231 protein-coding genes, 7 tRNA genes and 1 pseudogene (1 of these 239 running past the window's edge) are annotated in these 217,472 nt (G+C 69.9%); 116 read left to right on the forward strand and 123 right to left on the reverse strand.

Annotation, left to right across the window (positions count from 1 at the left end):
* Window positions 1-367 precede the first annotated feature (367 nt).
* Window positions 368-712 (reverse strand): ArsR family transcriptional regulator, encoded by a 345-nt coding sequence (locus Hbl1158_RS03780; protein ID WP_234299464.1) that lies wholly within the window; start codon window positions 710-712, stop codon window positions 368-370.
* 114 nt (window positions 713-826) lie between these two features.
* On the opposite strand from Hbl1158_RS03780, the gene Hbl1158_RS03785 reads away from it, so the two are divergent.
* The gene (locus tag Hbl1158_RS03785) at window positions 827-1,144 is read left to right on the forward strand and encodes a hypothetical protein (RefSeq protein WP_234298735.1); all 318 of its coding nucleotides are present in this window, start codon (window positions 827-829) and stop codon (window positions 1,142-1,144) included.
* A gap of 1 nt (window position 1,145) precedes the next feature.
* Window positions 1,146-2,975 (forward strand): ribosome biogenesis/translation initiation ATPase RLI, encoded by a 1,830-nt coding sequence (locus Hbl1158_RS03790; RefSeq protein WP_234298736.1) that lies wholly within the window; start codon window positions 1,146-1,148, stop codon window positions 2,973-2,975.
* An 89-nt stretch (window positions 2,976-3,064) separates the two neighbouring features.
* On the opposite strand, the gene Hbl1158_RS03795 is transcribed toward Hbl1158_RS03790, so the two are convergent.
* Window positions 3,065-3,517, reverse strand: a complete 453-nt coding sequence (locus tag Hbl1158_RS03795; protein ID WP_234298737.1) for a ferritin-like domain-containing protein — start codon at window positions 3,515-3,517, stop codon at window positions 3,065-3,067.
* A 291-nt stretch (window positions 3,518-3,808) separates the two neighbouring features.
* Between Hbl1158_RS03795 and tnpA the strand changes: the two genes are divergently transcribed.
* Window positions 3,809-4,198, forward strand: a complete 390-nt coding sequence (gene tnpA, locus Hbl1158_RS03800; protein ID WP_234299465.1) for an IS200/IS605 family transposase — start codon at window positions 3,809-3,811, stop codon at window positions 4,196-4,198.
* A 1-nt stretch (window position 4,199) separates the two neighbouring features.
* On the forward strand, window positions 4,200-5,354 hold the full coding sequence (locus tag Hbl1158_RS03805) for a transposase (RefSeq protein ID WP_234298738.1): 1,155 nt from the start codon (window positions 4,200-4,202) through the stop codon (window positions 5,352-5,354).
* Between the two features lie 27 nt (window positions 5,355-5,381).
* Here Hbl1158_RS03805 and Hbl1158_RS03810 read toward each other — a convergent pair whose 3' ends face one another.
* Window positions 5,382-5,903 (reverse strand): archaemetzincin family Zn-dependent metalloprotease, encoded by a 522-nt coding sequence (locus tag Hbl1158_RS03810; protein WP_234298739.1) that lies wholly within the window; start codon window positions 5,901-5,903, stop codon window positions 5,382-5,384.
* Window positions 5,904-5,943: 40 nt separating this feature from the next.
* On the opposite strand from Hbl1158_RS03810, the gene Hbl1158_RS03815 reads away from it, so the two are divergent.
* From Hbl1158_RS03815 to Hbl1158_RS03825, 3 genes are all read left to right on the forward strand, one after another.
* A complete protein-coding gene (locus Hbl1158_RS03815) occupies window positions 5,944-6,447 on the forward strand; it encodes a UPF0146 family protein (RefSeq protein ID WP_234298740.1) in 504 nt (167 codons plus the stop codon).
* A 110-nt stretch (window positions 6,448-6,557) separates the two neighbouring features.
* Window positions 6,558-7,424: a TIGR01548 family HAD-type hydrolase gene (locus tag Hbl1158_RS03820; RefSeq protein WP_234298741.1), complete on the forward strand. Its 867-nt coding sequence runs from the start codon at window positions 6,558-6,560 to the stop codon at window positions 7,422-7,424.
* Between the two features lie 7 nt (window positions 7,425-7,431).
* Entirely contained in the window at window positions 7,432-7,677 is a 246-nt protein-coding gene (locus Hbl1158_RS03825) for a hypothetical protein (protein WP_234298742.1), read from the forward strand.
* A gap of 36 nt (window positions 7,678-7,713) precedes the next feature.
* On the opposite strand, the gene Hbl1158_RS03830 is transcribed toward Hbl1158_RS03825, so the two are convergent.
* The gene (locus Hbl1158_RS03830) at window positions 7,714-8,193 is read right to left on the reverse strand and encodes a hypothetical protein (RefSeq protein WP_234298743.1); all 480 of its coding nucleotides are present in this window, start codon (window positions 8,191-8,193) and stop codon (window positions 7,714-7,716) included.
* Between the two features lie 118 nt (window positions 8,194-8,311).
* Between Hbl1158_RS03830 and npdG the strand changes: the two genes are divergently transcribed.
* Entirely contained in the window at window positions 8,312-8,980 is a 669-nt protein-coding gene (gene npdG, locus Hbl1158_RS03835; protein WP_234298744.1) for an NADPH-dependent F420 reductase, read from the forward strand.
* A gap of 47 nt (window positions 8,981-9,027) precedes the next feature.
* Here the strand turns inward: npdG and Hbl1158_RS03840 are convergent, their stop codons facing one another.
* Complete coding sequence (locus Hbl1158_RS03840) at window positions 9,028-10,041, reverse strand: NADP-dependent oxidoreductase (RefSeq protein WP_234298745.1); 1,014 nt, start codon at window positions 10,039-10,041, stop codon at window positions 9,028-9,030.
* Window positions 10,042-10,228: 187 nt separating this feature from the next.
* Here Hbl1158_RS03840 and moeB point away from each other — a divergent pair, with 187 nt between their 5' ends.
* From moeB to Hbl1158_RS03865, 5 genes and pseudogenes are all read left to right on the forward strand, one after another.
* A complete protein-coding gene (gene moeB, locus Hbl1158_RS03845; RefSeq protein WP_234298746.1) occupies window positions 10,229-11,044 on the forward strand; it encodes a molybdopterin-synthase adenylyltransferase MoeB in 816 nt (271 codons plus the stop codon).
* Between the two features lie 226 nt (window positions 11,045-11,270).
* Window positions 11,271-11,714, forward strand: a complete 444-nt coding sequence (locus Hbl1158_RS03850; RefSeq protein ID WP_234298747.1) for a PaaI family thioesterase — start codon at window positions 11,271-11,273, stop codon at window positions 11,712-11,714.
* Between the two features lie 347 nt (window positions 11,715-12,061).
* Window positions 12,062-13,063: pseudogene (locus tag Hbl1158_RS03855) on the forward strand (TFIIB-type zinc ribbon-containing protein); the annotation flags it as partial.
* Window positions 13,064-13,314: 251 nt separating this feature from the next.
* On the forward strand, window positions 13,315-14,451 hold the full coding sequence (gene citZ / locus Hbl1158_RS03860; RefSeq protein ID WP_234298748.1) for a citrate synthase: 1,137 nt from the start codon (window positions 13,315-13,317) through the stop codon (window positions 14,449-14,451).
* A gap of 374 nt (window positions 14,452-14,825) precedes the next feature.
* Window positions 14,826-15,086 (forward strand): hypothetical protein, encoded by a 261-nt coding sequence (locus Hbl1158_RS03865; RefSeq protein ID WP_234298749.1) that lies wholly within the window; start codon window positions 14,826-14,828, stop codon window positions 15,084-15,086.
* Between the two features lie 63 nt (window positions 15,087-15,149).
* Here the strand turns inward: Hbl1158_RS03865 and Hbl1158_RS03870 are convergent, their stop codons facing one another.
* Both Hbl1158_RS03870 and Hbl1158_RS03875 read right to left on the reverse strand, forming a co-directional pair.
* Window positions 15,150-16,592, reverse strand: coding sequence for an MATE family efflux transporter (locus Hbl1158_RS03870; protein WP_234298750.1), 1,443 nt, complete (start codon window positions 16,590-16,592; stop codon window positions 15,150-15,152).
* An 83-nt stretch (window positions 16,593-16,675) separates the two neighbouring features.
* Window positions 16,676-18,070, reverse strand: coding sequence for an MATE family efflux transporter (locus Hbl1158_RS03875; protein ID WP_234298751.1), 1,395 nt, complete (start codon window positions 18,068-18,070; stop codon window positions 16,676-16,678).
* Between the two features lie 125 nt (window positions 18,071-18,195).
* Between Hbl1158_RS03875 and Hbl1158_RS03880 the strand changes: the two genes are divergently transcribed.
* Both Hbl1158_RS03880 and ilvA read left to right on the forward strand, forming a co-directional pair.
* Window positions 18,196-18,633: a gamma-glutamylcyclotransferase family protein gene (locus tag Hbl1158_RS03880; protein WP_234298752.1), complete on the forward strand. Its 438-nt coding sequence runs from the start codon at window positions 18,196-18,198 to the stop codon at window positions 18,631-18,633.
* 332 nt (window positions 18,634-18,965) lie between these two features.
* Entirely contained in the window at window positions 18,966-20,177 is a 1,212-nt protein-coding gene (gene ilvA / locus Hbl1158_RS03885) for a threonine ammonia-lyase (protein ID WP_234298753.1), read from the forward strand.
* Window positions 20,178-20,190: 13 nt separating this feature from the next.
* Here the strand turns inward: ilvA and Hbl1158_RS03890 are convergent, their stop codons facing one another.
* Window positions 20,191-20,619 (reverse strand): hypothetical protein, encoded by a 429-nt coding sequence (locus Hbl1158_RS03890; RefSeq protein WP_234298754.1) that lies wholly within the window; start codon window positions 20,617-20,619, stop codon window positions 20,191-20,193.
* Between the two features lie 86 nt (window positions 20,620-20,705).
* Between Hbl1158_RS03890 and Hbl1158_RS03895 the strand changes: the two genes are divergently transcribed.
* The 3 genes from Hbl1158_RS03895 (at window position 20,706) to Hbl1158_RS03905 (ending at window position 21,404) form a co-directional block, all read left to right on the forward strand.
* Window positions 20,706-21,086: a Rid family detoxifying hydrolase gene (locus Hbl1158_RS03895; protein WP_234298755.1), complete on the forward strand. Its 381-nt coding sequence runs from the start codon at window positions 20,706-20,708 to the stop codon at window positions 21,084-21,086.
* Window positions 21,087-21,090: 4 nt separating this feature from the next.
* Window positions 21,091-21,294 (forward strand): hypothetical protein, encoded by a 204-nt coding sequence (locus Hbl1158_RS03900; protein ID WP_234298756.1) that lies wholly within the window; start codon window positions 21,091-21,093, stop codon window positions 21,292-21,294.
* A gap of 28 nt (window positions 21,295-21,322) precedes the next feature.
* Window positions 21,323-21,404, forward strand: a tRNA-Ser gene (locus Hbl1158_RS03905).
* Between the two features lie 371 nt (window positions 21,405-21,775).
* Here the strand turns inward: Hbl1158_RS03905 and Hbl1158_RS03910 are convergent.
* From Hbl1158_RS03910 to Hbl1158_RS03925, 4 genes are all read right to left on the reverse strand, one after another.
* Window positions 21,776-22,201, reverse strand: a complete 426-nt coding sequence (locus Hbl1158_RS03910) for a helix-turn-helix domain-containing protein (protein WP_234298757.1) — start codon at window positions 22,199-22,201, stop codon at window positions 21,776-21,778.
* A gap of 84 nt (window positions 22,202-22,285) precedes the next feature.
* Window positions 22,286-22,717 (reverse strand): DUF6691 family protein, encoded by a 432-nt coding sequence (locus tag Hbl1158_RS03915; RefSeq protein WP_321169949.1) that lies wholly within the window; start codon window positions 22,715-22,717, stop codon window positions 22,286-22,288.
* Window positions 22,718-22,782: 65 nt separating this feature from the next.
* Window positions 22,783-23,313: a YeeE/YedE family protein gene (locus Hbl1158_RS03920; RefSeq protein ID WP_234298758.1), complete on the reverse strand. Its 531-nt coding sequence runs from the start codon at window positions 23,311-23,313 to the stop codon at window positions 22,783-22,785.
* The gene (locus Hbl1158_RS03925; protein ID WP_234298759.1) at window positions 23,313-24,482 is read right to left on the reverse strand and encodes an MBL fold metallo-hydrolase; all 1,170 of its coding nucleotides are present in this window, start codon (window positions 24,480-24,482) and stop codon (window positions 23,313-23,315) included. The genes Hbl1158_RS03920 and Hbl1158_RS03925 overlap by 1 nt, the downstream gene beginning before the upstream one ends.
* A 223-nt stretch (window positions 24,483-24,705) precedes the next feature.
* Between Hbl1158_RS03925 and Hbl1158_RS03930 the strand changes: the two genes are divergently transcribed.
* From Hbl1158_RS03930 to Hbl1158_RS03940, 3 genes are all read left to right on the forward strand, one after another.
* Complete coding sequence (locus tag Hbl1158_RS03930; protein WP_234298760.1) at window positions 24,706-24,948, forward strand: sulfurtransferase TusA family protein; 243 nt, start codon at window positions 24,706-24,708, stop codon at window positions 24,946-24,948.
* A complete protein-coding gene (locus Hbl1158_RS03935; RefSeq protein ID WP_234298761.1) occupies window positions 24,945-25,559 on the forward strand; it encodes a DsrE/DsrF/DrsH-like family protein in 615 nt (204 codons plus the stop codon). Before Hbl1158_RS03930 ends, Hbl1158_RS03935 begins: the two co-directional genes overlap by 4 nt.
* A gap of 157 nt (window positions 25,560-25,716) precedes the next feature.
* A complete protein-coding gene (locus Hbl1158_RS03940) occupies window positions 25,717-26,328 on the forward strand; it encodes a DUF2270 domain-containing protein (protein ID WP_234298762.1) in 612 nt (203 codons plus the stop codon).
* A gap of 148 nt (window positions 26,329-26,476) precedes the next feature.
* Here the strand turns inward: Hbl1158_RS03940 and Hbl1158_RS03945 are convergent, their stop codons facing one another.
* Window positions 26,477-27,151: a riboflavin synthase gene (locus Hbl1158_RS03945; RefSeq protein ID WP_234298763.1), complete on the reverse strand. Its 675-nt coding sequence runs from the start codon at window positions 27,149-27,151 to the stop codon at window positions 26,477-26,479.
* A gap of 95 nt (window positions 27,152-27,246) precedes the next feature.
* Between Hbl1158_RS03945 and Hbl1158_RS03950 the strand changes: the two genes are divergently transcribed.
* Window positions 27,247-27,900 (forward strand): DUF502 domain-containing protein, encoded by a 654-nt coding sequence (locus Hbl1158_RS03950; RefSeq protein ID WP_234298764.1) that lies wholly within the window; start codon window positions 27,247-27,249, stop codon window positions 27,898-27,900.
* A gap of 91 nt (window positions 27,901-27,991) precedes the next feature.
* Window positions 27,992-28,264, forward strand: coding sequence for a hypothetical protein (locus Hbl1158_RS03955; RefSeq protein ID WP_234298765.1), 273 nt, complete (start codon window positions 27,992-27,994; stop codon window positions 28,262-28,264).
* Between the two features lie 54 nt (window positions 28,265-28,318).
* Here the strand turns inward: Hbl1158_RS03955 and Hbl1158_RS03960 are convergent, their stop codons facing one another.
* The 7 genes from Hbl1158_RS03960 to Hbl1158_RS03990 all read right to left on the reverse strand — a co-directional run bounded on the left by Hbl1158_RS03960 (window position 28,319) and on the right by Hbl1158_RS03990 (window position 36,231).
* Window positions 28,319-29,431, reverse strand: coding sequence for an alanine--glyoxylate aminotransferase family protein (locus Hbl1158_RS03960; RefSeq protein ID WP_234298766.1), 1,113 nt, complete (start codon window positions 29,429-29,431; stop codon window positions 28,319-28,321).
* Window positions 29,432-29,529: 98 nt separating this feature from the next.
* Window positions 29,530-30,876: a M24 family metallopeptidase gene (locus Hbl1158_RS03965; protein WP_234298767.1), complete on the reverse strand. Its 1,347-nt coding sequence runs from the start codon at window positions 30,874-30,876 to the stop codon at window positions 29,530-29,532.
* The gene (locus Hbl1158_RS03970) at window positions 30,877-32,742 is read right to left on the reverse strand and encodes an ATP-dependent helicase (RefSeq protein ID WP_234298768.1); all 1,866 of its coding nucleotides are present in this window, start codon (window positions 32,740-32,742) and stop codon (window positions 30,877-30,879) included.
* Window positions 32,743-32,924: 182 nt separating this feature from the next.
* The gene (locus tag Hbl1158_RS03975) at window positions 32,925-33,113 is read right to left on the reverse strand and encodes an HVO_0416 family zinc finger protein (RefSeq protein ID WP_234298769.1); all 189 of its coding nucleotides are present in this window, start codon (window positions 33,111-33,113) and stop codon (window positions 32,925-32,927) included.
* Between the two features lie 147 nt (window positions 33,114-33,260).
* Window positions 33,261-34,790, reverse strand: a complete 1,530-nt coding sequence (locus Hbl1158_RS03980) for a carboxypeptidase M32 (RefSeq protein ID WP_234298770.1) — start codon at window positions 34,788-34,790, stop codon at window positions 33,261-33,263.
* A gap of 123 nt (window positions 34,791-34,913) precedes the next feature.
* Window positions 34,914-35,333, reverse strand: a complete 420-nt coding sequence (locus Hbl1158_RS03985) for a hypothetical protein (RefSeq protein ID WP_234298771.1) — start codon at window positions 35,331-35,333, stop codon at window positions 34,914-34,916.
* Window positions 35,334-35,376: 43 nt separating this feature from the next.
* Entirely contained in the window at window positions 35,377-36,231 is an 855-nt protein-coding gene (locus Hbl1158_RS03990) for a deoxyribonuclease IV (protein ID WP_234298772.1), read from the reverse strand.
* 151 nt (window positions 36,232-36,382) lie between these two features.
* Between Hbl1158_RS03990 and Hbl1158_RS03995 the strand changes: the two genes are divergently transcribed.
* A complete protein-coding gene (locus tag Hbl1158_RS03995; RefSeq protein WP_234298773.1) occupies window positions 36,383-37,084 on the forward strand; it encodes a DUF4396 domain-containing protein in 702 nt (233 codons plus the stop codon).
* Window positions 37,085-37,185: 101 nt separating this feature from the next.
* On the forward strand, window positions 37,186-37,734 hold the full coding sequence (locus Hbl1158_RS04000) for a redoxin domain-containing protein (RefSeq protein WP_234298774.1): 549 nt from the start codon (window positions 37,186-37,188) through the stop codon (window positions 37,732-37,734).
* Between the two features lie 122 nt (window positions 37,735-37,856).
* Here Hbl1158_RS04000 and Hbl1158_RS04005 read toward each other — a convergent pair whose 3' ends face one another.
* Entirely contained in the window at window positions 37,857-38,717 is an 861-nt protein-coding gene (locus Hbl1158_RS04005; protein WP_234298775.1) for a biotin/lipoate A/B protein ligase family protein, read from the reverse strand.
* 179 nt (window positions 38,718-38,896) lie between these two features.
* Between Hbl1158_RS04005 and Hbl1158_RS04010 the strand changes: the two genes are divergently transcribed.
* The 4 genes from Hbl1158_RS04010 (at window position 38,897) to Hbl1158_RS04025 (ending at window position 42,197) form a co-directional block, all read left to right on the forward strand.
* Window positions 38,897-39,814 (forward strand): serine/threonine-protein kinase RIO2, encoded by a 918-nt coding sequence (locus Hbl1158_RS04010; RefSeq protein ID WP_234298776.1) that lies wholly within the window; start codon window positions 38,897-38,899, stop codon window positions 39,812-39,814.
* 110 nt (window positions 39,815-39,924) lie between these two features.
* Entirely contained in the window at window positions 39,925-40,383 is a 459-nt protein-coding gene (locus Hbl1158_RS04015) for a FlaD/FlaE family flagellar protein (protein WP_234298777.1), read from the forward strand.
* A gap of 2 nt (window positions 40,384-40,385) precedes the next feature.
* Window positions 40,386-41,453, forward strand: a complete 1,068-nt coding sequence (locus Hbl1158_RS04020) for a rod shape-determining protein (RefSeq protein ID WP_234298778.1) — start codon at window positions 40,386-40,388, stop codon at window positions 41,451-41,453.
* A gap of 6 nt (window positions 41,454-41,459) precedes the next feature.
* Window positions 41,460-42,197 (forward strand): hypothetical protein, encoded by a 738-nt coding sequence (locus Hbl1158_RS04025; protein ID WP_234298779.1) that lies wholly within the window; start codon window positions 41,460-41,462, stop codon window positions 42,195-42,197.
* A gap of 147 nt (window positions 42,198-42,344) precedes the next feature.
* On the opposite strand, the gene Hbl1158_RS04030 is transcribed toward Hbl1158_RS04025, so the two are convergent.
* Window positions 42,345-43,487: a CBS domain-containing protein gene (locus tag Hbl1158_RS04030; protein ID WP_234298780.1), complete on the reverse strand. Its 1,143-nt coding sequence runs from the start codon at window positions 43,485-43,487 to the stop codon at window positions 42,345-42,347.
* Between the two features lie 141 nt (window positions 43,488-43,628).
* The gene (locus Hbl1158_RS04035) at window positions 43,629-44,048 is read right to left on the reverse strand and encodes a CopG family ribbon-helix-helix protein (protein WP_234298781.1); all 420 of its coding nucleotides are present in this window, start codon (window positions 44,046-44,048) and stop codon (window positions 43,629-43,631) included.
* Between the two features lie 131 nt (window positions 44,049-44,179).
* Between Hbl1158_RS04035 and Hbl1158_RS04040 the strand changes: the two genes are divergently transcribed.
* Window positions 44,180-44,542 (forward strand): response regulator, encoded by a 363-nt coding sequence (locus Hbl1158_RS04040; RefSeq protein ID WP_234298782.1) that lies wholly within the window; start codon window positions 44,180-44,182, stop codon window positions 44,540-44,542.
* A 455-nt stretch (window positions 44,543-44,997) separates the two neighbouring features.
* Here the strand turns inward: Hbl1158_RS04040 and Hbl1158_RS04045 are convergent.
* Window positions 44,998-45,072, reverse strand: a tRNA-Val gene (locus Hbl1158_RS04045).
* Between the two features lie 114 nt (window positions 45,073-45,186).
* Between Hbl1158_RS04045 and Hbl1158_RS04050 the strand changes: the two genes are divergently transcribed.
* Window positions 45,187-45,435 (forward strand): CopG family transcriptional regulator, encoded by a 249-nt coding sequence (locus tag Hbl1158_RS04050; RefSeq protein ID WP_234298783.1) that lies wholly within the window; start codon window positions 45,187-45,189, stop codon window positions 45,433-45,435.
* Between the two features lie 18 nt (window positions 45,436-45,453).
* Here Hbl1158_RS04050 and Hbl1158_RS04055 read toward each other — a convergent pair whose 3' ends face one another.
* The 3 genes from Hbl1158_RS04055 to Hbl1158_RS04065 all read right to left on the reverse strand — a co-directional run bounded on the left by Hbl1158_RS04055 (window position 45,454) and on the right by Hbl1158_RS04065 (window position 46,659).
* Window positions 45,454-45,720, reverse strand: a complete 267-nt coding sequence (locus tag Hbl1158_RS04055) for a hypothetical protein (RefSeq protein WP_234298784.1) — start codon at window positions 45,718-45,720, stop codon at window positions 45,454-45,456.
* 158 nt (window positions 45,721-45,878) lie between these two features.
* On the reverse strand, window positions 45,879-46,415 hold the full coding sequence (locus Hbl1158_RS04060; RefSeq protein ID WP_234298785.1) for a cob(I)yrinic acid a,c-diamide adenosyltransferase: 537 nt from the start codon (window positions 46,413-46,415) through the stop codon (window positions 45,879-45,881).
* A 4-nt stretch (window positions 46,416-46,419) separates the two neighbouring features.
* Entirely contained in the window at window positions 46,420-46,659 is a 240-nt protein-coding gene (locus Hbl1158_RS04065; RefSeq protein WP_234298786.1) for a glutaredoxin, read from the reverse strand.
* Window positions 46,660-46,900: 241 nt separating this feature from the next.
* On the opposite strand from Hbl1158_RS04065, the gene Hbl1158_RS04070 reads away from it, so the two are divergent.
* Window positions 46,901-49,060 carry a S9 family peptidase gene (locus Hbl1158_RS04070; protein WP_234298787.1) on the forward strand — a complete coding sequence of 720 codons (2,160 nt, stop codon included), beginning with the start codon at window positions 46,901-46,903 and terminating at the stop codon, window positions 49,058-49,060.
* A 92-nt stretch (window positions 49,061-49,152) separates the two neighbouring features.
* Here the strand turns inward: Hbl1158_RS04070 and Hbl1158_RS04075 are convergent, their stop codons facing one another.
* From Hbl1158_RS04075 to Hbl1158_RS04085, 3 genes are all read right to left on the reverse strand, one after another.
* Window positions 49,153-50,013 carry an isocitrate lyase/phosphoenolpyruvate mutase family protein gene (locus Hbl1158_RS04075; RefSeq protein WP_234298788.1) on the reverse strand — a complete coding sequence of 287 codons (861 nt, stop codon included), beginning with the start codon at window positions 50,011-50,013 and terminating at the stop codon, window positions 49,153-49,155.
* A 266-nt stretch (window positions 50,014-50,279) separates the two neighbouring features.
* Window positions 50,280-50,474, reverse strand: coding sequence for a cold shock domain-containing protein (locus tag Hbl1158_RS04080; protein ID WP_234298789.1), 195 nt, complete (start codon window positions 50,472-50,474; stop codon window positions 50,280-50,282).
* A gap of 366 nt (window positions 50,475-50,840) precedes the next feature.
* Window positions 50,841-51,227, reverse strand: coding sequence for a thioesterase family protein (locus Hbl1158_RS04085; protein ID WP_234298790.1), 387 nt, complete (start codon window positions 51,225-51,227; stop codon window positions 50,841-50,843).
* A gap of 92 nt (window positions 51,228-51,319) precedes the next feature.
* Between Hbl1158_RS04085 and Hbl1158_RS04090 the strand changes: the two genes are divergently transcribed.
* Window positions 51,320-51,490 carry a hypothetical protein gene (locus tag Hbl1158_RS04090; RefSeq protein ID WP_234298791.1) on the forward strand — a complete coding sequence of 57 codons (171 nt, stop codon included), beginning with the start codon at window positions 51,320-51,322 and terminating at the stop codon, window positions 51,488-51,490.
* 25 nt (window positions 51,491-51,515) lie between these two features.
* Here Hbl1158_RS04090 and Hbl1158_RS04095 read toward each other — a convergent pair whose 3' ends face one another.
* The 3 genes from Hbl1158_RS04095 to Hbl1158_RS04105 all read right to left on the reverse strand — a co-directional run bounded on the left by Hbl1158_RS04095 (window position 51,516) and on the right by Hbl1158_RS04105 (window position 53,627).
* Window positions 51,516-52,148 carry a DUF2391 family protein gene (locus tag Hbl1158_RS04095; RefSeq protein WP_234298792.1) on the reverse strand — a complete coding sequence of 211 codons (633 nt, stop codon included), beginning with the start codon at window positions 52,146-52,148 and terminating at the stop codon, window positions 51,516-51,518.
* A gap of 193 nt (window positions 52,149-52,341) precedes the next feature.
* Complete coding sequence (gene aceA / locus Hbl1158_RS04100; protein WP_234298793.1) at window positions 52,342-53,412, reverse strand: isocitrate lyase; 1,071 nt, start codon at window positions 53,410-53,412, stop codon at window positions 52,342-52,344.
* Window positions 53,412-53,627, reverse strand: coding sequence for a hypothetical protein (locus Hbl1158_RS04105; RefSeq protein WP_234298794.1), 216 nt, complete (start codon window positions 53,625-53,627; stop codon window positions 53,412-53,414). The genes aceA and Hbl1158_RS04105 overlap by 1 nt, the downstream gene beginning before the upstream one ends.
* Window positions 53,628-54,048: 421 nt before the next feature.
* Between Hbl1158_RS04105 and Hbl1158_RS04110 the strand changes: the two genes are divergently transcribed.
* The 5 genes from Hbl1158_RS04110 (at window position 54,049) to Hbl1158_RS04130 (ending at window position 57,251) form a co-directional block, all read left to right on the forward strand.
* Window positions 54,049-54,444 (forward strand): CrcB family protein, encoded by a 396-nt coding sequence (locus tag Hbl1158_RS04110; RefSeq protein WP_234298795.1) that lies wholly within the window; start codon window positions 54,049-54,051, stop codon window positions 54,442-54,444.
* On the forward strand, window positions 54,441-54,797 hold the full coding sequence (gene crcB, locus Hbl1158_RS04115; RefSeq protein ID WP_234298796.1) for a fluoride efflux transporter CrcB: 357 nt from the start codon (window positions 54,441-54,443) through the stop codon (window positions 54,795-54,797). The genes Hbl1158_RS04110 and crcB overlap by 4 nt, the downstream gene beginning before the upstream one ends.
* A gap of 112 nt (window positions 54,798-54,909) precedes the next feature.
* Window positions 54,910-55,350, forward strand: a complete 441-nt coding sequence (locus Hbl1158_RS04120) for a universal stress protein (RefSeq protein WP_234298797.1) — start codon at window positions 54,910-54,912, stop codon at window positions 55,348-55,350.
* Window positions 55,351-55,430: 80 nt separating this feature from the next.
* Window positions 55,431-56,927 carry a carotenoid oxygenase family protein gene (locus tag Hbl1158_RS04125; protein WP_234298798.1) on the forward strand — a complete coding sequence of 499 codons (1,497 nt, stop codon included), beginning with the start codon at window positions 55,431-55,433 and terminating at the stop codon, window positions 56,925-56,927.
* 129 nt (window positions 56,928-57,056) lie between these two features.
* Complete coding sequence (locus tag Hbl1158_RS04130) at window positions 57,057-57,251, forward strand: cold-shock protein (protein WP_234298799.1); 195 nt, start codon at window positions 57,057-57,059, stop codon at window positions 57,249-57,251.
* A 327-nt stretch (window positions 57,252-57,578) separates the two neighbouring features.
* Here the strand turns inward: Hbl1158_RS04130 and gcvPB are convergent, their stop codons facing one another.
* The 5 genes from gcvPB to gcvT form a co-directional block, all read right to left on the reverse strand.
* On the reverse strand, window positions 57,579-59,114 hold the full coding sequence (gcvPB, locus tag Hbl1158_RS04135) for an aminomethyl-transferring glycine dehydrogenase subunit GcvPB (RefSeq protein ID WP_234298800.1): 1,536 nt from the start codon (window positions 59,112-59,114) through the stop codon (window positions 57,579-57,581).
* Window positions 59,111-60,451 carry an aminomethyl-transferring glycine dehydrogenase subunit GcvPA gene (gene gcvPA / locus Hbl1158_RS04140; RefSeq protein WP_234298801.1) on the reverse strand — a complete coding sequence of 447 codons (1,341 nt, stop codon included), beginning with the start codon at window positions 60,449-60,451 and terminating at the stop codon, window positions 59,111-59,113. Before gcvPA ends, gcvPB begins: the two co-directional genes overlap by 4 nt.
* A 131-nt stretch (window positions 60,452-60,582) precedes the next feature.
* Window positions 60,583-61,590 (reverse strand): hypothetical protein, encoded by a 1,008-nt coding sequence (locus tag Hbl1158_RS04145; RefSeq protein WP_234298802.1) that lies wholly within the window; start codon window positions 61,588-61,590, stop codon window positions 60,583-60,585.
* Window positions 61,591-61,676: 86 nt separating this feature from the next.
* Complete coding sequence (gene gcvH / locus Hbl1158_RS04150; protein WP_234298803.1) at window positions 61,677-62,051, reverse strand: glycine cleavage system protein GcvH; 375 nt, start codon at window positions 62,049-62,051, stop codon at window positions 61,677-61,679.
* Between the two features lie 93 nt (window positions 62,052-62,144).
* Window positions 62,145-63,263 (reverse strand): glycine cleavage system aminomethyltransferase GcvT, encoded by a 1,119-nt coding sequence (gcvT, locus tag Hbl1158_RS04155; protein ID WP_234298804.1) that lies wholly within the window; start codon window positions 63,261-63,263, stop codon window positions 62,145-62,147.
* Window positions 63,264-63,479: 216 nt separating this feature from the next.
* Between gcvT and Hbl1158_RS04160 the strand changes: the two genes are divergently transcribed.
* A complete protein-coding gene (locus Hbl1158_RS04160; protein WP_234298805.1) occupies window positions 63,480-65,177 on the forward strand; it encodes a histidine kinase N-terminal 7TM domain-containing protein in 1,698 nt (565 codons plus the stop codon).
* Window positions 65,178-65,189: 12 nt separating this feature from the next.
* Here Hbl1158_RS04160 and gap read toward each other — a convergent pair whose 3' ends face one another.
* Window positions 65,190-66,248, reverse strand: coding sequence for a type I glyceraldehyde-3-phosphate dehydrogenase (gene gap, locus Hbl1158_RS04165; protein ID WP_234298806.1), 1,059 nt, complete (start codon window positions 66,246-66,248; stop codon window positions 65,190-65,192).
* A gap of 243 nt (window positions 66,249-66,491) precedes the next feature.
* Here gap and Hbl1158_RS04170 point away from each other — a divergent pair, with 243 nt between their 5' ends.
* The 4 genes from Hbl1158_RS04170 (at window position 66,492) to Hbl1158_RS04185 (ending at window position 71,737) form a co-directional block, all read left to right on the forward strand.
* Window positions 66,492-66,977 (forward strand): Lrp/AsnC family transcriptional regulator, encoded by a 486-nt coding sequence (locus Hbl1158_RS04170; protein WP_234298807.1) that lies wholly within the window; start codon window positions 66,492-66,494, stop codon window positions 66,975-66,977.
* Window positions 66,978-67,347: 370 nt separating this feature from the next.
* Window positions 67,348-68,835, forward strand: coding sequence for a proton-conducting transporter membrane subunit (locus Hbl1158_RS04175; protein ID WP_234298808.1), 1,488 nt, complete (start codon window positions 67,348-67,350; stop codon window positions 68,833-68,835).
* A complete protein-coding gene (locus tag Hbl1158_RS04180) occupies window positions 68,825-71,296 on the forward strand; it encodes a DUF2309 domain-containing protein (RefSeq protein WP_234298809.1) in 2,472 nt (823 codons plus the stop codon). Before Hbl1158_RS04175 ends, Hbl1158_RS04180 begins: the two co-directional genes overlap by 11 nt.
* Before the next feature lie 63 nt (window positions 71,297-71,359).
* A complete protein-coding gene (locus Hbl1158_RS04185; RefSeq protein ID WP_234298810.1) occupies window positions 71,360-71,737 on the forward strand; it encodes an Hsp20/alpha crystallin family protein in 378 nt (125 codons plus the stop codon).
* A gap of 110 nt (window positions 71,738-71,847) precedes the next feature.
* Here the strand turns inward: Hbl1158_RS04185 and Hbl1158_RS04190 are convergent, their stop codons facing one another.
* Window positions 71,848-72,786, reverse strand: coding sequence for an ATP-grasp domain-containing protein (locus Hbl1158_RS04190; RefSeq protein ID WP_234298811.1), 939 nt, complete (start codon window positions 72,784-72,786; stop codon window positions 71,848-71,850).
* A gap of 129 nt (window positions 72,787-72,915) precedes the next feature.
* On the opposite strand from Hbl1158_RS04190, the gene Hbl1158_RS04195 reads away from it, so the two are divergent.
* The 5 genes from Hbl1158_RS04195 to Hbl1158_RS04215 all read left to right on the forward strand — a co-directional run bounded on the left by Hbl1158_RS04195 (window position 72,916) and on the right by Hbl1158_RS04215 (window position 78,168).
* Window positions 72,916-73,569 carry an HVO_0476 family zinc finger protein gene (locus Hbl1158_RS04195; RefSeq protein WP_234298812.1) on the forward strand — a complete coding sequence of 218 codons (654 nt, stop codon included), beginning with the start codon at window positions 72,916-72,918 and terminating at the stop codon, window positions 73,567-73,569.
* A 262-nt stretch (window positions 73,570-73,831) separates the two neighbouring features.
* The gene (locus Hbl1158_RS04200) at window positions 73,832-75,007 is read left to right on the forward strand and encodes a GAF domain-containing sensor histidine kinase (RefSeq protein ID WP_234298813.1); all 1,176 of its coding nucleotides are present in this window, start codon (window positions 73,832-73,834) and stop codon (window positions 75,005-75,007) included.
* A gap of 292 nt (window positions 75,008-75,299) precedes the next feature.
* Window positions 75,300-76,385 (forward strand): hypothetical protein, encoded by a 1,086-nt coding sequence (locus tag Hbl1158_RS04205; RefSeq protein WP_234298814.1) that lies wholly within the window; start codon window positions 75,300-75,302, stop codon window positions 76,383-76,385.
* A 125-nt stretch (window positions 76,386-76,510) separates the two neighbouring features.
* A complete protein-coding gene (locus tag Hbl1158_RS04210; protein ID WP_255764168.1) occupies window positions 76,511-77,173 on the forward strand; it encodes a protein-L-isoaspartate(D-aspartate) O-methyltransferase in 663 nt (220 codons plus the stop codon).
* 71 nt (window positions 77,174-77,244) lie between these two features.
* Entirely contained in the window at window positions 77,245-78,168 is a 924-nt protein-coding gene (locus Hbl1158_RS04215; RefSeq protein WP_234298815.1) for a class I SAM-dependent methyltransferase, read from the forward strand.
* Window positions 78,169-78,280: 112 nt separating this feature from the next.
* Here Hbl1158_RS04215 and Hbl1158_RS04220 read toward each other — a convergent pair whose 3' ends face one another.
* On the reverse strand, window positions 78,281-79,234 hold the full coding sequence (locus tag Hbl1158_RS04220; RefSeq protein ID WP_234298816.1) for an ABC transporter permease: 954 nt from the start codon (window positions 79,232-79,234) through the stop codon (window positions 78,281-78,283).
* Between the two features lie 328 nt (window positions 79,235-79,562).
* Between Hbl1158_RS04220 and Hbl1158_RS04225 the strand changes: the two genes are divergently transcribed.
* The 4 genes from Hbl1158_RS04225 to Hbl1158_RS04240 all read left to right on the forward strand — a co-directional run bounded on the left by Hbl1158_RS04225 (window position 79,563) and on the right by Hbl1158_RS04240 (window position 83,733).
* Window positions 79,563-80,762 carry an ABC transporter permease gene (locus tag Hbl1158_RS04225; protein WP_234298817.1) on the forward strand — a complete coding sequence of 400 codons (1,200 nt, stop codon included), beginning with the start codon at window positions 79,563-79,565 and terminating at the stop codon, window positions 80,760-80,762.
* Window positions 80,763-80,845: 83 nt separating this feature from the next.
* Window positions 80,846-81,871, forward strand: coding sequence for an ABC transporter ATP-binding protein (locus Hbl1158_RS04230; protein ID WP_234299468.1), 1,026 nt, complete (start codon window positions 80,846-80,848; stop codon window positions 81,869-81,871).
* Window positions 81,868-83,361: an ABC transporter ATP-binding protein gene (locus tag Hbl1158_RS04235; RefSeq protein WP_234298818.1), complete on the forward strand. Its 1,494-nt coding sequence runs from the start codon at window positions 81,868-81,870 to the stop codon at window positions 83,359-83,361. The genes Hbl1158_RS04230 and Hbl1158_RS04235 overlap by 4 nt, the downstream gene beginning before the upstream one ends.
* Window positions 83,362-83,409: 48 nt before the next feature.
* On the forward strand, window positions 83,410-83,733 hold the full coding sequence (locus Hbl1158_RS04240) for a hypothetical protein (protein ID WP_234298819.1): 324 nt from the start codon (window positions 83,410-83,412) through the stop codon (window positions 83,731-83,733).
* Window positions 83,734-83,831: 98 nt separating this feature from the next.
* On the opposite strand, the gene Hbl1158_RS04245 is transcribed toward Hbl1158_RS04240, so the two are convergent.
* Window positions 83,832-84,128, reverse strand: a complete 297-nt coding sequence (locus tag Hbl1158_RS04245) for a helix-turn-helix domain-containing protein (RefSeq protein WP_234298820.1) — start codon at window positions 84,126-84,128, stop codon at window positions 83,832-83,834.
* A 248-nt stretch (window positions 84,129-84,376) separates the two neighbouring features.
* Here Hbl1158_RS04245 and Hbl1158_RS04250 point away from each other — a divergent pair, with 248 nt between their 5' ends.
* Complete coding sequence (locus Hbl1158_RS04250; protein WP_234298821.1) at window positions 84,377-85,150, forward strand: protein-L-isoaspartate O-methyltransferase; 774 nt, start codon at window positions 84,377-84,379, stop codon at window positions 85,148-85,150.
* Window positions 85,151-85,198: 48 nt separating this feature from the next.
* On the opposite strand, the gene Hbl1158_RS04255 is transcribed toward Hbl1158_RS04250, so the two are convergent.
* A complete protein-coding gene (locus Hbl1158_RS04255) occupies window positions 85,199-87,181 on the reverse strand; it encodes a PAS domain-containing protein (protein WP_234298822.1) in 1,983 nt (660 codons plus the stop codon).
* Complete coding sequence (locus tag Hbl1158_RS04260) at window positions 87,174-88,610, reverse strand: ATPase domain-containing protein (protein WP_234298823.1); 1,437 nt, start codon at window positions 88,608-88,610, stop codon at window positions 87,174-87,176. The genes Hbl1158_RS04255 and Hbl1158_RS04260 overlap by 8 nt, the downstream gene beginning before the upstream one ends.
* An 89-nt stretch (window positions 88,611-88,699) precedes the next feature.
* On the opposite strand from Hbl1158_RS04260, the gene Hbl1158_RS04265 reads away from it, so the two are divergent.
* Complete coding sequence (locus tag Hbl1158_RS04265) at window positions 88,700-89,182, forward strand: MaoC/PaaZ C-terminal domain-containing protein (RefSeq protein WP_234298824.1); 483 nt, start codon at window positions 88,700-88,702, stop codon at window positions 89,180-89,182.
* Window positions 89,183-89,196: 14 nt separating this feature from the next.
* Here the strand turns inward: Hbl1158_RS04265 and Hbl1158_RS04270 are convergent, their stop codons facing one another.
* The 6 genes from Hbl1158_RS04270 to Hbl1158_RS04295 all read right to left on the reverse strand — a co-directional run bounded on the left by Hbl1158_RS04270 (window position 89,197) and on the right by Hbl1158_RS04295 (window position 92,380).
* Window positions 89,197-89,454 carry a hypothetical protein gene (locus Hbl1158_RS04270; protein WP_234298825.1) on the reverse strand — a complete coding sequence of 86 codons (258 nt, stop codon included), beginning with the start codon at window positions 89,452-89,454 and terminating at the stop codon, window positions 89,197-89,199.
* Window positions 89,455-89,539: 85 nt separating this feature from the next.
* Entirely contained in the window at window positions 89,540-89,728 is a 189-nt protein-coding gene (paaE, locus tag Hbl1158_RS04275; RefSeq protein WP_234298826.1) for a 1,2-phenylacetyl-CoA epoxidase subunit PaaE, read from the reverse strand.
* Complete coding sequence (gene paaD, locus Hbl1158_RS04280; RefSeq protein ID WP_234298827.1) at window positions 89,728-90,198, reverse strand: 1,2-phenylacetyl-CoA epoxidase subunit PaaD; 471 nt, start codon at window positions 90,196-90,198, stop codon at window positions 89,728-89,730. Before paaD ends, paaE begins: the two co-directional genes overlap by 1 nt.
* Complete coding sequence (gene paaC / locus Hbl1158_RS04285; RefSeq protein ID WP_234298828.1) at window positions 90,199-91,101, reverse strand: 1,2-phenylacetyl-CoA epoxidase subunit PaaC; 903 nt, start codon at window positions 91,099-91,101, stop codon at window positions 90,199-90,201.
* The gene (gene paaB / locus Hbl1158_RS04290) at window positions 91,098-91,439 is read right to left on the reverse strand and encodes a 1,2-phenylacetyl-CoA epoxidase subunit PaaB (RefSeq protein WP_234298829.1); all 342 of its coding nucleotides are present in this window, start codon (window positions 91,437-91,439) and stop codon (window positions 91,098-91,100) included. The genes paaC and paaB overlap by 4 nt, the downstream gene beginning before the upstream one ends.
* A gap of 2 nt (window positions 91,440-91,441) precedes the next feature.
* Window positions 91,442-92,380, reverse strand: a complete 939-nt coding sequence (locus tag Hbl1158_RS04295) for a Phenylacetic acid catabolic protein (protein WP_234298830.1) — start codon at window positions 92,378-92,380, stop codon at window positions 91,442-91,444.
* An 83-nt stretch (window positions 92,381-92,463) separates the two neighbouring features.
* On the opposite strand from Hbl1158_RS04295, the gene Hbl1158_RS04300 reads away from it, so the two are divergent.
* The gene (locus Hbl1158_RS04300) at window positions 92,464-93,102 is read left to right on the forward strand and encodes a helix-turn-helix domain-containing protein (protein ID WP_234298831.1); all 639 of its coding nucleotides are present in this window, start codon (window positions 92,464-92,466) and stop codon (window positions 93,100-93,102) included.
* A gap of 157 nt (window positions 93,103-93,259) precedes the next feature.
* Entirely contained in the window at window positions 93,260-93,436 is a 177-nt protein-coding gene (locus tag Hbl1158_RS04305) for a hypothetical protein (protein WP_234298832.1), read from the forward strand.
* Between the two features lie 29 nt (window positions 93,437-93,465).
* Here Hbl1158_RS04305 and Hbl1158_RS04310 read toward each other — a convergent pair whose 3' ends face one another.
* Together Hbl1158_RS04310 and Hbl1158_RS04315 are read right to left on the reverse strand one after the other, a co-directional pair.
* Complete coding sequence (locus tag Hbl1158_RS04310; protein ID WP_234298833.1) at window positions 93,466-94,197, reverse strand: phospholipase; 732 nt, start codon at window positions 94,195-94,197, stop codon at window positions 93,466-93,468.
* Window positions 94,197-95,174, reverse strand: a complete 978-nt coding sequence (locus tag Hbl1158_RS04315) for a VOC family protein (protein WP_234299469.1) — start codon at window positions 95,172-95,174, stop codon at window positions 94,197-94,199. The genes Hbl1158_RS04310 and Hbl1158_RS04315 overlap by 1 nt, the downstream gene beginning before the upstream one ends.
* 175 nt (window positions 95,175-95,349) lie before the next feature.
* On the opposite strand from Hbl1158_RS04315, the gene Hbl1158_RS04320 reads away from it, so the two are divergent.
* Entirely contained in the window at window positions 95,350-95,538 is a 189-nt protein-coding gene (locus tag Hbl1158_RS04320) for a hypothetical protein (RefSeq protein WP_234298834.1), read from the forward strand.
* On the forward strand, window positions 95,528-95,839 hold the full coding sequence (locus tag Hbl1158_RS04325) for a HalOD1 output domain-containing protein (protein WP_234298835.1): 312 nt from the start codon (window positions 95,528-95,530) through the stop codon (window positions 95,837-95,839). The genes Hbl1158_RS04320 and Hbl1158_RS04325 overlap by 11 nt, the downstream gene beginning before the upstream one ends.
* An 18-nt stretch (window positions 95,840-95,857) precedes the next feature.
* On the opposite strand, the gene Hbl1158_RS04330 is transcribed toward Hbl1158_RS04325, so the two are convergent.
* Window positions 95,858-96,412: an Ig-like domain-containing protein gene (locus Hbl1158_RS04330; RefSeq protein ID WP_234298836.1), complete on the reverse strand. Its 555-nt coding sequence runs from the start codon at window positions 96,410-96,412 to the stop codon at window positions 95,858-95,860.
* A gap of 74 nt (window positions 96,413-96,486) precedes the next feature.
* On the opposite strand from Hbl1158_RS04330, the gene Hbl1158_RS04335 reads away from it, so the two are divergent.
* Window positions 96,487-97,632, forward strand: a complete 1,146-nt coding sequence (locus tag Hbl1158_RS04335; protein ID WP_234298837.1) for a DUF853 family protein — start codon at window positions 96,487-96,489, stop codon at window positions 97,630-97,632.
* 60 nt (window positions 97,633-97,692) lie between these two features.
* Window positions 97,693-97,830 carry a hypothetical protein gene (locus Hbl1158_RS04340; protein ID WP_234298838.1) on the forward strand — a complete coding sequence of 46 codons (138 nt, stop codon included), beginning with the start codon at window positions 97,693-97,695 and terminating at the stop codon, window positions 97,828-97,830.
* A gap of 205 nt (window positions 97,831-98,035) precedes the next feature.
* Here the strand turns inward: Hbl1158_RS04340 and Hbl1158_RS04345 are convergent.
* Window positions 98,036-98,108 (reverse strand) — tRNA-Asp (locus tag Hbl1158_RS04345).
* 290 nt (window positions 98,109-98,398) lie between these two features.
* Here Hbl1158_RS04345 and Hbl1158_RS04350 point away from each other — a divergent pair.
* The 9 genes from Hbl1158_RS04350 to Hbl1158_RS04390 all read left to right on the forward strand — a co-directional run bounded on the left by Hbl1158_RS04350 (window position 98,399) and on the right by Hbl1158_RS04390 (window position 109,986).
* Entirely contained in the window at window positions 98,399-98,629 is a 231-nt protein-coding gene (locus Hbl1158_RS04350) for a DNA-directed RNA polymerase subunit H (RefSeq protein WP_234298839.1), read from the forward strand.
* On the forward strand, window positions 98,626-100,191 hold the full coding sequence (locus Hbl1158_RS04355; protein ID WP_234298840.1) for a DNA-directed RNA polymerase subunit B'': 1,566 nt from the start codon (window positions 98,626-98,628) through the stop codon (window positions 100,189-100,191). The genes Hbl1158_RS04350 and Hbl1158_RS04355 overlap by 4 nt, the downstream gene beginning before the upstream one ends.
* A gap of 3 nt (window positions 100,192-100,194) precedes the next feature.
* The gene (rpoB, locus tag Hbl1158_RS04360; RefSeq protein WP_234298841.1) at window positions 100,195-102,021 is read left to right on the forward strand and encodes a DNA-directed RNA polymerase subunit B; all 1,827 of its coding nucleotides are present in this window, start codon (window positions 100,195-100,197) and stop codon (window positions 102,019-102,021) included.
* A gap of 6 nt (window positions 102,022-102,027) precedes the next feature.
* Entirely contained in the window at window positions 102,028-104,958 is a 2,931-nt protein-coding gene (locus Hbl1158_RS04365; protein WP_234298842.1) for a DNA-directed RNA polymerase subunit A', read from the forward strand.
* A complete protein-coding gene (locus Hbl1158_RS04370) occupies window positions 104,951-107,683 on the forward strand; it encodes a DNA-directed RNA polymerase subunit A'' (protein WP_234298843.1) in 2,733 nt (910 codons plus the stop codon). Before Hbl1158_RS04365 ends, Hbl1158_RS04370 begins: the two co-directional genes overlap by 8 nt.
* Window positions 107,684-107,685: 2 nt before the next feature.
* Window positions 107,686-108,111 (forward strand): NusA-like transcription termination signal-binding factor, encoded by a 426-nt coding sequence (locus Hbl1158_RS04375; protein WP_234298844.1) that lies wholly within the window; start codon window positions 107,686-107,688, stop codon window positions 108,109-108,111.
* A gap of 162 nt (window positions 108,112-108,273) precedes the next feature.
* Window positions 108,274-108,732 carry a hypothetical protein gene (locus Hbl1158_RS04380; protein WP_234298845.1) on the forward strand — a complete coding sequence of 153 codons (459 nt, stop codon included), beginning with the start codon at window positions 108,274-108,276 and terminating at the stop codon, window positions 108,730-108,732.
* A 187-nt stretch (window positions 108,733-108,919) separates the two neighbouring features.
* Window positions 108,920-109,348 (forward strand): 30S ribosomal protein S12, encoded by a 429-nt coding sequence (locus Hbl1158_RS04385; RefSeq protein WP_073306653.1) that lies wholly within the window; start codon window positions 108,920-108,922, stop codon window positions 109,346-109,348.
* Entirely contained in the window at window positions 109,348-109,986 is a 639-nt protein-coding gene (locus Hbl1158_RS04390) for a 30S ribosomal protein S7 (protein WP_234298846.1), read from the forward strand. The genes Hbl1158_RS04385 and Hbl1158_RS04390 overlap by 1 nt, the downstream gene beginning before the upstream one ends.
* 114 nt (window positions 109,987-110,100) lie before the next feature.
* Here Hbl1158_RS04390 and Hbl1158_RS04395 read toward each other — a convergent pair whose 3' ends face one another.
* From Hbl1158_RS04395 to Hbl1158_RS04405, 3 genes are all read right to left on the reverse strand, one after another.
* Window positions 110,101-110,250, reverse strand: coding sequence for a zinc ribbon-containing protein (locus Hbl1158_RS04395; RefSeq protein WP_234298847.1), 150 nt, complete (start codon window positions 110,248-110,250; stop codon window positions 110,101-110,103).
* 84 nt (window positions 110,251-110,334) lie between these two features.
* Window positions 110,335-110,988, reverse strand: a complete 654-nt coding sequence (locus Hbl1158_RS04400) for a class II aldolase/adducin family protein (RefSeq protein ID WP_234298848.1) — start codon at window positions 110,986-110,988, stop codon at window positions 110,335-110,337.
* Window positions 110,985-111,704, reverse strand: a complete 720-nt coding sequence (locus Hbl1158_RS04405) for an HAD family hydrolase (RefSeq protein ID WP_234298849.1) — start codon at window positions 111,702-111,704, stop codon at window positions 110,985-110,987. The genes Hbl1158_RS04400 and Hbl1158_RS04405 overlap by 4 nt, the downstream gene beginning before the upstream one ends.
* Before the next feature lie 110 nt (window positions 111,705-111,814).
* Here Hbl1158_RS04405 and Hbl1158_RS04410 point away from each other — a divergent pair, with 110 nt between their 5' ends.
* Window positions 111,815-112,444, forward strand: coding sequence for a GNAT family protein (locus Hbl1158_RS04410; RefSeq protein WP_234298850.1), 630 nt, complete (start codon window positions 111,815-111,817; stop codon window positions 112,442-112,444).
* Window positions 112,445-112,720: 276 nt separating this feature from the next.
* On the opposite strand, the gene Hbl1158_RS04415 is transcribed toward Hbl1158_RS04410, so the two are convergent.
* Window positions 112,721-113,488 carry a DUF5781 family protein gene (locus tag Hbl1158_RS04415; protein ID WP_234298851.1) on the reverse strand — a complete coding sequence of 256 codons (768 nt, stop codon included), beginning with the start codon at window positions 113,486-113,488 and terminating at the stop codon, window positions 112,721-112,723.
* Window positions 113,489-113,653: 165 nt separating this feature from the next.
* Here Hbl1158_RS04415 and Hbl1158_RS04420 point away from each other — a divergent pair, with 165 nt between their 5' ends.
* The 9 genes from Hbl1158_RS04420 (at window position 113,654) to Hbl1158_RS04460 (ending at window position 121,067) form a co-directional block, all read left to right on the forward strand.
* Window positions 113,654-114,073, forward strand: a complete 420-nt coding sequence (locus tag Hbl1158_RS04420; protein ID WP_234298852.1) for a group 1 truncated hemoglobin — start codon at window positions 113,654-113,656, stop codon at window positions 114,071-114,073.
* A gap of 183 nt (window positions 114,074-114,256) precedes the next feature.
* Window positions 114,257-116,449, forward strand: coding sequence for an elongation factor EF-2 (locus tag Hbl1158_RS04425; RefSeq protein WP_234298853.1), 2,193 nt, complete (start codon window positions 114,257-114,259; stop codon window positions 116,447-116,449).
* Between the two features lie 209 nt (window positions 116,450-116,658).
* Complete coding sequence (locus Hbl1158_RS04430) at window positions 116,659-116,850, forward strand: hypothetical protein (RefSeq protein WP_234298854.1); 192 nt, start codon at window positions 116,659-116,661, stop codon at window positions 116,848-116,850.
* Between the two features lies 1 nt (window position 116,851).
* Window positions 116,852-117,505 carry an amino acid-binding protein gene (locus tag Hbl1158_RS04435; protein ID WP_234298855.1) on the forward strand — a complete coding sequence of 218 codons (654 nt, stop codon included), beginning with the start codon at window positions 116,852-116,854 and terminating at the stop codon, window positions 117,503-117,505.
* On the forward strand, window positions 117,502-118,476 hold the full coding sequence (locus Hbl1158_RS04440; RefSeq protein WP_234298856.1) for a homoserine dehydrogenase: 975 nt from the start codon (window positions 117,502-117,504) through the stop codon (window positions 118,474-118,476). The genes Hbl1158_RS04435 and Hbl1158_RS04440 overlap by 4 nt, the downstream gene beginning before the upstream one ends.
* Before the next feature lie 157 nt (window positions 118,477-118,633).
* Complete coding sequence (tuf, locus tag Hbl1158_RS04445) at window positions 118,634-119,899, forward strand: translation elongation factor EF-1 subunit alpha (protein ID WP_234298857.1); 1,266 nt, start codon at window positions 118,634-118,636, stop codon at window positions 119,897-119,899.
* On the forward strand, window positions 119,900-120,214 hold the full coding sequence (gene rpsJ / locus Hbl1158_RS04450; RefSeq protein WP_073306642.1) for a 30S ribosomal protein S10: 315 nt from the start codon (window positions 119,900-119,902) through the stop codon (window positions 120,212-120,214). It abuts the gene before it with no gap.
* Window positions 120,215-120,323: 109 nt separating this feature from the next.
* Window positions 120,324-120,932, forward strand: a complete 609-nt coding sequence (locus tag Hbl1158_RS04455; protein ID WP_234298858.1) for a rhomboid family intramembrane serine protease — start codon at window positions 120,324-120,326, stop codon at window positions 120,930-120,932.
* A 63-nt stretch (window positions 120,933-120,995) separates the two neighbouring features.
* A tRNA-Ala gene (locus Hbl1158_RS04460) sits at window positions 120,996-121,067 on the forward strand.
* Window positions 121,068-121,839: 772 nt separating this feature from the next.
* On the opposite strand, the gene Hbl1158_RS04465 is transcribed toward Hbl1158_RS04460, so the two are convergent.
* The 4 genes from Hbl1158_RS04465 to Hbl1158_RS04480 form a co-directional block, all read right to left on the reverse strand.
* Window positions 121,840-122,385, reverse strand: coding sequence for a hypothetical protein (locus Hbl1158_RS04465; protein ID WP_234298859.1), 546 nt, complete (start codon window positions 122,383-122,385; stop codon window positions 121,840-121,842).
* Between the two features lie 658 nt (window positions 122,386-123,043).
* Entirely contained in the window at window positions 123,044-123,193 is a 150-nt protein-coding gene (locus Hbl1158_RS04470; RefSeq protein ID WP_234298860.1) for a hypothetical protein, read from the reverse strand.
* The gene (locus Hbl1158_RS04475) at window positions 123,190-123,564 is read right to left on the reverse strand and encodes a hypothetical protein (RefSeq protein WP_234298861.1); all 375 of its coding nucleotides are present in this window, start codon (window positions 123,562-123,564) and stop codon (window positions 123,190-123,192) included. Before Hbl1158_RS04475 ends, Hbl1158_RS04470 begins: the two co-directional genes overlap by 4 nt.
* The gene (locus Hbl1158_RS04480) at window positions 123,557-123,709 is read right to left on the reverse strand and encodes a hypothetical protein (RefSeq protein ID WP_234298862.1); all 153 of its coding nucleotides are present in this window, start codon (window positions 123,707-123,709) and stop codon (window positions 123,557-123,559) included. Before Hbl1158_RS04480 ends, Hbl1158_RS04475 begins: the two co-directional genes overlap by 8 nt.
* Here Hbl1158_RS04480 and Hbl1158_RS04485 point away from each other — a divergent pair.
* Window positions 123,702-123,974, forward strand: coding sequence for a hypothetical protein (locus Hbl1158_RS04485; protein WP_234298863.1), 273 nt, complete (start codon window positions 123,702-123,704; stop codon window positions 123,972-123,974). The two genes, Hbl1158_RS04480 and Hbl1158_RS04485, sit on opposite strands and share 8 nt — an antisense overlap.
* Window positions 123,975-124,051: 77 nt before the next feature.
* Here Hbl1158_RS04485 and Hbl1158_RS04490 read toward each other — a convergent pair whose 3' ends face one another.
* Window positions 124,052-124,723 (reverse strand): HAD family hydrolase, encoded by a 672-nt coding sequence (locus Hbl1158_RS04490; protein ID WP_234298864.1) that lies wholly within the window; start codon window positions 124,721-124,723, stop codon window positions 124,052-124,054.
* 112 nt (window positions 124,724-124,835) lie between these two features.
* On the opposite strand from Hbl1158_RS04490, the gene Hbl1158_RS04495 reads away from it, so the two are divergent.
* Window positions 124,836-126,212 carry a hypothetical protein gene (locus tag Hbl1158_RS04495; protein ID WP_234298865.1) on the forward strand — a complete coding sequence of 459 codons (1,377 nt, stop codon included), beginning with the start codon at window positions 124,836-124,838 and terminating at the stop codon, window positions 126,210-126,212.
* A gap of 34 nt (window positions 126,213-126,246) precedes the next feature.
* Here the strand turns inward: Hbl1158_RS04495 and Hbl1158_RS04500 are convergent, their stop codons facing one another.
* The 3 genes from Hbl1158_RS04500 to dcm all read right to left on the reverse strand — a co-directional run bounded on the left by Hbl1158_RS04500 (window position 126,247) and on the right by dcm (window position 130,031).
* Window positions 126,247-126,675, reverse strand: coding sequence for a hypothetical protein (locus Hbl1158_RS04500; RefSeq protein ID WP_234298866.1), 429 nt, complete (start codon window positions 126,673-126,675; stop codon window positions 126,247-126,249).
* Between the two features lie 7 nt (window positions 126,676-126,682).
* On the reverse strand, window positions 126,683-127,903 hold the full coding sequence (locus tag Hbl1158_RS04505) for a hypothetical protein (RefSeq protein ID WP_234298867.1): 1,221 nt from the start codon (window positions 127,901-127,903) through the stop codon (window positions 126,683-126,685).
* A gap of 94 nt (window positions 127,904-127,997) precedes the next feature.
* Window positions 127,998-130,031: a DNA cytosine methyltransferase gene (gene dcm, locus Hbl1158_RS04510; RefSeq protein WP_234298868.1), complete on the reverse strand. Its 2,034-nt coding sequence runs from the start codon at window positions 130,029-130,031 to the stop codon at window positions 127,998-128,000.
* Window positions 130,032-130,368: 337 nt separating this feature from the next.
* Here dcm and Hbl1158_RS04515 point away from each other — a divergent pair, with 337 nt between their 5' ends.
* The gene (locus Hbl1158_RS04515; protein ID WP_234298869.1) at window positions 130,369-130,551 is read left to right on the forward strand and encodes a hypothetical protein; all 183 of its coding nucleotides are present in this window, start codon (window positions 130,369-130,371) and stop codon (window positions 130,549-130,551) included.
* Window positions 130,552-130,587: 36 nt separating this feature from the next.
* On the opposite strand, the gene Hbl1158_RS04520 is transcribed toward Hbl1158_RS04515, so the two are convergent.
* Together Hbl1158_RS04520 and Hbl1158_RS04525 are read right to left on the reverse strand one after the other, a co-directional pair.
* Window positions 130,588-131,919 carry a ribonuclease R family protein gene (locus Hbl1158_RS04520; protein ID WP_234298870.1) on the reverse strand — a complete coding sequence of 444 codons (1,332 nt, stop codon included), beginning with the start codon at window positions 131,917-131,919 and terminating at the stop codon, window positions 130,588-130,590.
* Between the two features lie 103 nt (window positions 131,920-132,022).
* The gene (locus Hbl1158_RS04525) at window positions 132,023-132,364 is read right to left on the reverse strand and encodes a hypothetical protein (protein WP_234298871.1); all 342 of its coding nucleotides are present in this window, start codon (window positions 132,362-132,364) and stop codon (window positions 132,023-132,025) included.
* Window positions 132,365-132,514: 150 nt separating this feature from the next.
* On the opposite strand from Hbl1158_RS04525, the gene Hbl1158_RS04530 reads away from it, so the two are divergent.
* A complete protein-coding gene (locus Hbl1158_RS04530) occupies window positions 132,515-133,006 on the forward strand; it encodes an RNA-binding protein (protein ID WP_234298872.1) in 492 nt (163 codons plus the stop codon).
* A 45-nt stretch (window positions 133,007-133,051) separates the two neighbouring features.
* Here the strand turns inward: Hbl1158_RS04530 and Hbl1158_RS04535 are convergent, their stop codons facing one another.
* Both Hbl1158_RS04535 and Hbl1158_RS04540 read right to left on the reverse strand, forming a co-directional pair.
* A complete protein-coding gene (locus Hbl1158_RS04535) occupies window positions 133,052-133,390 on the reverse strand; it encodes a hypothetical protein (RefSeq protein ID WP_234298873.1) in 339 nt (112 codons plus the stop codon).
* A 79-nt stretch (window positions 133,391-133,469) separates the two neighbouring features.
* Entirely contained in the window at window positions 133,470-134,258 is a 789-nt protein-coding gene (locus Hbl1158_RS04540; protein ID WP_234298874.1) for a DUF1028 domain-containing protein, read from the reverse strand.
* Window positions 134,259-134,420: 162 nt separating this feature from the next.
* Here Hbl1158_RS04540 and sepF point away from each other — a divergent pair, with 162 nt between their 5' ends.
* Window positions 134,421-134,777 carry a cell division protein SepF gene (gene sepF / locus Hbl1158_RS04545; protein WP_234299470.1) on the forward strand — a complete coding sequence of 119 codons (357 nt, stop codon included), beginning with the start codon at window positions 134,421-134,423 and terminating at the stop codon, window positions 134,775-134,777.
* A gap of 36 nt (window positions 134,778-134,813) precedes the next feature.
* On the opposite strand, the gene Hbl1158_RS04550 is transcribed toward sepF, so the two are convergent.
* A complete protein-coding gene (locus tag Hbl1158_RS04550) occupies window positions 134,814-135,851 on the reverse strand; it encodes a PrsW family intramembrane metalloprotease (protein WP_234298875.1) in 1,038 nt (345 codons plus the stop codon).
* A gap of 114 nt (window positions 135,852-135,965) precedes the next feature.
* Between Hbl1158_RS04550 and Hbl1158_RS04555 the strand changes: the two genes are divergently transcribed.
* Window positions 135,966-136,337 (forward strand): hypothetical protein, encoded by a 372-nt coding sequence (locus tag Hbl1158_RS04555; RefSeq protein WP_234298876.1) that lies wholly within the window; start codon window positions 135,966-135,968, stop codon window positions 136,335-136,337.
* Window positions 136,334-137,860 carry a DUF402 domain-containing protein gene (locus tag Hbl1158_RS04560; RefSeq protein WP_234298877.1) on the forward strand — a complete coding sequence of 509 codons (1,527 nt, stop codon included), beginning with the start codon at window positions 136,334-136,336 and terminating at the stop codon, window positions 137,858-137,860. The genes Hbl1158_RS04555 and Hbl1158_RS04560 overlap by 4 nt, the downstream gene beginning before the upstream one ends.
* 51 nt (window positions 137,861-137,911) lie before the next feature.
* Here Hbl1158_RS04560 and Hbl1158_RS04565 read toward each other — a convergent pair whose 3' ends face one another.
* From Hbl1158_RS04565 to Hbl1158_RS04590, 6 genes are all read right to left on the reverse strand, one after another.
* A complete protein-coding gene (locus Hbl1158_RS04565; RefSeq protein WP_234298878.1) occupies window positions 137,912-138,232 on the reverse strand; it encodes a NifU family protein in 321 nt (106 codons plus the stop codon).
* A 181-nt stretch (window positions 138,233-138,413) separates the two neighbouring features.
* Window positions 138,414-140,018 carry a hypothetical protein gene (locus Hbl1158_RS17245; RefSeq protein WP_303647438.1) on the reverse strand — a complete coding sequence of 535 codons (1,605 nt, stop codon included), beginning with the start codon at window positions 140,016-140,018 and terminating at the stop codon, window positions 138,414-138,416.
* Window positions 140,019-140,155: 137 nt separating this feature from the next.
* Window positions 140,156-141,118, reverse strand: coding sequence for an ROK family protein (locus tag Hbl1158_RS04575; protein WP_234298879.1), 963 nt, complete (start codon window positions 141,116-141,118; stop codon window positions 140,156-140,158).
* 97 nt (window positions 141,119-141,215) lie between these two features.
* Complete coding sequence (locus Hbl1158_RS04580; RefSeq protein ID WP_234298880.1) at window positions 141,216-141,659, reverse strand: universal stress protein; 444 nt, start codon at window positions 141,657-141,659, stop codon at window positions 141,216-141,218.
* A gap of 152 nt (window positions 141,660-141,811) precedes the next feature.
* On the reverse strand, window positions 141,812-142,195 hold the full coding sequence (locus tag Hbl1158_RS04585) for a DUF5611 family protein (RefSeq protein ID WP_234298881.1): 384 nt from the start codon (window positions 142,193-142,195) through the stop codon (window positions 141,812-141,814).
* 132 nt (window positions 142,196-142,327) lie between these two features.
* Complete coding sequence (locus tag Hbl1158_RS04590) at window positions 142,328-143,875, reverse strand: hypothetical protein (protein WP_234298882.1); 1,548 nt, start codon at window positions 143,873-143,875, stop codon at window positions 142,328-142,330.
* 116 nt (window positions 143,876-143,991) lie between these two features.
* Between Hbl1158_RS04590 and Hbl1158_RS04595 the strand changes: the two genes are divergently transcribed.
* Entirely contained in the window at window positions 143,992-144,291 is a 300-nt protein-coding gene (locus Hbl1158_RS04595) for a DUF6432 family protein (RefSeq protein WP_234298883.1), read from the forward strand.
* Window positions 144,292-144,406: 115 nt separating this feature from the next.
* A complete protein-coding gene (locus tag Hbl1158_RS04600) occupies window positions 144,407-145,510 on the forward strand; it encodes an aminomethyltransferase family protein (RefSeq protein ID WP_234298884.1) in 1,104 nt (367 codons plus the stop codon).
* A gap of 192 nt (window positions 145,511-145,702) precedes the next feature.
* Here Hbl1158_RS04600 and Hbl1158_RS04605 read toward each other — a convergent pair whose 3' ends face one another.
* The 5 genes from Hbl1158_RS04605 to Hbl1158_RS04625 form a co-directional block, all read right to left on the reverse strand.
* The gene (locus tag Hbl1158_RS04605) at window positions 145,703-146,782 is read right to left on the reverse strand and encodes a geranylgeranyl reductase family protein (RefSeq protein WP_234298885.1); all 1,080 of its coding nucleotides are present in this window, start codon (window positions 146,780-146,782) and stop codon (window positions 145,703-145,705) included.
* 283 nt (window positions 146,783-147,065) lie between these two features.
* On the reverse strand, window positions 147,066-148,067 hold the full coding sequence (locus tag Hbl1158_RS04610) for a hypothetical protein (protein ID WP_234298886.1): 1,002 nt from the start codon (window positions 148,065-148,067) through the stop codon (window positions 147,066-147,068).
* Window positions 148,068-148,123: 56 nt separating this feature from the next.
* Window positions 148,124-151,147, reverse strand: a complete 3,024-nt coding sequence (uvrA, locus tag Hbl1158_RS04615; RefSeq protein ID WP_234298887.1) for an excinuclease ABC subunit UvrA — start codon at window positions 151,145-151,147, stop codon at window positions 148,124-148,126.
* Between the two features lie 264 nt (window positions 151,148-151,411).
* Window positions 151,412-151,735 (reverse strand): hypothetical protein, encoded by a 324-nt coding sequence (locus Hbl1158_RS04620; RefSeq protein WP_234298888.1) that lies wholly within the window; start codon window positions 151,733-151,735, stop codon window positions 151,412-151,414.
* On the reverse strand, window positions 151,732-154,176 hold the full coding sequence (locus tag Hbl1158_RS04625; protein ID WP_234298889.1) for a penicillin acylase family protein: 2,445 nt from the start codon (window positions 154,174-154,176) through the stop codon (window positions 151,732-151,734). Before Hbl1158_RS04625 ends, Hbl1158_RS04620 begins: the two co-directional genes overlap by 4 nt.
* Before the next feature lie 83 nt (window positions 154,177-154,259).
* Between Hbl1158_RS04625 and Hbl1158_RS04630 the strand changes: the two genes are divergently transcribed.
* Both Hbl1158_RS04630 and thsB read left to right on the forward strand, forming a co-directional pair.
* Entirely contained in the window at window positions 154,260-154,433 is a 174-nt protein-coding gene (locus tag Hbl1158_RS04630; RefSeq protein ID WP_234298890.1) for a hypothetical protein, read from the forward strand.
* A 402-nt stretch (window positions 154,434-154,835) separates the two neighbouring features.
* Entirely contained in the window at window positions 154,836-156,479 is a 1,644-nt protein-coding gene (thsB, locus tag Hbl1158_RS04635) for a thermosome subunit beta (RefSeq protein WP_234299472.1), read from the forward strand.
* A 177-nt stretch (window positions 156,480-156,656) separates the two neighbouring features.
* Here the strand turns inward: thsB and Hbl1158_RS04640 are convergent, their stop codons facing one another.
* Window positions 156,657-156,959, reverse strand: coding sequence for a hypothetical protein (locus Hbl1158_RS04640; RefSeq protein ID WP_234298891.1), 303 nt, complete (start codon window positions 156,957-156,959; stop codon window positions 156,657-156,659).
* A 247-nt stretch (window positions 156,960-157,206) separates the two neighbouring features.
* Here Hbl1158_RS04640 and Hbl1158_RS04645 point away from each other — a divergent pair, with 247 nt between their 5' ends.
* On the forward strand, window positions 157,207-158,202 hold the full coding sequence (locus Hbl1158_RS04645; RefSeq protein WP_234299473.1) for an ornithine cyclodeaminase family protein: 996 nt from the start codon (window positions 157,207-157,209) through the stop codon (window positions 158,200-158,202).
* Window positions 158,203-158,343: 141 nt separating this feature from the next.
* On the opposite strand, the gene Hbl1158_RS04650 is transcribed toward Hbl1158_RS04645, so the two are convergent.
* Entirely contained in the window at window positions 158,344-158,580 is a 237-nt protein-coding gene (locus Hbl1158_RS04650) for a hypothetical protein (RefSeq protein ID WP_234298892.1), read from the reverse strand.
* 131 nt (window positions 158,581-158,711) lie between these two features.
* On the opposite strand from Hbl1158_RS04650, the gene leuS reads away from it, so the two are divergent.
* Window positions 158,712-161,375: a leucine--tRNA ligase gene (gene leuS / locus Hbl1158_RS04655; RefSeq protein WP_234298893.1), complete on the forward strand. Its 2,664-nt coding sequence runs from the start codon at window positions 158,712-158,714 to the stop codon at window positions 161,373-161,375.
* An 88-nt stretch (window positions 161,376-161,463) separates the two neighbouring features.
* Here the strand turns inward: leuS and Hbl1158_RS04660 are convergent, their stop codons facing one another.
* The gene (locus Hbl1158_RS04660; RefSeq protein WP_234298894.1) at window positions 161,464-161,952 is read right to left on the reverse strand and encodes a hypothetical protein; all 489 of its coding nucleotides are present in this window, start codon (window positions 161,950-161,952) and stop codon (window positions 161,464-161,466) included.
* A 207-nt stretch (window positions 161,953-162,159) separates the two neighbouring features.
* Here Hbl1158_RS04660 and Hbl1158_RS04665 point away from each other — a divergent pair, with 207 nt between their 5' ends.
* Window positions 162,160-162,636 (forward strand): hypothetical protein, encoded by a 477-nt coding sequence (locus Hbl1158_RS04665; protein WP_234298895.1) that lies wholly within the window; start codon window positions 162,160-162,162, stop codon window positions 162,634-162,636.
* A 35-nt stretch (window positions 162,637-162,671) separates the two neighbouring features.
* Here Hbl1158_RS04665 and Hbl1158_RS04670 read toward each other — a convergent pair whose 3' ends face one another.
* Window positions 162,672-164,843, reverse strand: a complete 2,172-nt coding sequence (locus Hbl1158_RS04670) for an amino acid permease (protein WP_234298896.1) — start codon at window positions 164,841-164,843, stop codon at window positions 162,672-162,674.
* A 391-nt stretch (window positions 164,844-165,234) separates the two neighbouring features.
* On the opposite strand from Hbl1158_RS04670, the gene Hbl1158_RS04675 reads away from it, so the two are divergent.
* Window positions 165,235-165,738, forward strand: a complete 504-nt coding sequence (locus Hbl1158_RS04675) for an Lrp/AsnC family transcriptional regulator (protein WP_234299474.1) — start codon at window positions 165,235-165,237, stop codon at window positions 165,736-165,738.
* Window positions 165,739-165,791: 53 nt separating this feature from the next.
* Here Hbl1158_RS04675 and Hbl1158_RS04680 read toward each other — a convergent pair whose 3' ends face one another.
* Complete coding sequence (locus Hbl1158_RS04680) at window positions 165,792-166,223, reverse strand: Hsp20/alpha crystallin family protein (RefSeq protein ID WP_234298897.1); 432 nt, start codon at window positions 166,221-166,223, stop codon at window positions 165,792-165,794.
* Between the two features lie 194 nt (window positions 166,224-166,417).
* Between Hbl1158_RS04680 and hisH the strand changes: the two genes are divergently transcribed.
* Window positions 166,418-167,062, forward strand: a complete 645-nt coding sequence (gene hisH, locus Hbl1158_RS04685; protein ID WP_234298898.1) for an imidazole glycerol phosphate synthase subunit HisH — start codon at window positions 166,418-166,420, stop codon at window positions 167,060-167,062.
* Window positions 167,063-167,140: 78 nt separating this feature from the next.
* Here the strand turns inward: hisH and Hbl1158_RS04690 are convergent, their stop codons facing one another.
* The 5 genes from Hbl1158_RS04690 to Hbl1158_RS04710 all read right to left on the reverse strand — a co-directional run bounded on the left by Hbl1158_RS04690 (window position 167,141) and on the right by Hbl1158_RS04710 (window position 169,997).
* Window positions 167,141-167,584, reverse strand: a complete 444-nt coding sequence (locus Hbl1158_RS04690; protein ID WP_234298899.1) for an Hsp20/alpha crystallin family protein — start codon at window positions 167,582-167,584, stop codon at window positions 167,141-167,143.
* A 223-nt stretch (window positions 167,585-167,807) separates the two neighbouring features.
* A complete protein-coding gene (gene pheA / locus Hbl1158_RS04695; protein ID WP_234298900.1) occupies window positions 167,808-168,632 on the reverse strand; it encodes a prephenate dehydratase in 825 nt (274 codons plus the stop codon).
* A gap of 108 nt (window positions 168,633-168,740) precedes the next feature.
* Window positions 168,741-169,082: a phosphoribosyl-ATP diphosphatase gene (hisE, locus tag Hbl1158_RS04700; protein WP_303647443.1), complete on the reverse strand. Its 342-nt coding sequence runs from the start codon at window positions 169,080-169,082 to the stop codon at window positions 168,741-168,743.
* Window positions 169,079-169,774 carry a pyridoxal 5'-phosphate synthase glutaminase subunit PdxT gene (gene pdxT, locus Hbl1158_RS04705; protein WP_234298901.1) on the reverse strand — a complete coding sequence of 232 codons (696 nt, stop codon included), beginning with the start codon at window positions 169,772-169,774 and terminating at the stop codon, window positions 169,079-169,081. Before pdxT ends, hisE begins: the two co-directional genes overlap by 4 nt.
* A 61-nt stretch (window positions 169,775-169,835) precedes the next feature.
* Window positions 169,836-169,997 carry a preprotein translocase subunit Sec61beta gene (locus tag Hbl1158_RS04710; protein WP_234298902.1) on the reverse strand — a complete coding sequence of 54 codons (162 nt, stop codon included), beginning with the start codon at window positions 169,995-169,997 and terminating at the stop codon, window positions 169,836-169,838.
* A gap of 99 nt (window positions 169,998-170,096) precedes the next feature.
* On the opposite strand from Hbl1158_RS04710, the gene Hbl1158_RS04715 reads away from it, so the two are divergent.
* Window positions 170,097-170,363 carry a thioredoxin family protein gene (locus Hbl1158_RS04715; protein WP_234298903.1) on the forward strand — a complete coding sequence of 89 codons (267 nt, stop codon included), beginning with the start codon at window positions 170,097-170,099 and terminating at the stop codon, window positions 170,361-170,363.
* A gap of 95 nt (window positions 170,364-170,458) precedes the next feature.
* The gene (locus Hbl1158_RS04720) at window positions 170,459-170,608 is read left to right on the forward strand and encodes a 50S ribosomal protein L40e (protein ID WP_234298904.1); all 150 of its coding nucleotides are present in this window, start codon (window positions 170,459-170,461) and stop codon (window positions 170,606-170,608) included.
* Between the two features lie 133 nt (window positions 170,609-170,741).
* Here the strand turns inward: Hbl1158_RS04720 and Hbl1158_RS04725 are convergent, their stop codons facing one another.
* A complete protein-coding gene (locus tag Hbl1158_RS04725) occupies window positions 170,742-171,368 on the reverse strand; it encodes an MBL fold metallo-hydrolase (protein ID WP_234298905.1) in 627 nt (208 codons plus the stop codon).
* Window positions 171,369-171,500: 132 nt separating this feature from the next.
* Between Hbl1158_RS04725 and Hbl1158_RS04730 the strand changes: the two genes are divergently transcribed.
* The 3 genes from Hbl1158_RS04730 to Hbl1158_RS04740 all read left to right on the forward strand — a co-directional run bounded on the left by Hbl1158_RS04730 (window position 171,501) and on the right by Hbl1158_RS04740 (window position 173,114).
* On the forward strand, window positions 171,501-171,671 hold the full coding sequence (locus Hbl1158_RS04730) for a DUF5786 family protein (RefSeq protein ID WP_234298906.1): 171 nt from the start codon (window positions 171,501-171,503) through the stop codon (window positions 171,669-171,671).
* A 15-nt stretch (window positions 171,672-171,686) separates the two neighbouring features.
* Entirely contained in the window at window positions 171,687-172,346 is a 660-nt protein-coding gene (locus tag Hbl1158_RS04735) for a DUF99 family protein (protein WP_234298907.1), read from the forward strand.
* Window positions 172,347-172,502: 156 nt separating this feature from the next.
* Window positions 172,503-173,114, forward strand: a complete 612-nt coding sequence (locus Hbl1158_RS04740) for a uracil-DNA glycosylase (protein WP_234298908.1) — start codon at window positions 172,503-172,505, stop codon at window positions 173,112-173,114.
* Between the two features lie 2 nt (window positions 173,115-173,116).
* Here the strand turns inward: Hbl1158_RS04740 and Hbl1158_RS04745 are convergent, their stop codons facing one another.
* From Hbl1158_RS04745 to Hbl1158_RS04755, 3 genes are all read right to left on the reverse strand, one after another.
* Entirely contained in the window at window positions 173,117-173,851 is a 735-nt protein-coding gene (locus Hbl1158_RS04745) for a rhomboid family intramembrane serine protease (protein ID WP_234298909.1), read from the reverse strand.
* Window positions 173,852-173,952: 101 nt separating this feature from the next.
* On the reverse strand, window positions 173,953-174,543 hold the full coding sequence (locus tag Hbl1158_RS04750) for a 50S ribosomal protein L15e (protein WP_234298910.1): 591 nt from the start codon (window positions 174,541-174,543) through the stop codon (window positions 173,953-173,955).
* A 211-nt stretch (window positions 174,544-174,754) separates the two neighbouring features.
* Entirely contained in the window at window positions 174,755-175,576 is an 822-nt protein-coding gene (locus tag Hbl1158_RS04755) for an alanyl-tRNA editing protein (protein WP_234298911.1), read from the reverse strand.
* 197 nt (window positions 175,577-175,773) lie between these two features.
* Between Hbl1158_RS04755 and Hbl1158_RS04760 the strand changes: the two genes are divergently transcribed.
* Window positions 175,774-176,487: an HD domain-containing protein gene (locus Hbl1158_RS04760; RefSeq protein WP_234298912.1), complete on the forward strand. Its 714-nt coding sequence runs from the start codon at window positions 175,774-175,776 to the stop codon at window positions 176,485-176,487.
* Between the two features lie 125 nt (window positions 176,488-176,612).
* On the opposite strand, the gene Hbl1158_RS04765 is transcribed toward Hbl1158_RS04760, so the two are convergent.
* The 4 genes from Hbl1158_RS04765 to Hbl1158_RS04780 all read right to left on the reverse strand — a co-directional run bounded on the left by Hbl1158_RS04765 (window position 176,613) and on the right by Hbl1158_RS04780 (window position 179,998).
* Entirely contained in the window at window positions 176,613-177,605 is a 993-nt protein-coding gene (locus Hbl1158_RS04765) for an NAD-dependent epimerase/dehydratase family protein (protein ID WP_234298913.1), read from the reverse strand.
* 49 nt (window positions 177,606-177,654) lie between these two features.
* The gene (locus tag Hbl1158_RS04770; RefSeq protein WP_234298914.1) at window positions 177,655-178,650 is read right to left on the reverse strand and encodes an NAD-dependent epimerase/dehydratase family protein; all 996 of its coding nucleotides are present in this window, start codon (window positions 178,648-178,650) and stop codon (window positions 177,655-177,657) included.
* Window positions 178,651-178,776: 126 nt separating this feature from the next.
* Window positions 178,777-179,229 carry a hypothetical protein gene (locus tag Hbl1158_RS04775; RefSeq protein WP_234298915.1) on the reverse strand — a complete coding sequence of 151 codons (453 nt, stop codon included), beginning with the start codon at window positions 179,227-179,229 and terminating at the stop codon, window positions 178,777-178,779.
* Window positions 179,230-179,302: 73 nt separating this feature from the next.
* Window positions 179,303-179,998 carry a hypothetical protein gene (locus tag Hbl1158_RS04780; RefSeq protein ID WP_234298916.1) on the reverse strand — a complete coding sequence of 232 codons (696 nt, stop codon included), beginning with the start codon at window positions 179,996-179,998 and terminating at the stop codon, window positions 179,303-179,305.
* Window positions 179,999-180,206: 208 nt separating this feature from the next.
* Here Hbl1158_RS04780 and Hbl1158_RS04785 point away from each other — a divergent pair, with 208 nt between their 5' ends.
* Window positions 180,207-181,202 (forward strand): calcium/sodium antiporter, encoded by a 996-nt coding sequence (locus Hbl1158_RS04785; protein ID WP_234298917.1) that lies wholly within the window; start codon window positions 180,207-180,209, stop codon window positions 181,200-181,202.
* A 201-nt stretch (window positions 181,203-181,403) separates the two neighbouring features.
* Here the strand turns inward: Hbl1158_RS04785 and Hbl1158_RS04790 are convergent, their stop codons facing one another.
* Window positions 181,404-182,750 carry a M28 family metallopeptidase gene (locus Hbl1158_RS04790; protein ID WP_234298918.1) on the reverse strand — a complete coding sequence of 449 codons (1,347 nt, stop codon included), beginning with the start codon at window positions 182,748-182,750 and terminating at the stop codon, window positions 181,404-181,406.
* A gap of 133 nt (window positions 182,751-182,883) precedes the next feature.
* Window positions 182,884-183,525 carry a DUF420 domain-containing protein gene (locus tag Hbl1158_RS04795; protein WP_234298919.1) on the reverse strand — a complete coding sequence of 214 codons (642 nt, stop codon included), beginning with the start codon at window positions 183,523-183,525 and terminating at the stop codon, window positions 182,884-182,886.
* Between the two features lie 119 nt (window positions 183,526-183,644).
* Here Hbl1158_RS04795 and Hbl1158_RS04800 point away from each other — a divergent pair, with 119 nt between their 5' ends.
* Both Hbl1158_RS04800 and Hbl1158_RS04805 read left to right on the forward strand, forming a co-directional pair.
* Window positions 183,645-184,190: an NUDIX domain-containing protein gene (locus Hbl1158_RS04800; RefSeq protein ID WP_234298920.1), complete on the forward strand. Its 546-nt coding sequence runs from the start codon at window positions 183,645-183,647 to the stop codon at window positions 184,188-184,190.
* A 143-nt stretch (window positions 184,191-184,333) separates the two neighbouring features.
* Complete coding sequence (locus tag Hbl1158_RS04805) at window positions 184,334-185,068, forward strand: M48 family metalloprotease (RefSeq protein ID WP_234298921.1); 735 nt, start codon at window positions 184,334-184,336, stop codon at window positions 185,066-185,068.
* A gap of 40 nt (window positions 185,069-185,108) precedes the next feature.
* Here the strand turns inward: Hbl1158_RS04805 and Hbl1158_RS04810 are convergent, their stop codons facing one another.
* The 5 genes from Hbl1158_RS04810 to Hbl1158_RS04830 all read right to left on the reverse strand — a co-directional run bounded on the left by Hbl1158_RS04810 (window position 185,109) and on the right by Hbl1158_RS04830 (window position 189,937).
* Window positions 185,109-186,155 carry an NAD(P)-dependent glycerol-1-phosphate dehydrogenase gene (locus tag Hbl1158_RS04810; protein WP_234298922.1) on the reverse strand — a complete coding sequence of 349 codons (1,047 nt, stop codon included), beginning with the start codon at window positions 186,153-186,155 and terminating at the stop codon, window positions 185,109-185,111.
* A 245-nt stretch (window positions 186,156-186,400) separates the two neighbouring features.
* Window positions 186,401-187,087 carry a LysE family transporter gene (locus Hbl1158_RS04815; protein WP_234298923.1) on the reverse strand — a complete coding sequence of 229 codons (687 nt, stop codon included), beginning with the start codon at window positions 187,085-187,087 and terminating at the stop codon, window positions 186,401-186,403.
* A 64-nt stretch (window positions 187,088-187,151) separates the two neighbouring features.
* A complete protein-coding gene (locus Hbl1158_RS04820) occupies window positions 187,152-187,853 on the reverse strand; it encodes a TMEM165/GDT1 family protein (protein ID WP_234298924.1) in 702 nt (233 codons plus the stop codon).
* Window positions 187,850-188,593: a metal-dependent transcriptional regulator gene (locus tag Hbl1158_RS04825; protein WP_234298925.1), complete on the reverse strand. Its 744-nt coding sequence runs from the start codon at window positions 188,591-188,593 to the stop codon at window positions 187,850-187,852. Before Hbl1158_RS04825 ends, Hbl1158_RS04820 begins: the two co-directional genes overlap by 4 nt.
* A 159-nt stretch (window positions 188,594-188,752) precedes the next feature.
* Window positions 188,753-189,937, reverse strand: a complete 1,185-nt coding sequence (locus Hbl1158_RS04830) for a pyridoxal-phosphate dependent enzyme (RefSeq protein ID WP_234298926.1) — start codon at window positions 189,935-189,937, stop codon at window positions 188,753-188,755.
* A 102-nt stretch (window positions 189,938-190,039) separates the two neighbouring features.
* Between Hbl1158_RS04830 and Hbl1158_RS04835 the strand changes: the two genes are divergently transcribed.
* A complete protein-coding gene (locus tag Hbl1158_RS04835; RefSeq protein WP_234298927.1) occupies window positions 190,040-191,344 on the forward strand; it encodes an FAD-dependent oxidoreductase in 1,305 nt (434 codons plus the stop codon).
* Window positions 191,345-191,364: 20 nt separating this feature from the next.
* Here Hbl1158_RS04835 and Hbl1158_RS04840 read toward each other — a convergent pair whose 3' ends face one another.
* From Hbl1158_RS04840 to Hbl1158_RS04850, 3 genes are all read right to left on the reverse strand, one after another.
* Window positions 191,365-193,050, reverse strand: a complete 1,686-nt coding sequence (locus Hbl1158_RS04840) for an NAD-binding protein (protein WP_234298928.1) — start codon at window positions 193,048-193,050, stop codon at window positions 191,365-191,367.
* A 120-nt stretch (window positions 193,051-193,170) separates the two neighbouring features.
* Complete coding sequence (locus Hbl1158_RS04845; RefSeq protein WP_234298929.1) at window positions 193,171-194,718, reverse strand: TrkH family potassium uptake protein; 1,548 nt, start codon at window positions 194,716-194,718, stop codon at window positions 193,171-193,173.
* Between the two features lie 102 nt (window positions 194,719-194,820).
* Entirely contained in the window at window positions 194,821-195,579 is a 759-nt protein-coding gene (locus Hbl1158_RS04850; RefSeq protein ID WP_234298930.1) for an Lrp/AsnC family transcriptional regulator, read from the reverse strand.
* Between the two features lie 433 nt (window positions 195,580-196,012).
* On the opposite strand from Hbl1158_RS04850, the gene Hbl1158_RS04855 reads away from it, so the two are divergent.
* Both Hbl1158_RS04855 and Hbl1158_RS04860 read left to right on the forward strand, forming a co-directional pair.
* A complete protein-coding gene (locus Hbl1158_RS04855; protein ID WP_234298931.1) occupies window positions 196,013-196,291 on the forward strand; it encodes a hypothetical protein in 279 nt (92 codons plus the stop codon).
* A 61-nt stretch (window positions 196,292-196,352) separates the two neighbouring features.
* Window positions 196,353-198,617 carry an amino acid permease gene (locus tag Hbl1158_RS04860; RefSeq protein WP_234298932.1) on the forward strand — a complete coding sequence of 755 codons (2,265 nt, stop codon included), beginning with the start codon at window positions 196,353-196,355 and terminating at the stop codon, window positions 198,615-198,617.
* A 54-nt stretch (window positions 198,618-198,671) separates the two neighbouring features.
* On the opposite strand, the gene Hbl1158_RS04865 is transcribed toward Hbl1158_RS04860, so the two are convergent.
* Both Hbl1158_RS04865 and Hbl1158_RS04870 read right to left on the reverse strand, forming a co-directional pair.
* Window positions 198,672-199,874, reverse strand: coding sequence for a thiamine pyrophosphate-dependent dehydrogenase E1 component subunit alpha (locus tag Hbl1158_RS04865; RefSeq protein WP_234298933.1), 1,203 nt, complete (start codon window positions 199,872-199,874; stop codon window positions 198,672-198,674).
* 167 nt (window positions 199,875-200,041) lie between these two features.
* A complete protein-coding gene (locus Hbl1158_RS04870) occupies window positions 200,042-201,082 on the reverse strand; it encodes an NAD(P)-dependent alcohol dehydrogenase (protein ID WP_234298934.1) in 1,041 nt (346 codons plus the stop codon).
* Between the two features lie 115 nt (window positions 201,083-201,197).
* Here Hbl1158_RS04870 and Hbl1158_RS04875 point away from each other — a divergent pair, with 115 nt between their 5' ends.
* On the forward strand, window positions 201,198-202,268 hold the full coding sequence (locus Hbl1158_RS04875; protein WP_234298935.1) for an amidohydrolase family protein: 1,071 nt from the start codon (window positions 201,198-201,200) through the stop codon (window positions 202,266-202,268).
* Window positions 202,268-203,191, forward strand: coding sequence for an iron-sulfur cluster assembly protein (locus Hbl1158_RS04880; protein ID WP_234298936.1), 924 nt, complete (start codon window positions 202,268-202,270; stop codon window positions 203,189-203,191). Before Hbl1158_RS04875 ends, Hbl1158_RS04880 begins: the two co-directional genes overlap by 1 nt.
* A 17-nt stretch (window positions 203,192-203,208) precedes the next feature.
* Here Hbl1158_RS04880 and Hbl1158_RS04885 read toward each other — a convergent pair whose 3' ends face one another.
* Together Hbl1158_RS04885 and Hbl1158_RS04890 are read right to left on the reverse strand one after the other, a co-directional pair.
* Entirely contained in the window at window positions 203,209-203,427 is a 219-nt protein-coding gene (locus Hbl1158_RS04885) for a hypothetical protein (protein WP_234298937.1), read from the reverse strand.
* Window positions 203,428-203,471: 44 nt separating this feature from the next.
* Entirely contained in the window at window positions 203,472-204,185 is a 714-nt protein-coding gene (locus tag Hbl1158_RS04890) for a metallophosphoesterase (RefSeq protein ID WP_234298938.1), read from the reverse strand.
* Between the two features lie 141 nt (window positions 204,186-204,326).
* Here Hbl1158_RS04890 and Hbl1158_RS04895 point away from each other — a divergent pair, with 141 nt between their 5' ends.
* Window positions 204,327-205,757, forward strand: coding sequence for an NAD(P)/FAD-dependent oxidoreductase (locus Hbl1158_RS04895; protein WP_234298939.1), 1,431 nt, complete (start codon window positions 204,327-204,329; stop codon window positions 205,755-205,757).
* A 39-nt stretch (window positions 205,758-205,796) separates the two neighbouring features.
* Here Hbl1158_RS04895 and Hbl1158_RS04900 read toward each other — a convergent pair whose 3' ends face one another.
* Window positions 205,797-206,384, reverse strand: a complete 588-nt coding sequence (locus tag Hbl1158_RS04900; protein ID WP_234298940.1) for a phosphate-starvation-inducible PsiE family protein — start codon at window positions 206,382-206,384, stop codon at window positions 205,797-205,799.
* An 84-nt stretch (window positions 206,385-206,468) separates the two neighbouring features.
* On the opposite strand from Hbl1158_RS04900, the gene Hbl1158_RS04905 reads away from it, so the two are divergent.
* The gene (locus Hbl1158_RS04905) at window positions 206,469-207,359 is read left to right on the forward strand and encodes a DUF6663 family protein (protein ID WP_234298941.1); all 891 of its coding nucleotides are present in this window, start codon (window positions 206,469-206,471) and stop codon (window positions 207,357-207,359) included.
* Here Hbl1158_RS04905 and Hbl1158_RS04910 read toward each other — a convergent pair whose 3' ends face one another.
* The 3 genes from Hbl1158_RS04910 to Hbl1158_RS04920 form a co-directional block, all read right to left on the reverse strand.
* The gene (locus tag Hbl1158_RS04910) at window positions 207,360-208,331 is read right to left on the reverse strand and encodes a C-terminal binding protein (RefSeq protein WP_234298942.1); all 972 of its coding nucleotides are present in this window, start codon (window positions 208,329-208,331) and stop codon (window positions 207,360-207,362) included.
* A 117-nt stretch (window positions 208,332-208,448) separates the two neighbouring features.
* Window positions 208,449-208,552, reverse strand: a tRNA-Ile gene (locus Hbl1158_RS04915).
* A 102-nt stretch (window positions 208,553-208,654) separates the two neighbouring features.
* Window positions 208,655-208,757: transfer RNA gene (locus Hbl1158_RS04920), tRNA-Asn, on the reverse strand.
* A 137-nt stretch (window positions 208,758-208,894) separates the two neighbouring features.
* On the opposite strand from Hbl1158_RS04920, the gene cca reads away from it, so the two are divergent.
* Window positions 208,895-210,433, forward strand: a complete 1,539-nt coding sequence (gene cca, locus Hbl1158_RS04925; protein ID WP_234298943.1) for a CCA tRNA nucleotidyltransferase — start codon at window positions 208,895-208,897, stop codon at window positions 210,431-210,433.
* Between the two features lie 37 nt (window positions 210,434-210,470).
* Here cca and Hbl1158_RS04930 read toward each other — a convergent pair whose 3' ends face one another.
* From Hbl1158_RS04930 to Hbl1158_RS04945, 4 genes are all read right to left on the reverse strand, one after another.
* Window positions 210,471-211,490, reverse strand: coding sequence for a histone deacetylase (locus tag Hbl1158_RS04930; protein WP_234298944.1), 1,020 nt, complete (start codon window positions 211,488-211,490; stop codon window positions 210,471-210,473).
* 2 nt (window positions 211,491-211,492) lie between these two features.
* The gene (locus Hbl1158_RS17250) at window positions 211,493-211,927 is read right to left on the reverse strand and encodes a histone (RefSeq protein WP_234298945.1); all 435 of its coding nucleotides are present in this window, start codon (window positions 211,925-211,927) and stop codon (window positions 211,493-211,495) included.
* Window positions 211,928-212,017: 90 nt separating this feature from the next.
* Window positions 212,018-213,490, reverse strand: coding sequence for a single-stranded DNA binding protein (locus Hbl1158_RS04940; protein ID WP_234299476.1), 1,473 nt, complete (start codon window positions 213,488-213,490; stop codon window positions 212,018-212,020).
* Window positions 213,491-213,720: 230 nt separating this feature from the next.
* Entirely contained in the window at window positions 213,721-214,275 is a 555-nt protein-coding gene (locus tag Hbl1158_RS04945) for a hypothetical protein (RefSeq protein WP_234298946.1), read from the reverse strand.
* Between the two features lie 130 nt (window positions 214,276-214,405).
* Between Hbl1158_RS04945 and Hbl1158_RS04950 the strand changes: the two genes are divergently transcribed.
* The 3 genes from Hbl1158_RS04950 (at window position 214,406) to Hbl1158_RS04960 (ending at window position 216,298) form a co-directional block, all read left to right on the forward strand.
* A tRNA-Arg gene (locus Hbl1158_RS04950) sits at window positions 214,406-214,478 on the forward strand.
* Window positions 214,479-214,977: 499 nt separating this feature from the next.
* Window positions 214,978-215,733, forward strand: coding sequence for a DUF309 domain-containing protein (locus Hbl1158_RS04955; protein ID WP_234298947.1), 756 nt, complete (start codon window positions 214,978-214,980; stop codon window positions 215,731-215,733).
* Between the two features lie 67 nt (window positions 215,734-215,800).
* The gene (locus tag Hbl1158_RS04960) at window positions 215,801-216,298 is read left to right on the forward strand and encodes an HPP family protein (RefSeq protein ID WP_234298948.1); all 498 of its coding nucleotides are present in this window, start codon (window positions 215,801-215,803) and stop codon (window positions 216,296-216,298) included.
* Window positions 216,299-216,363: 65 nt separating this feature from the next.
* Here Hbl1158_RS04960 and azf read toward each other — a convergent pair whose 3' ends face one another.
* A complete protein-coding gene (gene azf / locus Hbl1158_RS04965; protein ID WP_234298949.1) occupies window positions 216,364-217,176 on the reverse strand; it encodes an NAD-dependent glucose-6-phosphate dehydrogenase Azf in 813 nt (270 codons plus the stop codon).
* A gap of 108 nt (window positions 217,177-217,284) precedes the next feature.
* Between azf and Hbl1158_RS04970 the strand changes: the two genes are divergently transcribed.
* Window positions 217,285-217,472: the 5' portion of a dihydroneopterin aldolase family protein gene (locus Hbl1158_RS04970; protein ID WP_234298950.1), read on the forward strand. 157 nt of this gene lie beyond the right edge of the window; the window shows 188 of its 345 coding nt (coding positions 1-188); its start codon is at window positions 217,285-217,287; its stop codon lies off the right edge, out of view.

Here is a 217,472-nt window from a genome sequence, read left to right on the forward strand (position 1 = left end):
ACCGGGACTCGTCGTTCGCGCGCGGCGTCGAGTCCCGGTGTTTCGCCGGACGACGCGCGCTCGTCGTCACCGCACGCGGGGGCATGGTCCCGGTATCGGGGATAAACGTTCGTCTCGCCGGGTCGCATGCGGTAGATCCTGTACCGCGACGGCGACACCGTCCGCGACCGTGTCCGCGACGGCGGCTGTACTGCCGCATCGAGCACCGCCGGAGCTACCGCTCGACGGTGGAAAACTGCGGGTCGCGTTCCCGTCTCGATTTGTCGCGGTGGCCGGAGAACCGAACGACACGGCGTCGATGGGTGCTCCGTGTCGGTCACTCGGTGTCGGTGGCCACCCGGCGTCGGCGTTCAGTCGGCGTCGGCGTTCACTCGGCGCAGGTCGCTTCCTGCCCGTCCTCACATCCCTCCGATCGTTGTCCCGGTTGCGAGTCGGCGGTGGCCGACTCGCGACCACCGTCGGCCTCGGCCTCGGCCGCCCGCGGTCCCGTGAGCTGATAGAGATTCTGTCGAGCGTCGGCGAAGTAGACGTCCTCGTCGACGATCCCGATGTTCTCGAGCCGTTCGAGGGCGTACCGTACCGTCCGTGCGGAGAGCATCGACTCCTCGACGATCCCCTTCTGCGTCAGCGCTCCGTTGTACTCCAGGACCTTGAACACGAGCTTGGCGCTTGGGGGGAGGTCGTCGAGGGAGTCCTCGTCGGTTCCGTCCATCATTACGAATCGAAACACCGGACCATGATAAAGGTTCACGGAACACTATTCGGTCCGGGGTCCGTTGATCGGGCAAGCGAACCCCTTTTGTCGCCGGCTGGCGGAGCTACGAGCATGGCTACCGAAACCGCTTCGGGGCTCTCCGACCACCTGCGCGGGGTGACCGTCACCACCGTTTCGTGTCTGGCGGGGATCGCCGCGGCGCTCGTTTGCGCGATGGCCCCGTTCCTCGGGACGTCTCCCGAGGCGGCGACCGACACACTCGCGCTGGTCGTGGTCGCGGGCTTCGTCTTCGTACAGATCCCGCTGTTGAAACTGCTCGGCGTGGAGGTCGAGGAGTTCGGGATCAAGGATAACCTCTACGTTGCGTTCATGACCTTCACGCTGTGGTTCATCGCCTACGGCGTCATCCTCTCGGCGAACGTGGCGTAAGATGGCGGACGACAGCATCGCGGTCGTCGACCTCGATCGGTGTCAGCCCGACCGGTGCAACTACGAGTGTGCGAACTTCTGCCCGCCGAACCGCACCGGCAAGGACTGCATCGTCGAGCGCGGCGACCACTACGAGGAGGACGAACCGTACGACGGCGGCCCCGACCAGATCTGGATCTCCGAGGAGATCTGCCTGGGCGAGACGTGCGGCATCTGCGTCGAGAAGTGCCCGTTCGACGCCATCGAGATCATCAACCTCCCCTCCGAACTGGAGAACGACCCCGTGCACCGCTACGGCGACAACGCCTTCTCGCTGTACGGCCTGCCGGTCCCCGAACCCGGTAACGTGACGGGTATCCTCGGTCCCAACGGGATCGGGAAGTCGACCGCGGTGAAGATGCTCTCCGGGGAACTGGTTCCGAACCTCGGTGACCACGCGGAGGAGGCGAACTGGGACGCTGTGCTGGAGCGGTTCAAGGGGACGGAGCTGCAGAACTACGTCGAGCGCGTCATCGGCGGCGAGGTCGAGGTGGCTCGCAAGCCGCAGTACGTCGACCAGATCCCCAAGCAGTTCGACGGCAACACCCGCGAGTTGCTGGAGCGGACGAACGAGCGCGGCGCGCTCGACTCGCTCGTCGAGCGGCTCTCGATCGGCCCGGTGATGGACCAGGACATCGACTCCATCTCCGGCGGGGAGCTCCAGCGCGTCGCGCTGGCGGCGACGCTCGCGCGCGACGCGGACTTCTACTTCCTCGACGAGATCACGCCGTACCTCGACATCGGCCAGCGCATGACCGCCGCGCGGCTCATCCGCGAACTCGCCGACGACGGCGAGCGCTCGATGATGGTCGTCGAGCACGACCTCGCCATCCTCGACCTACTGGCGGACACGCTCCACGTCACCTACGGCGAGCCCGGGGCGTACGGCGTCGTCACCGACCCCAAGTCCACCCGCAACGGCATCAACGAGTACCTGAAGGGCTATCTCGACAACGAGAACATGCGGATCCGCCCCGACGAGATCACCTTCGACGCGCACGCGCCTCGGGAGATCACCCGCTCGCAGGTGCTGTTCGAGTACCCCGACATGCGGAAGTCCTACGGCGAGGGCGAGTTCTCGCTTTCGGTCGACGGCGGCGCGGTCCACGAGTCGGAGGTGCTGGGTATCGTCGGCCCCAACGGGATCGGGAAGTCGACGATGGCGAAGCTGTTCGCCGGCCAGCTCGAGCCCGACGAGGGGGAGCTGGACCTCGCGCTCGACATCGCCTACAAGCCGCAGTACATCGAGATCGACCAGCCGATGCGCGTGGACGCGTTCCTCTCGTCGATCACCGACGACTTCGGCTCGTCCTACTGGGACACGGAGGTCGCCCGGCCGCTCCAGCTCAACCCGATCATGGAGCAGAGCCTCACCGACCTTTCGGGCGGCGAGCGCCAGCGCGTCGCCATCGCGGCGTGCCTCTCGAAGGACGCCGACCTGTACCTGCTGGACGAGCCGTCGGCCCACCTCGACGTGGAACAGCGCGTGCAGGCGACGACCGCCATCCGGCGGTACGCCGAGAACCACGACGCGACGGTGATGGTCATCGACCACGACATCTACATGATCGACCTGCTGGCCGACCGCCTCATGGTGTTCGACGGCGAGCCCGCCGTCGAGGGCCACGCGACCCGACCGCAGGGGATGCGCTCGGGGATGAACGACTTCCTCGGCGACCTGGACATCACGTTCCGCCGCGACGAGCGGACGGGACGCCCGCGGATCAACAAGCCCGGCTCGCAGCTCGACCGCCAGCAGAAGAGCGACGGCGAGTACTACTACTCCGGGTAGCGTCGCCGTTCTCCGGTACGGAGTCGGGAGACCCGCGTTCGTCGTTTCTGACGCCTCGACGGCTGCTCCTGGGGTGACGACGACCCGATCTAGTCGCGACTGTACTCCTTCTTGAAGCCGCGGAACTCCGAGCGGTGGGCCTCCTCGTCGGAGAGGATGGTCACCGCGAGATCCTCGGTCACGGGGTCCTCGGCGGCCTCCGCCGCGTCGATGAGGTCGCGGTACAGCGAGATGGCGTCCTCCTCGGCGTCGATGACGCCCTCGATGACCGACAGCACGTCCGTGGAGTCCTCCGGCGGCTGGAGGGAGTGCTGGTTCGCGGTGAACTCCGCCGAGCCCGGCGGGCGCGCGTCGAGCTGCTTCAGTCGGTTGCCGAGCTGTTCGGCGTGGCCCAGTTCCTCCTGGATGTCGGCCTGGAGGCTCTCTTTTATCTCCTCGGCGCGGACGCCGTCGAGGACGATCGCGTTCGTCTGGTAGTTCATCACGGTCTCCATCTCGTCGCCGTACGCCTTCCGGAGCAGTTCGATGACCTGGTCGGACATGTCGACTCGACGTACCCCGCCCGGAGGCAAATAGCTGTTCGCCGCTGCGAGACGACTGAAATCGGCGACGCCGAACCCGATCGGACGACGGGTCCGGTCGCTACGGACTCAGGTAGTACGGGCGCTCACTCACAATCACACGCCCTCACATAACAGCGGTAGCGAGGCGAAAGCCCACCCCTTCAGGGGTGGGATGAAGCCGACAACTGGGAATCTCTCCACGCTCGTAGGCACGGCTGGGGTTAGATGTCTACATAACATCTTTAGATGAAAGACTTCTACATACTGACGATGCCTCGTGGGTTTGACAGGGAACGTACTAACGTCCACAAACTCCAGTACCACTTCATCTGGTGCCCGAAGTACCGCAGATCGGTGCTTGAGGGCGAGGTACGTGACCGTCTCGAAGAACTCATCGAGGAGAAAGCCGACGAACTCGACCTCGAAATCTTGGAGTTGGCGATTCGCCCCGACCACGTACACCTGTTCATCACGGGCGACCCGACGCTCGCCCCGAACAAGATAATGCAACAGGTCAAGGGCTACTCCTCGCGCCACCTCCGCGACGAGTTCGATTTCGGCTTGCCGTCGCTGTGGACGCGCTCGTACTTCGTCTCAAGTGCGGGCGACGTATCCAGCGAAGTCATCGAGGAGTACATCGACGCCCAAGCAGGTGAGTAGTATGCAACGGAACGTCTCAACCACGGTGCGGGTCAAACTCCACTCGCTGACCAACAGGAAAGCCGACCTGCTCGCCCGTGAGTACGAGGCGTTCCAGACGGCTGTTCACGGTGGAGACGCCGACCTATACTCTGCGACCGACCAGCAGGCGTCGAAGGTGCAACGACAGAAAGACCCGAACCCCGACACCGAACAGCCTGTCGTCCTCCGCAACGACGTGTTCGACGTGGTCCACGACGAGGACACCGTTCTTTCGTCGTGGTGGGTCAAAGTCCCCGTCTACGACCCCGAGCGCGGACGGGGCAACTCCATCTGGTGCCCCGCCTACGTCCCACAGAAGGACGAACAACTCGTCCGTGAGGGCAACGTTCGGGACAGTGAACTGGTGCGCCGTGACGGTGACTGGTACGTCCATCTCGTCGTCAAACGGTCTGTGACCGTCCAAGACGAGTACGACGACGTGCTGGCTATCGACATGGGCGCACGGTGGGTCGCTACCTGCGCGTTCCTCTCCGACCGCAAAACCACCTTCTACGGCGAGGAAGTCCGTCGTATCCGCGAACACTACAAGCAACTCCGCAAGTCCATCGGAAAAGCGAAACCCCGACAAGGACAGCAGGTGGTCAAGCGTATCGGTGACGCGGAAGCGCGGAAGGTGGACGACCGCCTCCACAAAATTGCTCGGCAAATCGTGGAGGATGCCGAGGAACGGAACGCAGTCATCGTTGTGGGCGACCTCGGCGGGATTCGCAAGGACAACGACAAGGGACGGTACGTCAACGACAAGACCCACAAGATGCCGTTCGCCCGCCTGCTCAACTACATCGAGTACAAGGCCCACGACGCGAGCATCGAGGTGCAGTTGGTCGAAGAATACGACACGTCGAAGACCTGCAATCGGTGTTCCTGTGAGGGCGTCCGTGAGACACAGGGGCGCTTTGAGTGTCCCGAGTGTGGGTTGGACGACAACGCCGATAAGAACGGTGCGCTGAACATCGGCAAACGAGCCTTGGGCAAGTTCTCGAAACCGCTGTCCGAGGCGGGGGCCGTACTGGCACGGCCCGAAACGCAGGTCATCGTCCCACGCGACGACGAACCTGCGAACCTCTCCGTATCCGTGGGTTCAACCCCCAGTGGGGGAACCCCACGGCTTTAGCCGTGGGAGGATGTCAGAGACGCTCACTCACAGATACTCGCGCGAGCAGGTGCCGCAGAGGTGCTCTTCTTTCACGTCGACCTCGCGAACAGTCGGGGAGAAGGACATGACGCATTTGCTGTTGTCGCAATGCTCCAGCCCGAGCGTGTGGCCGATCTCGTGGACGATCTCCTTGCGCACTCGATCGGAGAACACCTCGGCGGCCGGCTTGGTGGAGACGCCGCCGTCCGAGGAGGTCTGGAGGCGGTACGTGGAGACGACCGAGCCGTTACCGTTGAGATACGCCAGCCCGAAGACGTAGTTGCGACGCCGGTAGTAGAGGTCCTGCGGGGTGATGCCGATGTTCTTCTCACCGGTTCCCACCCGCGAGACGAGTTCGATGAACTGCTCGGCACGGTATTGGTTGCGGCTGCGGTCGTACGCGCCCTCCGGGATCGACTGCTCGTCGTGAACGCTGACGTCGCAGTCGTACACCGAGCGGAGTCCCGCCGACGCCTCACGCTTCACCTGGGCGGAGACATCCCCGATGGGCACGATGTCGACAAGCATGAACGTGCTTATGTCGGGTGCGAACATAAGTTACCCGCCCGTGTCAGACGATCGTCGGTCCGCGGTCCGCCGGAAACTCGACGAATTCCCACGGCTCTGTGAGGTCGGTATCGGGGATCGCGACGAGGTGGCCGCCGGCCTCGCGAGCGACGGCCGCGCGGTGACTGCGACCGACGTGGTCGAACGCGAGCCACCCGCGGGAGTCACGTTCGTCCGCGACGACGTCGTCGCCGCGGCCGACCGCGTCGCCGGAGACGACGACGCCGACGATCCTGACAACCTCGGCGACGCTGACCCTGACAGCTTCGGCGACGGGGACCTCGACGCCCTCGACGATGCCTACCGCGTGGACTGCGTGTACGCGCTCAACTGCCCGCCGGAACTGCACCGCCCGCTCCTCCGGGTCGCCGGCGCGGTCGACGCCGCCTGCGCGTTCACGACGCTCGGCGGCGACCCGCCGGCGGTCGAGGCGACGCCGCTGGCGCTCTCGGGCGGGGACACGCTGTACGTCGCTCGCGACCCCGACGACGTGTTGATCGACTGATCGACCGACCGGGCGACCGAGCGACTAAGCAACCGACCGACACCGGTTCGCAGTTCGACCCCGTCGCACGGAGTCGCAACGCCCATACGCGGGCCACCCCCTTCGTCGGTATGCGAGTCGACACGGTCGTGTTGGACGTCGACGGCGTGCTCGTCGACGTGGCCGATTCCTACCGCCGGGCGGTCGTCGAGAGCGTCGAGCGCCGGTACGGCGACACCCTCGCCCGCGACGACCTCCAGGCGTTCAAGGACGCCGGCGGCTTCAACAACGACTGGGAGCTGACCGACGCCGTCGCGCTGTACGTCCTCGCCCGCGACCGCGGCCTCGCGGCCGACGTGGCCGCTTTCACCGACGCCATCGCAGCTAACGGCACGGGCCTCGACGGCGCGCGCGCGACCGTTCGCGACGCCCTCGGCGACGAGGCTGCAGACGAGATCGAGGCGGCGTGGGACCCCGACGCGCTCCGCGAGACGTTCCAGGCGCTGTACCTCGGGACGGAACTGTACCGCGACATCGAGGGCGAGGAACCCCCCTTCGAGGCACCCGGATTCGTTCACGACGAGCCGGTGATCGTCGAGGAAGCGACCGTCGACGCGCTCACCGAGGGGTATCCGGTGTGCGTGCTGACGGGTCGACCCGCCGCCGAGGCGGACATCGCGCTCGCCCGCGCGGGCCTCGACGTGCCCGACGACCGTCGGTTCACCATGGACGACTGGGAGGCGGGCAAGCCGAACCCGCGGGCGCTGGTGACGCTGGCCGAGCGCACCGACGCCGACCGGGTCGCGTTCGTCGGCGACACCCTCGACGACGTGCGAACCGCGGTCAACGCCGCCGACGCGGACGGGTCCCGGACCTACCACGGGATCGGCGTGCTGACCGGCGGGCTCGCGGGCGCGGACGGCCGCGCGAAGTTCGCCGACGCCGGGGCCGAGGCGGTGCTCGACAGCGTGAACGACCTGCCGGGGCTGCTGGAGTGAGACGGCGATGAGCGAGTCCGGTCCCGACCGAAGCGCCGACGCCGACGCCGGCGGCAGTCGGTCGCGGGTCGCCCGACTCGGTCAGTTCCTCACGTTCGTCGCGCTGCTGGACCTGCTGGCGCTGTCGATCGGGGCCACGTTCACGCCGCCGGACCCGGTGACGCAGGCGCTCACAGTCGGCCCGATGCTCGTCGTCTCGCCGGTGTTGGCCTACTGGTTCGTGTACAAACGCGAGCCCCCGGACGGCCGATAGCTCCCGCCCGACGACCGCCATCCGTCGGTACGCCGACTACTCCTCGAGCGACAGCACTCGGGTCCGGCCGCCGGGGTCGACGACCTCGGGGTCGGCTCCCGCTGCCCGCGCCCGTCGCCGGAGTTCCCGCGCCAGCGACACGGCGTCGGCGCGCTCGTCTGCCGAGCGGAACGCCAACCGGACGTCGTCCTCGCGACCGGCGACGCGCAGGTGTAGCGAGAAGCCGGTCGGGCGCGCGAACGGCGCGAGTCCCTCGACGTCACCGTAGCGGACGCGAACGGCGTCGGGGTCGTGAGTCGCCTCGGTCCGCGTCACGGCGTGCGGGTCGTACAGCCCGAGCGACTCGAGCAGACCGCCGAACAGCCCGTCGGCCGCCCCACCGACCGCTCGGGCGAGCCGACCGTGTCGGCCGGGCGCGAACAGGACGGCGTCGTCGCCGAGGAACGCGCGACCCGGGCGCGGGCGCTCGTCGGGAGCGGCGCGGAGGATGACGTCGACGGCGTCGGGATCGTCCATACCTCGACGGTGTTCGTCCATCGGCATCAACGCGGTGCTCGACGCGACCGAATCCCCGGTACCGTCAGCCCTGTCCGGTCACGCAACGCTTACCGCCGGGCCGCACCCAGTAATCCCCATGCGAATTGCGCTCTTGGGCGGCACCGGCGACATCGGCGAGGGGCTCGCCGTACGGTGGGGCCGCGACACAGACCACGAACTGCTCGTCGGCTCGCGCGACCCCGAGAAGGCCCGCGCGGCGGCCGAAGAGTACGCCGGGACGGTCGCCGACGCGGGCGGCGACGCTGACCTGAAGGGCTTCGACAACGCGATGGCGGCCGACCGCGCGGACGTGGTCGTGCTCGCTGTGCCGCCGTACCACGTCGCCGACACGGTCGAGGCCGTCGAGGCGACCCTCGACGACGACGACGTGGTCGTCACGCCCGCCGCGGGGATGAAACGTGAGGACGACGGCTTCCACTACCACCCGCCCAGCGCCGGCAGCGTCACCGCGCTCGTACGCGATGCCGTGCCCGACGAGGTACCCGTCGTCGGCGCGTTCCACAACCTCGCGGCCGGGCGGCTCTCGGACCTGTCGCAGAATCTGGGGATCGACACGCTCGTGCTCGCGGACGACGACGAGGCGGCGGCGACGGTGTCGCGACTGGCCGAGGAGATCGTGGGCCTGCGCGCGCTCTCGGCGGGCGGCCTGTCGAACGCCGCGGAGGTGGAGTCGCTGACGCCGCTTCTCATCAACGTCGCGACGAACAACGACGACCTGCACGACCTGGGCGTCCGGTTCGACTGACCGTCGCGCGCGGGCCGGCCGGTGCCCGACGGCTGTCCGTCGTCTCGTTACTCGCCGTCCGCGTCCGCGACCTTCACCACCTGCTTTCCGACGTTCTCGCCCTCGAACAGCCCCAGGAACGCGTCGGGAGCGTTCTCCAGTCCCTCGGTGACGGTCTCGCGGTACTGGAGGTCGCCGCCTGCGACGAGGCCGGCGAGGTGTTCGGTCGCCTCGCGGAAGCGCGGGGAGAAATCGCGCACGAGCAGCCCCTCGACGCGGGCGCGGGTCTCGATGAGCTTGCCGAGCTTCCGCGGGCCGGTGGGGAGCTCCTCGTCGTTGTACAGCGCGATCTGGCCGCAGATCGCGACGCGGGCGTCGACGTTCAGCCGCCCCCACACGGCGTCGGTGACCGGGCCGCCGACGTTGTCGTAGTACACGTCGACGCCGTCGGCGACCGCGTCGAGGCGCGCCCCCACGTCCTCCTCCTTGTAGTTGATCGCGGCGGTGAAGCCCAGATCCTCCGTGAGCCAGTCGCACTTCTCGTCGCTGCCGGCGATGCCGACGACGTTCGCGCCCTGGAGTTCGCCCAGTTGGCCGACGACGGAGCCGACCGCGCCGGCGGCCCCGGAGACGACCATCCAGTCGTCGGCCTTCGGCTCGGCGACCTCGCGCGTGCCGAAGTAGGCCGTGCGGCCGGGCATGCCGAGCACCCCGAGTGCTGTGGAGACCGGCAGGTCGCCGGTGTCGACGGGCGTCAGATCGGAGCCGTCCGCGGTCGCGTACTCGGCCCACGGGAGGTTGCCGACGACGGTGTCGCCGGCCTCGAACCCCGCGCCGTTGGACTCGACGACCTCACAGACCGCGCCGCCGCGGAGGGGGTCGCCCACCTCCCACGGGTCGGCGTACGACTCGCCGGCGCGCATCCGGTCGCGCATGTACGGGTCGACCGAGAGGTACAGCACCCGCACGAGCGCCTCGCCGGGGGACGGTCTGGGTCGCTCGACATCGCGGAGGTCGAACGTGTCCGTGCTCGGGACGCCCTCGGGTCGCTTCGCGAGGTGGAAGCGCCTGTTGTCGGACATGGACTGTACGACGAGCGCCCGGCGCGTAACCCTTCGGGAACGGGGGACCGCGTGCCGGGGGTTTCCGGACGACCGCGTGCCGGGGGTTTCGGGGCGATCGCACGTTCGAGGTCTCCGGGGGACGGTTCCGGCGGGCCGGGTCGCCGACGGCAGGGCGCTTATTGCCTCCCGCGAGCAACTCGTCGCCATGACCGGACTCGCGCTCGACTCCACCCAACTCGACCGCTACTCGCGCCACATCATCCTCGACGAGGTCGGCCCCGCGGGCCAGCAGGCGCTGCTTTCGGGATCGGCGCTCGTCGTCGGCGCGGGCGGGCTGGGGTCACCGGCGATCCAGTACCTCGCGGCGGCGGGCGTCGGTCGCCTCGGCATCGCCGACGACGACGCCGTCGAGCGCTCGAACCTCCAGCGCCAGATCGTCCACGCCGACGCCGACGTGGGCAGGCCGAAGGCAGAGTCGGCCGCCGACTACGTCCGCGACCTCAACCCCGACGTGGACGTGGACGTGTACGAGACGCGCGTCGAACCGGACAACGCCGGCGACCTGATCGCGGAATACGACGTGGTCGTCGACGCCTCCGACAACTTCCGGACCCGGTATCTCGTCAACGACGTGGCGCGCCTGCACGACACGCCCGTCGCCCACGGCTCCATCTACAAGTTCGAGGGACAGGTGACGACGCTGACGCCGGAGGGTCCCTGCTACCGGTGTCTGTTCCCCGAGGCTCCCGAGCCGGGCGAGATCCCCGACTGCGCGACGACGGGCGTGCTCGGCGTGCTCCCGGGGACCGTCGGCTGCATCCAAGCGACCGAGGCGGTGAAACTCCTGCTGGAGCAGGGGGAGGTGCTCGAGGGGCGACTCCTCTTTTACGACGCGATGGACATGACCTTCGAGACGGTGCCGTACCGCCCGAACCCCGACTGCCCCGTCTGTGGCGACGACCCGATCGACTCCATCGAGGGCGTCGAGTACGCCGACGGCTGCGGGATCTCCGCCGACTGAGGCGGTTCTGCTGACTGAGGCGGTTCTCCGACTGAGACGAATCCGCCGACTAGGGTACCTCCGCCGACCGACGGCGGCCGGCCGACCGCCGCCTCGCCGCGTTCGGACCGTTTTTGCCGCCCGGCGTCGGATCCGAGAGCATGCACGCACACGTCGCCGACGGAGCCGTCGCCCCCGCAACCCGGACCGCCCACGTCGCCGGCGCGGACCGGCGGGGGGCCGACGGGTGAGCGTCGCCGACCTGCTCAACGGGATGCCGTTCGCCGACCACATGGGGATTGAGGTCGTCGAGGCCGCCGACGGCGAGGCGGTCGTCGACCTCCCGCTGACCGAGGACCTCTCCTCGGTTCCCGGTCGCCGGATCGCCCACGGCGGCGTCACGTACGCGCTCGCGGACGCGGCCGCCGGCGCGGCGGTCATCTCCCTGCACCACAAGCCGACGCCGACCGTCGACATGCGGATCGATTACCTCGCGCCCGCGACCGACGACCTCCGGGCGGAGGCGACGGTCATCCGCGACGGCGGCAGCGTCGCCACGGCGGACGTCCGTATCGAGGACGCCGACGGCGTCCACGTCGCCGACGCCCGCGGGACGTTCAAGACCGCCGGCGGCGACGACGACGGCGGCGCGTGGGGCGTCACCCCCGGTGACGACTCGCTCGCCGAGTAGCACGGGGATCGGCGACACGCCGGTCGAGGCCGCCGGGTACTGAGACGCGACGGAACCGCGAACCGCCGTCGCCAGCGAGACTGGCGACGACGACTCTGTCGGCGACGAGCCCGTGGGTGGCGACGACCCTACCGACGACGACCCCACCGACGACGAACCCGTGGGTGACGACATCCCGGCGTCCCGTCGGACCGCCCGACGGAATCGTGTCCTCTCGGCACGGACGGGTCACCGACGGCGTGGGACCGTGCGTCGTCGTTGACGAAATTTTTATATGCTTCAAGACACTAACAATGAGTGAAGAACACGGTATCGAGCGGCGAGCAACGCGATTCGGAGCCATCTACATGACACAGACCACACGCCACGAGGGACGCGAGGGAGAGTCGGAATCGACCGGAAGCGACGGGAAGCGATCGGCGTGGACCGACAGTCGAGAGCGCGAGCGAGAGTCGACCGAGGAGTCGGTTCGGACCTGTCCCGAGTGCGGCGGCGAGGTCGTCGCCGACGAGGGGCGCGCGGAGACGGTGTGTCGCGACTGCGGACTCGTCGTGGAGGCCGACGAGATCGACCGCGGCCCCGAGTGGCGCGCCTTCGACGCGAGCGAGAAGGACCAGAAGTCTCGCGTGGGCGCGCCGACGACCACGATGATGCACGACAAGGGGCTGTCGACGAACATCGGCTGGCAGGACAAGGACGCCTACGGCAACAGCCTCTCGGGGAACCAGCGCCGGAAGATGCAGCGGCTCCGCACGTGGAACGAGCGCTTCCGCACGCGCGACTCCAAGGAGCGCAACCTCAAGCAGGCGCTCGGCGAGATCGAGCGGATGGCGTCGGCGCTGGGGCTCCCTGAGAGCGTCCGCGAGACCGCCTCCGTCATCTACCGACAGGCGCTCGAGGACGACCTCCTCCCCGGTCGCTCCATCGAGAGCATCGCCACAGCGAGTCTGCACGCGGCCGCCCGGATCGGGACTGTGCCGCGCTCCATCGACGAGATGGCGCGCGTCTCGCGGGTCGACGAGGAGTCGTTCAAGCGGGCGTACCGCTACATCGTCCGCGAGCTGGGCCTGGAGGTCCAGCCGGCGGACCCGCTCGAGTACCTCCCGCGGTACGCCTCCGAACTGGGCGTCCCCGACGAGACCGAGCGGTTGGCGCGCGAGCTGCTGGAGACGGCCAAGGAGGAGAACGTTCACTCGGGCAAGTCGCCGGTCGGACTCGCGGCGGCGGCCCTGTACGCCGCCGGCGTGTTGACGAACCGCGACCTCACGCAGGCGACCGTGAGCGAGGCGACCGACATGTCGGAGGTCACGATCCGCAATCGGTATCAGGAGCTGCTGGCGGCCGCCGAGCGCGGCCCGTCGCCGGGTACCGATTCCCACGTGGACGCGACAGCCGATGCGAGCGCCGACGACGGAGCCGACCCCGCGGCGAGCGACGCCGACGCCAACGCCGACACCGCCGCGACGGACACCGACGCCGATACTGTCGCAGCCGACGCCTGAGTCGCCGCGTGTCAACCCCGGAGACCCACGGTTCGGACGGGGACGCCGGTTCTTCCCGAAAGATAACGCTTTTCGGCGGTCCCTCGGTAGCTCGGGGTATGTCCGACGAACTCAAGCGGGGACTGGAGGGCGTCCTCGTCGCCGAGTCCGACCTCAGCTACATCGACGGTGACGAGGGCAAGCTCGTCTACCGCGGCTACGCCATCGAGGACCTCGCCGAGCACGCCTCCTACGAGGAGACGCTGTATCTCCTCTGGAACGGGGAGCTCCCCACCGAGTCGGAGCTATCGGCGTTCGAGGAGGCGATGGCCGCCGAGCGTGACCTCGACGACGACACGCTTGAGACGGTCACGCGCCTCGCGGAGGCCGACGAGGAGCCGATGGCGGCGATGCGCACCGCGGCCTCGGTGCTGTCTGGCGCGGACCCGGACGCCGACGCCGACCCGACCGACCCCGAGGCGAACGTCCGCAAGGCGCGCCGGATCACGGCGAAGCTGCCGACGGCGCTGGCGGCGTTCGCGCGCGTCCGCGACGGCGACGAGCCGGTCGCGCCGCGGGAGGATCTGGGCCACGCCGAGAACTTCTTGTACATGCTCAACGGCGAGGTGCCCGACGAGGTCACCGCCGACGTGTTCGACCAGGCGCTCGTGCTCCACGCCGACCACGGGCTCAACGCCTCCACGTTCTCGGCGACGGTGACGGCCTCGACGCTCGCGGACATGCACTCGGCGGTCACCTCCGCCGTCGGCACGCTCTCGGGCAGCCTCCACGGCGGGGCGAACGCGAACGTGATGCGGATGCTCCAGGAGATCGACGAGGCCGACTCCGAGCCCGTCGAGTGGGTGAAGCAGGCGCTCGAGGAGGGCCGCCGCGTCGCCGGGTTCGGCCACCGCGTGTACAACGTGAAGGACCCGCGCGCGAAGATCCTCGGCGACCGCTCTGAGGCGCTGGGCGAGGCCGCCGGCGACCGCAAGTGGTACGAGATGAGCGTCGCGATCGAGGAGTTCATGGCCGAGGAGAAGGGCCTCGCGCCCAACGTCGACTTCTACTCGGCGACGACGTACTACCAGATGGACATCCCGATCGACATCTACACCCCCATCTTCGCGATCTCGCGGGTCGGCGGGTGGGCCGCGCACGTGATGGAGCAGTTCGAGGACAACCGCCTGATCCGGCCGCGTGCCCGCTACGTGGGCGAGAAAGACGCCGAGTGGGTTCCGATCGGCGAGCGGTAGGCGGGTCCGTTTCCCTCGTCCGCGAGCGAACGCGAGCGGACGGCCGACGACCGAGCGACGGGCGGCGGAGCCGCCCGCAGCGAGGGCGGAGTGCTTTTGATCCACGTTTTGCCGAGCGAGTGACCGCGGGGAACGAGCGCAGCGCAAAACGTGGGTGTGTGATCGCCTGATCCGGCCGCGTGCCCGCTACGTGGGCGAGAAAGACGCCGAGTGGGTTCCGATCGGCGAGCGGTAGGCGGGTCCGTTTCCCTCGTCCGCGAGCGACTGCGAGCGGACGGCCGACGACCGAGCGACTTCTCGCGACGATCCCGACCGAGACGCGTGATCGCACGGGTCTGAGAAACGGTTATCTCCTCAGCGGGAGTATCGTGTGTATGGATCTGAAGATCAGAACCCCCCAAAGCGACGACTACAGCGAGTACGCCGAGAAGGTCCGAAGCGGGGCCCGAACCCGCGCCGGCGAGCGCGGCGCGCTCGTGCGCCACGAGGTCGGCGACCGCATGTTCGACCTCATGACCGACTACTTCCCCGAGGAGTACGCGGCCCGCCGCCGCGGCGAACTCGCCCGCGCGTTCGGTGCCGGCCTCGCGGTCGGCTTCCTCGGGCGCGAACTCGTCCGCTACGCGCGTCGCTGAGGCGACCCTTCTGCGGCGACGACCGCCGACCGAGTCCGTGCCGACCTCTCACGACGCGACCGACTACCTGTCCGAGCCGACGCTCCCGCGCTCGTCGAGCATGGTCTGCGCGCGGCCCACCCAGTCGGTCCGAACGAGGCCCCAGGCCGTCACGGCGAGCATGAGCGCATAGCAGGCGAACTGGCCGGCGTAGGCGGCCCCGATCCCCCAGCCGGCGAGTTCGTACAGCCCCCACGAGACGCCGACGTAGCCGCCGAACATCCCGACGACCCGCGAGGCCAACGGGACCCGCGTCTCCCCGGCGGCGTCGAGTGACGCCGACGCGACGACGTTCGTGATCCCGAGCACGCCCGAGAGGCCGAGCACGGTGACGAACGGCGTCGCCGCCGCGGCCACCGCCGGGTCCGCCGCGAGCAAGCCGGCGATCGGTGCCGCCGCGAGCGCGACGCCGCCCCCGAGCACCAGCGCGATCGCGCCCCCGAGAACGACAAGCGCGGTCGCGATCCGCGCGGCCGGGAGCCCCGCCTCGTCGCCGCCGACATCCTCGCGAGCGGCGGCGCGCTCGCCGAGGCGCTGGCCGACGACGATGCTCGCGCCGCGACCGACGCCGCTGCCGACGGGCGACAGCACCTGCGTGTACACCCGCCACGCGAGCTGGTAGCCGGCGTTCGCGGCCGTCCCGAACTGCAGCACCAGCGTGTTGAACGGGAACACCGCGACGGCCGTGACGAGGCCCGCGGCGCTCTGTGGGACGCCGATACGGACGATCTGACGAGCGATCGTCGGATCGCGCGGCCGGACGAACCCCACGGGACCGCGCAGGTGGGTGTAGCCGACGAGCACGAGCGACCGGCCGGTCATGGCGACGAGCGAGGCGGCCCCGATGCCGACGATCCCCAGGCGGGGCGCGCCGAGCAGTCCGAGCCCGAACACCAACGAGGCGGCGGCGTTGAACACCGACGCGGGAACCGACACGTACGTCGGCGTTCGGGTGTCGCCGGTGGCCTCCAGGGTCGCGCTCGACACGGCCGCAAGCGCCCCAAGCGGCATCGGGATCGAGACGAGCGCGAGGTAGCGCGCCCCCTCGCGGGCGGACTCGGCGTCGGCCCCGACGAGCCCGAGCACCGCCTCGCCGAGGCCGATCCCGACGAGCGCGAACGGAAGCGTCACCAGCGCCGCGAGGACCGCGGCCTGCGTGAACGCCTCGTCGCGGTTGGCGTCGGCCCCGGCACCGGTGTCCTGGCTCGTCAGCGTCGCCGACGCGCCGACGACGCCGCCGCTGGCGCGGAACGGGAGCGAGGCGAAGAGGTCCGCGATGCCGAGTCCGACGACCGCCGCCGGCGACAGCGCCGCCGAGATGACCACGTCGGTCGTCCGCATGAGCTGACCGACCCCGTTTCGGGCCGTCACCGGGACGCCGAGTCCGAGGGCCCGCCGCCAGGTCGCGTACCATCCGTCGGGGAGGGCGTCGTCGAGGCCGGCGGCGACTCGAGATCGGGGGGACACGGCGGTCGGGCGGGGGCGTCGGACTTGTAGCTATCGGAGCGGTGTCACTCCGTCCCGATGCACTCCCACGCGGCGGCGCGGGGTCACGTGCTCCCGGGGTCCTCGCCGTCGCCGCCCGCGGCGCTCCCGCGCTCGGCCATCATCTCGGCCGCACGCGACGCCCAGTCGGTGTACCGGAAGCCCCACAGAACGACCGCGGCCATGCAGAGGTACTGGAGTCCGACCGCGAGATACGCGCCCCGCGCGCCGAACCCGAGCACCTCGCCGACGACGTACGTCGTCCCCAGCAGGAACCCGAAGGTGCTGACGAGTCGTGCGACCAGCGGGATGCGCGTCTCGCTGGCCCCCTGGAGCGCTCCCGAGAGCACCGTGAAGGCGACGAGGAAGGCACCCGTCGCGCCGTACACGCGGGCGAACGCGATCGCGTGCGGGACCGTCCCGGCGTCGTCGGTGAACACAGAAACGAACCACGGTGCAAGCGCGACCAGCAGGACGCCGATGACGCCCACGGTCGCGAGACCGAGCCCCGTCACCGCGTAGCCGTCGTAGCGCGCGCCGTCGGCGTCGCCGTCGCCGAGCGCCTGCCCGACGACGACGCTGGCGGCGACGTTGTAGCCGCGCGAGAGCGGACCGGTCACCTGCTGGTACATCCTGCGGCCGATCTGGAAGCCGGCGTTGACCTCCGTGCCGAACCCGAGCAGCAGGGCGTTGAACGGGAACTCGGCGATCGTCGCCGAGAAGCCCTCGAGCACTCTGGGGGCCGACACGCGCACGAGCTGTCTCGCGATCACCGTGTCGCGGGGACGGACGAGGCTCGCGTCGGCCCACGACGTCGCCATCGCCGCGAGCAGGAGGAGGGCGGTGAGCACGTTCGCGGCGGCCGTCGAGACGCCGACGCCGATGATGCCGAGTCGCGGCGCGCCCAGCAGTCCGAGACCGAGGACGAACGACCCCGAGATGTTGAGCGCGTTCGCGAGCACGTTCACGTACATCGGCGTGCGGGTGTCGCCGGTGCCCTGTAGCGAGCGCGCGCCGATGAGCGCGACGTGACGGGCGGGTGCGGTCGCGAAGACGATCGCGAGGTAGGTACCTCCGAGTGCGGCGGTGTCGGCGTCCGCGCCCAGCAGCGCGATGATCGGCTCGCCGAGGAACAGCCCGATCAGGACGAACGGGATCCCGGCGAGTATCCCCATCAGGACCGCCTGGGTGACGGCCTCGTCGCGGTTGGCCTCGGCGGCCGCGCCGGTGTCCTGACTGGAGAGGGCGATCGCTCCGCCGCCGAGGCCCAGGCCGATCCGGAGGGGAAAGCGCGCGTACAGGTCCGCGAGGCCGATGGCGACGACCGCGGCGGGGGAGAACTGCGCGGTGACGATGATGTCCGTCGTCCGCATCGCCGTTCGAAACGTCTGCTCGGCCATCACCGGCCACGCGAGCGAGAGCACGCGCCGCCAGACGCCCAGCAGACGCTCGCGGTCCATACGCCGTCGTTAGGTGGCGACGGTTTGGCCGTTCCGGAAGCGGAACGGGAGAGAACTCGGGTCGCGACGCTCGGTTCGCGATCGCCGAGGGGTAGGGTCAACTCCCTGGGTCGCGTGGGGCCTCCATGGACGTGTTCGTCTACGGCACGCTCACCGAACCGGCGCGGGTGCGCGACCTGCTCGACTCGTTCGCGTTCGTGGGGGCGGCGACGCTCTCGGGGCTCCGCGTCGTCGAGGGTCGGTATCCGACGCTCGCGCCCCCGACCGGCGACGGGTCCGTGGCCGACGACCCGGCGGTCGGCGGGCGACTGCTCCGCGTCGACGAGGACGGTCTCGCCGCGCTCGACGAGTACGAGGGCGTCGCAGACGACCTGTACGTCCGCGTTCCGGTACCCCTGTTCGACGCCGAGGGAGAGCGGGACGGCGCGGTCGCGACCTACGTCGGCGACCCGACGCGCCTCGGAGCCGAGGCGACGTGGCCCGGCTCCGGCCCGTTCCCCGACCGGGTCCGCCGGTACCTCTCGACACACGACGTCCGGGTCCGTCTCCGGCCGGAAGGTTGAAACGAGCGACAGGTGACCGACGAGCGTCTGACGAGTAGATCACGAGACCGCTGTCTTGCGGTTTCACTTCCACTCCGCGTGAACTACTTTTTTATACTCCGGGGTCGTTCGTTCACCCGCACGTCACACGCGTGCATTCCCCCTCTTTCCCCACTTCGCACCCCCGTAGCCGACGGTCTCTTCGGCATCTCCACGGTCGACGGTGGCTCCCGCGTCTTTGCGGCCGACGGTCCAATGCGTTCCCGCCGCCGACGGCGTCGCCTCGCGTCCCCGACTCGGCAGTCGGCCTGCCCGACCACAACCCATACCCCGGCCTCCGGCGAACGGCGGGTATGCTCAGTTACGACGACGTGGTCGCCGCCCGCGAGCACGTCGAACAGGTCGCTGTGCGGACCCCTCTGAACCGCTCGTTCAGCTTCTCGGAGCTGACGGGGGCGGACGTCCACCTGAAACTGGAGAACACCCAGCGCACCGGAGCGTTCAAGATCCGCGGCGCGATGAACCGGATCGCCGCGCTCACCGACGACGAGCGCGAGCGCGGCGTCGTCACCGCGAGCGCGGGCAACCACGCCCAGGGGGTCGCGCTCGCGGCGACGCGCGCGGGCGTCGACTCGACGATCGTGATGCCGAAGTACGCGCCCGTCTCGAAGGTGGAGGCGACGCGTCGCTACGGCGGGAACGTCGTGCTCGACGGGATCGACTACGACGAGGCGCAGACGCGCGCCCACGAGATCGAGCGTGAGGAGGACCGCGTGTACGTCCACGCCTTCGAGGACGAGCGCGTGATGGCCGGCCAGGGGACCATCGGCTTAGAGATCGCCGAGCAGTGCCCCGAGGTCGACACGGTGGTCGTCCCGATCGGCGGCGGCGGGCTCATCTCGGGCGTCGCGACGGCGGTGAAGGGCGCGCTCGACGACGTGCGCGTCGTCGGCGTGCAGGCGGCGGGGGCCGACTCGGCGGCCCGGTCGGTCGCCGCCGGCGAGCGCGTCGAACTCGGCGGCGTCGACACGGTCGCCGACGGCATCGCCGTGCGGGAGGTCGGCGAACACACCTTCCCGTACATCCGCGAGCGCGTCGACAGGGTGGTCACAGTCGACGACGAGGCGATCGCGGAGGCGCTCACGCTGCTGTTGGAGCGCTCCAAGACCGTCGTCGAGGGCGCGGGCGCTGTGGCGCTGGCGGCCGTGCTGGAGGAGACGTTCGAGTACGAGGACGGCGAGACGATCGTCCCGGCGCTGTGCGGCGGGAACATCGACATGAACACGCTGATAACGGTGATCCTCCGGGGACTCGTCCGGATGGGACGCTACCTGAAGGTGTCGCTGGAGCTGAAGGACCGCCCCGGCGAACTGGAGCGCGTCGCGGGCATCATCGCCCGCGAGGACGCGAACGTCTACGCACTGAGCCACGACCGCACCTCCCGCGACATCGCCGTCGACGCCGCGGACCTGGAGATCGAGTTGGAGACCCACGGCGACGAACACGCCGCCCGCGTCGTCGCCGCCCTGGAGGAAGCGGGGTACGACGTGGAGGTCGAGGCGTGAGGGAGACGGACGCTTACGCGGCCGAGGACCTTCGGAGACGGCTCCCAATCCTCGCCATTCCGCGCCCGAAGAGGTAGCCGACGATCCCCACGGGAACACCAAGCAGTAGCGACAGCCCGATCGCGTCGGCGAGCGACGGACGGACCGGGCCGCTCAGGCGTACCACCGCGAGCGACGCGTAGTAGCCCGCCGCCGGCGCGGTCGCCAGCAGGGCCGACGCGAGCAGGCCGCCGTCCCGGACGGCGTTCGCCGCGGCCGCGACCAGCATCGCGGCGAGCACCGGGACGTGAAACCGCACCGGGAGATCGATCCACGGGGTCAGTCCCGCCGCCGCGAAGGCGGCGAACGAGCACGTCCACAGGAGCGCCGCCGCGACGATCGCCCGGCTCGTCGCGGCCCGGTCGCGCCCGAGGAGGCCGCGGCGGACATCGATCTCTGCCACATCGAGGGCCCACGGCGACCGGAAATATGTCTTGTGCCGCGGCGACTCCGACCCGATTTATGTACGGGCCGACCACACGACCGGGTATGAAGCGCGTGGTCTCCACCGACGAAGCGCCGGCCGCGGTCGGCGCGTACAGCCAGGCGACGACCAACGGCGACCTGCTGTTCACGGCGGGACAGATCCCGCTCACCCCCGACGGCGAACTGAAGGACGACGCCCCGATCGCCGAGCAGACCGAGCTCGCGCTCGACAACCTCCTCGCGATCGTGGCGGAGGCCGGGGGCGACGCCTCGGACGTGCTGAAGACGACGGTGTTCCTCGCGGACATCGACGACTTCGACGAGATGAACGAGACGTACGCGACGTACTTCGCGGAGGAGCCCCCGGCGCGCTCGGCGGTGCAGGCGGGCGCGCTCCCGAAGGGCGTCGGCGTCGAGATCGAGGCGGTCGTCGACGTGTCGTAGGCGGATGTCCCGTGAGCGGTCGGCGCTGCTGTGGGGCGCGGTCGGACTGCTGGTCGTGCTCGTGGGCGGACAGGCGCTGGTGTTGCTCGGGTCGGGACTCCCGTTCGGGTTCGCCGCGCTGTTCGCGCTCGCGCTGGTCGTCGGCGGGGTCGTCGCCGCCGCGTCGTACGGTCTGGAGCATCGACTGACGGGGAAAGGACAGGCTTAAAACTCGCAGCGGGGTAAGATTAGTGCGAGCCAGGATGGCCGAGTGGTAAGGCGCACGCCTGGAAAGCGTGTTCCCCTATGGGATCCAGGGTTCAAATCCCTGTCCTGGCGTCGTTTTCGCGCGAGCAACACACGCGAGCGCCGCGTAGCGTGTGCGAGCGTCATCGCGAGCGCGAACGACCTGTACGACAGGGATTTGAACACGGAAGTCGCAGCGCCGAGCGCCACCGAACCGAATGAAGTCGACGCGAGGCGACTGTCTTCAGGAGTTCAAACCCTCGTCTCGGGGCTTTCCAGTTCGGTTGATCGACGTTCATTGAACGTTCATTGGTCAGACGCGAGTTGCGGTGGAACAGCCGGCGAGTGGGGTCGCCGAGATACGGCTGTCGGTTCTCCAGATCTCGTTGCTGTTCACGCGGCTCAGCTGAATCCAACGCGTAATCGGTCCCCTGACCGGATAGCGGACCACGCCAGCGAGATCGTTACGTGTCCGGTTGCGTCGCTGACGTACCGGTTTCTCCTCCGTGCTCCTCGACAGTAGCGTACTTCTCACGGAACTCTCCGATGAGCTGGCCCATCTTCGCGTAGAAATCGTTGAGTGTTCTCTGCATCGCGTCGGCGATCTCGTCGGCGTCACGGGGAGTGAAGACGTGATAATAGCTCCCGCCTTCCTGGCTGACCTGTTTCCGTTCGACGATGTCGGCCTCTTGAAGCCGCCGAACGGAGCGATAGGCAGTCGTTCGCTCCCGGTCGATCTCGGCGGCGACCTCGTCGACGGTCATGGGATCGTCGCCCTCGACGAGCAGACGGAACACCTCCTTGTCCAGTTCGGAGAGTCCGTGGAAGCAGTCCAGAAGGTTCTCACACTGCATCTCCTTCCGGAGTAGTTCCGTCATTGCGTCAGGCATGATTACGTGTACTCACCGCCGAGACAAGAGACTGTCCGTGGTGGACGTCGGTGCTGGATGCCGGTAGTAGCTGAGGGTACGACGTCAGTCTGCACCGGCACCCGCCTCCGTTCCACTTCGCTGGGCGAACAGGGACCGAGCGTATCCTTGAGCGTACGCACCGAGGAACATCCCGCCGATGGCCCAGAGGATCGGCCAGTTGCCGACGCCGAGGCTGGCGTACGCTGCGCCGGGGCAGATACCGGACAGCCCCCAGCCGACGCCGAAGACGGTGCCGCCGAAGAGGACGTTACGGTCCAGTTCCTTCACGCGGCGGCCGTATGCGCGACCGGTCAGCGGCGCTGTCCCGCGGAGCACGTCCGCTCCGACCGTGAACGTCACCGCCGAGACGGCTGCGGCACCGCCCATCACGAACAGCAGCCCGAAGTCCTGGAACTGGAGGAAGTCCAGTACGACCTCCGGGCGGGCCATCCGACTCACGCCGAGCCCGAACCCGAACAGGAGCCCGCCGATCAGGACGAGCCCGTGGAAGCGGGCACCGTGGCCGTCCGGCTCGCCACCGGCTGCGTCGGTCGTGTCGCTCACGGCACCACCCCGAGCGCCATGACGACCTGGGCGGTCCCCGCTGCGACGACGAGGAAGGTGGCGACGTTGGTAATACTCGTGCCCGAGAGCGAGCCGACTCCGCAGACCCCGTGGCCGGAGGTACACCCTTTGCCGACGCGAGTGCCGATGCCGACGAGGACGCCCCCGACGAGCAGCCGCCACGGCTGGACCGCGGTGGTCCAGCCACCGGGGCCGAGGGTCAGCGCATAGACGGCCGCCCCGAGGACGATGCCGAGCGTGAACGTGAGCCGCCAGTCGCGGGATGCGAGGTACTTCCGGCGGTTGAACCGTGGCAGCTCGGAGGCGTACGACAGCGTCGTCTCCAGGAACGTCGACGCCCCGGCGGTGATACCCGTCCCGAGGTAGATGACCGCGACGCCGAGTCCGATGAACAGCCCACCGAGGGCGTAGGAGACGACTCCTTCGGGAAACGACGCGGCCAGCCATGGCGGGAACGCCCCAGCTATCGGGTCGGCCTGAAGCAGTACGGCCTTGAGCCCGGACATCAGTCGCGGGTTCCCGGCCCGCCGGCGCTGGCGGCGCAGTTGTTCGGACCGAGCTCCATCGTCAATGCGTCCGCCCGGTCGGTCTCCACACGACCGAGGTTGGTGTCGATAATGGTCTCGTAGTTGGCCGGTCGGGGAGGCATGTCCGCGAGCACGCGGTCGACGAACGTCTCGCGGTCGGCGTCGAGCATCGGAAGCCGCTCACGGACCGTCCCGAGCGTGGCCGTGTACGTCCCGTCGGCGCGTCGGGGCGTCCCGTCGCTCGCGTGGGCAGGCGCTATGACGACCTCAGCATCCAGACTCAGCAGCCCTTGCAGCGTGTCGTACAGCTGTCTGGCCGCCTCGGGAGCGCCGTCGTCGCCGTCCTCGAGGTCCGGGCGGGCGACGCTGTCGACGAACAGTCCGTCGCCGGTCAGCAGCACCTCTCCGTCGACCAGTAGCGAGGTCATTCCGGAGGTGTGACCGGGCGTGTGGAGCACCTCGACGGTCGTCTCACCGACGGTGATCGTGTCCCCGTCTGCGACCGTCCGGTCCGGCTCGAACGCCGTGCCGCGAGCCACCGCGGACTCGGGGAGCGTCCCTGTCACGCCGCGGGCGGACAGCTCCCGGACCCCGGAGACGTGGTCGGCGTGGATGTGCGTGTCGACGGCTGCGACCAGTTCCGCGCCGAGCGCGCGGGCGTCCTGCCGGTACGCGTCGACGAACGCGAGCAGGGGGTCGACGACCACCGCTTCGTCACCGTCCGCGACGAGATAGGCCAGACAGCCGCTGGACGGGCGGTGGTACTGCGCGACGGTCGCGTCCGTGTCGACGGCGAGCTCGGTGTAGTCATAGAGGTCCGCCCAGCCGCGCATCCCGCGGTCCAGGCTGACCGCGTCGACGCCCGCGTCGGCCAGTCGCTCGGCGATCAGCTCGCTGGACTCGCCCTTGGCACAGACGACCACCAGCGGCTCGTCCGGGAGCTCCGCCAGGACCGTCTCGGGCACGCCATCGAGTAGCTCGTAGTAGGGTACGTTCCGGTACTCGATGGACTCGCCGTCGATTCGCCACTCCTCGGCCGTATCCGGAGCCCGAACGTCCAGCAGTCCGACCGGATCCCCCGCTTGGATTCGCTGGCGGAGGCGTTCGGGAGCCACGGTGTCGACCGCCGTGTCGATTTCCGTCGTCATCGATAGCAGGTTTGCACCCGGAACACAAAATAGTTTGCAACGAACATGCAATTCTCTTGGACGCTCCGTGGCGTGATCGATTCTATAGAAACTGGATAGTCGGTTATTCACCCGGTTTCGTGGTTAAAATGGGAGTGGAGATACTACAGTCTGCCACGCGTCGACCGAACAGCTTTTCAACCATCACACAATATTGCATGGCAAGCCCAATACGGGAGCTACCATGACTGACCACGAGATCACCGAAACACTGGACGCGAAGGGGCTCTCCTGCCCGATGCCGGTCGTGAAGACCAAGCAGACCATCGACACCCTCGCTGCCGGCGAGACGCTGGAGGTGCTCGCCACGGACGCCGGAAGCATGAGCGACCTCGCGGGCTGGGCGGACACCACCGACGGCGTCGAGCTGCTGGATCAGACCGATGAGGGCGACAGCTACCGACACGTCGTCCGGAAGACCGCATGAGCTCCGAGACGGACGATACCCTGTCCGGTTCCGAGGCAGCGGTCATCACCGACGCCGCCCGCACGGAGTCGGAACTTGCCGACCGAGTTGAGACGCTGAACGAGCGCGTCGACGACCTCGAAGCCGGCGTAGAGGCCGGGACCGACGACAGCACGAAGCGGATGACGATCATCGCGACGAAGGGCACGCTGGATATGGCGTACCCGCCGCTCATCCTGGCGTCGACCGCAGCCGCCTTCGGCTGGGAGGTGACGGTCTTCCACACGTTCTGGGGGCTTGAGATCCTCCACGAGGAGCGCTCGAAGGAGCTCCAGCTTTCGTCGGTCGGGAACCCGAACACGCCGCTGCCGAACGCCCTGGCGGCGCTCCCGGGAATGGACCGGCTGACGACGACCATGATGCGTCGCAGCATCGACGACGTCGGGACGCCCACGATCGACGAACTCGTCGACACCTGCCTGGAGATGGGAGCGGATCTGCAGGCCTGCCAGATGACCGCGGACATGATGGACTACGACGAGGACGCGTTCTACGACGGCGTCACGACCGGCGTGGGGGCCGCCTCCGCGCTGAGTGAGATGGCGGAGGCCGACGTCCAGTTACTGGTATAAATTGATGCCGGCCACCAACGCTGACACGTCACGAGGAACGGCTATCGACGACGATGCCGACACATCGGCCGAGGAGGCCAACGGGGCCGCAGCGGAGCAGCCGAACCCGAACGTCGGTCGGGGATTGCTGGATACCGAAATGGGGCCCAGCTCCGCGATGGCACACCTGTACCGGGGTGAGATCCATCGGATGAAGTTCTGGCGTGAGCGGCTCGATCGGACGACCAACTGGGCGGTGATCGTGCTCGCGGCCGTCCTCACGTGGGCGTTCTCTACCGAAGGCAACCCCCACTACCTGCTGCTGATCGGAAACGTCGTGCTGGCGACGTTCCTCACGATCGAGGCGCGCCGCTACCGAGCGTACGACATCTGGCGATCTCGCGTCCGGATCCTCCAAGAGGAGGTCTGGGCGGTCGGACTGGATGGCTCGGAGCCGACAGACCCCGCCTGGCGGACTCGGTTGGCCGACGACTATCGGGAACCGACAGTCAAGATCACGGCCGAAGAGGCGATCGCTCACCGGCTACGCCGCATCTACCTTCCGCTGTTCGCGATACTGAACGCGGCATGGATCGTCCGGGTGACCGCGTTCGGGACCGCGAACTGGCCACGGAGTGCGACGATCGGGATGTTGTCTGGAGGGGTTGTAACCGTCGCCGTCGGTATCTCGTTCCTGGGAGCTGTCGCGTTGGCGTTTCGGCCCCGGACCTGGCACGCGCACGCGGAGCTTCGGACGGAGGAACTCCGGAGAGACGACTCGGTCGAGTGATTCGTCCGCTTTTGGCACCTCGACAACACCGCCTCGTATCGGCAGCCGTCGCAGCGGTCTGTGTGCATCTCCTAGTACCCGATTATCTCGCGGCTCTGTAGCACACAACTGAGGCCGACCGCCGTCTCTCGCACCGGGTTTCTGACACTCAGTCGTCCGCCGACGGGGCCGACTCCGGCGCGTCCGCCAACAGCGACTCCGCGTACCCCTCCAGCATCCCCTCGACGTACTTCGCGACCACGTCCACCTCCAGGTGAACGTGGTCGCCCACCGATTTTTCTGAGAGGTTCGTCAGCTCGTACGTCGTCGGGATGATCGCCACGTCGAACTCGTCGTCGCGCTTCTCGGCGACGGTCAGCGAGATGCCGTCGAGCGCGACCGACCCCTTGTCGACGACGTAGCGCCCGAACCCCTCGGGGATCGAGAACGTGAAGCGCCAGTCCTCGCCGACCCGCTCGATCGCGCTGATCTCGGCGGTCGTGTCGACGTGGCCCTGCACGACGTGACCGTCGAAGCGGCCGTCGGCGGCGAGCGCGCGCTCGATGTTGACCGCGTCGCCCTCCCGGAGGTCGTCGAGGTACGTCTTCGCGACCGTTTCGGCCGCGAGGAACACGGAGAACCACGAGCAGTCGTCGCCGGGGGCCGAGTCGTCCGCGTCGACCGCGCCGAACTCCTCGACGGTGAGACAGACGCCGCTGACGGCGATCGACTGCCCGTGGTGGAGGTCGTCGAGCCCTCCGGCGGCGACGCGCAGGCGAAGGCCCTCGGACGTCTCCTCGCGCCCGACCACCTCGCCGGCGGTCTCCACGATTCCGGTGAACATGGTCGGATCGAAGATCCCACGAATGGAAAGCGTTCTGATAGCGTGACGCCCGGGCGGCGAGCGGACTTATTGTCCTGCGCCCTGGGTCGAGCGGTATGGACGCGATCGCGCGGCTACGTTCGAGCTTCGTGGCGGGGCTGTTCGTCGTGCTCCCGCTGGCCGTGACGCTGTTCGTTCTCGACTGGGGGGTCGACCGACTCACCGCGACGCTCGCGCCGGTCGTGAGCGGGAGCGGGCTCTCGGCGCTCGTCGGTAGCGCGGCGGTGGCGACGGCGCTGGCCGTCGTCCTCGTCGCGCTGGGGATCACGCTCGTCGGCTTCGTCGCCTCCCACGAGGCGGGCCGGCGGCTGTTCGGCGGCTTCGAGCGGGGGGTTCGGCTCCTCCCGGTCGTCCGCGCGGTGTACTTCGGGGTCAGGCAGGTGAGCGAGTCGCTCGCGACGCCCGGCGACGGCTTCGACCGCGTCGTCGTCGCGGAGTTCCCACGCGACGGCACGTGGTCGATCGGATTCGTCACCAATCCCGCCCCGCGAAGCGTCCGTCGGGCCGCAGGCGAGGAGCTGATGACCGTCTTCTTCCCGCACAGCCCCAACCCCACGGCAGGGAAACTGGCGATGATGCACCCCGACGACTACGCGGAGATCGACATGAGCGTCGCCCGCGGCCTCCGACTGCTCGTCACGACGGGGCTGTCGGTCGACGACCCGGACCGCCTTCCCGCGGCGGTCTCCGTCGGAAGCGACGGCGGCTGAGCGATCACGGACGTGCACCCCGAGCGACCGACTTTACCGAACGGACCGTGCGGACGACAGGGTTTCAACGCCCGGCGATATACCGACTCGTGTGTCACTCGGCATCCTCGAACAGATCGGACTCGGGGCGACGCTGATCTTCGCGATCCCGGTGGCCGTCTACGGGGTGCAGTCGATCCTCGCCGGGGACGAACTGGCGGGCGCGGCCTTCCTCGTCGTCGCGGCCCTGATGGTGTTGCTGCCGCGGCGACTCACGACCCCCGACGACGTGCCCGCCACGGCCGCCGAGCGCGCCGTCGGATCGATCGTCGGCGATCCAGACTCCGAGCCCGACCCCGAGGAGTCGGAGCAGTCCCAGCGGTAATCCCCGTCGGTCCGGCGGTAGTCCCCGTCGGAGGCGGCGCGGCCTCGCCGGTGATCACAACCCGGCCGCGTCCTCGATCGCGTCGGTCAGCTCCCGGATCGAGTCCACGTCGTGCTCGCCCATGTGCCCGATCCGGAACGTCTTCTCGCCCAACTGCGAGCCGTAGCCGTTTGCGAAGGCCATGTCGTACTCCTCGCTCACCTGCTCGATGGTGCCGGCCACGTCGATCCCCTGCGTGTTCTCGATGCACGCGACGGTCTGGGACTCGTACCCCTCCTCGGGGAACACGTCGAAGTGGTCGTACGCCCACTCGCGGGTGTACTCGGCCATCTCCCGGTGGCGTTCGGAGCGCTCCTCGTGGCCCTCCGCCAGCATGTGTTTCATCTGCTTTCGGTACGCGAGCATGATCGGGATCGCGGGCGTCGAGTGCGTCTGCCCCTTCCGGTCGTAGTAGTCGAGCGCGCGCTGGAAGCCGCCGTACCACGACGCCGAGTCCCTCTCGAGTTCGCGCTCGTACGCCTCGTCGCTGACGACACACACGGCGAGGCCCGGGGGCATCGCGAACGCCTTCTGGGTCGACGCGAAGATCACGTCGATGTCGTGGGCGTCGATATCGACGTAGTCGCCGCCCAGCGCCGACACCGCGTCGACGACGAAGTACGTGTCCGGGTACTCCGCGATCACGTCGCCGATCTCCTCGATCGGGTTGCGGACGCCGGTGGAACTCTCGTTCATCACGGTCGCGACCACGTCGTAGTGCGTGTCGCTCGCGTCGAGGTGCTCGCGGATGTCCTCGGGCTTGACCGCCTCGCCCCACTCGTACTCGAGGCGGTCGACGTTCTTGCCGAGGCGCTCGGCGACGTTGGCGTGGCGCTCGCTGAAGCTCCCGCACGTGGGCACGAGGATGTTCTCGTCGACGAGGTTGAGCGTCGACGCCTCCCAGAACTCCGTCCCGGAGGCCGTGAGGATCATCACCTCGTTGTCGGTCCCGAGGAACTCCTTGGTGTCCTCGACGATGGTCGTGTAGAGGTCGGTCATCCGGTCCATCCGGTGGCCGAACATCGGCTGGGCCATCTCCTCGATCACGTCCTCGCGGACCTCGGTCGGCCCGGGGATGTACAGCGTCTTCTCCGGGTACTCGCCGGTGTACTCGCGTTTCTCGCTCACAGAATCCACCTGATGGATATGGGTTGCCGGCCGTGGTCAAGCCACTTGTGGTCGGCACAACGACCGCGCCCGCGACGCCGTCGCCGATGCGGTCGCCGTCACGGTTGCCGATGCGGCTGCGACCCCTCGCGACGCCTCGGGACCAGCGAGAAGGGGTACTCCCCGAGGAGGTCGTAGCCGTCGTCGGCGACGACGATCAGATCCTCCAGGCGGACGCCCCCTTCCCCGGGGTCGTACACCCCCGGCTCGATCGTCACCACGTCGCCGGCGGCCAGGGGTTCGTCGGCCGACAGCGACGGCCCCTCGTGGAGCGAGACGCCGACGCCGTGGCCCGTCGAGTGAGTGAACCCGACCGCGTCGGAGTCGACGCGGAAGCCGTGGGCCGCGAGCTCGGCGGCCGCCTCCTCGTGGACCGTCGAGGCGGGGACGCCGGCGGCGACCTCCGCCAGGGCGGCCTCGCGGGCGCGCTCGACGGCGAGGTACGCCCGGCGCTCCCAGCCGCCGTCCGGGTCGACCGCGAACGTCCGCGTCACGTCGCCGTAGTAGCCGTCCGGACCCCGCGGCGACACGTCGAGCAGCACGGTCTCGCCCGGGCGGATCGCGTCCGTGCCGGTGTAGTGGAGGTCGGCGGCGGTCGCGCCCGCCCCGATCACGGTGTTGCCGGCGTCGCGGACGCCGTGGGCCGCCAGCACCTCGTTCACCTGCCGGCGGAGGCGCTCGGTCGAGAGCGCGCCGCCGTTCCAGCGCACCGCGCCCGCGCCGTCGTCGGCGTCGGGATCCGGCGTCGCCTCCGCCAGTATCGCCTCCGCGCGGGCGACGCCGCGGATCGCCGCGCGCTGGACGCGTCGCAGGCGATCGATCTCGGCGTCGGTCTTCGTCCGTCGCGCGCGAGCGATCGCGTCCGTCGAGGCGACCTCGTAGCCGGCGTCCGACAGGTAAACGGCGGCGTCGTGGGGAATCGACTGCGGGACGAGGACTGTACCGCCGTCGACGCCGCGGGCCGACAGCGCCGCGGCGGCCCGAACGCCCGCGTGATCGCCCTGTCGGTCGGTCAGGACCGCCTCGCCCGGGAACTCCCGGCGCGCCTGCTCGTCGAACAGCGCGGGCGCACAGAGGGCCGTGTGGAGGTCGTCGGTGGCGGTGTCGTCGCCTGCTGCGTCGCCGTCGGGAGACTCGTCGGGGTCGTCGCCGCTGTCGCCGGCGTCGTCGCCGTGGCTGTCGCTGCCGGGGGCGTCGGTCGCCACGAACGCGTAGTTGCGGTCCGGTCCGGAGAAGCGCGTGAGCCACCGGAGGTCGTCGTCGAAGCGGTCGCCGACGGCGACGAAGCCGACGGCGTCGCGCTCGGCGAGTTCGGTCGCGAGCGACGCGTAGTCGGTCCCGAGCGCGTCGTCGTCCCCGCCGTCGGCGTCGCCACCGCGGGCGTCCGGCCCGTCGCCCGCGCGCATCTACGCCTCGAGTTCGGGGTCGGGTGCCTCGCTCTCCTCGACGATCTCGTCGACGATCGCCTGCGGGTCGCGCTCGTCGAGTTCGTTGTGGAGCACGACCGAGATCGGCAGCGTCGGTGCCCCGTTGACGAGGTTCTCCATGAGGACGAGCCGCTCGCGAGCGCGCGACATGCCGACGTAGAACACGCGGCGCTCGTTGTCGGTGAGCACGGGGACGGGGTCGGTCGTCTTCGTGAACTCCTCGCCGTCGCGCCCGGTCACGTCGAGCCCCTGCTGGTCGGCCTGGGCGGCCATCTGCTCGACGACTTTCTCGGTGAGGTCGGTGTTGACGAACACGTGGTCGGCCTCGCGACCCTTCGCGGAGTGGATGGTGCCGAGGCGGACCCGGCTGGGGTCCTCGCCCTCGTACTCGCCCGCGAAGTACGCCTTCATCGACTTGCGCTGGAAGCTGGTGATCTTGCGGGCCATGTCGGCGGCGGCGGGGCCGTCGGGCATGAACGGAACGTACTCTTTCACGTCCTCGGGCGACAGCGGGATCTCCGCGAGGTCGTCCTCCTCTGCGGTCTCCTCCACGTCGTCGAGGAAGTCGTACAGCTCGTCGCGCTCGTTGGAGCCGAACGCCGAGTCCTGGAGGATGTCCGCGAGTCGGCGCGCCTCGAGGGCGGTGAGCGCCTCGTTGCGCTCGACTGCCTCGACCGCGCTGACGTAGTCGCCGAGCCGGTCGGTCCACATCCGCTGGTCGGTGAGACACGAGAAGGGGATCCCCTCGGAGATGAACTCGTCGATGAAGTCGAACATCTGATACCGCGCCCGGAACAGCACCATCACCGTCTCGTCGTCGGTGGAGCCGATCGTGTGGCGGACGTTCCGCACGAGATCGAGCATCGACGGCGAGTCGATCGCCTCGACGGTCCCTCCCTCCTTGCGGGGCTTGAGGTCCTTCTCCTGGCGCTTGTCGATGTGACGGATCTCCGTGTTGACGACGTTGAGGATGTTCGACGGGAGCCGGTAGGAGTTGGGCAACACCTCGTCCTCGTCGACCTCGGTGTCGAGCAGCAGCGCCGGGTCCGCGCCCTGCCAGGCGTACACGACCTGGTCGTCGTCGCCGGCGATGAGGCCCGATTCCATGTGCGGCTTCCACTCCTCGTACACGTCGTACTGGAGGGTGGTGATGTCCTGGAACTCGTCGATGACGAGGTGGTCGACCGTCGGAACGAGCGACCGCTGGGCCACGCGCTCGAGCATGTCCGCGAAGCCGACCAGCTCGTTGTCGCCCTTGTACGCGCGCCACGCCCGAATGGCCTCGGGCACGTCGAGGCGCTCGTCCGAGGAGGGCCACGTCGGCGTGTACTTGTTCCCCTCCTGGGCGTTGGGGTCGATGTCCGGCGGGAGGCGGACCTCCTCTACGTCCCACTGGAAGGGGACGTCGTACCAGTCGGCCACGTCGCGCTTGGTCCGCTGGAGCCACTGGGAGGTGGCGATCACCTTGTTGCCCAGCGTCGTCGACCGGGCGGTGCGACGGCCCGCGCCGGAGTACTCGTCCTCGTACTCGACGCCGTAGTCGTCACAGAACTCCTCTTTGTCGTCCTCGCCGACCACGTCGCCTCGCGAGAGGTTCAACAGCTCGTACGCCTTCGCGTGCATCGTACAGACGTTCCCCTGCAGGTGTCGAGGGGTGGTGTCGAGTCGCTCGGTGAGTCGCTCGCGCACCTCGGCGGCGGCCGCTCGGGTGTACGAGACGACGAGGATATCGCGCATCGCCACGCCGTCGTCGATGAGCCCCTCGACCCGGTCGAGGAGCGCGGTCGTCTTCCCGCTGCCCGGACCGCCGAACAGTCGGGTGACCGTCGGATCGCTCATTACCATGCCCTCTCGGTCCCGACCAATAAGCCCCGTGGCTCGTGCTCGCGAACGGACGCGTCCGGAACGGAGAAGGCCGATACCGATGCTCGTGCGGGGCGATCTCCCCCGATACCCGCGACGCTGGGTCCGATCCGGCGTCGCAAACGCGGGCGCTCTCGGGTCGCTACCGGGTCGCTATCGAGCCGTCACCGGACGGTCTCGGGTCGCCACCCGCACACCGAGCACTCCGCGGCGTCCCCCTCGTGAAGCCCGCCGCAGTCTGGACATTGCAGCTTGTTATACGACTCTTCCCATCGGGCTGCCTCCGTGTCGTGGCCGCGACTGGTCAGGAACTCGTCGAACAGGTCGTCGTTCGGGCTCGGTGCCGACGCCATACATGGTACGCTATACCATGACAGCATATAGTCCTTCTGGCGACTCTCTCAAACCTGAAATCGGCCGACGTAGCCGTGATTCCCGCGCTCTCGCCGCGGACGCAGGTTCGTCGCCGATTCCGCGTCGCCGACGCTCGGGCCTCCCGATCAGAGCCCGTACAGTTCGCCGAACTTCTCTTCGACGTAGTCGAGGAAGTACTCCGCGGTGAGGGGTTCGCCGGTCGCCTCCTCGACCAACTCGTCGGTCGGGTAGCGCCGTCCGTGCCGGTGCACGTGCTCGGTCATCCACTCCCACAGCGGCTCGAACTCCCCCTCGCGGATCAGCGCGTCCACGTCGCCCAGGTCCTCGCGCATCGCGTGATCGAGTTGCGCCGCCAGCACCGAGCCGATGGTGTACCCCTGGAAGGCGGCGAATCGACTGCTCCAGTGGATGTCCTGGAGACAGCCGTCGGCGTCGGTGTCGGGGACGACCCCGAGGTAGTCGTCCATCTTCGCGTTCCAGACCTCGGGGATCTCGTCGACTCCGACGTCGCCCTCGACGAACGCGCGGTCGATCTCACACCGGAGGATGATGTGGAGGTGATAGGTGAGTTCGTCCGCCTCGACCCGAATGAGGTTGTCCGGGTAGATCTGGTTGACAGCCTCGTACGCCTCGCGTGCGGTGGCGTCGGTGCCGAGGTGGTCGTTCGCCTCGTCGACGAACCCCTCCCAGAACGGCTCGGTGCGCGCGACGTGGTTCTCCCAGAACCGCGACTGCGACTCGTGGACGCCGGAGGACAGCGACGCGCCCAGCGGCTCGCCGAACCGCCCGTCCGGCAGGCCCAGTTCGTAGCTCGCGTGGCCGAACTCGTGGACCGTCGCGGTGAACGCGTCCATCGGGTCCTCGGGCTTGAACCGCGTCGTGATCCGCGCGTCGAACTGGTTGCCCGAGGTGAACGGGTGGGCGGACACGTCGATCCTCCCGCGGTCGTCGGGGTACGCCAGGGCGTCGAGGACCGCCTCCGAGAGGCCGCGCTGGGTCTCTTCGTCGTACGGTCCCGCCTCCACGAACGGCGACGCGAGGTCGCGGTCGGCGGCCTCGATCGACTCGATGAGCGGGACGAGTCCGGCCTTCAGCTCCTCGAACACCTCCTCCAGTCGGTCGAGCGGGAGGTACGGCTCGCCGTCCTCGTACATGACCTCGTAGGCGGGGCGGTCGGGATCGATCGCCTCCGCGCGGTCGACGTGCAGGTCGCGAAGCGTCTCCAGCGCGGGCGCGAACCGCGAGAAGTCGTCGTCGCCCTTCGCCTCCTGCCACACCTGCTGGCTGTGCGACTGGTGCTCGGTCAACTCCTCCACCAGCGACTCCGGGAGCGAGCGGTTGCGTCCGTGGCGACGCCGGATCTCCCGAACGTTCGCCGCGCGCTCGGCGTCGAGGTCGGCGTCCTTGGCGGCCGCGAGCGCGTCGGCCATCGCGTCGCCCGTCAGCTTCTCGTGGGTCGTCGCCGACAGCGCCGCCAGCTGCTTCCCGCGGGCGGGCGTTCCACCCTCGGGCATCGTCACCTGCTGATCCCAGTAGAGAACGCCGCTGCCGCTTTCGAGGTGCGACACCCGGGCGTACTGGTCCATGAGGTCGCGATACGCCTCGGGCGCGTCGTCGTCGACCGTCGAGTCGAGGTCCGCGTCGGGGACTGCCATGTGCGTGGCTGTGTGGCTCGCGGTATCAAGCTCCGGGTGGCCCGCGCGGATGGCCGGCTCTCCGCGGCCGACGCGGTCGTCGTGCCTCCGGCGCGGTCGTCGCGCGTCCGACTGACGGGGCGGCTACCGTGGACCGTCGAACGTCGCCACCCCGTCCTCGACGACGACGCCCCGGCGAACGACGCCGTCGACGGCCCACCCGGCCGCGTACGCCATCGCGACGAACGTGCCGTAGCCGGCGACGAGCGAGAGCGCCCCGTTCGGGCCGGCGACGCTCGCCCCGAACAGCGTCGTCGCGAGCAGCGTGACGAGCAGCGTCGCCGCGAGCGCGCCGACGACCTCCCGACCGCGGACCGGCAGCGCCGCGGCGAGGAGTCCGCCGCCGGCGACACAGCCCCCGAGGAGCGCGGACCGCGCCAGCGCCCCCGGGGTGAACACGGCGGTCGGATCGCCCCACGAGACCCCGAGGATCACCTGGACGCCGACGGCCGTCGCCGTCCACAGCGCGACCTGGACGAGGACCGAGACCGGGTGGCGTCGCATCGATAGTCGTGCTGGATCGTGCTGGAAGTCGAGCGCGTCGCGACTACTCCTCGCGCAGTTCCCGCACGCGCTCGATGTTCCACGCGAACGACTTGCCGTCCTCGGTGGGGGTCTCGAGCACCAGCGGCACGTCGCGAAGGTCCTCGTGGTTGATGAACGCGCGCATGCCCGCCTCGCCGATGCGCCCCTCGCCGACGTGGGCGTGCTCGTCCTTGTTCGTCCCGCACTCGTGTTTGGAGTCGTTGAGGTGGACGCACCGCAGGTGCTCCAGCCCGACGACCTCGTCGAGTTCGGCTATCGTCTCGTTCACCGCCTCCTCGCTGGAGAGGTCGTAGCCCGCGGCGAACGCGTGGGCCGTGTCCAGACAGATGTCGAGGTCCTGCTCGGAGCGGTCGAGCACCTCGGCGAGGTGCTCGAAGTCGCCGCCGAGCTTGGTGCCCGAGCCGGCGTCCGATTCGACGAGGACGGTCACGCCGTCCGGAACGTCGAGTTCGTCGAGGGCGCTGGCGGCGTTGTCGAGGCCCCGTTCGACGCCCGCGCCGGTGTGCGCGCCGAGGTGGACGTTGACGTACGGGATGTCGAGCTTCGCGGCGGCGTCGACCTCCTTTTGCATGGAGTCGACCGACTTCTCGCGGAGGTCGTCCTTCGGCGTGCAGAGGTTCACGAGGTACGACGAGTGGATTACCCAGGGGCCGACCCCGTGCTCCTCGCTGGCCTCGCGGAACCGCTCGGCCTCGTCGTCCGCGATGCTTGGGTCCTGCCACACCTGCGGGGAGTGGGTGAAGATCTGCCCGCAGTTGCCGCCGTCGTCGACCAGCGCGTCGACCGCGTTGTACGTGCCGCCGGCGATGGACTCGTGGGCCCCGACCTTCAGCGTCGGGTCGCTGTCTGCGCTCATACCCTCCGGTCACGAGGCGGGGGGCAAAGCGGCTTCGGAAGCGGCCGTCGCGTGGTCGCCGGGGACGGCGGACGCGTCTCCGGTGGATCCCGGCGCGGGTCGGCCATCGTTCCTTTCAGTCTCGGCGATCGATCGGCCGGGCGAACACGCCATGCAGGTCGATGCGGTCGTCAGTCGCCTCGAACGCGCGTTCGAGCCCGCCCGCGAGCTGCTCGTCCCCCCGCTGTCGGACCCGCGCGTCATGGGCGCGTGGGCCGTCGTCGTCGCGGTCTCGACGGCCGTGCTGCTGTGGGACCTCCGCGAGCGCAACGAGGCGATCCCGTCGTTGATGCAGGGCGTCTGGACGCTGACGGTGCTGTACTCCGGGCCGTTCGGACTGGCGGTGTACTGGTACGCCGGCCGCACGCAGATCCCCGGCGATTCGTTGGGGCGGCGCGGCTTCCGGTCGACGGCCCACTGTTACTCCGGTTGCGGTGCCGGCGAGGTGACGGGCATCCTGCTGGCGCAAGGAGTGCTCGGACTGGCGGTCGGCTGGGTCGCGGCGGCGACGTTCGGCTTCGCGTACCTGTTCGGCTTCTCGCTCACGGTCGGTCCCCTGCTTCAGGAGGGCGTCGGGCTCCGGGAGGCCGTCGTCGACGCGGTCTACAGCGAGACGCCGTCGATCACGGTGATGGAGGTCGTCGCGATCGGCACCGACCTCCTGCTTGCGGCCGACGCGCACGTCGGCGACCTGCTGTTCTGGGGCGCGCTGGCGTTCTCGCTGTCGGTCGGCTACCTCGCCGCCTACCCGGTGAACCTCGCGCTCGTCCGCGTCGGGGTCAAGGAGGGGATGGCGAACCCGGCGGAGCTGTGACGGGACCGGGCACCGCGTGACCGCCGGTCGGCGCGACCGGGTATCGACTCCGACACCGGGGACCGTACGCTTATTGGACTGACCGTCGTCCGTCCCGTCAAATGTCACGGTCGGATACGTCACGCGAACCGAGCGAGCCGCTCGACGTGGGCGACCCCGCACCCGATTTCGCCGCGACGCTCGTCACCCCCGAGGGCGACGCCGAGGAGACCGCGTTCTCGGACCTCCTCGACAAGCCCGTTCTCCTCAGCTTCTACACCGTGGACTTCAGTCCCGACTGCATCGAGGAGTGGTGCGCCTTCCGCGACTTCGACTGGTTCGCCTCCGGCGACGAGGTGCGGGTCGTCGGCGTCTCCAAGTCCGGCCCGCGGATCCACCGGCAGTTCATCGACCGACTGAACCTCGGCTTCCCGCTGTACGCCGACACCGACCTCGCGGTCTCGGAGGCGTTCGGGGTCGCCTACCGGACGTTCGGGCTCTTTCGCCGCTCGCGACGCTCGTGCTTCCTCGTCGACACCGACGGCGAGATCCGGTACCGCTGGCTGGGGGAACACTGGCTCGATCCGACCCGGGACACGCCGCCCGTCTCCGAGATCCACGAGGCCGTCCGGGAGGAGCTGGGCGACGAGCCGGAGACGTTCGGCTTCTGAGGGTCGGCGGCGACCGTGGCGGGTCGCTCGGCGGCGACCGGGCCGACCTCCTCGGCGGCGGCGCATCGGGCGACGACACCGCGGCCGCCCCGCGGGAACGCCCCGAGCGGTCGATCGCTCGCCTACCGCTGGCCGGGTCGCTCGCGCACCCAGCCGTCGCTTCGGTACTTCTCGTCGGCGATCTCCTCGGCGCGCGCGAGTTCCGCCGCCGTCCAGTCCCCCGCCTCGGCGTCGCTCCACGTCGCCAGCGCGTCCTCCAGGGCGGCGACGGCGTCCCTCCGCGTCGCGTCCGCGAGGTCCGTGATCCCGGCGACGCGCTCGCGGAACTCGGCCTCGTCGACGCCGTGGTCGCGAAAGACCGCGAGGTGCTCGCGCGCCCGCGCGTCGAAGGTGATCGACCCGTGCTGGATGACGCTGTCGTCGCGCCGGTACTGGGCGTTGCCCGAGAGCTTCCGGCCGGCACCGCCGTCCGCGCACACGTCGTGTGCCGGGTGGAGACCGCGGAGGTAGCAGGCGGGGCGGTGGATCGCGGGTCGCTCCTCGTCGGTGTAGTCTGCGTCGACGCCGAGCGCGCGCAACGCCGACAGCACCGGCGCACACAGCAGGTGATACGCCCCGAGGAGGTCCCCCGGCAGCTCGTCGGCCGGGGCCGTGATCGAGTAGGAGACGTCGCCGTCGCGGTCGTGGTAGATACCGCCGCCGCCGGTCTGGCGTCGCGTCACGTCGATCCCCGCGTCGGCGCAGTACTCCCAGTCGACGGTGTCGGGCTCCTGGGCGTACCCCATCGAGAGACAGGAGGGCTCCCAGCGGTACACCCGGACCGTACGGGGCCCGCCGTCGGCGGCGGTCTCGGCGGCGACCTCGTCCAGCGCCATGTTCAGCGGGCCCGAACGGGATTCCTCGCGGATCAGCCGCCACTCGCGGTCGGCGAGCGGGCCGGGACTGGCCCCGGGCGAGTCACCGTCGGCGTCCGAATCGCTCATACTCCCCGTCCGGCGTCGTCGCTCAAAGAGCCCCCGGTCGCCTCGCCCGGCGGCCGCGGGGCTCTCGTCGGCAGTCCGGTCGGTCTCGGGGCCGCCGCCGGTGTCCGATCCGGCACCGACGCCCCGTCGCGTCCGTCGCCGCGAACGCCTTTTCACCCCGCGGCGACGACACACGCGTGATGGTCGGGAACGTCGCGGAGACGATGGCCGAACTCGAGCCCGAGGACTTCTATCTCCTCTCGGGCGTCGAGCAGGGCATGCGCTTCTCCGAGTGGGTGAACGTCGAGAAGATCCCGGAGTACGCCGGGCTGTCGGAGGAGAACGCCGAGTACCGGATCGACCGCTGCTCGGACATGGGACTCATTCGGCGGAAGACGATCCAGTACGAGGGCTACCAGCTCACCTTCGAGGGGTACGACGCGCTCGCGCTGCACACCTTCGCCGAGCGCGAGACGGTCTCGGGGATGGGCGCGCCGCTGGGCGTCGGCAAGGAGAGCGACGTGTACGAGGTGGAGTCGTACCGCCCGCTGGCGCTGAAGTTCCACCGCGAGGGGTACACCAACTTCCGGGAGGTGAACAAGGAGCGCGACTACACCGCCGACAACGACCACGTCTCCTGGCAGTACACCGCCCGCAAGGCCGCCGAACGCGAGTACGGCGCGCTCGAGGACCTGTACCCGAACGTCTCGGTCCCCCGGCCGATCGACCACAACCGCCACGCCATCGTGATGGAGAAGCTCCCCGGTCCGGAACTGGCGAACGCGAAGCTCCGCTCGGAGCAGGTCGGCGGCGTGCTCGACCTCGTCCTCCGGGAGATGGACCTGGCGTACCGCGCGGGCTACGTCCACGCCGACATGTCCGAGTACAACGTCGCCGTCAGCGACGAGGGCGTGACGGTCTTCGACTGGCCGCAGTCGGTCGAGACCGGCCACGCGAACGCCGACGAACTGCTCGCGCGCGACGTGGACAACGTCGTGAGCTACTTCCGACGCAAGTACCCCTCCGAGACGCCGTCGGTGGACGAGGGCGCTGTGACCGACGCGATCCTCGAGGGCTCCTTCGAGTCGGTCCGCGCGCTGGCGGACGCCGACGCCTGAGTCGGGCCGACCCGCGTTTCGGTTTCAGGGCTGATATTCGGGTCCGTAGGTATATACACCGACTGACGGATATCCAGACAGCGGCATCGGGAGTGCGGACGAACCAGGACATGCTCAGACCGAGCGACTACGACCCGAAGGAGTTGCGAGCGTTGACGGGAGCGGCGGCGCTGACGCACGCCGACGAGGACGTCGACCGGTGGGCGCAGCCGGACGACTTCCTCGGTCGAGCGGACGCGCGCGTGCGGGCAGCGCAGGTGGAGGACGCGTTCCTCCTTCAGGCAGCGAGCGACGGCGCGAGTCGGCCCTACCTCCCGGCGATCCCGGGATCGGTGGTGGGGACGCGGCTCGCGCTCGATTGGCTTCGCTACCTCGTCGGCGTCGGCGGGCGCGAACGCGCCCGCGAGGCGCTCGCCTTCTACCGGGACGTGGAGTGGCTCGGCGCGGACGCCGAGGACACCCTCGCGGCGCACCTCGAGGCCTTCGACGAGACCGAGGGCTCGCGCTTCGACGCCGGTCACCATCGGACGAGCCTCCTGTTCGTCGCCCGCCTCGCCGCGCTCCGATAACCATGGCAGCAGAATCCGACTCAGCAGACGACAGCTTCGAGAGTAGCCAGCCAACCCCAATCGGCGTCAAGCTCGGCTCCACCCGGACGGTGCTCCGGTACCCCGAGGAGGGTGAGGATGCGCCCCGGACGGTCCGCACGCTCACCTGTCTCGCCACCTACGAGGACGCCATCACCGGTGAGGAGAAGGCCCTGTTCGGGGAACAGGCCGCCGCCGAGTACCCCGAGCGCGTGGAGTTCATGCTCCGCTCGGGCCTCCCCGAGGACGACGACCGCGCCGAACTGGCGGACCGCTTCTTCCGCGAACTCCTCGCGGCCAACGGCGTCCCCGCCGACTCGGCGGTCGTGTACGCCGTCCCGACGATGGAGAACGACGACGGCCTCGAGAACCTCACCGAGGTCATCGAGTCGTCGAACATCGGCGAGCACACGATGCGCGCGTACCCCGAGTCCCTCTGCGGAGCGATCCCCGCGATGGGCGACGGCGTCGAGGCCGTCGACGACGTGTTCATCTCCGTGAACATGGGCTCGACGAACCTCGAGGCGTGCGCGTACCGCCGCGGCGACCAGCTCGTGCCGTTCTCGACGGGCTCGGTCACCGGCAACGACGTGGACCGACGGATCGTCGCGAACGTCGAAGAGGAGACGCAGGGACGCGTTCACGTCGACCTGACCACCGCCCGCGAGTACAAGGAGGAGCACGGCAACGTCGGGAACTTCGAGCCGTTCTCGGACGTGATCCAGCAGCCCGGCGGCGGCTCCCACGAGTTCACCATCGAGGACAGCGTCGTCGACGCGCTCGACTGGTACCTCGACGCCGCGGTCAACGAGGTCGCAAACGAGTTCCTCCCCGAACTCGCGAACGACTACATGAAGGTGTACCAGCTCTCGCTGGGCAACGACATCGCCGTCACCGGCGGCATGGCGTGCATCCCCGGCCTCGTCGAGGAGTTCGAACGCCGCCTGAGCGCGGAGCTCGACCGCGACGTGAACGTCGTCGCTCCCGACGATCCCGACCTCGCGGCCGCCGAGGGCGCACACCGGATCGCCGAGCGCCTCGCCGACCGGTAGGGACCCATGGGCGGCTTCGACTTCGACTCGGCCGCGGCGGACGCCGACACGGCCGTCTCGCCGGCCGAGCCGGAGCCGCTCGACGACCTCGATTCTCACGCGGACGCGCACGCGCCGACGCACGACGGCGTCGATGCGCGCCTCGACGCCCTGCTGTACGCCGGGGAAAAGCGGCGCGCGAGCCTCCCTGTGGCGACCGGCCACCTGGTCGCGACCGACCACCGCGTGCTCGCGTACGCCCCCGACGCGAACCCCGACGAGCGGGCGACCCTCCGCGCGGTCCACCGCGTCAACGTCACGGACGTCTCGCTGTCCTCCTCCGGGGCCGACTGGCTGGTCCGTCCCGTCGCCTACGCGGTCCTGGGCGGGCTCGCGATGGTTATCGCCGGATCGGTCGTCTCCTTCGACTCGATGAGCGCGTCGATGCCCGACTCCGCGGGGGCGACGGGCGTCGGCGGCCTGCTCTCGATGATCGGCGGCGTCCTGTCGGTGCTGTCGCTCGTGGACGACCTCCTCCGGGTCGTCGGCGCGCTCTCGCTGTTGGTCGGGGCGGGACTGCTGGGCGCGTACGCCCGCAGCCGCGGCGGCGAGGTCGCCGTCGAGACGGAGGGGGAGGCCGACACGCTGCGGGTCGCCGCCGGCGACGCTGACTCCGAGGCGCTGGCACGCTTTCGCGCGGACGCGGGGCTCGCGGACGGTGACGGCAAAAACACGGAGCACATCGCGGGACGGCTGCGCCGATAGGGCGGCCGCGAGCCGTCCCGCCATCGCCGTGGATCGGTCGCCGGCTCGGACTCGTCTCGGTCTGTTTCGTTCCGGTCCGTTCCGGTTCGTTCCGGTCCGTTCAGGTCCGTTCCGGTCCGTTCTGTTTCGTTTCCTCCGCTTCGACCGTTACAGCTCGCCCAGCTTCCGGAGGAGCTGACCGCGGTAGCGCTCGTCGGCGGTGACGCCCTTCACCTCGAGGACGTTTCGCTCCAGCTTGTCGAGCGCGACGTGGAAGGCGTGTTCGGCCCCGTACCCCTCGCCGGAGCCGGCCACCTGCCCGTGGGTGGTGCGGAGGCGGATCTGCGCCTGGATGAGCGGCGTCCCGCGGAGCTTCTCCTTGTGCTCGTGGAAGCGGACGTGCGCGTGCAGCACCCGCATCTCCTGGTACTTGTCGGACACCTTCCCGATCGACTCGCGGACGTCCTCGCGGGTGAGGGTGTCGAGGAGGGCGACGTTCGTGATCTGCACGTCCATCGCGTCCTCCTCGGTGAAGGTGAGCGCGCGCAACACGTCGGTCTTGGTGAGCACGCCCGCGACCAGGTCGTCGCGCTCCTCGGGCGTGACGACGAGACCGCTCACGTCGTTGTCGAGCATGGTCTCGACGGCGTCGCGCACGGACTCGTCGGCGGTGACGGTGAGCACTGGCGACGACATCATGTCGTACACCGGCAGGTCGAGCATGCGGTCGATGTCGCCGCTGCGGTCGCCGCGACCCTGTCGCTCGTCGTCGCGAACGACGAAGTCCACGATGTCGTGGGTGGTGAGGATCCCCCCCAGGCGACCGTCGTCGTCGACGACGGGGAGTCGCGAGATGCCGTTCTCGCGCAGGCGGTTGATCGCCTGGCCGACCTGGGCGTCCTCGGTGACGGTGACCACGTCCGCGGTGTAGATGTCCTCGACGCGCAGCGCGTCGAGGTTGTCGAGCACCGCCTCGAGGAGGGCGTCCACGGTGACGATCCCGTAGAGCTTCTCGCCCTCGTACACCGGAGCGATCCGCACGCCGCCCTCGACGAGCACGCGCGCGACCTCCCTGACGTCCTCGCGACGATCCACCTCGGGGGCGGCCTTCATCAGGGCCGCCGCCCGGGTGTCGTCGTCGACGCGGGAGTTGATCAGCTCCCGCTCGCCGAGCACGCCCGCGTACTCGCCGTCGTCCATCACGACGATCCCCTTCGGATTCTCGCGGTCGAAGAGGGAGCGGACCTTCCCCAGTCGTTCGTCCGCGTCTACCTCGACGAACTCCGGCACGGCGATGTCTTCGATGTCCATAACTCCATCCCGACGGTACGATTCCCCGGGTATTGAAGCTTGGTTCGGATCCCAGCGGCTGAATCCGTCACGCGTGTGCGCCGAACGACCGCTTAAATCGTCGGCAACGACCGTTTCGACGACGCTGCGGGCCGGACGGGCTCAGACGATCCCGTCGGCCTCGCCGATCGGCGTGACCGAGTAGTCGACGGTCTTGGTGTCGGTGGTCGCGCGGATCTTCCCGACGAACGTCGAGATCTGTTCGAGGTTCCCTTCGAGGATGAACAGCTCCATGCAGTTGTGGTCGCCCACGTGGCTGTGGAAGTTCGAGGCGACGATGTCCTCGTGTTCGTGACGAAGCCGCATCATGCGCTCCTCGACGGCCGTCCCCTCGTAGTCGAACACGACCGTGACGATCCCCATCAGCTCGCGGTCCTCGAGTCTGCGGTCCTCGAACTCCCCGAGGAGGTCGCGTGCGGCCTCCCGGAGGAATTCGCTGCGGCCGGTGTAGCCGTGTTCCTCGGTGAACTCGTCGATCCGGTCGACGAGGCTGTCCGGCATCGAGACGCTGACGACGCCCATGTAATAACTGAACCGCGATCGATTAATAATCCTTCCGCACCCGACGCGGGTCGCGGCCGATCGATCCTCTGAATCTCAGCTCTGAGTCGCGCGTGTCAACGCTTATGTCGGCCGCCGGGGAGGACGCGGACATGACGAGACGGGTCCTCATCGTGGACGACTCGGGGTTCCAGCGGACGCTTATTCGCGGCATCCTGGAAGAGGAGTTCGAGGTCGTCGGGGAGGCCGAGAACGGCGACGAGGCGGTCGACCTGTTCGAGGAGACGCGTCCGGACCTCGTGACGATGGACATCATGATGCCCGAGCGAGACGGGATCGAGGCGACCGACGCCATCAAGGACCGCGATCCCGGCACGCGCGTCGTGATGTGCACGAGCGTCGAGCAGCGCGACCAGATGAAGCGGGCGGTGCAGGCCGGGGCCGACGGCTACGTCACCAAGCCCGTCGAGGAGGACACGCTGCGGTCGGAAGTCGAGAGCGCGCTGGCGTCCTGACTCCGCGGTCGGTTCGTCGCTATCGCTCCTCGCGACGTGCCGCCGCAGAACTGGGTCGGGGCGGATTCGAACCTCGTTCACTCCGCTCGCTAGCGCTCGCTCCGTTCCCTGCTTCGAATCCGTCGGACACCACCGACCGCGGCGCGGACTCCTCGCTTCGCTCGTCGTCGGTGCGCCGCGAAAGGATGGGTTGGGGCGGATTCGAACCGCGGTCGTTCCGCTCGCTGACGCTCGCTGCACTCTCTGGTTCGAATCCGCCACGCACCGCCCCGGCGGCACGGCTCGTCGCTATCGCTCCTCGCGATGTGCCGCCTCAGGACTGGGTTGGGGCGGATTCGAACCGCGGTCACTCCGCTCGCTAGCGCTCGCTCCGTTCCCTGCTTCGAATCCGTCGGACACCACCGACCGCGGCGCGGACTCCTCGCTTCGCTCGTCGTCGGTGCGCCGCGAAGGGATGGGTTGGGGCGGATTCGAACCGCCGGCCTGCTCCGTGTGAAGGAGCCGTCATAACCGGACTAGACCACCAACCCGCACCCGAACGTATCCCGGTGGGAGGCTTAAGACTTACCGTCCGACGCGACGGGCGAACGCCGGCGAATCGACCGACCCGAGGATTAATCCCGTCCGACAACGGACCCCCGGGCGTGACGAAGATCGAAGTCGACCTGCCCGACCGAATCGACAGCGAGATCTCGCGCCTCACAGAGCAGGGGGAGTTCCTCAACCGCAAGGAGGCCATCGAGGACTTCCTCACCCGCGGTATCCAGGCGTACGACGTGGACGAAGAGACCCGCGACGGGGAGGCCGACGGCGACCTCTTCACCAACGCGGTCGACGAACAGCAGGACCCCGCCGCGCTCGACGGCGACTCGAACGACGAGCCGACGTTCTGAGTCGGCCCGTCCCGCCGATCACTCGCTCGACCGGCTCTCGCGGTAGTCCCGCAGGCGCTCGCGAGCGTCCTGCACAGCCTCCTTCGCCTCGCCCTCGGCCTTCCCCGACAGCTCCTTCAGGTCCGACTCGAGCCGGTCCAGCCGCGAGGGCTCGGGCACCTTCTCCTTGCCGACCAGCTCGCGAACGCGCTCCTCGACCGGCTCCAACTCCTCTTTGACGCCCTCTTTCGCGTGCTCGGCCGCTCGTCCGAGGTAGTACCGTGCGTCCTCGAAGTGCTTGGACATACCTGTCCTTTGCCGAACGACGAATAAATCGTTTGTGGCGGTACTCGCTGGAGCCGACCGGACCGCCAGGATCGACGGACACGGAAGCCGCGACCGTCGGGACCGTCGATGCCGTCGCCGCCGAACGCGAGGGCGCGGGGACGCGTCGGCCGGGTCGCCTACTCGTAGTCCGGGGCGTCCTCCGGGACGCCGTCGCGGGCGTTGACGACCCGCGCGAACGTGAACAGCGCGTCCGAGAGGCGATTGAGGTACGCGACCGCCTCGCCGTTCACCGGTTCGTCGTCGGCCAGATCGACCGCGCGGCGTTCGGCGCGCCGGACGACCGTCCGCGCGTGATGCAGCTTCGCGCCCGCCTCGCTCCCCGACGGAAGCACGAAGTTTCGCAGCGGCTCCAGCTCCTCGTCGAGCTCGTCGATCCACGCCTCCAACTGCTCGGTGTGGGACTCGCGGACGACCGGGTCGTCCTCGTCGGGGTCGGGATTGGCGAAGTCCGCCTGGAGCACGTGGAGGTGGTCCTGCACGCCGCGGAGCATCTCGTCGACGTCGTCGTACCCCGTCGGGCGGACCGTGCCGACGAGCGCGTTCGCCTCGTCGACGGTGCCGTACGCCTCGATGCGCCGGGAGGTCTTCGACACCCGGGACATGTCCCGGAGGTCGGTCTTTCCCTCGTCGCCGCGGCCGGTGTAGATCTTCATGACGCTACGCGAGGGTCCGCTCGACGTACTCGAGGATGTTCGCCGACTCGTTCATCGTGACGCCGCGCTCGTCGTCGACGAGCACCGGCACGCCGCGCTGCCCGCTGACGCGGGCGACCTCGTCGCGCTCGGAGTGGAGCGCGTCCGTCCAGATCGTCTCGTAGGCCACGTCGGCATCCTCGAGCGCGTCGTGGACCTTCTCACACCACGGACAGCCGTCCAGCGCGTACAGCGTTACGGACATGGATCTACCGTCGTCGGCGACCCGGAAGTAGCTTGCCACGACGGGCGTTCCGGCCGGAGCACCGTCGATGGCCTCGTCATCGTCGTCATCCTCGTTTTCGTGATCGTCGTCGTCATCGTCGACGTCGTTATTGTCGTCGCCGCGGTCGTCCTCGTCCTCATCGTCGCCGACGGCGTCACCGTCGCTCGCACGGACGGCCCGTTCCCGAACCGTGAAGTGGCAGTCCCGTCACCCGAGCCGTATGCAGACGGGACTCGATTCAGAGGCGTTCTACGACCTCAGGCTGCTTTCGGAGGTGGCGGTCTCGCCCGACGGCGAGCGCGTCGCGTTCGTCGCCACCGAATCCGACCCCGCGGCCGACGAGACGCGGACCGGGCTGTACGTCGCGCCCGCCGACGGCTCGCGCGATCCGCACCGACTCACGCGCGCGTCGACGGCCTCCGCGCCGACGTGGGGACCCGACGGCGACACCCTCGCGTTCCTCGCCGCGCGCGATGAGGACCTCGACCGGAAGCGCGGCCGGGTCGACGCGGACGACCCTGACGACCGAGGAGAGGGCGGAGCCGACGAGGAGGACGAGGACGACAGGGACGACGAGTCCGACGGGGACGACGGACCCGGCGACGGCGACGACCCGAAGCAGCAGGTGTGGCTGTTCGACCTCGCGCTCGGCGGCGACGCCCGACAGGTGACCGCCTTCGAGCGCGGCGTGACGGAGTTCGACCTCTCGCCGGACGGCGATCGCCTCGTCGTCGCCGCCCGCGACCCGACCGACGAGCAGGAGGAGTACCTCGACCAGCGGGAGGAGGGAGGCCCGATCGAGGTGACCCGGCTCCAGCACAAGCGCGACGGCGCGGGCTGGCTCGACGACGTGACCACGTACCTGTTCGTCGGCGACGCCGACGGCGACGCCGCCGACGCCACGGCGTTCGAGCGCCTCGACGACGCCCACGGCGCGGGCTCGGCCGAACCGCTCGCGGGACTCCAGCCCGCGTGGGGACCGACCGACCGGATCGCGTTCACCACCTGCGTCGACGAGGACCCCGACGACACCGGCGCGTACGACGTGTGTACGATCGCGCCCGACGGCTCCGACCGCCGGGTCGTCACCGACGGGAGCCTCCGGTGTGCCTCGCCGACGTGGTCGCCCGACGGCGACCTGCTCGCATTCGGCGGGAGCAACTACGAGAACTGGTACGAGCCGACGGAGGCGTACGTCGCGCCCGACGAGGCCGAGGCGGCGTTCGAGTCCGTCTCCGCGGAACTCGACCGGACGCTCGCGCGCACCGGCGCGCCCCGGTGGCTGGACGGGGAGACGGTCGTCGTCCCGATCGCCGACGAGGCGTGGACCAGGCTCGCCGTGTGCCCGGTCGACGGTCAGCCCCGGCGGGCGTTCTCCCGGCAGGGTCGCGACCGGACGATCGCGGCGTTCGACCTCGCGGGCGACACCGTCGCGCTCGGGTTGACGGGCGCGGACCAGCCGCCGGACGTGTTCGCGGTCCCGGGTGCCGAGCTCCGTTCGGACGACGCCGGCGGCCCGACGAGGCGGCTCTCGGCGCTCAACGACGGGTGGCTCGCCGAGCACGACGGCTCGCTGCCCGACTGTGAGGTCGTCGCCTACGAGAACTCGGACGGCGAGGAGATCGAGGCGGTCGTCTACTACCCGAACGACTTCGACCCCGACGCCGACGACCCGGCCCCGACCGTCTGCTCGATCCACGGCGGGCCGATGAGCTACGACGCCCCAGCCTACCGGTTCACCCTCCACTACTGGGCCAGCCGGGGGTACGTCGTCGTGAAGCCCAACTACCGCGGGTCGACCTCCTACGGCCGAGACTTCTCGGAGCGCCTGAAGGGCAGCAGGGGCGAACTCGAGACCGACGACGTGGTCTCGGCGGTGGAGCACCTCGTCGACGAGGGCGTCGCCGACCCCGACCGGCTGTTCTGCACCGGATTCAGCTACGGCGGGATCACGACCGCACACGTCGTCACTCGCACCGACGCGTTCGCGGCCGCCGCCCCCGAACACGGCATCTACGACTTCTACGCGAACTTCGGGACCGACGACAACCACAACTGGCACGAGTGGGAGTTCGGGATGCCCTGGGAGAACGAGGCGACCTACCGCGACATCTCCTCGATCACCCGCGTCGGCGACATCGAGACCCCGCTCCTGATCACCGCGGGCGAGGAGGACTGGCGGTGTCCGCCGACGCAGGCCGAACAGCTGTACGTCAGCGTGCGCAAGCAGGGGATCGACGCGAAGCTGGTGATCTACCCGAACGAGCACCACAACATCGGCAAGCCGAAGCGGGCGACCCACCGGATCGAGGAGTTGACGGAGTGGTTCCGAACGCACGATCCGGGCGTGGCTGAGGGAGCAAACGGAGTGAGCGACTGAGGCCACGGAACTCGGCGGAGCGGCACACGACCGCTCCGCCTATCACAAGCTGTCGGCCCCGTCGTCCCGTCGACGCTCCCGCGACCGACCGGTCAGCCGTCGCGTCGGCCCACCGACTCGGCCAGCAGGTCGGCCAACTCGTCGTACGGGACGGCCTCCTCCATCCGGTCGTACGTCCCCGACTCGAGCACCTCCGCGCCGATCGCATCCAGCGCGGCGAGGGTGGCGCGCATCGGCCCCGAGCCGACGCTGACCCGAGCGACCCCGAGGTCGCCCATGTCGGGCACGGGCGGCGCGCCGGGGCCGCCGAGGACGTTGAGCGGCGCGTCGATCCGGTCGGCCAGCGCGGCGATCGTCTCGCGGTCGGTAACCCCCGGGACGAACGCGCAGTCGCCGCCGGCGTCGACGTAGGCGTTCGCCCGCGCGACCGCCCGGTCGAGGCGGTCGCTCGGGTCGCCGACGCCGGCCCAGAACACGTCGGTCCGGGCGTTGACCACCGCCGGAACGTCCGATTCGTCGGCGGCCGCCCGGGCGGCGCTGATCGCCGCGGCGTGGTCGTCAGTCGCGGTCAGCGGGTCGGCCGGGTCGCCGGTGCCGTCCTCGAGATTCACGCCGATGGCCCCCGCCTCGATCGCCCGGGCGACCGTCTCGCCGACGGCGTCGGGCGCGTCGCCGTAGCCGGCTTCGATGTCCGCACTGACCGGGAGCGCGACGCTCTCGGCGATACGTCTCGTCGCCGCGATCATCTCCTCGCGCGGGACGCGCTCGCCGTCGGGGTAGCCGAGCGAGGCGGCGACGCCGGCGCTCGACGTGGCGACGGCCGCGAATCCCTGTCGTTCGTACATGAGCGCGCTCGCGACGTCCCAGGCGTTCGCCAGCACGAACGCCCCGTCGGAATCCTCGTGGAGCGCCCGAAACGTCCGCGCGCGGTCTCGCTGTGTGTCGTAGTCCATTGTCCCGTCCGCCGCGATCTCACGCTCCGACAGCGGCGAATCGACTGTCAGGTCGCCGCCCGCGGTAATAACGCTGCGGTCGGAACGGCCGGCGCGGTCGACGGCGTCCACGGCCCGCAGCCGTCGTCACCTGTCGCTGCCGGCGTCCCGCGGTGGCCGCCTCGCTGGACGGACCTGTCGGAGCGACTGCTCGTCGGGCGGGTCGCGAAAGAATCGGAGATCGGTGTCGTCTGGTGCCGCACCTCGAGGGCGCGGCGTTCGGTGCCTTACAGGCGCTGCAGATTCGTCGCGCGGGGGCCCTTCTCGGCCTCCTCGATGTCGAACTCGACCTCCTGATCCTCCTCCAGATCGGGGCCGCCAACGTCCTCCATGTGGAAGAAGACGTCCTCGTCCGCGTCCTCAGTATCGATGAATCCGTAGCCGCCGGTGTCGTTGAAGAAGTCGACCTTCCCTTTCGCCATACCCACTCGAGTCGAGACTGACTGATAACCCTTCCGTACCGGGGCCCCGTGTGTGACCTCGGCACGTGAGTGTCGGTAGCGTGGCTCGGTCTCGGCGGACGGGTGTTCGGGCGGGCGAGCGAACAGCGGCCATTCCTGGATGTTCGGTCACCCACCTGGGACCCGTTCCCCGCGACCGGGGCCGAGGCGGTGTCCGGGGAGTTCGCGTCGCTGACGGCGGGGACTCCGGCGACTGCTCGGGCGGCACCCGCGACCGTTCAGGCGGTCTCGGAGCCGTCGGGTCGCGCGTGGTTCTCCTCCGTGTGACCGGCGAGGAGCGGTCGCCGCCGGCGGGCGATCGTCCCGATCGAACGGGCGCTGTAGCCCTCACTCGGCAACGTGGCGCTCGGCCGCCTCGCGGACGGCGTCGGGCAGCGGGGCCGGCTCCCCGTCCGCGAGCGCGACCTGGACGGTCTCGGCCTCGGCGACGAGACTGCCCTCGGCGTGGAGTTCGTACGCGAACGTGAGACTGGAGGTGCCCACGTCGGCCACCTCGAGCACGGCCCGGACCGAGCCGGTCCCCCGGATCGGCGCGCGGTAGTCGATGTCGAGGGAGGCCAGCGCGGCCTCCGAGTCCGCGAGGTCGACGCCGACCTCGTCGTCGAAGAAGGCCGTGCGGATCTCCTCGAGGTAGGTGCAGTAGACGGCGTTGTTCACGTGTCCCATCGGATCGAGATCGCGGTACCGGACGGGAATCGTCGTCTCGTAGGTCATACGTCCCGATCGGCCCCGAGGGGTTTCGAGGTGTCGTTCCGGGGCCGCCGGGGACCGGTGTCTTGAACTACGCGCGCCGCACACGGACGACCATGAGCCTCGAAATGGAGTTTTACTGTCCCGGCTGCGGGGAGGAACAGGACTTCTGGCGCGTCGCGGCGATGACGCTACATCTGGGCGAGAAGACGAAGTGGCGGTGCAACGAGTGCGACTACGGTCTCACGCGCATCGACGGCGACATCAGCTCCGCCATCGAGGCGTAACCGCCCGGTTCTGCCGCAGTTCCGTTCATCCCGGGAGCAGGTCCCCGAGCGCGGCCCCCACGGCCATCGGCACGGTCGCGACGAGGACGCTTCCCAGCGCGACCGTCGGCTCCGCCCAGTCGACTCGCCCCCACGCGGTCAGCCCGACGACCGCTGTGAGGACGGCGACGCCGAGGACGCCGACCGGCCGACGGGGAACGACCCCGAGGATCGGGTTCTGCACCCGGACGTCCTGGAACTCTGCGACGTACAGGATCCCGACGGTGAGCGCCACGGCGAACGCCGCCGTCCCCGCGAGGGACGCCGGCCGGGTCGCGATGAACGCCCCGACTTCGGTCGTGCCGCCCTCGACGAGCATCGGGATGCCGAACAGGACGCTGCCGACCAGCGCCTCCGCGAGGTCGCCCCGGTCGAACCCGCGGACGACGCGTCCGAACACGCCGCTGTGAGGCGTTGACAGGTCGCGAGCGGTCCGCATCGCGTCGCGCACCTTCCGTCGCTCGTCGGCGTCGTCGACGGACTCCTCCAGCGTCTCCAGGTCCTCGATCAGGTCCTCGACGGTCGAGACGCCGTCCGCGTCCCCGTCGTCGCCTGACCCGATTCCGCCCCCGGACGCGCCGTCGCGCCGGCCGGCCCCGCCGCCGTGGCTGTCGCTCATCGGTCGGTGCACCGCGTGAGAGAAGGTAGTTCCGGCGGTGTCGCGGTCGGGGATCTCGTCGCGGTTGGGGGCGGATCCCGGTCGGGGGTCCCGCCGCAGTCGCCGATCGCGTTCCGGTCGGAGATCGCGTCGCGGTCGAAAAAGGGTCGCATCGCGGGTCGTCGCCGGCGTCGACCGCTCGGGAGCCGCCGCGTCAGTCGTCGTCGCTCGTGCTCTCTATCTCGTCCTCGCTGCGGTCGGCCGTCGAGATGGGGTCCTCCTGGTCCTCGGAGAAGCCCGCGGAGCCCTCGATGCGCTCCTCGGCCTCGGGGTCGAAGCGCGTCTCGATGTCCTGGTAGCGGTCGACGAACGAGAGCGCGTGGTGGCTCTCGGTCTCGTGACCGATGTAGCGCTCCTCCAGGTCGAACTGCGCCTCCTCGTCGTTCTCCGCGATGTTCGCGAAGTCCTCGTAGACGGCGTGTGCGCCCGAGTGCAGCGCGTAGAGGGTGATGAACTGGTACTTGTAGCCCAGGTCGCCCAGCTCCTCGAAGGTAAGCGGGTCCTCCTCGGCACCCCACTCGAACGACGACGAGTAGTTGAACGCGAGGTCGACCTCGGGGTGGGTCTCGTGGAGCGTCTCGGCGTAGTTGACGGCGTCCTCACGCGAGGGGTCGGGCATCTCGGGCCAGACCAGGTCGACGCCGGCGTCGGCGTAGATGCGGCCGCGCTCGAGGTGCTCCTCCCAGTCGCCGTTGGCCGAGCCGTAGGCGTCGGTGCGGGCGATGACGACCGTGTCCTCGCTCTGCTTGGCGTCGACGGCCGCCTCGAAGCGCGAGCGAGCCTTCTCGCGGGAGACGATCTGCTTGCCCGCGATGTGGCCGCAGCGCTTGGGCGTCGTCTGGTCCTCGATGTGGACGGCGGCGACGCCGGCCTTCTCGTACTCGCGGACGGCGCGGCGGACGTTGTGGGTGCCGCCGTAGCCGGTGTCGCAGTCGGCGATGACCGGGAGGTTCGTCGCCTCGACCATGCGCTTGGCGTTCTCGACCATCTCGGTCATCGTCACCATCTCCAGGTCCGGGAAGCCGAACTGGCCGAGGACGGTGGAGTAGCCAGACATGTACGCGGCGTCGAGCCCGGCCATCTCCGCGAGGCGGGCGTCCAGCGCGTGGTACATCCCGGGGGCGAAGACGTAGTCCTGCTCGTCGAGCATCCGGCGCAGCTTCGCGCCCTGGGGGTTGTCGATGTCCTTCGTGAAGACGTCCTGGTCGAGTTCTGAGGGGTGCATTATTCGGAGTCCTCCATGAGCGCGATCTCGAAGGGGTCGCGGCGACTGCGGCGCTCGGCGCGGTCGCGGCGGCTGTTCGCGGTGCCGGGGGTGGTCGCGGGGTCGGTCGTCGCCTCTGTGCGGCCCGTTCGCGTCCCCAGGTCCGGAACCAGCGGGGCGTCGGTCTCCTCGGTCGGCCGGCGACCGGCGGTGGGGCGGGCGGAGCGACGGCTCATCGGTCGTCTGCCTCCGTCGAGAACAGGCTCAGTTCGCGGTCGTCGATCTCGTCGAGGTCGGTCGTGGGGTTCGGGTTGAACGTCATGGTGTGGGTCGTTCGGGTGGTGTGGGTGGTGTCGGCGGGTCGGTGTCGATGGTCGAAGCCTGTGCGTGTCTTGCTGCGGATTTGCGGTGATGTACACCCATGCTGTGTCGCCTCACACGTGTCCAGCCGGGAGCACACAATAAATGTAACGAACTATAATGATAATATTCCATAATGGCATACAACTCCGGATATCCCCTTATTTGTGATTGTGTACCACGGTAAGGTATCCGGACGGAGACGCGGACGGATCGATCGATAGAGCGCGGGCGCTCCGTCGATGGAGCCGCGAGCGGATCGACGGACCGATATGCCCGACAGCAGAGGTGTCGCGCATGGCTCGACGGGATCCGGTGGCGGTGACGCTGGCGCTGGTCGCCGTCGGCGGCGCGGTCGGCGCGTCGGCGCGGTACGCCGTCGGGGCGGCGCTCCCGGGGCTCGCGGGCACGCTCGCGGCGAACGTCTCGGGGAGCCTGTTCCTCGGGTTCCTGCTGTACGAGGCGCTTCGGACCGACGCGCTGGGCGACCGGACGCGGACGCTGCTGGCGACGGGCGTGCTCTCCTCGTACACCACCTACAGCACCGTCACCGTCGAGGTCGCTCGCGCCGACCCGGTCGTCGGCGTCGGGTACCTCCTGGCGACGTACGCGCTCGGCGTCGCGGCCGCCGTCGCGGGCCGCGCGGGTGCGGCGTGGATCGACCCGCGGGACGGTCGGGAGGTGCGAGCGTGACCGTCCCCGACCCCGCGCTCGTCGCCGCCGGCGGCGCGGTCGGCGCGGTCGCGCGCCACCTGATCGGCTCGGCCGTCGACCGCGACGGCTTCCCGCTGGGGACGCTGACGGTGAACGTCGTCGGCAGCCTCCTGCTCGGGCTGCTCGTCTTCCACCCGGTCGGCGGCGACGCGCTCCTGTTCGCCGGCACGGGAGCCTGCGGCGCGTTCACGACGTTCTCGTCGTTCTCGGTCGGGGTGGTCCGGCTGTGGGACCGCGGGGAGCACGGACGGGCGGCGCTGTTCGTCGTCGCCAACACCGCGCTGGCCGGGGTGGGCGTCGTCGCCGCCGCGGTGCTGACGGGCGCGTGGTGAGTCGGTGGCGGGCGTCGCCACCGATCCGCTGATCCTCGCTGTCGCCCGCCCGCCTGCCGCCGGCGACGCCGCGACCGAAACGCCGTAGTTCCTCCCCCGTGTCGGCCCGGTCGTGACCCGCCGCGTACTCGTTCCCCTCGACCAGTCGGACCACTCGACGAAGGCCCTCGATCACGCCATCGACGTCCACGCGGACGCGACGCTCGTGCTGGTCAACGTCGTCGACCCGACGCGGTGGATCTCCGCGGGCGACGACGAGGGGATCGAGCCGTACTACTCCGAGCACCTGGAGCGATCGGCGAAGGAGTCCAGCGACGACCTGCTGGAGGAGGCGGCCGACCGCGTCCGCGACGCCGGCGGCGACGCCGAGACGCTCCAGCTCATCGGCGGCCCCGCCCGGAGCATCCTCGAGTACCTGCGGGAGGACGACGCCGACATCGACCAGGTCGTGATGGGCAGTCACGGCCGCACCGGGCTCAGCCGCATGCTCATGGGCAGCGTCGCCGAGAAGGTGACGCGTCGCTCGCCCGTTCCTGTGACGGTCGTGCGCTGAGCACCCTCCGCCGGCCGCTCCCGCGTCCGTCCGTCCGTTCGGTCGGTACCGATTAGCCGTTCGGGGCCGTGGATCCGTCGATGTCGCGTCACCCCGGCTTCCACTCGCTGCACGAGGAGACCGCCGCGACGCTCCCGGTCGAGGGGTCGCTCCCCGATTGGCTGACCGGCAGCCTGATTCGAAACGGCCCGGGCGCGTTCTCGTTCCCCGGCGGGAGCGCGGTCGACCACTGGTTCGACGGGCTGGCGATGCTGTACCGCTTCACCTTCGACCCCGGCAACCGGGGCGGCGGCGTCGCCGACGGCGACCGCTCGGTCGACGGGGACGCGGTCCACTACCGCAACCGCTTCCTCCGCACCGACGCCTACGAGGCCGCCCGCGCGGGGGAGTTCGACGGCGGCTTCGCCACCGGCGAGACCACGCTGCGGTCTCGACTCGCGACGTTCCTTCGGGAGCCGTACGACAACGCCAACATCGTCGCCGAGCGCGTCGGCGACGACTACCTCGCGCTCACAGAGTCGCCCCGTCGGGTCCGGTTCGACCCGAACGACCTCGACGCCGTCGGCGACGACGAGTACGAGGGGGACCTCCCGCGGGGGCAACTCGCGTGCGCGCACCTGAAGCGCGACCCGGCCACCGGGGCGCTGGTGAACGTCGAGACGGCGTTCGGCCGGACGAGCGCGTACCACGTCCACGCGCTCACGCCCGACGGCGACCGTCGTCACGTCGCGAGCGTCGAGACGGACAAGCCCGCGTACCTCCACAGCTTCGGGCTCACGCCGCGGTTCGTCGTGATCGCGGAGTTCCCGCTGCGCCTCGATCCGTTGCGGCTGTTCAGGCCCGGCAGACAGCGTCCGTTCATCGAGCAGTTCAGTTGGGAGCCCGACCGCGGCACCCGGGTGGTCGTGGTGGACCGGACGACCGGCGAGGTCGTCGCGGAGCCGGTCGCCGACCCCGTGTTCGGCTTTCACCACGTGAACGCCTTCGAGCGCCGCGGCGGCCGCGAGGTCGTCTTCGACCTCGAGACGGTCCCGGACGCGACGACCATCGACTCGCTGTACCTCGAGGAGCTTCGGGCGGGGAGCTTCGGCGCGCTCGGCGCGCGCGTCGAGCGGTTCGTCGTCGACCTCGGCGACGCGAGCGGGTCGGGTCGCTATCGGACCGGCGAGGCGACGGTGTCCCGGCGGACGCTGTACGACGGCGGAACCGCGCTGCCGACGGTGTCGCCGGCGGCGTGGTGTCGCCGCCACCGGTACGTCTACGCGATGAGCACGGACCGGCCAGTGAACGAGTGGGCGCGGGCGGTGCTGAAGCTGGACGTGGAGACGGGAACCGTGACGGAGTTCGATGACGGCGGCTACTTCGGGGAACCGGTGTTCGTACCGAACCCCGCCGGCGACGCGGAGGACGACGGCGTCGTCTGCGCGGTGACGCTTGAACCGGACGCCGACCAGTCCTCGCTGGTCGTGCTCGACGGGGAGACGTTCGCCGAGCGGGCGCGGGTGCGACTGCCGCACGCCGCCCCGTTCGACTTCCACGGTCGGTACTTCCCGGAACTGACCGCCAGAACCGCCTGAGACGGAGCGTCGAGCGGAACCGACGGGGACCGCGGAAGGCCGACTGTCCGGGCGCGTGAGGGCCGCTACCCCCGTGGTACCGCGGCTCGCGGAAGAGTTATCCCCGGACGGGCTGTACGTCTATTCGCAATGACGAACGGAAAAGTTGATTTCTTCAACGACACTGGCGGCTACGGTTTCATTTCGATCGAGGACGAGGACGAGGACGTGTTCTTCCACATGGAAGACGTCGGCGGTCCGGATCTCGAGGAGGGACAGGAGGTCGAGTTCGACGTCGAGGACGCCCCCAAGGGCCCCCGCGCGACGAACGTCGTCCGAAACTGACCCCGGAACGAACCACGCACGACTGAACGGATCGACGCGGATCTCCGTCTCTCTCGTCTCCTCACGGCGGCGCTGACACGGGTCGACTCTCGTCGACGTTTTCGCGGAACCCGCCCGACTTCGAGCGACGGCGACGCCCGACGGCGACGGCGGCTCCGACCGCCGACGACCGCCGGCGACCGACGCCGAGCGAGGGCGGGACACTACTGACCTCGGAGCCGCCGCTATCGTTCCGGGGCGGGTCTCGAAGAACCGCGGCGCGATCGGGGACGGGGACGGCCCGGCGTCGGGACCGCTACCCGTCGCGGGTCTCTCCCGTCGAGGACGTTACTCGTCGTCGTCGAGCGCGTGCCACGACAGCCGCGGGTTCCGCGCGGCGGAGGTCTGATCGACGCGCCGGGCCGCGGTCTTCGTGGGGGCCTCGTCGAGTTCCTCGTCGCTGTCGGCGACGGCCTCGTTGAACGCGTGTGCCAGATCCTCCAGCGAGCGCTTGTTCTCGACCTCCGTCGGCTCGGTCAGCATCGCCTCGTCGACGAACTCGGGCCACTTCGTCGTCGGCGGGTGGACGCCGTAATCGAGCATCCCCTTCGCCACGTCGGCGGCGTCGCGGTCGCCCGCGGTCGCGGCGAACTCGTGGTGGAACGGGCCGTAGGGGACCTCCATGTCCAGCAGGCTCGCGAGGTAGTTGGCGTTCAGCGTCGCCTTCGCGGAGGCGTCGAGCAGCCCCTCGTCGCCCAGTCGGCGGATGTAGGCGTACGCCCGGACCAACACGAGCCAGTTGCCCGAGAAGCCGTGGACCTTCCCGATCGAGTGCTCGGGGTCGAACAGCTCGTACCCGGGGCCGCCGTCGTCCTCGGCGTCGCTGTCGCCGTCGTCCGCGCGCCCGTCGTCGCGGTCGCGGTCCGCCAGCGCGCCGCCGTCGGCGGCGGCCGCGTCGCGGGCGTCGGAGCCGTTCTGCGCCGCTCGCACCCGCGGGCGGGGGAGGAACTCGGCCAGCTCCTCGACGACGCCGACCGGGCCCGCCCCGGGGCCGCCGCCGCCGTGGGGCGTCGCGAACGTCTTGTGGACGTTGTAGTGCATGATGTCGAAGCCCATGTCGCCGGGGCGAGCGCGCCCGAGCAGCGCGTTGAGGTTCGCGCCGTCGTAGTACAGCAGCCCGCCGGCGTCGTGGACGATCTCGGCGATCTCGACGATGTCGCGCTCGAACAGCCCCACGGTGTTGGGGTTGGTGAGCATCAGCGCGGCGGTGTCGTCGCCGACGGCGGCCGCGAGCGCCTCCACGTCGACGCGGCCGTCCTCGCCGGAGGGGAGTTCGACCACGTCGTAGCCGGCCATCGCCGCCGTGGCGAAGTTGGTCCCGTGGGCCGAGGCCGGGATGATCACCTCGCTTCGATCGTTGCCGTGGTGCTCGTGGTACGCCTTCGCGACGGCGATGCCGGTGAACTCCCCGGCCGCGCCCGCCGGCGGCTGGAGCGTCACCGCGTCCATCCCGCCGATGTCGGCGAGGTACTCCTGGAGGCCGTACAGCACCTCGAGGTTCCCCTGGACCGTCTCCGGGTCGCGGTCGGGGTGGACCGCCGCGTTCGGGTCGGCGGCGACGGCGTCGGCGAAGGAGGGGTTGTACTTCATCGTGCACGAGCCGAGCGGGTACGGCCCCGCCTCCACCGACCAGTTCATCTGCGACAGGCGGGTGTAGTGGCGGGCCAACTCCGGCTCCGAGAGGCCGGGCAACTCCAGGGAGTCGCGCGTCAGGTCGTCGGGCAGGGCGGACCCGGCACCGGGGTTCACCTCCGTCGAGTCCTTCTCCGAGAGGAGGGACTCGTTGCGGTCGTCGTCGCCGTAGCGGGCCTGATCATAATTCATGGCGTCACCTCCGCGAACGCGGCGGCGAGGTCGTCGGCCGCGTCGGCGTTCAGCTCGGTCACACACACCTGTATCGTCTCGTCGTCGAGGACGTGGACGGCGAACCCGCGCTCCTCGAGCCCGGCGGCGACGCCGGGGGCGTCGTCGACGCCGACGGTGAACTCGCGGAGGTGGTGCCCGTCGTCGAGCGGGGCGGTCACGCCGTCGAGCGCGTCCAACTCCCCCGCCAGCGACGACGCCTCCCGGACGCACGTCTCCGCGATGTCGACGAGCCCCTCAGGGCCGAGATACGCCGCGTGCATCGCCGCCCGCAGCGCCACCCACGCCTGGTTCGTGCAGATGTTCGAGGTGGCGCGCTCCTTCCGGATGTGTTGCTCGCGGGTCTGCAGCGTCAGCGTGAACGCCCGGCGGTCGTCGGCGTCCTCGCTCTTCCCGACGAGCCGGCCGGGCACCTGTCGGAGGTAGTCCTCGCGGCAGGCGAACAGCCCGAGGCCCATCCCGTAGCTCGTCGGCAACCCGAGCGCGCCCGCCTCGCCGACGACGGCGTCCGCGCCGACCGACGCGGGCTCCTCCAGCAGCGAGAGGGCGACCGGGTCCGAGCCGACGCAGAAGAACGCGTCAGCGTCGTCGGCGAGGTCGCCGACGGCGGCCAGGTTCGGCTCGATGGTGCCCGTCACCGTCGGCGTCTCGACGTACACGAACGCGGCGTCCTCGTCGACCGACTCGGCGAGCGCGTCGAGGTCGACCGTGTTGTCCGCGTACGGGTACGTCTCGACTGTGAGGTCGGAGCCGTCGACGTAGTTGTCGAGGGTGGCGCGCTTGCCGTCGCGCAGGTCCTCGGGGACGAGCAGCGTCGACCCCGAGACCGACCGGACGCGCTCGGCCAGCAGCGCCGACTCCGCGAGCGCGGCCGCGGCGTCGTACATCGAGCAGTTGGCGACCGGCAGCCCCGTCAACTCGACCAGGATCGACTGGTACTCGAACAGCGCCTGGAGGAAGCCCTGGGTGATCTCCGGCTGGTACTGCGTGTAGCTTGTGAGAAACTCCGAGCGCGCCGAGAGGTCGTCGACGACCGCGGGCACGTAGTGGGAGTAGTGGCCCCGACCGAGGAACTCCGTGAGGTCGTCGTTGCGCGCGAACGTCTCCCGCAGGTCGTTCCTGACCGTGCGTTCGTCGCGCTGCGGGATGCCGAACGCGCCGTCGAAGGCGACGTCCTCGGGGATGTCGAACAGGTCGGCCTCGTCGTCGACGCCGAGCGCGTCGAGCATCGCTGCCGTCTCGTCGGCGGTGTGGGGAGCGAACGGCGACCCGCTCGCGCCCGCGTGGCGTCCGCTCATCGGAGGCTCCTCCCGGCACGTCCGTGCGGAGCGAACGGCGTTCCGTGTCCACGTCTGTCCATAGTCGTGCCTACGGCGCGCCCACCAAGAGTCGTTCGTTCCCGGGCGGCGTGGCCGGCTATCGCGGCGGGTCAGGTTGGCGTCCCGGTCCCGGTCGCGCCTCCGGTGAACGCCGACTCGTCGACGCGGAGCGACGCCCAGTACACCGCGCCGTCGTAGCGGACGACGTACTCCCCGCCGACGCGATCGCCCCCGGGCGGATCCTCCCACCCGAACGCCACGGGGTCGCGGTCGCGGAAGCGGTCGACGAGCGATCGGAGCGCGTCGCTCGGCTCCTCGTCGCTCGCGACGTGATACCCCGAGTAGTCGTCGCCGTCGGGTGCGGGCGTCTCCGGGTCGACGGCGGCCTCGACGATCTCGCGCTCCTCGGCTGGAAGCCCCTCGAGCGCGAAGCCGAACCGCTCGCGCACGTCCGCGCCGAACTCGGCGGCCGAGGCGACGCGGTCGGCGGTCAGGCGGTAGGTGTAGACGGCGTCGGTGCCGCGGTCGTCCACCTCGATCGTTCCGGGGCCGTCGGGCCAGACGACGGCGTCGTACTCGGGGTCGGGGACGAGGACGGACTCCTCGACCGATCCGGGCCGGTAGCTGAGGGTCGTCCCCACGCCCGGCGGGCGGTGGTCGTCGTAGCCGGCCCGCGAGAGCGCCTCTCGGTCGACTCCCGGCAGGTCCGCGAACCGGATCCGGTCGGCCGAGTCGGGCGTCTCCTCGCCGTCCGCCGTGCGGATCGGGTTCATCGTCACGCCGAAGCGGTGAACCTCTCGCGAGTCGACCGTCTCGGCGGCGAAGCGGTACACGCCCTCGCCGGCGACGACGACCGGCCGGTCGGTCGGGAGCGGCTCCCGGGTGTCCTCGACGGTCGCCGACCCGGTCTCGACGACCTCGCGGGCGAGCGCGTCCGGGTTCGCGGGGTCGTCGTCCGCGCCGAAGGCGTACAGCGCCTCGCGCGCGAGGCCGGCGTCGTCCTCGGCGGTCAGCCGGAGGGAGGCGGTCGGGGCGGGCGCACAGCCGGTACAGCCACCGGTGGCGGTCACGGCCAGCGTCGCCGTCGTCGCGAGGAACGACCGGCGGTCGAGGGGCATGTCCGCCCGTACACGACAGCCCGCCAAGAGGTATTCGGAGGCGAAAACGCCGGTTGTAGTGACCGTCGGTCGCGGGACCGGCCGGACTACGCGATCTGGTCGCGGTACTCCTCGGCCGAGAGGAGGCCGTCGAGGTCGGCCTCGTCGGCGTCGAGTTCGAGCATCCAGCCCTCGCCGAAGGGGTCGTCGTTCACGAGTTCGGGCGCGTCGAACAGCGCCTCGTTCACGGCGGTCACCTCGCCGGAGGCGGGCGCGTACATGTCCGAGACGGCCTTGATCGACTCGATGACCCCGAACTCCGCGCCGGCGTCGACCGCGTCGCCCTCGCTCGGTAGCTCCACGAACACCACGTCGCCGAGTTCGTCCTGCGCGAAGTCGGTGATGCCGACCCGTCCCGTCTCCGGGTCGATCCACTCGTGCGACTCGCGGTAGCGCAGGCCCTCGGGTACGTCGAAGCTCATCGTCTACTCGAACCACGGCGGGGAGGGTACTTGGGTGTATGCGAAACCGAACGGCCGGCGGGGTCGCGACTGCTCGAACGGGACGGTGTGTGACTACTCGAACGGGACGGTGACGACCTTCGCGCGCTTCTCGCGCCCGCGGACGACGACGCGGACCTCGGTACCGGGATCGGTGCGGTCGGTCGGCAGGTAGCCGAGCGCGATCGGCTTGTCGAGGCTCGGACTCATCGTCCCCGAGGTGACGACGCCGACGACGTGGCCGTCCTCGTCGGTCACGTCGTAGCCGTGGCGCGGGACGCCGCGGTCGAGCAACTCGATGCCGACGAACGTCTCCTCGACGCCCGCCTCGCGCTGGGCCGCGAGGGCGTCGCGCCCGACGAACTCGGTGTCGAGGTCGACGACGAAGCCGATGTCGGCCTCGTACGGCGTGCGCGGTTCGTCCTCGGGGTGGAAGTCCTGCCCCGACAGGAGGAAGCCGTGTTCGATCCGGAGCGTGTCGCGCGCGCCGAGGCCGCAGGGGGCGGCGTCGTCGGCGAAGAGGTCCCACACCGCCTCGGCCGACTCCCACGGGCACAGCACCTCGAAGCCGTCCTCGCCGGTGTACCCCGTGCGAGCGACCCAGCAGTCCGCGCCGGCGAGCGGGGCGAACGTCGCCGAGAACCGCGAGAGGTCGCGGACGCCGGTGGCGTCGCCGTCGACCGCGTCGGCGACGATCCCGGGCGCGTCGGGACCCTGCACGGCGAACATCGCCCAGTCCTCGGTGACGTTTCGGACCTCGCAGTCCAGCCCCCACTCGTCGCGGTGGTCGATCCACCGCTCGTGGGCGTCGGCGTCGTGGCCCGCGTTCGGGATGAACAGGTACGCGGGGACGGAGGCGTCGGCGTCGGGCGTCTCGTCGGGGAGGCGGTAGACGACGGTGTCGTCGATCATGACGCCGTCCTCGCGGGTGATCGCGGCGTACTGCGCGTCGCCCGGAGAGAGGGCCGTCACGTCGTTCGTCGTGAGCCGCTGCATGAGCGCCGTCGCGTCGGGCCCGACGACCTCGATCTCGCCCATGTGCGACACGTCGAAGACGCCGGCGGCCTCGCGAACCGCCGCGTGCTCGGTCCGGATCGAGTCGAACTCGACGGGCATGTCCCACCCGCCGAACTCGGTGAACTTCGCGCCGCGATCGGCGTGGACCTCTCGGAGGGGCGGCCTGCGGAGTGTCATACCTACGGGGTCAGTCGGGGGCGAGTAATGGTTTGGTATTCGGTCCGACGGGCCCGGTCCGAAGCGACTGCCGACGCACGCGATCGGGTGCCGAGCGGTGACGCGCGCCGAAGACCTTCGTCCCGCCCCCGAACGCGGCAATCCAGACGCGCCGTCCATCCGTTCTGATAATCTGACGCGATCGGTTAAGTCGGCGCGGGCGTCCCCTCCGGGCAGATGGTCGAACTCGTGAGTAGCGCGTCGTTCTACTGGTACGTGCTGGCGTACGTCGTCGCGGTGGCCGGCTGTGCGGTCGCGCTCCGGCGCGCGGCGGCGGTCGACGACGAGGAAACGCGCGTGGGGCTCGTCGGACTGCTGGTCGCGAGCGGCGGGTGGGCGGCCGCACAGCTCGCCTACCTGCTCGCGCCGGCCGGGCCCCTCCAGTACCTGTTGTATCTGACGGGCCTGATCGTCGGGCTGAGCACCATCGGCGGCTGGCTGTACTTCTGTTCGGCCTACACCGGGCGGTCGTTCCACCGGAACCCGACGTATCGACGGCTCGCCGTCGCCGTCTTCGTCGCCATCGTGGCCGTCAAGGTGACCAACCCGATCCACGGGCTGTACTTCAGCGCCGAGCCAGTCTCGACGCCGTTCGCCCACCTCGCGATCCGGCCTGGGTTGGCCCACTGGGTCGTCACGGGGCTGTCGTACTCGCTGGTCACGATCGGCTTCTTCATGCTGTTCGACCAGTTCCTGGAGGCGGAGTTCGACACGCGCCCGCTGGCGGCGCTGGTGGGCGTGACCGCCCTCCCGGTCGTGTTCGATATCGTCGAGATGACCTCTCCGCTGGTGCCGGACCTGAGCCTCGAACCCGTCGGGGTCGCCGCGTTCGCCGTCGGGACGCTGTTCGTCTTCGAGGACCGCTTCCTGTCGGTTCAGCTGTCCGACGGCGTCGACGACCCGCTGATCTACCTCGACGAGAGCGACCGAGTCCGGGAGACGAACGATCGCGCTCGCGACCGGTTCCCGGAGCTTCGGGGGGCTCGAGGCGAGCGACTGGACGCGGTGGTGCCCGCGCTCGCGTCGGCGCTGTCCGACGAGGAGGGAGTGATCGAACACCGCGGAGGCGACGGACTCCGTTATTACCTCGTGTCCACGACGGAGTTCGTCCGCTCGCGCGGTTCGATCGGGAAGCTGGTGATGGCGAGCGACGTGACCGAAAGCGAGCGTCGACGCCGCGAGCTGGAGCGACAGAACGAACAGCTCGAGTCGCTGGCGGCGGCGATGCGCCACGAGCTGTTGAACACCCTCCAGATCGTCGCCGGGCGAGTCGATCTCGCCGGCTCGGAGCTCGAGTCGGGCGACGTGAGTTCGGCCCGGGAGTCGCTGCGGACCGCCTCGGGGAGCGCACAGCGGATGCGCGACCTCGTCGAGGACTTCGCCGACGTCGCCCGTCAGGGTCGGACCGTCGAGGCGACCGAGTCAGTCCGGCTCGAGGAGGCCGTCGATGAGGCGTGGGCGGAAGTCGACACGGAGGGCGTCGAGCTCGTCTGCGAGGCCGACTGCGGGATCGAGGCCGACGCTGATCGCCTCGAGTCGCTGTTCGCGAGCGCGTTTCGATTCGGCGTCCACAACGACGCCGATCGGATCACCGTCAGGCCGTGTGAGGACGGCTTCTCCGTCGCCGGCGACGGCACCGAGTACCCCGAGATGGACCCGGAGTCGTTCTTCGAGTACGGCGGGGCGGTGCCCGACGCAGAGGCGGGGATCGCGCTGCCGAACGTCCGGACGCTCGCGCGCGTCCACGGGTGGAGCGCCGACGTCGACCCCGACCACGACGGCGGGGTCCGCGTCGTCGTCTCCGGAGCGTGTACGGGCGACGCCGTCGACGGGGTCGCCGACGGAGCGAGCGCGACGCCGGCGGCGGGCGGCTGAGCGCGTCCCCCGTCAGTACGCGTCGACGTAGGCGGCCACGTCGAGCAGGCGGTTGGAGAAGCCGTACTCGTTGTCGTACCACGTCAGTACCTTGGCGACCCCCTCGTCGTCGTCGCCGACGACGTTCGTGGACTTGAGGTCGACGTACGAGGAGAACGGCAGACCGACGATGTCGCGGCTGACGACCTCGTCGTCGGTGTAGCCGAGCACGCCCGCCAGCGGGCCGGAGTCGGCCGCGGCGCGGAACGCGTCGTTGATCTCGGCGGCCGAGGGCGACGACTCCAGGTCGACGACCAGTTCGGTGAGCGAGCCGTTCGGGACGGGCACGCGCATCGCCATGCCGTCGAGTTTGCCCTTCAACTGCGGGAGGATCTCTGTGGCCGCCTGCGCCGCGCCCGTCGAGGTGGGGACGATGTTCTCCGCGGCCGCGCGTCCGCGGCGCGTCTTCGCCTTCGGCCCGTCGACGAGGTTCTGGCTCCCGGTGTAGGCGTGGACCGTCGTCAGCGTCCCCGAGGCGATGCCGAACTCCTCGTCGAGCACCTTCGCGATCGGGGTGACGGAGTTGGTGGTGCAGGAGGCGTTCGAGACGACCGACTCGCCCTCGTACTCCGTCTCGTGGTTGACGCCGTACACGAGCTGTTTGACCGGCTCGTCGCCCTTCGGCGGCGCGGAGATGACCGCCACGTCCGCGCCGGCCTCGACGTGTCGTCCGGCGTCGCCTCTCGTCCGGAAGACGCCCGTACACTCCAGGGCCACGTCCACGGCGAGGTCGTCCCACGGGAGGTCGGCGGGGTCCTGCTCGTCGAGCACGGGGACCGCGGTGCCGCCGATCGATAGCTCGCGCGCGTCGGCGTCGTACTCGACGCCCTCGAGCCGCCCCATCACCGAGTCGTAAGAGGCGAGATACCGCATCTCCTCGCCGTCCATCACGTCGTTGATGCCGACGAGCTCGATCCGCGGGTCCCCGAGCACCGCCCGGAAGACGTTGCGGCCGATCCGACCGAACCCGTTCAGCCCGACTCTGACGGGATCGTCCACGTCGTCTCCCGCGACGAGATACGATTTACTCATAACCGAATTATTGCTGTCCGACGACTTATCGCTTGCGGGTGATCGCCGAGGTGTGCTCGGACCGATGGATCTCGCACTCGCACGCCGGATAGTTCGGAGCAACGCCGTTCGGAGACCACGGTCGTCGCCGATTCGATTCGGGGGCGTTCCGCGGTCCGTCGCCGGGCCGAGCATCGGCTACCGGCCGACAGCGCGAGCGAGCGACGTACAAAGGTAAAGTGTCTCTGCCGCGGATACTCCGGCATGAGCGACACGGATATCGACGACGTGGACAAGGCGATCCTGTACGCGTTGCAGGAGGACGCCCGCAACACGTCGTCGGGGGACATCGCAGAGCGAACCGACACCTCCGACAGCACCGTCCGCAAGCGCATCCAGCGCCTCGAATCCGCCGGCGTGATCAAGGGATACAGCGCCGACGTGGATTACCAGCAGTCGGGCTATCCGCTCCGGATGCTGCTCTACTGCACCGCCTCGATAGCCGAGCGGGGCGACATCGTCTCCGAAATCCTGCGGATCGACGGCGTCGTGTCGGTCCAAGAGCTGGTCACCGGCGAACAGAACCTCCTCGTCACCGCCGTCGGCGAATCGGACGACGACATCACTCCCGTGGCACAGGAACTCCTCGACATGGGGCTCACCGTCGCCGACGAGGTCCTGATCCGGAGCCACGAGACCACCCCGTTCGGCGAGTTCGACCCCTCGACACACGCGGCGAGCGACGGGTAGGCGATACCGATCCGTTCTCTCGACCGCGACAGTCGAACGATCCGGTACCGGCGTGCTCGCCCGAGACCGAGTCGGCTACCGGAGACGAGCGACACCGACACCGGCGAGAACGGATCCGACCCGAGTCGTCGGTCTCGACTCTCCGAAGATACGCCGATCCGCGTCGCCGGCCGCCGCTGCGACTCCGCGTCGGGGGATCCCGCCCGCTGAACCTGAAAACATAATGTTCTTTGATACTCTATATTGGAACGATTTGTGAAGATAAGCAAGTTTAATAACCAAACCGTTCTCGACTGCGGGTGAGGACGACCAGAACCGGCCCGTCGAACCGGTACCGGCCGACGAGACGGGTCGCGACACGGATCGAACGATGGCAGGACATACCTCGAAGAGGACGGTCGGAGCGCTCCCGGACACGACGGCGGAGTCGCCGTTCGTGCCCGTCGCACTAACCTGGCTCGCGTGGGTGCTGTTCGCCGCGAGCGTCGCCGCCCTCGCGGTCCGAGTCCTGTTCGGTGGCGACTGGGCGATCCCCGGCGTCGTCGCCGTCGACGGACTGACGGTCCTGATGTGGGTGGTCGTCACGTTCTTCAGCGGTATCGTCCACAGCTACTCCCGTCGGTACGTGGCGGGTACCGCCCACGAGACGAGGTTCTTCGTCCTCGTGTTCGGCTTCACGGTGACCGTGATGGGGCTCGTCGCGGCCGACCACCTCGCCCTGTTCGGGCTCCTGTGGCTGAGTATGGGCCTACTGATGGCGAAGCTCATCGGACTCGCCCGCGGCTGGAGGCAGGCGCGGGCCGCCGCGAGGGTCGCCCGCAGGCACTTCGCGGCCAGCAGCGGGCTCCTCGCCGTCGCGCTGGCGGCGCTGTGGTGGGAGACCGGCGCGACGACGGTCTCCGGAATCGCCGCGGCCGCCGACACGCCCGGCGGCTCGGTGTGGCTCGTCGCGGCCGGCGCGCTCGTCCTCGCGGCGATGATCCAGTCCGCGCTGATCCCGTTCCACACCTGGCTGCTCTCCTCCATGACCGCGCCGACGCCGGCGTCGGCGCTGATGCACGCCGGCTTCGTCAACGCGGGCGGCATCCTCCTCACCCGGTTCGCTCCGGTCGTCACCGTCGACTCCGCCCTCATGCTCGCGGTGGTCGCCGTCGGCGGGGCCAGCGCGATCGGCGGAAAGCTCCTGAAGTCCGTTCGGACGGACATCAAGGCCAAGCTGGGCTGTTCGACGGTCGGACAGATGGGATTCATGATCATGCAGGTCGGCCTCGGGTTCTTCGGGGCCGCGATCACCCATCTCATCCTCCACGGCTTCTACAAGGCCTACCAGTTCCTCAGCTCGGGCGAACGGGTCGAACACACCGCCCCAGATGGAGGGACCGGAGCCACGATAGGGCGGGTGGCGAGCGTGGGCGGCGTGGTCGTGACGCTCCTGACCGGCCTGGCCGGCGGCGCGCTGTTCGCGGTGCTCACCGGGAAGGGACTCCGCGTCGACAGCGGGCTCCTGCTGACGTTCTTCGTGGCGTTCACTACCCTCCACGCCGCCCGGGACGCGGTCCAGCAGACGTCGCTTCCGGCGGCAGCCCGCTACGCGGCCGTCCCGGTGGCGTTCCTCCCCGCCATCGTCGTCTACGCCGTGGTCTACGAGGGGGTCTCGGCGCTCCTGACCGTCGAGCCGGTGTCGACCGAGCTGACCGTCCTCCACGTCGTGATCGCCGCCGTCTTCGTCGGCATCTACGTCGGCATCGAGACTGGCGTCCACGAGAACAGCCGGCGTCTCTACGTGGCGCTGTTGAACGCCGGCCAGCCGTCCTCGGACACCGTGATGACCGCCACGGAGGAGTACAATGAGTACTGAACCCACCATCCACGACAGGATAGACGAGGCGGCCGCCGTCGTCGGGGGGCTCTGGCCGATACACTCGTTCGTGACGGCGAACCCCCTCTCCGGGTTCGAGGACCGGCCGTTCGACGAGGCGGTCGGACGGGCGGCCGACCTGCTGGGCGGCCGTGGCTACCCGAGCGCCGAGACGTTCCGCGGAGCGATGGAGCACGGTCAGATCGACCCGGAGATACTCGAATCGAAACTCGCCGAGGCCGGCTACGAGGGCGACCCCGAACTCCTGCTCGATCGCATGGCCGAGGCGGCCGACGCGGACACGCTCGCGGCCGACGGTGATACGGTCGACGCGGACGAGCACGCGGCCGACGATGACGCCGCCGGCGACGCCCGTACCGCCCGGGACCGCGCCGAGCAGATACTGTGCAAGTGGCTGTCGGCCTTCCTCGACGAGGGGAGCGCCCACTGGTCGATGCCGAACCGCGAGGCGGGGTTCTACACCGCCTTTCGCGAGGTCGCCCGCCACGACACCGAGATCCCCGACGAGGGAGTCGCCGCCGATCTTCCCGAAACGCCGACGGAGGCCATCGAGGCCGCGCTGGAGCCGTATACCGAGGATCGGTGGGTACGGATATTCGAGGAGCAGTTGGCCGCGCTCCCCGGCTGGACCGGCCTCATCAAACAGCGCGCCGAGGACGAGGGCGCGTGGCAGTCGGCTTGCCCGATCACGCTCGCGGGGTATCTCGCGGCCCGTCTGGCGTTGCTCGACGCCTTCGGCGTCGACATCGAGCCCTCGACGACCCCCGACGGCGTCGAGGTCGACGCGGGCGACGAACTCGCCGAGGCGTTCCTGAGCGCGTGGGAGGCGAGCTATCGAACCGAACTCGTCGAGCGCGTCGCCGCCGAGGGCCGGTCGCTCGACCGGCGTGACTCCTCGGGTCGCCCGGACGCGCAACTGGTGTTCTGTATCGACACCCGGTCGGAGGTCGTTCGCCGTCACATCGAGGCCGCGGGCGACTACGAGACCCACGGCTACGCCGGATTCTTCGGGATCCCGATGGAGTACCGGGGCTACGACGCCGACGTGTCGGTCGACGCCTGCCCGCCGATCCTCGAACCGGAGCACCACATCACCGAGGTACCGACCGACAGGGACACGCAGGCGAGACACGACCGCCTGTCGGGCGTCCGCGAGGTGGTCGACGAGGTCATCGAGACGCTCGAGGCCAACGCCGCCACGGCCTACGGATACGTCGAGACCGCGGGGAGCGGCTACGGTCTCGCGGTCGCGGCCCGCACGCTCCTCCCCGGTCGCGTCCACGACCTGCTCGACGTCGCCGACGACGCCGTGCCGGACGACCACGAGTTCTGTGATCAGATCGTCCGCCACCAGCACGAGTACGCCGGCGACCTCCCGGTGGGCCTGACGACCGAGGAGCGGGTCGAGTACGCCGCGACCGCCTTCGAACTGATGGGCTGGGAGGAGTTCGGTCGGCTCGTCGTCTTCGCCGGCCACGCCAGCGAGACGGCCAACAACCCCTACGACTCGAGTCTGGACTGCGGCGCTTGTGCCGGCAACCCCGGCGGCCCGAACGCCCGCGTCCTCGCGGCCATCTGCAACGACGAGACCGTGCGCGAGCGGCTCCGCGACCGCGGCATCGACGTGCCCGAGGACACCGTGTTCCTCGCCGGCCAGCACAACACGACCACAGACGAGATCGAACTGTACGACGGTCACGTCCCCGAGAGCCACGCCGAGGATCTCACGCGGCTCCGCGCCGACCTCGAGACCGCCCGCGCCGACGCGACCGCGGAGCGCGCCGCCGACATGGGCGTCGAGGGCGCATCGAGCGTCCGCGAGACGGAGCGCCGGGCCGCGGACTGGGCCGAGACCCGTCCGGAGTGGGGACTGGCCGGCAACGCCGCGTTCGTCGTCGGTCCGCGGGCGCTCACGGCGGACCTCGACCTCGACGGCCGCTCGTTCCTCCACTCGTACGACTGGTCGACCGACCCCGCCGGCGACGCGCTCGAGGCGATCCTGACCGGGCCGATGGTCGTCACCCAGTGGATCAACAGCCAGTACTACTTCTCGACGGTCGACAACTCGGTGTACGGGAGCGGGTCGAAGGTGACGCAGAACCCGGTCGGCAACGTCGGCGTCCACCAGGGCAACGGGGGCGACCTGATGACCGGCCTCCCGCTCCAGTCGCTGATGGCCGCCGACGGCGAACCGTACCACCAGCCGCTTCGGCTCTCGACGGTCGTCCACGCGCCCGTCGACCGCGTCACCGACGTTCTGGCCGACCACGGAGCGGTGACCGATCTGCTGGACAACGACTGGCTCTCGCTGACGGTCGTCGACCCGACCCGGGATCACCGCGCGTTCCGCTACGAACGGGACCTGAACTGGACGCCGGCGTCCGAGGTGGGGGAGGTCCGCCCGTCCACGGCGACCGCCCCGACGGCCGCGGACGACTGACCCGACGCGCTCCCCGAGACGGGGAGAAGGCTTATTCGGCACAGCGGCCAAGGCTGGAACAGAATGCGCGACGACCGTGACGATCCGTTCGGCGACATCTTCGACGAGATCGAGCGGATGATGAACGGGATGAACGGCGCGGGCGGCCCCGCCGACGGCGACGCGGGGTTCGCCGGCGAGACGCACGTGTCGGTGTACGAGGAGGGCGACACGCTCCGACTCGTCGCCGACCTCCCGGGCGTAGAGAAGGACGGGATCGACCTCCAGTGCGACGGTACGACGCTCACCATCTCCGCGACCGGCGAACACCGCCGGTTCGACGAGCGCGTCCGCCTCCCGGTCCGCGTCGACGAGCACTCCGCGAGCGCGTCGTTCAACAACGGCGTCCTCGAGGTGACGTTCGACGCCCTCGAGCCCTCCGCCGATATCGACGTGGAGTAGCCGCGTCGGTCGGCTCCGTTCGGCTCCGTCCGGTTCCGTTCGGTATCAACCCCGTCGACGCCGGCAGCGTCGCCGCTCATCGCGTCCGCCTCACCGCGCCCGCGACCCGCCTACCGAGTCGCCGTCCGTCGCACCAGCGCGGCGATGTCGGCGTCGAAGCCCTCGCGGTACTTCTCGGCGGCGTCGACCGTCGGCCGGGCGTTCGTCTCCGACACCACCAGCCGACCGTCCGTCTCCAGCAGGTCCACCCCGAGCAGCGGCGCGTCCAGCGCGGCGGCGGCCGCCTCCGCCAACCGGCGCGCGTCGTCCGCGAGGTCGACGCCCTCGGCGACCGCGCCGCGGTGGACGTTGTGCTTCCACCGCCCCGCGGCGAGCGCGTCGTCGGGGATACGGCGCTCGACCGCGCCCGCGTACTCGCCGTCGAGCACCATGACGCGGTAGTCGGTCGCGTCCGGCAGGAACTCCTGGAGCAGGTACGACTTGTCGCCGGTCGCGCGGTAGTCGTGGACCAAGTCGAGGTAGTCGGTCACCCCGAGCAGGGAGTCGGGGTCGGACGCCTTCGCGACGCCGGTCCCGCGGGTCGTCGAGTTCGGCTTGACGACCAGGGGGTAGCCGATCGCGTCGGCGGCGGCGAGCACGTCGGCCTCGTCGGCGGGGTTGGAGACGAGGCGCGTCTCCGGCACCGGGAGTCCGGCGTCCGCGAGTCGCGCGAGCGTCCCGGCCTTGTTGCGCGAGGCGAGCACGGTCTCGCGGCCGTTCACCCACGGCACCCCGAGGCGGGCGTCGACCACCGCGCCCTCCATCAGCCGCGACGGGTACACCCACCCGGCGTCGAAGCCGGCGAACTCCCCGGCCGCGTCGCCCGCGCGGTCGCCGTCGGCGGTCGCGTCGGCTCCCTCGCCGTCGGCGACGGTGAGCACGCGCTCGTCGACGCGCACGTGCTCGACGGCGACGCCGTGGGGCGCGAGGCGTTCACGGAGGCGTTCGAACGTCTCCGCGCGGGTCGTCACCGCGAGGCGAACGTCGGGGTCGGTCGGCGTGGCGGCCATCGGTCTACCGGCCCGAGGGGGCCCCGGGAGTTAGCGGTTCGGCTCCCGGTCGGCGGCGACCGCGTCACGCCCCCGCACGCGCGACCGGGGAAACGAGGCTTCTTACGGCCCGAGACGGTACGCCGGGGCATGAGCGATTCCGACGTTCCCTCGCAGGTGCCCGCGGAGTGCCCGGGCTGTGCCGAGGAGACGCCCCACGAGGTGCTGAAGCCCGGCGGCCACGCCACGGTGCAGTGTACGGCCTGCGGTCACACCCACAAGGTCGAGGTCCCCGAGCAGACCACCGTCGACGTCGACGTGATCGTCTCCCAGGACGGCGAGTCGTACGCCGCGACGCTGTCGGGCGACCCCGAGCAGGTCGTCGAGACCGGCGAGGAGTTCATCGTCGAGACCGAGGAGGCGATCCAGCAGGTGCGCGTCACTTCGATCGAACTCTCCGGCGACCGCCGCGTCGAGGAGTCCGACCTCGACCACGCCGCGACCGTCTGGACGCGCGTCGTCGACAACGTCGCCGTCAACATCACCGTCCACCCGAAGGACGGCCGCCGCGACGAGACCCGGAGCCTGAAGGTGTACGTCCCCGGCGACTACGAGTTCGTCGTCGGCGAGACGGTCTCCTTCGGCGACGACGAGATCGAGATCGAAGGCGTGCAGGTGCGCGACGAGGCCGCCGACACCTACCGCCACGAGAAGTTCGACCACGACGGCGACATGGTGTACGCCAAGGACGTGAAGCGGGTGTACGCCCGCGACACGAAGACCGCGGCCTGGTCGGCCTGGTAGGTCGGGTTCGCTGGCCGTCGGCGACCCGGAGCGTCGGGGTGCGATCGGACGATGGTACCGGCCGACCGCGAAGATCCGCTGGCAGGACGGCGACGTCGGCCGAGCGTAACAGAGCGTTTTGCGATCGGGTTCACGTATTCGTTGAGCCAACAGATATTTTTTCGATGAAAGAATAAATTAACGCGGAGAGTAGCTGCGATATCAGAGATCGAAGCGCGCCCCGAACCCAAGAGCGGCCGGACGGAGAAGACGGAGCCAACACATGAGCGACACCACACTCGCGGCACCGAAGGCGAGGGAGAAACTCTACGAGCGCGTTCGCAGGGACGCCCCGTTCGACCGGAAGGCCGAGGACGCCCTGGAACTGGGCCGACGGTACCTGGGCGTGGAGAACGGCCATCTCACAAGGATCGATCGGGAAACCGATCACTGGGAGGCGATCGCCAGCACCGATCCGGATGGCGGACGGTTCCACGCGGGCCTGGAACTGGACCTGGACGAGACGTACTGCCGTCGGACCGTCGAGGCGGACGACCAGGTTGCGCTCCACGACGCGCCGGAACAGGGGTGGGTCGACGACCCCGCCTACGAGGCCCACGAGCTCCGCTGCTATCAGGGGACGACGCTCGTCCTCGACGGGGATCCCTACGGGACGGTGTGCTTCGTCTCGTCGAACGTCCGCGAGGAGTTCGACGACGACGAACTGCTGTTCGCCGAACTCGTCGCCCGGCTGCTCGAACGCGAACTCGAGCGGGAGCGACACGAGGCCGAACTCGAACGACAGACCGCCCTCGCAACCGTACTCAACCGCGTTCTCCGGCACAACCTCCGGAACGACATGGGCGTCATCCGCGGCCGCACCCGGCTCATGGCCGAGGAGCTGGAGGACGACTCCGCGGGCGAGGTCGTCCTCGACCACGTCGACGGCCTCCTCGAACTCAGCGAGAAGGCGCGCGAGCTGGACCGGGTCGTTTCCGCCGAGTTCGAGTACGAGTCCGTAGACGTGCCGACGCTCGTCGAGGGAGTGGCCGAGTCGGTCGCGGAGGACTACCCCGCTGCGTCCGTGTCCGTCGACGCCGACGGGCGGGCCACCACCGACCTGCTGCCGAGCTTCGAGCGCGCCGTCGAGGAACTCGTCGAGAACGCCGTCAAACACGGCGGCGAGGAGCCGACGGTCGCGATCACCGCCGAGACGGTCCCGAACGCCGTCGAGATCCGGATCGCCGACGACGGCCCCGGCCTCCCGGACCAGGAGGTCGAGGTGTTGAACGCGGGGACCGAGTCACCTCTCCTCCACGGGAGCGGACTGGGCCTGTGGCTCGTCCGCTGGATCGCGTCCGGACACGGCGGATCGGTCGAGGCGACCGACACGGACGACGGGACGATGATGAGGGTGTCGGTCCCGCGAACGCCCCGGTTGACTGGCGTCGACCGCTGACGGGCATCGACCGCTGACGGGCGTCGACCGCCGACAGGTATCGACCGCCGACGGGCGAGACTGTGACCTCAGACCCCGTGGCCGTCGGACCGTGGAGGCGTGCCGGCGTCAGTAAGTGACAGAACGAGGATAGAAGTGCGCTTCAGCGAGCGCTTTTGATCCCCCGCGATCACGACCCGGACATGCGACACGGTCCCCGACCGCCCAGGCTCCAACGGCGACGGTCCCGACCACGGCGACGGCTCCGACCGCCGCGAGGCTCCCGACCGGACGTCCGACGCGGGGGTCGTCGATGAGCGGACGGAGCTGGCGCGTCGCCGACCCCTACGCCCGCCTGACCGATCCCGACGCGGCCGAGACGCCGCGGGAGACGAGCTTCGCGGACGCGGCGTCGAGCGCGAACTTCGTCGTCCACGAGCCGACGACCCTCCCCCGGGACTGCGTCGTCGAAACGGTGACGTACCGCCCCGAACAGCCCCCCGGACGGCCCGACGGGATCGACGCGGCGGGCATGGGCCAGACCCCCTGGAGTGACGGCAACCCCTCGAGCGTTCGGGCGGTGGTCCGCGGCGACGACCGGGCGCTGCGGATCAAGGAGTTCCTCTACGACTGGGCCCCGCCGGCCGCGAGCGTCGCGCCGCTGTGGCGCACGCCGGAGCCGACGCCCGTCGACTGCGGCGACGCGGTTGGCTGGCTCGGTACGGACTACGAGGACCGCCGCGGCGCGTGTCTCCAGCGCGAGTGCGCCCAGATCGAGGCCTCGGTCACCGACGGGACGTTCTCGGACGACGAACTCGCGGACCTGCTGTCCGGGATGGAGCCCGCCGACCCGGCCGCGAGCCGGGGCGTCCGCGACGCGCCGTTTCACGCGCTGAACTACTGGGTCCGCTACGGCTGTCGACCGCCCGGCGTCCCCCACGGCCTGTGGGACTATCCCGGTCCGCGCCCCTACGACGAGAGCCGACCGGTGTCGCGGTCGGCGCTCTCGCGCGACCCGCCCGCCCGGCCGCTGGTCCCCGCGAGCGACGACGTGTTCGCGCTCGACTCCGCGCTCGCGTTTCCCGACGCCGACGCCGTCGAGTGCGTGTTCCGGAACCGGGCGAACGGGAGCGACCACCTCTGGATCACGGCCGCCGCCGAGGGGAGCCGGCTCGCGCCCGACATCCCGCCGGAGCCGGCCGACCAGCCCTGCGAGCGACGCGAGGGGATCGACCTCCGCGACACGGTCGTTCACTACGCCGCCCTCGACGAGGAGCGCGGCGCGTGGGAGGCGCTGTGGCGCGAGGCCGGCACGCGGTACGCGGCGTGGGCCGGTGCCTCGCTCGCGCTCGACGGGACCGCGTTCCGCGGGGTCGTCGAAGGGCTCCGGGAGCCGTGAGCGACGGCTCGGCGGGTGTCGGGACCGCTGCCTCGGAGACTTCGTGATCGCGCTCGGAGCCGCTGGCCGGAGGGGGAGTCGCGCGTCGAGCCAGCCGTTTTGTGGCGTGCCCCCGAAGCGCCGCCATGGACACCGAGGCGGCCCGCGAGCGCATGGTCGACCGGCTCCGCGGTCGCGAGATCGATCCGGCGGCGCTCGACGCCCTGCGGACCGTCCCCCGCCACGAGTTCGTCCCCGGCCGCGACGCCGGCGCGGCCTACGCCGACCGACCGCTGCCCATCGGGGGCGACCAGACGATCAGCGCGCCGTCGGTGGTGGCGCTGATGTGTTCGCTGCTGGCTGTCGCCCCCGGCGACGACGTGCTGGAGATCGGCACCGGCTGCGGCTACCACGCCGCCGTCACGGCGGAACTCGTCGCAGGCGACCGTGCCGACGCCGGCGGCGTCTACTCCGTCGAGTACGATCCCGAACTGGCGGCGGCGGCCCGCGACCGGCTCTCGCGGCTGGGGTACGACGCCGTGCACGTCCGCGTCGGCGACGGCCACGAGGGCTGGTCCGAACACGCCCCCTACGACGCGGCGTACCTCACGTGTGCGACCCCCGAGATCCCCGAAGCGGTAGTCGACCAGGTCCGCGCGGGCGGCCGGGTCGTCGCGCCCGTCGGCGACGCCGTCGGCCGCTTCGGCGGCCAGCGACTCGTCCGCCTGACCGTCGGCGAGGACGGCATCGAGCGCGAGGACCACGGCGGCGTCCGGTTCGTGCCGATGCGAGGCGGCGAGGGGGACTGAGAGACGGCCCGCGGCGCGTCGCGGTCGCGGAGGGACGACCTTTTATTCCCTCCCGCGAAGCCAGGTGAACGATGCCGAGCGACGAGCGAACCGGACTCGACACCGGGTCGTTGCTGCTCGTGCGGGCCGCGCGCCTGACCGGGGTGCTCGAGGCGCTGCTCTCGACGGCCGGCACGCCCGGCGAGGTGGCCGCCGAGACCGACCTCTCCGTCGCGGACGCGGACCGGCTGGTCGGGGCGCTCGCGGACCTCGGGCTGTTCGAGGAGGTCGACGGCGCGTACGAGCCGACCAACCGCGCGCTCGGCATGCTCGCCAAGCGCGACGTGCGTTCGATCGGCGCGATCCCGCACGAACTGGATCGCCTCGAGGAACTCGTCGGCCTGCCCGAGACGCTGGAGACGGGCGTGCCGCCCGAGCGGCCCGCCGAGTGGGAGGTCAACGCCCTCGGAGCCCACCACGCGAGCGACGAGGCGACCGTCCGTGCGCGGGTCACGGCCGCGGTCCGCGCGGCTCCCGACGCCGACTCCGTCGTCGACGTGTGTGGGGGATCGGGCGTTCACGCCCGCGAGTTCGCCGCCCGCGGCCTCGACGCGACGCTCGTCGAGTCGCCGTCGGCCGTCGACGCGCTGGGTCGGGTCCACGGCGACCGCGTCCGCCTCCACGCCGGGACGCCGGCGGCGCTCGAGGAGTCGTTCGGTCTCGCCTTTCTCGGCGGCGTGCTCTCCGGAATGGACCCCGCGGAGGCGCGGGCGACGCTCGCGGTGACTGCCGACCTGCTGTCCCCCGGTGGCGCGCTCGTCGCCGTCGACGCCCTCGGCGACGGATCGGCGGCGAGCGTCGCCGCCGAGGCCCGCGGACTGGCCACCGGGCACGGGGGCGCACACGACCCCGACGAGGTGCGCGACTGGCTCGCCGAGGCGGGGCTGGCCGACGTTCGGATCGAGTCGGTACCTGGCACCGAGGACACCGCGGTGATCGGCGTCGTCGACGACTGAGACGGTCGAGGAACTCCGGCGGTACCACGGGGCCGGGGAGTCGCTCCCCGTCGACGACTCACTTCGCGTCGACAGTTCACTCCGCGCCGACGGTACAGTCCGCGTCGGCAGTTCACTCCGTGCCGGTACGCGGGTCGACCACAGCGGTCACCACGTCCTCGATGAGCGTCCCGACGACGCCCAACAGCGACGTGACGAGCGTCGCCGCGAGCACGACCGCGATGTCGCGGTCGCGGATGGCCGTCAGCGTCACCTCGCCGAACCCTGGGATCCCGAGCGCCGTCTCGACGAGGTAGACGCCGAGCAGGAGCACCGCGAGCACCCGGATCGAGAACAGCGACACCAGCGGCGGGGCCGCGTTGCGCAGGACGTGCGCGGCGATCCGACGCGGGGGCGCGCCGTTGGCGCGGACGAGCTTCACGAACGGTCGCCCGGTGACCGCGGCGGCCTCGGCGGCCGCGTACCGCGTCAGCGTCGCCCCCAGCGTCGTGGCGACGACGACTGCGGCGGTCGCGAGCGCGAGTCGGTTCGACCCCGCGAACGCGCCCAACTCGGGGTCCCAGCGGACCAGGAGGTCCGCCTCCGCGGCCGCGAGGAACGCCAGCGCCTCCGCCAGGAGGAACGCCGGCATCGCCGCCCCGAGGTGCGAGAACGCGTCGGCGACGCGGCCGGCGGCTCCGCGCCACACGGAGGAGGCCAGCCCGCCGAGCACGCCGAGGAGGCCGGCGGCCGCGACGCCCGGCACGAGGTACGCCAGCGTGTTCTTCAGCGCCGGCGCGAGGATCGCGTTCACCGGGCGCTGCTGGACGTACGACTGCCCGAACTGGAGCGTTCCGAGCTCCCACATCCAGTGGGCGTACCGCTCCCACAGCGGGTCGTCGTAGTTCATGCGCTCGCGGTACTGCTCGGCCACCTGCCGGGCCTCGTCGGCCGGGAGGCCGTACTGGAGGATGCTGAGGTTGTGGTCGGGGGCGGCCACGAGGCCCAGGAACGCCGCCGTGACGACGACCCAGACGACGAACACCGCCCACCCCAGTCGTCGCGCGAGGAACGCGCGGCGGCTCACGGCGGGACACCCCCTCGGAGCGGCGTCCACGCGGGGACCGTGGTCTGCATGTCGGTGTCGTCCAGTCGACAGGGACAAAACTGTACCGTGGCTGAGCCGACGATTTCAGTCACCGTCACGAATATGCCCCTCCGGTCGGTCGCCCCGAGGTGTCAATGGTCCCCACTCGACTGCTGACGGCGGTTCGCCCGGACGCGTCCGGGCGTCGCTCGCGGCGTCGCCGACGCGGTCGCCGAGCGGTCACGCCGGGTCGTCGCCCGCGGCGGACGATCGCCCGCGGCGGACGCGGTCCGCGACGGGAGTCGACGCCGTCGTCGGAGGTGCGACCGTGAGCGGCGGCACGGCCCCCGAGGACGGTCGCTTCGCCGTCGACCGGGGCGATCCCGGCCCGCTCGAACGCCTTCCGGTCGCCCCGCGGACGGTCGGTCTGCTCGCCACCTGGCTCGTGCTCGCGGCCGCCGGGCTCTGGGAGGAACTCGTCACCACGGAGGGCGTCGTCCCGTTCTGGGGGTTCGCCACCGGGATCATCGAGTACCTCTACTACGCCTCGCTCGCGGTCGTCGCCTGGTACCTGGTCGTGCCGCTGGCGCGCCGGCCCGACCTGCGGCGGCGCTACTGGCGACGGCTCCGCCGGAAGCCGCTGGCGCTCGCGTCGGCGGCGTACCTCCTCCTCCTGTGGTACGCCGCGACGTTCGGGACGTGGACGCTGTCGGTGCTCGGGATCGAGTCGACCGATAACATCCGGTACGGCGTGCCGGCGGCGCAGCCGCCCGCCTGGACCGCCGTCGAGATGTCGCCGACGATCCCGTACTGCCTCGCCTCCCGCGAGGGCGACATGTGTCCGGGGACGTGGACGTTCCCGCTCGGGACCACCGTCGACGGCAACGGGATGGTGCACCTGATGGTCGAAGGCGCGCGCGTCGCCGTTCAGGTGTCGCTCGTGACCGCCGCGCTCGTCGTTCCGTTCGCGGTCGTCGTCGGCACCGTCGCCGCCTACTACGGCGGGCGCGTCGACGCGTTGCTCATGCGGTACGTCGACCTCCAGCGCGTCGTCCCCGCGGTGTTCGTCGTCCTGCTCGTCCAGGAGTCGTTCAACCGCAGCCTCGTGACGATCGTCGTCGTCTTCGGGCTGTTCGACTGGGACGGAACCGCCCGACTCGTCCGCAGCGCCGCCGCCTCGCACGTCGACGCCGGCTACGTCCGCGCCGCCCGCGACGCCGGCATGAGCGACCTCGCGATCGTCCGTACCCACGTCGTCCCGAACGTCGGCGACACCGTCGTCGCCGCGGTCGCCGACCGCATGCCGACGCTCGTGCTCGTCGAGGCCGGGATCGCCTACCTCGGCTTCACCAACCCCCTCGCGCAGTCGTGGGGGTCGACCATCGCGATCGGCTTCTCGCGGTTCCCCGAGCTGTGGTGGACCGTCCTGTTCGCCGCCGTCCCGCTCGTGCTCACCGTCGCCGCGATGTCGGTACTCGGGGACGCCCTGCGCGACGTGCTCGACCCCCGCGCGGAGGTGAGCGCGTGAGCCGCCGCGATCCGCCGACAGCGGACGCCGGCGGCGACGACGACGCCCGCGACTCTGGCGGAGCCATCGCCGGCGACAGCGACATCGACGGGACCGTCACCCGCGACGGGGACGAGGACCCGCTCCTCTCGGTGCGGGACCTCCGGACGCAGTTCCCGACGGCACAGGGGACGGTCCGCGCGGTCGACGGCGTCTCCTTCGACGTGTACCCGGGCGAGACGGTGTGTCTCGTCGGCGAGTCGGGGTCGGGCAAGACCGTCACCTGCGAGTCGATCGCCCGCCTCGTCGACGAGCCCGGCGAGGTCGTCGGCGGGGAGGTGCGCTTCGACGACCGCGACCTCGTCTCGCGCTCCGAGCGCGAGATCCGGTCGGTGCGGGGCGACCGCATCGCGTACGTGTTCCAGGACCCCCAGCAGGCGCTCGATCCGGTGTACGAGATCGGCGCGCAGGTCGCGGAGGTCGTCGGCTACCACCGAGCGGTGAGCGACGCCGCCGCCCGCGAGCGCGCCGTCGAGCTGCTCGACCGCGTCGGGCTCCCGAACGCCGCCGACCGCGCCGACGACTACCCCCACCAGCTCTCGGGCGGGATGAAACAGCGCGTCGCGATCGCGATGGCGCTGGCGGGGGATCCGGACCTGCTGATCGCCGACGAGCCGACGACGGCCCTCGACGTGACGATCCAGGCGCAGATCCTCGACCTCTTCGCCGACCTGGGCGAGCGCGAGGGGCTGGCGACGCTGTTCGTCACCCACGACCTGGGCGTCGTCGCCGGGATCGCGGACCGCGTCGTCGTCATGTACGGCGGGCACGTGATGGAGCGCGGCGACGTGCGGCAGGTGTTCGAGCGGCCGGCGCACCCGTACACCCGGGCGCTGCTGGCGTCGCTGCCCGGTCGCGGCGGCGAGCGCATCGGCGGCGAGCCGCCGAACCTCCGCGACCCGCCCGACGGCTGCCGGTTCCACCCGCGGTGTCCCCACGCCGTCGGGGAGTGTTCCTCGGGCGAGGGACCGCCGCTGTACGACGCCCCCGCCGGCGGCGAGGCCGCCTGCGTCTTCTACGACGGCGTCCGCGACCCGAGCGTCCTCGACGAGGACGGGGGTGCGCCGTGAGCCGCGACCGCGACCCGGACGCGCAGGCCGCGTCCGGACGGGCCGTCGGCAACGACTCCGCGACCGCCGGCGGCGACAGCGTCGGCGACGGCGACCGCCCCGCGAACGACCCGCTGGTGGTCGTCGAGGACCTCGAGCGTCACTACCCGATCCGGTCGGGGCTGCTCCGCCGGCGGACCGGCGCGGTCCGCGCGGTCGACGGCGTCTCCTTCGAGATCGGCCGCGGGGAGGCGCTGGGGCTCATCGGCGAGTCGGGATCGGGGAAGTCGACGGTCGCGGAGACGCTGTTGCGGCTGGACGAGCCGACCGGGGGAACGGTCCGCTTCGACGGCACGCTCGTCGCGGGCGGCGACCGCGACGGGAACGCCGCCGGCGATGCCGGCGACGCCGGGGCCGACTCCGAGGCGCTCTCGGAGCTCCGCCGGCGGACGGCGATGGTGTTCCAGGACCCCTCCTCCAGCCTCGATCCTCGGATGACCGTCGGCGAGTCGGCGGCCGAACCGCTGTCGGTCCGGGGCGTCGCCCGCGGGCGTCGGCGCGAGCGCGTGGCGACGCTGTTCGATCGCGTCGGCCTGAGCCCGGACCACCGCGACCGCTACCCGCACGAACTCTCCGGCGGGCAGAAGCGCCGTGTTTCGATCGCCCGAGCGCTCGCGCTCGACCCCGAGTTCGTCGTGCTCGACGAGCCGACGGCGGCGCTGGACGTGTCGGTGCAGGCGGAGATCCTGGGGCTCCTGGAGGACCTTCGCACCTCCTTCGACCTCTCGATGCTGTTCATCAGCCACGACGTGAGCGTGATCCGCGAGGCGTGCGACCGGGTCGCGGTGATGTACGCCGGCGAGGTGGTCGAGACGGGGCCGACGGCGGCCGTCCTCGACGATCCCGCCCACCCGTACACTCGTGCGCTGTCGGCGGCGGTGCCGACGCCGGACCCCCGCGCGGGGCGGCCGGAGAACGTCCTCTCGGGGGCCGTCCCCGACCCGGCCGACCCTCCAGACGGGTGCCGGTTCCACACCCGTTGTCCGGAGGTGATTCCGCCGGAAGGGAGCGGCCTCACGAGCGAGGAGTACGGTGCGGTGATCGACTTCCGCGTCGCGCTCGCGGACGGCGCGATCGACCCCGACGGCCTGCGCGATCCGGCCGACGGCGACGACGAAACCGCCCTCGCGGACGCGTTGCGGGCCGAGTACGACCTCCCGGACCCCGACGGGGAGGCGGGGCGCGCGCTCGACGACGCCGTCGCCCGCGCCGCCGCCGGCGACGCGGCCGACGCCGCGAGTCTGCTCCGAGAGTCGTTCGAGTCGGTGTGCGTCCGCGAGTCGCCCCGGCGGACGCCCGTCGGTGACGCCGGCGACGACCGCGGATACGACGACGGCCGCGACGGCGACAACGACGACGACGAGCGCGACCGACGCGTCGGCGACGACGGCGGCGACGTGACGGCCGCGACGAGGCCCCGGACGTCGGCGTGTCACCTGAGGAACGGGTAGCGGTCGGGGCCCGTACGACTTTCACGTCGGGGTCGCCTAATCGGAACGATGACCTCGCTCGGATCGTCCCTCCGTTCGGACGGACGCGTCGCGTTCGCCCGCGTGACCGCCCTCGTGACTGCCGCGCTGCTCGCGGTCGTCGCGCTCGCACGGGCGACGCCCCTGTCGGAGGCGGCGTCGCTCGTCGCGTGGCCGGCGCTGGCGGCGGCGTTCCTGCTCGATACCGCGGCGTACAACGAACTGGGCGTCGTCGTCGGCGACGCGGGCTTCTGGGCGCTGTTCGTCGTGTTCGCCGTCGTCCAGGCCGCCGCGGTCGTCGCTGTCGCCCGTCGGCTTCGCGGCCGCTTCAGACGGCGCGTGAACAGCGCATGACGACGGAACTGGCCGCGAACTGACCGCGGGAGGACGAACCGAGGACCGGTCGCCGGAGGCGCAACTGCGAGGGGCCGACTGCCACCGAGTCCGGTCGACTACTGGGCGGAGGCCGACGACTCGGAAGCGATCCCGATCTCGCCGTCGATGTCGGTCTCGACGTGATCGTCGCCGAGAGAGTAGAAGCGCTGGCGCGCGTCCATGATGTTCAGTTCCTCGCGCAACACGTCGGCGTCCCTGAGTTCCTCGAGCGCGTAGCGGACGGTTCGCTGCGGGAGCAGCGTCTCCTCGGCCAACTCCGCCTGGGTGAGTCGGGTCTCTCGCTCTAGCACGACGAACACGAGTTTGGCGCTCGGTGGGAGATCGGCGACCGCTTCGCGGAGATCATTTGTCATCGGATCCTCGCACGGCCCCCGCCGGCAAAGTGCTCTCCCGGGTGTGTTCGACCGGCGCACGAGCGATCGGTGGTGGGATCCGGGAATCGGTCGGGCTCCGGAGAACGGTCGGGCTGCGGGAATCGATCGGGTGCCGCCGGGAATCGGTCGAGTGCCGCCGGGGTGTCCGCGGGGCGTCGGTCGGACGGACCGCTCCGGCGTCGGCGACGAGCGCACGACTCATTACCGCCGAGACCGACACGCCGCGTATGGACGGGCCGGACCCGGCGCTGCTGCGCGAGGATATGCTCGACGCCGTCGAGCACGCGCTCGGTGACGCGCCGGCGGAGGAAGTCCGCGAGGCGATGACGACGGTCCCCCGCGAGGAGTTCGTCGCGGAGGCCCCGTACGCGAACCGCGCGGGCGAGCAGGGCGGAACGCGGGTGCTCGCGCCGGCGACGGTCGCGCGACTGCTGTCGGCGCTCGCGGCCGAGGAGGGCGACGAGACGCTCGTCGTCGGCGTCGGCGTCGGCTACACCGCGGCGGTGCTGGCCGAGATCGTCGGGGCGAGGCGCGTCCACGCCGTCGACATCTCCCGACGGGTGGTGTACGACGCCCGACAAAACCTCGCGGCGGCGGGCTACGACGCCGTGCTGGTCGACCGCGCCGACGGCGCGAGCGGCCTGCCGGCGTACGCCCCCTTCGACCGCGTGCTCGTCGAGGCGGCGGCCGTCGAGCCGCCCCGCGACCTCCTCGACCAGCTCGCGCCCGACGGTCGGCTGGTGCTGCCCCGCGGGCGAGGGGCGGACCAGACGGTCGTCGCGTTCGAGCCCGACGGCTCGGGCGGTGCCGTCGAGGTCGACACCGCGGGTCCGGTGTCGCTGTCGCCGTTGCTCGTGGAGGGCGAGGAGGCCGGCGCGGGCGTCCGCAACCGCACCCGTCGGGAGGACGCGGAGTTCTCCGATCAGGGCTACTTCGCGAAGAGCGGCTGGGAACACGAGTGGATCGACTGGGACGACCGACTCACCGGGACCGACCGCTGACCGGCCGGGTCGTCCCCCGCCGGCGTCGGTCGCCGTTCCGAACCGTCGTCACCTCTCAGTCCCGTTGCGGCGGTTCCCGGACGCTGCCGGATCACCGTCGCCGTCGGAATCGGAACCGAGACCGTCGCCGCCGTCGGGATCGGCCTTTGCGTCGGGGTCGACCACGGGAAACCGCGCGGTGACGACGGCTCCGCCGCCGTCGCGCTCGGCGTAGTCGACCGTCCCGCCGGCGGCGTCGACCGTCCACCGGACGAGCCACAGCCCCACACCCTGCCCGTGTCTCGTCTGGCTCTCCGTGCCGCGGTCGAGCGCCGCCCGGCTGTCGGCGGTGATCCCCGGTCCCTCGTCGAGGACCCGGAGGACGACTTCGTCGCCGTCGCCGCGCACCGACACGGTCACCGGCGTGTCGCCGCCGTGTTGGACCGCGTTGGTGACGAGTTCCTCCGCGACCAGCGAGATCGGCGCGGCTCCGGCGACGTGAACGGTCTCCGCCGGGAGCGACAGCCGGAGTTCCGCCGTCGGGTCGGTTCGGGCGACGTCGGTGACCGCGTCGCGCACGATCGCGCCGGCGTCGACCGGGTCGCGCTCGCGGGCGGCGACCACGTCCTCGCGGAAGCGGCGGACGCTGTCCGAGAGGTCGAGGATGTCCGTGGCCGCGGTATCGATCCGGTCGACGGACTCCCGGAGCCGCTCCACGTCCACCGCCCCCGCGCCGCGCTCGTCGTCGGCGAGCGCCTCCCGAAGCACCCGATCGATCTCGTCGGCGTAGCCGACCACGACGTTGAGCCGGTTGCGGACGTTGTGTCTGAGCACGCGATCGAGCACGGTGAGCCGCTGGTTGCGCGACACGCGGTCGGTCACGTCGCGCTGGAAGCCGAGGTAGTGGGTCACCTCCCCGTCGGCGTCCCGGACCGGCGAGATGTCGAGCGCGTTGTACCAGGCCCGTCCGTCCTTGCGGCGATTCAACAGGACCACCGACGCCTCCTCGTCGTTCTCGATCGCGCGACGGATCCGGGCGACGGGCTCGGGATCGGTCGCGTTCGTCTGGAGCATCCGCGGGTTCCGCCCGAGCAGCTCCGCGGCGTCGTACCCGGTGAGCCGCTCGAACTCCTCGTTGACGTAGATGAGCGGATCGTCGGGACGGGTGTGGTCGCAGATGGTGATCCCGACGGTCGCCTCGTTCATCGCCCGCCCGTACAGCGACAGTTGGCGCTCGTTCGCTCGGTGCTCGCGGAGGTCGTGAACGAGCACCTCCACGTCGTCGTCGTCGACGCGCACGGCCGTCAGCTCGACGGGCAGGGAATCGGTCGCGGGCGACACGCCCGGCGACCCGACGCCGTCGGCCCCGTCGTCGACGTCCGCCCCTCCGTCGGCGTCGGACGCGAGCGAGCGCGTCAGCGACACCTCGATCGGGCCGGCACGCTCGCCGGCGGCGGCGGTCGCGAGCGCCTCGGCGACGCGGTCGCGGTCGGCCGGGAGCGCGAGCGACACGATCGGGGTGTCCTCCAGTCGCTCGGCGGGAACGCCCAACAGCGAACTCGCCGCCGGGTTCGCGTACGACACCACGCCGTCGGCGCAGACGAACACGCCGTCCGGGTGGTGGGTGAGGAGTCGCTGGAAGCGGTTCCGGCTCGCCGCCAGCTCCGTCGAGTAGGTCCGCGCCCGCCCGAGCGACCGGAGTCGACGCGCGAGCACCGCCCGCCGAACGGGGGCGGCGATCACGTCGTCGACCGCGCCGTCGGGCAACTCCGCGAGCGCTCGCTCGGGGTCGCCGTACCGCTCGGGCACGTACAACAGCGCCGGGAGGTAGGTGCTCGCGCCCCGCTTGCGGACCGCGAGCGCGCCGCCGTGATCCCGAGCGCCGGCGACGTCGAGCAGGCACACGTCGAACGCGGCGTCGAACGGATCGCCGTCGCCGGCGACGACCGGTTCGAAGCCGTCGGCGTCCTCGAGCCACCGGCGGAGCAGGTCGCGGTCGGTCGATTCCTCGACGACGAGCTGTACCCTCGTCGCCGCCGAGCGCTCACTCATCGAGCAGCTCGGGACTCCCCGAGAGGACCCCTCGAAGTCGGGTCATCGGCTCGCCGAGGTCGATACCCTCGTCGGTGATCCGGAACTCCCGGAGGGTTCGTTCGAAGTCCGACGTCCGCTTTTTCAACACGCCGATCGCCTTCCGGAGTTCGCCCTGAAGCTCCAGGTACCGGAGGAAGACGATCGTGTCGGCGAGGTAGCTGATGCGGTCGCTCGTCACCTCGAAGTCGCCGGTGACGCTCCCCACGTCGTCGACGAGTATCGCCGTGACGCCAACGTTCCGGAGGTACCGACACAGCGCGTGGAGTTCGCGAACGATGTCGTCGTCCTCGCCGCGAAGCGAGAGCCGGTAGCCGGAGACGCCGTCGATCAGCACCGTCTCGACGCCCTCCTCCTCGACGGCCGTGCGGACCTCCGCGGCGAACTCGTCGGGCGAGACTCCGAGCGGCTCCACCTCCCGCACGTCGAGAGTTCCGGTGTCCCGGAGCCGCCGCATCGGCAGGCCGGTCGCCTCCGAGCGGTGCGTGAACGTCGACGCGCTCTCCTCGAACAGGAACGCCACCGCCCGCTCGTCGCGGGCGGCCGTCTCCGCGAGGAAGTTCGCCGCGGTGGTCGTCTTTCCCACGCCGCTGGGCCCCGACAGCACCGTCACGGTCCCGCGGTCGATGCCGCCGTGCAGGAGGTCGTCGAGTTCGTCGACGCCCGAGGAGACGGTCTCGGCGGTGAACTCGACCGCGTGGTCGCCGGGGACCAGACGCGGGTACACCCGGACGCCGCCCTCCCGGATCCGGGCGGTGTGGACGCCGCTCGCGAACCCCGAGCCGCGGAACTTCCTGACCTCCAGCGTCCGGCCCTTCTCGGCGTGCGACAGCGAGACGGTGCCGTCGCAGACGAACTCCAGGTCGTCGTCCGGCACCGACGACGACGGCTGGGTCGAGAACAGCACGGTCGCCCCGCGATCGGTGAGAAAGCGAATGAACGACGCGACCTCGCGTCGGAACTGGTAGTCGTCGCGCACGTAGTGGCGCAACTGCGTCATCGGGTCGACGAACACCCGGTCGGGGTCGTGCTCGTCGACGGCTCGGGCGATCCGATCTGTGACTCCGTCTGCCTCCACCTCGTCGGCGGCGAACACGTCGTACCTGCGGTCCTCGTCGAAGGCGTCGCCGTCCGGGCTCAGGTCCAGAAACGCCACGTCCGCCGCGTCGATGCCGAGGCGCTCGGCGTTCGCGCGAACGTTCTCGGCGGGCTCCTCGAAGCCGACGAACAGCGTCGATCCCTCTCCGGCGGTGAGGAACTGCAGGCCGAGGACCGTCTTCCCAGTCCCCGGTGCGCCGCTGAGCATGTATGCACGCTCGGGGACGAACCCCCCGTGCAACACGGTGTCCAGTCCGGGCACGCCGGGATCGACGCGTCCCCGTTGATCCATACCGGTACACCTTGTGGCTGAGTTACTTAACAACCCCGACCGGCCGTGACACGCGAAACGACTTTCACGCGATCCGACGAGTCGCCGGCATGGCATACAGCTACGAGCCGCACTACTTCGAGGACTTCGAGGCGGGCCAGGAGTTCGTGAGCGTCGGGCGGACCGTCACCGAATCGGACTTCGTGATGCACTCGGCGCTGACGGGCGACTGGACCGAACTGCACACGAACGCCGAGTACGCCGAGGAGAACGCCTTCGGCGAGCGCATCGCACACGGCCCGATGACGTTCGTGCAGGCGACGGGGTTCGTCTACCGCACGGGCATCGTCGAGCGGACCGCGCTGGCGTTCCTCGGGATGAACTACATGGACCTCCCGAACCCCGTCTTCATCGGCGACACCATCTCGATGGAGATGGAGGTGACGGAGACCAACGACGTCGAGAGCCGCGACGACGCCGGGCTGGTCGTCATCGACTGCGAGGTGACGAAGGAGGACGGGACGGTCGTGCTGCAGGGCGACATGAAGTTCCTCATCAAGACGCGGGCGGAGGCGGACGACCCGCACGCGTGAGCGGTCGCCGCCGGTCAGACCGACCGGGCGTAGCGAACGCCCAGGTAGAACGCCACGGCGGGAATTGCGAACGTCGAGAGGAGGTTCACGGCGAGGAGGTACGCGCTCACCGTCTCTCCGAACGTTCCGATCGTCGGCAGCCACATCGATCCGGTCTCGACGTACCTGTTCAGCGTGACCTCGAGGAGGGACTCAAGCAGGAGCACGCCGACCACGACCGCGAGGAGGGCGAGCGGGTAGCGAATTCGCCCGGCGGGGGTTCGTACGGACATCGTGTCCGATCGTCCCCTCAAATAGTCATAAAATTCTTGGCCACGAGCGCCCGCGGTCGCCGCCGCACGTCCCACGCCGGTAGGGCTACCCGAACCGTTCGAACGGCTCGCCGCACTCGCGACAGAAGTGCATCGACCGGCACAGACCCGGGCCCTTCGGGTGTTCGCGGTCGGTGTCGGTCGATCCGCAGTACGGGCACTCGGCGGGGTCGTCGTCCGCGTCGCGTCCGGCGGCCCCCGCGGTGACGCTCGGGTCGGGTGCGTTCCGACGCATCAGACGCTCAACCCGAACTCGCGCAGGGCCTCCCGGCCCGCGTCGGTCACCATCGCGACGGTCCACTCCGGCGTGTAGCGCAGGCGTACTTCCGCCTCCTCGACGCCCGGCGCGGTCTCGGCGGCGCAGCGCACGTCGTTCGTGAGCATGTCGCGGGCCGGACAACCCGTGTACGTGAGCGTCATCTCCACCTCACAGCGGCCCGTCCCCTCGTCGACGGTCACGCCGTAGATCAGGCCGAGATCCACGACGCCGACGGGCATCTCCGGATCCTCGACCTCGTAGAGCGCGTCCCACACGTCCGTCTCGACGCCGCTCGCGTCCGCGCCCGTCTTGGGGTACTCGTCGGGCGCTTCGCCGTCCTCGTAGGAGGTGTACGCGCACGCCTCCGCGTCGGACGGGGCACCCGTGTCGTCCGCGGCGTCGCCGCCGGCCCCGCCGGGCACGTCCGTCGGCATGTTCGTCGGCATCTACGCCTCCTCTCCCCGCAGGCGCGCGGGGCGGTCGAAGTCGACCTCGCGGTGCGTCGCGGTGAACGCCTCGTACAGGTCGAACCAGTCGTCGGTATGGCTCCCGTCGCGGCCGCGGGCCTCCGGGCGAGCCACCCCGTCGGGCTCGGGGACGACGAGGCCGTACCCCTCCAGCGTCGGGACCACCGTGTCGAGCCACTCCTCGCGCATCGACGTGAGCGACTCGCGGCGGAACCCGGCGGCCCGGATCTCGGCCTCGTGCTCGCCCGGACACCACAGCGACAGGGCGTGCGCGAACAGGTCGTCGACGGCGGCCTGCAGGCGCTCGCGGGCGTCGTCGTCGCTCGCGAGACGCTCGAGCCAACTCAGCGCGTGTTCGCGGTGGTACTCCTCCTCGGCCAGCGCCTTGCCGACGCGGTCGGCGAGGGGGGCGTAGCTGGTGTCGACCAGCGCCTCCAGGCGGATCCGCTCGGCCACGTCGTACAGGTACGTGCGGACGACGGCGTCGCCCCAGCCGTCGTCGTCGAAGGGGCGCTCGACCAGCGTCGCGTGCGTCCACTCTCCGGCGGGACGCCGCCAGATGCACTCCTCCTCGGTGTAGCCCAGTTCCTGCAGGAGGTCGTACCACAGGCGGGCGTGGCCGAACTCGTCCTGCGCGACGTTAGCGAGCGCGAGATCGGACTCGATAGTCGGCGCGAATATCTGCCACTCGGTGAGTCGCTCGGCGTGGACGAACTCGTCGTCGGCGAGCCGGAACAGCAGCTCCTCCAGCGCGACCTGCTGCTCGGGAGTGAGGTCGTCACGGTCGAGCGAGGCGGCGGCGGGCCCGTCGTCGCCGCCGGGTGCGTCGTCGCTGCCGGGCGCGTCGTCGCCGGCGTCGCCCGTGCGGGGATCGTCGCTCATACCTCCCCCTCCGACTCCAGTTGCTCGCGTCGCTTCCGGGCCGCCTCGCGCTGTTCGGCCTCGCTGTCGGCGACCTCCTCGGCGAACGACGCGTCGATGTCGTTGTACGTCATCGCCCAGCGGTACGACTTGTCGGTGCGGCCGCCGAAGGCGGCGTCCTCGGCGTCGACCTCGCCGATCTCCGACCGCGGGACGACCCACAGCGAGTTGGTCTGCATCCGGCGGGCGTGCTGGACCTGCGCGAACAGCGTCGCCATCTCGCGGTCGGGCGCGTGGACGTTGCCGACGTGGCGGTGGGCGTCGCCGGACTCCTCCTGTCTGAACACTTCCCAGATCATGGTCAGTCGGCCGCCTGCGGCGCTCCCGCCGCGCCGTCCTCCCAGCTCTCGAGGCTGTCGCGGACCCACTCGACGGCCTCCTGTCGGCGGGCGCGCGAGCCGATCTGCTCGCGGCTCCCCTCGTAGTCGTTCCTCGCGATGGCCCAGAACTCGTCCCAGTCGAGGTCGTCCTCGCGGACGGCCATCGTCCCGTCGTCGCGCTCGAAGATCCGCGGGTACTCCGGAATCTCGAGGCCGTACTTCTCGGCCTTCGGGATGTACATGTTCAGGAACGAGTTCCGAAGCTCGTCGTTTGAGGTCGTCTTCAGGCCGACCTCCTGGGCGAAGCCGTCGTGAGTCGACTCGTCGTTCGTCGGCCCGAAGAACTGGAGGATGCGGGGCCACCACTCCTCGAAGATCTCCTGGGTGCGCTCCTGGGTCGCCTTCGACCCCCGCATCAACTCCCGGAGGATCGACTCGCCGTGTTTCACGTGGAACCCCTCCTCGAAACAGACCTTGTCCATCGCGTGGGCGTACGGGGTCCAACTCGTCCGTTTCAGGGTCGCCTGCCGGCGCATCGCGCCGCCGTCGACGAAGAAGTCGATCATCGGTGCCTCGTACCACGAGTCGACCGGGTAGTGGAAGCAGTTGAGGAACTTCCCCTCGCCCGCCTGCAGTTCCTCGAGCATCTCGTCACGCGTCTTCACGCCGAGCGTCTCGGCGGCCCGGTACAGCAGTTGCGCGTGGCCGATCTCGTCTTGCACCTTCGCGGTGTTCGCCAGCTTCCGGTCCAGCGACGGCGCGTGTCGGGTGAACTCCTTGTCGAGGTACCCGCCCATCACCTCGCTGTTCGCGTGGAACTGGATCATCCGCGTCGCCCGAACGCGGTACTCCTCGGGCATGTCGTCGTTCGGGCCGAACTGTCGCGGCCCGGCCCGGGCTCTCACCTCGTCGAGATCCATATGATCGTTCGTTATCGTTGTCGCACTTACCGATTCACCCGTACATACGGGTGTTTTATATAGCAATCGTGCGGACTGACCGCATGATCGAGGAGTGCCTCGCCGTCGAGGTCCGCGTGAGCGGCGACGACTGCCCCCTCGCCGAGGCGACGGCGGCCACGGGGACGCGGGTGCGTGCGGAGCCGCCGCAGTTGCGCGACGACGGGAACGTCCTCCTCCGGTTCGGCGCACCGCGGACCGACGACCTCGGGGCCGCGCTCGACGCCGACGACCGGATCCGGTACCTGCACCGATCGCGGACCGACGAGCGCGACACCTTCCGCTGTCTCTCGAAACACCCCTGCGTCGTTCACGAACTCGTCTCGGCCGGCCTCCTCGTGGAGGACGTGACCTACCGCGCGGGCGACGCGACTGTGTCGGGCGCGGTCGTCGGCCACGAGGTGTTGCGCGGGGTGATGACGACCGCCGGCGAGACGGTCGGCGTCAGACTCGCGCGGACGTACCCGCTGCGCGAGGAGGAGTCGCCGGTGGCCGAGCGACTGGGTCTCACCCCGCCGCAGGCGGAGGCGCTTCGCGCCGCAGCCGACGCCGGCTACTTCGCCGTGCCGCGGGAGGCGAGCTCCGAGGCCGTCGCCGCCGAACTGGGCGTCTCCAAGAGCGCCTTCCTGGAGCGCCTCCGACGCGCGGAGGCGACGCTCTACGGAGAGCTGTTCGGGAAGTGACCGCTCGTCGGATCGAGCGATCTTCGACCCGGTTCGAATCGCAAGCGGACGGCGACGCGGCGATTCCTGCCGATTCTCAAACCGCTGTAAAGCGGCTCATTCGGGGCTCTGACGCGCGAATCGCGCTGGTTATACCCGTGCGATGGGAACCGATGCTGTGACGAGTCACGAGTTCGATCCCGCCGACCGGCACGTACCGCTGTCGAGCCACGCCTACCGGATCACCGTCGACGACGGTCGGGAGACGTTCGACGCCCTGGAGATCACCGACGGCCGGTCGTCGGAGTCGTATCTGATGTCGGATACGGTCCACTCGCTGGACCGGATGCGATAGCCGGCTGACTGAGTCGATTCGAGTCGATTCTACTCCTCCCGCGCGTTCGCGAGTACCCGTTCGACCCACTCGAACTCCCCGTCGACGACGTGGTGACCGACGCCGTCGTACACGCGTTCGGTCACGTCGCCGCCGAGGTCCCGGAGCACTCGCGCCGTCGCGCGGAGGCGAGCGGGCGGCACGCGCTCGTCGTCCGCCCCGCCGGCGACGAGGACCGGCGTCCCGGCGAGGTCGCCCTGGTAGTCCCCTCGGTCGTCGTCGCCGGCGCTGTCCACCTCCGTTCCGTCGCCGTCGTCGGTTCGGTCATCGCCGGCGACTGTCGGTCCGAGGAGGGTCCCGTTGAGGACGGCGACCGGGTGTGAACCGCCCTCGCGAGCGGCGCACTCGGCGGCGACGCACCCGCCCTGTGAGAAGCCCAGCAGGAGCACCCGTTCGGGCGGCAGGGCCAGTCGCTCCTGAGTCGCCGAGAGCGTCGTCGACGCGACCGCGACCGCGCTCGCGACGTGTCTCTCGTTGCGCTCGCGGGGCTCGTCGGCCGCATACGGGAACCACCGGCTCCGGTCGGCGTGGGGCGCGACGAACGCGAGGCCGTGGTCCGCCAGCGGGTCGAGGAGGTTGATCACCCCCTGTGCGGTCGCGCCGCGGCCGTGGAGCGCGACGACCGCCGCCTCGGCCCCGCCGCGGGGCGCGCCCGCGGTGACGACCGGGCGGCCGGCGTGCGGTCCCGGGAGATCCGACGGGAGGCGTCCTCCGGGAAACATCACGCGTCTCCGTCGCCGTTACTGTCGCCACCGCCGTCGCCGTCGCGACCGACGCGGGGCACGTCGAGCGGGGGCAGTTGGTCCTCGATCATCCCGCGGTCCTCCTCGGCCCACGGCGGGAGGACGAGCGATTGGCCGAACGCGGACTCGTCCTCGTCGACCCCGAACCCCGGTGACTCCGTCGACAGTTCGATCAGGATCCCGCCGGGCTCGCGCACGTAGATCGCCTGGTAGTAGTGTCTGTCTCGGATCCGGGAGACCTCGATGTCCCGCTCGCGGAACAGGTCGTGCCACTCTCTGAGTTCGTCGGCGTCGGCGACCCGGAACGCGACGTGGTGGACGCTCCCGACGCCCTCGCGGGCGAACCCGGCGTCGCGGTCGAGCAGGTCGACCACGGTCGCGTGGTCGCCGCCGGCGCGGTACCGGACGCGGTCGCCCGCCTCGCCGACGAGTTCGAGCCCGAGCGTGTCGAGGACGCTCGCGGTCGCGAAGGGGTTCGTCGGGAGCATCGTGACCCCGTGGACGCCGCGGATCGCGGCGCGCTCGGGGACCGGGCTCCCCGCCCACGGCTCGACCGGCTGATCGTCGGCGACGAGTTCGAGCCGAGTGCCGGCGGGGTCCTCGAAGCGGAGGGCGGACTCGTCGAACCGATCGACGCGCTCGGCGTCGACGCCGCGGGTCGCGAGCCGGTCGGCCCAGTAGTCGAGTGCGTCCTCGGGCACAGCGAACGCCGTCGCCGTGATCTGCGGGCGGCCGCGTCGCCCGGGCGGCTCGTTCGGGTACGGAAAGCAGGTGTACACGGTCCCGAGGTCGCCCGCGCCGTTCCCGTAGTAGAGGTGATACCGGAGCACGTCCTGGTGGTTGACAGTACGCTTGACGAGGCGGAGACCGAGAGCCTCGACGTAGAACTCGAGGTTCGCCTGCGCGTCGCCGACCATCGACGTGACGTGGTGGATCCCGGGGGTGTCGGTGAGCATCCGGTGATCGGTCATGCGTCCTCGATGGTGTTAGCCCCCGCGGCTGACGAACGGCGCGTCGATCCCTCGATACTCGGCTCGCGTGGCGGTGCGCTCTCTCGGGGCCGTCGAGGACGGCCGATCGGTATTCGGTCCGTTCCGAAAGAGTCAACTCCCGATCGTGCTATTCACCAACATGGACATCGCCGACGGCAGCGGTTCTCCGCACGATATCCTCCGAGCTGACCTCCTCGCGGCCATCGTCACCGCTCGGCCCTCCGTCCCGGTCGATGTCACGGCGACCGACCGGAAACGGAATACCGATTCCCGACCACGTACCGCGGTCACACCCGAGATATCGCTCGGGGGAGCCGATGCCGAGTGACCGGCCGAGCGACATCGACGTCGACTACGACCCCGAGACGGAACGCTACTCGGCGGAGTTCGATCCGGAGGCGGTCACCGCTACGGTGGCGGTCGTCGAGGTGACCGCGGCGATCCGCGACGCCAGCTCGATGTCGCACGACCCGCTGTTCGAGGTGATCGACACGGCCGCCGTCGATCGACTCTGCCGCGGCTCACACGACGCCGACGACGTGGCGATAGAGTTCACCTACCTGGATCACCACGTCCGGGTCGAGGCGGAGGGACGGATCGCGGTCTCTCCCCTCGATTCGGAGGCGTGATGGCCGGTCGGCGGGGCGTCACGACTCGACGACGAGCACCCGTGTGTTCCCGCGCCTGTCCTCGTATCGGTCGCCCGCGGGCGGCTTGATGTCGATCGAGAGCGTCCCCTGTTCGCGGTTGGGGCCGAGCGTCGGATCGACCGTCACTGTCGCGACCCCGTCGTCGCCGGTTCGAGCGGTCGCAACTCCGTCGAGGCGGGCGGTGTCGCCGGCGACGACGACGGTCGCGCCGGCGACCGGACGACCGTCCGGATCGACGACTGTCAGCGTCAGGTCCTGTTCGCCCGGCGTCGTCACCTCCGGCTCCGGCCGCACGTCGAGTTCGGCGACGGCGAGCCCCTGCACGCCGCTGATCATGTTGAGCATCACGCTGAGGCAGGCGACGCCGACGACGAGCGCGATGACGAGCCGAACCGGAAGCCCCTCGATCGCGCGGTCGTCGCGCCGGAGTTCCGCGAGGCAGGTGTACTGATCGGCGACGATTCCGCGGAGGGTGTCGCCGAAGTCGTCGGGCGATCGACAGAGGCTGTCGCCGAGACCGTCGAACGGGCGGCCGCGTCGGTCGGTGGACATGGGGTGGCTGGAGGCGGTTCCGTATTTGAACCTTCACACGAGCGTTTATCGCCGAACGCGCGACCAGCGGGAGCGTGCACGTCATCGGACGAGGGGACGGCCGCGACGGGGACGGACGGACCGACCGTGAGTACGGCGGCGACGCCGCCGGAGGCGAATCATCCGGCGGACCGGTCGCTCCGCGTAGTGGACCGGCCGCTCCGGTCGGTGAACCGGTCGCTCCGCTCGGGCGGTTTCTCGCGCGCGACGGGAGCCTCGGATCGCACGTCGGGGTCGACGTAGATCGACCACACGCCGCGCTCGTGGTCGGGAAGCGCGGATCGGGGAAGACGCATACGCTGGCGGTCCTGGCTGAGGGCGTCGACGCGGCGGACGGCGTCGCGCCGGTCGTGATCGACCCGATGGGGGCGCTCTCCGGCCTCGCCGACGCCGACGGGACGGTTCGCCGGCAGCCCCGGGTTCGGCCCGACGCGATCCCCGCATCAGCGTGGCCCGACCTCCTCGGGCTCGACCCCGCCGGCCCCGCGGGATCGCTCGTCTGGCGGGCCATCGCCGAATCCGATCGCTCGACTCCGACGGCGGCGATCGACCGCGTCGCCGACGCGGACGCGACGCGCGCCGCCCGACGGGCCGCCGAGACGCACCTCGCGCTCGCAGCCGAGTGGGGCGTGTTCGATCCCGAGGGGCTCGTCCCCGCCGACCTCGTGGCCGGCGGTCCGACCGTGCTCGACTGCTCGGCGCTCGCGCCGGCCGCGGCCGACGCCGTGTGCGCGGCGGTCGCTCGGGGGCTGTACGAGGCGCGCGTCACCGACGGGATCCGTCGGCTTCCGTGGCTGTTCGTCGACGAGGCGCACGCCTTCTTCGACGGCGTCGCCGGCGCGGCCCTCCGGACGCTCCTGACGCGCGGGCGAGCCCCGGGCGTGTCGCTCGTGTGTGCCACCCAGCGACCCGCGGCGCTCCCGTCGGCCGCCGTCTCGCAGGCGGACCTCCTGATCGCCCACCGGCTTCACGCCGGCGACGACGTGGACGCACTCGCCGCGGCTCGACCGGGTTCGATCGGCTCCGACCTCGCCGATCGGCTCCCCGAGGGGGTCGGCGAGGCGCTCGTCGTCGACGACGGCGCGGCGACGGCGACGACGGTTCGGGTCCGCGAACGTCGGACGCCCGACGGCGGGGCGAGTCCCCGGGCGAGTCGGATCCGCGCGGATCGGGGCTCGTGAGTCCGAACTCCAGGTTTAACCGCGTCGCCGACGAACTCCCGACATGGACGTGACTCTGCCGTGAGCGGCGAGGACCGGTCGGTGTCGGAGCGTCTCCTCGCCGGCGCGGTCGAGAAGCCGGTGCTCGGCGTGTTTATGGCGGTACTGCTGGTGATGGCGCTCGGATTCCTCGTCGCGTTGGTACTCGTCGTCATCTGAACGCCCCTCACACGGCTCGCTCGTCGGTTGGCGGCACCAGAACGCGCCCGGAGCGGGATTTGACCCTGCACAGACGGTCCTGCTCGCCTCGCTCGCGCTCGGCTGCGCGGGCTGCGACTGTTGGTGTTCAAATCCGCTCAAATACGTTCTCGACTCGCGGTTCACTCGTCGCTACGCTCCTCGTTCACGGTGCGAGTCGAAGAAGCGCCCGGAGCGGGATTTGAACCCGCGTCACGACCGTGACAGGGTCGTATGATGGGCCACTACACCATCCGGGCGTGCATCGCGTCGGCGGGTTTCCACCTCGCCTCTGCGTACTCTCTCATTCCCCGGGTAGATAATTAAGGCTTGTTATCGAACCCGTCCGTGTCCCGCGATACCGTGCGCCGTAACGTTCATAGTCACGGAAACTGATGAGCTATTCGTGCGAGCGGTGTGGTCGCCAGCCGTCGGTCCCCAACCCGTTTAACAAGCGTTATGTGGTCGGGTCGTATATACAACCGTAGTATCTCGTGAAGACTTCTCCCAACCGAGGACGGCCGCGCGCGACCACGAATCTCATCAAGCCATGGTAAACGTAAGCGAACACGAACTCGTGCCAGATCACACGCTCCTCGACGACCCCGACGACGTCGAGGAGGTGCTCGAGGAGTATAACGTCAAACGCACCGATCTCCCGAAGATCAAGCGAACCGACCCGGCGCTCTCGAACGAGGCCGAAGCCGGCGATGTCGTCCGCATCGAACGGGACTCCCGGACCACCGATACGGCCGTCACCTACCGGCTGGTGGTAGAATGAACAGGGAGAGCCGCCGCTCCGTCTCCCGGGAGTACTTCTCCCAGGAGCGACTCGCGGAGCACCACTTCCGCTCGTTCAACAACTTCCTCGGCCGCGGCATGCAGCGCGTGGTCGACGAGAAGGAGACGATCGAGACGGACATCGGCGACAAGGAAGGACAGGAGCCCGTCTACGTCGAACTCGGCGACGTGCGGATGACGACCCCGCGCGTCCGCGAGGCCGACGGCTCCGAGGAACTGCTGTACCCGCAGGAGGCGCGCCTCCGCAACATCACCTACGCCGCCCCGGTCTTCATGGAGATGAAGATCATCCGCGGCGGCGAGGACGAGCCCGAGACGGTCGTCGACCAGACCGAGACGAAGGTCGGCCGGATGCCGATCATGGTCGGCTCCGACAAGTGCAACATCTCCGGGTTCTCCGACGAGGAACTCATCGAGATCGGCGAGGACCCCGTCGACCCCGGCGGCTACTTCATCGTCAACGGCTCCGAGCGCGTGCTCATGACCAGCGAGGACCTCGCGCCCAACAAGATCCTCGCCGAGTACGACTCGAAGTACGGCGACGAGATCCAGGTCGCCAAGACGTTCTCCCAGCGCCGGGGGTACCGCGCGCTCGTCCTCTGCGAGCGCAACCGCGAGGGGCTGCTCGAGGTCTCGTTCCCCTCCGTCTCCGGCTCGGTCAACTTCGTCACGCTCGTTCGCGCGCTCGGGCTGGAGTCCGACGAGGAGATCGTCCACCGCGTCTCCGACGACCCGGAGATTGTCAAGTTCATGCTGGAGAACCTGGAGGAGGCCGACGTGCAGACCGAGGAGGAGGCCATCGAGACCCTCGGCGAGCGCGTCGCCTCCGGCCAGGGGAAGAACTACCAGCTCAAGCGGGCCAACTACGTCATCGACCGCTACCTCCTGCCGCACCTCCACGAGGAGGGCGTCGAGGAGGAGGACGTCCGCATCAACAAGGCGTACTACCTCTGCCGGATGGCCGAGGCGTGCTTCGAGCTCGCGCTCGACCGCCGGGAGTCCGACGACAAGGACCACTACGCCAACAAGCGCCTCAAGGTCTCGGGCGACCTGATGACGGACCTGTTCCGGACGGCGCTCAACAAGCTGGCCCGCGACGTGAAGTACCAGCTCGAGCGCGCCAACATGCGCAACCGGCAGCTCACCGTCAACACCGTGGTTCGCTCGGACGTGCTGACCGAACGGCTCGAACACCCCATCGCGACGGGGAACTGGGTTGGCGGCCGCTCGGGCGTCTCCCAGCTCGTCGACCGGACGGACTACATGGGCGTCCTGTCGCACCTCCGCCGCCTGCGCTCGCCGCTGTCGCGGTCGCAGCCGCACTTCGAGGCGCGCGACCTGCACGCGACCCAGTGGGGTCGCATCTGCCCCTCGGAGACGCCGGAGGGACCGAACTGCGGCCTGGTGAAGAACTTCGCCCAGGCGATGGAGCTCTCCCAGAACATCGAGGACGAACAGGGACTGAAGCGAGAACTCGCGTCCATGGGTGTCGAGGGAATCCCTGGCATCGAGGGCGTTGACCGCGCATCCGCGGACGACTAACACATGGCAAGCACACGAGAAGCGAAAGTCTACGTCAACGGGAGCCTGGTCGGGACCCACCCGGACCCGAACCAGCTCGCCACACAGATCCGAGAGGCGCGCCGACGCGGCGACGTCTCCGACATGGTGAACGTCTCGGTGAAGGACCGGACCAACGAGGTCATCGTCAACGCCGACGCCGGCCGCGCTCGCCGGCCGCTCATCGTCGTCGAGAACGGCGAGCCGCTGCTCGACGACGAGACGATCGAGGCGGTCGAGAACGACGAGATCGAGTTCGAGGACCTCGTCGACCACGGCATCGTCGAGTTCATCGACGCCGAGGAGGAGGAGGACATCCTCGTCGCCACCGACGAGGAGGACGTCGGACCCAAGACGACGCACCTGGAGATCGACCCGCAGCTCATCTTCGGCATCGGCGCGGGCATGATCCCGTACCCCGAGCACAACGCCTCGCCCCGGATTACGATGGGGGCGGGGATGATGAAGCAGTCGCTCGGGCTGCCGTCGGCGAACTACCGCATCCGGCCGGACACGCGCCAGCACCTCCTGCACTACCCGCAGCTGTCGATGGTCAAGACCCAGACCACCGAACAGATCGGGTTCGACGAGCGCCCCGCGGCGCAGAACTTCGTCGTCGCGGTCATGTCCTACGAGGGATTCAACATCGAGGACGCGCTCGTCATGAACAAGGGGAGCGTCGACCGCGCGATGCAGCGCTCGCACTTCTTCCGCACCTACGAGGGCGAGGAGCGCCGCTACCCCGGCGGCCAGGAGGACCGCTTCGAGGTCCCCTCCCAGGACGTGCGCGGCGCTCGCGGCGAGGACGCGTACACGCACCTCGATGAGGACGGCCTCGTCAACCCCGAGACGAAGGTGGACGAGAACTCCGTGCTGCTCGGAAAGACGTCGCCGCCGCGGTTCCTGGAGGAGCCCGACGACATGGGCGGCCTCTCCCCGCAGAAGCGGCGTGAGACCAGCGTCACGATGCGCTCGGGCGAGTCCGGCGTCGTCGACACGGTGACGCTGATGGAGGGCGAGGACGGATCCAAGCTCTCGAAGGTCTCGGTTCGCGACGAGCGGATCCCCGAGCTCGGGGACAAGTTCGCGTCCCGGCACGGCCAGAAGGGCGTCGTCGGCCACCTGGCCCCGCAGGAGGACATGCCGTTCACCGAGGACGGCCTCGTTCCCGACCTGGTGCTCAACCCGCACGCGCTCCCGTCGCGGATGACGGTGGGCCACGTGCTGGAGATGCTCGGCGGCAAGGTCGGCTCGCTGGAGGGCCGCCGCGTCGACGGGACGGCGTTCCAGGGCGAAGACGAGGAGGAACTGCGCGACTCGCTGGAGGAGCACGGCTACAAGTCCTCCGGGAAGGAGGTCATGTACTCGGGCGTCACCGGCGAGAAGATCGAGGCAGAGATCTTCGTCGGGACGATCTTCTACCACAAGCTGTACCACATGGTGAGCAACAAGCTGCACGCCCGCTCGCGCGGACCCGTGCAGGTGCTCACCCGCCAGCCGACGGAGGGGCGTGCCCGCGAGGGCGGCCTCCGCGTCGGCGAGATGGAGCGCGAGGTGCTCATCGGACACGGGGCGGCGATGGCGCTGAAGGAGCGCCTGCTCGACGCCTCCGACAAGGAGACGGTGTACATCTCCGAGGAGACGGGGATGGTGGCCGTCGAGGACGTGGAGCAGCGTCGGATCTACGACCCCATCACGGGCGACGAGGACGACATCCACGAGATGGAGATCAGCTACGCGTTCAAGCTGTTGCTCGACGAGATGAAGGCGCTCGGCATTCGGCCCACCCTCGAACTGGAGGACGCGGTCTAACACACTATGGCAGGACAAACACCCAAAGAGATCGGCGGCATCAACTTCGGGCTCATGGACCCGGAGACGTATCGGGACATGTCCGCGACGAAGGTCATCACCGCGGACACCTACGACGACGACGGCTTCCCCATCGACATGGGGCTGATGGACCCGCGGCTGGGCGTCATCGACCCCGGACTGGAGTGTCGCACCTGCGGCAAGCACTCCGGGTCGTGTAACGGGCACTTCGGCCACATCGAACTGGCCGCGCCCGTCATCCACGTCGGCTTCACCAAGCTCATCCGTCGGCTGCTGCGCGCGACCTGCCGTAACTGCGGTCGCCTCGCGCTCACCGCCGAAGAGAAGGAGGAGTACAAGGACAAGCTCCAGCGGACGAAGGACCTCGGCGGCGACCCGACGGACGTGCTGAAGTCGGCGGTCCGGCAGGCCCGCAAGGCGAGCACGTGCCCGCATTGCGGCGAGCCGCAGGCGGACATCAAACACGAGAAGCCGACCACCTACTACGAGGTGCAGGACGTGCTCTCGGGGGACTACTCCGAGATCATCACCCGCGCGATGCAGCCCGACGAGGAGGAGGACGCCGAGGCGATGTCCCCGATGGATCTGGCCGACGAGACGGACATCGCGCTCGACCGTATCAACGACATCCTCTCCGGGGAGTTCCGCCCGCGCAAGGAGGACCGCAAGGCGATCGAGCGGGCCCTCGACATCGACCTCACTATCGAGGACATGAACAAGCTGATGCCCAGCGACATCCGCGACTGGTTCGAGGACATCCCCGACGAGGACCTCGAGCCGCTGGGCATCCACCCTCAGAAGTCGCGACCGGAGTGGATGATCCTGACCGTGCTCCCCGTGCCGCCGGTCACGACGCGCCCCTCGATCACGCTGGACAACGGCCAGCGCTCGGAGGACGACCTCACCCACAAGCTGGTCGACATCATCCGGATCAACCAGCGGTTCATGGAGAACCGCGAGGCCGGCGCGCCCCAGCTCATCATCGAGGACCTCTGGGAGCTGCTCCAGTACCACGTGACGACGTTCGTGGACAACGAGATCTCCGGCACGCCGCCGGCGCGTCACCGCTCGGGCCGACCGCTGAAGACGCTCTCTCAGCGCCTCAAGGGCAAGGAGGGTCGCTTCCGCGGCTCGCTGTCCGGGAAGCGCGTGAACTTCTCCGCGCGGACCGTCATCAGCCCCGACCCCACGCTTAGCCTGAACGAGGTCGGCGTCCCCGAGCGGGTCGCCGAGGAGATGACGCAGGTGATGAACGTCTCCGAGCGCAACCTCGACCGCGCGCGCCAGTACGTGCGCAACGGCCCGGAGGCCCACCCCGGCGCGAACTACGTCAAGCGCCCCGACGGTCGCCGGCTGAAGGTGACCGAGAAGAACTGCGAGGAGCTGGCCGAGAAGGTCGAGGCCGACTGGGAGGTGAACCGGCACCTCGTCGACGGCGACATCGTGATCTTCAACCGGCAGCCCTCGCTGCACCGGATGTCGATCATGGCCCACGAGGTCGTGGTCATGCCGTACAAGACGTTCCGGCTGAACACGACCGTCTGCCCGCCGTACAACGCCGACTTCGACGGCGACGAGATGAACATGCACGCGCTCCAGAACGAGGAGGCCCGCGCGGAGGCGCGCGTCCTCATGCGCGTGCAAGAGCAGATGCTCTCGCCGCGCTTCGGCGAGAACATCATCGGCGCGATCCAGGACCACATCTCGGGCACGTACCTGCTGACCCACGACAACCCCGAGTTCACCGAGACGCAGGCGCTTGACCTGCTCCGGGCGACCTCGGTCGACGAGCTTCCGGAGCCGGACGGGACGAACGACGCCGGCGAGCCCGTCTGGACCGGTCGGACGGTGTTCTCGGAGCTGCTGCCGGACGACTTGAACCTCGAGTTCACGTCCTCGGCGGGCGACACCGTCCGGATCGAGAACGGCCAGCTCGTCGAGGGGACCATCGACGAGGACGCGGTCGGCGGGTTCGGCGGGGAGATCGTCGACACGCTGACGAAGGTCTACTCGAAGACCCGCGCCCGCGTGTTCGTCAACGAGGTGGCGTCGCTGGCGATGCGCGCCATCATGCACTTCGGCTTCTCGCTGGGCATCGACGACGAGTCGATCCCGCCGGAGGCGAACGAGCAGGTCGACGAGGCGATCGGCTCGGCCTACGAGCGCGTCCAGGAGCTGATCGCGACGTACGACGCGGGCGAACTCGAGAGCCTGCCCGGTCGCAGCGTCGACGAGACGCTGGAGATGAAGATCATGCAGACGCTCGGCAAGGCCCGCGACTCCGCGGGCGAGATCGCCGAGGACCACTTCGAGGACGACAACCCGGCGGTCATCATGGCCCGCTCGGGCGCGCGTGGGTCGATGCTGAACCTCACGCAGATGACCGGCTGCGTCGGTCAGCAGGCGGTTCGCGGCGAGCGCATCAACCGCGGCTACGAGGACCGAACGCTCGCCCACTACGAGCCGAACGACCTCTCGGCCGAGGCGCACGGCTTCGTGGAGAACTCCTACCGCTCGGGGCTGACGCCCGAGGAGTTCTTCTTCCACGCGATGGGCGGCCGCGAGGGGCTGGTCGACACGGCGGTCCGGACCTCCAAGTCCGGCTACCTCCAGCGCCGGCTCATCAACGCGCTCTCTGAGCTGGAGGCGCAGTACGACGGCTCGGTGCGGGATACCTCCGGCACCATCGTCCAGTTCGAGTTCGGCGAGGACGGCACCTCGCCGGTGAAGGTGTCCTCCAACGAGGACAGCCCGATCGACGTCGAACAGATCACCGACCGCGTCGTCGACGCCGAGTTCGCCTCCGAAGAGGAGAAGGAGCGCTTCCTCGGCCGCAAGGAGCCGCCGACGAACCTCTCGGAGTACGCCGGGCCCGGTCTCGACAAGGCCGGCGGCGTGGGGGTGAGCGATGACTGACGCCGGCTCGGTCGACCGCTTCGTCGACGCCCACGAGTCGGTCACCGAGGACATCGCGCTCGTCGTCGAAGACACGGAGCTCCCGCGGCGGCTGAAGAACGAGATCTACGAGAACATCGACGGCCGCGGCGGCGTGACCGCCGAGCAGGCCAACGAGATCGCCCAGGCCGCCGAGTCGCGCTACCTCGACACGCGCGTCGACCCGCTGGACCCCGTGGGAACGGTGAGCGCTCAGAGTATCGGCGAGCCCGGGACGCAGATGAGCGTCCCCGCCGACGAGCGCGTCGTCATCCGTCGCGGCGGTGAAACGGACGTGACCGAGATCGGCCCGCTCGTCGACCGGCTCATGGAGTCGCAGGACGTTCGCGAGATCGACGGCCACGAGGTCGCGCTCGCGCCTGACGAACTGGAGGTCCCGAGCCTCCGCGAGGACGAGCAGGTCGAATGGAAACCCGTCGAGGAGGTCAGCCGCCACGAGACGCCCGACGAGTTGCTGCGGTTCGAACTGGAGTCGGGACGGACGATCCGCGCGACGAAGGCGCACTCGTTCGTCACCCGGCGTGACAACGAGGTCGTCCCGGTCGCCGGCGACGAACTGGACGAGGGCGACTGGCTTCCCGTCGTTGCAGACGTGGGCGCGTCCGCGGACGCACCGGAGACGGTCGACGTCCGTGAACACCTCTCGGCCGAGGACTACTGGTTCACGTCGACGCTGACGGACGGCGGTGCGGCGGCCACGGACGGGACGTTCCCTGTGGGCGACGAGCAGGTCGCCAACAAGCGGAACTCGCTCGACGCTGGCGAGATCGAAGAGGGGTACGCGTACCCTGTCGGCGGTAACGTCGGTCTGCCCGAGGAACTCCCGCTTGACGAAACAACCGGATTCTTCGTCGGCGCGTTCCTCGCCGAGGGTAACCTGACGGACTACTACGTGTCGGTCTCGAACGTCGACGCCGAGTTCCAAGAACGAGTCCGTGCGTTCGCGGAGCGGTTCGACCTCTCGGTGAACGAGTACGAGAACACGAGCGGCTTCGCGGACAGCTACGACATCCGCGTGAACGGGACGGTGCTCGCGGACCTGCTGTGTGCGACGTGTACCGAGGGCGGCGAGAAAGTCGTCCCCGGCTTCGCATTCGGCGCACCCGACGAGTTCGTCCGCGCGCTGCTTCGCGGCTACTTCAGCGGCGATGGGAACGTGGGAAGGAACTCGATCCGAGCCAGCTCAGTCAGCAACCGACTCACCGCAGGTGTCGCGCTGCTGCTGTCGCGGGTCGGCGTCTACGCCACGCTCGGTGAGACCGATGACTCGCGTACGCTTCGGATTCCCGCGAAGCACGTCCGGCGGTTCAACGAGCGTGTCGGAATCGTCGGCGAACGCGGCGACGAACTTGCCGAACTGGCCGCGACGGTCGACCCGGACGGTCCGGACGCGACCGACCAGATCCCGAACTTCGGTGACGCGCTTGGGGAGGTCGCAGCGGACGCCGGCATCCCGAGCAGACAGGTGAACGCTGCCTCCAACCGCCAGCGGATCGGCCGTAATCGCCTCGCCCACTTCGTCGACGAAGCCACCGAGGCCGGTGTCGACTCAGCAGCGCTCGCCGACCTCGAACGGGCAGTTGACTGCGACGTGGTCTGGGACCGAATCGCCTCGATCGAGGCGGTCGAGAGCGACCACGAGCACGTGTACGACTTCTCCGTCGAGGGACTGGAGACGTTCACCACCGCCGAGGGCGTCATCACACACAACACGATGAACACGTTCCACTACGCGGGCGTCGCGGAGATGGACGTGACTCAGGGGCTGCCGCGGCTCATCGAGCTGGTGGACGCCCGGAAGACGCCGGACACGCCGATCATGGTCGTCCACCTCGACGACGAGCACGCCACCGACCGCGAGAAGGCCCACGAGGTCGTCTGGCAGCTGGAGGCGACGAAGATCCTCGCGCTGGGCGACGTGTCGACCAACGTCGCGGACATGGTCGTCAGCGTCGACCTCAACGAGGAGACGCTGCTGGAGCGGTGGCCGACCCACGACGACCCGACCGAGGTCGCCGGTATCGTCGCCGACACCATCGAGGACTCGCTGGGCGTCAGCACGCGCCACTCGGGAACGAACATCCAGTTCGGCCCCGACGAGCCGAGCTACCGCCAGCTGCTCCAGTTAGTCGAACAGCTGCGCGAGATCGTGTTCAAGGGGATCGAGGAGGTGACCCGCGTCGTCATCCGCAAGGAGGAGGTGGACGACGGCGACGAGGAGTACGTCCTCTACACCGAGGGGTCGGCGTTCGCCGACGCCCTGGAGATCGAGGGCGTCGACGCCTCGCGGACGACGTGTAACAACATCCACGAGATCTACCGGACGCTCGGCGTCGAGGCCGCCCGCGAGACCATCATCAACGAGACAATGGAGACGCTCGAGGAGCAGGGCCTCGACGACGTGAACATCCGCCACCTGATGCTCGTCTCGGACATCATGACGAACCGCGGCACCGTCGAGTCGATCGGTCGCCACGGCATCTCCGGGTCGAAGGACTCCGTGCTCGCGCGCGCGGCGTTCGAGGTGACGGTGAACCACCTGCTCGACGCCGCGATCCACGGCGAGGCGGACGACCTCAACGGCGTCATCGAGAACGTCATCGTCGGGAAGCCCGTCTCGATCGGCACCGGCGACGTGGACCTCCGGATGGGCTCTGCGCCCGACCCGAAGTCCGCGGACGACTGACGGTGCGCGTCGAGATCACCGACGAGGCGCGCCGGTACATCGGCACGTTCGACGACCTCGTCGGCGTCGCGCCGCTGGACTGCCTCGTGTTCGACGGCGGCGACCGCCTCGTGTTCCTCCTCCCGGCGGGGGAGATGAGCGAGGCGATCGGTCCCGGCGGCCGCACCGTCGACCGCGTCGAGGACCGCCTCGGCGCGAGCGTCGAACTGGTCGAGGACGCCGACACGCCCGAGGCGTTCGTCGCGAACGCGCTCGCGCCGGCGGCAGTGCGGGGCGTGACGGTGAGCGATCAGGGCGATACCGTCGCGTACGTCGAGGTGATCGACGCCGACCGCGGCGTCGCCATCGGCACCGACGGACGCAACATCGAGACGGCGCGAACGCTGGCCGAGCGCCACTTCGACATCGACGACGTGCAGTTAGCCTGACCGTCGCCCGGGTACGCACCGACTGTTCTTCGGGCCGGACGCGGACGGACGTACGGGTGACGCCGATTCAGTCCGAGCCGCTCCCGGTTCCGGTGACGGTCGTCGTCGCGACGCTCGCGATCGGGACCGACCGGAGTAGCCTCTGACCGGACGGTTCCGACGATGACCGACGGACTCGTCGGACCGACGCCGTTTACTTTCAGACAGGCTTGGGTGGACGTTGTGAGCGTCGACATCCCGGAGGAGATGGCCACAATCACCGAGCGGCACGCGGGCGAGAAACTGCGCTTCTTCGCGGTCGTCGACCCCGACGACCGCGAGGTCGACCCCGTCAGGCTCCGGTCGGATCTGGAGTGGACCGAGAACCGCGAACAGTTGGTCCAGGGGGAACTGATGGAGGTCGTCGCCAAGGAGAGCTACGAACAGGAGATGAACGCGACGAACGTGAACCAGATCATCAAGGTCGCTGACGACAAGGTGCTGTTCACGGGGTTCGTCGCCGACGACGTGGTCGTCGCCGCCTTCGATCGGGGAATATTCGGATCGTTGCCGCCCATCGTCTCGGAGTTCGCCGAGTTCATGCGCGCGCACGACATCGACTTCGTCTCCCTGGAGATGTAGCGGACGGCCGGCGCGGTAGCGACGCCCGCAGAGAGGCGTATCCAGGCCGAAACGCTCGCTACAGTCGTGATCTGATCTGTGAGACTCCCTCAGATCCCGCGAGAGGTACCGCTAATCGCCTCTCACGTCGTTTCTCCGCATACGAAAGGGAACCCTTAGGTAGCTCGGCCGAAAACGAGGTGCTACGATGGCGAACGGCAAATACGCCGCGCGCAAGCTCAAGAAGGACCGCCAGAAGCGACGGTGGTCCGACTCGGAGTACGCGCGCCGCGAGCGCGGTCTCTCGGAGAAGTCAGATCCCCTCGAAGGTGCCCCCCAGGGCCGCGGTATCGTCCTGGAGAAGGTGGGTATCGAGGCGAAACAGCCCAACTCGGCGATCCGGAAGTGCGTCCGGGTCCAGCTCATCAAGAACGGGAAGCAGGTCACCGCCTTCTGCCCGGGCGACGGCGCGATCTCGTTCATCGACGAGCACGACGAGGTCACCATCGCGGGGATCGGCGGCGCGAAGGGTCGCGCGATGGGCGACCTCTCGGGCGTCAACTACAAGGTCGAGAAGGTGAACGGCGTGTCGATGATCGAACTCGTCCGCGGTAACGCGGAGAAGCCCGTCCGATAATGAGCGAGTCAGAGCAAGACGCCGACGCCGAGGCCGAGGCACCGGAACCCGACGCGCCCGCCGACTCCGAGCAGGCCGTCGAGAACGCCCTGCTGTTCGGCGAGTGGGACGTCTCCGAGATCGAGTACTCCGAGCCGTCGACGCGACGGTACATGAACGTGACCCCCATCGCCCACACGCAGGGGCGTCACGCCTCGAAGCAGTTCAAGAAGTCCGAGATCTCGCTGGTCGAGCGGCTCGTCAACCGCCTGATGCAGACCGAGGAGAACACGGGCAAGAAGGAGCAGGCCCAGCGGATCGTCCGCGACGCCTTCGACGAGATCCACGCGCGCACCGAGGAGAATCCGGTGCAGACGCTCGTCGAGGCCGTCGAGAACGCCGCGCCGCGCGAGGAGACCGTCCGCCTGAAGTACGGCGGCATCTCCGTCCCGAAGGCGGTCGACGTCGCGCCCCAGCGCCGCGTCGACCAGTCGCTGAAGTTCATCGCCGAGGGCGTGCTGGGCTCCAGCTACAAGACGACGACCAGCGCCTCCGAGGCGCTCGCCGACCAGCTCATCGGTGCCGCGCGATACGACGTGCAGACGTACTCGATCTCCCAGAAGGAGGAGACCGAACGCGTCGCCGCCGCCGCGCGCTGAGCCGTTCGCGCCGTTTTCGTCGCGAACGCCCGACATCGAATCGACAGCGACAGCGACGGCGTCGGCGACGCTGGCGTCTCGCTCCCCACGCGCTCGGCCGACCCGTCGCCTCGCCTAGCCGCGGTTGTGGACGTTCGTGCTCCCGCACTCCGGACAGCGCGTGAGCCTGCCGAGCGTCGGGTCGGAGACGTGGTCCCACGCGTCGCTCCCCGTCGGTTCCTCGAAGCCGCAGCCGTCGCAGGTGAGTACGCTCGCGGGCGGCATGGGCGGCCGTACGACGCCCGAGAGAATAGGCGTGTCGACGTGTCACCGATCGATGACGTGTCCGCCCGGTCGAGTCGCCGACGGTCAGGCGTCCTGTCCGTAGCCCTCGAACTGTTCGATGGCGGTGTCGAGTTCGGACTCCAGGAGCTCAACCGGGTCGCCTACGGCGGACGACTGGAGGTAGAGCCGGGAGAGGTCCTCGACGTGCGTCGTGTGCTCGAGGGCCGTCTCGACGTCGTCGGCCGTGACGACCAGACCGTGGTTCTCGATGAACGACGCCGTCGCGTTCGCCTCCTCCATGGCGGCGACGACGTTCGCCGCGAGTTCCTCGGTGCCGTAGGGCGCGTACTCGGCGACGGGGACGCGCTTCCCGACCGAGACGATCATGTAGTGGATGGGCGGGAGTTCCTCGTGGAGCACCGCCATCGTCGTTGCCCACGGCGAGTGGGTGTGGACGATGGCGTCTGAGCCGTAGCCGCGGTAGATGTGGCGGTGCATCGGCACCTCGCTGGAGGGCTTCATCCGGCCGGCGACGCGCTCGCCGTCGAGGTCGACCACGGGCACGTCGCCGGCGTCGAAGGCGTCGTAGGCGACGCCCGTCGGCGTGACGGCGAAGCGGTCGCCGTCGCGGACGCTGAGGTTGCCCGTCCGGCCGGGCGTCAGCCGGGCGAGTTCGGGGGCGTACTCGACGACCGCCTCGCGGGCGTCCGCGAGCACGTCGGGCGCGGCGTCGCTCACAGCGCCACCTCCGTCACCCCCGACAGCGAGTCGATCCGATGGTCGGGCGTTCGGAGCTCCCCGAGATCGTCGTCTCCCCCGCCGATGTCGGCGTCCGGACCGTTGAACAGCGCCGTCTCCATGCCCAGCGCGTTTCCGCCCTCGATGTCGTTCGCGGGGGAGTTGCCGACGACGAGCGCCTCCGAGGGCGTCCGGTCGAGTCGGGCCAGCGCGGTCGTGAACACGGGTGCTGCGGGCTTCTCCCGGCCGACCTCCTCGCTGGTCACGAACGCGTCGAGGTGTTCGTCGACGCCCAGGCGCGCCAGCTTGCGGAGCTGAACGCGGGTCGTGAGGTTCGTCACGACCGCGACGGCGACGTTGGCCTCCCGGAGCGCCGCGAGCGTCTCGAGCGCGTTCTCGAAGGCGACCATCTCGTCGAGGTACGCGTTCCAGTAGGCGTCGCCGAGCGCGCGCGCCAGTCCGGCGTCGAAGGGGCCGGGGAGGTCGTCGACCAGCCGCGTGTAGTAGATGTGGCGGCTGTGGCTGGCGGCGGTCGCAGGTATCTCCCGCTTGGTCGCGCGGCGGGCGCGGGCGCGACTCGCCTCGAACCCGTCGGCGTCGAGGGTGCCGCCGCGGTCGCGGTACGCCTCGAAGGCGGCGCGCTTGCCCGCCTCGTTGCACGGATCGTACGGGTAGAGGGTGTCGTCCAGATCGAACAACACGGCGTCGACCGTCATACCGAGCGCTCGGGCCCCCCGCCGCATAGGTGTTGGCGTCCGCGCGCGGACCCGCGAACGTGGACCACACCGGGGGAACGGCTATACTCCCCGAACCGGCATCCGGACACGTGTTCCCCGAGGTCATCGAGACCGACCGCCTCAGGCTCGAACGGCTCTCCCGCGAGCGCGTCGACGCGCGAACCCTGTACGAGGCCGCCTCCGACCGGAGCCCGACGATCGACGAGGAGACGGCGTACCTCCCGTGGTCGCCGGTCGACACCCTCCGCGAGGCCGAGGAGCGGCTGGCGGAGTTCGAGCGCAGTTGGGACGAACGCGAGCGCGCGGAGTGGGCGATCCGGCCGCGCGAGCACGAGACGGGAGCCGGCGAGTTCGCGGGGACGGCCGGACTGATCTGTCGGTGGGAGAACGACCTCGCGTTGCCCGCGATCTGGCTCCGTGAGTCGTTCTGGGGGCGGCGATACTCGGGCGAGCGCGCCGACGGGCTCCTCGAGGTGGCGTTCGATCGGCTCGACATCGGCGTCGCAGCGGTGCCGATCCACGGCGACAACGACCGCTCGCGCCGGGCCGTCGACCGGTACGTCGACCGCCACGGCGGCCGGTACGAGGGGCTGCTCCGCAACCACGCGGGACGCTACGACGAGCCGGCGGACCACCACCGCTTCTCGGTGAGCCGCGAGGAGTGGCGCGAGGCGGGCGGCGCTCGCACCACCGTTCGGTATCCCGACGCGGACGAGTGATTCCGCTGCGTCCGCGACCGTCCCGGGTGGAGCGGTCGCTCGGGGACGGTTGTCCACCCGGTGACGACTCGCCGAGTCAGCGCTGCCGAGCACGGACGACCCGGCCGAGGGTTCAAATACGAACACGGAACCACCGACGAGCACGGGCGATGGGTCGCGCCCGTTCGGCTCGCGAGCCACACCTGCCCCGCTCTCTCGGGCGCTCCCGGCACGTCCGATCGGTGAACGAGTGGGGCTCGATCCGGCAGCGAGCGACGGCTCCGTCGAGTCGTCGCGTCAGTCGGCGGCCGCGGGTCCGCCGGCGTCGGCGTCGACGGCGTACAGGCGGGCGGCGTCGACGAGCGCCTTCCGGTACTCGGACTCGGAGGGGTCCTCCGCGAGCGATCGGAACAGCCGCGTGAACGCCGACACGTCGACGTCGGGGGCGTCGTCGGCCGCCGCGTGCGCGAGGTCGTACAGTCGGTGGTCGTCGTCGACGAGGTCGTGGCGCTCGCACATCGCCAGCGCGAACGCGGCGTTGACGGCGGTGATGTCGGGGTCGGAGCCGGCGGTCAGTCGCCGGGACTCCGGTCTGGGTCGCGCCCGCGGTCGGTCGGCGACGGCCGCCGCGAGTCGCGACTCGAGGAAGGTGACGAGCTTCCCGCCCGGCCCCACCGAGAGGGTGATGTCGTCGGCGTAGACGTCCTTCATGTGGTTCGCGATCTGATAGCAGTGCGTGAGCTTCCGGCGTTCGACGGAGGCCCCCGACAGCGCGAGAAACAGCGCCTCGTCCGTCGACTGGTGGTGCGAGGGGTGCGACTCCTCGTAGCGGGCCATGTGCGACAGCTCGTGGAGCGCGAGTTCGCGCGCCATCGCCGAGGTGGCGGCCTGTCGCGAGATGTTGAGCACGTGGCGGTCGTCGTAGTGGCCGGCCCAGGTGCGCTCCTCGGGACTGTCGCGAACCCGGACCTCCACGGGCAACGAGAGGTCGCGTTCCGTCTCGAACAGCGACGCCGCCCCGAGAAAGGGATCGGGCGGAACGGAGCCGCGGACTCGGATGTCCATGTGTGGAATTACCATGGGGTGGGCAGGTATGACTCTTGTGCCGATCCGACGGGACTCGGAGGGACAACTCGGACGAGTACCGGCCTCGCGCACCGATCCACGGATGTGCGTTTCGCACGCAACCATCACGTACAATTATGATGATTAGGTGGGACGTGTGCACGGATGAGCGAATCGGAATCCGAGTCGCTGTACGAGCGCCTGGGCGGCGCGTACGACATCGCCGGCGCTGTGGACGTACTGACCGAGCGGCTGTTCGAGAACGACACGGCGAATCAGAACCCCGTCACGGCCGAGTTCCACGAAACGCACGACCCTGCGGGGTTCAAGTACCTCGTGACCGCCTGGACTATCGAGCACGCCGGCGGGCCGGAGGTGTACCCCGGCCGGGAGATGGACGAGGCTCACGAAGAACTCGAGGTCACCGAACTGGAGTTCGACGTGGTCCGCACGGAGATCAAGGCGACTCTGTATCACGTCGGCGTCCCGGAGCCGGAGACGCGAGAGCTGATGGGGATCATCGACATGTTCCGGGACGAGGTCGTGGCCGACAACCACCGAGACGAGAACTGGAGCGCCCCGTAGCGTCCCGGGCGAGGGTCGACCGACACCGTTCGTTCCGTCCTGGCGGGTCGGCACGTGGCTCGCCGACGCGAGCGGTCCAGACGGGCACGAGACGCCGTACCACGGTGTTTCCCACTATGACTCGGCGGTTTCGGCGACGGCAAAGCACTACCCTTTTGGCCGGGCGGAGAATACCGGTCGGTAATGGGCCGACGCAAGAAAATCGTACAGGAATGTGAGGAACTGATGGACGAGCCGGAGCAGATCCGGAACATCGCCATCGCTGCTCACGTCGACCACGGAAAGACGACACTTACTGACAATCTCCTCGCGGGCGCGGGCATGATCGCCGACGCGGACGAGGCGACGCAGCTCGTGATGGACACCGAGGAGGACGAGCAGGAGCGCGGGATCACCATCGACGCGGCGAACGTCTCGATGACCCACGAGTACGAGGACGAGAACCACCTCATCAACCTCATCGACACGCCCGGCCACGTCGACTTCGGTGGGGACGTGACCCGCGCGATGCGCGCCGTCGACGGCGCGCTCGTCGTGGTCGACGCCGTCGAGGGCGCGATGCCCCAGACGGAGACCGTCGTCCGGCAGGCGATCCGCGAGGGCGTCAAGCCGGCGCTGTTCATCAACAAGGTCGACCGCCTCATCTCCGAGCTTCAGGAGGGGCCCGAGGAGATGCAGCAGCGACTCCAGGCGGTCATCTCGGACGTGAACGAGCTCATCCGCGGGATGACCGAGGAGATGGACGACATCACCGAGGACTGGACGGTCTCCGTCGAGGAGGGCACCGTCGGGTTCGGGTCGGCGCTGTACAAGTGGGGCGTCTCGCTCCCGTCGATGCAGCGCACCGGCATGTCGTTCGCCGACATCATCGAGCTGGAACAGGACCACAAGCGACAGGAGCTCCACGAGCGGACGCCGCTGTCGAACGTCGTGCTCGACATGGTCGCCGAGCACTTCCCGAACCCGCTGAAGGCGCAGCCGTTCCGCGTCCCGCGCATCTGGCGCGGCGACAACGACTCCGACATCGCCGAGGACATGCGGACGGTCAACCGCGACGGCGACATCGTCTTCATGGCGACCGACATCGGGATGGACCCCCACGCCGGCGAGATCGCGACGGGTCGCGTCTTCTCCGGTACGCTCGAGAAGGGCCAGGAGCTGTACGTCTCCGGCACCGTGGGCAAGAACCGCGTCCAGTCGGTCGGGATCTACATGGGCGGCGAGCGGGAGGAGCTCGACCGGGGCGTTCCAGCCGGGAACATCGCGGCCGTCACCGGCCTCAAGGACGCCATCGCCGGCTCCACCGTCTCCGACAAGGAGATGACGCCGTTCGAGTCGATCGAGCACATATCCGAGCCGGTCATCACGAAGTCCGTGGAGGCGCAGAACATGGACGACCTGCCGAAGCTCATCAAGACGCTCCAGCAGGTCGCCAAGGAGGACCCCACCATCCGCGTGGAGATCAACGAGGACACCGGCGAGCACCTCATCTCCGGGCAGGGCGAGCTTCACCTCGAGGTCATCACCCAGCGCATCCAGAAGAACCAGGGCATCCCGGTGCAGACCGGTGAGCCGATCGTCGTCTACCGCGAGCAGCCCCAGGGCGAGTCCCGCGAGGTCGAGGGCGTCTCCCCGAACCGCCACAACAAGTTCTACATCACCGTCGAGCCGCTTCCGGACGACGTCGTCGAGACGATCAAGCTCGGCGAGGCGTCGATGGACATGCCCGAACTGGAGCGCCGCGAGGCGCTGCAGGAGGCGGGGCTGGACAAGGACACGTCCCAGGAGGTCGAGCACATCCACGGGACGAACATCCTCATCGACGACACGAAGGGGATCCAGCACCTGAACGAGACGATGGAGCTGGTCATCGAGGGCCTCGAGGAGGCGCTCGACGACGGTCCCCTCGCGGCCGAGCCCGTGCAGGGCGCGCTCTTGCGCCTGCACGACGCGCGGCTGCACGAGGACACCATCCACCGCGGTCCGGCGCAGGTCATCCCCGCCGTCCGCGACGCGGTCCACCGCGCGCTCATCGACGCGGAGGTCAAGCTCCTGGAGCCGATTCAGGACGTCCGCATCGACGTGCCGAACGCCCACATGGGCGACGCCTCCGGGGAAATCCAAGGCCGTCGCGGTCGCGTCGACGACATGTACCAGGAGGGCGACCTCATGGTCATCGAGGGCATCGCGCCCGTCGAGGAGATGATCGGCTTCTCCAGCGACATCCGCTCGGCCACCGAGGGCCGCGCCTCCTGGAACACGGAGAACGCGGGCTTCCGCGTGCTCGTCGACAACCTCCAGCGCGAGAAGATCATGGAGATCCGCGAGCGCAAGGGCATGAAGCTCGAACTGCCGCAGTCGATCGACTACATCTGAGGAAGGCCCGGCCGCCCGCGGTTGCGGCCGACCCGCGGTTCGTTCTCTCTTCGCGTTCGACCTCGCTGTCGCACGAGCCTCAGCGTCGAACTCTCGACGATCGAGCGTCTTCTCCGAGAGACCGTCGGCGATTCCACAGGATCGTTCACGACCTGGCAAGCATCGCCACGGTAGAAGGCTTATCACCTCCCCGTCTACACGAGAGAGACATGCCAGTTGGCACGACCCACGGTCGGCGCGACGGCTGCAGACAGCACACCCAGCCCCGCACGCCGATCACAATTATCGGGTCGAACGCCACACCGTCCGACGGAACACGGACGACGCGGACCGCCGGCGGACCGGTCGCGACCGCCGCCGCGGCCGTCGCGGGGACGCCGACCGAACGGGGTGACCGGTAGGATGCCCTCGGAGCCGACGCCAGCCCCCGACGAGCGGTCGGTGGACGCCGACACCGCTTGCACCCACGACGCGGACGCCGTGCCCGACGGCGGCGAGGGTGACGACGAGGACGCCGAGACGGACGGCGGCCACGAGACGGAGTTGCAGGCGCACACGATCCGGCTCGAGCTGGTCGACGAGCCGGGGCAACTGCTCGCGGCGCTGAAGCCCATCGCGGACAACGGCGCGAACCTGCTGTCGATCTTCCACGAACGCGGGAGCCTCACGCCCCGCGGTCGGATCCCCGTCGAGGTCGACATCGAGTGTCCGCCCGCGCGCTTCGAGCCGATCCTCGAGGACCTGCGCGAGCGCGGCGTGAACGTGATCCAGGCCGACGCCGAGGAGTACGGCGACGAGGTGACGGTCGTCCTCGTGGGTCATCTCGTCGACACGGATCTGTCGGACACTCTCAAGAGCATCCAGAACCGCTCCGGGGCGTCGGTCGCCGACATCGACCTGTCGGCACCCGCGGGCGCGGGCTCGGAGGCGTACTCCAGCGCCCGACTCCGACTGCGCGCTCGCGCCGGCGAGACGGCCGACGTGGTCGCGTCCGTCCGCGAGGTGGCCGCCGAGAAGGACGTGCGCGTCATCGCGCCGCTGGAGGGCCGCCGATGAGGCTCGCCGTGCTGGGCGCGGGCGCGGTCGGCCGGGCGGTCGCCGAGTTGGCCGGCGAGTACGGTCACGAGGTGACCGCGCTGGCGGACTCCTCGTCGGCCGTCGTCGACGCCGACGGGGTCGACGTGGCGGCGGCGCTGACCCGGAAAGACGCCGGCGAACCGCTGGGCGATGCCGCCCCCGGCGACGCGCTGACCGCGGAGTACGACGCGCTGGTGGAGGCGACGCCGACGACGCTGGGCGACGCCGAGCCGGGCTTCTCGCACGTGCGGTCGGCCCTGGAACGCGATCGCGACGTCGTGCTCGCGAACAAGGGGCCGGTCGCCGAGCGCTACGCCGACGTGCGGGCGCTCGAGGCCGACTCCGCCGGGGAGGTGTACTTCGAGGCGACCGTCGGCGGCGCGATCCCGGCGTGTGCGACCGTCGACGACCTCGGGGCCGAGCACGTCTCGGCGGTCCGGGGCGTGCTCAACGGCACGGCGAACTTCGTGCTCTCGCGGATGGCCGCCGAGGGGCTGGACTACGACCACGTGCTCGCGGAGGCGCAGGACCTGGGCGTCGCCGAGGCGGACCCCTCCTTCGACGTGGAGGGGACCGACGCCGCCCTCAAGTGCGTCATCGTCGCGAACGTGCTCCGGGAGGCCGACTGCGACTCCCTCGAGGAGCTTCGAGCACGGGAGGTCACGCTCGCGGACGCCGACGTGGAGGGCATCCGAGACATCCCGGGGAGCGCGCTGGAGTTGGCCGCCGAGGACGGCCGGACGGTTCGGCTGATCGGGGAGGCGACGCGCGAGTCGGTGTCGGTCGGTCCGCGGCTCGTCCCCGAGCACGGGACGCTCGCGGTGACGGGCACGCGGAACATCGTCGAGATCGACCACGAGTACGCGGGCACCCTCGCCATCTCCGGGCGCGGCGCGGGCGGCGAGGAGACCGCGAGCGCTGTGCTCGCCGACGTGGCTCGACTGGAGTAGTCGTCGGGCTCTCCCCCGTGCAACCCCGACACACGGGACGGTCACACACGCGAAACCGCAAGACGACGGAGGGTCGCCCTGTTCAGCGTATCGAAATGGTTTTAGGGCGTTCGACCGTTACACGTCCTTACAGAGCGCCTCAGCGCTTGATTCAACAATGAGCGACAAACCCCACCAGAACCTGGCCATCATCGGCCACGTCGACCACGGGAAGTCCACGCTCGTCGGGCGGCTCCTCTTCGAGACAGGGAGCGTCCCCGAGCACGTGATCGAACAGCACCGAGAGGAAGCCGAAGAGAAGGGCAAGGGCGGATTCGAGTTCGCCTACGTCATGGACAACCTGGCCGAGGAGCGCGAGCGCGGTGTCACCATCGACATCGCCCACCAGGAGTTCGACACCGACGAGTACTACTTCACTATCGTCGACTGCCCGGGCCACCGTGACTTCGTGAAGAACATGATCACGGGCGCTTCCCAGGCCGACAACGCGGTACTGGTCGTCGCCGCCGACGACGGCGTCGCGCCCCAGACCCGCGAGCACGTCTTCCTGGCGCGCACGCTCGGCATCAACGAGCTGATCATCGGGATCAACAAGATGGACCTCGTCGACTACGACGAGGGCAAGTACAAGGAGGTCGTCTCGGAGGTCGAGGAGCTGCTCAAGCAGGTCCGCTTCGGCACCGAGGACGCCAGCTTCATCCCGATCTCGGCGTTCGAGGGCGACAACGTCTCCGAGGCCTCGGAGAACACGCCGTGGTACGACGGCGAGGTCCTCCTGGAAGCGCTCAACAACCTGCCGGAGACGGAGCCGCCGACGGACGCGCCGCTTCGGCTGCCGATCCAGGACGTGTACACCATCTCGGGCATCGGGACCGTCCCCGTCGGCCGTATCGAGACCGGCGAGATGCGCCCCGGCGACAACGTCTCCTTCCAGCCCTCGGACGCGGGCGGCGAGGTGAAGACGGTCGAGATGCACCACGAGGAGGTCGACTACGCGGGCCCCGGCGACAACGTCGGATTCAACGTCCGCGGCGTCGGCAAGGACGACATCCGCCGCGGCGACGTCTGCGGTCCCGCCGACGACCCGCCGACGGTCGCCGAGACGTTCCAGGCGCAGGTCGTCGTCATGCAGCACCCGTCGGTCATCACGGCCGGCTACACGCCCGTCTTCCACGCCCACACGGCGCAGGTCGCGTGTACGATCGAGTCCCTCGACCAGAAGCTCGACCCGTCCTCGGGCGAGGTTGCCGAGGAGAACCCGGACTTCATCAAGTCCGGCGACGCGGCCATCGTGACGGTGCGTCCGCAGAAGCCCCTCAGCATCGAGCCGTCCAGCGAGATCCCGGAACTGGGTTCCTTCGCGGTTCGCGACATGGGTCAGACCATCGCGGCCGGCAAGGTGCTCTCCGTCGACGAGCGCTAAATGCCCGGGCAACAAGCGCGCGTCCGACTCGCGGGCACGAGCCCCGACGACCTGGACGACATCTGCGACGACGTCCGCGAGATCGCGGACAAGACCGGGGTGGCCCTCTCGGGCCCCATCCCGCTCCCGACGAAGACGCTGGAGGTCCCGTCGCGAAAGTCCCCCGACGGCGAGGGGACGGCGACGTGGGAGCACTGGGAGATGCGCGTCCACAAGCGGCTGATCGACATCGACGCCGACGAACGCGCGCTCCGGCAGCTCATGCGGATCCAGGTCCCGAACGACGTCTCCATCGAGATCGTCCTCGAGGACTGACCTGAGGCGCACCGGACGCCCACGCGGGAGTCCGTTCGACGACCGATTCATCCGTTTTTCACCTCGCAAGCGGCGGCACCGTTTTGCGCACGGCTCGCGACCGTCGACCGTGACCCTCCGATCGATCGCCGGCCGCGACGCGGTTCGCCCGGTCGCGGAGACGCTCACCGCGATGGCGGTCGCCTCCGTGGCGTTCCGGGTCGTCGACGCGGTCGCGGCCCCGCTGGCCGCGGCCCTGTTCGTGCTCTCGACGCCGACGCTCGCGCCGTGGACGCTCGCGACGAGCGTCTACGCCCACGCGGGGGTCGGTCACCTGTTCGGCAACGCCGTACTCGTCGTCGTTGCCGGGGTCCCGATCGCCGCCGGAACGACCAGGGCGCGCTTTCACGCGTTCGTGCTCGCCACGGGTGCGCTCGCGGGGGTGGCGCAGGTCTGGATCGGCGGCCTGCTCGCACCGGCGACAGTCGGCGTTCTCGGAACCAGCGGAGCGGCGTTCGCGCTCGCGGGCTACGTCGCCGCCGCCAATCCCGCCGCCGGCGCGGCGGGACGGCTGATCGAGCGACTGGGCGCGTCGCCGCGGGCGGTCGTGTTCGTCGTCGCGCTCCTCGCGCTCGCGGTCACGCTGGCGTTCAGCCCGCCCGGGAGCGCGCTGGTGGCGCACTTCGTCGGGCTAACCCTCGGGATCGCGGCCGGCTCCGTGCGACTGCTTCGTGTGTGAGAAACGCACGGGGGCGGGGTGAAACGGAAGTCTCAAGTGCGATCCCGGGTTCCGATGTAATGCGGGCTCGTAGATCAGCGGTAGATCGCTTCCTTCGCAAGGAAGAGGCCCTGGGTTCAAATCCCAGCGAGTCCATCCCACTTCGGCTCGCTCTCGAAGGACCACAAAACGGCGAGTCACAACCCTGAATCGGGTGCTTCCTCCGTAGCCACGCGAAACGAACCTGAAAAGTACAGAGAGTTCACTGACATTCTCGGCGATCCCCGTGCAGTCGCGCGAATGAAGGCGGTGCTCCGGGGTGGTGTTGCATGAGCGTCACCGCAGACCCGAACGGGAGGAATTCGGTTCACCGGTAGGGGGTGTAGCTAAGGCCACCTCATCATTAGACCACAGCCCCCGCGACGTGAGCCGCAGGCGAAGCACCCCTCCGGGCGCGCGAAAAAATTCGTCAGAAGCAAAGTGGAACGGCTGTTAGGAAGGGATTGCCCACCCACCTTTTGCGCTGCGGGCCGGCTCCGCCGGCCCTCGGCAAAAGCTGGAGCAAAAGCACTCCTCCCTCGCTTCAGGCGGCGGAGCCGCCTTCCGCTCGGTCGTCGGCCCGCTCGCTCGCTACGCTCGCTCGCGGTGGGTGCGTCTATTGTTCTTAGTTTCTCTGTATTGACGGCAACTGGAACAGGATATATCACGTGCAGAGGATTTCAACAGAGCCACTCTACCGGGTATACCTCGAGTCATCACACCGAGCACGTGACCTCCGTGACCGTCAATAATACGCAGCGCCGGAGACGGGGTTCAGTCTCGCATGTATGTCGCTTCGATGGTCCACCCACCGTGTGATCTGGAATCGGGTACGATCACAGACCCGCCTATCACGTGCTCACTTACGGTCAGTACATCGCGGACCCAGTCAACAGAGGTAGTACCTTTGATCGCCATCAAGTAAATCGATACAGTACACGGTATTTTGATACCGGAGATACACGGCACTCACGTAATCAGGGACTGGTGTATCTGGGTTCTCTTCCTCATAAGCGGTTGTTTGCTGAGAGAGGCGATCAATGATTTGATTGATTAGTTCTTGCAACCCAGCTGTTCGGTCAGTCTCCGGAATTCCCTGCTGAGCAGGGTATTCAACCTTGTACTCGTACCCTGTGATCGCATAATCGAGGATTTCCTTTTTATTTGAAGACAGGAGATCATACCGTACCGGGTCGATATTTGACCGCTCTTCGTCGGAAAGCTGGACCTGGTTTAGTCGAATAGAGGTTTCAGAAGTCGGAAAAGTCGTCTGCGTCGGCGATTCCGTCGTTTCAGGTGTCGGAGATGGACTCGACTGCCCACTAGTGGACTGTCGCTCGGTCTCGGTCATCTCTGTAGCGGAACGCTGTCCCTGTTCCGACTCCCCGAGGCACCCAGAAATCCCGAGCACAATTGCTACTATTCCACTGAGCATAGACCGCCTCGAGCACACATTCATCGGTTATTTCTCATTATATTCTACTTAAATGGTTTGTGTATAAGTAGCAATAAAAATGGAAACTTTCATACTAATTATCTAAGTCGATATTTAATAATTCTTGTACGAATTATGGAGGGAGATGTAATATCGAGGTAGACAAACGAGTCTATCTGTACCAGACAAATAGCCTGTACTGGCTTTGTTGAAATCTCAGTTATTCGACATCTTTCTTGCTGAAACAGCCGACAGGGAGGCGTGCGAATCAATCAACTCTCGTTCCTCGAACCACGCCGGATGCCGCGTAGTAGAGTGCACCGAGGAGAACGGACAGTAGATATGTATATATGAAGAATATACCAGCGATCAGCGGGAGACACGACAGCGTCCTACAACCCGAAATCCGGCCCGATTCGAGCGCGAGAGTCCAGACGGTGCCGGCCAACCAGTCGAACTGTACGGAACCATCCGTGAGTAACGGAGGGACGACCCCCGAAACAAGAATCAACAGGAACGCCGCTAGGACAGCCCGATTCAGGAAGATAGTGCGAATTCGCCGCCGCTCCATAGGCCCTCCCTTCAGGACACTCCGGTAAGTGCTTTGACTGTATCTATCGCTGTCAACTGTGAGGTCGAAGCACAAAACCGAGCGTCGCTACTCCTCGTCGCCGCCGTCCGCGATCCGCTTCCCGCCGGCACGGTAGTCCTCGGGGTCGCCGCCGAGATCCTCGGCGAGCGCCTCCCGCAGCTCCTCGCCCTGTTCGTCCATCGCCTCCTTGAACTCCGTGAATTCCTCGTCGGTCATCGGTTCCGTGTTCCGTGCCATTCCTCGTACCTCTTGATATACCGTTCGCCGTGTTCGGATAAGTGTTCTTCGGCGAACGACAACGCCTCGCTCGGCGGCATCGGCGGGAACACCTCTCCACCGTCGATCTGCTCGCCGTCGCGGTACACGTCCATGTGGACCCCCTCTTCCAGCACGTCGTGCCCGAAATCCGATTCGGGGTCATGGTCAAAGCGCACGATGGGTTCCCACCTGTCGCCGTGGTCGTACTCGATCTGCACGACGAAGCGGGTTATCGTCCCGTTGTCGGAGGTGTAGCCGATTCGCCGCCGAACACGGTAATCGATCGGCGTGGTGAACTCGCGATCGTACTCGCGTGGCTCGTCACTCATCAGCGCGTTCGAGGTCTGAGGCGTCGAGGTTCGATAGCGCCTCTTCCCGGATCTCCCCGGTCCCGGTGACGCCGGATTCCTCGTCGACGGCGGCGCATTCGCCGTCGTCCGTCTGGATGAGACGGATGTCGCGCTTCGTGTTCATGGTCGGTCGTTGTCCGAAATCGGACAAAAGCCTTCGGTCAGTCCTCGTCGTCGGGGGAATCGTCTATCACGGCGTCGAAGTCGCCCGTATCCTCGTACCTGTCTCCAGGATTATAAATAAGTCGTCTGTCGACGCAGGCCTGCTCACGGCCGTCGACGGCTCAGTCGGAGGGTTCCCCGCTGGCGTGCTCGCGTTCCAGTTCGTGGTGTTCAGCCTCTCGGCGGCCGTTCTCGCCCTCGAAGTGACTTACACGAATGCGCTGTGAGCAGTCGTACATTGTGAATGCACAAGAGAGGCCTAGTGGAACGCTCCCAGCGAGTCCACTCCCGCTTTTTCCGACGCCTACGTCCCGGAGACGAGCGTCTCGCGCAGTTCGTGAAGCGAGTCGACGTCGAACGCCGGTTCGGGTTCGAGTTCGTCGTCGGTGTTGAACTCCCGGCGAACGAACGCGGCGTCGATGCCGACGTTGTGCGCGGCGGCCACGTCCGAGGGTCGGTCCCCGACGTACACCGCCCGGTCGGGCGTCAGGTCCGCGAGCGCCCGGTTCATGTACCGCGTCCCCGGCTTCTCAGCGCCGACGTCCTCGACGCCCGGTCGGAGGCCGTAGTAGGTGTCGAAGCGGTCGTCGAGCCCGAACCGGTCGAGCACGCGTTCGATGGCGCTGTGCTGGTTGTTGCTCACGATACCGCGGGCCGTCGGGAGGTCGAGGAGGGCGCGCGCGTCGTCGTACAGCGCCTTCTCGCCGTCCGTCATCGCAGTCACCTGGTTCTCCGTGACGAGCTCGTTTCGGCGGTGCCACAGGTCGTCGAAGCGGATCCCGTATGTCGACGCGAAGTGCTCCCGGGCGGCCGCGAGCCCGCCCTCCAACGTTCGAACGACGCGGAACTCTCGGGCGGTCGGGTCGTCGATGTCCGCCTCCGCCAGCGTCCGCTCGGCCGCGTCGTCGAACACCCACGACGGCGACCGCTCCACCAACACCCCGTCCATGTCGAACACGACGGCGTCGTACTCCATGACGCTTGCAGCGCCCCCGTGTGCATGAGGCTGACGGGTGACCTGTCACGACCCGCTGGGTACCGCCCCAAGACACATATCCGAGGCGTCGAAGACAGCCCCAGACACCACCATGGCACCGACGGTAGCCGTCGCACACTACCCCGAGGGGGCGGGGCACGCGACACGGATGCTCGCGATCGCCGAGGCGATCGAGGACGCCGGGGGGACCGTCCGGATGGCTGGCGGCGGTGCCGGCACCGAGTTCGTTGCGCTCAACGGGTACGACGAGTTCGAGCCGACCGTCGTCGACTACATCGGCGACTATCAGGACGGGTCGGTGTGGCGGACCGCGACCCGAAGCCTGCCGGCGAGCGTCGACCGGATCGCCGACTACCGGGCGTGGCTGTCGGCGACCGAGCCGGACGCGCTCGTCACCGACGACATGTTCGCGGCCATCGCGGCGACGCGGTGCGACGTGCCGCTGTACGTGCTGAAACACGACATGCCGGGGCTGTACGACGACCTGCTCGAACGAACCGGGGCGGGCGTTCACACCCGGTTCCAGCTGTCGGCCGCGCGGGAGTTCTTCTACCCGGTCGTGTGGCCCGAATCCGGCGCGGACCCGCCGCGTGCGACGCGGATCCCACCGGTCGCGCTCGACGGCGAGCCGCCGGTTCGAGACGGGTACGACGTGGTGGTCGTGCCGAGTCACTACTCGTCGCTGTCGCGGATTGCCGACCACCTCCGGCGACAGGGGTACGACGTGCTCGACGTGTCCGACGAGTCGTGGGAGCCCGTCGAGTCGCTGTTGCCGTATCTCCGCGGAGCCGACGCGGTCGTCTGCTCGGGCTACTCGACCGTGATGGACGCCGCCGTCGCCGGAACGCCCTGCGTCGTCCACCCGGCGACCGACGAGCAGGACGCCGTCGCGGAGTGGCTCGAGCGGTTCGACGTGACCGGCTTCGCCGTCGCGCCAGATCCGATCGACGTGCTCGATGCCGTCGCGGCCCCGCCCGACCCGCCGGCGTTCGAGAACGGGGCCGAGTTCATCGCTCGGCGGGTCACGACCGATCTGTGTGACCCCGACCCGTACGCGGCCGAGGAGGTCGACGGTGCTGAGGAGATCGACGGTACCGGGGCGGTCGACGGGACCGAGGTGCAGGCGACGGACCCGGAGGCGGCCGCCGGGATGGCCCGCGCGAACGCTCCCGTCGCCACCGGATCTCGCCTCGCGTCGTTCGCGGCCGTGCCGGCGCTCGCGGCGGCGTGTCTCGTCACGACCGGGAGCCTCCTGTCGCCCTCGCGTGCGGGACGGTCCGTGGCAGGGACGGTCGCGCGGGGCGTCGGCGGGCTCCGAACTGCCGGCGGCCACCTGCGCCGGGCGGGCGGTCGCGTCGCCGGTGCGGTCGCCGGCGCTGTGACCGATGCGTTGTCGGCTGGCCGCGACGGGTGTGGGGACGCGGTCGGTCGAGTTCGCCGTGTCGTCCCCGATCGGAGTCCGTTCTGAGCGCGAACTGCCGTCCGGTGTCGTGCGCCGTCGACTACACGCGCCGCTCGGTCACGTCGCCGTCGGCGTCGACGAGGAGGAGCCGGTCGACGCCGTCGAGCACGTCCGACCGGACGGCGTCGGCGTCGCTGGCCGGGAACGCGAGGGCCGTGTAAACGCGGTCGATGTCGACCGCATAGACGCGGCGGTCGAGGCTTTCGGCGTACCGGCCGTCCGCGACCTCGCGGAGCTTTCGCGCGTCGTCGACGTCGAAGTACGGCTTGCTCTCGACGACCAGCACGTCCCGCTCGCGGTAGGCGACGACGTCCGGCACGATCGACCCGCCGTGTTTTGTGCCGTCGGCGCGGTCGGCCGGGTGGAGCCGCAGCCCCGACCCGCTGGTGGGGTAGTCGACGGCGAACATGGTCCACCCCTCGCGCGTCAGGTGCGCTTCGACGGCCTCGGTGACTCGTTCCTCGTTCATCGCCGAGCTATCCCTCCCGCCACAACGCCCCGTCGTGAAACAGGATCGCGTCCGCGAAGTAGGCGTAACACCGGACGAGTTTCCGCTGTGTGTAGCGGGTGCCGTGGCGAACCTGCATGTAGTACCGGGGGATCTCGTGGGGCCGAAGGTCGTCGTACTCCCGCCCGAGCAGCAGTCGGCCGTCGACCGACACCACCTTGTTAACCTCCTCAAGGAACGCCTCGACGGACGAGCCCTCCTCGCTTCTGGCCGACACCGACAGCGACCCGTCCTCCACGCTCACGCTCCCCCAACAGAACACCAGATTCCTGTCGCGCTCTCTGTACGACTCGCCGATGCGCGTCTCCAGGTAGTCGATGGCCGCCAGCGCGCCGGGATACGGGTCGCCGCGGATCTTCGCGTTCGCCGAGTAGATGACGGTCTCGTCGCGGCGTTCGAGCAGTTCCGGCGTGCAGTCGGGGTCTTCCTCCTCCAGATACTCCACGACGAGGTCAGTCGGAACCGTGGTCGTGCTGGTGAGCGGCGACCACGTCCGATCGGGGCCTCCCTTGCTCGCGAACTCCTGGTGCATCCAGTTCCGGCGCTCGCGGATCGTTCGGTTCTTGATGAACTCGCGCTCGCTCCCGCCGGTGGCGCGGTCGACGAACACGTCGATCACCTCGAACAGGCGCTGCATCTCGGGGTCCGACCGCTCGGGCTGTCCCGCGATCTCGTCGTCGTACCGGAGTCCGTTCTGCGAGGAGGCCGCGGTCGGCGGCGAGCCGTCGCCGTCGAAGTCGGTCGGATAGTAGAACAACAGCGCCGGTTCGTCGTGGATCTGCATCGCGCTCTCGAGGGCCCTGAACACGAGCGGATTGAGTTCGTCCCAGTCCTGGCTGTTCGTGCGGACGATGAACGACGCCTCGGGGTAGATGTACAGCGCCGGCACCGACGCCTCCACGGAGGCGGCGATCCGCGGGAACCGCTGGAACGCGTTGTGTCCGGTGCCCGCCTCCTCCGATATCTCGACGGTGAACAGCGGCTCGTCGTTCGCCTCGACGATCAGATCCGGCGAGTCCAGATAGAGGATCTCCTTGATGTGGTCGGGGACTCGGTGGAACTCCCGAGGGTCGCCGGCGTCGCTCTTCGGGAGGTGTTCCGTCTCGATGTCGGCCCCGTGTGCGGCGAGGTCGGTGTTCTCCACGATGTACCGCGCGAACCGTTCGCTGTCGTGCCAGAGCCGAAACATCGGTCGATGGAACCGACTGGTCGCCGTCACGTATTAAACCGGCGCGGATCGGTCCGCTTGTCGCTCGGCAGTCGTCGACGCCGGCGAGGGCGGCTCAGTCGTCGCGGGGGAACCGACACCGAAGCCTCGCCGGGCAGGCGTCACACCGCGGCGACGCCGCGGTACAGGTCTCACTCGCGAACGCCAGCAGCGAGCGAACGTACGCCGCGGGGTCGTCCTCGGGGGCGATGGCCTCGGCGAGTTCGCGGAGGTACTCATCGTCGTCTCCGAGATCCGACCCGAACGAGCGGTCCACGTCGTCCGAACCCAGACCGTAGTAGCGACCGTACACCCTCGCGACGCGCTCGTCCACCACGGGGGCCGGGTCGCCGACGCCGAAACAGACGACCGTGGCGGCGACCGCCGGGGTCACGTGTGGCAGGTCGGTGAGCCTCTCCACGGTGGTCGGAAGGTCGCGGAAGAGCAGTTGCGTGCAGATGTCCCGCAGGTCGGCGATCCGGGCGTCGGCGTCGTCGATCCCGTGACGCTCGAGGAGCGTAGCGAGCGCCTCAGAGTCGGCCTCGCTGACGGCGTTCGCGTCCGGGTAGCGCTCGATCAGTTCGGCGTACGCCGCCGACACGTCGCCGTCGGTAGCGTCGCCGTCGGCGGTGTCGCCGTCGACAGCGTCGCCGGCGGCGTCACCGAGCAGGAGTTCGCCCGCGAGCACCTCGAACGGCGTCGGATCGGCGTCGGAGCGCATCCAGGGACGGACGGCGTCGCCCGACACGTCGGCCTCGCGGACGGCGTCGACCAGCGCTTGCGCGTCCCGCCCCCGGCGGACCGACTCGCCGATCCGTTCGGCCAGCAGCGGCGGGACGGCCATCCCCGTCTGTACGCGCCCCTGGACCGTGCCGCCCTCGAAGCGGAACGAGTCGGGGAACGACTGGAGGCGGGCGCGCTCGCGGACCGACAGTCCGCGGGACTGCTCGAAGTGACCGTACTGGAACTGCGGTCGGATCCCCCCGGCGATGATCGTCGGTCCCGGCTCGTCCGGGTGGAGGCGGATCCGCTGTCTGAAGCGGTCGTACATCGGCTCGCCGGGGTCGGTCCCCTCGACCCGGTCGATCGTCGTCTGTCGGTGATTGGGTGCCTGGTGGTTCGCGAGCGACGCGTCTGCGTCGCTGTCGTCACGGGTACCGTCGCTTCCGTCGCTGTCGTCGCGAGCACCGTCGTCGTCGCCGCTCTCGCCGTCGTCCGCGGCGGTGTCGCGCCCGTCGGCGACTCCCGCGTCGCGCTCGCGCATCAGCCGCTGGTACTCGGTGAGGTCGCCGTCGCCGGCCGCGTCGCGCTCAGTCGCGGCCTCGCCCGCGGCCAGCGCCGGCAGGTCGCCGATCGCCTCGGCGGCCGTCCGGTGATCCTCCTCGTGGGTCGGTCGCGGCCACAGGACCGGCGCGTCGGTTCGCGTTCCGAGGAAGAACAGCCGCCGGCGCGTCTGCGGGACGCCGTAGTCCGCGGCGTTGAGGATCCGGTGGTCGACGGTGTAGCCGAGCCGGTCGAGGCACTCCTCGATCGCCTCGACGAAGCCGCCGTCGTCGGCGGCCTTCATCGTCGAGACGTTCTCGATGAGGACGTACTCCGGGTCCAACAGCCGGACGCCCCTGATGAACTCCTCGAAGAGGTAGTTCCGCTCGTCCTCGTCGTGCTGCTTGCGGTTGGCGATCGAGAAGCCCTGGCAGGGGATGCCGGCCGTCAGCAGGTCCAGGTCGTCGCCGTCGAGCGCCTCCTCGGCCACCGTCGAGAGCATCGTCGACTCGACGGCGTCGTCGCTGTCGACGACGTCGAAGATGTCGCGCTCGTCGTCGTCCCGCTTGTTGATCCGCCGAATGTCGCCGAGGATCGTGTGAGCCTGGGGGTGGTTCTGCCGGTAGGTCCGCACCGACGGCTCGTGGATGTCGACCCCGAGCACCGCCTCGAAGCCGGCCCGTTCGAGCCCCGTCGAGATGCCGCCGGGACCGGAGAACAGGTCGATCACCGTCGGCCGGTCGCGGTCGCGCGACCCCGGTTCGACCGGGGGGAAGTGCTTCGGCTCGTCCGCCCAGTTGTGGCGGTTCTCCTCGATCTCGCTCCCGGGCTCCCACGCGTCAGCCATCGTCCTCGATCGGGGCGTGGGTCGGTTCGGGGGCGTGCGCAGCCATCGGATCGGAGGAGTGCGCGGGGTCGTTTCATCGTTTCGCTCCGCACGGGCCGAACCCCTGCGAACGGTCCCCCGGCGACCGCGTCGGTAACGGGGCCGTCTCGGCGACGGCGACCGCGTCGGCGACGCGACCGCGCCAGCGCCGCAACCGGACCGCCAACGCGACCGCGCCGGCGACGTAGTCACGTCTGTCTCGCGACGCGGTCACAACCGCCCTTCCTCGCAGTACCTCGGTTTCACTTTCACTCCGCATGGCTCGCGTACAAGTCGTCCCCGTCCATCACGGTGAGGTATGAGCACGAGTCAGGCCGTCGCCCGTCCCGAGCGCGTCGAGGTCGAGACCGGCACACGCGCGCGCATCGACGTGAGCGAGACCACGGTCCACGAGGTCGAATCGTTCCTGCGGCGCAACGACTGCACCGTCCACCTCGAGCGGCGCGGCGGGAGGACGGACCTGGTCGTTCTCGCGGACTGACGGGACCCCGTCGGCGTCGCGGTCGCGGCAGCGACGCTACTCGGGGACGGTCTCGGGTCGGTCGTACTGGGCGTCCTCGGGGTCGTCGACGACCTCGACGCCGCGGTTGTTCACCGCGTAGGAGTCGAGGCCGACCTCCTGCATGAACTGCTTGTAGAGGCGCTCGGCCGTCTCGCCGTCCTTCTGCTTGTCGGAGGCGCGGTCGCACAGTTCGATGAGATTCTCCGGGACGTCGTTCTCGTGGACGATCCAGTGGTTGATGAGGTCCGAGAGCCGGCGGATTGGAGAGGTGAAGTGTCCGTAGATGTCGAAGTTGAGGGCGTGGTGACCGCCGAAGGGGTCGTTCATGTACTTCGCACGGGGCATCACCTTCAGCACGGCGCGCTGGATCTTGTTGAGCTGGCGGTCGGGTGCCTGTTCGAGGGCGGCGTTGACGGCCTTTCGGGGGTCGTCGCCCCAGGCGTCGCCGGGGATGGAGACGCTGTCGAGCTCCTGGATCTCGTTGAGCGCCTCGTTCCACTGCTCGGGCGTGGGCTGCGGGTGGACGCGGTACATCGCCTCGACGCCGCGGTTCCACATCAGCTCGTGGGTCACCGCCTTGTTCGCCTTCAGCATGCACTCCTCGATGATGGTGTGGGCGCGGTCGCGGCTCGGATTCAACACCAGCGAGCCGTCCGCCTTGCGCTGCTCGTGGAGCTGGTCGGCCACGTCGTACGCGAGGACTGACTCCTCGTGCAGCGGGGCGTCGGGGTCCTCCAGACGCGCCTCGCATTGCTTGTAGGTGAGTCGCTCGTCGGAGTTGATCACGGACTTGTAGATGTCCAGTTCCTCGAACGAGAGCGTCTCCTTGTCGAGGCGCATCTCGACGGTGTGTGCGAGGCGGTCCTCGTTGGGGACCAGCGAACACACGGTCTCCGCGAGGATCGGCGGAAGCATGTGGACGGTGTAGCCGGGGAGATACACGGTGTTGCACCGCTCGACCGCCTCCTCCCACATCGCCGAGTCGGGATGAACGTAGTGGCTCACGTCGGCGATGTGGACCCACAGGTGGTACTCGTCGCCGTCGTCCTCGACGGAGATGGCGTCGTCGAAGTCCTGTGCATCGGCGGGGTCGGTCGTCCACGTCGTGAGGTCCCGGAGATCGCGTCGCTCGTCGACCTCGTCTCGTATCTCCTGTTGGACGCCCTCGGTTCGGTCCTTCGCCTCGCGTTTCACCTTCGGGGGAAACTCGTCGCGGATCTCGAACTCGGCGAACAGCGACTCGCGTTTGTCGGCGAGCGCGTCCGCGAGCCCCTGCGTGATGGTAACCGGTCCCTGGTCCTCGGCGGTGCCCTGGTCCGGCTCCTCTTCCGACTGTGCGTCGCTCATGGCGGCGGCTACGAGGGTGCGGTACGTGAGGGTTTCGGGGAGTGCGCGGTTCGAGACGCGAGCGAAGCGAGCGACGCGAGCGAGCCGACGATCCGGTGGCGACTCAGTCGCCGCGGCCGTCGGCGTCCTCGGCGTCGGCGTCCGGCTCCGCGTCCGGGTCGCCGTAGCGGCGCTGGACCTCGCGTTGGTAGGCGCGCACGTACGCCTCCTGTGAGTCGCCGCCGGCGGCCGCCTCCACCTCGCTCAACAGCGCCTCCAGGTCGTCGCGCGGCTGGTGGGACAGCCCGCGGTAACAGCCCTTACAGAGGTACTCGAACTCCTTGTCGCGACGGCTCCAGCGGTCGCCCTCCTTGTCGTACTCGCGGGCGTCCTCGCGGGACAGCGACTCCCCGCAGGCGATACAGACGACGGTCGACCGGTCCCGGTCCCGCCGGGAACCCCACATACCATCATGTCCGGGAGCGTCGAACTTAGCGTTTTTCGTGGGACCGATCGTCGCGCGCCGGCCGGTCGAGTGTGGACCGCCGTTCGGACTCGACCGCGAGCGTCGGGAACCGAGCGGTCGATTTATGCGCCGGACGCGCGGAGTCCGGGTATGGACGTCAAGTCGCGCCATCACCTCCGAAGCGACGCGGTCGCGGAGATCCGCGAGACGCTCGCCGAGCGCCTCGGCGTCGACCTCGAGGGCGACTCCTTCGAACTGGTCGAGCTCACCGACTCGCCGTTCGACCTGGTGCTCGTCGACGGCGACCCGGACGTGCTGTACCACGAGGACGACGGCGGGCGCGAGCCGTTCCTCACGGTTCGCGGTGCCAACGACCACCCGCCCGAGCGCGGCGTCGTCACGGTCGACGCCGGCGCTGTGTCGTTCGTCTCCGACGGCGCGGACGTGATGCGCCCCGGGATCACCGAGGCCGACGGCTCGATCGCCGAGGGCGACCTGGTCGTCGTCGCCGAGGAGACGCACGGGAAGGTGCTGGGCGTCGGCCGCGCGCTCGTCGACGGCGACGACATGGTCGGCGACTCCGGAAAGGTCGTGACGTCGCTGCACCACGTCGGCGACGACCTCTACGAGTTCTCGATCTGAGGCGGCCGCAGCTCCGACCGTCGCAGGTCCCACCGCCGCCCCGACTCACAGGAGCAGTTCGGTCACAGCGACGGCGACGGGGCTGCACGCGAGGAGTCCGACCCCGTAGAAGAACACGCGCACGTCGGATCCCATCGACGCCGGCGCGCCCTCGCCCGGGTCGCGGACGGTCCCCGCGACGCCCATCGAGTCGGCGTTCGAGACGGACGTCGTCGTCCGGGTGTTGCCGCCGCTCATCGTCACCCACAGGATCGACGCCAGCCCGGCGACGAACGTTCCGACCGCGCCGCCCGGGCCGGCGATCGCGACAAGCAGCGCGACCGACGCGCCGCCGCCGAGCAGGCTGTACCAAAACAGGCCGCGACGAAGGAGGGGCCAATTCACACGACAAAACGACCGCGAGCCGGCAAGTAGCTTCCGCCGGAGGTCGAGTGAACGATCGTCGTCCGCGCCGGACGACCGATCACTCGCCGCGATCGGCGTCTTCCCCGTCGCGATCGGCGTCTTCCCCGCTGCCGTCGTCGCCCTCCCCGCCGTCGGCGTCCGACTCCCCGTCGGTCTCGTCGTCGTCCAGTTCGTCGGCGTACTCCTCCATGAGGATCTCTCGCCCGCGACGCGCCTCCTCGAACGTCTCGCGCAGGTCGGCGATCGGCGTCTCCGTCGCGTCGACGCGCAGGTCGTCGTAGTACGTGCCGATGTCCCGCTCCTCGGTCGTCTCGACCTTCAGCGCGGCCGACTGCACCGGCAGGTGTTCGCGCTTGTCGCCGCCCTCGGCGTGGCCCGCCTCCAGCGCGTCGATCAGGCGCTCGGCGAGGGGGGCGTCGCCGAAGGCGTCGGACTCGTAGGCGCTCGCGACCGAGTCGATCACGGCTTCGCCGGTGAGGAGGTTCCCCGCGACCGTGTAGTTCTCGCCGCTCGTGTGGCCGTACCAGTCGTTGCACTCCTCGCCCGAGAAGGTGAACGTGCCGTCGGCGTCGACCCCGTGGAGCTGGCGCTGCGGGGAGCCGTCGTCGGCGTTGAGCAGCGACCGAAGCGCGTCGTCGACGGCCAGGCCGTCGTCGATGTACTCGATCCCCTTGCGCCCCAACTCCACGTTCACGAGCGACTGGGTCGCCACCGCGCCGTTCTCGGAGACGAACGGACAGAGGGTGCCGACGCCCGGCAGGCGGGTGGTCACGGCGACGCCGAAGCGGGTCTGTCGCTCCCCCTCGTCGTCGGTGTACTCCTCGCGGACGCAGATGCTGAAGGTCATTCGAGCGCGACTCGGGCCGGTCGGAGCAAAAAGGCGGGGTTCCCGGAACGCCGCCGACGCCGCTCGCGCGGTTCCTGGCGGACCCCGCCGATGACGGCGTCCGACGCGCGCGTGACGCGTCCGACGTACAGACTTATGGGTGGAGGGGGTTTGATGCCCTACATGGGCATCATGAGCAAGATCCTCGGCGGCGGCGGCACCCATAGCGCCGAGGACTACGTCGAGTTGGACCTCGACGACGTCGAGAGCGCCCGCGGCGGGGCGGGGATGCAGGTGCACATCGCGGAGATCGGGGACCAGCGCGACGTGATCGACATCAAGGACGCCGTCTACGACGGCGACTTCGTCATCGCGGACATCACGCGTCACTCGACGACCGACCAGACGGTCGAACGCATCATTGACGAGCTTCGTCAGGTCGCCGACGAGGTCGACGGCGACATCGTTCAGAAGGGCGACGACCAGCTCATCATCACTCCGACGGGCGTGACGGTGAGCCGCGAGAAGCTCGGCGAGTAGGGTCGACCCGGCGCGGTTCGACCCGACGTTCTCCCCTCAGGCGTCGAACTCCGTCAGCTCCGGCTCCGGAACGCCGTCGCCGGTGGTCTCGTCGCTTCCGTCGTCCCCGTCGGTACCGTGGGCCGCCCGATACGCGGCCCGGTACGCGCCGATCTTCCGGATGAGCACGAGCGCGAACACGCCGTCGAACAGCGCGATGTAGACGAACGAGGACGCGAGCGACGGGAGACCGACCACGGAGTTCAACACGGCCGACCCGATACCGACGGTGGAGTTGTACGTCGCGTGGATGAGCGCCGCGATGATCAGCCCCTTGATCACGATCGGGCCGCGGTTCTCGGGGTTGAACTTCGCCAGCCCGAGGTAGTAGCCCGCGAACGCGGAGTAGATGACGTGTCCCGGGCCCGCCAGCGCGCGGGTGAAGGTGATGCCGCCCCCGACGCCGATCAGTCCGACGCCGAGGTCGAGGCCGGTCTGTTCGACGCCGCGGGAGATGTACAGCGCGTTCTCGATGAACGCGAAGCCGAGGCCGGCCATCGCGCCGTACACCGCGCCGTCGAGCACGGAGTCGAAGCTGTCGTGGCCGTAGGCGTACAGCCGCACGGCGAGCAGCTTCACGGTCTCCTCGACGGGCCCGACGATGATGAAGAAGAACGCGAGGGTGCCGAGGAAGCCGATCGGCTCGAAGAACGGACGCGCCACGGAGTTGAGGATCGCCGCGAAGTTGGCGGTGAGCACGCCCAGGAGGAACGTCGCGACGAGCAGGCCCAGCGGCTCGCTGGTCGTGATGTCGGAGCGATACACGTACACCGCAAGCGCCAGCGCCGGCACGGCCGACAGCGCGGTCAGCGCGCCGATCGCCGGGTCGGTGACCGCCGAGAAGCCGCCGAACCCGAGCAGCAACACGGCCGCGACGAGGATCGTCCCCCATCGGGCCGACCCCGAGAGGACGCGATAGATGGCGACCGACAGCCCGTCCAGGGAGGTCCGCTCCTCCCACGTCGCCACGTCGTACAGGTCGTTCTCGGAGGTGGCGGCGTCCTCGATCGGGTCCGTCCGCTCCTTCTTGGTCATCGTGTGTCGACTCGATCGACCGCCTCCGCCTTGTTTCTTGTCGCGGCATCGAACTCCCGGCCGGGCGTCGAGCGCGACCGGTACGTTTGACACGCCGCCCGTCCAAGTCGGCGTGTGCACTTTGACCCGCGCGAACAGGCCGCGCTCCGCGCGGTCGGACTCGACGACGAGGACATCGAGACGGCCGCAGACCACGTCGCGAGCGCGGTCGACGAGGCCGCCGCCGACCTCGACGACTTCTTCGGCGGCGGCACGTACTACTCCGACATGGACACGGTACACGACGACGGTAAGATCCGCGAACACGAGGTCGACCACCTCGACGTGTACACTCACGCGGCCGACCTGCGAGGATACCTGAAGTTCGACCGCTGGGGCGTCCCCGTCGAGGACGGCCGCGTGCTGAACGACGGGGTGGTCGAACTCACCCTCGGCGACACGGTCAACGACCGGGTCAGGTTCGCCCGGGACCCCGACGCGCTATGAGCGAACGGAGGCCCGGCGGCGACGGCGACGCGGACGGGAGCGACGCCGGCGGGAGCGACGCGAGCGACTCCGACTCGACGACCCACCGGGTCCGCGTCCGTGGAATCTACGCCACGGCCCTCACTCGGTCGCTGCTCTCGGCCGGCCACGAGGTGGTGCAGGCGAGCCCGCCGATCCGGCGGCGCTTCGACGCCGACCTCCCCGCCGCCGACCACGACGCGAGCGTCGAGACGACCGACGACCGCCAGGGCGTCGGCGTCGCCGGCGACCCCGCGGCCGTCGCGGACCTCCGGGACCACCTGCTCGGCGTGGGAGTCGACGCGCTCGCCTGGGACGACCCCGCGCCGCTCGGGACCGTGTTCGACGGCGTCGTGACCGAGACGCTCGGCGGCGGCGCGGTCGTCGACCTCGGCGAGGTCGGCGACGACGCCCCCGAGGGGTACCTCCCGTTCGGCAACGCCGACGACCACGTCGCCAAGGGCGACGCCGTCCGCGTGCAGGTGCTCGAGGCGGCCGCGCCGTGGGCGGACGACCGCGCCGTGCTCGACACGCGGATCCGGGCGATGGCCGGCCTCGCGACGCTCGTCCCCGGCCGGGAGGGCGTCCGCGTGAGCGGAGCGGACGACGCCGACGCCCGCGAACTCGCCGGGATGACCGACCTCCTCGCGGCGGACGTGCCCGACGGCTGGGGGATCGAGTGGAGCCGCGACGCCCGCGACGCGAGCATGGACGCCCTTGGCGACGCGCTGGCGCGGGCGAGCGACCGCGCTCGAACGCTCGAGTCGGCGCTGGAGGAGCCGCGGGGCGAGCCGGGACCCCTCGCGTCGCCGACGGCGGGCGCGTGGGTGTGGTTCGGCCGCAGTTGTCGATTCGCCCTGGACGAGACGCGCCGCGAGGTGACGACGACGATGCCCGGCCACCACCGGACGAAGGCGGCCTCGCGGTCGGCGTCCGCGGGCGTCGACCTCGCGGAAGCGCTGGTCGCGTCGGACGAGTTCTCCCGCGACTCCGGCGCAGACACGGACTTCCCGTTCGGCGTCGTCGCCGACCAGTTCGGCCCCCGCGAGGGCGACCGGATCGCCATCGGCCACGGAAAGCCCGACGGGAGACTCATCGTGCTCGGCCGCGGGGACGTGACCGACCTCGACCCCGCCGACGGCTCGCTCACGCTCGAACGACGGATGAGCGCCGGCGGGAGCTACGACGCCCTCGACGCCCGACGCGAGGCCGGCGACGTGGCGACGACGACGTTCCGCGAGGGTCGGTGGTGGTACCCGACCGTCTACCGCGACGAGGACGGCGACAGGAAGGGGACGTACGTGAACGTCTGCACGCCCGTCGAGGCGTTCCCCGACTCGGTCCGCTACGTCGACCTCCACGTCGACGTGGTCAAACACGGCGACGGTCGCGTCGAGCGCGTCGACGACGACGAACTCGACGAGGCCGTCGAACGCGGCGAGGTCACCGAGGAACTGGCCGAGAAGGCCCGGAGCGTCGCGAGCGCGCTGGAACGGGCGCTGTAACGGGACCGGACTCGCTTGCGGACCGGCTTCCGCTCGTCGCCCGGTCTCCCCTCAGAAGTGGTCCGACGACTCCGTCGAGTACTGTAGGTCGCCGCCGCGGCCGCCCTCGACGGTGCTGGAGCCCATCTCGCCGGTGTCGGGCACCTTCACGTGCACCTCCTCGACCTCGTCGAAGTCCATGATAAGGTCGCGTTTGATGTTCTGTGCGGTGATGTCGGAGATGCCACAGCCCGAGCAGGTGCCGCCGAGCTCGACGACGACGACGCCCTCATCGGGGTCGGCCTCGCGCACGACGCTGGTCCCGCCGTGCATCTGGATGATCGGCATCTGTCCGACCATCCACGTCTCGACGCGCTCCGCGAGGTCGCTCATTACTCCGAGTTGGTACCCGGAGGGTTGAAAGGTTGCGGTTCCGCGAGCACGCGGGCCGCCGGAAGAAACTTCCTCACGGTCGTTGCGGACGGATACGCGTCGTCCGCCGGCGACGACGGTGGCGGTCGGCCATCGCCGTCGCCTCCCCCGCGGTGGCCCGGCGGCGTCACCCCTCACGGCGTCACCCCTCACAATCCTCGGAGCCACCGGAGCGCCGTCGCGCGCGGCCGAGCGCGAGGGCCCCGCTGGCGAGGAGGCCGCCGACCGCGCCGGCGACGCCGAACCCCGGGCCGGCCGCGTGCGACTTGGTCTCGCCGTCGCCGGTTCCGTCCTCTCCGTCGTCGTCGCCCGCGCGGTCGGCCGTCGCGCCCCCGGAGCCGTCGGTTCCGGTCGACGGCGATCCGGCGGTCGAACTCTCGGCCGTCGGCGAGTCGGTCGAACCGTCGCCGGCGTCGTCGCCCTCGGCGTCCGCGCGCAGGCGATCCCGGCTCCCGCCGACGCCGGCGGCGTCGGGGAACGTCCAGACGCCGGCCGGCGCGCCGCCGTCGGTTCCCATCGACGACGCGAGGAAGAACGACCCGCGCTCGCCCGCGACGGCCGTCCAGAAGCGCGCCGCCTCGGGGTCGGCCCACCACGTCTCCTCGACGGGGTCGGCCGGGTCGGAGATGTCGTGGCGCTTCACGCCGCCCTGATACCACGAGGTGTACAGCGTCCCGTCGGCGATGTCGAGGTTGTGGGCGGTCGTCCAGACGCCGTCGAAGGTCGGGTCCGGCGTCGCCGGCGGGGCGACGGTCGACAGCAACGACGGCTCGGCGGGGTCGGACACGTCGTAGAGGTCGACGCCGCTGGGGCCGCCGATGCGGCCGCCGTCGCGCTCGACGGCCCAGCTCTCGCGGCCGACAGCGAGGGTGTCGCCGCCGGGCGCGAGCACGGCGACGTGGTGGTTGCCGGGGGGCACGAAGCTCTCCCGGGGCGGCGGATCGCGAAGCGCCGCCGGGTCGCCGGGGTCGACGCGACCGATGAGGACGGGGGCTGACGGGTCGCTCACGTCGAGGAGGGCCGTGCCGGCGTCCCAGTAGGCCACCGCCGCGACGCCGTCTCGGACGGTCACGTCGTGGACGGTCCGTAGGCCGGCGTCCACGTCGGCCCAGGCCTCGTCGGCGTCGAACAGCGACCATCGGCCGACCTCGGCCGGGGACTCGGCGTCGACGACGACCACCGGCTCGCCCCGCTGGCCGTTGCCGGTCAGATAGCAATAGCGCCCGTCGATCGTGCAGTTGTGGATGGGGAACGTCGTCTCGTGGAACCCCACCTCCTCGGGGTCGGCCGGGTCGGACACGTCGACGACGAGCAGGCCCCGTGCGAGGCCGCCACGGCGTTCGGCCGGGCCGACGACCGCGAGGCGGTCGCCCGAGACCGACACGTCGTGGACGAGGCCGAACGGGTCGCCCGCCCGGTCGGCCAGCGGTTCGCGACGCTCGGCCAGCACGGTCGGGTCCGACGGGTCCGAGCAGTCGACGGTCGCGTAGCCGTCACCGAGCGCGAGATACGCCGTGCGGCCGTCGGTCGAGACGACCGCCTCGCGGGTGCCCGCGAGGTCGAGTCGCCCGAGGGGCGCGTACGGGTCCGACGAGGCCGGCGGAGCGTCGTCGCCGACGGAGAACGCGTCGTCGCCCGCGGGGGAGCCGTCGCCGTCGTCGCCGGCGGCCCTGCCGACGACGGTGCCGACGCCCAGGCTCGCCGCGAGGGCGGAACCGCCGGATCGGAGGAGGCATCGGCGTCGCATGGGGCCGTGTGTACCGGGCCGTGGGCCCGGATGGTAAAAGCGCTAGCGCCGACCGACGGTCACGCCGTGGAACTGCGACGGAGGGTCACGCCGTGGAACTGCGACGGAGGGTCACGCCGTGAAACTGCGACGAGGACTCACGCCGTGCGCTCGCCGGTGCCGTCGGTGATCGCCGACGCGAGCGCGCCCTTGACGACCACGTCGTCGCCCATGTCGGTGAGGCGCACGTCGGGGACGTTGACGAAGGTGGTGTCCTCCAGGCGCTCGCGGACGGGATCGAGGACGATTTCGGGGTTGTTGAGCGCGACAGCGCCGCCGACGCGGACGACCAGCGGCGCGTAGGCGTTCGCGAGGTTGGTGAAGCCGACGACGTTCCAGTCGGCCACGCGCTCGACGACGCGGTCGGCCAGCGGGTCGTCGCCGTGAGCGTCGAACACGTCGACCGCCGAGAAGTCCGGCGAGTCGAGCGCCAACTCCGTCGGGAGGCCGTCCGTCGTCTCGGCGAGGTAGCGCGCGTACTCGGGGATGTTGTTGCCGGAGCAGTACGCCTCCCAGTGGCCGTCGCGGCCGCACCCGCACGTCATCGCGCCGTCGGGGTCGACGACCATGTGGCCGACCTCGCCGGCGTTACCGTCCCAGCCCGAGAGGACGTGGCCGTCGACGCACACGCCAGCGCCAAGCCCGGAGGAGATGGTGACGTACACCATGTCGTCGGGGTTGCGGTCGCTGTGGAACCGCTCGCCGATGACGCCCGCGATGGTGTCGTTGTGGAGGAAGACGCGGTCCGTGTCGAGCAGTTCAGAGAGCGGTCCCACGAGTGGAACGCGGCCGACGTCGGGGATGTTCGCCGGACCGTCGATGACGCCCTCGGCCAGGTCGAGCGGGCCGATAGAGCCGATCCCCGCCGCCGCCACGTCGGTGGGATCGACGCCGGCGGCCGAGCACGCCTCGCGGACGACCCGCAGAACCGCCTCGGTGATCGCGATGCCGGAGCCGCGGGGGGTGGGCGTCTCCGCCCGCGAGCGGATCTCCGCACGGTCGTCGCCGACGACGGCGCGGAGGTTCGTGGCCCCCAGGTCCACGCCCACGTAGTGAGCCATCGGATCAGCGTTCGCGCGGCCGCACTTACGGATACCGTTTTCTCACACGGAACCGAGTACCACCTCGACGACGCCTCGTCGTCGGATCCACCGACGGCTACGCCTCGCGGACGAACGTCACCGGGCACGGCGCGGACAGCAGGATCTGCTGGGCGGTCGACCCGAACACCGCCTTACCGGTGGGCGAGCGCTTCCGCCCCCCGACGTACACCCTGTCCGCCCCGACGCGCTCGGCGAGTCGGGCGATCTCCGCTCCGGGGTCGCCGACGACGCCCGCGATCTCGTAGTCGACGCCGGCGGCCTCCAGCGCCGTCGCCGTCCGACGGACGCCCTCCAGCCGGCGGGCCACGTCCGTCGGCGTCCCGTCGACGCCCTCCAGGCGCTCGAGCGCGCTGTCCACGTCCGACTGCGTCTCGAAGGCGTGTGCCACCACGACGCGCGCGCCCGTCGCCGTCGCCACCTCGATCGCCTCCTCGGTCAGCCGGTCGAGGCGCTCGCCGTCGTCGCGCTTCACCGTCACCAGAATCGTCTCGATGCTCACACCACGCGATACGCCACCCCGGGTCAAAAGGATGTCGTGGAGTTAACTCGAATTCGAATAAACAGTTGTCGCGCGGAGGCGCGCGTCGGTTCGGGTACGCCTCGATTCAGCGGACACGCTTCGACTCCGAGACCCGCCGGCGAGGCGGGTGCTCAGTAGTCGGGTGCGTCGTCCTCGACCTCGCGTTTCATCGATTCGCGGCGGGACTTCGCGTCGCGGCCGGTGGCGTCGAGGAGGAACTGGTTCTTCGCGTCGACGGCGTCGGCGGCGGCGTCGGCGTTGCCCTCGGCGATGACGTCCTCGGCGGGTCGCTCCTCGAAGTGGACGGCGAGCTTGTCCTTCTTGCCCGAGTAGGCGGCCGCGCCGGCCACGATCCGTTCGAACACCGGATTCTCGGGGTCCTCGACGACGTACAGTTCGTGACCGTCGAACTCCTCGGTGCCCGCGACGGGGCCGAACCGTTCTTCGATCTCGGCTTTCAGGTCGGGCATCCGGTCCTCGAGATGCTCGCCGCGACGCATCTTGTACTGTTTCATGGCGGGGCGTTCGCCCGGGGCCGATAAACACGTTTCGTCAGACGACCGCTCCGGGAACGCCGAGCGTTTCACGACCGGCTCGAGGACGTGGCCCCACGGCCGCCTCGCCGGCGTACCCGTGTTTACCGCCACTTACTGGAGTTCGCGCTCCTCGATGTACCCGCGCTTGCACTCGGGACAGATGTCGCCCGCCCGCATCGACGACGCGCCGACCGCCTCGCGGGTGCCGCAGTCGGGACAGACGTAGACGGTTTCGCGCTCGTCGACGGTCGTGGTCAGGTCGACGCCCGGGGATCCCGCGCTGGCGTCCGTACCGGCGGCCTCGGAGGCGTCGCCCGCGCCCGCACCGCGCTCGTGTGAACCCCCCGTGCCGGCGGCACTCTCGGCCGAGTCACCCGCAGTCGAGTCCGGTCTCGCGGACGCCGCCGGGTCGCTCGCATCGCCGGAGGTGGCGTCGCTCCCCGAACCCCCGCGGTCTTCGGGATCGGCCTCGATGAACTCCACGTCCCCGTCGTCCGGGATCTCGCCGTCCACCTGCGGGGTGAGGTTCCCGTCGACCGAGACGCCGGCGTCGCCGTCGCCGTCGTCGCCGACCGCCGCGTCAAACCCCTCGTCGTCGCCGCGCCGCTCGGGCCACCGACCGGGTCCGTCGCCGTCGACGAACTCGGCGTCGTCGCCGTCGCCGGCGACTCCGCCGGCCGGGTCGTCGCCCGCCTCGGCGTCGGACGCCACGTCGGTCCGCGCCTCGCTGGCGGCCGCGGACTCCGAGGCCGCGCTCGCGTCGCCGTCGATGAACTCCACGTCTTCGGACTCGCCCTCAGCGGGGCGGTGGGGGCCGTTCGCGTTCGCGTCGGCCGTCCCGCTCGCTCCGGTCGCCCCGCCCGCATCCGCGGCGTCGCCGTCGGGGTCGTCGGGCTCCTCGTCGGGCCACGCCGACGATCCCTCCGTGGTCGTTCCGGGTCGGTCGGCCTCGTCGCGGCGGTTCGCGTCGGCGTCGGGCCACTCCCCGTGGGCGCGTCCGTCGTCGCCGGCGTCCGGGGTCGCGTCCGTCGCTCCAGCGTCCGGGGTCGCGTCCGTCGCTCCAGCGTCCGGGGTCGCGTCCGTCGCTCCGTCGTCGCCTCCGCCCTCGGTCGCATCCCCGGTTCGGTCGTCCCCCGCGGTGTCGGTCTCGTCGTCGGTTGCCGGCCGCTCGACATCGCTATCCGGACCGTCGTCGATGATCTCGGCGTCCTCGGTCGCCCCCGTGTCGTCGACGCTCGGCTCGTCCGCCTCGACCGCCGGGTGATCGAAGTCGTCCTCGGCGGCGGCCTCGCCGGACTCGGCGTCGGTGATCGTCGGTGCGTCCGCGCTCGCCTCCGTCGCGTCGGGTGTATCCGTCACGTCGGGTCCACCTGTCGCGTCGGATCCACCGGTCGCGTCCGCGGTCGTCCCGCCGGTCGACCGAGCGGCACCCACACCCTCGACCGGTTCGTCGGCGACAGACTCCTCTCGAGCGCGTTCCGCCGGCGGCCGACTCATCGCGGTGACCTCCTTGTTCTCGGAGACCACGCGCGTCTCGCCGCACCGCCTGCACTCTTTCACCTCCCGGATGGAGACGATGACCTCGTCCCCTCGCTCCTCCCGGTCGCGTTCCGTCCTCGGCTCGGTGAAGTCGTGGCCGAGGAGACACCTGAGACCCATTGCCCGTACGAACCGGCTTGGCCCATAAAAGCGTTCGCTCGCGTCCGACGCGCGGCACGCGCGCTCGCGCTGTCACCGCCGGTACACGTAAGCCGACGCCGAGCGATCAGCCCTCCATGAGGGTGCCGCCCGATTACCGCGACAGGGACGACACCGAGGTTGCGGTGCTCGACGCGCTGGTCGGCCGGGCGGAGGACGGAATGACCGTGCTCGAACTCCGTTCGGGCGTCGACGCCACGATCGACGAGGTGGAGGCCGCGCTCGCGTCGCTGAAGGAGGCCGGTCTGATCGAGGTCGAGCAAACCGACGACCGCGTCCGGATCTACCCCGACGACCGCGTGGTCCCGAACCCGGGCGAGCAGATCGAGGAGGAGCCCGGGCTGTTCGAGGCCATCCGCGACCGCTTCGGACTGTGACTCCGTCGCCGATCCCGCCGGCTCGACCGCCGCATCGGAGCTGGTCGTCTCCGCGTCCGACTCGGTCCCCGCCACTTCCGCGTCCCTTTTTGGGCACGGGAGCCACGCATCGGGTATGAGTCTCGTCGCCGACGTTCACGCCGACCACGGCGCGACCTTCGTCGAGCGCGGCGGCCGCGAGGTCGTCGCCGACTACGGCCGCCCGGACAGCGCCGCCCGCGCCGTCCGCAACGGCGTGGGCGTCATCGAGATGGGGTACGGCGTCGTCGTCGTCGAGGGCGACGACCGCGTCGAGTTCGTCGACAACGCCGTCTCTAACCGCGTGCCTGCCGCGGACGGCGAGGGATGTTACGCGCTCTTGCTCGACCCGCAGGGAGCGATCGAAACGGAGCTGTTCGTCTACAACGCCGGCGAGCGCCTCCTGTTGTTCGTCCCGCCGGACCGCGCGGAGCCGCTGGTCGACGACTGGGAGGGGAAGGTGTTCATCGACGACGTCGAACTGCGCGACGCCAGCGAGGAGTTCGGCGTCTTCGGCGTCCACGGGCCCACCTCGACCGAGAAGATCGCCTCGGTGCTCAACGACGCGGGCTCGCCAGAGCCCGAGTTGACGTTCGTCCGCGGGCGGATGGACGGCGTCGGCGTCACCGTGATCGCCGCCGACGGTCCGACCGGCGAGGAGGGGTACGAGGTGGTCTGTGCCGCCGGAGAGGCTGAGGACATCTTCGACACGCTCCTCACTCGGGGGCTGAACTCCGCGCCGTTCGGCTACGCGACGTGGGACACCCTCACGGCCGAGGCCGGGACGCCGCGGTTCGAGACGGAACTGCGCGGTCGCCTGCCGAACGTCGCCGGCGTCCGCTCGGCCGTCGACTTCGAGAAGGGCTGTTTCGTCGGTCAGGAGGTCGTCTCGAAGGTCGAGAACCGCGGCCGGCCGAGCAAACGACTCGTCGGAGTCCGACCCGAAGCCGTTCCGGAGGCGGGCGCGGCGATCTTCGCCGGCGACGCATCCGTCGGCGAGGTGACTCGCGCCGTCGAGTCGCCGAGTCTCGGTGGCCCGATCGCGCTCGCGTACGTGGATTTCGACGCCAACGCGACCGACCTGACCGTCCGTGTCGACGGCGACGAGGTCGCCGCCGAGCGCGTCGACCTCCCGTTCGTCGAGGGGAGCGCGCGCTCCGGACGACTACCCACGTACCCGGAGGCCGCCGAACAGTCGTAACGCTGAGTGAACGACGGATGAGTACTGAGTGACGATCTCCGACTCCCCACGGTCGTGCGAACGAGACTCCGGGCGCGAACGAGGGTCCGGATACTACGCTCGATCGACCTCTTTCGGGGTGGGACTGGAAGCAACGGCTGGGCGTCCGCGGTCGTCGTCCCGAGACCCACGACAGAATCGTGGACAGCGATCCTATGAGAACAGCTTTCTCAGGTGTTCCCGGGAGAAGAAGGAGCTCGGCTCGTCCATGTGGACCCCGATCTCGCCCGACAGCGCCCACAGCCCGGCCCGTTGCACCGGCTCCGGGAGCGAGTACGCCCGGCGGATCCACCGACCGAACCGGATCTCGCGAGACAGCTCCTCGCGCCAGCCCTCCTCGTAGCGGGCGAGCGTCGTCGGGTCCTCGGGATCGACGGCGTCGGCGGCGACGTCCGCGGCGCGCATCCCGTAGAGGATGCCGCCGCCCGTGAACGGCTTGGTCTGGGCGGCGGCGTCGCCCAGGAGGAACCCGCGGTTCGCGACCGTCCTCTCCGGCGGTCCGATCGGGATCGCCCCCGAGCAGAAGCGGTCGGTCTCGACGTCGTACTCGTCGGTCAGGCGAGCGAACAGCTCGTTCACCTCGTGACCGGGCGGCGCGGCGAGGCCGTACTCGACGCCGGCGTCGCCGCGGGGGATGCGCCAGGCGAAGAAGCGCGGCGCGGTGAGGTGCACGTCGACGTAGTCGCCGTGGTCGGCCTCGTCGGCGAACGCGAGCACGCCGTGGAGCGTCTCGGTCGGCTCGGGCAGGGCGAGCTGCTTCCGGACCCGCGACACCGGGCCGTCCGCGCCCGCGACCATTCGCGCCTCGAACGTCTCCTCGCTGCCGCCGACGCTGGCGGTCACCTCGACGTGGCCCGGCCGCTCCTCGACGTTCGTGACTGTGTGGCCCTCGCGCACGTCAGCGCCCGCGTCCCGGGCGGCGTCGGCGAGCGTCCGGTCGAGTTCGACGCGGTCGATGACGTTCGATATCTCCTCGCGCTTGTAGAAGCGGCGCGAGGGGGAATCGGGGCCGCCGACGTGGAAGTCCGCGCCGTACACCCGGTTCTGGCGCAGACGCTCCTCGGTGTCGTCGGGGACGTACTCCCAAACGTCGGTGGAGACGTGCCCCGAGCAGGCCAACGGCTCGCCGACCGTCCCCTTCTCCAAGGCGAGCACGTCGTAGCGGGCCTCGGCGGCCCGCCGGGCGAAGCGCGCGCCCGCTGGGCCGACGCCGACCACGACGAAGTCGTACATACCTCTCGGTTCGTGCGAACGGAGATATATCTCGTGGCTCGTCGCCGTCGCCGTTGCTGTCACCGTCGCTATTGCTCTGGACGCCGGTGATCCGTCGATATGGCCGACATATGGCTGACAGGCGACCCGTGCCGTGTCCGCGCGGGTGGGTCGCTCGCTCGCGGCGTGCGTCGCTCGCCGCTCGCGTCGAAGCGCTCGCGTCGCTCGCGCCCCGCTCCCGCCGTGGCCCGCGCGGTCGATCGGTTAGCTCACGGCGGCGCTGGTCCCGGCATCCGATTTGAACCTACGGGAGCACGGCGACCCCGCGGGCGGTCTGGTCTCGGAGCCGCCCCGGCCAGTCGACGTCGACCTCGGCCCACGTGTCGCCGGCGTCGCCGCTGCGGTACAGTCCCCGATTCGAAAGCGCGTAGAACTCCCCCGCGTCGCCGGCGGCGACCACCGGACGGGTGACGCCCTCGCCGAGCGGGAGGCCGCGGTCGTCGAGCCGATCCCAGTCGTCAGATCCCGCCTTCCGGTACACGTACGTCTCCGCGGTTTCGGCGGTGTGCGCCTCGCGTGCGCCGCGCGCGGCCGAGACGAGAACGCGGTCCGGGTTCCCGGCGTCGACAGCGACGCTCCAGCAGTAAGTCCGATCGAGGCCCGTCTGGGGGTGATTCCACGTCCGTCCCGCGTCGTCTGTCTCGGCGTAGCCGTCACCGGCGGCGGCCCAGGCGCGACCGGGCGCGTCGGGATGGGTCGCCACCGAGTGCGTGTCCCGGCGCGATCCGGACACGCGATCCGACCAGGTCTCGCCGGCGTCGTCGGTCGTGACGAGCGCGCCTGCCTCGACGGCGACGTACAGGTGTTCCGGCTCTGCGGGATCGGGTTCGATCCACCGGACGTGATGCGTGTGCGGGCGCGGCGGGAAGGCCCACTCGTCGCTGGAGGGGAGGTCGACCAGTCCGTCGCGGTGGATCCAGGTGTCGCCGCCGTCGGTCGAGCGGTAGACGCGCGAGGGCTCGGTTCCGGCCCAGATCACGTCGGCGTCGTCGGGCGAGACTGCGACTGCCATCACCGCCTCCTGTTCGATGGAATCGTCCCCGACGCGCTCGAACGTCGACCCCGCGTCCGTCGACCGCCAGAGGCCGGACTCGAAGGTGCCGACGAACACGCGGTCCGGCCTGTCGGGGTGGACCGCGACGCACTCGAGCGCGCGGCCGTCGAGGTCGGACGCGACGGTGGCACTCTCGGCCATCGGATCGACGACGTGGAAACTGTCGCGCATCGCGGCGTGAACGGTCGCCATGAGCGTCTGTTCGCGACGGAACGCGAAAAGGTTCGGCCGTTCGGCCGGCTCCCGTGTCAGTCGTCGGTCGCAGGTGCCTCGACCGCCTCCTCGTCGCTCTCGGCGTCGTCCCCGTCCGCCGACTCCGTCGCCTCGGCCGCCAGAGCGGGCATCCGGCGGTCGCTGCGGGGACCCTCGGCGTCCACCCTCGGGAGGTAGTCGCGGAGGTAGCGTCCGGTGTGTGACTCGTCGACGCGGGCGACCGCCTCGGGGGTGCCCTCGGCGACGACCTCGCCGCCGCCCTCGCCGCCCTCGGGACCGAGGTCGACGATGTTGTCCGCGTTCTTCACCAGGTCGAGCTCGTGCTCGATGACGACGACCGTGTTCCCCTTGTCGGTGAGCCGATGGAGCACGTCGATGAGCTTCCGTTCGTCGGCCTTGTGGAGCCCCGTGGTCGGCTCGTCCAACAGGTAGAGGGTGTCGCCGGCGTCCTTCTTCCCGAGCTCCTCGGCGAGCTTCACGCGCTGGGCCTCGCCGCCCGAGAGGGTGGTCGAGGGCTGGCCCAGTTGCATGTAGTCGAGTCCGACGTCCTTCAGGAGGCCGAGCCGGCGTTCGAGGCCGGAGTGGGACTCGAAGAAGTCGTACGCCTCGTCGACGCTCATGTCGAGCACGTCCGCGATGGTCTTCCCCTTGTACGTCACGTCGAGCGTCTCGTCGTTGTAGCGAGCGCCGCCGCACTCCTCGCAGGGGACGTGCACGTCCGACAGGAAGTTCATCTCGATCTTCACCTGTCCCTGACCGCCGCACTCCTCACAGCGGCCGCCCTTGACGTTGAACGAGAAGCGGCCCTTGTCGTAGCCGCGCTGGTTCGCCAGTTTCGTTTCCGCGAACAGCTCACGGACGTAGTCGAATACGTCCGTGTACGTCGCGGGGTTCGAGCGCGGGGTTCGGCCGATGGGCGACTGGTCGATGAGTCGCACGCCTTCGATGTGATCGGTCCCGGTGATGCGGTCGTGCTCGCCGGGGTCGACCTCCGTGTTGTCGTTCATCTCGCGAGCGAGCCCCTTGTACAGCACGTCGTGCATCAGGGTGGACTTGCCGGACCCGGAGACGCCGGTGATGGCCGTGAACTGGCCGACAGGGATGTCCACGTCAACGTCCTTCAGGTTGTGCTGGCGCGCGCCCTCGACCGTCAGCGCCGCGTCGCTGTCGCGACGGCTGCCCGGCACCTCGACGACCTCGCGACCGGCGAGGTAGTCGCCCGTGACCGACTCGTCGGTGTTCACGATGTCGTCGAAGTCGCCCTGGGCGACGATCTCACCGCCGCGCTTGCCCGGCCCGGGACCGATGTCGATGATGTTGTCGGCGCGGCGCATCGTCGCCTCGTCGTGCTCGACGACGAGCAGGGTGTTTCCGAGGTCGCGAAGTCCCTCCAGCGTGTCGAGCAGGCGGTCGTTGTCGCGCTGGTGGAGGCCGATAGACGGCTCGTCGAGGACGTACAGCACGCCCACCAGTCCGGAGCCGACCTGGGTGGCCAGTCGAATGCGCTGGCTCTCGCCGCCCGAGAGGGTCGACGCCTCGCGGTCGAGGGTGAGGTACTCGAGGCCGACCTCCTCCATGAAGCCGAGACGCGCGCGGATCTCCTTGAGGATCTCCGTGGCGATGGTGCGCTCGCGCTCGGTCATCGTCTCCTCCATCCCCTCGAAGTGTTCGAGGGCGTCGCCGATGGACAACTGATTCACCTCGGTGATCGACGTACCGTCGACGTACACCGACCGCGACTGCGGCTTCAGGCGCGTCCCCTCGCACTCGGGACATGTGGTGACGGCCATGAACTCCTCGATGTGCTCGCGGGTGCGGTCGGAGTCGGTCTCGACGTGCCGCCGCTCCAGGTTCGGGACGACGCCCTCGAAGCGCTGGGTCTTCCGGCGCACCCCGTTTTTCGTCTGCTGTTCGAACTCGACCTGTCGATCGGTGCCGTAGAGGAACTGCCGCTGCTCGGACTCGGACAGCGCCTCGAAGGGCGTCTCGACGCTGACACCGAAGTGATCGGCGACGTTGTCGAGGCGAGTCCGGTAGTACGAGCGGTTGTAGCTCCACGGCTCGAACACGTGCTTGATCGGCTGGCTCGGGTCCGTGACGACGAGGTCCTCGTCGACTTCCTTCGTCGAACCGATCCCCTCGCACTCGGGGCACGCGCCGTGCGGCGAGTTGAACGAGAACGAGCGCGTCTCGATCTCCGAGAAGTCGATGCCGCAGTGGGTGCACGCGAGATCCTCGGAGAACTCCACGACGAGTCGGTCGTCCGCGTCGCCGGCGAGGTCGCCGGTCGACCGCGACTCGTTGCCGCCGAGGTCGAACTCGTCGCCCTCCGGCGGGTCCGGAAGGATCACCTTCAGCACGCCGTCGGCCTCCTCCAGCGCGGTCTCCACGGAGTCGGTGATCCGAGACCGGTCCTCCTCGCGAACCTTCACGCGGTCGACGATCACGTCGATCGTGTGGTCGTAGTTCTCGTCCAGCTCGGGGCGCTCCAGCGAGAGGTCGAACTGCTCGCCGTCGACCTCGACGCGCGAGTAGCCCTCGGCCGCCAGTTCGTCGAACAGGTCCTCGAACGCGCCCTTCTGGTCGCGGACGACCGGCGCGGCGATCTTCGCGCGGGTTCCCTCCGGCAACTCGAACACGCGACCCGCCATCTGCTGGGCCGACTGTTCGCCGACCTCGCGGCCGCACTCCGGGCAGTGCGGATGTCCGACGCGGGCGTACAGCAGGCGAAGGTAGTCGTGAAGCTCGGTGACGGTCCCCACGGTCGACCGAGGGTTGTTGGCGGCGTTCTTTTGATCGATAGAGATCGCCGGCGAGAGTCCCTCGACGCTCTCGACTTGCGGCTTGTCCATCTGCCCGAGGAAGTTCCGGGCGTACGCCGACAGCGATTCGATGTACCGCCGCTGACCCTCGGCGTAGACGGTGTCGAACGCGAGCGACGACTTGCCCGATCCCGAGAGACCGGTGACGACGTTGAACTGCTCGCGCGGGATCTCCACGTCGAGGTCCTTGAGGTTGTTCTCCTCGGCACCGCGGACCTCGATGAACTCCTTGGGCACTACGCGTCACCCCGCGATCGGTTCGCGATCCGGTGACGCACGGCTCCTGCGCTCATTGCGATAGACCTGGGGTCGGAGCCACTTAACGGGCCCGTCATCGACGGATTCCCGAGCAGACTGCCGTCCGCTCCGTCCGAGCGTTTTTCTCCGATGACGGGACCACCCGCACCGTGACCTGAACCGTCGCCGTCGGGGAACACGGCGGGTGTGCGGTCACCCCCCGACGGATCCGGGCTCACACGCCCACGCGACGCCGACCGCCTGTCAGCCCACCACGCCACGGACGAGTCCGCCGACAGCGCCGGCGACGAGGGATGCGCCGGCGGCGACAGCGAGCGGTTGGCGCATCGCCCGCGCCGTCTCGACGGCCGCCGGGCCAGCCAGCGCCAGCGACGCGCCGGCGACGAGGAGCGCGAGTCCCCCGAACGCGACGCCGGCGGCGACGCCGCGGGGGAGCGTCCGCTGCGGGAGCGAGACCAGCGCCGCGCCCGCAACGAGGCCGAGCCAATGGGCCGACGCCAGGCCGAGGCCGGCGATCGTCGCCAGCGCGGTCGCCGCCCACCGTGTGGCCGAGTCGCTCCGCGTCACTCCGGATCACCTCCGTGGAAGCGGGTCGCAAACTCCCCACGCATCGCCAGGTCCATCGGCTTGTACTCGCCGTTCGCCCAGCGGCGCAGCTGGTCGTCGTACGACGACGCGTAGGCGTTGCCGTCGTTGCCGCCAGGGAGGATGCACCGCGAGGGAGCGTCGCCCTGCGGACACACCTGCCGCCAGCTGCTGCCGGCGCTCGACGTCACGCGGAAGTTGAACAGCGTCGCCGCCGAGCCGTCGATCGGATACCGAGGGTAATTGAGGAACGCCTGGTCGAACGGGTGGTCGATCGCCGTCCGGTTGTAGTCGCCGTACGTCTCCCACCCCTCGTCGTCGATCTCCGCCACCGCCGTCGCGAACGCCTCCGCCGCCGCGGTCGCGCGGTCCGGGTCGAACCACTCGTCGCCGAGCGTCGCCAGTACCCATTGTGTCGGGGCGTACGCGGCGGCGTCGCGGCGACCGTCGAGTCCGGAGAGCGCGTCGGCGACGAAGCGTGCCTCGTAGGCGTCGAGAAAACGCACGAACACGAGCGGCTCGCGGGCGTCGCGGGTCGCCTCGGCGTCCCACTCGAGGACGTCGTCCAACTCCGCTCTCGTGTCGCCCGAGAGCTCCCGCCGTGCCTCCTCCAGCACCGGTCGGAATCGGTCGAGTCGGCCGTCGCGGGTGTCTCGTTGGAGGTCGCGCATGTCAGCCGGCGTCACGTCTCCGTCGTCGACGAGCGCGTCCAGGCGTTCCCACAGTCGGATCCCGCGGAACGGATCGCTGTACGCCTCCGCGAGATAATAGGGGTACTCGTCGTCGTCGACGATCCGCTGGTTCGCCGTGCCGACGTACTCGGGGTCGTCGTCGTGGGGCATCTCGTCGTACGGGATGAACCCCTCCCACGACGACTCGCCGTACGGCGTGTAGCCGGCCCACTCGCCCTCGCGGGCGGAGCCGTCGAACACGCGGTCCCCCGGAACGAGGTCGCCGTCGGTTCGACGGAGCGGTACTCGCCCGGTGACGCGATAGCGAACCTCCCCGTCTCGGTCCGCGTAGACGAAACACTGGGTCGGCTCGCCGAACTCGCGCAGCGCCTCGTCGACGTCGTCGGCCCCGCGGGACCGGTTGAGCCGAAGGATCGCGTTGGTCACGTTCGTCGCCGAGAGCCCGGTCCACGCGACGCCGAGTTCGTCCCGGAACTCGTCGCCGCCGGCGTTCGCCCCCAGTACCGCGCCGTGGACCGACTTCCTCACCGCTACCTCGCGGTCGGGGGCGTCGGCGACCGCGATCGTTCGGGTCTCGGTGTCGAAGGCGCGCCAGTCGTCGCCGTAGCGATACTCCGCGCCGTCGGCCCGCGTCTCGTACTCGTAGAAGTCGATCACGTCCGCGCCGGCGTTGGTGAACCCCCACGCGCCGCGGTCGTTCTCTCCGATGACCACGAACGGAACGCCGGGAAACGTGACGCCGTGAACCTGGTACTCGGGGTGGCGAAGCACCTGCTCGTACCACACCGGCGGGGCCATCAGCGAGAGGTGCGGATCGTTCGCCACGATCGGCGCGCCGGACTCCGTGTGATCGCCGGCGACCGCCCAGGAGTTCGACCCGGCCCACGCGGGCGGTTCGACTCCCGAGAGCCACCGATCGAGCGCGGGATCGGACGCAACGGCGGCGCGCGACCCGGTCGGTTCGTCGGCCGTCGATCGGCTCCCCTCGCCGTCGCCGTCCGGAACCGCCCAGTCGTCGGTCGCGCCCTCGCGTCCGAGGATCGCGGCGTCGTGGTCGAGTCGCTGGGGCACGAGCGTCTCGGCGGCGTCCGCGCCGAGTTCGGCGCGAAGGGTCTCCCTGCGTAGCGTTCGGAACCCACCGGTGAGCGTCCACGCGATCTGTTTCTCGGCGAGCATCACGTCCGCGGGCGTCCACGGGTCGGCGTCGTAGCCCAGGAGTTCGAACTCCAGCGGTCGCGGAGTGTCCTCCCGGGCGCGGTTCACCCCCTCGCAGTACGCCTCGACGAGCGGGCCGGCCTCCGTGTCCCGGACGCGCTCCCACGTCGCGTCCGCGGCCGCGGCGAAGTCCATCGCGACGTGGAAGCGATCGGAGTCGAGCGTCGCCTCGCCGACGACCGCCGAGAGCTCCCCGCGTAGCTGGCGTCGCTGGAGGTCCATCTGAAAGAGCCGGTCGCCGCCGTGCGCGTATCCGACCGCGAACGTCATCGCCGCCTCGTCGTCGGCTTCGATCCGGGGGACGGCCTGGTCGTCGTAGCGGAGGGTCGCATCGCCGTACGGGCTGTCGACGGTAGCCGGGCGATCGTCCGCGGCGGCGTCCCACGCGCCGCCCGACAGCGGGGCGAACGACGAGAGGTAGCCGCGGACCGGTCCGAGCGCCCCACCGGCGGTCGTGCCGCCGACGATCGCGGCCAGGAGCGCTCGCCGAGTCGAACTGATCGAACGTTCGGTCATACGCCACGACGGGAGTCGACGTGTGATAAGTCCCCGCGGTGCGGAAAGCTTCTTAACCATGGGTGTTGTTATCACGGTTGTCAATGCCAGACACGAAGCGCGGACGTGAACGTCAGGGTCGCAAGAAGCGCGAGCAGCTCGAAACCCACCTCGCGAAACGAGAGATCGAGACGCTCGACGACGACACCTCGCCGGAATACCCGCCCGAGGAGACCGAGTCGGACCTCCTGTCCGCGCCGCCGCAGGGCGAGGAGTGACTGTTTCGGCTCGCACGCCTACGAGCACGACCTTTGCGTTGACTATTCGTCCGGTATCGCCGAGCGAGTAGCGGCGGCCGATCGCCACGTCCGGTCGATCATCATGGGAACCGGCGCACTCGACCGCATTCCTGTGCGGTGATCGCTTCGACGGCACCGATGACGCTCGTCGGAGCCCAACCGTGTTATATAAAACCTGCTCGTGTGGGCCTTCGAACGACGAAATGTTCGTGGCGATTGTCAGCGATTGACACGGACAGATCGGGCGCTGTCTTGTGATTGTTGGATCTGGATCGCACGATACCCGGATGAACCGCAATCGCACCGTACCCAAGGATTTATGTAGAATCACAACCTCATTCAGAACCGTACATGAGTCAACGACGAATGCAGGGTCAGCCCATGATCATCATGGGCGAGGACTCGCAGCGGGTGAAGGACAAGGACGCCCAGGAGTACAACATCTCGGCGGCACGCGCCGTCGCAGAGGCCGTACGCTCGACGCTCGGCCCGAAAGGGATGGACAAGATGCTCGTCGACTCGATGGGAGACGTGACCATCACGAACGACGGCGTCACCATCCTCCAGGAGATGGACATCGACAACCCGACGGCCGAGATGATCGTCGAGGTCGCCGAGACCCAGGAGGACGAGGCCGGCGACGGAACGACGACGGCCGTCGCGATCGCGGGTGAACTCCTCAAGAACGCCGAGGACCTCCTCGAACAGGAGATCCACCCGACGGCGATCATCAAGGGCTTCCACCTCGCCAGCGAGCAGGCCCGCGCCGAGGTCGACGAGGTCGCCACCGAGGTCGACCCCGACGACGAGGAGCTCATCACGAAGGTCGCCGAGACCTCCATGACCGGCAAGGGCGCGGAGCTGGAGAAGGAGGTCCTCGCCGACCTCATCTACCGCGCGGTCAAGCAGGTCACCGTCGAGGCCGACGACGGCAGCCACGTCGTCGACCTGGAGAACGTCGCGATGGAGACCCAGACCGGCCGCTCGGCCGGCGAGTCCGAACTGCTCCAGGGCGCGGTCGTCGACAAGGACCCGCTCCACGACGACATGCCCTCGGAAGTCGAGGACGCGAAGGTGCTCCTGCTCAACGACCCCATCGAGGTGGAGGAGGCCGACGTGGACACGCAGGTGTCCATCGACTCGCCCGACCAGCTCCAGTCGTTCCTCGACCAGGAGGAGGACCAGCTCAAGGAGAAGGTCCAGCAGATCAAGGAGACGGGCGCGAACGTCGTCTTCTGTCAGAAGGGCGTCGACGACCTCGCCCAGCACTACCTCGCGAAGGAGGGCATCCTCGCGGCCCGCCGCGTGAAGAAGTCCGACCTGAGCTTCCTCAAGAACATCCTCGGCGGCAACGTCGTCTCCGACATCGACTCCGCGACCGAGGCCGACCTCGGCTACGGATCGGTGTCGCGTGACGACGCCGACGAGCTGTTCTACGTCGAGGGCGGCGACGACGCCCACGGCGTCACGCTGCTGCTGCGCGGCTCGACCGAGCACGTCGTCGACGAGCTCGAGCGCGGCGTCCAGGACGCCCTGGACGTGGTCTCGACGGCCGTCTCCGACGGCCGCATCGTCGCCGGCGGCGGCGCGATCGAGGTCGAACTCGCCTCGCGCCTCCGCGACTTCGCCGACTCCGTCGAGGGTCGCGAGCAGCTCGCCGTCGAGGCGTTCGCCGACTCGCTGGAACTCGTCCCGCGCGTCCTCGCCGAGAACGCCGGCCTCGACTCCATCGACACGCTGGTCGACCTCCGCTCCGCCCACGAGGGCGGCGAGGAGCACGCCGGCCTGAACGTGTTCTCCGGCGAGGTCGAGGACACCTTCGAGGCGGGCGTCGTCGAGACGGCTCACGCGAAAGAGCAGGCGCTGTCGAGCGCCACCGAGGCCGCGAACCTCGTCCTCAAGATCGACGACATCATCGCCGCGGGCGACCTGTCCACCGGCGGCAACGACGACGAGGAGGGCGGCGCGCCCGGCGGCGGCATGGGCGGTATGGGCGGTATGGGCGGCATGGGCGGCGCGATGTAAGCGAGGGACGACCGACCTCGCTTTCCGCCGCACGACCGCCGCACCGCTTCCGACCGAACTGTCGACTTCTTTCGACGCGCTCGCTGTCGCCGGTAGCGACGGCTCGCGGGTGACGGACGGTCGCCAGCCCGAACGAGGGCCGGAGGGTCAGCGGGTCGAAGCGTCGGTCGTCACACGTTACGCGTCGCCGTCGTCGGTGCCGTCGTCAGCACCGCTGTCGCCCGCGTCGCCGCCGGCGATCCCGGAGACGACGTCGCCGAGGTTCTCGACGTTACCGTCGATGAACGAGCGGATCTCGTCGTGGATGTCGCTCACGAAGTCGGGGACCGGGTCGGGGAGGTCGGTCGGCGGGCCGGCCTGTCCGACCGTTCCGTCGTTCGCGCCGGCGTCCGCGGGGGCGTTCCCCGGGGCCGCGGCGGCGACGCCCGTGACTGCGATCAGTACCGCGAGTGCGATCGCGGCGAGCTTGGTTCGTGTCATGTCGCGTCTCTCCATCGGCCCCCGAGGGGGAAGAGGGACCACGACCGAAAATCCGGATTCGGTCGTGTGAGCCCACGATAACCCAGATTAAGCCGAGTTAATCGGAGAGCGCGACGGGCGGGCGGCGCGCGGGCCGCGCGCGGTCCCTGACGGCCCGGGGGGAGCGCCGGCACGCGGTCGCCGGCCCCGGGCCTCGGCGGAACACGACGGTACCGGAGGCTTCTAATCGGACCGCGCAATTCTTGCGATCGTGAAGACGCTCCTGCTCAACAGCGACGACGTACACGACAACGCCGAGATGGCCGAACTCGTGCCGGCGATCGAGGAGGCGTTCGCGGCCTACCAGCGCGGCGACGCCCAGATGCCCCCCAAGAGCTACATCGACCTGCCCGAGTACAACGGGGACTTCCGGTCGATGCCCGCCTACCTCGATGCGGGCGACTGGGACGCCGCGGGCGTGAAGTGGGTCAACGTCCACACCGACAACGAGGAGCAGTACGACCTCCCGACGGTGATGGGGACGATGATCTACTCGGACCCGAAGAACGCGTTCCCGCTCGCGCTGCTTGACGGCACCGAACTCACGATGAAGCGCACGGGCGCGGCCGCCGCCGTCGCCACCGACCACCTCGCGGTCGCGGACGCCACCTCGATGGGAATCGTGGGCGCGGGGGCACAGTCGTATACCCAGTTGGAGGCGATCGCGTCCGTCCGCGACATCAGGGAGGTCGTCATCTCCGACCTCGACGAGGAGCGCGTCGCCCGCTTCATCGACGCCTTCGAGGACCGGTTCGACGTTCGTGCGGGGTCGATCGAGGAGGCCGCGAGCTGTGACGTGCTCTCGACGGTAACGCCCGTCGAGGACCCGATCGTCTCCCGGGAGGCCATCGGCGAGCACACGCACGTCAACGCCATGGGCGCGGACGCCGAAGGCAAACACGAACTGGCCGACGAACTGCTGCTCGATGCGAAGCTCGTCATCGACGACTACGAGCAGACGACCCACTCCGGGGAGATCAACGTTCCCTACGCCGCGGGCGTCCTCGACGACGACGACATCTACGGCCAGATCGGCGAGATCGTCGTCGGCGAGAGAGCGGGCCGCACGGCGGAGGACGGGGTCACCGTCTTCGACTCGACGGGGCTCGCCATCCAGGACGTCGCCGCCGCGCACGTCGTGTACGAGCACGCGAACGAGCGGGACAACGGCTACGCGTTCGACCTGCTCGGACTGGCCGAGTAGTCCGGCGTCGCCGTCGCGTCACCGTCGCGTTGCTGGTGCGTCGCCGTCGCGGTCGACCGTCCGACTGCTCCCCCGGTTACCAGCCTCGGTGATATCTCGTCGACGGCCTCGGTGGCGGACCCGTCGACGGCTCGATACCGGCTATTCCTCGGATTTCGCGTCCCCGATGACCGCCTCGATCACCTTGTTCACGCCCCAGACGACGACGATCAGCGGCAACAGCGGAACCAGCAACAGCACCACCCCGAGGAACACCGCCCAGCCGATCGCGTTCATCCCGTCGTCGGAGTGCGATGTGTAGCCGGGCGTGACCGTCCTGTACACCGACTTCGCCAGTCCGGCGTCGTCGTCGTCGCGAGTATCGATCTCCGTGCTCATGGGACGACCTACGTCGGCTGACAGGATACGCGTTGTGCCGCCGGTTCGCCGACCGCGCGACGTGGTGGCAACCCGCGCCGTGTTCGATGGAAAGGTATAGGGGTCGAAGCGGCCGAACCAGCACGTAAGAAATGTCCGAGGAGGGTTACGACCACACGGCGGTCGAACGACGCTGGCAGGACGCGTGGGCGGAGGCCGACGCCTACCGGACGCCGGACGACGCCGAGGATCCGACGTACGTGCTGGGGATGTTCCCGTACCCGTCGGGGAAGCTCCACATGGGCCACGTCCGCAACTACACGATCACGGACGCGTACGCCCGCTTCCGGCGGATGCAGGGCGAGGACGTGCTCCATCCGATGGGGTGGGACTCCTTCGGCCTGCCCGCCGAGAACGCCGCCAAGGAGCGCGACTCGAACCCCCGCGACTGGACGATGGACTGCATCGACACCATGCGCGGGCAGATGGAGTCGATGGGATTCGGCTACGACTGGGACCGCGAGATCACCACCTGCGAGCCGGAGTACTACCGGTGGAACCAGTGGCTCTTCGAGCAGTTCCACGAGGAGGGGCTGGTCGAGCGCCGCGCCGCCGAGGTGAACTGGTGTCCCTCCTGTGAGACCGTCCTGGCGGACGAGCAGGTCGAGGGCGAGGACGAACGCTGCTGGCGCTGTGACACGCTGGTCGAGCAGCGCGAACTGGACCAGTGGACGCTGGGTATCACCGAATACGCCGACGAGCTGCTCTCGGCCATCGACGACCTGGAGGGGTGGCCCGACAGCGTCCGCGAGATGCAGCGCAACTGGATCGGCAAGCAGGAGGGGTCACGCGTCGAGTTCCATGTTTCAGACCACGGTCCGGTCGAGGCGTTCACGACCCGACTGGACACCATCCACGGCGCGACGTTCTTCGCGCTGGCCCCCGATCACCCCATCTCGGAGGAACTGGCCGCCGAGGACGACGAGGTTGCCCACTTCGTCGAGGAGGTCGCCGACCCCGACGGCGACGAGCCGAACGGCGTCGAGACGGACCTGACCGCGACGAATCCCGCGACCGGCGAGGAGGTGCCCGTCTTCGTCGCGGACTTCGTCCTCTCGGACGTGGGGACGGGCGCGCTGATGGGCGTCCCGGGCCACGACGAGCGCGACCACGCCTTCGCCGAGCGCATGGGCGTCGACATCGTCCCCGTCGTCGCGCCGGAGCCGGACGGGGAGAGCGAAGCGCCCGACGTTCCCGACGTGAGCGAGGGCGCATACACCGAAGACGGCGTGCTGGTCAACAGCGGCGAGTACGACGGTCTGACCAGCGCGGAGGGTCGAGAGCGACTGACCGCCGACATCGACTCCGCCGACTTCCACACGCAGTACCGCCTGCGCGACTGGCTGATCTCCCGCCAGCGCTACTGGGGGACGCCGATCCCGGTGATCCACTGCGACGACTGCGGTCCCGTGCTGGTGCCCGAAGAGGACCTGCCCGTGGAGCTGCCGGAGTTCATCAACACGACCGGGAATCCCCTGGACGAGGCGGAGGAGTGGAAGCACACGGCCTGTCCCGACTGCGGCGCGGACGCGGTCCGCGAGACGGACACGATGGACACGTTCGTCGACTCCTCGTGGTACTTCCTGCGGTACGTCTCGCCGGACCTGGAGGACGCGCCGTTCGACGCGGAGCGCGCCGACGACTGGATGCCGGTCGACCAGTACGTCGGCGGGCTGGAGCACGCCGTGATGCACCTGCTGTACGCCCGCTTCGCCACGAAGGCCATCGCGGACATGGACATGCTGGAGCACCGCGAGCCGTTCACGAACCTGCTGGGCCAGGGGATGGTGCAGTTGGAGGGCGAGAAGATGTCCAAGTCGAAGGGGAACACCGTCTCGCCCCAGCGCATCGTCGAGGAGTACGGGGCCGACACCGCGCGGCTGTTCATGATGCAGGCGGCCCGACCCGACACCGCCTTCGACTGGTCCGAGGAGGGCGTCAGGTCGACGCACCGCTTTCTGGGTCGGCTGGCCGAGACCGTTCGTTCGTTCGCCGGCGCGGGCGGAGCCGGCGCGGGCGAGGAGACGGCCGCCGCGCGGTACGTCCGCAGCGAGGTCGACGCCGCGGTCGCCGTCGCCACCGAGCAGTTCGACGACCTCGGGTTCGACCTGGCGACCCGCGAGGCCCAGCAGCTCGTCGCCACCCTGCGCGGCTACCGCGAGTACGTCGAGGAGGTGCACGCGCCCACCTTCGAGCGCGGACTGACTGTCGCGATCAAGCTTCTCGCGCCCGTCGCGCCGCACCTGACCGAGGAGCTGTACGCCGAGTTGGCCGACGACGACGGCCTGCTGGTCGACGCCGACTGGCCGACCGCCGACGCCGACCCCGACGAGGTCGAGAAGCGCCGCCAGCTGGTCGAGAACACCCGCGAGGACGTGCGAAACATCATCGAGGTGGCGGGGATCGACGACCCCGAGCGCGTCGACGTGGTCGTCGCCCCCGAGTGGAAACACGAGGCCCTGTCGATCGCCGTCGACAGCGACGCCGACAACCTCGTGGGCGAGCTGATGCAGAACCCGGACATCCAGCGACACGGCTCGGCGGCCTCGGACTACGCGAAGGACCTCCAGGCCGAGCGCGAGGCGCTGCGACCGGCGCTGTCGCCCGCCCGCGAACTGTCGGCGCTGGAGGCCGCCGCCTGGCTCATCGAGCGCGAGTTCGACGCGCCGGTGCGCGTGCTGTCCGCGGCGGAGGCGGACGAGAGCGTCGCCGCCAAGGCGGAACCGGGCCGTCCGGCGATCGATATTCGGGAGTAGTCGCGGTCGCCGTGCAGAGCGGTCGCGGTGCGGCGTCGTCGCGGTCGCGGTGCGGGTCGGTTCCGGTCGCAGCCGGCTCTTCGGTTCGTCAGTTTCGCTCGTTCCAGTCGAGGTCCACGTCGCGTCGACCGGCGGGACCGGCCGCGAACGGGCCGTAGCCGTACACGACCGCAAGCACCGCGAGGGCGGGGAGCGCGTTTCCCACGAGCGGGAGCAGCACGAACGGGACGTCCCCGAAGACGGTCCGGGGGACGAACGCCGCGAGCAGCGCCACCCACGCGCCGGGGAACACGACGAGGCCGCCGGCGACCTCCGTGCGCCGGGCGCGGGTGGTCTCGGTCGCCGGCGCGCCCGCCCGCCACGCGCCGACGAGCCCCGCGACGGCGACGAGGGCGACGAGCACCGCGCCGTCCAGGGGTCCCGCGATCCCGCCGGTCCACCACGGTGGGGCGAGGAACGCGAGGACGCCCGCCCCGGCGACGCCGAGGTGGACCGCCGCGAGGGCCCAGGCGGCGGCCCCGACGGCGCGGTCGCGTGCGGTTCCCGGTCGACGATTCCGGCTCGGGGTGTCGCTCACGTTCGACCGAAGGGGCCGCCCGGTGAAGTCGGCGTCGGCCGTGCGGAGCGAACGAACGCGATGGCACGGTAGCGGGACTGCGGAGACCGCCGTGGGCGATCGATTCGGTTAGTGCGATCGACGCGGTCCGTGCGATCGACGCGGTCCGTGCGATCGACGCGACCGACGCGCCGCCGGATTCAAGCTGCGCCGACGAGACGCGGGGTCATGGGCGAGGCCGCGAGTCGCGTGCAGCGTCGCCTCCGTGAACGCCTCGCGAGCGCCGTCTCCGGACGAACGTGGCACACGGAGTACCCGATCGGGTCGACGCCCGTCGACGTGGCGGGCGTCGGCGACGACATCGCGGCCGTGGAACTGGAGTGGCGGCGCGCGGACCCCGCGGACAACACGGTGACGCTCTTTCGGGAACTCGCGGCGTCGGATCTCGACTCGACGTACGGGTCGGTGACGGTCGTGCAGGTGTTCTCTCGGTACTACGATCTGCGGTCGGGCGGACACAGCACGAAGCGGCGAAACGCCGAGTTCGTCGGCGAGCGGATCGCACGGACAGTCCCTGGGGCGTCGTTCGCGGCCGTGACTCTCGATGTCGACCCGCCGAAGCGCGGCGGCGACCTCCCGGCGGACTGGCGCGACGCCGTCGACGACGTCGCCGACCGGGTCGCCGACGCGGTCGGGGAGGAGTGACGGCGACCCGCGAGGACGATCCGCGCCGTCGACGGCTACGAGACGAGCCGTTCGACGAGCCGTCGACGCAGCGGCGGTCTGCTCTCCTCGTGCGGGTACACCGTCACGGTCGTACAGCCGAGTCCGGGGAACATCGGCCCGTCGTCGAACAGCGCTCCCCGGAGCCGGTGGTCCTGTCCGCGTCGCACGAGCAGATCCGGCGGCGACGGACGGCCCCCGTCGGCCCGAACGCCTTCCGTGCGCACGGGCACCGACAGCATCTCCGACAGTTCGGACTGATAGTCGGTCGCCACCCGGTCGCGCTGCTGGCTGCCGCCGGCGGGATACCACAGCGACACCTCGCCGCCGTTGGCGGCCGCGACGGCCTCGGCCGTCCGGATCGCAACCGGCGGGTACGGGCCGCCGTCGCCGGAGACGACGACGTGTTTGGGGTCGTCGTAGCCGAGGTTGTCGACCAGGAGCACGTCGCAGGGGGCGTGGCGGGCGACCCAGTCGATCGGATCGCCGAGCAGCCGGGATCGGAGCCGGAGCGGTTCGTGTTCGGTGACGATGGTGTCGACCCCGCGGTGATCCGCGAGGTTGACGAGCGCGTGTTTGGTGTCGTGGCTCACCACCTCGCCGGCCTCGATCTCGACGCCGAGTTCGGCCGACAGCGCCTCCATCCGCTCCTCGAACGACACGTCGGAGGGCGACTGAACGGTCACGTCGTCCGTGAGGGGTGCCTGGTCGGGCACCTCCTCGAACCGGACGACGACGACGCGGCCCTCGGTTCGGCCGGCCACGTCGGCCGCCAGCGACACCAGCGAGCGCTCGCGCGCCTCGTCCAGCGGCTTGGTGAGCGCGACGAGCGTCTCGTCGCGTTCGTCCGCGTCGATCGCGTGCAGGTCGGTCAGCGACTCCCTGCTCACCTGGCGGCGGATCGCGTCGGTCGCCGCCCCCTCGCGGTCGACCCGCGGGCGGACGTAGGCGGCGTACCAGATCACGCTGGCGACGACGATCGCGACCGCTCCGAGGATCGCCACGGTGCCCATCTGGGTCAACAGGAGGGCCCCGGAGACTGCACCGAACACCTGCATCCACGGGTACAGCGGCGAGATGAACTCGGGTTCGAACTCGACGGTCCCCTCGCGGAAGGCGATGAGCGCGACGTTGATCAGCGCGAACACCATGATCTGGAAGGCGCTCGCGAGCTTCGCGATGTCGAGGATCGGGACGAACGCGATGAGCGCCAACAGCACAGCGCCGGTGAGGGTGATCGAGTTGACCGGCGTCCCGAACCGCTCGCTGATCGCCGCCAGCGACGGCGGGGCGAGCTGGTCGCGGCTCATCGCGAACGGGTACCGGGAGGACGAGAGGATGCCCGCGTTCGCCGTCGACACCAACGCTAACACCGCCGCGATGATGACGGCGACGACGCCGGCCTGCCCGAGCGTCTGTTCGGCTCCGACCGCGACGGGCGTCAGCGACCCCGCGACGCTTCCGGGGTCGGTGATGCCGACGAGCACCGCGACGACGGCGACGTACAGGACCGTGGTGAACGCCAGGGACCCGAGGATGCCCAGCGGAATGTTCCGCCCGGGGTCCTCGACCTCCTCGGCGATGCTGGCGACCTTGGTGACGCCGGCGTAGGAGACGAACACCAGCCCGGTCGCGGCGAAGAGCCCGCCCGGCCCGTCGGCGAAGAAGTTCGCGTAGTTGGCCGACGCGACGCTCGGGGCGCTCCCCGCGGCGAACCACCCCAGCGCCGCCAGCATCACGACGACGATGGCGACCTGGAGCCGTCCGGTCTGTTTCGCGCCGATGACGTTGATGACGATCAACACCCCCGCCAGCGCGAGCGCGACCGGCTTGAGCGGGAGGTCGAACAGCAACAGGAGGTACGGGACGCCGCCGACGAGCGCGAGCGCGCCCTTGAACGACAGCGAGAACCACGTCCCGACGCCCGCGACCGTTCCAAGCAGCGGGCCCATCCCACGCTCGATGTAGATGTAGGTACCGCCGGCCTCGGGCATCGCGGTGGCCATCTCCGATTTCGAGAGCGCGGCCGGGACGACCAGCAGCCCCGCCAGTCCGTACGCGACGATCACGGCGGGACCGGCGATGTCGAGCGCGAGCGCGGGGAGAATGAAGATCCCGCTGCCGATCATCGCGCCGATGCTGATCGCGAACACCGACGGCAGCCCCAGGTCGCGCTCGAGTTCCTTCATCGGGGAGTCACCGCCGTTGTGCCGTCCCGTTCGGCTCGCCCGGCACGGTCGGCGGTCGGTTCGTCCGTCGCGGGCGGCGGATCGGTTTCGATCGGATCGAGGAAAGTTCGTTCTCGTGTCATGTAGTGTCGAACACCCACCGCTGTGCGCGGGGGTCGTTGATCGACGGTTGGTGACGGAAGCGAATAAATGAGGCGATATTGAAGACGGTTCGACGATGTGAACCCAATGAACGTTCGTTTCCGTCATCGATCGGCGGTTCGGATCGGACATGAAACGGGACGGGAGTGAACTCGAACGGATGCAGACGCTGAACTCGGACGGCGCGGACGCTCGCCTCGAGCGGGTGGGAACACTCATAACGCTCGCGGCCCGCGTGAGCGACAATCAGATGAAGGACGGCGAACTGGACTCCGTGGACAAGCACATCCTCTACTACCTCCAGGGGGACGCCCGGGGAACGTCCTCGAGCGACATCGCCGAGCGGCTCGACCTCTCGGCGAGCACGGTCCGAACGCGACTGAACAAACTCGAGGAGTCCGGGATCATCCGCGGATACCACCTCGACATCGACTACGACCTCGCCGGCTACCCGCTGTACACGAAGATCATCTGCACGGCGTCGGTCTCAGAGCGGGGCGGGCTCGCGAACCGCGCGCGGGAGATCCACGGCGTCACCGCCGTCAGAGAGATCATGACCGGTGAGCGGAACGTCTACGTGAACGCCGTCGGGCGCGACCACGACGACCTGAATCGGATCACCGAGGAACTCGACGCGCTCGGACTCACGGTCGTCGACGAACAGCTGATCCGCGACGAGCACGTCTGCCCGTTCCGGGGCTTTCTCGACTCGCCCGAGGAGGAGTTCGACGGCGACGCCGACCGGGATCCGTAGCCGGTTCCTCGTCGCCGCCGGATCGGTTCACGGCGACAGTTCACATACGCCGATCAGTTCACGTCGATTCGGTGGCCGTCTTCGTCGCCGTCGGCGACGGTGGGAAGACTGACCGTGAGCACGCCGTTGGTGTACGTCGCGCTGGCGTCGTCCTCGTCGACCGCGGCGGGGAGGCTGACCGACCGCCGCAGCGAGGCGGCCCGGCGCTCACGGCGCAGATACGCGCCGTCGTCGCCGTCCTCGCGGGCCGTGGTGCGCTCGGCGTGGATCGAGAGGACGCCGTCGCGGACGGTCACGTCGATGTCCTCGCGCTCGAATCCGGGGAGGTCGGCCACGACGACGACCTCGTCGTCGTACTCGGCCACGTCGATGTCGACGCCCGAGCGTCGCGATCCGTCGAGGTCGCCCCAGTCCATGCGGCCGACGCCGCGGGACATACGCTCGAACATCCGGTTCATCTCGTCGAAGGGAGTCATGTTACTCATGGAGTATCACCGGTACTGAGGACGCCCGCTGAGATATTAAATAGGGATGAACACGTGATAGCAGGCTTCAGAGCGCGAACGCGGCGAGGTCCGCCGTCGAAGCCGAGGACGGACCAAGCGTCGCGGCATCCGGTGCTCGCGGCTGCGCTGGGTCGACGGGCAACCGTTTTCACCGCCCGCCCCGCAGGTCGCGTATGGACGTGACCGTCATCGACTACGGCGTGGGTAACCTCCGGAGCCTCCGTCGGGGCCTCGAACGGGCCGGTGCCGACGTGGTCGTCTCGGACGACCCCGACGCGATCCGGGACGCCGAGGCGCTGGTGCTCCCCGGCGTCGGAGCGTTCCGAGAGTGCGTCGCCAACTCCGAGCCGTTCCACGACGTGTTGATCGAGAAGGCCGAGGACACGCCGATCCTCGGCGTCTGCGTCGGCCTCCAGCTCATGTACGAGGAGAGCACCGAGGGCGCGACCGAGGGCGAGACCGTCGAGGGACTCGGCCTCATCCCGGGCCGCGTCGAGCGTCTGCCCGATTCGGTGAAGGTGCCTCACATGGGCTGGAACGAACTCACTCCCGAGCGCGACCATCCCCTGCTCGACGGGATCGAGGCGGGCGAGTACGCGTACTTCGTCCACTCCTACTGCGCCGACGTGACCGACCGCACCATCGCCTCCTGCGAGTACGGCCGGCCGTTCGCCGCCATCGCCGCCAACGAGGCGGGCAACGTCATGGGCACGCAGTTCCACCCCGAGAAGAGCGGCGAAACCGGACTCAGAATCCTGCGTAACTTCGTCGACTACGCCGAGGCCTACCACGCCGGCGAGATCGCCACCGCCGACTGAGCGGTTTGCCGACTGAGCGGTTTGCCGACAGATCGGTCCCCCGATCGTCCGGTCCGCCGACCGCCCGAACCGTCGACGCTACTCCACGTCGATCTGGGTCCCGTCTCCCTCCCCGTCAGGCTCCGGTCTCGGCAGCGTCACCGTCACCACGCCGTTCTCGTGGGTCGCCGACGCCTCCTCTTCGACCGCCTCGCCCGGGAGCCGCAGCCGACGCGTGACCGACCGGACGCGTCGCTCGCGCCGGTGGTAGCGCCCCTCGTCGTCCGTCTCGCTGGCCGACTCCGCGCGTTCGTCTCCCTCCGCGTGGATCGTCAACTCGCGCCCGGACAGCGTCACCTCGACGTCCTCGGGATCGAACCCGGGGAGGTCGGCCGTCACGACGAACGCGTCGTCGCGCTCCAGCACGTCCACGGGAACGTCCGCGCCGCCCTCGACGCCGAGCGTGCGCTCGATGTCCTCCAACTCCTCGCCGACCTGGTCGAACAGGTCCGCGATGTCGTCGAACGGTGACCGTCGAGTCATACGTCCGACTACTCCGTCGCCGAACTTGGGTCTGTCGCCGGCCGGGGGTCAGAAGTCATGGGGCCGGCCGAGGATTCATACGCGATGCCGGGACCAACGCGGATATGCGGTGACGAGTGTCCCCGACGGGACGCGGGTGTGCGACGCCGGCGTCGGGGAGCGCGGCGCGGGGCGTCGCCTGTTCGCCAGCGGATCCCAGCGACGCGTCCGGATCGACCGACCGCTACGACACCACGTGTTCGGTGTCGTACGAGCCGAGCACGGTGACCCAGCCGTCGTCGGCGATCTCCCTGACCGCGTCGACGGCCTCCCGGGCGCGCGCCTCGTACATCCCGGCCTCGAAGTCGATGTGGAACAGGTAGTCGCCGAGTCGCTCGCCGCTGGGTCGCGACTCGATACGCGAGAGGTTCACGTCGCGTTCGGCGAACGATTCGAGGATCTCCAGCAGTAGCCCCGGGTAGTTCGCGCCGGGGTACACCACCACCGACGTCTTGCCGCCGCCGTCGTCGCGTTCGCGCTCTGGCGCGACGACGAGAAAGCGCGTCGCGTTCGAGGAGCGGTCCTGAATGTCCTCCGCGAGCACGCGGAGTTCGACGCCGTCGCCGTCCTCGGGGTCGGCGTTGGCGGGATGGCCGATCCCCGCGACCGTCGGGTCCTCGCGGGCGCGCTCGACGCCGCGGGCGGTCGACGCCACCGCCTCCCTGTGCACGTCGGGGTACTCCCGCTCCAGGTAGTCGCGACACTGCGCCAGCGCCTGCGAGTGGGAGGCGACCGTCTCGAACGACTCCGCCTGCGCCAACAGCGCGTGGCGGATCGGCGTGACGATCTCGCGAACGACGGCCACGTCCGCCTCGGTGAGCGCGTCGAGGCTCTCGGTGACGCTGCCCTCGATGCTGTTCTCGATGGGGACGACGCCGCGTTCGTACGTGCCGTCGGCCACCGAGTCGACGATGGCCGTGACCGACTCGCGGAAGGCGACGTCGTCGGCGACGGCCCGCGCCGCGCGGTGAGAGTAGGTGCCCGCGGGGCCGAGCGTGACTGCCTGCATGCCCCGGGATGCGCCACCGGGACCGATAAGCGCTCCGGGTGTGACAGTTCTTCGACGGCAGTCGTCCCCGCGGACAACTGCCGGCGACTCGCGGCCGAGAGCGACGCCTCAGAACCGATCGCGAAGCTCCGCACGGAGGTCCGCCACGTCGAGGTCCTTCGACGCGAGTAGCACGAGCAGGTGGTAGACGAGATCGGCAGCCTCCGCGGTCAGTTCCTCGGTATCGTCGTCCTTCGCCGCGAGGATCGTCTCGGTCGACTCCTCGCCGATCTTCTCGAGCACGGCGTTTTCCCCCTTCTCGTGGGCGAACAGCGAGGCGGTGTACGAGCCCTCGGGGAGCCGTTCCTTGCGGTCCTCGATGGTCGCGAACAGGGCGTCGAGCACCTCCTCGTCCGCGACCTCGTCGGATTCTCCGTCGTGTTCTCCGTCGGATGCGGGGTCGTCGCTCACGCGTCGACCTCCGCGTCGGCGTCGGACCCGGTATCGGTTCCGGTGTCGGTCTCGGTCGGGAGTTCCGCGTGTTCCTGACGGAAGAACGCCAGGTCGTGGATCCTCGAGTCGGCAGTCAACTCGGGATGGAACGACGTGGCGATCACCGGGCCCTCCCTGACGGCGACCGGGTCGCCGTTCCAACTGGCGAGCACCTCGACGCCGTCGCGGGTCTCGCCCGCGGCGTCACCGTCTCCCTCGGAGTCCACGGACTCGCCGTCGATCACGGGTGCGCGGATGAACACCGCCGGGAACGGCTCGTCGAGCCCCTTCACCGAGATCGGGGCCTCGAAGGAGTCGGCCTGTCGGCCGAACGCGTTGCGGTCGACGCGCACGTCGAGCACGCCGAGCGTCGCGACTCGATCGTCTTTCGCGTCGCGAGAGGCGACGATGAGGCCCGCACACGTCGCGAGCAGCGGCTTGCCGGCGTCGACGTGTGCGCAGATCTCCTCGTCGATCCCCTCCTCGCGCAGGAGCCGCGAGATCGTCGTCGATTCCCCACCCGGCATGAGCAACACGTCGCAGTCGGGGACGATCCCCGGGTCGCGAACTTCGACGACCTCGGCGTCGACGCCGTGGCTCGCGGCCGCGCGTTCGATCGCGTCGGCGTGCTCGGAGACGTCGCCTTGAACGGCGATAACGCCCGCTTTCATGCCCAGAAATCGGCGGTCGGCGGGTGAAAAGGTGTCGCTGTCGGCGTCGCCGTCGGTCGCCTCAGAAGGCGAACCCGAGGATCAACACGAGGACCCCGAACAGGAGCCCGAAGGCGACGACGGTTCGCGGGTCGATCCGGATCGCGTTGCGGTCCTCGGCGTCGAAATAGCGGACGAGCCCCGCGCTGGACATCAGGCCGCCGCTGTTCTGTCCGCTGCTCATGTCTCAGTCCACGCGAGTGTCCCGCCTAAGCCTTTCGACCGCCGATCGGGTGCCGAGTGAGTAATCCTTATGCACACCCCGTCGCAACGAGCGGTCGGTATGAGCGTTCGACTCAAGGACTTCTACGCGGACTGGTGTGGCCCCTGTAAGACCCAGGACCCGATCCTCGAGGAACTGGAGCAGGACTACCCCGACGTGAGCTTCGAGAAGGTGGACGTCGAGGAGGAACAGGAGATCGCGAACCAGTACCAGGTGCGGTCGCTACCGACCCTCATCGTCGAGAACGACGACGGCGTCGTCGACCGGTTCGTCGGTGTCACCCAGCGCGAGGACCTCGAAGAGGCGCTCTCGAGCGCCGGCGCGTAGGCGTACGCTCCCCGCCGGATCGACGCGGGATCTCTCGGAACCGACTCGGCCCCGACTCGCAACCGTTAACAGGGCCGCGGCCGCTTCTCACGCGTATGGCAAGTTTCGACGCGGCCGAGCGCCGCACGCTCGAAAAGCTCGTGTGCATGCGGTGTAACGCGCGGAACCCGAAGCGCGCCGACAACTGTCGCAAGTGCGGCTACGGGAACCTCCGCCCCAAGGCGAAGGAGCCCCGGACCGCCTGAGGCCGGTCGCGACGCCCGCACGCTTCTCCCGTTCCACCTCGAGTTCGCCTCCGAGAGCGACGGCGTCGGTCGGCCGAACGACCGCCGACTACTGGCGGGCGGGAAACGAGGGCGGCCCGAGAGAGACCGGCCGTTACTCGTCAGGGTACTTCGGCTCGCGGCGCTCGGCGCGCGCGAGCGCACGCTCGATCACGTCGCGCACGGAGTCGCCCGCGGGGTCCGCGTGAAACGGCCCGCCGTGGCCCGCGTACATCGACTCGACGGAGTCGGGGAGCCGATCGAGCAGGTCGCGCAGGCTCTCGATGAGGCGCTCGCGGGACTGGCCGGCCATGTCGGTCCGACCGAAGGAGCCGTCGTCGAACGCGCCGTCGTCGTACACGACCACGTCGCCCGAGAACAGCGCCGTCTCGGCGACGAACGAGACGTGATCGCCGGCGTGGCCGGGCGTGTACACCACTTCGGCCGTCTCGTCGCCGATCTCGACTTCGTCGCCGTCCTCGAGCGCGTGGTCGCGTCGCGGGTGGTCGCCGTACGCGAACAGGTCAGCGTCGTAGGCGTCGAGGACGGCGTCGAGTTCGCCGACGTGGTCGTGGTGTTGATGGGTGAGGATCACCCGGTCCACGGCGTCGGTGTGCTCGGCGAGCACGTCGACGACGCCCGGCATCGTCCCCGCGTCGACGAGCGTCGGCACCGCGCCGTCGACGAAGTACGCGTTACAGGTGAACTCCTCGGCGTCGGCCGTGACATTGACCGCGTCCATGTCCCGACCGTGGGTCGCCGTGCCTAAAAGCCGACCTGCCACGGCAGCTGAGACGTGCGGACGACGCGGCTGTGGTATCGGCCATATTCACCCCTACGCTTTTTAGTGAATACGCAATAGTGTAATCCGTACATGGGCTTCGGGAGCTACGACGAATCCGAGCAGTCGAATCAGGAGATCGATTCCGACCTCGACGACGAAACCGTGGATTCGGATGGCGAGACCCACGACGGCGACGTCGAGTTCGAGATCGGAGCTTCGAACGACGAGCTTCTCGACAAACTCGAGGAGATCAAGGACTGACGCCGCCGGCGACCCGTGAAGTCCGGCACTCGCGCGCTCGGCATCGCCGTCTCGTCGACCGACGGTGCGAGCGCCGACGCCGAAACCGAGGCGAGTGACGGAGTCGAGATCGGCACAGCCACGGCAACCGTCGCGGGCGCGGTCGTCCGGGTCGACCGCGCCGTCGACGGACTCGCCTTCTCGACGTGTTCGATCGGCGGCACCGACGCGACCGCCGCCGTGATCGACTGCTTCGACCGACTCGACCGCGAGGACGTTCGCCACCTCCTGATCGCCGGCGTCGCTCCCGCGTGGTTCAACGTCGTCGACCTCGCCGCTGTGCGGGCGGCCACCGACCGGCCGGTCGTCGCCGTCTCCTTCGAGGCCAGCGACGGCCTCGCCCCGACCCTCCGCGAGCAGTTCTCCGGCGGGGCGCTCGCACGCCGTCTCGCGACCTACGAGTCGCTGCCCGAGCGAGTTCCCGTTCGACTGGACAGCGATGGCGACGACCCGACTGCCGTCGCTCCCGACCTCTGGGTCCGAGCCGTCGGCGTCGACGGGGAACGCGCCCGGCGACTCGTGCGCGCGCACACCCCGGCCGGCCGACGCCGGCCGGAGCCGCTCCGGGTCGCACGGGTGGCGGCGCGTGCCGGGCGGTCGTACCTCGACTCCCCGGATCCGCCGGACCGGGAGTGAGATGCGGACGCGGCCGGTGGAAGCGCGGAGGACAGCGTCGGCGACGACGACGTTGCCGGCGACGTCATCGGTGACGGCGACGGCACCGACAACAGTGACGGTGGCACGGTCGAGGGAGACGGGTAGGTTTACCTCCGCGGCGGGTCGCGTTCCGGTATGAGCGAGCAGTCGCTTGACGGGGACCTGTGCGTGACCGACTGCGAGCGCTGTCCGGCGCTGGTCGAGTCTCGCTCACGCATCGTCGACGGCGTCGGTCCGAGCGACGCCGACCTCGTGTTCGTCGGCGAGGCCCCCGGCGCGAACGAGGACGAGGCGGGCGAACCGTTCGTCGGGCGCTCGGGAACCGTCCTCGACGACGCGCTCCGCGACGCGGGGGTGGCGCGTTCGGACGTCCGAATCACCAACTGCGTCCGGTGTCGCCCGCCGGACAACCGCGACCCGCACGCGGACGAACTGGCGAACTGCCGGGGCTACCTCGCGGCCGAACTCGAGCGCCTCGACCCCGAACTCGTGGTCACGCTCGGGAAGGTCCCGTCCCAGCACCTCCTCGACCGCTCGGTCGCCGTGACCCAGGAGGCGGGCGAGGTGTTCGACGCCCGCGTCGGCGACGCGACGGTTCGACTGCTGGTGTGTCTCCATCCGGCGGCGACGCTGTACGACCGGAGCCAGGCGGACGCGTTCGAGGAGACGATCCGGCAGGCGACGGCGCTCGCGGGGCTGACCGACGGCGACGGCGCGAACGGGCAGTCGCGGCTGGGCGACTACTGATCTCACTCCCCCTCGGACGACGGGCGACTCGGTTCCTCGTCGGCCGACGGGCGACCCCGCTCCTCGTCGGCCGACAGGTCGCGTCTGCCTCGCCACATTGCCCCGACGGCGAGGCCGAACGCCAACCCGGAGAGGTGGCCGCCGTTCACGCCGGCGGGCGCGCCCGGCAGGCTCACGAAGAGGTTGCCCGCGACCTCGACGACCGACGACAGCCCGACGATCGCGGCGACGACATCGAGCGGCGAGCAGTCGCGCCGGTGTCTGAGTCCGCGGACGAGCGCGAACCCGCCCAGGGCGTACCCCAGGCCGCTGATGCCGTAGAAGGCGACCCGCGACTCGGGGCTGTACGCCAGTAACACGGCGTAGCCGACGCCCAGGGTGAGCAGCGCGCCCGTCACGACGAACAGCCAGTAGCCTCGCGGCGAGAAGTGTCGCTCCTGTGGAGCCAGCACGACCAGCACGAGCGCGTTCGAGAGGAAGTGCGGGGCCCCGCGATGGAGGAACAACGAGAGGAGATACACCGCGTCGTCACCGGTGAGAAACAGGAACGCCGTCAGCGCCCGGACCGACGGCGCGCCGGTGAGATACGCCCCGGCGACCTGCAGCAGGAACACGACTGAGGTCAGCGCGACCAGCGCGAGCGTCGTCCGCGTTCGGGCCGCCCGATACTCCCGGACCAGCGCGGAGACGAACGCGCGGAAGTCGTCGGGCGGATCCGTTCGCCCGTCAGTTGCCATCGTCCTCGCCTCGGGGGCAGACGCCCTTAGCACTTGCTCGGCGAGGCGGTCGCTGGCGGACGGTGCGGTCGGAAGAATCTCGAGGCGAGAGCCCGGTACCGTTACTTGCCGCCGCGGTCGCCGCTGGAGACGGACGGCCGGGTCTTCTCGGTTCCCTTGCCGCGCTGGCTCAGGCCGCGGTTGCTCTTGCCCGCGTTCGTGAGCCCGCGGAACGCGCGACCCTTCTGGGAGTCGTCGCAGATCCAGTTGAGTTCGTCGTCGTTCTCGATCGCGGGGTGCTCGGGGTCGACGAGGATCACCTCGGTCCACTTCTGGGAGCCGTCCTGGCCCACCGAGTAGGAGGCGAGCACGCGGAGGTTCGGGAACTTCCGCGAGACGCGCTCCTCGCCGATGCGCTGGATGGACTTCCGGCGACCGATGCGGTTGACGCCCTGGCGCTTCGTCCGGCGGCCGGCCTTGTGGCGCTGCTTGCGCGCGCCGCCCTTGCGGACGGAGACGCGCGCCATCACGACGCCCTGCTTGGCCTTGTAGCCGAGTTCGCGCGCCTTGTCGAGGCGGGTCGGCCGGTCGATCCGGACGATCGCCCCCTCGTCGCGCCACTCCTGCTTGCGCTGCCACTGCAGTTCCGCGAGCTTGCCCTCGTCCTGGTTCCGCCAGGCTTCCTTGATGTGGGAGTAGAAGCTTCGTGCCATTGGTGGTCTCCGCGGGCGCTTGCGATTCAGCCGCGTCGAGGAACCCCCGAGCGGCCACATTTCGTCCCGGCGTACCGGGTGCCCGCCGGCGGCCCACCTGCCGGCGAGTTACCCGTAGTTCCGCGCTCGCGCTGTTAAGGGCTACGTTTCTCCTCCTCCGGCGGTCGAGGGCTCTGCGGACGCGTCGCAGTCGCGGAGATCGCGTCCCCGCTCAGCCGTCGCAGGTGAACGTCACCCGCTCTCGGTCGCCTCCCTGCGTCGTCCGGCCGGTGACGGTCACCTCGCCGATCTCGTCGGTGGCGGGGACGTGGGTGCCCGCGCAGGCGGTTCGGTCGAACGGGCCGCCGTCGCCCGCGGTTCCGCCGTCACCGTCACCGTCGTCGCCACCACCGATCTCGACGATTCGAAGCTCGGTGATCGAGTCGGGAAGCAGGTCGATCCGGGTCCGTTCGGTGTCGAGTTCCGCCTCCGCGACCTCGCGGTCCATCGTGTAGTGGCGCACCGGAAGCCCGTCCTCGACGAGGCCGTTCATGCGCGCCTCCACGTCGGCGAGGTCGGTCTCGGTGAACTTCGGGTACTCGGCGTCGAGGCGAGCGCGGTCGGCGTACAGCTGGTTGCCGACGGTCCGGGCGTCGAACTCGTCCAACAGCACCGCCGAGAGGAGGTGCTGTGCGGTGTGATACCGCATGTGTGCGTATCGTCGATCCCAGTCGAGTTCCCCCCGGACGACGGTCCCTTCCGGCGGTGCCGGCCCGTCGAGGTGGTGGTAGATCGTGTCCGTCTTCTCCACGTCGCCGACGGAGAACTCGTCCCCGGCGGAGACCCGCCCGCTCGACGCGTCGGCCGCATCGTCCGCCGCGTCCGCGTCGCTACCCGGATCGACGACTCGAAGCGTCCCCGTGTCGTTCGGCTGGCCCCCGCCGGTCGGATAGAAGTGCGTGCGGTCGAGGACGACCCGGTCGTCGAGCGCGCGCTCGACGGTCGCCTCGAACTCCCGGACGGTGCTGTCGGCGAGGTACAGTTGCTCGGTCACGTCGTCTCGAAGCCGGGGAGCGGACTTAGCCGTTGGCCACCCGGAACGCGACGCGCCCGTCGACGGCGTCGGCGACCGAGCGCGGTCGTCGTCGGCCGCACCTGTCGTAACGACTAAGAACGGAACGGGCCCTATCATTCCGTAATGAGAACGACGTACGTCTCTTTCGACTCGACCGACTACAGGAGGTGGGTGCCGTGGGCGTCGAAATAAAGGGCTCGCGGGTCACCGCCGAGGAGTTCGCGGACATGGAGCACTTCGTCCGCGAGTACCTCGCCGCCTCCGTCGAGAGCGAGGACGACGGCGGCCGGATGCGCTGGTACCCGTGGCACTCCGCGGAGTACCGCTTCAACCACATCCTGAACGTCGTCGACATCGCCGAGGAGATCGCGGCCAAAGAGGGTGCAGACACCGACGTGGTGCGCGTGGCCGCGCTGTTTCACGACGTGTCGAAGCTCGAGGCCGACCAAGACGTCCACGCCGAGGAGGGCGCGCGCGTCGCCCGACAGTACCTCGAGACCCGCGGCGACTACCCCGAGTCGTTCATCTCGGCGGTGTGCTCCTCGGTCGAGGACCACTCCTACCAGGGGCCGCTCTCGGACCTCGCGCTGGAGACCCGGTGTCTGATCGAGGCGGACCTCCTCGACAAGGTCGGCGCGAACGGCACCGCCCTCATGGTCCTCCGCATGGGCTACGAGGCGCGCACGCACATGGACGCCGCCGAGATGGTCCAGCGCGTGCTGGAGCGCGGCCGCGAGCACGCCTCGCGCGTCGAGAGCGACACCGCCGAGTCGATCGCCCACGAGCGACTCAAGCGCGTGCGCTGGTTCCGCGAGTGGCTGGAGGAGGAGGTCGCGCGAATGGACCGCGACCGCGACGATGTCGGCGACAGCGACCGCGACGACGACTGAGTCGAGGTCGACGACCGCACCGCGACAGCGCCCGCGACGAACTGAGTCGTCGGCGACGATCGAACCGGACTGCGACCGCGACAGCGCCGCGGTCGGCGTCTGCGACGCCGCCTACTGCCCGTTCCTCAGACCGTATCGAGCACGCCAAGGACGCGCTCTTCGGCCTCGCGGCCGGGGTCGTGCTCGCTCCCGTCGCGGTCGGCCTCGCTGTGCTCGGCGACGGTGCGCTCCATCGCCTCCGCGAGCGGCGTCGACTCCCAGCCCAGCGCCGCGAGCTTGCTCGTGTCGAGCACGTGCGGGTACTCGCGGTAGAGGATGAAGTCCTCGGCTTCGAGGTCGGCGGCCGCCAGCTCGCGCTCGCCGGCGTGGACCGCTTCCACGTCGGTGTCGGCGGCGTCGGCGATCACCTCGACCATCTCCTCCATCGTGACCAGCCGGCGGTCCCCGACGTTGTACGCCTCGCCGGGCTCGCCCTCCTCGGCGACGATCCGGAGGGCGCTTGCCACGTCCTCGACGTACGCGCGGTGCCAGAGGTTCTGTCCGTCGCCGGGGACGACGACCCGGTCGTGATTCAGCACGCGGTCGATCCAGTAGTCCAGCCGCTCGGTGTAGTCGTGCGGGCCGTAGACGATGCACGGCCGGACCGCCATCGCGTTCACGCCGTCCTCGGCGGCCGCGAACACCGCGCGGTCGCCCTCGGCCTTGCGCGGGCCGTACGTCTCGTGGGAGTCGTCGGTCGCCTGCTCGTCGGTACAGGCGCACAGCTCCGTGTCCTCCTCTCGCTTGGGGATCTCCTCGACGCCGTAGGCGGCCCCCGAGGAGATGTACACGTAGCCGTCCGCGTCGGCGAACAGGTCGGTCGCGACGCGCACGTCCTCCGGGTAGTAGGCGACGCAGTCGATGACGACGTCGGGGTCGACGGAGAGCTTCGCCGCCCGCAGATCCGTGTCGTCGCGTCGGTCGCCCTCGACGTGGGTCACCGATTCGTCGTCGGCGAAGGGGTTCTCGTGGTTTCCCCGATTGAAGATCGTCACCTCGTAGCCGTGATCGAGCAGGTCGTCGACGACGTGTCGCCCGATGAATCGGGTGCCGCCGATGACGAGCGCGGTGTCCGTCATGCACGAGCGGTCGGGTCGACGGCCGAAAAGCCCGCGGATGTCGGCCGTCTCAGCCGTCGTCGAGCGCCTCGAGCACGGCCTCCTCGGTGCGGCGGTCGAGCGACGACTCCGGGCCGGTGACGCCGCCGTCGACGTGCGCGCGAGCCGTCTCGGCGACGGACGCCGCAGGCGGCGTCGGCTCCCACCCGAGGGCGGCGAGCTTCTCGGTCGCGACCAGCGCCGGCCGGGGCGTGTACAGCGGGACCGACTCCGGCTCCACGTCGTGGGCGGCCAGTTCGCGCTCGCCGGCGTGCACCGGCTCCACGGCGGTGTCGAGCGCCGCGGCGATCAGCTCCAGCGACCGATCCAGCGAGTAGGCCGAGCGGTCGGCGGCGTTGTACGCCTCGCCCGGCTCGCCCTCCTCGGCGACCAGCAGGAGCGCGTCGGCGAGGTCGCGCACGAACACCCGGTGGAGCAGCGACCCGCCGTCGCCGGGGACGAGCACGCGCTCGTGTTCGGCCACGCGGTTCACCCAGTAGCCGAACCGCTCGGTGTAGTCGTGGGGGCCCTGCACGAGCATCGGACGGACCGCCATCGCCTCGACGCCGTCCTCGGCGGCCGCGAACACCGCGCGGTCGCACTCGGCCTTGCGGGGCCCGTACGTCTCGGCCGAGTCGTCCTCCTCCTGATCCGGCTCGCAGGGGTGCAGCGCCGTCTCGCCCTCGCGCATCGGTACGTCGCCGCCCGCGTACGCCGACCCCGAGGAGACGTACACGTAGCGCGCGTCGGCGAACACCGTCGTCGCCTCGCGCACCTCTCCCGGGTGGAGGCCGACGAAGTCGACCACCACGTCGGGGTCGACGGCGTCGCGGGCGTCCACGAGCGCCGCGCGCTCGGTCCGGTCGCCGGTCCGGTTCGAGACGCCCTCGCGGTCGACGAACGGGTCGTCGTGTTCGCCGCGGGTGAGCGTCGTCACCTCGTAGCCGGCCTCGAGAAACGCCTCGACGGTGTGGCGGCCGATGAACCGGGTCCCGCCGATGAACAGGGCGGCGTCGTATCTGGTCACGGACTCCGGTTCGGCGGCGGCGACAAAGCCGTTTGGCTCCCGGCCGGACGCGTGCTCGAGGGGAGTAAGCGTGGACCGTCGACCGCGGCGCTGCCCTCGGCCGGTCCGGGCTCGGCCGGTCCCGGCTCAGACGATCTGGCCCCAGAGCGGTTCGATCAGGAAGAAGAACGCCTGGTAGCCAGCGTACACGACGACGAGCCCGGAGGCGACGATCGCGCCCTTGGGCTTGTCGAGTGCCATGTCGTTGCGCGCCTCGACGCGCCGGGACTCGTACTCGAAGAAGTCGGCGACGACCGTCCCGACGACGAGCACGGACAGCACCATGCCGCCGTGGGGCTCGACGATCATGAACGCGAACGCCAGCGCCATCATCAGGAAGTTCGTCGCCTCGTGCGGGAGGTACCGCGACAGCGCCTCGTCGCCGTCGCCCTCCTCGGCGGCGCGCTCGAAGTTCCACTGTGCGAGCAGCCGAGTCCCGATGTTGGCGAGCACGACAACGAGGATGACGTACGGCAGCACCCCCGCCACGGACTCCAGCGCCCCGAGCGGGACGAGGAACTCAAGCGGTGACGGTAACATACGCGTACGTCGGTCCACGACTCATTAGAAGCTTTCCAATCCCGTGCGGGGTCGCCGGCGGGCCGTCCGACGGTCACGCCTCGGGGACGCGAAGCAGCGCGACGCGCCCGTCGACGGCGATGCTGACGGGCGTCTCCGGCGGGACGACGCCGGCGTCGTCGCCGTCGACGATCAGCCGGACGGCCGCCTCGTCGCGTTCGACCCGAAGGACGACCTCCTCGCCGAGGACCCAGGTGTCGGTCATCGTCGCGAACGGCGACACCGGGACCACGGACAGTCCGGTGCCGGGCGCGATCACAGAGCCGCCGGCCGCACGCGCGTACCCGCCCGACCCCGCAGGCGTGGCGACGACGACGCCGTCCGACCGGAACCGATCCACTCGACGCCCGCCGGCGTCGACCGCGTACTCCGATATCCGCGCCGGCTCGACCGTCATGAGGGTCGCGTCCAACAGCGCCCGCTCGCGCCGGTCCTCCCCGACCGTCACCGAGAGCATCGCGTGCTCGACGGGGCGCGCGTCGCCGGCGACGACCGACGCGAGCGCCTCGCTCGCCTCGGCCCGCGGCACGGAGTGAGGACCGCCGCCGCCGTCGACCGGAAGCACCGGCGCGGCCGGCTCGCCGAGGGCCGTCTCGACGAGCGCGCGCTCGCCGAGCGTCGCGACCGCGTCGGGGTCGGCGTCGGCCGCGACGACCTCGCCGCCGGCGGCCTCGACGGCCGCCCGGAGGGTTCCGTCGTCGCCCGACAGCGCCGCGCGGAACTCGCTCATCGACCCGGGGTTGACGTGGGGCCGACTTAACGAACGGGATACGCGTCTGCCCCGTCCGGGGAACGGCCGGTCCTTCTCTATCTCTCGCCCGCTCTCCCGCTCTCTTCGGCACCCACTTTGCTTCTCCCGATCCCCACTCCCTCCCGGTCTCCACCCTCTCGGTTCCGGTAGCCTGATACCGTCGGTGCGGATACACACGCCCGATCGAATGATCTCCGGCGGCCCCGCGGTCCAGTTCGTCGTCGTCGCGATCGCCGTGGTCGGACTGTGGATCGGCGCGCGCCTCCTCGTGGACGCCGTCGTTCGACTGGCGAGGCGCGTCGGGCTCTCCGATCTGACGGTCGGGCTCACCGTCGTCGCGATCGGTACGTCGACCCCCGAGCTGTCGGTCACGATCGACGCGGCGCTCAAGGGACTTGGTGACATCGCCGTCGGCAACGTCCTCGGGTCGAACGTCTACAACCTCGCGTTCATCCTCGGCGTCGTCTCGCTGCTCAGGGTTATCCCGATCGCCGAATCGCTCGTCTGTCGCGACGGCCTGGCGCTGCTGGCGAGCACGGCGCTCGGCGGGGCGGTCCTGCTCGACCTCGCCGTCTCCCGAACGGAGGGTGCCGCGCTGCTCGCGGCGTTCGTCGTCTACACCGCCTATCTCCTTCACACGGGGACGACCCCGGGGGACGGGTCCGGGGAGGACGCGTCCGGAGGCGACGACTCCGCCCGGGTCACGCGTGATGTGACCGAGCGCGTCGCGTTCCGCGGTCGCGACGTCGCCCTCCTGGTCGTCGGGCTCGCGGTCGTACTCGTCAGCGGGGACGCCCTCGTCGCCGCGGCGTCGGCGCTTGCGCGGGGGGCGGGCGTCTCCGACTGGGTCATCGGGGGAACGATCGTGGCGGCGGGCACCTCGACTCCGGAGTTCGCCGTCTCGCTGGTGGCGCTTCGCCGCGGAAGCCTCGGGGTCTCCGTCGGCAACGTGATCGGGAGCAACGTGTTCAACCTGGTCGGGGTCGTGGGGATCGCGGCGCTCGTCCGACCGTTGACCGTGAGCCCCGCCGCCCTGGAGACGCTCGCGTGGCTCGCCGTCGTCTCCCTCGTCATGGTCGCGGCGCTGTGGACCGGACGAGTCCTGTCGCGGTCTGAGGGGGCGCTGTTCGTCGGCTCCGAGGTGGCCCGCTGGACGCTCGGGTTGCTCGGACGGTTCGGCTGACCGCGCCGGCGTCGACCTCGTGAACGCCCCGCGGACGACGCCGATCGGTCACCGCCGCGATGCGCGATGGCTCGCGGACGGGGTTCAGACGAGTCTCGAACGGGGCTCAGACGAGTCTCGAACGGGGCTCAGACGAGTCTCGAACGGGGCTCAAACGAGTCTCAGACGGGCTTTCGACGACTCTCGAACGGCTCCGAACGACTACCGAACGACGGTCCCCTCGTCGTCGTACGGCCAGTCGCCGATCACCTTCATCCCGGTCGCCTTGTCCTCGGCCTCCAGGGCGGCGGCGATTTTACCCGGGTCGCGTCCGGCGATCTCGGTGTCAGCGTCGGCGAGGTCGGCGACGAGGGCGGTCACGAGGATCGCCTGCTCCCGGAGGTTTCGCGGCTCAAGTTTCTCCAGCGTGTCGGCCTCGGTGTGTCCCCAGCCGCGGCCGCTGTCCCCGGTCTCGCCGGCGACCATGTACCCCGGGACGCCGTGGATCACGAACGGCCAATGGTCGCTGTGGGGCACCTGTTCCTCGCTCGTCGAGACCGGGTGATCGAAGCGGTCGGCGAGGCGCTCGGCGGCCGCCGTCAGGTCGTCGAAGCCGTGCGTCGACAGCGACAGCGTCCGGCCGAAGACGTTGGAGTCGACGTTGACGACCGCCCTGACCGCGTCGCGGTCGGCGCGCTCGGCCTCGACGCCGGAGCCGATCAGACCGACCTCCTCCGCGCCGTAGGCGACGAACCGGACGCGAGTGTCCAGGTCCGCCTCCACGCCCGCGAGCGCGTTCGCCACCTCGACGATCGTCGCCGTGCCAGCGCCGTTGTCCATCGCGCCCTCGGCGATGTCGTGGGCGTCGACGTGCGAGGAGACGAGGACCTCCTCGTCGGTGTCGGGCCCCAACTCGGCCATCGCGTTCCCGCTCGTCGCGCGCGGCGTCTCGCAGTCGACCGTCACGGTCACCGGTTCGCCGCCGTCGCGGCGCGAGAGTCGCGCGCCGACCTCGCTGCTCACGCCGACGGCGGGGATGTCGCCGATGGGCTCGTCGTCGGTGCCGACCGATCCGGTCGGCGGGAGACAGCCCTCGACGTGGTTGCGGAAGACGAACGCGGCCGCGCCGTGCTCGACGGCGTAGTAGTACTTCTCGGTGCGGTGGATGAAGCGGTCGACGTCCTCCGGCGTGTCCGAGGAGACCATCACCACGTCCCCTGCGATGTCGGCCTCCTCGAAGTCCGACGGGAGGCCGTGACCGAGGTCGACGAGGTCGCCGGCGACCTCCCCGGCGGGCGAGCGCGGGAGGGCGATGCACGGTTCGCTCCGGCCGTCGGCGTCGATGCCGGCATCGCCGCGCTCCCACCCCTGGAGGTCGAACTCCTCGATACGGGCGTCGCGACAGCCGGCGTCCGCGAGCGCGTCGCGGACGAGTTCCAGCCCCTCGCGCTCGCCGGGACTCCCCGCCATGCGGTTGCCCACGTCGACCAGGTCCTCCAGGAGGCTCCAGCCCGCGTCGCTCGTGAACGTCTCGCCGATCCAGTCGGTCCGCTCGCTGAGGTCGGTCACGGCGGTTCGGTTCGCTCGACCGCCCAAAGAGCTTCGGAAGCCGGCCGCGGCGGCCGGGTGTCGCCGGCGGCGACGGTCGCCGTCCAGAGACGTCGCCGCGGGTCGCCGCGGGACGGCCGCCGTCCCCGGAGACCTACCGCGCGACGCTGACGAACTCGTAGGCGTACACCCAGTTGAGCATGACGTAGGTGACGACGCCGAGTGTGAGCGAGAGGATCCACGTGCCCGCGGCGATCCGGCCCACCCGGCGGTGAGGCGTCTCCGTCCGCAGTTCCTCGGGCGCGTGGGTCCACCCGAGCACGATGGCGTACAGCACCACCGGTACGGTCAGGATCGAGAGGACGATGTGGATCGCCAGCATCGCGAGGTACGCGAGTTCGACCGCGCCCGCGAACGCCCCGAGGAACGCCGTCTCGCGGATGACGATGTGTTTCTCGCCCGGGCCGCCGCCGACCCTCGTGAGATACAGGACCAGGAACACCATGATCAGTCCGAAGGACGCGCTCATCGCGGCGGCGTGCTTGCGGACCTCGCCGCGGCGGATCCAGCGCCACCCGAGCACGAGCAGCACCGTCGTCACGGTGTTGACGGCGGCGATGGCGTGGCTCAGGAGGTTCACCTCGTCCTGCGTGAGCGACGGGAAGACCGAGTCGGGGACGACGCCCGCGAACGTCCCGATGACGAGCGCGTAGCCGACGACCGACACGACCGCGACCGTCGCCCGCGGGTACCGTTTCACGGTCTCGAGCGGGCCGCTCGCGTCCGCTGTTGCCATTACCCGGACTCGGGTCGGCGTCGACTTGCGTCTTCGGGTTCGCGAGCCGAACGTCGCGAGCGCGTCGGCGGGTGTGGCGAACGATCGGAACTATGTCGACTCGATTTCACCCGTCTCGTATGGATCCCGACTCCGTCGCCGGCGACATCTCCGCCGCCTCCCGCGAGGCCGTCGCCGACGCGCTCGCCCGCCTCTGCGACGAGTGGGGCGAATTCCCGGTCGAGCGCAAGCGCTGGGACCTGACGGCTGTCGAGTGGGACGACGACCGCGAGCGATTCGCCGCCGGCACCGTCGGCGGGGCGGGCGCGTGGGTCCGTCGAGACGACGGCCGCGCGCTCGTTGTCCGTCACGAGGGGGAGACGGCGTGGTCGGAACCGGGTGGGAAACAGGAGCCGGACGAGTCGCTCGCGACGGCGGCCGTCCGCGAGACGCGCGAGGAGACGGGCATCACCGTCGCGCTCGACGGCGTCGTGACCGCCCACCGGATCGCTGAGCACGCCCCCGACCGGCCGCCGCTGTACCGGCTTATCGCGGTGTTCTCGGCGCATCCCGTCGCCGACCCGACCAGCCTTGACCCGCGCGAAGGGGAGATCGCCGAGGCCCGCTGGATCGCCGACCACCCCGACGACTTGCTGTATCCCGAGGTCGCCGAGTTCCCCTTGTAGCGACGCGGACGTCGCCGTGACCTCTCTGTGGCTCCGCCATTTCGGCCGTCTCCATTCCCCGCTGCACTCCGGTCTCTCGGCTGCCGGCGTTCCGGTCGCGTCACCGGCGAAAAGCCTACACTCGCCGACTCGAACGGGGTCCCGTGTCCCTCCACGCGCGGCTCGATCCGGTGCTCCCCTGGGCGCTCGACTGGTGGGAGCTGTGGGCGCTCATCGCGCTCGGCCTGCTCGGCGTGCGGCTCATGCCCCGGATCGTCGCCCGTACCGAACGCCCCGACCCGCTTCCCGAGGAGGTCGCCCGCGCGGTCGAGCGCGTGGGCGTCCCGGCCGACCGCGTCGGGGTGATCCGGCGCGACGGCGGGGTGCTCGCGTACGCGGCCGGCCTCACCGCGAGTCACGGTCGGGTGTTCGTCTCGACCGGCCTCCTGCGGGAACTCGACCCGGCGGGCGTCGCGGCGGTCGTCCGCCACGAGCACGCCCACCTCGCCCGGGGCCACGTCCCGATACGGCTCGGTATCCCCTGTGCGTACGCCGTCGCCTGGGCGGTCGACGCGACGCTGTTCGGCCGGGCGGGCCTGATCGTCGGCGGACTGCTCGCGGTCCCGCTGGCGTACCTCTCGCTGCGGGTCGCTCGCTGGACCGAGTACGACGCCGACGCCGACGCCGCCCGCCACGCTGGCGGCGACTTTCGCGACGCGCTCGCCCGGCTCGCGGCCGGCGGCCACCTCGGAGGAACGACGCCCGCAGGCGGGCGAATCCCTCGCCTGTTGGCGTCGCTGTCGATGCACCCGCCGCTGGCGCGTCGCCTCCGACGGCTCGACGACCGCCGCGATGGCACGCCGGAGGCGCAGACGAGTCCGAGGCCCGGCGACGACTGATCGCCGCGGGAACTGCGGGAACTGAACGCCGGCGACCGCCTCAGACGACGCCGGTGAACGTCGCCACCTCGATGGCCGCCTGCTCGCTGACGCCGTCGCCGAGGATCGTGTAGCGGTCGCGGATCGTGTGAGCCGTCGTGAGCGCCTCGATCACGGTCCCGTCGTCGATGCCGAGTTCGTCGGCGGTCGTCGGCGCGCCGATCGCCTCCAGCGCGTCGCGGATGGCGCGCCATTGACCGTTCTCGCCCGTGTGGAGGTACTCGGTCATGATCGAGCCGACGCCGACCTGGTGGCCGTGGAGGCCCGGGGAGTCGGCGATCCGGTCGAGTTGGTGCGAGAACAGGTGCTCCGCGCCCGACGCCGGGCGCGAGGAGCCGGCGATCGACATGGCGACGCCCGAGGAGACAAGCGCCTTCGAGACGATCCACGCCGACTCCTCGAGTCCCTGTTTGATCGAGCCGGCGTTGTCGACGAGCATCTCGGCGGTCATCTCCGAGAGCGCGCCGGCGTACTCGCTGTACTCGACGTTCTTCAGCCGGCGGGCGAGCCGCCAGTCCTTGACCGCGGTGTAGTTCGAGATGATGTCGGCGCACCCCGCCGTGGTGAGCTCCCACGGCGCGTTCGCCATGATCTCGGTGTCGGCGATCACAGCCAGGGGCGGGTCGGCGGCCACCGAGTGGCGGGTGTCGCCCTCCGGAATGGACGAGCGCCCGGAGACGATGCCGTCGTGGCTGGCGGCCGTCGGCACCGAGACGAATCCCACGCCGACCTCGTCGGCGGCCATCTTCGCGAGGTCGATCGGCTTCCCGCCGCCCAGAGCGACGAGGTACGTCGCGTCGGCGGCCTCTGCGGCCTCAACGACCTCGCCGACGGCGTCGAAGCTGGCGGAGTCGACGGTGACCGTCGCGGCGTCCTCGAACTGCGCGCGGAGCCGATCGCCGGCCAGATCGTCGGGGGTCGGCGAGGTGACGAGCAGCGGTCGACCCGACAGCGACAGCTCCGAGACGGCCGTCCCCACGTCGTCGAGCACCCCGTGCCCGACGAGGACGTTCCGCGGGAGCTTGATCCACGTCGACTTGGCGAACATGCCAGCCGCTTCCGGACGGGACACCAAAGGGGTTGCCGTGTCCGTCGACCGAGGGTTCATATGCGATACCGGGACCACGACCGACGATGGACGCCACGTGAGGATCGCCCCGGCGCGCTCAGCGGGTGTGCGACCACGCGCGTCGGGGACGGCGGCGGTCGCCTGTCAGCCCCCGAACCTGTCGTTCACGGTAGCGACTGCATCGTGTCGACGGTCGCGGCGTACCCGTTCGCGTCGCCGGCGACTCACACCACGGGACCGAGTGTCCGGGCCGCATCGAGGAGGAACGCGACGCCGAAGCCCGCCAGCAGCAGCGCCGAGCCGACGGCGACGACCGGCGCGAGCGACTCGACGCGCGATCGCGCGGCGACGAGCGCGCCCGGGAAGCCGGTGATCCACAGGCCGATCCCGGCGAAGAAGCCGACGATCAGCGCCGGACTCCCGGTCTCGACGACGAGGCGGCCGGCCAGCGCCGGCACCTCCGCGGCGGCGAACACGTCGATTCGGCCGGGTTCGAGCAGGCCGACGCCGACGGTGAGCCAGAACAGCACCTGGTAGGGGTTCGCCAGCGCCAGCGTCAGCGCCTTCCGGAAGCCGGCGGAGTCCTCCTCCGCGAGTCCGGTGTCGACGCCGAGGAACGACTCCCGGACGGCGGTGGCGGCTCCGTAGGCGTAGTACAACATGAGGAGGCCGCCGATGCCCACCATGACGCCCCTGAGCAGCGGCACGCGGTTCACCACGCCGACCGCGCCGACGACCGCGAGCACGAGGAAGATCGCGTCGGCGGTCGCCGCGCCGAGGCCGGCGCGGACGCCCGCGGTCCATCCACGGAGCACGCTCTCCTCGGCGATGACGGCGTTCATCGGACCGGGCGGGGCCGCCAGCGCGAGCCCGAACGCGACGCCCGCGACCAGCGAGGCGGCGACTGTCACGCCCGGAGAGAGGGGCGGTGCCGTGAATAACGCCGCGGTTCGTGCCCGCGACGGGGAGGGGCCGTCACGCCAGCGACAGCACCGCTCCCGAGACGGCGCTGACGACGGTCTCCCAGACGGAGATACCCGTCGTCAGCGCGAGCACGGTGTCGATCCCGAATAACGCGAACAGCGTCGCGCCCGCCAGGTGTGCCTTCCGCACGTCGAAGCGGTGGCTGAACCGGTGGAACACGTAGGCGTTCGCGAGGCTCACGGGAACGATCGCGGCCATCTCGCCGACCCAGATGGCGGAGGTCGCGCCGTACTGCGTCGCGAGTCCGATCGTGACGAGCTGCGTCTTGTCGCCGAACTCGCCGGCGGCCATCATCGCGAAGATTGAGAGGAAGCTCCCGACGCGCCCCGAGATCTCGGTACCGAACAGGCTGACCGTGCCGTCGACGCCCGAGAGGGGCTGTCCGCCGTCCGGCTCCGCGGCGTGTGCTCCCGCGTCGGCGGCCGGAGCCGACCGCAGCAGCAGAACCGCAAACGCGAGGAACATGACGGCCGTGAACGCGTCGAGGATCGTCCCCGACAGCACCGACTGTAAGGCCGCGCCGAAGGCGATCTCCAGGGCGGTCCAGCCGGCGAACGCCGCGCTCGCGGCGGCGACGACGACCGACGGGCGATAGCGCGTCGACAGCCCCGCGATGATGAACTGCACCTTCTCGCCGGGCAGGACCGCGAGCTGTGAGACCGCGGCGACGACGACGATCTCCCAGTAGCTCACGCGCCGCCGACACCCTCGTTCGCCGTCACCGCGTCGCTTGCGTCGTCGAGCGGCCGAACACGGACGCCCGCGGCGATCGCCTCCGGCAGACTCTGTTCGCGGTCGTGGCCGTCGTCGTCGGGGTCGGGTTCCGTGCTATCGCCGACGATCGCCACAGTCACCATCCCGAACGGCGCGATGTCCCGCACCTCGACGACTGTTCCGGGAGTGATCCCGGCGTCCTCGAGGTACTCCAACTCGTCGTCGTCGCGGTCGCTGACCCGCGCGATGACGACCCGACCGCCGACTCCGAAGTCGGTGAGCGGCATCGCGTCGCTCTCGGCGGGCGGCGTGAGGTCGGCGCTCGGGATGGGATCGCCGTGCGGGTCGACCGCGGGATCGCCCAGCGCCTCGGCGACGCGGCGCTCGAACTCCTCGCTGATGTGGTGTTCGAGGGCGTCCGCCTCGTCGTGCACCTCGCTCCAGGAGTAATCGAGGTGCTCCGCGAGGTACGCCTCCAGCAGCCGGTGGTGCCGGAGCACCTCCAGCGCGACCGTTCGCCCCTCGTCGGTCAGCTCCGCACCCTTGTACTTCTCGCGCTCGACGAGGCCGTGCTCGGCCAGCGTCTCCAGCATGCTCGTCACGGTCGGCGGGGTCTTGCCCACTCGCTCGGCGATTGCCGAAGTCGACACCGGCGGCCCGTCCTCCATCTGGAGGACGTAGATAGCCTTCAGGTAGTCCTCCATCACGTCGCTCAACATCTACGTGCTCGGGATTAGACTCGTCTAACGGAAATAGTCAACGGCTCGAACGGCTCGGTTGACGGGTCTCGCGACGACGGTGGGGGCGGTCGGTAGCAGCCGGTAGCAGCCGGCGGCGGCCACCAGCGGTCCGCGGTCGGAGTTGTCGGCGACCGGCGCTCAGATCCCTTTCCCCATGAGGTGACTGCGGAGCACGTCGGGCGTCTTCACGCCGGCGTCGGGGTTGACGATCACGAGCTCGTCTTCGCCCGTGAGATCGCCCGTCTCCGCGAGGTGCCACGCGCCCGCGAGGGCGATCCCGCCCGCGCCGCCGACCTCGATGACCTCCGACTGCGCGACCGTGACGGCGCTCTCGAGGGCGTCGTCGTCCTCGACGGTCACGGTCGCGCCGTCGACCGACCGAAGGGCCGCCAGCGCGCGGTCGCCGCCGGCGGGGGCGTCGATCTCGGCCTCGCCGACGATCGTGTCCGGCGTCGCCCACGGCTCGACGGTGTCGGCCCCGGACTCGTGGGCCGTCGCGATCGGCGCGCAGCCGGCGGGCTGGACGGCGTACACGTCCGGGACCTCCGTCGCGAGGTCGAGTTCGACCAGGTCGCGCAGTCCGCGGGCGACGCCGACGACCAACTCGCCGGTGCTCGCGGGAACGACGACGGCGTCGGGGAGGTCGCCGTCGAACCTGCCGGCGTCGAGCAGTTCGTACGCGAGCGTCTTCGCGCCGTCGTGGCGGTACGGCGTCGTGAACTCCTGGAGGGAGTGGTACTCGGCGGCCAGCTGCTCGCCGACCGCGTCGGCGGCGTCGCCGTAGCGCCCGCCGACGACGCGCATGTCGCCGCCGTGGACGTTCACCATCGCCTTGTTCGAGAAGGCCGTGCGCGAGGGGACGAACGCGTACGACCGGAGGTCGGTCCGGCCGGCGTAGGCGGCGGCGGACTGCCCGGCGTTGCCGGCGGCGGCGAGCGCCAACGGCTCCAGTCCGCGCTCGGCGGCGGCGGTGACGGCGGGGCTCATTCCCCGGTCGACGAACGTTCCGGTCGGGTTGCGGCCCTCGTCTTTCACGAACGCGGCCGCGACGCCGAGTTCGTCGGCGAGACGGTCGGTCCGCACCAGCGGGGTGTCGCCCTCGCCCGCGGTGATCGCCGACTCCACCGGGAACGCGAGCAGGTCGCCGAAGCGGTACTGCCCCGGGGCGTCGCGGTCGCCGAACGCCGCGGGGTCGACCGCGTCGAGGTCGTACGTCGGCGTCAGCGGCGCGCCGCAGTCGGGACAGCGGCCGTGCTCGCCGACGCCGAACGTCTCCTCGCAGCCCGTGCACGCCAGCCCGTCGAACGCGTCCGTCGTCTGCATTCGTCGGTGCTTGGGCGCGCCGCCGCAAGGATGTGCTGGTTCCGGTCGCGCCGAAGGGACGAGACCGGGTACGCCTTTGTGGGATCCGCTCCAAGCCGGCGTATGTCGGATTCGCCGAAGGTCGTCGTCGCGGGCGCGGGGCTGGCCGGACTCGTCGCGGCCCGTCACCTCGCCGAAGGGGGTGCGGACGTCACTGTGTATGAGCGCCGCGGCGAGGTGGGCGGCCGCGTTCGCTCGCGCCGCGAGGACGGCTTCACGCTCGACCGCGGCTTTCAGGTGCTGTTCACCGGCTACCCGGCCGTCCGGCGGGAACTCGACCTCGAGGCGCTCGACCTCAGGGAGTTCCGTCCCGGCGCGGTCATCTGCTCGGGCGAGGCCGGCACCCGGAGCGTGCTCTCGGACCCGGTACGGGATCCGCGCTCGCTCCTCGAGTCGCTGTTCAACCGTCGGGTGACGACGACCGACAAGCTCCGGACGCTCGCGCTGCGGCAGGACCTCCGCGGACGCGACGAGTCGTGGTTCTTCGCCGGTCCCGACGCCTCGATCCGGGAGTACCTCCGCGAGTGGGGGTTCTCGCGCAAGTACGTCGAGAACTTCGTCGCCCCGTTCTACGGCGGCATCACGCTCGACCGATCGCTGTCGACGTCCAAGCACGTGTTCGCGTACACCTTCCGCGCGCTCTCGGCGGGCGAGATCGCGGTGCCGGCGGCGGGGATGGGCGCGGTCTCCGAGCAGCTTCGCGCCCGCGCCGAGGCCGCCGGAGCCGAGGTCGTCACCGGCGAGGGCGTCGAGGGGATCGACCGCGACGGCGACGACGGGGGTCGGGACGACGGCGTCACCGTCGAGACGACGGAGCGCGCCGTCGGGGCCGACGCCGCGGTCGTCGCGACCGACCCCCGGACGGCCCGGGACCTGACCGACGTGGAGGCGATCCCGACCGACGGCGTCCCCTCGACGACGCAGTACTACCGCCTACCCGATTCGGTTCCGATCTCGACCGGGCGAAAGATCCTCCTCAACGCCGACGGCCCGTCGCCGAACGTGGTCGTTCCTCTGACCGATGTCGCCCCCGAGTACGCGCCCGACGGCGAGCAGCTGCTGTGTGCGACGTTCCTGGGCGAGCCGTCGCTCGACCGCGACGCCGCCGACCTCGCGGCCGACACACGGGCGGCGCTGGACGCGTGGTATCCCGAACGCAGCGTCGACCGACTGGAGCCGATCCGCACCGATCGGATCGCGTTCGCGCAGTTCGCCCAGCCCCCCGGCGTTCACCCGGAACTTCCGGACACGACCGACCCCGAGGGGCCGGTGTATCTCGCGGGCGACTACACGGAGTGGTCGTCGATTCAGGGCGCGATGGAGAGCGGCCGGCTCGCGGCCGACGCGGCGTCGGACAGACCGGTCTGACCCGTCCGCGGCCGCGCCGGTCACTCCTCGATGGGCCTCGACGACACGTCGAACACCGTGAGGAACCGCCGGACCGCCTCGTCGGTCCCCACGATCACCAGCCGGTCGTCCGCCTCGATCCGCCGGTCGGGGTCGAGGCTCATCGTCAGGTCGCCGCCGCGCTCGACCGCGATGACGCGACAGCCGGTCCGCTCGTAGATGCCGCTGTCGGCGAGCGTCTTCCCCGCGAACGGCTCGGCGGACACGCGGTCGATCCGGATCTGGCTGCCCGCGCCGATCACGTCCTCGCCGCGGAGTTCTCGGGCCACCATCCGGGCGCTGATCCGGGGTACCGAGAGCACGTAGTCAGCGCCCGCGCGAAGCGCCTTCGTCGTCGCCTTCGCGTCGCTCATCCGTACGAGTATCTCGATGTCGGGGTTCAGCGACCGCGCGAGTACGGCGGTCAACAGCGCAGCCGAGTCGTCCGGGACACACACCAGGATGACACCGGCGTCCTCGACGCCCGCCTCGCGGAGGACCTCGCGGGTCGACACGTCGCCGACCACGTCCACGCCGGGTCCATCGACCACGTCGACGGTCGTCACCGGTACGCTGGGCTCGCCTTCGACCACCGACAGCGCCGCGTTCCCGACCTCCCCGAGCCCCGCGATGACGACGCCCTCGTCGCGGCCGCGGGGGCGCACCGGTCGGGCCGTCTCCCCGAGTTCCTCCAGCGCCTCGTGGTCGCCGGACACGAGCAGGACCGTGTTCGGACCGATGACCGAATCGGGATCGGGCGGGAGTTGGAGCTCGCCGTCGATCCACGCGCCCACGACGTTTGCGCCCGTCCGCTCGCGGATGCGCGAGTTCCGGATGCTGACGCCGTCGAGAGAACTCCCCCGGCTGACGGAGATCTCCGTCACCTCCAGTCCCTCGGCGACGCCGACCGTGTCGTGGAGCTCCGAGGTGTACAGCGACATCGCCTTCCGCGCGAGGCGTTGCCCGAGGACCGCACGCGGTGAGACGACGCTGTCGGAGCCGCTGGCGAGCAGTACGTCCCGCAGGGAACTGTCGTCGGTCAGCGTGATGATCTCCACGTCGGGGCGGAGCGACCGAATCGTGAGGATGGTGTCCACGTTCGCCTCGTCGGCGTCGGTGATGACCGCCCGAGCGTTCCCGATGCTCGCGCGCTCGAACGCCGAACTCTCCTGCGGGGAGCCGTGGATCGCGGAGTAGCCCTCGTCCGAGAGGTCGATCGCCTCCTCCTCGTCGGAGGAGATGAGCACGTAGTCGATGCCGAGCTGTTCGAGCTCGTCGAGCAGCACCGCGGAGTCGCGGCGGTACTCGCAGACGATCACGTGGTCGTGCTTGGGCGACAGCCGGCTGTCGAGGTCGATCTCCGCGCCGGTGAACAGCGGAATCACGATCACCCGGAGGGTGAAAAAGCCGACGCCGATGCCGCTGAGCTGCATGAACACCATGAAGAGGTTCATCCACGGCGACTCCCACGGCGAGTCGGCACCGTACCCGGTCGTCGTCATCGTCTCCGTGACCGTCTGGAACGACCGGAAGATCGACTGCGGCCGTCCCTCCAGTACGCTCATTCCGGTGTTGTAGATGACCGTGTACGTCAGCACGAGCGCGGTCAGTCCGAACAGGTAGTAGATGATGAGCCGACTCCGGCGTGAGAGGTCGTCGTATCGCGACGACCACGGGATCCAGGCCATGAGGACTGTCCCCCGCTTGCGGGGCCTCCTACGAATCAGTTTCTGCCGAGCCCGCCGATGGATCCGGGTTCAGGCCGCCGATCGCGGACGCGTCGATCGGGGAACCTCGACCGCCGGCGCTCACCGACTCCAGAACGCCGGCGTGAACACGACCAGCACCGAGAGCACCTCCAGCCGTCCGATCCACATCAGGAACACCATGTAGAGCTTCGCCGGAACGGAAAACGGCAGGAAGCTGTTCATCGGCCCGACGGGACCGAAGCCCGGGCCGACGTTCCCGAGCGTCGCGATCGCGACGCTCATCGCCTCCAGTCCGGACAGGGACAGACCCGCGGTACGGAGGCTGTCGAGGTACAGCAGGACCGTCGAGAGCGCGAACAGCAGGAGAAACAGTACGATGAACACGAACACGTCCCGGACGGTGTCGTCCTCGACGACCTCCGTAGTGAGCCGGATCGGCCTGACGGCCTCGGGGTGAACGGAGGTGAAAAGCGCCCGCCCGATCTCCTTTCGGACGAGCACCCAGCGGACGATCTTGATCGACCCGGCGGCAGACCCCGCGGACCCGCCGAGGAAGTACGCGAACAGGAGGATCGTCTGCGCGGAGGGCTCCCACGTGTTGAAGTCCATGCTCGCGTACCCGGTCGTTGTGACGATCGCGAGCACCTGAAACAGGCCCTGTCGGAGCGCGTTCTCGAGGTTCCCCGGGATCGGATCGACGTTCGCGGGCGTCTCGGCGAGGCCGACGCCGAGGAACAACAGCGCCGAGACGACCGTCCCGAACGCAACCATCGCGAGGAGGTATCCGCGGAACTCGACGTTGTCAATCAGCCTGCGGGGTTCCCCGCGCAGGACGTACCAGAACAGCGCGAAGTTCGTCCCGGCGACGATCATGAACGGCATCATCGCCCACTGGACCGCCGGCGCGAACGCCTCGGCGCTGCGGGCCTCCGGCGAGAAACCCCCGGTAGGCAGCGTCGTGAGCGCGTGGGCGACCGCGTTGTAGAGGTCCATGTTCGGCGCGACGCCCGCCAGGAACAGGACGTAATAGACGACGGCCGCAAGCAGCGTGAAGCCGGCGTAGATCCCCCACAGCGCGCGCGCCGTCTCCTGGATCCGCGGCGTCAGCTTCTCCAGCGACAGGCCGGGCGCTTCCTCGCGCATGATCTGCGCCCCGCCGACCGACAGCTGCGGGAGGATGGCGACCATCAACACGAGGATCCCCATCCCGCCGAGCCACTGGGTGAGCTGTCGCCACATGAGGATCGCGCGCCCGTGGCGCTCGATCGAGATCTCCCCGAGGACGGTCGCGCCCGTCGTCGTGAAGCCGCTCATGCTCTCGAAGAGGGCGTTGACCGGGCTCGCGACGGTTCCAGTCCCGGCGACGAGGTACGGCACAGTCCCCGCCGCCGGCACGAGCAGCCACGCGAGGCTGACCAGGAGAAACCCCTCCCGGTTTCCGAGTTCGCCGTCGCCGCGGACGCGCTCCATGAGGGTCCCCGCACCGACCATGACGACGCTCGTCGCCACGAACGGCAGCGGGTCCTCACCGTAATACAGCGCGAGCGCCAGCGGGAACAGCGGGGTGACGCCGATGTATTTGAGGACCGTCCCGACGGAGGCGACGCTTACCCGGTAGTCGACGTGGGCGCTTGGCAGACTGACCATCGAATGACTGTATCGATCGACGGGTGACGGATGGTCGTTTCGGGACGGCGCGACGCCGGCGACGCTCGCCGTGCGAACGTGCGCCCCGGGTCCGACCGTGGGTCAGCTCTCGCGGTCCGCGTCCGTCACGAACGCCTCGACCACGCCGGCGGTGTCGCCGCTGCGGGACAGCACCGTGACGATGTCGTCCGGACGGACCTCGGTCGTCCCGTGCGGGGTCAGCACCCTGTCGTCGCGCTCGACGGCGACGACGAGCGCGTCGTCGTCGAGGACCCCCTCGCGGACCGCCTCGGCCAGCGTGAGCCCGACGATCGGTGCGCCCGCCTGGGCGGTCACGTCGACGACGTTGGCGTCGCCCGCAAGGCTGATGAAGTCCGTGGCGTCGTCGATCGCGACGCCGTCGTCGGGTCCGAAGGGACCGAACGGTCCGGTGGTCTCGGCCTCCACGAGCGTCTCGTCCTCGACCTCGATACCGAGCTTCGAGAGCGCCCGTGTGATACGACGGAGTGCCTCGGTGTCCTCGCCGACGGCCAGCACGTGGAGGTTCCGGCGACCGGTCATCAGCTCGCGGACGTTGATAACCCCGGGGACGGATCCGGCGTCCCGCGCCAGCGGCTTCCGCTCGGAGACCGGTACCGTGCAAACGTAGAGGTTCGTCAGATAGCCGTCCGCCCGCTCGAAGTCGACGCCGACGGTGTAGTTGCGGATGATGCCGTGTTCCTCGAGCTGGTTGATCCGGTTTCGGATAGTCCCCGGCGAGACGTTCACCTGGTCTGCGATCGCCGGGGCGGACGTGTTTCGTGCGTCGCGCATCAGCTCGTAGATGATACGCCGATCGATCTGGTCGAGACGGTACCCCATACCCCACGCTCGCCGGGTGTGCTCTTATGAATCCGGGATCCTCGTCGCTCGCCGAGAGATACTTATTCGACAAATTAACGACGTTGGATTACTGAAAGCGCAACCAGATCGGCATTATTATGCGTATGACGGATCGAACGCGGATATGACCGACCGAATACCGGGACGACGAATACGACCGACCACGCCGCACGGTGGCGCTCCCGACGGAGCGCGTCCTCGAACGGGGGGTCGATCCCCACCGTTGGACGGATCGACAGCCTCGAGGGGTGTGTAGCGCGATGTCGCTCCTGAGTCACGTCGTCCTCCCGGTCGCGAGCGACGACGACGCGGAGAAGACGTGTGCGGCGATCCGACCGCATCTGGCGGGTGTCGACCACGTCACCGCCGTCCACGTCATCGAGAAGGGCGGGGGGTCGTCGACAAAGCGCCGGTGGCGAAACGCCGGAGCGACGCCGAGGAGTTCCTCGAAATCGTCGAGTCGTCCCTGCCCGGGGACGTGACCGTGAACACGCGGATCGCGTTCGGGACCGACATCGTCGAGACGATCTTCGAGGAGTCGAGGGCCGTCGACGCGACCGCGGTCGCGTTCCGTCCCCGAGGAGGCAGTCGGATCGTTCGGTTCCTCGCCGGCGACACCGCGAACAAGCTCGTGACCGATCCGGCCCTCCCGGTCGTCTCGTTGCCGAAGCCGGCGGAGGTGTCCGAATGAGTCCGGAGCCGATCCCGACCGCCTCGGCCGACTCGGTCGCTTCGGTCGTCGAGGGCTCGAGATGAGCGACGAGGAACTCGCGAAGGACCTCGGGCTCGTCTCAGCGATGACGATCGGGATCGGGACGATGATCGGGGCCGGGATCTTCGTCCTCCCGGGCGTGGCCGCGAACGCCGCGGGGCCGATCGTCGTGGTCTCGTTCGTCGTCGGCGGCGTGATCGCGATGGTGAACGCGCTGTCCGTCTCGGAACTGGGAACGGCGATGCCGAAAGCCGGCGGCGGCTACTACTACATCAACAAGTCGCTCGGGCCGCTGTTCGGGTCGATCGCGGGGATGGGCGACTGGATGGGCCTGGCGTTCGCATCCGCGTTCTACTGCATCGGGTTCGGACAGTACCTCGCGGTGTTCGTCGGCTTGCCGGAGGTCGCGTTCCTCGACCCGATCCAGGTGGGCGCGCTGCTGGCCGGAGCCGTCTTCGTCGGCGTCAACTACATCGGCGCGAAGGAGACCGGCGGCGTCCAGACGGTCATCGTGTTCGTCCTCCTGGCGATCCTCACGGCGTTCGCTCTCGCGGGCTTCCTCTCGTTCGACTACGCGACCCTCGTGGGAGCGGACGGGCTCGCGCCGTTCGGCACCGGCGCGATCCTGCCGGCGACCGCGCTCGTGTTCGTCTCGTTCCTCGGCTACGCGAAGATAGCGACGGTCGCCGAGGAGCTGAAGAACCCCGGCCGGAACCTCCCGATCGCGATCATCGGAAGCGTCGCCATCGTCACCGTGATCTACGCGGTCCTCGTGACGACGATGCTCGGGATCGTCCCATGGCCGGATCTCAGCACGGACGCGCCAGTCGCACAGGCGGCCGAGGTGGCGTTCCCGTCCTCGATCGGCCCGATCGGTGGGGTCGCCGCGGCCGCGGCGGCCGTGATGACGCTCGGCGCGCTCCTGGCGACGGCGTCGTCGGCGAACGCGTCGATCCTCGCGTCGGCACGCATCAACTTCGCCATGGGGCGCGACAGGATCGTTACCAACTGGCTCAACGAGATCCACCCGAACTACGCGACGCCCTACCGGTCGATCCTCCTGACCGGCGGGCTCATCGTCGTGTTCATCGCGCTTCTGGGCCGGGACATCGAGGTGCTCGCGAAGGCCGCGAGCGTCCTCCACCTCATCGTGTACGCGCTCATGAACGTGGGACTGATCGTGTTCCGAGAGGCCGATGTCCCGGAGTACGACCCGGACTTCAGGGTCCCGCTGTACCCGATCACGCCGATCCTCGGGGCGGTGCTCTCGCTGGGGCTCGTCGCGTTCATGGACGGCCTCGAGATCGCGCTGTCGGCCGGATTCGTCCTCGCCGCCGTGGCGTGGTACTTCGCGTACGCCCGGAACAAGACGACACAGCAGGGCGTCCTGTCTCGATACATCCGCGACCGGGGAGAGGAGTTCCCGGATCAGGTCGTCGACGCCGCCGACGCCGTCGCGCCCAACGGGAGCGACGGGCCGACGATCATGGTCGCGTTGGCGAACCCGCGAACCGAGAGCGCGCTGATCACCCTCGCTGGCGCGCTCGCCGAGCACGAGGGCGGACGGGTCCTCGCGACGCACGTCGTGACCGTTCCCGACCAGACGTCGCTCGCGACCGCCGCCGAGAACCGCGACCGGATCGACGCATCCTCGGCAGAACTGCTCGACGCCGCCACGGAGGACGCGGCGGCGTTCGACGTGCCCATCGAGACGCGGACGATCCTCTCACACCGCGGCATCGAGGAGGTGTTCGACGCCGCACGGACGAACGACGCCGACACCGTCGTGATGGGCTACGGCGGGGCGCGGTTCGCCGGCGGGCGCGTCGAGGGGACGCTGGACGAGCTCACCCACGATCTCCCGTGCGACTTCCTCGTGCTCGACGGGGAGGACCCGACGCTCTCGGACGTGCTCGTGCCGACCGCGGGCGGGCCGTCCTCGGACCTCTCCGCAGAGGTCGCCCGGGCGCTCCGCGAGACCGTCGGGGTCGACGTCTCGCTCCTGCACGTCGCGGAGGCGGGATCCGAGGAGGCCGGTCGGGAGTTCCTGACCGACTGGGCGGGCGACCACGGGCTCGAGGACGCCGAGCTGATCGTCGACACGGGCGACGTGGAAACCGTGATCACGCGGACAGGCACGGCGTACGGTCTGGTGATCGTCGGCGCGACCGAGCGAGGGCTCCTTTCTCGGGTCGTCCGCGGGTCCCTGACGTTCGACTCGCTCACGGACCTCGACACGCCGGTGCTGCTGACGGAACGACCGTCCTCGCGGTCGCTCCGGGAGCGAGTCTTCGGTCGACGCTGACTCGACGCAGACCCGGCTGTCGGCTCGAAGGCCGGCTCGGTCGCCGGCCCCCGACTACTCCTCGCGTAGGAACGCGTCCTCGCCGTGACGCTCGATCGCCGCGAGCAGCCCCTCACGCTGACGCTCCAACTCGGGCGTCGTCTCGGCGTACACGTCGGCGAACATGTCCGCGGGGTCGACCTCGAAGCGCTCTGCTGCGTCGATAACCCCGGCGACCCGGTCGTCGGCCTCCTCGCGTACCGATTCGATCAGGTCGTCGTCGGCGACCCCCTCGCGGCGGAGGAACCCCTCCATGCGGGGGATCGGGTCCCACGCGCGCCACGGCTCCGACTCCTCGTCGTCGCGGTAGACGCTCGGGTCGTCGGCGGTCGTGTGGGCTCCGAAGCGGTACTCGACCGTCTCGATCAGCGTGGGTCGGTGGCCGTAGCCGCCGGCGTCGGGGCCGTCCTCGTCGTCCGTGTCACCCGCACCGTCGCCGCCGGCTTCCCCGGCGGTCCGCGCCTTCCGGGCCGCCTCCGCGACGATCGCGTACACGGCGAGGGGGTCCATCCCGTCGACGCGGACGCCCTCGAAGCCGTACGCCTCGGCCTTCGCCGCCAGCGTCGGGCTCGCGGTCTGATCCTCGCGGGGGATCGAGATGGCCCACTGGTTGTTGTGACAGACGAAGACGCTCGGTGCGTCGAACACGCCCGCGAAGTTCAGCGCCTCGTGGAAGTCGCCCTCCGAGGTCGCGCCGTCGCCGAAGTGGGCGCAGGCGACGCGGTCGTCGCCGCGGTAGTCGAACGCCATCGCCGCGCCCACGGCGTGCGGGATGTGCGCCGCGATGCCGATGTTCAGCGGGAACACGTCGATGTCCGCGAGGCCGGCGGTCCCCGACTCGTGGCCCATCCAGTAGGCGAGGTACTCGGCGGGGAACCCGCGGGCGACCACCGCGCCGTGCTCGCGGTACTGGTAGAAGATCGGGTCGTCCTCGCGCAGGGCGTGCGTGGCGGCGACGGAACTGGCCTCCTGTCCCTCGATGGCGGCGTAGGTGCCGATCCGGCCCTGTCGCTGGAGGCTGATCGCCCGCTCGTCGAACCGGCGCGCGGTCACCATGTCGCGGTAGATGTCGACGAAGGTCTCCTCCGAGAGGTCCGGAACCTCGCCGACGACCTCGCCGTCGGGACCCAACACGCGGTACACGTCGCCCATCGGGTCCGGCGGGGCGTCGGCGTCGGTCTCCCCGCCCGAACCGGATCCGGCGTCGGCGTCGCTCATACGGGCGTGTCAGAGTGCAACAGGGTAGCCGTTTCGGCAGCGGCACCGACCGATCAGAACGCTCCCGACCGGCGTCCGCGACATCGGCCCGACGGCGACGACATCGCCGAATGGCGGTGACGACAGCGACCGAACGGGGCGGACCCGTTCGAGAGAGCGGGGCCGGATCAGGGAGTGATGACCGCCCGCCCGTCGATCTCGCCGTGTTCGAGCCGCTCTGCGACGGTGTTCACGTCGTCCAGCGAGTACCGGCTCGTGTGCAGGTCGACCTCGCCGCGCTCGACGAGCGCCACGAGCTCCTGGAGTTCGGTGTAGCGCCCGACGAGCGTTCCCTTGTAACTGAACTCGCCGTCGACCAGCGACTGTGCCGGTTCGTGGACGTGACCGCCGTAGCCGATCACGTGGTGGTCGCCACCGGCGGCGACGATGTCCGGCGCGAGCGCGGTCGTCTGGTCCGCGCCGACGAAGTCGAGCACCTGCTGTGCGCCAACGTCGTCGGTGAGGTCGGCGACGACGCTCGGCACGTCCTCGGTCGCGGGGTCGACCGTGTGGCGCGCGCCGAGATCCGCCGCGAGGTCGCGCGCGGACTCCTTGAGGTCGAGCGCGACGATGTCGACGGCGCTCATCGCGTCGAGACACTGAAGGCCGATGTGTCCCAGGCCGCCGACGCCGATGACGACCGCGGTGTCGCCGGGGTTCAGCTCTCGGACGGCCTTCTTCGTCGCGTGGTACGCCGTGATTCCGGCGTCGGCGTGGGGCGCGATGTCGGTCGTGTCCACGTCGCCGGGGAGCGGGATGACCGCGCGCTCGTTCGTGTGGAGGAACTCCGCGAACCCGCCGTCGTGGGTGAGTCCGGGGAAGCGGACGTTCTCGCAGTACATGTCTTCGCCCTGGCGACACGGTCGGCACGTCCCGCAGGTCATCACCGGGTGACAGATGACGCTGTCGCCCACGTCGACCGTCTGTACCTCCGAGCCGACCTCGACGACGGTGCCGGCGTTCTCGTGTCCGAGCGTGAGCGGGAGTTCCTGCGGGACGTACTCCTCCCACATTCCCTCGATCACGTGGTTGTCCGTCTGGCACCACCCCGCGCCCTCGACCTCGACGATCACGTCGTCCGACGCCCCGGCCGTCGGTCGGTCGACCTCGTCGATGGTGAGCGCTTCGGACATGTCGTCGGTGTACGCGTGGAGTCTGGCAGCCTGCATGTGCGAAATGGTACCACAGGTGAGTCATAAATATTCCTGTCCTCTCACCGTCCAGGAAAGTTTCACATTATCGACTATGGTGTTTAACTCGGTGCAGTCATGCTAGCACGTCACGATGTACGTGACCGACGAGGGTGACGAGGTGTTCGTCATCGACGGACACATCCACCTCTGGGACGCCAGCGAAGAGAACATCGTCCACGAGGGGGGCGAGCAGTTCATCCAGTGCTTCTACGACTACCACACCAGCTTCACCCCCGAGGAGAGGCAATGGAGCATGGAGGAGTACCGGAAGTACGGCACGGAGCGGATGGCCGAAGACCTGTTCGGCAACGCCGCCGTCGACATGGGCATCTTCCAGCCGACGTACCTCTCGGAGTTCTACGAGGACGGGTTCAACACGGCGGAGGACAACGCCGAGCTCGCCGAGCAGTACCCCGAACGGTTCGTCGTCAACGGGACGTTCGACCCACGTGACGGCGAGGAGGGGATCGAGTACCTCGAGGAACTGAACCGGGCGTACGACCTCCAGGGCGTGAAGCTGTACACCGCAGAGTGGCGCGGCGACTCGAAGGGGTGGCGACTCGACTCCGAGGCGTCGTTCGAGTTCCTCGAGAAGTGCTCGGAGCTGGGGATCGAGAACATCCACGCGCACAAGGGGCCGACGATCCGCCCGCTCAACCGCGACGCCTTCGACGTGGCCGACGTCGACGACGCCGCCACGTCGTTCCCCGAACTGAACTTCGTCGTCGAGCACGTCGGGCTCCCCAGGCTCGACGACTTCTGTTGGATCGCCGCCCAGGAGCCGAACGTGTACGGCGGACTCGCGGTCGCGGCTCCGATGGCCGTTCACCGACCCCGCAAGTTCGGGGAGATCATGGGCGAACTGCTGTTCTGGCTCGGGGAGGACCGTCTGCTGTTCGGGTCGGACTACGCGCTGTGGAACCCCGACTGGCTGGTCGAGACGTTCATGGACGCCGAGCTCACCGACGAGCAGCGCGACGAGTACGGCGTCGAACTCGACCTCGACACGAAGCGGAAGATCCTCGGCGAGAACGCGGCCGAGCTGTACGACATCGACATCGAGGAGAAAAAGACGCAGTTCCGCTCCGACGGCGTCACCGACGAGTTCGGTCTCGCCGACCACTACGCGGACGGAACGAGCCCCGCGCCCGCCGACGACTGATGTCGTCGAACCCGAGCGCGCCCGACGCGGGCGACGACGCCGTCGGGGCGACCGACGCCAGCGACCCGCCCGAGACGGGCGACGTGGAGGTGACGCCCGACGCGGCCACGTCGGCGTCGGCGGTCCGGGACCGACTGGACGGCGTCACCGACCCGGAGTTGGACACGTCCATCGTCGAATTGGACTACGTCGACACGATCCGGATCGACGCCGTCGACACGGACGCCGACGCACCCACCGGTGCGGACGCCGACAGCGGGAACGCGAGCGACGACGTGTTCGTGGGGTTCACGCTCCCGACGGCGTGGTGTTCGCCGGCGTTCGCGTGGATGATGGCGGGCGACGCCCGCGAGGCGGTCGAGTCGCTCCCGACGGTCGCGCGCGCCGAGATCGAACTCCGTGACCACATGCACGAGCAGGAGATAACCCGCGGGATAAACGAGGGACTCCCCTTCGAGGAGGCGTTCCCGGACGCCGACGGCGGGGTCGAATCGGTCCGACTGGAGCTCGACCGGAAGGCTCGCACCGCCCGCCAGCACGACGCGACCGGGGCGCTGCTGGACGCCGGACTCACCCGCGACCAGGTCGCCGGGCTGACCCGCGACGACCTCGACTTCGCGGACGCGCCGGCGGACCGAGTCAGGGTGTGGGTCCGCGACGGCACGGTCGCCGTCGAGGCGGACGCAGCGCCCGTCGAGCACTACCTGGAGAAGGCTGAGGCGACCGGCGTGCTCGACGACGAGCATTCCGAACTGTTCCGGACGCCAGAAGCGGAGCCGTTCGACGGCGACGACGTGGACCTCGTCCGCAAGCGTACCCGCCTCGCCGGCGTCAACATGGGCGGGCAAGGAACCGTCTGCGACGCGCTCAACGAGGCCCGCCACGCGGAGGACCGCCCGCCGCTGTCCACGTTCTCCGGCTGATCACACGCCGCCGGCGATCAGAGGCCGATCAGCCCGTCTGGTCCCGGCGGCGGCCCGCTCGACTCGCCGTCGCGACTCCCCTCTTCCTCGTCGTCGGGTTCGCCGTGTCCCTCCTTCGCCAGGCCGTAGCGACCGCGCTCTGCGAAGGACTCGGCGTTCCAGCCGCAACTGGGACACTCGCCGTCCGCGTGGTCGAACTCGACGCCGCAGCCGAGACACTCGTTGATCGCGGCCATCGATCGCACGTCACGCGGGGACCGGCAAAAGCGTTCGCCGCGGCCTACAACAGCCGCCGGCACTCCCCGAGGGGTGGGAACACGAGCGGGTCCGCGTCCCCGTCGGTCGCGAGGATCGGCCGGAAGGCGTCGGGGTCGGCGACGAACGGCGAGTCGAAGTCGCGGGCGCGCATCTCGTTCACCTCGACGCCGGGGGCGACCCGGGAGAACGGCGGCAGCATCAACACGTCCGCCCCGCCGTGGGCGCGTTCGCCGTACAGGAAGCAGGGCCGCCTGCGACCCTCGACGTCGATCGTCGGGTGGTCGTGGCCGACGACGTACACCCCGGCGTCCTCGTCGGCCGGCGGGGACTCGTGGCCGTGGCGGACGACGATCGGCCCGTCGTCGCGGCCGGCGTCGAGGGCGTGGGCGTCGGTGACCGGGTCGTCCCGCACCGCCGACAGCGCCGTGTCGTGGTTCCCCGCGACGAGCGCGACCGACGCGCCGGCGTCCCGGCAGGCGTCGACCAGCCTCGAGAGCGCACGCTCGTCGCCGACGGCGACGCGGTCGAAGCGGTGGAGCACGTCGCCGGCGAACGCGACCTCCGCGGGCGCGAAGCGGTCGAGCAGACCGCGCAGGCGACCCGCGAGGTCGCCCGCCTCGTCGATGGGGTACGCCACGTCGGAGGCGGTCGCACGGCCGACGTGCAGGTCCGCGATCACGAGCGCGTCGGCCCCGCGGAGGTACACCGCGCGGTCCCCGAAAGCGGCGTCGAGCACGGTCGAGGCAACGCCCCGCGGGGGCGTAGGCCTGTCGTCGCCGGCGGGACGGTCGCGACCCGATCCCGTCCGGCGGCCGGCCCCGTCCGATCCCGACCGTACCGACCGTAGCTATTTCCCCCGCGGACGGGACGAGGAGGTATGCACGTCGCCATCATCGGCGCGTACGGGAGCGCCGGCGTCGCCGCCGCCGAGACGCTCGCCGAGCGCGTCGACCCGTCGGACCCGTCGGCCCCGCTCGACCGGCTCACGCTGATCGACGACGGCGACCCCGGCGGCGGGCTCTGCATCCTCCGGGGGTGCATGCCGTCGAAGGCGGTGCTCTCGGCGGCCGAACACCGCTACCGCGCGCGCCACGACGACCGGCTCGTCGGCGACCCGCCGGAGTTGGATCTCGACCGCGTCGTCGCCAGCAAGGACGAGCACGTCTCCTCGTTCGCCGCCCACCGTCGCGCGGCCGTCGACGAGATCGCCGATCGTCCGGGGGTCCGGTTCCGCCACGAGCGCGCCCGGTTCGTCGGTCTCCACGAGTTGGCGCTGTCGGGCGGCGACCGGCTCGACGCCGACTACGTCGTCGTCGCGACCGGCTCGACCCTGAACGTCCCCGACCTCCCCGGGATCGGCGAGGTCGACTACGCCGACAGCGCGGCCGTCCTCGACGCGACCGAACTGCCCGACTCGGGCGTCGTCATGGGGTTCGGCTACGTGGGGATCGAGCTGTCGGCGTACCTCGCGGAGGCGGGCGTCGACCTCACCGTGATCGAACACGACGAGCGCCCGCTCGACGACGCGCCCGACGCCTTCGGCGACGAACTGTTGGAGCTCTACCGCGAGGAGTTCGGGATCGAGGTGCTCACGGAGACGAGCGAGCGATCCGTCGAGGCGACCGCCGACGGCGGCGTCCGCCTCCACACCGACCGCGACGACGACCGCGCGAGCGTCGAGGCCGACGAGCTGTTCGTGTTCACCGGACGACGGCCCGACCTCGACGGGCTGAACCTGGCGGCGACGCCGCTTGCCCCGGGGGAGGGCTGGGTCGACGCGACCATGCGCGCCGTCGACGACGAGTCGGGGCGGACGTACGTCGTCGGCGACGCGAACGGCCGGATCCCGCTGCTCCACGTCGCCAAGGAGCAGGGATACCTCGCCGCCGACAACGTCCTCGCCGACATCGCGGACGATGACCTCGCGGAGTACGACCCGATCACCCATCGAGTGCTGTTCTCCGGGGCGGCCGTCTACCCGTACGCCCGCGTCGGTCACACCGCCGAATCGGCCGCCGAGGCCGGACACGACTGTGTCGAGGTGGGGCGCGACGCCGCCGACGACGGCGTGTTCGCGGTGAAAGCGACCCCCCGCGGGCTCGCCCGCCTGGTCGTCGACGCCGACGACGGGACCGTCCTCGGCTACCAGGGACTGCACCTCCACGCCGACGCGATGGCCAAGACGATGCAGGTGCTCGTCGAGCGGGGGGCCGACGTGCGTGAGGTGCCGGACCGGGCGTACCACCCGACGACGCCGGAGATACTCGACGGCCTGTTCCGAGCGGCCAGCGAGCGGCTCCCGGAGTGATATCGGACGCGTCGCCGGCGCGGTCCCGGCTGCCGACGCTCACCCGTCGCCGGCGCGGTCCCGGCCGCCGGCGTCGTAGCTCTCGGGGTCGCTCGTCGGATCGGCGGCCGGGGGGTCGGCGGTCGACCCGCTGCCGGGAGAGTCGCCATCTCCCGAGGTTCCGGTCCCGGTCCCACCCTCACCGAACGGGCCCGAGGTCATCGCGTCCGTGTTGGTCCGGCGGACGACGTAGTAGGCCCCGATCAGCACCGCGAGCAGCAGCGAGAACGCCGCGGCGGCGACGAACGCCGCCTCGATGTTGGCGTACTCCCCGGGGCGATACGAGATCACCTTCCGAGTGATGGCGATGAGCGCTGCGGCGATGACGATCCGGACGACGGGCTCGTCCCGGGAGAACGCCACCACGGTCTGGTGGATCTCGACGATGATCAGGAGGACGAGTACGGTGTCGATGATGTCGATCACCTGGTTCGGGTCGGTGAATTCCCCGCTCGCGAGCAGTTCCGCGAGCACCAACAGGAGGTCGAGAAAGCCGATGGCGAACAGCACCAACAGGAAGTACGCCGTCCCGACCTCCAGCAGCTTCATCCCCTGTTCGGAGGGCTCGACTGCGTCGTCGATGCGCACGCTCGACGGCTTGCCGGGCGACGACAAAGTCTTACCGGCGGTCGGGAGCGACACGGGCTTACCCGACGACCCGCTGGCACCGGTATGGACGCGAACGACGACGAGTCGGTCGACCCCTGGGGCGACGGGGACGACGACTGGGTCGGCGAGGCGACTGGATCGGGCGACGAGGCCGGTGGAGCCGGGTCGGCCGACGGAGTCACGTCGACCGACAACGCCGCGGACGGGGCGGACGGGGCGGGCGATGCCGGCGGTGAAACTGACACAGCGTGCACGGCCGCCGACCGCGACGCCGGCGCACTCGGACCGCGTCGCTACCGGGTGCTCGACCGCGACGACGACGAGATCGTCCTGGTCGACCTGGACACCCCCGAGCCGGGCCCGGGTCGCGCCCCGGACGAGGGGTTCGAGCCGGTCCGGGTCGACGCCGGGGCGGACGCCGGCGACGCCACGGGTGCTGACGGCACTACCGCCGCCGACCTCGCGGAGACGGTCGCCGACCTCGACCCGGGGTACGTGATCGAGTCGACGCTCCGCTGGCCCGCGCCCGCCGAGTCAGCCGGTGACGACCACAGCCCGTTGGCGTCGTTCGACTCGCTGTCGATCCGGCGACGGGGACGCTTTCACTTCGTCGACGAGATCGAGCCGGTGTTCGAGGCCGCCGAGGAGACGTGGCGCGACGCCCGGGCCGCCGGCGACGGCATGGGGTCGCGGGTCACGCGCGACACGGACGGAGAGCCGAACGGCGCGCTGTACGTGTTCGGCGAGGGCGGCGCGCGCGACCTCTTCGAGGAGTTCCGCTCGGGGACGACCCCGCTGGAGCCGCTGGTCGAGCGCGTCGACGACGACCTCGCCGACGACGCCCCGCGCGAGGTGTTCGTGCTCCGCCCCGCCGACGACCCGTTCGTGATCGTCTACATCGCCTTCGAGCGCGACGGCCTGCTCGCGCGGACCGTCCGCGACACCTATCTGTGACTACAGCCAGTCGGCGTCGGGATCGACCAGTCCCGCGGGCTCCTCGCCGCGGAACGCCCGACCGATGTCGCGCGCGAGGGCCTCGTTCAGGTCGCGCTTCGCCGCCGTCGAGTACCACCCGACGTGGGGCGTCACCAGCGTGTCTTCCCGATCGAACAGCGGGTGGTCCGAGTCGGGCGGCTCCGTCTCCAGCACGTCCAGCCCCGCGGCGGCGACGTCGCCCTCGGCCAGCGCCGACCGCAGGTCCTCCTCGTCGACGACCCCCCCGCGGCCGGTGTTGACGACGACCGCGTGCGTCGGCAGCGTCGCGAACGCGTCGGCGTCGAGCAGCCCCCGGGTCTCGTCGGTCAACGGTGCGTGCGCGGAGACGTGGTCCGCACGCCGGCACAGTTCGTCGAAGTCGACGGGCTCGACGCCGCGGTCGCGCATCGCCTCCCGGTCGACGTACGGGTCGTACGCGATCACCGTCTCGACCAGCGGCGCGATCCGGTCCGCGAACCGCCGGGCGATCGGCCCGAACGAGACGACGCCGACTGTGCAGTCGGCGAGCCGCTCGATCTGATACGGCGGCTCCCAGCCCCACTCTCCGGCCTCGGCGCGGGCGGCGTACGACGGGATCCCCCGCGCCAGCGACGTGAGCAGGCCGACGGCGTGGTCGGCGACCTCGTCGAGGCAGTAGTCGGGGACGTGCACCACCCGGACGCCGCGCTCGGCGGCCGCGGCCACGTCGACGCCGTCGAGCCCCACCGCGCCGCGGGCGACGACCGCGAGGTCGAGGTCGTCGAGCAGGTCCGCCGGCACAGCGGTGTCGACGTTCACGACGAGCGCGTCGGCGTCGGCGGCGTGCCGGCGCACCAGCGCCGGCGTCGAGAGGTCGGCCGTCTCCACCCGGCAGTCCAGCGCCTCGCGGTAGCGGTCGGGGTCGTACTTCGGATCGTCGGCGACGACGACCAGTCGGTCGGCGGCGCTCACGGGCGTCCCTCCGTCATACATCGGTCGTCGGCCGCCGCCGGCAAAAACGAGGGGGCGGGACCCGAGCGGAGTCCTTCCGTGCTCGTCGCTCCGCTCCTCGCGGTGCGTCGCGACAAGTGGGCCCAGAGGGATTCGAACCCTCGACCGCCCGGTGTCCCATCCGGCGGTCGGAGCCGACCGGAGTATGAGCCGGGTGCTATACCAGACTAAGCTATGGGCCCTCGTCACCGCCGTTGTCGGGCCGCGGTCAAGTAGTTTCCTTTCCGGGTATCCCGGCTGCCGCCGGGGATGGGTGCGACTGCCCGATGTGGGGCCGAGAGAAGCGCCGAAGCCAGGACTCGAACCTGGGACCACCTCGTTTCTGCGGGAGACAGGGGACCTGAATCCCGTAACAGCGAGGCGCTCTACCAGCTGAGCTACTTCGGCTCGCACCCGCACCTACTGGTGTGAATTTGAAAGTGCTTTCGTTTCGACCCGGCGCGAGCAGGTGATTCACACACCGACGGCGGGCCGGTCGCCCCGGACCGACACGCTCGTTACCCGCGCGCCGGAACCGGACGGCAATGACCGATCCGGACGACCGCTCGGCCGGCGGCGACGACGGCACCGACGGCGACGCCGGCGACCTCACCGACGCCGCCGACGCCCCCGTGGACGACCTCGGCGCGGTGCTGTCGACGGTCCGCGAGCGCGTCACGCCCGACGCCGACGAGCGCGAGCGGCTGTCGGCCGCGGCCGCCGACCTGGCCGAGCGCGCCCGCGACGCCGTCGCCGACCTCCCCTCGCCCGCCGACGAGGCCGACGTGCTCACCGTCGGTTCGACCGCGCGCGGGACGTGGCTCGCGGGCGACCGCGACATCGACCTGTTCGTCCGGTTCCCGACCGCCCTCTCGCGGACGGAGCTCGAACGCTTCGGCCTCCGCGTCGGCCATGCTGTGCTGCCCGACGGGGAGGAGGAGTACGCCGAACACCCCTACGTCGTCGGCAACGTCGACGGCTTCGACGTGGACTTGGTACCCTGCTACGGCGTTCAGGCGGCCACCGAGATCCGGTCGGCCGTCGACCGCACCCCGTTCCACAACGAGTACCTTCGCGAGCGACTGACCGAGGACCTCGCTGGCGACGTGCGCGTTCTCAAAGCGTTTCTGAAGGGCGTCGGCGTATACGGGAGCGACCTCCGCACGCGCGGCTTCTCGGGGTATCTCACCGAACTGCTCGTCGTGGAACACGGCGGCGCGCGCGAGACGCTCGAGGCGGTCGCCGACTGGCATCCGCCGGTCAGGTTCGACCCCGAGGACCACGGAACCGCCGAGTTCGACGACCCGCTCGTCGTCGTCGACCCGACCGACCCCGAGCGCAACGTCGCGGCCGTGCTCTCGGGCGACAACCTCGCGCGACTCCAGCACCACGCGCGAGACCTGCTCACCGACCCGCGGACGGACCCGTTCTTCCCGGATCCGACCGAGCCGATCACCGCCGAGGAGTGCCGCGAGCACGTCCGCCGCCGCGACACCGCCCCCGTCGCGGTCGCCTTCGACGCGCCGGACATCGTCGACGACCAACTGTACCCCCAGCTTCGCCGGTCGCTCTCGGGGATCGAACGCGAACTCGACGGACGCGGTTTCGACGTGATCCGGTCGGCGACGTTCGCGACCGACCGCGACTCGGCCACCGACCCCGTCCCCGACCCTGCCACCGGCGACGCGCCCGACGGCGACGGAACCGACCGCGCCGCCGGCCGTCGAGCGGTGCTGCTCGTCGAACTCGCCTCGCGGGAACTCCCGGCGATCGAGCGTCACGAGGGGCCGCCGGTCCACGTCCGCGATCACGCGGCCGGATTCCACGGGAAGTACGCCGGCGATCCCGACGCGTACGGGCCGTTCGTCGCCGACGGCCGCTACGTCGTCGAACGCGAGCGTCCTCCCGACGAGCGCGACGCGGTCGCGGTCCTCGAGTCCGACCGGATTTTCGAGGCCGCCCTCGGCGCTCGCGTCGAGTCCGCGCTCGAAACCGGATACGACGTGCTCGCGCGGGAGTCGCTCGCCGACCTGACCGACCGGTTCGGCGCGGACCTCCGCGAGTACTTCGAGCCGTCCGTCTGACCACAGGCGACTCCGGGTGTCCGTACTCCGGGAGGAGTTACCCCAGATCGAACCGCTCGCGCAGGTCCTCGACCACGGGGACGCTGTCGGATTCGGGCTCCTTGTCCGGGTCGATCGGCGGGCGACCGTCGAACGTCTCGTGGACCATGCTGACCCCCTCCGCGAGCGTGTCGAGCCCGTAGCCGCCCTCCAGGACGAACCCCAGGCCTGCTCCGATCTCTCCCGCGAGCGTCCGCATCCGGTCGGTCATCAGCGCGTACCCCTCCGTCGAGACGCGCATCCGGGAGATCGGGTCGTGACGGTGGGCGTCGAAGCCCGCCGACACGAGCACCAGGTCGGCGTCGAATCGGTCGATGACGGGCGCGACAAGGTCGTCGATCGCGAGCAGAAAGTCGGCGTCGCCTGCCCCCGCCGGAAGCGGCACGTTCAGTGTCCCCCTCTCGCCGTCGCCCTCGCCGATTTCGTCGGCCGCGCCGGTGCCGGGGTAGAGCCCCTCTTCGTGGACCGACGCGTACAGCACGTTGCCGCGGTCGTAGAAGATGTCCTGTGTCCCGTTACCGTGGTGGACGTCCCAGTCGAAGATCGCGACGCGCTCGGCGTCGAGGTCGGGGTCGTCGATGGCCGCCTGTGCGGCGACGGCGACGTTGTTGACGAAGCAAAATCCCATGGCGTCGTCGGACACGGCGTGGTGACCCGGCGGGCGGCCGAGCGCGAACGGGGTCCGCCTGCCGGGGTCGCCCGCGTCCGCGAGCGCTTCCTCGGCGGCCCATAGTGCCTGCCCGGCGGCCGCGCGAGCGGCGTTCCAGGTGCCGCCGGAAGCGACGGTGTCGGGGTCCCAACTGCCGCCGCCGGAGTCGCAGAAGTCGACCACCTCGTCGACGTATCCGGGGTCGTGGACCGCGTCGATGGCGGCGCGGGAGGCGGGGTCGGCCTCGACGTACTCGACGCCGTGTTTCCGCTTGAGCCCCTCCCTGATCGCGCGGAGGCGGTCCGGGTTCTCGGGGTGTCGGTCGCCGGTGTCGTGGTCCAGACACGCCTCGCTGTAGCCGAACCGCATCGCTACCCCTCGAAGAGCGCGAAGTACGTCTCGATGTCGTCGGCCTGGACGGTTCGGCGGTCGGCGTGGCGCGCCAGCAGGGCGGCCGCGCGGGCGACGTTGTCGGCGTAGTCCTCGAGGACGTCCGCGAGCGCGACCCGGGCGTCCATCGAGACGCGATAGGAGTCGTCGATGTCGAGTCGGGCGATCCGGTCCACCGGCGCGATGGGCAGCGTCAGCTCCGACCGGTCGACCACCTGCTCGACCCCGAAGTCCGCGGGCATCAGGGTCTTGCGGCCGTCGACGGCCGCCCGCTCGGCCGCATCGACCGCCAGCGACGCCCCGTGCCGTTGCACGCGGGCGGCCAGTTCCTCGGCCGCGCCGGCGCTCACCCGGAGGTCACCCGCGTTCCGTCGGATGACGTCGTCGACGGGGGCGAACGGCAACTCGACAGTCATACACATACGCCGGAGTGTGGCGTGTATAACGCTTTCCGTTAGCGTGAGTCGCGCCACCACGACCCCCGCGCCACCGCACCGTCGACGGCGTCAGAACACGTCCTCGGCGTCGATGGTACCGTCCTCCTCGACGCCCCGGACGGTGACCTCCTCGCCGAGCCGAAGGGTCGCCGAGGTCTCCACCGACCGCGTCTGGGTCCCGTCGTCGAGTACGACCGGATCGCCCGCCTGCACGACCGTCCCCGTGAACTCCACGACGGCACCGGCGTCGCCGGGGTCACCGTCCGCACCCGCGTCGCCGTCGGCCGACTCCGCGGTCGCCGTCGCCGACGCTGTGCCGCCGGAGCCACCCGAGTCGGTCGACTCGAACGAGTCGAGTCCGCCCTGACCGGCGTCGCGTCCGGTCGATCCGCCCGTCGTTCCCCCGCTCGCGCCGCCCGTGCCCCCGGCGTCGCCGTCGGCGTCCTCGAGCACGGAGACCGAGGAGCGCCAGCCGGCCGACGCCTCCAGGTCGTCCTGCCAGCCGTCCTGGATCTCGACGTCGGTGAAGGCGACCCGGTCGGCGAGGTCGATGTCGCGGTCGGCCTTGTCGCCCCACAGCGCCACCCGGATCTCGCCGGTGTCGTCTTTGATCCGGACGTTTCGCACCTGCCCCTGCGAGCCGTCGTCGCGGTCGAAGGTGCGCTTCTCGCTGGTCTCGATGACGCCGCCGGCGATGTCGGCGACCTCGTCGAGTTCGAGGTCGGCGATGTCGGTCGTCTCGGGGACGTACTCCACGTCCTCGTCGACCTCGTCGATCGCACCCCGGGAGCCCACGTGTAGCTCGAGGTCGCCCTCGCGCTCCCGGACGTACCCGTCGACGATCTCGACGGTCTCGCCCGCCTCCACCTCCTCGACGCGGTCGGCCATGTCGTCCCACATGGTGACGCGGACGCGGCCGGTCTCGTCGCCGACGGTCATGTTCGACACCTTCCCCTCGGAGCCGTCGTCGCGGTCGAACGTTCGGACTGTGTCCGTGTCGAGAATGACCCCGAGCAGGTCCACGTCCGTCGCACCCATCGAGAGGTCCTCGACGCGGTACTGCTCGACGGCCTCCACGTCGACCTCGGCGTCGTCGTCGGGCTCGACCTTGTCGACGGACACCTCGAGCCCGCTGTACCCCTCCTTGGGACGACCCATGATCCGGAGTACGTCGCCCACCTGGAGACGCTCCGCGGCGTCGACGGCGACTTTGTCCCACAGCGAGACGGTGACGCGGCCGGACTCGTCGGCCACCTCGACGTTGAGCACGCGGCCGTCCTCGTCCTCGCCGTCGCGCTCGAAGCTTCGCACCTCGCCGACGCTCATCACCTTCGCGAGGAACTTCACCTCGTCCATCCCGGGCTCGATGTCGGCGACGCTGTTGACCTCCTCGTCGCGCAGTTCGTGGGCGATCAGCATCGCCGCGGTCTCCTCGTCGGCCAGTCCGCCCATATCCTCGACCTTCTGCTCGACGGCGGCCTCGAACTCCTCGAAGGGGACGTCGGCGTCCAGGTCGTCGTAGACGTCCTCGATAGCGCCCATATTCGTATCACTCCCCAGGCGAGTGCGCCGCATAAGGGTTCCCGTTCGGTCGGTGTCGTCGCGCCCGCTGTCGGTTTCGACGACGCCACGGTCGGCGGTGACGCCGGTCGATCCGCCGTCGCCCGATCCGCCGTCGTCCGATCCCTCGTCGCGTCCGCGGGTCGCCGTCTCGTCGCTCATGCGCCGGCTGCGTCGGGATCGTATTTGAGGCTTCGCCGGGGCCGCGCGCCCTACCGGGTCACGTCGGTCGCGGTCCGCACCTCCCCCATCGACTCGTGCTCGACGACGACGGCTCCGGGGAGGCCGCCGGCGAAGGTCACGACCGCCTCGTACTCCCGGTCGACGATCTGTTGGGTACAGTAGTCGCCGCCCTCGCGGACGGTCGTCACGCGGACCCGGAGCTCGTCGCCGTCGGCGTCGTACGTCGCCGAGTCCAGCTCCGCCTCCATGCACCCGTTACGTCCCTGAATGACCCCGGCACACCGCACGCGGTCGCCGTCGAACGCGACGCTCGCGGACTCGCCCGGTTCGGCGGCGTCGCCGAGCCGCGAGAACGATCGATCGGTGATCGACGGGGACGAGCCGTCGTCCGCCGGCGGCTCGGTCGTCGAGTCGTCCGGACCGTCGGTGCCGTCGTCTCCGGTGCTCCCGTCGGTGCCGTCGTCGCCGGTGCTCCCGTCGGTCTCGTCGCCGTCGGTGCCGTCATCAGCGCCGCTACCGGTACAGCCGGCGAGCGCGGTCGCGCCGACGCTGGCGATGAGCGAGAGGGCGGTTCGTCGGTCCATGTTTCAGGCGACGCTGGCTGAATGTAAAAGTCCGCCGTAGACGCAAAGCGGCGTTTGTGTCACGGTGGTCGATCGCACGGGTCGATCGGATCGGAATTGCTTTACGTGGCGCTGGCGTCATCCGAATTGAGTCCGGGTAGGGTAGTGGACTATCCTCTTGGCTTGCGGAGCCAGGGACCGGAGTTCAAATCTCCGTCCGGACGTTTTCGGCGACACAACGCGACGAGCGAAGCGAGGAGCCGTGTCGCCGTCGAAGTTCACACACGGAGATTTGAGCCGACGAGGCGCGCGCAGCGAAGCGAGCACGTCTCGGCGAAGTTCAAATCTCCGTCCGGACGTTTTCGAGGCGCAACGACGACGAGCGAAGCGAGTCGTCCGCGCCGACGGTTAGTCTGCACACGGAGATTTGAATCGAACAGTCGCAGCCCGCGAGCGAAGCGAGCGGGACCGTCTGTTCAGAGTTCAAATCTCCGTCCGGACGTTCCTTCACTCACTTCGTTCGTTCAGTCACGTCCGGCCGTGTTCACACTCGCTACGCTCGCGTGAACTCCGTCCGGACGTTTTCGGCGACACAACGCGACGAGCGAAGCGAGGAGCCGTGTCGCCGTCGAAGTTCACACACGGAGATTTGAGCAGCGAACGAGCGAGCGCGCCCCGGCGCGCCACGGACAGACTGAAACGCGCGCCGGAATGAGATCCGCTGTGTCTACCAGCGACGCCCCCGACGAGTCCGCCCGCGTCGCGGCGCTCCGGGCCGGCATCGCCCTGTACGCCGCCGAGGAGTACCACGCCGCACACGATCCCTGGGAGGACGTCTGGCTCGACCTGAAAGACGCCGTCGCTCGCGGGGACGCCGGTGGCGCGGACGCTAATGGTGCGGTCGCGGGCGACACGGACGACACGGTCGAGACGGACGGCGTCGCCGGCGACGCTCCCACCTCCGTCGTCCGCGACGAGGCGCTGTTCCACGGGCTCATTCAGCTCACCGCCGCACAGCACCACGCCCGCGACCGCAACTGGTCGGGCGCGGTCGGACTCGCCGACGGCGCTCGCGGGTACCTCGCGGACCTCCCGGACCGCTACCGCGGCGTCGACGCGGCGGCGCTGCGGGACGCGCTCGCCGGACTGGCCGCCGATCCCGAGCGCGTCGAGCGCGGGCCCGCGCCGCCGCTGACGCACGGGGGCGAGCGTGTCGCGCCCACGTCGCTGTCGCTTTCGGCGGCGACGCTGGCGGCGGAGGCACTGGCGGAGGAACACGGCCTCGACGCCGGCGTCGTCGCCGACGCGGGCCGGTTCGCGCGCGAGGAGGAGGCGATGGGCCGCTCGCGCTTCGCGGCCCTCCTGTTCGATCTCCTCCGCGCGGACGACCCGCAGACGCGGGGGCTGGTGTACGACCGGCTCTCGGGACTGGTCGAGCGCGAGCGCCGCAAGGAGACCGACGTGGAGGGGCTGTTCTGACGACGGGGCCGGAGCGTTAGCGACCCGAACGACAGAGACTTGAACGAAGGCGAACGGATCGGAAGGCGTGCAGCGCCGACGCGTCGGGACTAGCCTGTACGCCGGTGTCCTGTTCGCTGTGCTGGGGTCCATCGCGTGGGTCAGCGGCCAGCCGTTCATCTTTCCGAGCCTCGGCCCGTCGGCGTTCATCCTGGCGTTCGAGCGTCGGGGAGAACGGACGCGCGTCTATCGGATCGTCGGCAGTCACGCCATCGGCGGGATCGCCGGACTACTCGCGTACTGGCTGGTCGCCGGCGGCGTGACGCTGATGGCGACACCCGCCGGACTGTCGCCCGAGGGACTCCGACTCGCCGCGAGCGGCCTCCTCTCGATCGTGGCGACCAGTTGGGGAATGATCGCCACCGACACGAACCATCCGCCGGCGTGTGCCACGACGCTCATCGTCTCGCTGGGGCTGTTGTCGACGCCGCTTCAGGTGCTGATTATCGTCGCGAGCGTCGTGGTCCTGGTCGAAGTCCACCGGGCGGCGATCGGCGCGTTCGCGCGGGTGGTCGGCGAGCCGTAGTTCGCGCTCGGGACCGTCTCGCGGTCGGCCCCGGTCCCGGCACGGGTGATCGGAATAGTTCGCTTCTACTGCGACGGGTGGCCGTCCACGGCCGAGTCGTCCCGCGGTTTCCCGTCGAAGGTGTACTCGGCGGAGTTGTCCTGCGGATCGTAGCCGAGCACCTCCCGGGCGCGCTCGATGGAGTAGTACTTGCGGTCGTTGTCGGAGATACCGTACACGATCTCGTAGCCGTACTCCGCCAGCAGGCAGCGGTCGAACAGGTGCGCGCAGTCGCCGTGCGAGAGCCACATCGCCTGGCCGCGCTCGTACTCGCGGGGCGGATGTCCCTCCGTGAGGTTGCCGATGCGGACGCACGCGACCGACAGACCGTGGTGGTCGTGGTAGTAGCGCCCCAGCGTCTCGCCGGCCACCTTCGAGACGCCGTAGAGGTTCGACGGTCGGGGGAGTTCGGTCCCGTCGAGTCGGTACTCGTCGCTCGTGCGGTACATGTCGGGCGTGCGCTCGTCGGTCTCGTACGCGCCGACCGCGTGGTTGGAGGAGGCGAACACGACCCGGTCGACGCCCGCGTCGACCGCGGCCGCGAACACCCGCTGGGTGCCGTCGATGTTGTTCGAGAGCACGGAGTCCCACGGCGCGTTCGGACGCGGGTCGCCGGCGAGGTGGATCACCGCCCCGACCCCCTCGACGGCCTCGCGGACCGCCTCGTCGTCGGTCACGTCCGCGACGACGACGTCCTCGTCGGTGACGCCCGCGGGGAGCGCGTCGGCCGAGAGCGGCTCGCGGTCGAGCAGCCGCCAGTCGTACGCCTCGCCGATCCCGGCGAGGATCGCGCGCCCGACGCGGCCGCCAGCGCCCGTGAGCAACACCGGTTCGTCCATTCGGTCGACCCTCCGGCGAGCGGGGGTAAGTAAGGTGCGGTTCGAGCGGGTCGCCCGCGAGCAGCGGGCTCCCGGTACGCATTTGCCCGACCGCCCCCACCCGCCGACATGGCAACCGACGCCCAGCAGGCGTGCTTCGAGGCCGGCATCAAGTTCGGCTCGCTGTACCACCAGTTCGCGGGGACGCCGGTGTCGCCCGCCAGCACGCGCTCGCTGGAGACGGCGATCGCCGAGTCGATCGAGAACCAGCCGTACTGCGAGTCCGTCGCCGTCGACATCGACGACGACGCCGTCGC

Source organism: Halobaculum sp. CBA1158 (assembly GCF_021431925.1).
Classification (GTDB): Archaea; Halobacteriota; Halobacteria; order Halobacteriales; family Haloferacaceae; genus Halobaculum.

Excerpts from the sequence above, each read along its gene's own strand:
- Hbl1158_RS04260 (WP_234298823.1), bottom strand. The coding sequence starts at position 88,610 with ATGGATCAACGGGGACGCGTCGATCCCGGCGTGCCCGGACTGGACACC.
- Hbl1158_RS04085 (WP_234298790.1), bottom strand. The coding sequence starts at position 51,227 with ATGACCTACGAGACGACGATTCCCGTCCGGTACCGCGATCTCGATCCG.
- leuS (WP_234298893.1), top strand. The coding sequence starts at position 158,712 with ATGTCCGAGGAGGGTTACGACCACACGGCGGTCGAACGACGCTGGCAG.
- Hbl1158_RS03965 (WP_234298767.1), bottom strand. The coding sequence starts at position 30,876 with ATGCGCGCGGGCGACGGGCCGGACGCCCGCGGTGGCGACGCCGACGGC.
- Hbl1158_RS03910 (WP_234298757.1), bottom strand. The coding sequence starts at position 22,201 with ATGCCTGACGCAATGACGGAACTACTCCGGAAGGAGATGCAGTGTGAG.
- Hbl1158_RS04325 (WP_234298835.1), top strand. The coding sequence starts at position 95,528 with ATGCCGAGTGACCGGCCGAGCGACATCGACGTCGACTACGACCCCGAG.
- Hbl1158_RS04270 (WP_234298825.1), bottom strand. The coding sequence starts at position 89,454 with ATGTCCGTACGAACCCCCGCCGGGCGAATTCGCTACCCGCTCGCCCTC.
- Hbl1158_RS03945 (WP_234298763.1), bottom strand. The coding sequence starts at position 27,151 with ATGTTCACCGGAATCGTGGAGACCGCCGGCGAGGTGGTCGGGCGCGAG.
- Hbl1158_RS04320 (WP_234298834.1), top strand. The coding sequence starts at position 95,350 with ATGGACATCGCCGACGGCAGCGGTTCTCCGCACGATATCCTCCGAGCT.
- Hbl1158_RS04650 (WP_234298892.1), bottom strand. The coding sequence starts at position 158,580 with ATGAGCACGGAGATCGATACTCGCGACGACGACGACGCCGGACTGGCG.
- Hbl1158_RS04205 (WP_234298814.1), top strand. The coding sequence starts at position 75,300 with ATGAGCGGACGGAGCTGGCGCGTCGCCGACCCCTACGCCCGCCTGACC.
- Hbl1158_RS04430 (WP_234298854.1), top strand. The coding sequence starts at position 116,659 with ATGCCAGTTGGCACGACCCACGGTCGGCGCGACGGCTGCAGACAGCAC.
- Hbl1158_RS04780 (WP_234298916.1), bottom strand. The coding sequence starts at position 179,998 with ATGAGCGAGTTCCGCGCGGCGCTGTCGGGCGACGACGGAACCCTCCGG.
- Hbl1158_RS04380 (WP_234298845.1), top strand. The coding sequence starts at position 108,274 with ATGACCGACGGACTCGTCGGACCGACGCCGTTTACTTTCAGACAGGCT.
- Hbl1158_RS03970 (WP_234298768.1), bottom strand. The coding sequence starts at position 32,742 with ATGGTAATGAGCGATCCGACGGTCACCCGACTGTTCGGCGGTCCGGGC.
- Hbl1158_RS03780 (WP_234299464.1), bottom strand. The coding sequence starts at position 712 with ATGGACGGAACCGACGAGGACTCCCTCGACGACCTCCCCCCAAGCGCC.
- Hbl1158_RS04690 (WP_234298899.1), bottom strand. The coding sequence starts at position 167,584 with ATGACTCGACGGTCACCGTTCGACGACATCGCGGACCTGTTCGACCAG.
- npdG (WP_234298744.1), top strand. The coding sequence starts at position 8,312 with ATGCGAATTGCGCTCTTGGGCGGCACCGGCGACATCGGCGAGGGGCTC.
- Hbl1158_RS04905 (WP_234298941.1), top strand. The coding sequence starts at position 206,469 with ATGGACGCGAACGACGACGAGTCGGTCGACCCCTGGGGCGACGGGGAC.
- Hbl1158_RS04865 (WP_234298933.1), bottom strand. The coding sequence starts at position 199,874 with ATGAGCGACGCCGACGCCGGATCCGGTTCGGGCGGGGAGACCGACGCC.
- Hbl1158_RS04525 (WP_234298871.1), bottom strand. The coding sequence starts at position 132,364 with ATGTGGGGTTCCCGGCGGGACCGGGACCGGTCGACCGTCGTCTGTATC.
- Hbl1158_RS03935 (WP_234298761.1), top strand. The coding sequence starts at position 24,945 with ATGAGCTCCGAGACGGACGATACCCTGTCCGGTTCCGAGGCAGCGGTC.
- gcvPA (WP_234298801.1), bottom strand. The coding sequence starts at position 60,451 with ATGAGCGGACGCCACGCGGGCGCGAGCGGGTCGCCGTTCGCTCCCCAC.
- Hbl1158_RS04255 (WP_234298822.1), bottom strand. The coding sequence starts at position 87,181 with ATGAGTGAGCGCTCGGCGGCGACGAGGGTACAGCTCGTCGTCGAGGAA.
- Hbl1158_RS04530 (WP_234298872.1), top strand. The coding sequence starts at position 132,515 with ATGGACGTCAAGTCGCGCCATCACCTCCGAAGCGACGCGGTCGCGGAG.
- Hbl1158_RS03925 (WP_234298759.1), bottom strand. The coding sequence starts at position 24,482 with ATGACGACGGAAATCGACACGGCGGTCGACACCGTGGCTCCCGAACGC.
- Hbl1158_RS04785 (WP_234298917.1), top strand. The coding sequence starts at position 180,207 with ATGATCTCCGGCGGCCCCGCGGTCCAGTTCGTCGTCGTCGCGATCGCC.
- Hbl1158_RS04830 (WP_234298926.1), bottom strand. The coding sequence starts at position 189,937 with ATGCAGACGACGGACGCGTTCGACGGGCTGGCGTGCACGGGCTGCGAG.
- Hbl1158_RS04055 (WP_234298784.1), bottom strand. The coding sequence starts at position 45,720 with ATGTCCAAGCACTTCGAGGACGCACGGTACTACCTCGGACGAGCGGCC.
- Hbl1158_RS03995 (WP_234298773.1), top strand. The coding sequence starts at position 36,383 with ATGCAGGTCGATGCGGTCGTCAGTCGCCTCGAACGCGCGTTCGAGCCC.
- Hbl1158_RS04105 (WP_234298794.1), bottom strand. The coding sequence starts at position 53,627 with ATGAGCCGTCGCTCCGCCCGCCCCACCGCCGGTCGCCGGCCGACCGAG.
- rpsJ (WP_073306642.1), top strand. The coding sequence starts at position 119,900 with ATGCCCGGGCAACAAGCGCGCGTCCGACTCGCGGGCACGAGCCCCGAC.
- Hbl1158_RS04075 (WP_234298788.1), bottom strand. The coding sequence starts at position 50,013 with ATGGACTACGACACACAGCGAGACCGCGCGCGGACGTTTCGGGCGCTC.
- Hbl1158_RS04295 (WP_234298830.1), bottom strand. The coding sequence starts at position 92,380 with ATGGATCTCGACGAGGTGAGAGCCCGGGCCGGGCCGCGACAGTTCGGC.
- Hbl1158_RS04215 (WP_234298815.1), top strand. The coding sequence starts at position 77,245 with ATGCCGAGCGACGAGCGAACCGGACTCGACACCGGGTCGTTGCTGCTC.
- Hbl1158_RS03895 (WP_234298755.1), top strand. The coding sequence starts at position 20,706 with ATGAAGCGCGTGGTCTCCACCGACGAAGCGCCGGCCGCGGTCGGCGCG.
- Hbl1158_RS04025 (WP_234298779.1), top strand. The coding sequence starts at position 41,460 with ATGGGCGGCTTCGACTTCGACTCGGCCGCGGCGGACGCCGACACGGCC.
- Hbl1158_RS03880 (WP_234298752.1), top strand. The coding sequence starts at position 18,196 with ATGGACGTGTTCGTCTACGGCACGCTCACCGAACCGGCGCGGGTGCGC.
- tnpA (WP_234299465.1), top strand. The coding sequence starts at position 3,809 with ATGCCTCGTGGGTTTGACAGGGAACGTACTAACGTCCACAAACTCCAG.
- Hbl1158_RS04390 (WP_234298846.1), top strand. The coding sequence starts at position 109,348 with ATGAGCGAGTCAGAGCAAGACGCCGACGCCGAGGCCGAGGCACCGGAA.
- Hbl1158_RS04090 (WP_234298791.1), top strand. The coding sequence starts at position 51,320 with ATGAGCCTCGAAATGGAGTTTTACTGTCCCGGCTGCGGGGAGGAACAG.
- cca (WP_234298943.1), top strand. The coding sequence starts at position 208,895 with ATGACCGATCCGGACGACCGCTCGGCCGGCGGCGACGACGGCACCGAC.
- Hbl1158_RS04060 (WP_234298785.1), bottom strand. The coding sequence starts at position 46,415 with ATGAAGATCTACACCGGCCGCGGCGACGAGGGAAAGACCGACCTCCGG.
- Hbl1158_RS04330 (WP_234298836.1), bottom strand. The coding sequence starts at position 96,412 with ATGTCCACCGACCGACGCGGCCGCCCGTTCGACGGTCTCGGCGACAGC.
- Hbl1158_RS04625 (WP_234298889.1), bottom strand. The coding sequence starts at position 154,176 with ATGACCGAACGTTCGATCAGTTCGACTCGGCGAGCGCTCCTGGCCGCG.
- Hbl1158_RS04560 (WP_234298877.1), top strand. The coding sequence starts at position 136,334 with ATGAGCGAACGGAGGCCCGGCGGCGACGGCGACGCGGACGGGAGCGAC.
- Hbl1158_RS04605 (WP_234298885.1), bottom strand. The coding sequence starts at position 146,782 with ATGTACGACTTCGTCGTGGTCGGCGTCGGCCCAGCGGGCGCGCGCTTC.
- Hbl1158_RS04895 (WP_234298939.1), top strand. The coding sequence starts at position 204,327 with ATGCACGTCGCCATCATCGGCGCGTACGGGAGCGCCGGCGTCGCCGCC.
- Hbl1158_RS04200 (WP_234298813.1), top strand. The coding sequence starts at position 73,832 with ATGAGCGACACCACACTCGCGGCACCGAAGGCGAGGGAGAAACTCTAC.
- Hbl1158_RS04365 (WP_234298842.1), top strand. The coding sequence starts at position 102,028 with ATGGCAGGACAAACACCCAAAGAGATCGGCGGCATCAACTTCGGGCTC.
- Hbl1158_RS04000 (WP_234298774.1), top strand. The coding sequence starts at position 37,186 with ATGTCACGGTCGGATACGTCACGCGAACCGAGCGAGCCGCTCGACGTG.
- Hbl1158_RS04595 (WP_234298883.1), top strand. The coding sequence starts at position 143,992 with ATGAGGGTGCCGCCCGATTACCGCGACAGGGACGACACCGAGGTTGCG.
- Hbl1158_RS04470 (WP_234298860.1), bottom strand. The coding sequence starts at position 123,193 with ATGACCGACGAGGAATTCACGGAGTTCAAGGAGGCGATGGACGAACAG.
- Hbl1158_RS04195 (WP_234298812.1), top strand. The coding sequence starts at position 72,916 with ATGAGCGATTCCGACGTTCCCTCGCAGGTGCCCGCGGAGTGCCCGGGC.
- Hbl1158_RS04425 (WP_234298853.1), top strand. The coding sequence starts at position 114,257 with ATGGGCCGACGCAAGAAAATCGTACAGGAATGTGAGGAACTGATGGAC.
- hisH (WP_234298898.1), top strand. The coding sequence starts at position 166,418 with ATGGACGTGACCGTCATCGACTACGGCGTGGGTAACCTCCGGAGCCTC.
- Hbl1158_RS04180 (WP_234298809.1), top strand. The coding sequence starts at position 68,825 with ATGAGTACTGAACCCACCATCCACGACAGGATAGACGAGGCGGCCGCC.
- Hbl1158_RS04840 (WP_234298928.1), bottom strand. The coding sequence starts at position 193,050 with ATGGCCTGGATCCCGTGGTCGTCGCGATACGACGACCTCTCACGCCGG.
- paaB (WP_234298829.1), bottom strand. The coding sequence starts at position 91,439 with ATGATCTGGGAAGTGTTCAGACAGGAGGAGTCCGGCGACGCCCACCGC.
- Hbl1158_RS03980 (WP_234298770.1), bottom strand. The coding sequence starts at position 34,790 with ATGGCAGTCCCCGACGCGGACCTCGACTCGACGGTCGACGACGACGCG.
- Hbl1158_RS04480 (WP_234298862.1), bottom strand. The coding sequence starts at position 123,709 with ATGAACACGAAGCGCGACATCCGTCTCATCCAGACGGACGACGGCGAA.
- Hbl1158_RS03920 (WP_234298758.1), bottom strand. The coding sequence starts at position 23,313 with ATGTCCGGGCTCAAGGCCGTACTGCTTCAGGCCGACCCGATAGCTGGG.
- Hbl1158_RS04095 (WP_234298792.1), bottom strand. The coding sequence starts at position 52,148 with ATGAGCGACAGCCACGGCGGCGGGGCCGGCCGGCGCGACGGCGCGTCC.
- Hbl1158_RS03865 (WP_234298749.1), top strand. The coding sequence starts at position 14,826 with ATGGATCTGAAGATCAGAACCCCCCAAAGCGACGACTACAGCGAGTAC.
- Hbl1158_RS03825 (WP_234298742.1), top strand. The coding sequence starts at position 7,432 with ATGAGCGAGTCCGGTCCCGACCGAAGCGCCGACGCCGACGCCGGCGGC.
- Hbl1158_RS04385 (WP_073306653.1), top strand. The coding sequence starts at position 108,920 with ATGGCGAACGGCAAATACGCCGCGCGCAAGCTCAAGAAGGACCGCCAG.
- Hbl1158_RS04405 (WP_234298849.1), bottom strand. The coding sequence starts at position 111,704 with ATGACGGTCGACGCCGTGTTGTTCGATCTGGACGACACCCTCTACCCG.
- Hbl1158_RS04080 (WP_234298789.1), bottom strand. The coding sequence starts at position 50,474 with ATGGCGAAAGGGAAGGTCGACTTCTTCAACGACACCGGCGGCTACGGA.
- pheA (WP_234298900.1), bottom strand. The coding sequence starts at position 168,632 with ATGCAGGCAGTCACGCTCGGCCCCGCGGGCACCTACTCTCACCGCGCG.
- Hbl1158_RS04505 (WP_234298867.1), bottom strand. The coding sequence starts at position 127,903 with ATGTTTCGGCTCTGGCACGACAGCGAACGGTTCGCGCGGTACATCGTG.
- Hbl1158_RS04005 (WP_234298775.1), bottom strand. The coding sequence starts at position 38,717 with ATGAGCGATTCGGACGCCGACGGTGACTCGCCCGGGGCCAGTCCCGGC.
- Hbl1158_RS03840 (WP_234298745.1), bottom strand. The coding sequence starts at position 10,041 with ATGTCCGACAACAGGCGCTTCCACCTCGCGAAGCGACCCGAGGGCGTC.
- Hbl1158_RS04355 (WP_234298840.1), top strand. The coding sequence starts at position 98,626 with ATGAACAGGGAGAGCCGCCGCTCCGTCTCCCGGGAGTACTTCTCCCAG.
- sepF (WP_234299470.1), top strand. The coding sequence starts at position 134,421 with ATGGGCATCATGAGCAAGATCCTCGGCGGCGGCGGCACCCATAGCGCC.
- Hbl1158_RS04710 (WP_234298902.1), bottom strand. The coding sequence starts at position 169,997 with ATGAGCAGCGGACAGAACAGCGGCGGCCTGATGTCCAGCGCGGGGCTC.
- Hbl1158_RS03785 (WP_234298735.1), top strand. The coding sequence starts at position 827 with ATGGCTACCGAAACCGCTTCGGGGCTCTCCGACCACCTGCGCGGGGTG.
- Hbl1158_RS04490 (WP_234298864.1), bottom strand. The coding sequence starts at position 124,723 with ATGGAGTACGACGCCGTCGTGTTCGACATGGACGGGGTGTTGGTGGAG.
- Hbl1158_RS04845 (WP_234298929.1), bottom strand. The coding sequence starts at position 194,718 with ATGGTCAGTCTGCCAAGCGCCCACGTCGACTACCGGGTAAGCGTCGCC.
- Hbl1158_RS03940 (WP_234298762.1), top strand. The coding sequence starts at position 25,717 with ATGGCACACCTGTACCGGGGTGAGATCCATCGGATGAAGTTCTGGCGT.
- Hbl1158_RS04775 (WP_234298915.1), bottom strand. The coding sequence starts at position 179,229 with ATGTTACCGTCACCGCTTGAGTTCCTCGTCCCGCTCGGGGCGCTGGAG.
- Hbl1158_RS04630 (WP_234298890.1), top strand. The coding sequence starts at position 154,260 with ATGCCAGACACGAAGCGCGGACGTGAACGTCAGGGTCGCAAGAAGCGC.
- Hbl1158_RS04610 (WP_234298886.1), bottom strand. The coding sequence starts at position 148,067 with ATGGCGACCGTTCACGCCGCGATGCGCGACAGTTTCCACGTCGTCGAT.
- Hbl1158_RS03985 (WP_234298771.1), bottom strand. The coding sequence starts at position 35,333 with ATGCGACGCCACCCGGTCTCGGTCCTCGTCCAGGTCGCGCTGTGGACG.
- Hbl1158_RS04720 (WP_234298904.1), top strand. The coding sequence starts at position 170,459 with ATGGCAAGTTTCGACGCGGCCGAGCGCCGCACGCTCGAAAAGCTCGTG.
- Hbl1158_RS04310 (WP_234298833.1), bottom strand. The coding sequence starts at position 94,197 with ATGTTTCCCGGAGGACGCCTCCCGTCGGATCTCCCGGGACCGCACGCC.
- Hbl1158_RS03795 (WP_234298737.1), bottom strand. The coding sequence starts at position 3,517 with ATGTCCGACCAGGTCATCGAACTGCTCCGGAAGGCGTACGGCGACGAG.
- gcvT (WP_234298804.1), bottom strand. The coding sequence starts at position 63,263 with ATGACACTCCGCAGGCCGCCCCTCCGAGAGGTCCACGCCGATCGCGGC.
- Hbl1158_RS04315 (WP_234299469.1), bottom strand. The coding sequence starts at position 95,174 with ATGCTCACCGACACCCCCGGGATCCACCACGTCACGTCGATGGTCGGC.
- Hbl1158_RS04495 (WP_234298865.1), top strand. The coding sequence starts at position 124,836 with ATGGCACCGACGGTAGCCGTCGCACACTACCCCGAGGGGGCGGGGCAC.
- Hbl1158_RS04515 (WP_234298869.1), top strand. The coding sequence starts at position 130,369 with ATGAGCACGAGTCAGGCCGTCGCCCGTCCCGAGCGCGTCGAGGTCGAG.
- aceA (WP_234298793.1), bottom strand. The coding sequence starts at position 53,412 with ATGCACCCCTCAGAACTCGACCAGGACGTCTTCACGAAGGACATCGAC.
- Hbl1158_RS04945 (WP_234298946.1), bottom strand. The coding sequence starts at position 214,275 with ATGGACCGACGAACCGCCCTCTCGCTCATCGCCAGCGTCGGCGCGACC.
- Hbl1158_RS17250 (WP_234298945.1), bottom strand. The coding sequence starts at position 211,927 with ATGACTGTCGAGTTGCCGTTCGCCCCCGTCGACGACGTCATCCGACGG.
- Hbl1158_RS04190 (WP_234298811.1), bottom strand. The coding sequence starts at position 72,786 with ATGGCCGCCACGCCGACCGACCCCGACGTTCGCCTCGCGGTGACGACC.
- Hbl1158_RS04860 (WP_234298932.1), top strand. The coding sequence starts at position 196,353 with ATGAGCGACGAGGAACTCGCGAAGGACCTCGGGCTCGTCTCAGCGATG.
- Hbl1158_RS04300 (WP_234298831.1), top strand. The coding sequence starts at position 92,464 with ATGATCGAGGAGTGCCTCGCCGTCGAGGTCCGCGTGAGCGGCGACGAC.
- thsB (WP_234299472.1), top strand. The coding sequence starts at position 154,836 with ATGATCATCATGGGCGAGGACTCGCAGCGGGTGAAGGACAAGGACGCC.
- Hbl1158_RS04440 (WP_234298856.1), top strand. The coding sequence starts at position 117,502 with ATGAGGCTCGCCGTGCTGGGCGCGGGCGCGGTCGGCCGGGCGGTCGCC.
- Hbl1158_RS04170 (WP_234298807.1), top strand. The coding sequence starts at position 66,492 with ATGAGCGACACGGATATCGACGACGTGGACAAGGCGATCCTGTACGCG.
- Hbl1158_RS04210 (WP_255764168.1), top strand. The coding sequence starts at position 76,511 with ATGGACACCGAGGCGGCCCGCGAGCGCATGGTCGACCGGCTCCGCGGT.
- Hbl1158_RS04065 (WP_234298786.1), bottom strand. The coding sequence starts at position 46,659 with ATGTCCGTAACGCTGTACGCGCTGGACGGCTGTCCGTGGTGTGAGAAG.
- Hbl1158_RS04835 (WP_234298927.1), top strand. The coding sequence starts at position 190,040 with ATGTCGGATTCGCCGAAGGTCGTCGTCGCGGGCGCGGGGCTGGCCGGA.
- Hbl1158_RS04880 (WP_234298936.1), top strand. The coding sequence starts at position 202,268 with ATGTCGTCGAACCCGAGCGCGCCCGACGCGGGCGACGACGCCGTCGGG.
- Hbl1158_RS04680 (WP_234298897.1), bottom strand. The coding sequence starts at position 166,223 with ATGAGTAACATGACTCCCTTCGACGAGATGAACCGGATGTTCGAGCGT.
- moeB (WP_234298746.1), top strand. The coding sequence starts at position 10,229 with ATGACCGGACTCGCGCTCGACTCCACCCAACTCGACCGCTACTCGCGC.
- Hbl1158_RS04030 (WP_234298780.1), bottom strand. The coding sequence starts at position 43,487 with ATGGACATCGAAGACATCGCCGTGCCGGAGTTCGTCGAGGTAGACGCG.
- Hbl1158_RS04370 (WP_234298843.1), top strand. The coding sequence starts at position 104,951 with ATGACTGACGCCGGCTCGGTCGACCGCTTCGTCGACGCCCACGAGTCG.
- Hbl1158_RS04670 (WP_234298896.1), bottom strand. The coding sequence starts at position 164,843 with ATGAAGGAACTCGAGCGCGACCTGGGGCTGCCGTCGGTGTTCGCGATC.
- Hbl1158_RS04675 (WP_234299474.1), top strand. The coding sequence starts at position 165,235 with ATGAAGGACGGCGAACTGGACTCCGTGGACAAGCACATCCTCTACTAC.
- tuf (WP_234298857.1), top strand. The coding sequence starts at position 118,634 with ATGAGCGACAAACCCCACCAGAACCTGGCCATCATCGGCCACGTCGAC.
- Hbl1158_RS04265 (WP_234298824.1), top strand. The coding sequence starts at position 88,700 with ATGGCATACAGCTACGAGCCGCACTACTTCGAGGACTTCGAGGCGGGC.
- Hbl1158_RS04540 (WP_234298874.1), bottom strand. The coding sequence starts at position 134,258 with ATGACCTTCAGCATCTGCGTCCGCGAGGAGTACACCGACGACGAGGGG.
- Hbl1158_RS04185 (WP_234298810.1), top strand. The coding sequence starts at position 71,360 with ATGCGCGACGACCGTGACGATCCGTTCGGCGACATCTTCGACGAGATC.
- Hbl1158_RS04640 (WP_234298891.1), bottom strand. The coding sequence starts at position 156,959 with ATGACACGAACCAAGCTCGCCGCGATCGCACTCGCGGTACTGATCGCA.
- gcvPB (WP_234298800.1), bottom strand. The coding sequence starts at position 59,114 with ATGAATTATGATCAGGCCCGCTACGGCGACGACGACCGCAACGAGTCC.
- Hbl1158_RS04665 (WP_234298895.1), top strand. The coding sequence starts at position 162,160 with ATGGGCGAGGCCGCGAGTCGCGTGCAGCGTCGCCTCCGTGAACGCCTC.
- Hbl1158_RS03790 (WP_234298736.1), top strand. The coding sequence starts at position 1,146 with ATGGCGGACGACAGCATCGCGGTCGTCGACCTCGATCGGTGTCAGCCC.
- Hbl1158_RS04110 (WP_234298795.1), top strand. The coding sequence starts at position 54,049 with ATGGCTCGACGGGATCCGGTGGCGGTGACGCTGGCGCTGGTCGCCGTC.
- Hbl1158_RS04590 (WP_234298882.1), bottom strand. The coding sequence starts at position 143,875 with ATGGGTCTCAGGTGTCTCCTCGGCCACGACTTCACCGAGCCGAGGACG.
- Hbl1158_RS04940 (WP_234299476.1), bottom strand. The coding sequence starts at position 213,490 with ATGGGCGCTATCGAGGACGTCTACGACGACCTGGACGCCGACGTCCCC.
- Hbl1158_RS04825 (WP_234298925.1), bottom strand. The coding sequence starts at position 188,593 with ATGTTGAGCGACGTGATGGAGGACTACCTGAAGGCTATCTACGTCCTC.
- Hbl1158_RS04885 (WP_234298937.1), bottom strand. The coding sequence starts at position 203,427 with ATGGCCGCGATCAACGAGTGTCTCGGCTGCGGCGTCGAGTTCGACCAC.
- Hbl1158_RS04750 (WP_234298910.1), bottom strand. The coding sequence starts at position 174,543 with ATGGCACGAAGCTTCTACTCCCACATCAAGGAAGCCTGGCGGAACCAG.
- Hbl1158_RS03990 (WP_234298772.1), bottom strand. The coding sequence starts at position 36,231 with ATGAGCGCAGACAGCGACCCGACGCTGAAGGTCGGGGCCCACGAGTCC.
- Hbl1158_RS04870 (WP_234298934.1), bottom strand. The coding sequence starts at position 201,082 with ATGCAGGCTGCCAGACTCCACGCGTACACCGACGACATGTCCGAAGCG.
- Hbl1158_RS04015 (WP_234298777.1), top strand. The coding sequence starts at position 39,925 with ATGCTCAGACCGAGCGACTACGACCCGAAGGAGTTGCGAGCGTTGACG.
- Hbl1158_RS04160 (WP_234298805.1), top strand. The coding sequence starts at position 63,480 with ATGGTCGAACTCGTGAGTAGCGCGTCGTTCTACTGGTACGTGCTGGCG.
- Hbl1158_RS04475 (WP_234298861.1), bottom strand. The coding sequence starts at position 123,564 with ATGAGTGACGAGCCACGCGAGTACGATCGCGAGTTCACCACGCCGATC.
- Hbl1158_RS03975 (WP_234298769.1), bottom strand. The coding sequence starts at position 33,113 with ATGGCGTCGGCACCGAGCCCGAACGACGACCTGTTCGACGAGTTCCTG.
- Hbl1158_RS04070 (WP_234298787.1), top strand. The coding sequence starts at position 46,901 with ATGCAGACGGGACTCGATTCAGAGGCGTTCTACGACCTCAGGCTGCTT.
- Hbl1158_RS04600 (WP_234298884.1), top strand. The coding sequence starts at position 144,407 with ATGAGTCTCGTCGCCGACGTTCACGCCGACCACGGCGCGACCTTCGTC.
- Hbl1158_RS04010 (WP_234298776.1), top strand. The coding sequence starts at position 38,897 with ATGGTCGGGAACGTCGCGGAGACGATGGCCGAACTCGAGCCCGAGGAC.
- Hbl1158_RS04765 (WP_234298913.1), bottom strand. The coding sequence starts at position 177,605 with ATGACGGACACCGCGCTCGTCATCGGCGGCACCCGATTCATCGGGCGA.
- Hbl1158_RS04795 (WP_234298919.1), bottom strand. The coding sequence starts at position 183,525 with ATGGCAACAGCGGACGCGAGCGGCCCGCTCGAGACCGTGAAACGGTAC.
- ilvA (WP_234298753.1), top strand. The coding sequence starts at position 18,966 with ATGCTCAGTTACGACGACGTGGTCGCCGCCCGCGAGCACGTCGAACAG.
- Hbl1158_RS03950 (WP_234298764.1), top strand. The coding sequence starts at position 27,247 with ATGGACGCGATCGCGCGGCTACGTTCGAGCTTCGTGGCGGGGCTGTTC.
- Hbl1158_RS04520 (WP_234298870.1), bottom strand. The coding sequence starts at position 131,919 with ATGAGCGACGCACAGTCGGAAGAGGAGCCGGACCAGGGCACCGCCGAG.
- Hbl1158_RS03805 (WP_234298738.1), top strand. The coding sequence starts at position 4,200 with ATGCAACGGAACGTCTCAACCACGGTGCGGGTCAAACTCCACTCGCTG.
- paaC (WP_234298828.1), bottom strand. The coding sequence starts at position 91,101 with ATGAGCGACGATCCCCGCACGGGCGACGCCGGCGACGACGCGCCCGGC.
- Hbl1158_RS04465 (WP_234298859.1), bottom strand. The coding sequence starts at position 122,385 with ATGCTCAGTGGAATAGTAGCAATTGTGCTCGGGATTTCTGGGTGCCTC.
- Hbl1158_RS17245 (WP_303647438.1), bottom strand. The coding sequence starts at position 140,018 with ATGCGACGCCGATGCCTCCTCCGATCCGGCGGTTCCGCCCTCGCGGCG.
- gap (WP_234298806.1), bottom strand. The coding sequence starts at position 66,248 with ATGAGTAAATCGTATCTCGTCGCGGGAGACGACGTGGACGATCCCGTC.
- Hbl1158_RS03875 (WP_234298751.1), bottom strand. The coding sequence starts at position 18,070 with ATGGACCGCGAGCGTCTGCTGGGCGTCTGGCGGCGCGTGCTCTCGCTC.
- Hbl1158_RS04020 (WP_234298778.1), top strand. The coding sequence starts at position 40,386 with ATGGCAGCAGAATCCGACTCAGCAGACGACAGCTTCGAGAGTAGCCAG.
- Hbl1158_RS04145 (WP_234298802.1), bottom strand. The coding sequence starts at position 61,590 with ATGCCCCTCGACCGCCGGTCGTTCCTCGCGACGACGGCGACGCTGGCC.
- azf (WP_234298949.1), bottom strand. The coding sequence starts at position 217,176 with ATGGACGAACCGGTGTTGCTCACGGGCGCTGGCGGCCGCGTCGGGCGC.
- citZ (WP_234298748.1), top strand. The coding sequence starts at position 13,315 with ATGTCCGACGAACTCAAGCGGGGACTGGAGGGCGTCCTCGTCGCCGAG.
- Hbl1158_RS04810 (WP_234298922.1), bottom strand. The coding sequence starts at position 186,155 with ATGTTCGCCAAGTCGACGTGGATCAAGCTCCCGCGGAACGTCCTCGTC.
- Hbl1158_RS04730 (WP_234298906.1), top strand. The coding sequence starts at position 171,501 with ATGGGCTTCGGGAGCTACGACGAATCCGAGCAGTCGAATCAGGAGATC.
- Hbl1158_RS04415 (WP_234298851.1), bottom strand. The coding sequence starts at position 113,488 with ATGGACATCCGAGTCCGCGGCTCCGTTCCGCCCGATCCCTTTCTCGGG.
- Hbl1158_RS04395 (WP_234298847.1), bottom strand. The coding sequence starts at position 110,250 with ATGCCGCCCGCGAGCGTACTCACCTGCGACGGCTGCGGCTTCGAGGAA.
- Hbl1158_RS04930 (WP_234298944.1), bottom strand. The coding sequence starts at position 211,490 with ATGCGGTTCGGCTACAGCGAGGCGTGTCTGGACCACGACACCGGCGAC.
- Hbl1158_RS04125 (WP_234298798.1), top strand. The coding sequence starts at position 55,431 with ATGTCGCGTCACCCCGGCTTCCACTCGCTGCACGAGGAGACCGCCGCG.
- Hbl1158_RS04130 (WP_234298799.1), top strand. The coding sequence starts at position 57,057 with ATGACGAACGGAAAAGTTGATTTCTTCAACGACACTGGCGGCTACGGT.
- Hbl1158_RS04725 (WP_234298905.1), bottom strand. The coding sequence starts at position 171,368 with ATGGACGCGGTCAATGTCACGGCCGACGCCGAGGAGTTCACCTGTAAC.
- Hbl1158_RS04040 (WP_234298782.1), top strand. The coding sequence starts at position 44,180 with ATGACGAGACGGGTCCTCATCGTGGACGACTCGGGGTTCCAGCGGACG.
- Hbl1158_RS04250 (WP_234298821.1), top strand. The coding sequence starts at position 84,377 with ATGGACGGGCCGGACCCGGCGCTGCTGCGCGAGGATATGCTCGACGCC.
- Hbl1158_RS04585 (WP_234298881.1), bottom strand. The coding sequence starts at position 142,195 with ATGAAACAGTACAAGATGCGTCGCGGCGAGCATCTCGAGGACCGGATG.
- Hbl1158_RS03900 (WP_234298756.1), top strand. The coding sequence starts at position 21,091 with ATGTCCCGTGAGCGGTCGGCGCTGCTGTGGGGCGCGGTCGGACTGCTG.
- Hbl1158_RS04575 (WP_234298879.1), bottom strand. The coding sequence starts at position 141,118 with ATGGCTCACTACGTGGGCGTGGACCTGGGGGCCACGAACCTCCGCGCC.
- Hbl1158_RS04035 (WP_234298781.1), bottom strand. The coding sequence starts at position 44,048 with ATGGGCGTCGTCAGCGTCTCGATGCCGGACAGCCTCGTCGACCGGATC.
- Hbl1158_RS04740 (WP_234298908.1), top strand. The coding sequence starts at position 172,503 with ATGAGCGAGCAGTCGCTTGACGGGGACCTGTGCGTGACCGACTGCGAG.
- Hbl1158_RS04875 (WP_234298935.1), top strand. The coding sequence starts at position 201,198 with ATGTACGTGACCGACGAGGGTGACGAGGTGTTCGTCATCGACGGACAC.
- Hbl1158_RS04175 (WP_234298808.1), top strand. The coding sequence starts at position 67,348 with ATGGCAGGACATACCTCGAAGAGGACGGTCGGAGCGCTCCCGGACACG.
- Hbl1158_RS04850 (WP_234298930.1), bottom strand. The coding sequence starts at position 195,579 with ATGGGGTACCGTCTCGACCAGATCGATCGGCGTATCATCTACGAGCTG.
- Hbl1158_RS03930 (WP_234298760.1), top strand. The coding sequence starts at position 24,706 with ATGACTGACCACGAGATCACCGAAACACTGGACGCGAAGGGGCTCTCC.
- Hbl1158_RS04800 (WP_234298920.1), top strand. The coding sequence starts at position 183,645 with ATGGATCCCGACTCCGTCGCCGGCGACATCTCCGCCGCCTCCCGCGAG.
- rpoB (WP_234298841.1), top strand. The coding sequence starts at position 100,195 with ATGGCAAGCACACGAGAAGCGAAAGTCTACGTCAACGGGAGCCTGGTC.
- paaE (WP_234298826.1), bottom strand. The coding sequence starts at position 89,728 with ATGCGTCGGAACGCACCCGACCCGAGCGTCACCGCGGGGGCCGCCGGA.
- Hbl1158_RS04715 (WP_234298903.1), top strand. The coding sequence starts at position 170,097 with ATGAGCGTTCGACTCAAGGACTTCTACGCGGACTGGTGTGGCCCCTGT.
- Hbl1158_RS03830 (WP_234298743.1), bottom strand. The coding sequence starts at position 8,193 with ATGGACGATCCCGACGCCGTCGACGTCATCCTCCGCGCCGCTCCCGAC.
- Hbl1158_RS04245 (WP_234298820.1), bottom strand. The coding sequence starts at position 84,128 with ATGACAAATGATCTCCGCGAAGCGGTCGCCGATCTCCCACCGAGCGCC.
- pdxT (WP_234298901.1), bottom strand. The coding sequence starts at position 169,774 with ATGAAAGCGGGCGTTATCGCCGTTCAAGGCGACGTCTCCGAGCACGCC.
- Hbl1158_RS04435 (WP_234298855.1), top strand. The coding sequence starts at position 116,852 with ATGCCCTCGGAGCCGACGCCAGCCCCCGACGAGCGGTCGGTGGACGCC.
- Hbl1158_RS04550 (WP_234298875.1), bottom strand. The coding sequence starts at position 135,851 with ATGACCAAGAAGGAGCGGACGGACCCGATCGAGGACGCCGCCACCTCC.
- Hbl1158_RS03820 (WP_234298741.1), top strand. The coding sequence starts at position 6,558 with ATGCGAGTCGACACGGTCGTGTTGGACGTCGACGGCGTGCTCGTCGAC.
- Hbl1158_RS04500 (WP_234298866.1), bottom strand. The coding sequence starts at position 126,675 with ATGAACGAGGAACGAGTCACCGAGGCCGTCGAAGCGCACCTGACGCGC.
- Hbl1158_RS04565 (WP_234298878.1), bottom strand. The coding sequence starts at position 138,232 with ATGAGCGACCTCGCGGAGCGCGTCGAGACGTGGATGGTCGGACAGATG.
- Hbl1158_RS04420 (WP_234298852.1), top strand. The coding sequence starts at position 113,654 with ATGAGCGAATCGGAATCCGAGTCGCTGTACGAGCGCCTGGGCGGCGCG.
- paaD (WP_234298827.1), bottom strand. The coding sequence starts at position 90,198 with ATGCCGACGAACATGCCGACGGACGTGCCCGGCGGGGCCGGCGGCGAC.
- gcvH (WP_234298803.1), bottom strand. The coding sequence starts at position 62,051 with ATGAGCTTCGACGTACCCGAGGGCCTGCGCTACCGCGAGTCGCACGAG.
- Hbl1158_RS04350 (WP_234298839.1), top strand. The coding sequence starts at position 98,399 with ATGGTAAACGTAAGCGAACACGAACTCGTGCCAGATCACACGCTCCTC.
- dcm (WP_234298868.1), bottom strand. The coding sequence starts at position 130,031 with ATGGCTGACGCGTGGGAGCCCGGGAGCGAGATCGAGGAGAACCGCCAC.
- Hbl1158_RS04745 (WP_234298909.1), bottom strand. The coding sequence starts at position 173,851 with ATGGCAACTGACGGGCGAACGGATCCGCCCGACGACTTCCGCGCGTTC.
- Hbl1158_RS03810 (WP_234298739.1), bottom strand. The coding sequence starts at position 5,903 with ATGCTTGTCGACATCGTGCCCATCGGGGATGTCTCCGCCCAGGTGAAG.
- Hbl1158_RS04240 (WP_234298819.1), top strand. The coding sequence starts at position 83,410 with ATGACCTCGCTCGGATCGTCCCTCCGTTCGGACGGACGCGTCGCGTTC.